The sequence below is a fragment of the Micromonospora sp. SL1-18 genome (assembly GCF_047921505.1).
GTDB lineage: Bacteria > Actinomycetota > Actinomycetes > Mycobacteriales > Micromonosporaceae > Micromonospora.
Genome location: NZ_JBLROA010000003.1, coordinates 1 through 164,694, shown reverse-complemented (window position 1 = coordinate 164,694; position 164,694 = coordinate 1). Strand labels below are relative to the sequence as shown.

The 164,694-nt window shown below is 71.5% G+C and carries 150 protein-coding genes, 1 tRNA gene, 2 pseudogenes and 1 riboswitch; of the genes and pseudogenes, 80 read left to right on the top strand and 73 right to left on the bottom strand.

What is annotated here, in order from left to right; all coding sequences use genetic code 11:
• Positions 1-187 precede the first annotated feature (187 nt).
• The 3 genes from ACNAW0_RS02530 to ACNAW0_RS02520 all read right to left on the bottom strand — a co-directional run bounded on the left by ACNAW0_RS02530 (position 188) and on the right by ACNAW0_RS02520 (position 2,474).
• Complete coding sequence (locus tag ACNAW0_RS02530; protein ID WP_416286014.1) at positions 188-625, bottom strand: hypothetical protein; 438 nt, start codon at positions 623-625, stop codon at positions 188-190.
• Positions 622-1,305 carry a DUF433 domain-containing protein gene (locus ACNAW0_RS02525; protein WP_416286013.1) on the bottom strand — a complete coding sequence of 228 codons (684 nt, stop codon included), beginning with the start codon at positions 1,303-1,305 and terminating at the stop codon, positions 622-624. The genes ACNAW0_RS02530 and ACNAW0_RS02525 overlap by 4 nt, the downstream gene beginning before the upstream one ends.
• 128 nt (positions 1,306-1,433) lie before the next feature.
• The gene (locus tag ACNAW0_RS02520) at positions 1,434-2,474 is read right to left on the bottom strand and encodes an App1 family protein (RefSeq protein ID WP_416286012.1); all 1,041 of its coding nucleotides are present in this window, start codon (positions 2,472-2,474) and stop codon (positions 1,434-1,436) included.
• A gap of 119 nt (positions 2,475-2,593) precedes the next feature.
• Here ACNAW0_RS02520 and ACNAW0_RS02515 point away from each other — a divergent pair, with 119 nt between their 5' ends.
• The 4 genes from ACNAW0_RS02515 to ACNAW0_RS02500 all read left to right on the top strand — a co-directional run bounded on the left by ACNAW0_RS02515 (position 2,594) and on the right by ACNAW0_RS02500 (position 6,899).
• Positions 2,594-4,204, top strand: coding sequence for an ArnT family glycosyltransferase (locus tag ACNAW0_RS02515; RefSeq protein WP_416286011.1), 1,611 nt, complete (start codon positions 2,594-2,596; stop codon positions 4,202-4,204).
• Positions 4,205-4,226: 22 nt separating this feature from the next.
• Positions 4,227-5,024 (top strand): peroxide stress protein YaaA, encoded by a 798-nt coding sequence (gene yaaA, locus ACNAW0_RS02510; RefSeq protein ID WP_416286010.1) that lies wholly within the window; start codon positions 4,227-4,229, stop codon positions 5,022-5,024.
• A 93-nt stretch (positions 5,025-5,117) separates the two neighbouring features.
• On the top strand, positions 5,118-5,783 hold the full coding sequence (locus tag ACNAW0_RS02505; protein WP_416286009.1) for a hypothetical protein: 666 nt from the start codon (positions 5,118-5,120) through the stop codon (positions 5,781-5,783).
• 153 nt (positions 5,784-5,936) lie between these two features.
• Positions 5,937-6,899 carry a TAXI family TRAP transporter solute-binding subunit gene (locus ACNAW0_RS02500; protein WP_416286008.1) on the top strand — a complete coding sequence of 321 codons (963 nt, stop codon included), beginning with the start codon at positions 5,937-5,939 and terminating at the stop codon, positions 6,897-6,899.
• A 15-nt stretch (positions 6,900-6,914) separates the two neighbouring features.
• On the opposite strand, the gene ACNAW0_RS02495 is transcribed toward ACNAW0_RS02500, so the two are convergent.
• The 7 genes from ACNAW0_RS02495 to ACNAW0_RS02465 form a co-directional block, all read right to left on the bottom strand.
• Complete coding sequence (locus ACNAW0_RS02495) at positions 6,915-8,342, bottom strand: ATP-binding protein (protein WP_416286007.1); 1,428 nt, start codon at positions 8,340-8,342, stop codon at positions 6,915-6,917.
• 10 nt (positions 8,343-8,352) lie between these two features.
• The gene (locus ACNAW0_RS02490; protein ID WP_416286006.1) at positions 8,353-9,021 is read right to left on the bottom strand and encodes a response regulator transcription factor; all 669 of its coding nucleotides are present in this window, start codon (positions 9,019-9,021) and stop codon (positions 8,353-8,355) included.
• A 65-nt stretch (positions 9,022-9,086) separates the two neighbouring features.
• Positions 9,087-9,398, bottom strand: coding sequence for a hypothetical protein (locus ACNAW0_RS02485; protein WP_416286005.1), 312 nt, complete (start codon positions 9,396-9,398; stop codon positions 9,087-9,089).
• Between the two features lie 148 nt (positions 9,399-9,546).
• Positions 9,547-11,310 carry a CDP-glycerol glycerophosphotransferase family protein gene (locus ACNAW0_RS02480; RefSeq protein ID WP_416286004.1) on the bottom strand — a complete coding sequence of 588 codons (1,764 nt, stop codon included), beginning with the start codon at positions 11,308-11,310 and terminating at the stop codon, positions 9,547-9,549.
• 249 nt (positions 11,311-11,559) lie between these two features.
• A complete protein-coding gene (locus tag ACNAW0_RS02475; protein WP_416286003.1) occupies positions 11,560-13,542 on the bottom strand; it encodes a DUF6077 domain-containing protein in 1,983 nt (660 codons plus the stop codon).
• 236 nt (positions 13,543-13,778) lie between these two features.
• On the bottom strand, positions 13,779-14,744 hold the full coding sequence (locus ACNAW0_RS02470; RefSeq protein WP_416286002.1) for a Gfo/Idh/MocA family protein: 966 nt from the start codon (positions 14,742-14,744) through the stop codon (positions 13,779-13,781).
• The gene (locus ACNAW0_RS02465) at positions 14,741-15,841 is read right to left on the bottom strand and encodes a DegT/DnrJ/EryC1/StrS family aminotransferase (protein ID WP_416286001.1); all 1,101 of its coding nucleotides are present in this window, start codon (positions 15,839-15,841) and stop codon (positions 14,741-14,743) included. The genes ACNAW0_RS02470 and ACNAW0_RS02465 overlap by 4 nt, the downstream gene beginning before the upstream one ends.
• A gap of 201 nt (positions 15,842-16,042) precedes the next feature.
• Between ACNAW0_RS02465 and ACNAW0_RS02460 the strand changes: the two genes are divergently transcribed.
• Positions 16,043-17,107: a lysylphosphatidylglycerol synthase domain-containing protein gene (locus ACNAW0_RS02460; RefSeq protein ID WP_416286000.1), complete on the top strand. Its 1,065-nt coding sequence runs from the start codon at positions 16,043-16,045 to the stop codon at positions 17,105-17,107.
• A gap of 88 nt (positions 17,108-17,195) precedes the next feature.
• On the opposite strand, the gene ACNAW0_RS02455 is transcribed toward ACNAW0_RS02460, so the two are convergent.
• Genes ACNAW0_RS02455 through ACNAW0_RS02440 form a run of 4 tightly spaced genes read right to left on the bottom strand, consistent with a single transcriptional unit; the run spans position 17,196 to position 22,121 of the window.
• On the bottom strand, positions 17,196-18,458 hold the full coding sequence (locus ACNAW0_RS02455; protein WP_416285999.1) for an acyl-CoA reductase: 1,263 nt from the start codon (positions 18,456-18,458) through the stop codon (positions 17,196-17,198).
• Entirely contained in the window at positions 18,425-19,474 is a 1,050-nt protein-coding gene (locus ACNAW0_RS02450) for an acyl-protein synthetase (protein WP_416285998.1), read from the bottom strand. The genes ACNAW0_RS02455 and ACNAW0_RS02450 overlap by 34 nt, the downstream gene beginning before the upstream one ends.
• Complete coding sequence (locus tag ACNAW0_RS02445) at positions 19,471-20,892, bottom strand: AMP-binding protein (RefSeq protein ID WP_416285997.1); 1,422 nt, start codon at positions 20,890-20,892, stop codon at positions 19,471-19,473. Before ACNAW0_RS02445 ends, ACNAW0_RS02450 begins: the two co-directional genes overlap by 4 nt.
• A 44-nt stretch (positions 20,893-20,936) precedes the next feature.
• Positions 20,937-22,121 (bottom strand): glycosyltransferase family 4 protein, encoded by a 1,185-nt coding sequence (locus ACNAW0_RS02440; RefSeq protein WP_416285996.1) that lies wholly within the window; start codon positions 22,119-22,121, stop codon positions 20,937-20,939.
• Positions 22,122-22,476: 355 nt separating this feature from the next.
• Between ACNAW0_RS02440 and ACNAW0_RS02435 the strand changes: the two genes are divergently transcribed.
• The 3 genes from ACNAW0_RS02435 to ACNAW0_RS02425 are packed head-to-tail and all read left to right on the top strand — an operon-like array spanning position 22,477 to position 24,165.
• Positions 22,477-23,178: a UDP-N-acetylglucosamine acyltransferase gene (locus ACNAW0_RS02435; RefSeq protein WP_416285995.1), complete on the top strand. Its 702-nt coding sequence runs from the start codon at positions 22,477-22,479 to the stop codon at positions 23,176-23,178.
• 2 nt (positions 23,179-23,180) lie between these two features.
• Positions 23,181-23,420, top strand: a complete 240-nt coding sequence (locus tag ACNAW0_RS02430; RefSeq protein WP_416285994.1) for an acyl carrier protein — start codon at positions 23,181-23,183, stop codon at positions 23,418-23,420.
• Positions 23,413-24,165, top strand: coding sequence for an SDR family NAD(P)-dependent oxidoreductase (locus tag ACNAW0_RS02425; protein ID WP_416285993.1), 753 nt, complete (start codon positions 23,413-23,415; stop codon positions 24,163-24,165). Before ACNAW0_RS02430 ends, ACNAW0_RS02425 begins: the two co-directional genes overlap by 8 nt.
• A 101-nt stretch (positions 24,166-24,266) precedes the next feature.
• Here the strand turns inward: ACNAW0_RS02425 and ACNAW0_RS02420 are convergent, their stop codons facing one another.
• Genes ACNAW0_RS02420 through ACNAW0_RS02410 form a run of 3 tightly spaced genes read right to left on the bottom strand, consistent with a single transcriptional unit; the run spans position 24,267 to position 26,831 of the window.
• Entirely contained in the window at positions 24,267-24,728 is a 462-nt protein-coding gene (locus ACNAW0_RS02420; RefSeq protein ID WP_416285992.1) for an acyltransferase, read from the bottom strand.
• A 4-nt stretch (positions 24,729-24,732) separates the two neighbouring features.
• The gene (locus tag ACNAW0_RS02415; RefSeq protein ID WP_416285991.1) at positions 24,733-25,662 is read right to left on the bottom strand and encodes an NAD-dependent epimerase/dehydratase family protein; all 930 of its coding nucleotides are present in this window, start codon (positions 25,660-25,662) and stop codon (positions 24,733-24,735) included.
• 26 nt (positions 25,663-25,688) lie between these two features.
• Entirely contained in the window at positions 25,689-26,831 is a 1,143-nt protein-coding gene (locus ACNAW0_RS02410) for a DegT/DnrJ/EryC1/StrS family aminotransferase (RefSeq protein ID WP_416285990.1), read from the bottom strand.
• A gap of 118 nt (positions 26,832-26,949) precedes the next feature.
• Here ACNAW0_RS02410 and lhgO point away from each other — a divergent pair, with 118 nt between their 5' ends.
• Positions 26,950-28,146 (top strand): L-2-hydroxyglutarate oxidase, encoded by a 1,197-nt coding sequence (lhgO, locus tag ACNAW0_RS02405; protein ID WP_416285989.1) that lies wholly within the window; start codon positions 26,950-26,952, stop codon positions 28,144-28,146.
• A 30-nt stretch (positions 28,147-28,176) separates the two neighbouring features.
• On the opposite strand, the gene ACNAW0_RS02400 is transcribed toward lhgO, so the two are convergent.
• A complete protein-coding gene (locus ACNAW0_RS02400) occupies positions 28,177-28,785 on the bottom strand; it encodes a TetR/AcrR family transcriptional regulator (protein WP_416286022.1) in 609 nt (202 codons plus the stop codon).
• Positions 28,786-29,003: 218 nt separating this feature from the next.
• Between ACNAW0_RS02400 and ACNAW0_RS02395 the strand changes: the two genes are divergently transcribed.
• The 4 genes from ACNAW0_RS02395 to ACNAW0_RS02380 all read left to right on the top strand — a co-directional run bounded on the left by ACNAW0_RS02395 (position 29,004) and on the right by ACNAW0_RS02380 (position 34,107).
• On the top strand, positions 29,004-29,897 hold the full coding sequence (locus tag ACNAW0_RS02395) for an ABC transporter permease (protein ID WP_416285988.1): 894 nt from the start codon (positions 29,004-29,006) through the stop codon (positions 29,895-29,897).
• Entirely contained in the window at positions 29,890-30,708 is an 819-nt protein-coding gene (locus ACNAW0_RS02390; RefSeq protein ID WP_416285987.1) for an ABC transporter ATP-binding protein, read from the top strand. Before ACNAW0_RS02395 ends, ACNAW0_RS02390 begins: the two co-directional genes overlap by 8 nt.
• A gap of 143 nt (positions 30,709-30,851) precedes the next feature.
• The gene (locus tag ACNAW0_RS02385) at positions 30,852-32,360 is read left to right on the top strand and encodes a D-ribitol-5-phosphate cytidylyltransferase (RefSeq protein ID WP_416285986.1); all 1,509 of its coding nucleotides are present in this window, start codon (positions 30,852-30,854) and stop codon (positions 32,358-32,360) included.
• 31 nt (positions 32,361-32,391) lie between these two features.
• The gene (locus ACNAW0_RS02380; RefSeq protein WP_416285985.1) at positions 32,392-34,107 is read left to right on the top strand and encodes a CDP-glycerol glycerophosphotransferase family protein; all 1,716 of its coding nucleotides are present in this window, start codon (positions 32,392-32,394) and stop codon (positions 34,105-34,107) included.
• A gap of 12 nt (positions 34,108-34,119) precedes the next feature.
• Here ACNAW0_RS02380 and ACNAW0_RS02375 read toward each other — a convergent pair whose 3' ends face one another.
• From ACNAW0_RS02375 to ACNAW0_RS02335, 9 genes and pseudogenes are all read right to left on the bottom strand, one after another.
• A complete protein-coding gene (locus ACNAW0_RS02375; RefSeq protein WP_416285984.1) occupies positions 34,120-34,887 on the bottom strand; it encodes an alpha/beta fold hydrolase in 768 nt (255 codons plus the stop codon).
• A gap of 101 nt (positions 34,888-34,988) precedes the next feature.
• Positions 34,989-35,858, bottom strand: a complete 870-nt coding sequence (locus tag ACNAW0_RS02370) for a C39 family peptidase (protein WP_416285983.1) — start codon at positions 35,856-35,858, stop codon at positions 34,989-34,991.
• Between the two features lie 203 nt (positions 35,859-36,061).
• A riboswitch (cyclic di-AMP (ydaO/yuaA leader) is annotated at positions 36,062-36,203 on the bottom strand.
• A gap of 290 nt (positions 36,204-36,493) precedes the next feature.
• Complete coding sequence (locus ACNAW0_RS02365) at positions 36,494-37,273, bottom strand: hypothetical protein (RefSeq protein ID WP_416285982.1); 780 nt, start codon at positions 37,271-37,273, stop codon at positions 36,494-36,496.
• Between the two features lie 151 nt (positions 37,274-37,424).
• Complete coding sequence (locus tag ACNAW0_RS02360) at positions 37,425-37,934, bottom strand: hypothetical protein (protein ID WP_416285981.1); 510 nt, start codon at positions 37,932-37,934, stop codon at positions 37,425-37,427.
• A gap of 157 nt (positions 37,935-38,091) precedes the next feature.
• Positions 38,092-38,688, bottom strand: a complete 597-nt coding sequence (locus tag ACNAW0_RS02355; RefSeq protein WP_416285980.1) for an acyltransferase family protein — start codon at positions 38,686-38,688, stop codon at positions 38,092-38,094.
• 76 nt (positions 38,689-38,764) lie between these two features.
• Positions 38,765-39,055, bottom strand: a pseudogene (locus ACNAW0_RS02350) (acyltransferase); the annotation flags it as partial.
• A gap of 26 nt (positions 39,056-39,081) precedes the next feature.
• Complete coding sequence (locus ACNAW0_RS02345; RefSeq protein ID WP_416285979.1) at positions 39,082-40,500, bottom strand: RNA-guided endonuclease InsQ/TnpB family protein; 1,419 nt, start codon at positions 40,498-40,500, stop codon at positions 39,082-39,084.
• Entirely contained in the window at positions 40,497-41,114 is a 618-nt protein-coding gene (locus ACNAW0_RS02340) for an IS607 family transposase (protein WP_416285978.1), read from the bottom strand. The genes ACNAW0_RS02345 and ACNAW0_RS02340 overlap by 4 nt, the downstream gene beginning before the upstream one ends.
• Positions 41,060-41,332, bottom strand: coding sequence for a hypothetical protein (locus ACNAW0_RS02335; RefSeq protein WP_416285977.1), 273 nt, complete (start codon positions 41,330-41,332; stop codon positions 41,060-41,062). The genes ACNAW0_RS02340 and ACNAW0_RS02335 overlap by 55 nt, the downstream gene beginning before the upstream one ends.
• A gap of 167 nt (positions 41,333-41,499) precedes the next feature.
• Here ACNAW0_RS02335 and ACNAW0_RS02330 point away from each other — a divergent pair, with 167 nt between their 5' ends.
• From ACNAW0_RS02330 to ACNAW0_RS02285, 10 genes are all read left to right on the top strand, one after another.
• A complete protein-coding gene (locus tag ACNAW0_RS02330) occupies positions 41,500-42,825 on the top strand; it encodes a polysaccharide pyruvyl transferase family protein (protein ID WP_416285976.1) in 1,326 nt (441 codons plus the stop codon).
• Between the two features lie 89 nt (positions 42,826-42,914).
• Entirely contained in the window at positions 42,915-44,015 is a 1,101-nt protein-coding gene (locus tag ACNAW0_RS02325) for a glycosyltransferase family 2 protein (RefSeq protein WP_416285975.1), read from the top strand.
• Positions 44,012-44,515: a GNAT family N-acetyltransferase gene (locus ACNAW0_RS02320; protein WP_416285974.1), complete on the top strand. Its 504-nt coding sequence runs from the start codon at positions 44,012-44,014 to the stop codon at positions 44,513-44,515. The genes ACNAW0_RS02325 and ACNAW0_RS02320 overlap by 4 nt, the downstream gene beginning before the upstream one ends.
• Entirely contained in the window at positions 44,512-45,564 is a 1,053-nt protein-coding gene (gene pseI / locus ACNAW0_RS02315) for a pseudaminic acid synthase (protein WP_416285972.1), read from the top strand. The genes ACNAW0_RS02320 and pseI overlap by 4 nt, the downstream gene beginning before the upstream one ends.
• 420 nt (positions 45,565-45,984) lie before the next feature.
• The gene (pseB, locus tag ACNAW0_RS02310; protein ID WP_416285971.1) at positions 45,985-46,968 is read left to right on the top strand and encodes a UDP-N-acetylglucosamine 4,6-dehydratase (inverting); all 984 of its coding nucleotides are present in this window, start codon (positions 45,985-45,987) and stop codon (positions 46,966-46,968) included.
• A complete protein-coding gene (locus tag ACNAW0_RS02305) occupies positions 46,965-48,122 on the top strand; it encodes a DegT/DnrJ/EryC1/StrS family aminotransferase (RefSeq protein WP_416285970.1) in 1,158 nt (385 codons plus the stop codon). The genes pseB and ACNAW0_RS02305 overlap by 4 nt, the downstream gene beginning before the upstream one ends.
• Before the next feature lie 11 nt (positions 48,123-48,133).
• Positions 48,134-48,994, top strand: a complete 861-nt coding sequence (locus tag ACNAW0_RS02300; RefSeq protein WP_416285968.1) for a hypothetical protein — start codon at positions 48,134-48,136, stop codon at positions 48,992-48,994.
• Positions 48,984-50,813, top strand: coding sequence for a class I SAM-dependent methyltransferase (locus tag ACNAW0_RS02295; RefSeq protein WP_416285967.1), 1,830 nt, complete (start codon positions 48,984-48,986; stop codon positions 50,811-50,813). Before ACNAW0_RS02300 ends, ACNAW0_RS02295 begins: the two co-directional genes overlap by 11 nt.
• On the top strand, positions 50,810-51,541 hold the full coding sequence (locus tag ACNAW0_RS02290) for a cytidylyltransferase domain-containing protein (RefSeq protein ID WP_416285966.1): 732 nt from the start codon (positions 50,810-50,812) through the stop codon (positions 51,539-51,541). The genes ACNAW0_RS02295 and ACNAW0_RS02290 overlap by 4 nt, the downstream gene beginning before the upstream one ends.
• A complete protein-coding gene (locus tag ACNAW0_RS02285; protein WP_416285965.1) occupies positions 51,538-52,590 on the top strand; it encodes a PseG/SpsG family protein in 1,053 nt (350 codons plus the stop codon). The genes ACNAW0_RS02290 and ACNAW0_RS02285 overlap by 4 nt, the downstream gene beginning before the upstream one ends.
• Positions 52,591-52,671: 81 nt before the next feature.
• Here the strand turns inward: ACNAW0_RS02285 and ACNAW0_RS02280 are convergent, their stop codons facing one another.
• Positions 52,672-54,645 (bottom strand): hypothetical protein, encoded by a 1,974-nt coding sequence (locus tag ACNAW0_RS02280; protein ID WP_416285964.1) that lies wholly within the window; start codon positions 54,643-54,645, stop codon positions 52,672-52,674.
• Between the two features lie 165 nt (positions 54,646-54,810).
• On the opposite strand from ACNAW0_RS02280, the gene ACNAW0_RS02275 reads away from it, so the two are divergent.
• On the top strand, positions 54,811-55,443 hold the full coding sequence (locus ACNAW0_RS02275; RefSeq protein ID WP_416285963.1) for an alpha-ketoglutarate-dependent dioxygenase AlkB: 633 nt from the start codon (positions 54,811-54,813) through the stop codon (positions 55,441-55,443).
• A gap of 72 nt (positions 55,444-55,515) precedes the next feature.
• Here the strand turns inward: ACNAW0_RS02275 and ACNAW0_RS02270 are convergent, their stop codons facing one another.
• Both ACNAW0_RS02270 and ACNAW0_RS02265 read right to left on the bottom strand, forming a co-directional pair.
• Positions 55,516-58,005 carry a DNA gyrase/topoisomerase IV subunit A gene (locus tag ACNAW0_RS02270; RefSeq protein WP_416285962.1) on the bottom strand — a complete coding sequence of 830 codons (2,490 nt, stop codon included), beginning with the start codon at positions 58,003-58,005 and terminating at the stop codon, positions 55,516-55,518.
• A 32-nt stretch (positions 58,006-58,037) separates the two neighbouring features.
• On the bottom strand, positions 58,038-60,095 hold the full coding sequence (locus ACNAW0_RS02265) for a DNA gyrase/topoisomerase IV subunit B (RefSeq protein WP_416285961.1): 2,058 nt from the start codon (positions 60,093-60,095) through the stop codon (positions 58,038-58,040).
• A gap of 191 nt (positions 60,096-60,286) precedes the next feature.
• Between ACNAW0_RS02265 and ACNAW0_RS02260 the strand changes: the two genes are divergently transcribed.
• The gene (locus ACNAW0_RS02260) at positions 60,287-60,943 is read left to right on the top strand and encodes a class I SAM-dependent methyltransferase (protein WP_416285960.1); all 657 of its coding nucleotides are present in this window, start codon (positions 60,287-60,289) and stop codon (positions 60,941-60,943) included.
• A gap of 99 nt (positions 60,944-61,042) precedes the next feature.
• Here ACNAW0_RS02260 and ACNAW0_RS02255 read toward each other — a convergent pair whose 3' ends face one another.
• Positions 61,043-61,900 carry a YwiC-like family protein gene (locus tag ACNAW0_RS02255; RefSeq protein ID WP_416285959.1) on the bottom strand — a complete coding sequence of 286 codons (858 nt, stop codon included), beginning with the start codon at positions 61,898-61,900 and terminating at the stop codon, positions 61,043-61,045.
• Complete coding sequence (locus ACNAW0_RS02250; protein WP_416285957.1) at positions 61,897-62,226, bottom strand: cupin domain-containing protein; 330 nt, start codon at positions 62,224-62,226, stop codon at positions 61,897-61,899. Before ACNAW0_RS02250 ends, ACNAW0_RS02255 begins: the two co-directional genes overlap by 4 nt.
• A 253-nt stretch (positions 62,227-62,479) precedes the next feature.
• On the opposite strand from ACNAW0_RS02250, the gene ACNAW0_RS02245 reads away from it, so the two are divergent.
• From ACNAW0_RS02245 to ACNAW0_RS02225, 5 genes are all read left to right on the top strand, one after another.
• A complete protein-coding gene (locus ACNAW0_RS02245) occupies positions 62,480-63,337 on the top strand; it encodes an alpha/beta fold hydrolase (RefSeq protein ID WP_416285956.1) in 858 nt (285 codons plus the stop codon).
• A 124-nt stretch (positions 63,338-63,461) separates the two neighbouring features.
• On the top strand, positions 63,462-64,256 hold the full coding sequence (locus ACNAW0_RS02240) for a hypothetical protein (protein ID WP_416285955.1): 795 nt from the start codon (positions 63,462-63,464) through the stop codon (positions 64,254-64,256).
• A 146-nt stretch (positions 64,257-64,402) separates the two neighbouring features.
• Positions 64,403-64,795 carry a hypothetical protein gene (locus ACNAW0_RS02235; RefSeq protein ID WP_416285954.1) on the top strand — a complete coding sequence of 131 codons (393 nt, stop codon included), beginning with the start codon at positions 64,403-64,405 and terminating at the stop codon, positions 64,793-64,795.
• A 143-nt stretch (positions 64,796-64,938) separates the two neighbouring features.
• Positions 64,939-65,445 (top strand): DinB family protein, encoded by a 507-nt coding sequence (locus ACNAW0_RS02230; protein WP_416285953.1) that lies wholly within the window; start codon positions 64,939-64,941, stop codon positions 65,443-65,445.
• 89 nt (positions 65,446-65,534) lie between these two features.
• The gene (locus ACNAW0_RS02225) at positions 65,535-65,849 is read left to right on the top strand and encodes a hypothetical protein (RefSeq protein ID WP_416285952.1); all 315 of its coding nucleotides are present in this window, start codon (positions 65,535-65,537) and stop codon (positions 65,847-65,849) included.
• A gap of 7 nt (positions 65,850-65,856) precedes the next feature.
• Here the strand turns inward: ACNAW0_RS02225 and ACNAW0_RS02220 are convergent, their stop codons facing one another.
• The 3 genes from ACNAW0_RS02220 to ACNAW0_RS02210 all read right to left on the bottom strand — a co-directional run bounded on the left by ACNAW0_RS02220 (position 65,857) and on the right by ACNAW0_RS02210 (position 68,942).
• A complete protein-coding gene (locus tag ACNAW0_RS02220) occupies positions 65,857-67,914 on the bottom strand; it encodes a glycogen debranching N-terminal domain-containing protein (protein WP_416285951.1) in 2,058 nt (685 codons plus the stop codon).
• Positions 67,911-68,309 (bottom strand): SCP2 sterol-binding domain-containing protein, encoded by a 399-nt coding sequence (locus tag ACNAW0_RS02215; RefSeq protein ID WP_416285950.1) that lies wholly within the window; start codon positions 68,307-68,309, stop codon positions 67,911-67,913. The genes ACNAW0_RS02220 and ACNAW0_RS02215 overlap by 4 nt, the downstream gene beginning before the upstream one ends.
• 123 nt (positions 68,310-68,432) lie before the next feature.
• Complete coding sequence (locus tag ACNAW0_RS02210; protein WP_416286021.1) at positions 68,433-68,942, bottom strand: mycothiol transferase; 510 nt, start codon at positions 68,940-68,942, stop codon at positions 68,433-68,435.
• A gap of 82 nt (positions 68,943-69,024) precedes the next feature.
• On the opposite strand from ACNAW0_RS02210, the gene ACNAW0_RS02205 reads away from it, so the two are divergent.
• Positions 69,025-69,540: a 2'-5' RNA ligase family protein gene (locus tag ACNAW0_RS02205; RefSeq protein WP_416285949.1), complete on the top strand. Its 516-nt coding sequence runs from the start codon at positions 69,025-69,027 to the stop codon at positions 69,538-69,540.
• A 3-nt stretch (positions 69,541-69,543) separates the two neighbouring features.
• On the opposite strand, the gene ACNAW0_RS02200 is transcribed toward ACNAW0_RS02205, so the two are convergent.
• A complete protein-coding gene (locus ACNAW0_RS02200) occupies positions 69,544-69,999 on the bottom strand; it encodes a GNAT family N-acetyltransferase (RefSeq protein ID WP_416285948.1) in 456 nt (151 codons plus the stop codon).
• Between the two features lie 89 nt (positions 70,000-70,088).
• On the opposite strand from ACNAW0_RS02200, the gene ACNAW0_RS02195 reads away from it, so the two are divergent.
• From ACNAW0_RS02195 to ACNAW0_RS02170, 6 genes are all read left to right on the top strand, one after another.
• Positions 70,089-70,409, top strand: a complete 321-nt coding sequence (locus ACNAW0_RS02195; RefSeq protein WP_416285947.1) for an ArsR/SmtB family transcription factor — start codon at positions 70,089-70,091, stop codon at positions 70,407-70,409.
• A complete protein-coding gene (locus ACNAW0_RS02190) occupies positions 70,406-70,882 on the top strand; it encodes an SRPBCC family protein (RefSeq protein WP_416285946.1) in 477 nt (158 codons plus the stop codon). The genes ACNAW0_RS02195 and ACNAW0_RS02190 overlap by 4 nt, the downstream gene beginning before the upstream one ends.
• A 177-nt stretch (positions 70,883-71,059) precedes the next feature.
• A complete protein-coding gene (locus ACNAW0_RS02185) occupies positions 71,060-72,535 on the top strand; it encodes a hypothetical protein (protein ID WP_416285945.1) in 1,476 nt (491 codons plus the stop codon).
• 154 nt (positions 72,536-72,689) lie between these two features.
• Positions 72,690-73,064 carry a hypothetical protein gene (locus ACNAW0_RS02180; protein ID WP_416285944.1) on the top strand — a complete coding sequence of 125 codons (375 nt, stop codon included), beginning with the start codon at positions 72,690-72,692 and terminating at the stop codon, positions 73,062-73,064.
• A 42-nt stretch (positions 73,065-73,106) separates the two neighbouring features.
• Positions 73,107-74,081, top strand: coding sequence for a prolyl aminopeptidase (gene pip / locus ACNAW0_RS02175; RefSeq protein WP_416285943.1), 975 nt, complete (start codon positions 73,107-73,109; stop codon positions 74,079-74,081).
• A 4-nt stretch (positions 74,082-74,085) separates the two neighbouring features.
• The gene (locus ACNAW0_RS02170) at positions 74,086-74,430 is read left to right on the top strand and encodes a hypothetical protein (RefSeq protein ID WP_416285942.1); all 345 of its coding nucleotides are present in this window, start codon (positions 74,086-74,088) and stop codon (positions 74,428-74,430) included.
• Between the two features lie 95 nt (positions 74,431-74,525).
• On the opposite strand, the gene ACNAW0_RS02165 is transcribed toward ACNAW0_RS02170, so the two are convergent.
• Positions 74,526-74,747: a winged helix-turn-helix domain-containing protein gene (locus ACNAW0_RS02165; protein ID WP_416285941.1), complete on the bottom strand. Its 222-nt coding sequence runs from the start codon at positions 74,745-74,747 to the stop codon at positions 74,526-74,528.
• Between the two features lie 379 nt (positions 74,748-75,126).
• On the opposite strand from ACNAW0_RS02165, the gene ACNAW0_RS02160 reads away from it, so the two are divergent.
• The 3 genes from ACNAW0_RS02160 to ACNAW0_RS02150 all read left to right on the top strand — a co-directional run bounded on the left by ACNAW0_RS02160 (position 75,127) and on the right by ACNAW0_RS02150 (position 77,419).
• Positions 75,127-75,960 carry a metallophosphoesterase family protein gene (locus ACNAW0_RS02160; RefSeq protein ID WP_416285940.1) on the top strand — a complete coding sequence of 278 codons (834 nt, stop codon included), beginning with the start codon at positions 75,127-75,129 and terminating at the stop codon, positions 75,958-75,960.
• Positions 75,957-76,631, top strand: a complete 675-nt coding sequence (locus ACNAW0_RS02155) for a 4'-phosphopantetheinyl transferase family protein (RefSeq protein WP_416285939.1) — start codon at positions 75,957-75,959, stop codon at positions 76,629-76,631. The genes ACNAW0_RS02160 and ACNAW0_RS02155 overlap by 4 nt, the downstream gene beginning before the upstream one ends.
• 197 nt (positions 76,632-76,828) lie before the next feature.
• Positions 76,829-77,419 carry a hypothetical protein gene (locus tag ACNAW0_RS02150; protein ID WP_416285938.1) on the top strand — a complete coding sequence of 197 codons (591 nt, stop codon included), beginning with the start codon at positions 76,829-76,831 and terminating at the stop codon, positions 77,417-77,419.
• A gap of 26 nt (positions 77,420-77,445) precedes the next feature.
• Here the strand turns inward: ACNAW0_RS02150 and ACNAW0_RS02145 are convergent, their stop codons facing one another.
• Complete coding sequence (locus ACNAW0_RS02145) at positions 77,446-78,084, bottom strand: TetR/AcrR family transcriptional regulator (protein ID WP_416285937.1); 639 nt, start codon at positions 78,082-78,084, stop codon at positions 77,446-77,448.
• Between the two features lie 64 nt (positions 78,085-78,148).
• Here ACNAW0_RS02145 and ACNAW0_RS02140 point away from each other — a divergent pair, with 64 nt between their 5' ends.
• Positions 78,149-79,285 carry an FAD-dependent monooxygenase gene (locus ACNAW0_RS02140; RefSeq protein ID WP_416285936.1) on the top strand — a complete coding sequence of 379 codons (1,137 nt, stop codon included), beginning with the start codon at positions 78,149-78,151 and terminating at the stop codon, positions 79,283-79,285.
• Positions 79,286-79,364: 79 nt separating this feature from the next.
• Here ACNAW0_RS02140 and ACNAW0_RS02135 read toward each other — a convergent pair whose 3' ends face one another.
• On the bottom strand, positions 79,365-79,634 hold the full coding sequence (locus ACNAW0_RS02135) for an SHOCT domain-containing protein (protein WP_416285935.1): 270 nt from the start codon (positions 79,632-79,634) through the stop codon (positions 79,365-79,367).
• Between the two features lie 207 nt (positions 79,635-79,841).
• Positions 79,842-80,324, bottom strand: a complete 483-nt coding sequence (locus ACNAW0_RS02130; protein WP_416285934.1) for a DUF6220 domain-containing protein — start codon at positions 80,322-80,324, stop codon at positions 79,842-79,844.
• Between the two features lie 102 nt (positions 80,325-80,426).
• Here ACNAW0_RS02130 and ACNAW0_RS02125 point away from each other — a divergent pair, with 102 nt between their 5' ends.
• The 4 genes from ACNAW0_RS02125 to ACNAW0_RS02110 all read left to right on the top strand — a co-directional run bounded on the left by ACNAW0_RS02125 (position 80,427) and on the right by ACNAW0_RS02110 (position 85,152).
• Positions 80,427-81,878 carry a sensor histidine kinase gene (locus ACNAW0_RS02125; protein WP_416285932.1) on the top strand — a complete coding sequence of 484 codons (1,452 nt, stop codon included), beginning with the start codon at positions 80,427-80,429 and terminating at the stop codon, positions 81,876-81,878.
• Positions 81,875-82,573, top strand: coding sequence for a response regulator transcription factor (locus ACNAW0_RS02120; protein ID WP_416285931.1), 699 nt, complete (start codon positions 81,875-81,877; stop codon positions 82,571-82,573). Before ACNAW0_RS02125 ends, ACNAW0_RS02120 begins: the two co-directional genes overlap by 4 nt.
• Positions 82,574-82,611: 38 nt before the next feature.
• The gene (locus ACNAW0_RS02115; RefSeq protein WP_416285930.1) at positions 82,612-83,022 is read left to right on the top strand and encodes an NUDIX hydrolase; all 411 of its coding nucleotides are present in this window, start codon (positions 82,612-82,614) and stop codon (positions 83,020-83,022) included.
• A gap of 225 nt (positions 83,023-83,247) precedes the next feature.
• Entirely contained in the window at positions 83,248-85,152 is a 1,905-nt protein-coding gene (locus ACNAW0_RS02110; RefSeq protein WP_416285929.1) for a CocE/NonD family hydrolase, read from the top strand.
• A gap of 9 nt (positions 85,153-85,161) precedes the next feature.
• Here ACNAW0_RS02110 and ACNAW0_RS02105 read toward each other — a convergent pair whose 3' ends face one another.
• The gene (locus ACNAW0_RS02105) at positions 85,162-85,467 is read right to left on the bottom strand and encodes a zinc ribbon domain-containing protein (protein ID WP_416285928.1); all 306 of its coding nucleotides are present in this window, start codon (positions 85,465-85,467) and stop codon (positions 85,162-85,164) included.
• Positions 85,468-85,933: 466 nt separating this feature from the next.
• Between ACNAW0_RS02105 and ACNAW0_RS02100 the strand changes: the two genes are divergently transcribed.
• The gene (locus ACNAW0_RS02100) at positions 85,934-86,524 is read left to right on the top strand and encodes a DinB family protein (protein ID WP_416285927.1); all 591 of its coding nucleotides are present in this window, start codon (positions 85,934-85,936) and stop codon (positions 86,522-86,524) included.
• 28 nt (positions 86,525-86,552) lie between these two features.
• On the opposite strand, the gene ACNAW0_RS02095 is transcribed toward ACNAW0_RS02100, so the two are convergent.
• Positions 86,553-87,725 carry a winged helix DNA-binding domain-containing protein gene (locus tag ACNAW0_RS02095; RefSeq protein ID WP_416285926.1) on the bottom strand — a complete coding sequence of 391 codons (1,173 nt, stop codon included), beginning with the start codon at positions 87,723-87,725 and terminating at the stop codon, positions 86,553-86,555.
• 121 nt (positions 87,726-87,846) lie between these two features.
• The gene (locus ACNAW0_RS02090; RefSeq protein ID WP_416285925.1) at positions 87,847-88,992 is read right to left on the bottom strand and encodes an epoxide hydrolase family protein; all 1,146 of its coding nucleotides are present in this window, start codon (positions 88,990-88,992) and stop codon (positions 87,847-87,849) included.
• Between the two features lie 63 nt (positions 88,993-89,055).
• Between ACNAW0_RS02090 and ACNAW0_RS02085 the strand changes: the two genes are divergently transcribed.
• The gene (locus ACNAW0_RS02085; RefSeq protein WP_416285924.1) at positions 89,056-90,006 is read left to right on the top strand and encodes a helix-turn-helix transcriptional regulator; all 951 of its coding nucleotides are present in this window, start codon (positions 89,056-89,058) and stop codon (positions 90,004-90,006) included.
• A 441-nt stretch (positions 90,007-90,447) separates the two neighbouring features.
• A complete protein-coding gene (locus tag ACNAW0_RS02080; protein ID WP_416285923.1) occupies positions 90,448-90,987 on the top strand; it encodes a GNAT family N-acetyltransferase in 540 nt (179 codons plus the stop codon).
• Positions 90,988-91,090: 103 nt separating this feature from the next.
• On the opposite strand, the gene pbp4b is transcribed toward ACNAW0_RS02080, so the two are convergent.
• Complete coding sequence (gene pbp4b / locus ACNAW0_RS02075; protein WP_416285922.1) at positions 91,091-93,802, bottom strand: penicillin binding protein PBP4B; 2,712 nt, start codon at positions 93,800-93,802, stop codon at positions 91,091-91,093.
• Positions 93,803-94,217: 415 nt separating this feature from the next.
• Between pbp4b and ACNAW0_RS02070 the strand changes: the two genes are divergently transcribed.
• The gene (locus ACNAW0_RS02070) at positions 94,218-94,646 is read left to right on the top strand and encodes a nitroreductase family deazaflavin-dependent oxidoreductase (protein WP_416285921.1); all 429 of its coding nucleotides are present in this window, start codon (positions 94,218-94,220) and stop codon (positions 94,644-94,646) included.
• Positions 94,647-94,884: 238 nt separating this feature from the next.
• Here the strand turns inward: ACNAW0_RS02070 and ACNAW0_RS02065 are convergent, their stop codons facing one another.
• From ACNAW0_RS02065 to ACNAW0_RS02055, 3 genes are all read right to left on the bottom strand, one after another.
• Positions 94,885-97,302 (bottom strand): glycoside hydrolase family 28 protein, encoded by a 2,418-nt coding sequence (locus ACNAW0_RS02065; protein ID WP_416285919.1) that lies wholly within the window; start codon positions 97,300-97,302, stop codon positions 94,885-94,887.
• A gap of 35 nt (positions 97,303-97,337) precedes the next feature.
• A complete protein-coding gene (locus ACNAW0_RS02060; protein ID WP_416285918.1) occupies positions 97,338-98,855 on the bottom strand; it encodes a pectinesterase family protein in 1,518 nt (505 codons plus the stop codon).
• Positions 98,856-99,031: 176 nt separating this feature from the next.
• Positions 99,032-99,706: a hypothetical protein gene (locus ACNAW0_RS02055; RefSeq protein WP_416285917.1), complete on the bottom strand. Its 675-nt coding sequence runs from the start codon at positions 99,704-99,706 to the stop codon at positions 99,032-99,034.
• Between the two features lie 172 nt (positions 99,707-99,878).
• Here ACNAW0_RS02055 and ACNAW0_RS02050 point away from each other — a divergent pair, with 172 nt between their 5' ends.
• From ACNAW0_RS02050 to ACNAW0_RS02035, 4 genes are all read left to right on the top strand, one after another.
• Entirely contained in the window at positions 99,879-101,090 is a 1,212-nt protein-coding gene (locus ACNAW0_RS02050) for a HupE/UreJ family protein (protein ID WP_416285916.1), read from the top strand.
• A gap of 126 nt (positions 101,091-101,216) precedes the next feature.
• A complete protein-coding gene (locus tag ACNAW0_RS02045) occupies positions 101,217-102,800 on the top strand; it encodes a fibronectin type III domain-containing protein (protein WP_416285915.1) in 1,584 nt (527 codons plus the stop codon).
• 97 nt (positions 102,801-102,897) lie between these two features.
• The gene (locus tag ACNAW0_RS02040) at positions 102,898-103,968 is read left to right on the top strand and encodes a WxL protein peptidoglycan domain-containing protein (protein WP_416285914.1); all 1,071 of its coding nucleotides are present in this window, start codon (positions 102,898-102,900) and stop codon (positions 103,966-103,968) included.
• Between the two features lie 82 nt (positions 103,969-104,050).
• Complete coding sequence (locus ACNAW0_RS02035) at positions 104,051-104,617, top strand: sugar O-acetyltransferase (RefSeq protein WP_416285913.1); 567 nt, start codon at positions 104,051-104,053, stop codon at positions 104,615-104,617.
• A 12-nt stretch (positions 104,618-104,629) separates the two neighbouring features.
• Here ACNAW0_RS02035 and ACNAW0_RS02030 read toward each other — a convergent pair whose 3' ends face one another.
• The 4 genes from ACNAW0_RS02030 to ACNAW0_RS02015 form a co-directional block, all read right to left on the bottom strand.
• Entirely contained in the window at positions 104,630-105,493 is an 864-nt protein-coding gene (locus ACNAW0_RS02030) for a hypothetical protein (RefSeq protein WP_416285912.1), read from the bottom strand.
• Entirely contained in the window at positions 105,493-105,807 is a 315-nt protein-coding gene (locus ACNAW0_RS02025; RefSeq protein WP_416285911.1) for a PadR family transcriptional regulator, read from the bottom strand. The genes ACNAW0_RS02030 and ACNAW0_RS02025 overlap by 1 nt, the downstream gene beginning before the upstream one ends.
• Positions 105,808-107,047: 1,240 nt before the next feature.
• Positions 107,048-107,122, bottom strand: a tRNA-Val gene (locus ACNAW0_RS02020).
• Positions 107,123-107,172: 50 nt separating this feature from the next.
• Positions 107,173-107,739, bottom strand: a complete 567-nt coding sequence (locus tag ACNAW0_RS02015; RefSeq protein WP_416285910.1) for a TIGR02611 family protein — start codon at positions 107,737-107,739, stop codon at positions 107,173-107,175.
• Between the two features lie 274 nt (positions 107,740-108,013).
• Between ACNAW0_RS02015 and ACNAW0_RS02010 the strand changes: the two genes are divergently transcribed.
• Positions 108,014-108,445, top strand: a complete 432-nt coding sequence (locus ACNAW0_RS02010; RefSeq protein ID WP_007457244.1) for an SsgA family sporulation/cell division regulator — start codon at positions 108,014-108,016, stop codon at positions 108,443-108,445.
• Between the two features lie 73 nt (positions 108,446-108,518).
• Here the strand turns inward: ACNAW0_RS02010 and ACNAW0_RS02005 are convergent, their stop codons facing one another.
• Positions 108,519-109,295 carry an SDR family oxidoreductase gene (locus ACNAW0_RS02005; protein ID WP_416285909.1) on the bottom strand — a complete coding sequence of 259 codons (777 nt, stop codon included), beginning with the start codon at positions 109,293-109,295 and terminating at the stop codon, positions 108,519-108,521.
• A gap of 161 nt (positions 109,296-109,456) precedes the next feature.
• On the opposite strand from ACNAW0_RS02005, the gene ACNAW0_RS02000 reads away from it, so the two are divergent.
• Both ACNAW0_RS02000 and ACNAW0_RS01995 read left to right on the top strand, forming a co-directional pair.
• Positions 109,457-110,368 (top strand): helix-turn-helix domain-containing protein, encoded by a 912-nt coding sequence (locus ACNAW0_RS02000; RefSeq protein WP_416285908.1) that lies wholly within the window; start codon positions 109,457-109,459, stop codon positions 110,366-110,368.
• A gap of 100 nt (positions 110,369-110,468) precedes the next feature.
• Positions 110,469-110,990, top strand: coding sequence for a potassium channel family protein (locus tag ACNAW0_RS01995; RefSeq protein ID WP_416285907.1), 522 nt, complete (start codon positions 110,469-110,471; stop codon positions 110,988-110,990).
• Here the strand turns inward: ACNAW0_RS01995 and ACNAW0_RS01990 are convergent.
• Both ACNAW0_RS01990 and ACNAW0_RS01985 read right to left on the bottom strand, forming a co-directional pair.
• Positions 110,953-111,858: a hypothetical protein gene (locus ACNAW0_RS01990; protein WP_416285906.1), complete on the bottom strand. Its 906-nt coding sequence runs from the start codon at positions 111,856-111,858 to the stop codon at positions 110,953-110,955. The two genes, ACNAW0_RS01995 and ACNAW0_RS01990, sit on opposite strands and share 38 nt — an antisense overlap.
• 25 nt (positions 111,859-111,883) lie before the next feature.
• Positions 111,884-112,405 carry a VOC family protein gene (locus ACNAW0_RS01985; protein ID WP_416285905.1) on the bottom strand — a complete coding sequence of 174 codons (522 nt, stop codon included), beginning with the start codon at positions 112,403-112,405 and terminating at the stop codon, positions 111,884-111,886.
• Positions 112,406-112,454: 49 nt separating this feature from the next.
• On the opposite strand from ACNAW0_RS01985, the gene ACNAW0_RS01980 reads away from it, so the two are divergent.
• The 3 genes from ACNAW0_RS01980 to ACNAW0_RS01970 all read left to right on the top strand — a co-directional run bounded on the left by ACNAW0_RS01980 (position 112,455) and on the right by ACNAW0_RS01970 (position 116,130).
• Positions 112,455-112,925, top strand: a complete 471-nt coding sequence (locus ACNAW0_RS01980) for a MarR family winged helix-turn-helix transcriptional regulator (RefSeq protein ID WP_416285904.1) — start codon at positions 112,455-112,457, stop codon at positions 112,923-112,925.
• 48 nt (positions 112,926-112,973) lie between these two features.
• On the top strand, positions 112,974-114,596 hold the full coding sequence (locus ACNAW0_RS01975; RefSeq protein ID WP_416285902.1) for a tetratricopeptide repeat protein: 1,623 nt from the start codon (positions 112,974-112,976) through the stop codon (positions 114,594-114,596).
• 133 nt (positions 114,597-114,729) lie between these two features.
• The gene (locus tag ACNAW0_RS01970) at positions 114,730-116,130 is read left to right on the top strand and encodes an N-acetylmuramoyl-L-alanine amidase (RefSeq protein WP_416285900.1); all 1,401 of its coding nucleotides are present in this window, start codon (positions 114,730-114,732) and stop codon (positions 116,128-116,130) included.
• A 70-nt stretch (positions 116,131-116,200) separates the two neighbouring features.
• On the opposite strand, the gene ACNAW0_RS01965 is transcribed toward ACNAW0_RS01970, so the two are convergent.
• Together ACNAW0_RS01965 and ACNAW0_RS01960 are read right to left on the bottom strand one after the other, a co-directional pair.
• A complete protein-coding gene (locus ACNAW0_RS01965) occupies positions 116,201-117,703 on the bottom strand; it encodes a sensor histidine kinase (protein WP_416285899.1) in 1,503 nt (500 codons plus the stop codon).
• A complete protein-coding gene (locus tag ACNAW0_RS01960) occupies positions 117,700-118,356 on the bottom strand; it encodes a response regulator transcription factor (protein WP_416285898.1) in 657 nt (218 codons plus the stop codon). The genes ACNAW0_RS01965 and ACNAW0_RS01960 overlap by 4 nt, the downstream gene beginning before the upstream one ends.
• A gap of 96 nt (positions 118,357-118,452) precedes the next feature.
• Between ACNAW0_RS01960 and ACNAW0_RS01955 the strand changes: the two genes are divergently transcribed.
• Complete coding sequence (locus tag ACNAW0_RS01955; RefSeq protein ID WP_416285897.1) at positions 118,453-119,574, top strand: LolA family protein; 1,122 nt, start codon at positions 118,453-118,455, stop codon at positions 119,572-119,574.
• A 236-nt stretch (positions 119,575-119,810) separates the two neighbouring features.
• On the top strand, positions 119,811-122,027 hold the full coding sequence (locus ACNAW0_RS01950; RefSeq protein ID WP_416286020.1) for a HelD family protein: 2,217 nt from the start codon (positions 119,811-119,813) through the stop codon (positions 122,025-122,027).
• A gap of 49 nt (positions 122,028-122,076) precedes the next feature.
• Here the strand turns inward: ACNAW0_RS01950 and ACNAW0_RS01945 are convergent, their stop codons facing one another.
• Positions 122,077-122,484 carry a hypothetical protein gene (locus ACNAW0_RS01945; RefSeq protein ID WP_416285896.1) on the bottom strand — a complete coding sequence of 136 codons (408 nt, stop codon included), beginning with the start codon at positions 122,482-122,484 and terminating at the stop codon, positions 122,077-122,079.
• Positions 122,485-122,803: 319 nt separating this feature from the next.
• Here ACNAW0_RS01945 and ACNAW0_RS01940 point away from each other — a divergent pair, with 319 nt between their 5' ends.
• A complete protein-coding gene (locus ACNAW0_RS01940) occupies positions 122,804-123,196 on the top strand; it encodes a hypothetical protein (protein ID WP_416285895.1) in 393 nt (130 codons plus the stop codon).
• 80 nt (positions 123,197-123,276) lie between these two features.
• Here ACNAW0_RS01940 and ACNAW0_RS01935 read toward each other — a convergent pair whose 3' ends face one another.
• The 3 genes from ACNAW0_RS01935 to ACNAW0_RS01925 all read right to left on the bottom strand — a co-directional run bounded on the left by ACNAW0_RS01935 (position 123,277) and on the right by ACNAW0_RS01925 (position 127,153).
• Entirely contained in the window at positions 123,277-124,263 is a 987-nt protein-coding gene (locus tag ACNAW0_RS01935; RefSeq protein WP_416286019.1) for a sporulation protein, read from the bottom strand.
• Positions 124,264-124,376: 113 nt separating this feature from the next.
• Positions 124,377-125,153 carry a DeoR/GlpR family DNA-binding transcription regulator gene (locus ACNAW0_RS01930; protein WP_416285894.1) on the bottom strand — a complete coding sequence of 259 codons (777 nt, stop codon included), beginning with the start codon at positions 125,151-125,153 and terminating at the stop codon, positions 124,377-124,379.
• Positions 125,114-127,153 (bottom strand): beta-galactosidase, encoded by a 2,040-nt coding sequence (locus ACNAW0_RS01925; protein WP_416285893.1) that lies wholly within the window; start codon positions 127,151-127,153, stop codon positions 125,114-125,116. Before ACNAW0_RS01925 ends, ACNAW0_RS01930 begins: the two co-directional genes overlap by 40 nt.
• A gap of 279 nt (positions 127,154-127,432) precedes the next feature.
• Here ACNAW0_RS01925 and ACNAW0_RS01920 point away from each other — a divergent pair, with 279 nt between their 5' ends.
• The 6 genes from ACNAW0_RS01920 to tnpB all read left to right on the top strand — a co-directional run bounded on the left by ACNAW0_RS01920 (position 127,433) and on the right by tnpB (position 135,867).
• Positions 127,433-128,770: an ABC transporter substrate-binding protein gene (locus ACNAW0_RS01920; RefSeq protein ID WP_416285892.1), complete on the top strand. Its 1,338-nt coding sequence runs from the start codon at positions 127,433-127,435 to the stop codon at positions 128,768-128,770.
• A 22-nt stretch (positions 128,771-128,792) separates the two neighbouring features.
• The gene (locus ACNAW0_RS01915; protein ID WP_416285891.1) at positions 128,793-129,749 is read left to right on the top strand and encodes a carbohydrate ABC transporter permease; all 957 of its coding nucleotides are present in this window, start codon (positions 128,793-128,795) and stop codon (positions 129,747-129,749) included.
• Positions 129,746-130,654: a carbohydrate ABC transporter permease gene (locus ACNAW0_RS01910; RefSeq protein ID WP_416285890.1), complete on the top strand. Its 909-nt coding sequence runs from the start codon at positions 129,746-129,748 to the stop codon at positions 130,652-130,654. Before ACNAW0_RS01915 ends, ACNAW0_RS01910 begins: the two co-directional genes overlap by 4 nt.
• Positions 130,651-132,789 (top strand): alpha-galactosidase, encoded by a 2,139-nt coding sequence (locus ACNAW0_RS01905; protein WP_416285888.1) that lies wholly within the window; start codon positions 130,651-130,653, stop codon positions 132,787-132,789. Before ACNAW0_RS01910 ends, ACNAW0_RS01905 begins: the two co-directional genes overlap by 4 nt.
• 1,048 nt (positions 132,790-133,837) lie before the next feature.
• Positions 133,838-134,413, top strand: coding sequence for an IS607 family transposase (locus ACNAW0_RS01900; protein WP_416285887.1), 576 nt, complete (start codon positions 133,838-133,840; stop codon positions 134,411-134,413).
• Positions 134,410-135,867 (top strand): IS607 family element RNA-guided endonuclease TnpB, encoded by a 1,458-nt coding sequence (gene tnpB, locus ACNAW0_RS01895; protein ID WP_416285886.1) that lies wholly within the window; start codon positions 134,410-134,412, stop codon positions 135,865-135,867. Before ACNAW0_RS01900 ends, tnpB begins: the two co-directional genes overlap by 4 nt.
• A 5-nt stretch (positions 135,868-135,872) precedes the next feature.
• On the opposite strand, the gene ACNAW0_RS01890 is transcribed toward tnpB, so the two are convergent.
• The 3 genes from ACNAW0_RS01890 to ACNAW0_RS01880 all read right to left on the bottom strand — a co-directional run bounded on the left by ACNAW0_RS01890 (position 135,873) and on the right by ACNAW0_RS01880 (position 140,674).
• The gene (locus tag ACNAW0_RS01890; RefSeq protein WP_416285885.1) at positions 135,873-136,334 is read right to left on the bottom strand and encodes an RNA polymerase sigma factor; all 462 of its coding nucleotides are present in this window, start codon (positions 136,332-136,334) and stop codon (positions 135,873-135,875) included.
• A 108-nt stretch (positions 136,335-136,442) separates the two neighbouring features.
• Positions 136,443-139,148 (bottom strand): discoidin domain-containing protein, encoded by a 2,706-nt coding sequence (locus tag ACNAW0_RS01885; RefSeq protein ID WP_416285884.1) that lies wholly within the window; start codon positions 139,146-139,148, stop codon positions 136,443-136,445.
• A gap of 368 nt (positions 139,149-139,516) precedes the next feature.
• Complete coding sequence (locus ACNAW0_RS01880; protein WP_416285883.1) at positions 139,517-140,674, bottom strand: ROK family transcriptional regulator; 1,158 nt, start codon at positions 140,672-140,674, stop codon at positions 139,517-139,519.
• A gap of 435 nt (positions 140,675-141,109) precedes the next feature.
• Between ACNAW0_RS01880 and ACNAW0_RS01875 the strand changes: the two genes are divergently transcribed.
• Together ACNAW0_RS01875 and ACNAW0_RS01870 are read left to right on the top strand one after the other, a co-directional pair.
• On the top strand, positions 141,110-141,502 hold the full coding sequence (locus tag ACNAW0_RS01875) for a YciI family protein (RefSeq protein ID WP_416286018.1): 393 nt from the start codon (positions 141,110-141,112) through the stop codon (positions 141,500-141,502).
• Between the two features lie 66 nt (positions 141,503-141,568).
• Positions 141,569-142,762: an RNA polymerase sigma factor gene (locus tag ACNAW0_RS01870; protein WP_416285882.1), complete on the top strand. Its 1,194-nt coding sequence runs from the start codon at positions 141,569-141,571 to the stop codon at positions 142,760-142,762.
• Between the two features lie 81 nt (positions 142,763-142,843).
• Here ACNAW0_RS01870 and ACNAW0_RS01865 read toward each other — a convergent pair.
• From ACNAW0_RS01865 to ACNAW0_RS01840, 6 genes and pseudogenes are all read right to left on the bottom strand, one after another.
• Positions 142,844-142,981 (bottom strand): annotated as a pseudogene (locus ACNAW0_RS01865) (cellulose binding domain-containing protein); the annotation flags it as partial.
• A gap of 38 nt (positions 142,982-143,019) precedes the next feature.
• Entirely contained in the window at positions 143,020-143,694 is a 675-nt protein-coding gene (locus tag ACNAW0_RS01860; RefSeq protein ID WP_416285881.1) for a response regulator, read from the bottom strand.
• A complete protein-coding gene (locus ACNAW0_RS01855) occupies positions 143,691-144,989 on the bottom strand; it encodes a sensor histidine kinase (protein WP_416285880.1) in 1,299 nt (432 codons plus the stop codon). Before ACNAW0_RS01855 ends, ACNAW0_RS01860 begins: the two co-directional genes overlap by 4 nt.
• A gap of 43 nt (positions 144,990-145,032) precedes the next feature.
• Positions 145,033-145,878 carry an ABC transporter permease gene (locus tag ACNAW0_RS01850; RefSeq protein WP_416285879.1) on the bottom strand — a complete coding sequence of 282 codons (846 nt, stop codon included), beginning with the start codon at positions 145,876-145,878 and terminating at the stop codon, positions 145,033-145,035.
• Positions 145,878-146,822, bottom strand: coding sequence for an ATP-binding cassette domain-containing protein (locus ACNAW0_RS01845; RefSeq protein ID WP_416285878.1), 945 nt, complete (start codon positions 146,820-146,822; stop codon positions 145,878-145,880). The genes ACNAW0_RS01850 and ACNAW0_RS01845 overlap by 1 nt, the downstream gene beginning before the upstream one ends.
• Positions 146,823-147,266: 444 nt before the next feature.
• Positions 147,267-148,127 carry a hypothetical protein gene (locus tag ACNAW0_RS01840; protein ID WP_416285877.1) on the bottom strand — a complete coding sequence of 287 codons (861 nt, stop codon included), beginning with the start codon at positions 148,125-148,127 and terminating at the stop codon, positions 147,267-147,269.
• A gap of 174 nt (positions 148,128-148,301) precedes the next feature.
• Between ACNAW0_RS01840 and ACNAW0_RS01835 the strand changes: the two genes are divergently transcribed.
• Complete coding sequence (locus ACNAW0_RS01835; RefSeq protein WP_416285876.1) at positions 148,302-148,763, top strand: MarR family winged helix-turn-helix transcriptional regulator; 462 nt, start codon at positions 148,302-148,304, stop codon at positions 148,761-148,763.
• Between the two features lie 74 nt (positions 148,764-148,837).
• On the opposite strand, the gene ACNAW0_RS01830 is transcribed toward ACNAW0_RS01835, so the two are convergent.
• Positions 148,838-149,905 (bottom strand): FAD-dependent oxidoreductase, encoded by a 1,068-nt coding sequence (locus tag ACNAW0_RS01830; protein WP_416285874.1) that lies wholly within the window; start codon positions 149,903-149,905, stop codon positions 148,838-148,840.
• A 54-nt stretch (positions 149,906-149,959) separates the two neighbouring features.
• On the opposite strand from ACNAW0_RS01830, the gene ACNAW0_RS01825 reads away from it, so the two are divergent.
• From ACNAW0_RS01825 to ACNAW0_RS01815, 3 genes are all read left to right on the top strand, one after another.
• Positions 149,960-150,541, top strand: coding sequence for a TetR/AcrR family transcriptional regulator (locus ACNAW0_RS01825; RefSeq protein ID WP_416285873.1), 582 nt, complete (start codon positions 149,960-149,962; stop codon positions 150,539-150,541).
• A 260-nt stretch (positions 150,542-150,801) separates the two neighbouring features.
• Positions 150,802-152,523 carry an endonuclease/exonuclease/phosphatase family protein gene (locus ACNAW0_RS01820; protein ID WP_416285872.1) on the top strand — a complete coding sequence of 574 codons (1,722 nt, stop codon included), beginning with the start codon at positions 150,802-150,804 and terminating at the stop codon, positions 152,521-152,523.
• A gap of 120 nt (positions 152,524-152,643) precedes the next feature.
• Positions 152,644-153,606 carry a TIGR03557 family F420-dependent LLM class oxidoreductase gene (locus ACNAW0_RS01815; RefSeq protein WP_416285871.1) on the top strand — a complete coding sequence of 321 codons (963 nt, stop codon included), beginning with the start codon at positions 152,644-152,646 and terminating at the stop codon, positions 153,604-153,606.
• Positions 153,607-153,782: 176 nt separating this feature from the next.
• Here ACNAW0_RS01815 and ACNAW0_RS01810 read toward each other — a convergent pair whose 3' ends face one another.
• Positions 153,783-154,757 carry a hypothetical protein gene (locus ACNAW0_RS01810; RefSeq protein WP_416285870.1) on the bottom strand — a complete coding sequence of 325 codons (975 nt, stop codon included), beginning with the start codon at positions 154,755-154,757 and terminating at the stop codon, positions 153,783-153,785.
• A gap of 34 nt (positions 154,758-154,791) precedes the next feature.
• A complete protein-coding gene (locus tag ACNAW0_RS01805; RefSeq protein WP_416285869.1) occupies positions 154,792-155,649 on the bottom strand; it encodes an endonuclease/exonuclease/phosphatase family protein in 858 nt (285 codons plus the stop codon).
• Positions 155,650-155,891: 242 nt separating this feature from the next.
• Between ACNAW0_RS01805 and ACNAW0_RS01800 the strand changes: the two genes are divergently transcribed.
• The 6 genes from ACNAW0_RS01800 (at position 155,892) to ACNAW0_RS01775 (ending at position 163,834) form a co-directional block, all read left to right on the top strand.
• Positions 155,892-156,692: a PP2C family protein-serine/threonine phosphatase gene (locus ACNAW0_RS01800; RefSeq protein ID WP_416285868.1), complete on the top strand. Its 801-nt coding sequence runs from the start codon at positions 155,892-155,894 to the stop codon at positions 156,690-156,692.
• A gap of 110 nt (positions 156,693-156,802) precedes the next feature.
• Complete coding sequence (locus tag ACNAW0_RS01795) at positions 156,803-157,633, top strand: universal stress protein (RefSeq protein WP_416285867.1); 831 nt, start codon at positions 156,803-156,805, stop codon at positions 157,631-157,633.
• Positions 157,634-157,759: 126 nt separating this feature from the next.
• The gene (locus ACNAW0_RS01790; RefSeq protein WP_416285866.1) at positions 157,760-160,162 is read left to right on the top strand and encodes a phosphoketolase; all 2,403 of its coding nucleotides are present in this window, start codon (positions 157,760-157,762) and stop codon (positions 160,160-160,162) included.
• A 5-nt stretch (positions 160,163-160,167) separates the two neighbouring features.
• Complete coding sequence (locus ACNAW0_RS01785; protein WP_416286016.1) at positions 160,168-161,040, top strand: universal stress protein; 873 nt, start codon at positions 160,168-160,170, stop codon at positions 161,038-161,040.
• Between the two features lie 22 nt (positions 161,041-161,062).
• The gene (locus tag ACNAW0_RS01780) at positions 161,063-162,073 is read left to right on the top strand and encodes an Acg family FMN-binding oxidoreductase (protein ID WP_416285865.1); all 1,011 of its coding nucleotides are present in this window, start codon (positions 161,063-161,065) and stop codon (positions 162,071-162,073) included.
• A gap of 90 nt (positions 162,074-162,163) precedes the next feature.
• Positions 162,164-163,834, top strand: coding sequence for a GAF domain-containing protein (locus tag ACNAW0_RS01775; protein ID WP_416286015.1), 1,671 nt, complete (start codon positions 162,164-162,166; stop codon positions 163,832-163,834).
• 49 nt (positions 163,835-163,883) lie between these two features.
• Here ACNAW0_RS01775 and ACNAW0_RS01770 read toward each other — a convergent pair whose 3' ends face one another.
• Positions 163,884-164,522, bottom strand: coding sequence for a response regulator (locus ACNAW0_RS01770; protein ID WP_416285864.1), 639 nt, complete (start codon positions 164,520-164,522; stop codon positions 163,884-163,886).
• Between the last annotated feature and the right edge of the window lie 172 nt (positions 164,523-164,694).

Here is a 164,694-nt window from a genome sequence, read left to right as displayed (position 1 = left end):
TGGACGATTTCTTCAACGCATTTCAAGCGCAGGACACTAGCTCACCTGTCGTGATGGGCTATGTGGTCTGCGGGCGTGACCCAACCGCCAGCCCCGCGCTTCGTGCCAGCCCGGCCTCCCGCGATCCGTCTACGCCATCAGCTCGACAGCGCTGCACACCATCCAACTCTCCTGGCCTGGCCTGGCCTCAGATTGGGACGCGCTCGAACGTGGAGCGGGTCGCGGTATAGATGAACGGGCCCGTACGGTCTAGACACCGGAGTATGTCCCGCCAACGGCACATCACGACCTCGAGTTGATGAAAGGTGTTGGTGGCCTCAGCCGCCGTGAGAGCCACCATCCGGGCCCCGTAGGCGCGGACTGCGGCAATCTCGCGCGGCCGGGAGCGGATGTGCCGATCGCGGGTGATGATCAGCCAACTCTCCTTCGTGACCTGCGGGATCCAGACATCGTCCGGAGTGGAGACGTCCTTGACGACGCAGGGTGGGCGGAATCGCTTATGAATCTCGCCACCGGGATCACCCGGATAGGTGACATCGGGTCGGATGCCGGCCAGCAGGATTCCGAGACCACGAATGTCCGCGTCGAAGTAGAACCGGACATCGGAAGGCTTTACCCGGCTCACGCGGCGCGAGTGGCTGCGCGGACAGAAAACTCGTACGCGAGCGCCCAGTCGACGTCGGCGCGCTTGAGGGCGTACATCTCCGCGATGGCATCCCGCTCCTCACCGGCGTCGTGCTGCTCGGCGATGACCTCGGTGCTCACGCCATTGACAGAAGGCTTGCCAAACCGGGTATCGGGGCGCACCCGGACTGGTGACTCCGGATTGGCATCGGGACGGTATCCGACGGCGGTGTTGTCATCCCAATCGATGCGACGGTTGAAGGAGTCCGCAGGAGTGGTCAACATGAGCTGGTCGTCGGCCACCGTCACCAACCAGAAATCGACACCGAGACCTGCGGCGGTCTGCACGTCGTAGACGAGATCTCGGCCGGAGACGAACGGCCGGCGGTCGGCCAGGGGATACGGCACCCCGAACTTCTCCCGCAGCAGTTCGACGAATTTACGCAGCTCCGCCATCGCAACCTTGTGGGTACGCCGATATTCCCGGAGGTACCCCGCCTCGACGAACTCGGCCCAGGTCACCGTGCGGGTTCCTCGTGGCTGGTCGCGGAGGATCGGCTTGTAGCTCTTGTCGCCGACCTGCGCGCCCTCCAGCCAGTAGTGCAGCGTCGACTGGCTGATCCGGAGCAGCCGCGCCGCCTCGGCCTCGCTGTACATCTCCCGGTCCAACACGGTCGTCATGGCTGGCATTCTCGCACCCTAGGGCGCAACCGAGCGGTAGCGGCACATCGTCTGCCGCCAACCGCCAGCCCCGCTTCGACGAGCAAATTTTCCCATGGCGGCGTCGAACGCATCCTGACCGGCGTAGCTCAGACCAGGCCCGCGTCCCGCAGCAGCTTCCACAGGCCCGCCCCGTCCGGTGCGGAGAGCCACTTCTGCCCGACCGGTCCGGCGGAGGGGCGGTCGGGCGGGGCAGGCAGGCTGCCGGCGAGCACCGACTGGGTGGGCGAGAGCCGGCGGATCGCCACGCCGGCCACGTTGTCCGGGTGCGCGGCGGCGAACTCGCGGTAGATCTCCTGGTCGTGCTGCCCGTCGTCGCCGATCAGCAGCCAGCGTACGTCCGGGAACTCCTGGGCCAGCCGGGCCAGGGTGGCCCGCTTGTGTTCCTTGCCGCTGCGGAACCACCGGTCGGCCGTCGGCCCCCAGTCGGTGAGCAGCAGCGGCCCCGCCGGGTAGAGGTGCCGGGACAGGAACCGGGTGAGCGTCGGCGCGACGTTCCAGGCGCCGGTCGACAGGTAGAAGACGGGGGCGCCGGGGTGTGCGGTGACCAGCCGCTCGTACAGGACCGCCATGCCGGGCACCGCGGCCCGGGCGTGCTCGTCGAGGACGAAAGTGTTCCAGGCGGCGAGCAGCGGCCGGGGCAGCGCGGTGACCATGACCGTGTCGTCGATGTCGGAGAGGATGCCGAACCGGACGTCCGGGTCGAGGACGCGGACCAGGGCCTCGACCGGCTCGGCGTCGGGCACGCTGAGGCGTACGCAGCCCCAGCCGGGGGTGAAGTCGGCCTCGATGACGGTGTCGACGAAACCGCTGCGGTCCGCGGTCGCCTCCTGGCGTACGTCGCCGACCTCGATGGTCACCCTGGCGTACTTGGCGGGCAGGGTGGCGAAGCTGCGCCAGCCGCGGACCTTCTCCGGCCGGGCCCGCTGCCGGACGTCCGGGCGGCCAAGCAGCACCCGGCAGAGCACCCGCGCCCAGCCCGGGGCGCCGTAACCGGCGTACGCGATGATGTTGATCTTCCAGCCGGTGCGGCGTAGCCGGCGTTCCAGCAGACCGTGCACGGCGTCCTCGATCCGGGCGGCCCGGTGCAGCCGCGGAACGGCGAGTTCTCCGGCGGGTATGGCTGGCACGCTGTCACCCTGCCACAACCGGCCGCACGAGGTCACGCGAGTCGACCTCACGGATCCGGCCCGGCACGGCCCGGCCTCGTGACAGACTGCGGTCGCAGGCGACGACGGGGGCGTTGGCCGTGGCGGCACCAGTACGGAGACCGGGGCGGTGGCGTCCGACGCTCGACCGCCCGGCGCTGGTCGCGCTGCTGCTCGGGCTGGCCGGGGTCGGCTACCGGCTGGTCCTGACGCTGTTCACGCTGCCCGGCCCGAACAGCGACGAGGCCACGTTCGGCCTCGCCGCCCTGCACATCGCCCACAACCACGAGCGGCCGGTGTTCCTCTACGGCCAGCGCTACATGGGCATGCTGGAGTCATACCTGGCCGCCCCGCTGGTCGGGTGGGCCGGGCCGAGCTGGCCGGTGCTGCGGCTGCCGCTGCTGGCGCTGTACGCGGTCTTCCTCTGGCTGGCCTACCGGCTGACCCGCCGGCTCTTCTCCCCCTGGCTGGCCGTCTTCGTGGTCGGGCTGCTGGCGCTCGGCTCGGAGCGGGTGGTCCGGGACCAGCTCACCGTGGTGGGCGGGCGGCCGGAGGTGAAGCCGGCGGTGGTGGCGATGCTGCTGATCGCGGTGGCCCTCGGCGAACGCCGGGTGCGGCACCGCTGGCTCGCCACCGGTGTGTTCGGGCTGCTCGCCGGGCTCGCCCTGTGGTCGGACTGGCTGATCGTGCCGTACCTGGCGGTGGCCGGGGTGCTGCTGGTCTGGGCGGCGCCCCGGGACCTGGTCGGCTGGCCGGGGTTGCTGCTGGTGGCCGGGTTCCTGGCCGGGGTCGCCCCGATGATCAAAGACAATCTCGACGCCCCGCCCGGGCAGGACTCGCTGTCGGTGTTCCAGAAGATCAGCACGATGCCGGGCGCGACGCCGTCCTGGCCGCAGCGGGTACGCGGTGGGCTGCTGGAGGGGGTGCCGCTGGCCAGCGGGCTCTGCCCGGCGGCCGGCTGCCCGCGGTGGCTGGTGTGGTTCGGTCCGTTCTACCTGGCGCTGCTGGTGGCCGCCGCCGTGCTCGGGCTGGTCGCCTACCGGCGGGCGGCGGGCGGCCCCGCGCGGGTCCGGGCGGTCGCGCAGCTCGCTCTGGTCGTCGGGGCCGCGCTGACCCTGCTCGGGTACGTGCACAGCGCGCTCTCCGCGACCGACCCGCTGGGCAACGCCCGCTACCTGTCGGTGCTGCAGATCTCGCTGCCGGCGGTGCTCTGGCCGCTCTGGCTGCCCGCCGCGCACGCGTGCCGGGCCGCCACGGGTGTGACGGCCCGGATCGGGGGCGCGACGGCGGGCGTCGTGCTGGCCGCGTGGACCGCCGTGATGGTGGCGGCCACCGTGGCGTTCGTCGCCGACGCGCCGTCCGTGCGGGCCGAGGATCGGCGGGCCCGGGAGCTGGCCGACACGGTCCGCCGGGCCGGCCTGCACGAGGTGTACGGGGACTACTGGACCTGCAACCGGCTGATCTTCAACACCGGCGAGGCGGTGGTCTGCGGGGTCCTCGACGGGAACCTGACGCCGGGGCAGAACCGCTACCCCGCGTACTGGAAGCGGGTGGGGCGGGCGGAGCGGCCCGGGTACGTGCTGAAGGTCGGGTCGCCGGCGGAACAGACATTGCGCCTGTTGCTCGGCTCCGGGGCCGACGCGGCCGTGGTCGCCGAGGTCGGCGACCACCGGGTGTACCACCCGCCGATCGCCCTGCGGCCGTGGCGCTGAGCCCGGGCCGTACCCTGGGCCGGTGCTCATCCTGCTGCCCCCGTCCGAGGGGAAGGCCGAGGCCGGCACCGGCCGCCGGCTGGACCTGTCCCGGCTCTCCCTGCCGGAGTTGACCCCGGCCCGGGACGAGGTGCTGACCGCCCTGGTCGCGCTCTGCGCCGGGCCGGACGAGGCGGCGGCCCGGGCCGCGCTGGGCCTGAGCGAGGGGCAGCGCGGCGAGCTGCGCCGCAACGCCCGGCTGCGCGAGGCGGCCACCGCGCCGGCCGGCCGGATCTACACCGGGGTGCTCTACGAGGCGCTCGACCTGGCCTCGCTGCCCCCGGCGGCGGAACGGCTGGCCCGCCGCTGCGTGCTGGTCAGCTCCGGCCTCTGGGGCGCGGTACGCCTCACCGACCGGATCCCGCCCTACCGCTGCCCGGTCGGGGCACGGCTGCCGGGCATCGGCGCGCTGTCGACGTACTGGCGCCGGGTGCTGGCCTCGGCGATGGTGGCGGCGGCCGGCAACGGTCCGGTGCTGGACCTGCGCTCGGGCGCGTACGCGGCCACCTGGGCGCCGCGCGGGGCGGTCGCGGAGCGGACGGTGACGGTCCGGGTGCTGCACGAGCGCGCGTCGACGCCGGTGCCGACCCGCTCGGTGGTGAGCCACTTCAACAAGGCCACCAAGGGGCGGCTGGTCCGCGACCTGTTGACCGCGGGCGTCCGACCGCGCAGCGCCGACGCGCTGGTCGGGGCGCTGCGGGACCTCAAGTACACGGTCGAGGAGCAGCCGACGGTGACCGGGCGGCCACGCCAGCTCGACGTCGTGGTGACCGCGCTGTAGCCGCAATTTTTCCTCAAGGCTCGGGCGCAGCGGTTTCGCCGTGCCGGCGGCGGGGTCACGGTAGGGGAACCCCGTCGACAAGGAGTCCCTCCGATGGCCCCCGAGTCCACCACACTGCTCGACCGGCCCCGCCCGTCGTCGCCGGCACCGCTGGACTGGTCGACCCTGGCCGACGCGTTCGAGATCGCCTGCCTGGTGCGGTGCACCCCGCCCCCAGCCACCGGCACCCGCCGGCTCGACGTCGAGACGTACCGGGGCGGGGTCGCCGAGTTCAACCGCGAGCACGCGGCGCACCGGATGCGGCAGCTGCTCGGCCGGCTCGACATGCCGGTGGAGCACGAGCTGACCACCGGCGGCCTGCGCCGCCGCTACGAGTTGCACCGGCTGTGGATCTCCCGGGAGTACCGGTCGGCGTACGCGACCCTGCTGGGGAGCGCCTGGCGGCAGGGCCGGCGGGAGCTGCTCGGCGGCCCGGTCCCCGGCGCCTCCCGGGCGCGGCAGATCTGGCGGTCCCGGCTGGCCTCGGCCGCCTGGCGCGCGGCGCTGCTGGCCGGCGGGCGGCACGTCCGCCGGCACTGCCTCGGCGTCCGGCTGGCCGACCGCGACCTGGCCGCGGTGCTGGTGCGCGGCGCGGCGCTGCTGGAGGTCACAGCCACGCTCCGGCCCGGTGCCGGCTGCTTCCTGGTGAGCGTCGCCAACGGCCCGCACCGGATGCGGATCGTCGACAGCGCCGCCCTCACGCCGGCGGTGGCCTGCTGAGCCGGACGACCGCCACGGGCGGCTGAGCGTCACGGCCGCCACGGGCGGCTGAGCCTCACCGCCGCCACGGGCGGCTGACCGGTCGCCCGCCACGGACAGCGGCTGACCAGCCGGGCTTGCGCGACGGGCGGTGCGCGTCGCACAGTGCTGCCCGTGAGCCGACACTGGAGTGTGCCTGGCCGGCGCCGCGCCGCCGGGCCCGTGGCCGTGCTGATGCTGCTGGTGTCGGCCCTCGCCGGGCTCGCCGCGTGCCGGGACGAGCCGACGGAGCCGGTGCAGATCCGGATCGCCACGGGCAGCCGGACCGCCGTCTACCACGCCTTCGGCCAGTCGCTGGCCACCATCCTCAACCGGGAGCTGCCCGGGGTGCGGGCCAGCGTGGTGGTCACCGCCGCCTCCGCGCAGAACGTCCGGTTGGTCGGCTCCGGCGAGGCGGAGCTGGGCTTCACCCAGGCCGACGTGCTGCCGCCGCACCCTTCGGAGCATCCCGCCGTGCTCGCCGTGGCCCGCGTCTACGACGACCTGCTGCACCTGGTCACCACCGCCGGCGGCCCGGTACGGACGCTGGCCGACCTGCGGGGGCGGCGGGTGTCGGTGGGCGCCGACGGCTCCGGCACAGAGGTCACCGCGACCCGGCTGCTGGATGTGGCCCAGCTGGGCGGCGACCAGGTACGCCAGGAACATCTGAGCCTGGACGACTCGGTCGCGGCGCTGCGTGCCGGCCGGATCGACGCGTTCTTCTTCTCCGGAGGGCTGCCGGTCCGGGGCGTGGCGGAGCTCGCCGACAGCACCGCCATCCGCATGATCGACCTGGGCGAGTGGACCGAACCACTGCGCCGCGGGTACGGGCAGGTCTACGTGACGCGGGACATCCCCCGCTCGGTGTACGGGGTGAACCCGATCAGCACGGTGGCCAACCCCAACTACCTGATCGTCCGGGCGGACCTGCCGGAGGCACTGGTCCGGGACGTGACCCGGCTGTTGATGGAGCGCCGGGAGGAGCTGGCCGCAGCGCATCCGGCGGCCGGCCGGATGAGCCCCCGGTCGGCGATCGCCACCACTCCGCTGCCGCTGCATCCCGGTGCGGTCGACTGGTACCGGTCGACAAAGCCCTGACCCGCCCGAGCCAGCTCAGTTGCGGCCCGCCTCGACGGTGTACGGCTCGGTGGCCGTCGGCTCGACGACCAGGTCCTCCGGCGCTGGGAACCAGACCTCGGCGACCAGCCCCCGGGGATCGCCCTGGCGCATCGTCAGCCGGCCGTCGGAGGCGTCGACCAGCACCGCGACGATGGTCAGGCCCAAGCCGGCGCCGTCGACGTTCTGCACGTCCGGCGCCCGCCAGAACCGCTCGGTGGCCTGGTGGAGCTGGCTGGCCGTCATGCCGGGGCCGGTGTCCCGCACCTGCAGCACGATCCCGCCGTCGGCCGCGCGTACGGTCACCGTCACCTCTCCCCCGGCGCCGCTGAACTTGACCGCGTTGTCGATCAGCGCGTCGAGTGCCTGATCGACGGCGGTCGGCACGGTCCGGGCGTACGCGGGAACGTCGGCGGTGTCGAGCCGCAGGGCGACCGACCGGTGCCGGGCCAGTGGCTCCCAGGCGGCCACCCGGGAGGCGGCCACCTCGGCGGCGTCGACGGCCACCCGCTGGTTCTCCGCGCGCTCGGCGCGGGCCAGGGTGAGCAGCGCCTCGAGCAGCGTGGCCAGCCGGTCGGTCTCCTCCAGCGCGAGCCGGTGCTCGGCGCGGCCGTCGGCGTCGGTCAGGCTCGGCCCCAGCTCCTCCACCCGCAGCCGTAACGCGGTCAGCGGGTTGCGCAGCTGGTGACTGGCGTGCGCCACGAACGCCCGCTGCCGTGCCATCACGTCGGAGACCACGTCGGCCATGTTGTTGAAGCTGGCGGCGAGCCGGCGCAACTCCGGCGGGCCGAGCCGGAGGCGTACCCGGGCGGTGCCGTCACCCTCGGCGATCTCGTGGGTGACCGCGTCCAGCTCGGTGACCGGGCGCAGCACCCAGCCGGCCAGCCCGAACGCGGTGGAGACGCAGGCCAGCACCGCGAGCAGGCCGGTCGCCGCGAGCAGCAGCCACCAGGAGGCGACGATACGCCGCAGCTTGCCCGCCGGGGTGGCGGTGACCACCGCCCCGAGCACCTCGCCGCCGTCGTTGATCGGAACCGCCACCACCACCGGCTCGTCCAGCCACGGCAACATCGACTCCGGCCCGCTGAACTGCTGACCGGCCAGCGCGATCTCCACCGCCGAGCTGGTAGCCGGGCCGGGCCCCCAGCTCTTCGAGGCGACCACGGTACGCCCGTCGCGGTCGACCACGGCGGCCCCGACGCCGTACAGGTCGTCGTAGGCGGCCAGTTCCCCGTCGAGCGGGCCGGACCCGCCCCCACGCAGTGCGGGGTTGGCGAGCGACGCGAACCTGGTGGCGTCGGCAAGCCGGTCGGCGCGGACCCGATCGGTCTCCCGGGTGGCCAGGGTGGCCGCCAGAGGTGTCTCCAGGGCCAACAGCACCAGCACCATCAGCAGCAGGTAGCTGATCACCAGCCGGCGACGCACCCGCGCCTCCTTACTCGCCGCGGAGCCGGTAGCCGACCCCGCGTACGGTCTCCACCAGCGTCGGATCGCCGAGCTTGCCGCGCAGCGAACCGACATGCACCTCCACCGTGTGCCGATCGGCCCAGGTGGTGCCCCAGACGTCCAGCAGGATCCGGTCCCGGGGCACCGCCACCCCGGGCTGCCGGGCCAGGGAGACGAGGATGTCGAACTCCTTGCGGGTCAGCGCCACCGGCCGGCCGGCCACGCTGACCGTCCGGCCGCCCACGTCGATGCGGACCCGGCCCGTCTCGATCAGGTTGCGCTCCGGCGCGGTGTGCGCCGTCCGGCGCAGCACCGCCTCGATCCGCGCCTGGAGCTCCACCATCGAGAACGGCTTGACCACGTAGTCGTCCGCGCCCAGCCGCAGGCCGAGCACCCGGTCGCGTTCCTCACCCCGGGCGGTCACCGCGATGATGCCGAGCTGACTGCTGCGCCGGCGCAGTTCCCGGCACAGGTCGGTGCCGTCCCCGTCGGGCAGGGTCAGGTCGAGCAGCACCAGGTCGCAGGGGGCGGCGGAGAGCGCGGCCTCGACGGTGGCGGCGTGCTCCACCTCGTAACCGCGCCGGGTCAGCGCGGACGACAGGGCCCCGGCCACCCGGCTGTCGTCCTCGACCAGGAGGATCCGCACCCGTGCCTCCATCCGCTCGACGTGCTGCCCTGGAATGGTGGCAGAAGTGCCGGCGGGACGGGAATGCCCGGGGTTGCTCAGAGACCGAAGACCTCGTCGGCGGTCGCGTCGCGGACGCCGTCGGCGAAGCCCCGGAAGCCCGGGTCGTCGTGGCTGGCCGGCACGCTCGTCACGTTCTCCCCGGTGGCCTGGGTGACGGCGTCGACCAGCGGAGGGAAGTCCGTTTCCGAGTCGCCGAAGGTGTCGTCGTCCGCCTGGCCGAGGTTGATCACGGTCTGGAGGTCCTCGCTGGGGGTGTCCGGGTCGCCCGCCCACTCGGCGCCGGCCTGGTAGCACTCGTCGTAGACGGCCCGCTGGCCGTCGGTCCAGTCATCGTCGTAGTTCTGCATCGCCATCCCTCCGCGGCCTCCACCCGAGCATGCCCGCTCCCCGCGGACAGGCGCGGGCGTACGCGGGAACCGGTCGGAAAGGTGCGCTCCGGGGGCGGGAAAGGGCGGCGGACCGGGTGTCCCGTCCCGCCGCCCCGCTTTGGGCCGGTCAGCCGCAGAGCCGGCCGATCTCCGCCCGGAACCGCTCCATCGGGCTCGACCCGGCCGGGCCGAGCAGGTACTCCTTCAGTTCCCGCCGCGCCTCGGTCATCGGGTCGTCCCCGGCCCGGGACAGCGCGAGGATCTTCTCCAACTCCCCGCAGTCGGCGGAGAGCAGGTACGCGGCCCGCGCGGTCGGGAAGTTGCGCCGGAAGTCGTCCTCCGGCAGCCCACTCGGGTTGGCCACCACGTACGGCCGCTGGCTCTGCACGAAGTCGGAGACCACACTGGACACGTCGCTGATCAGCAGGTCGGTCTGGTTGAAGCAGTCGAACAGCGCCGGCGTGCGCCCGGTGACCACCCGGTGGCCGTCACCGTCCAACGAGGTGGCGTCGGGGTCGCCGCCGGCCGCCCGGATCAGCCCCACCACACGCTGGTGCACGGCCTTGGCCTCCTTGGACCGGGAGCCGGTCAGCGGGTGCGGCTTGTAGATCAGCCGGACCGACGGGCGGCTGGTCAACAGGCCCCTGACGATCCGCTCCCCCATCAGCACCAGCGAGGTGTGGTACGGGTCGTCGTCCAGCCAGCCCTCCCAGGTGGGGGCGTAGAGCACGGTGAACGGCCGGTCGACCGACTCCGCGCCGAAGGTGTGCACCCCAGCGAGCTGCGGCCGTCCGATCTCGACGATGTCGTCGTCGCGGACCCCGACCCCGGCCCGGGCGTACCGCTCCCGTCCGGCCAGGCCGGCCACCCAGACCTCGTCGTACACCTTGCTGTACGGGTTGACGCTGGCCTGCTTGTCGCTGTCGCCGTGCCCGACGAAGACGTGCTTCATGCCGGGCTCGCGAAGCATGTGGATGTTCGCGCCGACATTGGCGGCGTAGAGCGTGGCGCGGACGCTGCCGAACTCCAGGTTCATGAAGTCCACGCTGGCGGGCACGCAGATCACCGGCAGCCGGGTGTCGGCCATCTCCTGGAACGCCTCCCGGCTGCGCATCAGCACCACCGCCGGGCGCTCCAGCGCCTCGGTCGGGGCCAGCCACATGTTGGCCTGGTAGACGTCCTTGGCGGGCCCGGCGAAGTAGAGGGCCACCTCCGGCCGGTGGGTGTCCAGCCAAGCCTGCACCCCCGGCAGCAGGGCGCCCTTGCCCTGCCCCCTGCCCCGGCCGTGCAGCCAGGTCAGCGCGACCACCAGGCCGACGACGGCGCTCACCAGCGCGGCGACCGCCCCGGCGATCAGGACGGGGGCCACGTCGTCGGCGACCGCGGCGGCGACCGCGCCGGGGATCAGCAACACGTTCAGGAACGGCAGCCGCTCACCGGCGACGCTGGCGGCCCACCACGGCGGTTGGGGCGCGAAGCGCATCGGGCCGACTTCGATGTTGCGGACCAGCACGGAGACCGGGTTCCGCCGGTCGATCATCGTGTTCAGCGCGCCGGCAAAGATCGAGATCACCCACACCGCGGCCACCAGCACAGTCAGCAGCAGCATCCGCGGTGCGTCCGGACGGACCGCGGCGAGGATCAGCAGCACGGTCGCCAGGTCCCGGGTGAGCTGCCGGTACGCCCGACCGAGGCCGATCTTCTCCAGTAGGTTCAACGAGGGCTCCGACCAGCGCTTCACCGCGAACTCGCCGAGCACCGCGGCGGCGCCGGCGAGCGCGAACAGCCAGACGACGCCGAATCCGCCCGCGACGAGCGCCACCAGGTAGCCGAGCACCAGAACGGCGCCACGTGCCGCGACGCCGAACCGTTGAACCAACGTGCCGAACAAAGCCGTACTCCCTACGAGGTCGATGACGGCCGATCCCCACGGGCCGATGGGAAGCTCGGACCGGCATACCTCCTGCCGCACCGGCTAACCCTGGCATCCGCCTGCGTACGCGCTGGCGCAGCTCTCCGAACCCAGTGTGCCACCGGGACCGCGGGAGGGCCGCAGCGACGATAGCTCAATGCGATAAGTGGCCGTGATGGGGGTGTCCGGTAGGCCTCGTCCGATTCATTCCAGGGCCCCGAGCCCCCCTCAGCCGCGTCGGAAGCAGCGCATGGCACCGGGTGCCTGGCGCTTGGCGAACTCCTCGAGGCCGAACAGCACGGCGGCATCCCGGGCGACCCGGTTGCCGGAGTACACGCAGATGGTGGTCACGTTCTGCCGGCGCAACGCCGTGTTGACGTCCGACAGCGGCACGTCCTGGCCGTCGGCGAACGCGGTGAGCAGGAGGCGGTCCTTCACGAAGTCGGAGTTCTGGTCGTACTCCAGCAGATAATCGTCGCGCGGGTTCACCACACGCAGACGGCTGTCGATGATGGGCGCGATCCGCATCAGCGTGGTCGGGGCGAGCAGCAGCCCGTCCGGCCGGTCGAGCCCACGCATCCAGAGGACCCGCTCCTGCCGCTCCTGCGGAAGCTTCCAGATCGGGTGCGACGCCACCTCGACAAAGCTCTCCGGCGACCACATCGGCACGCCGAAGACGGCGAAGGACGCGACCATCGCGGCGGCGATCACTCCGCTGGCAAACCGTCGCAGCGGCGGCACCTGCACGGTGCAGAGGATGCCGATCAGACCGGGCAGGGCCAGAATCCAGGGGACGCGCCACAGCACGGCGGACACGCCGCTCACCGCGCCGAGCGTCTCCAGAACCCCGGGCACGAACAGCACGCTCATGGCCAGAGCAGCGCCGGCGGCCAACAGCTGCGGAGTCCGCCGCCGAAGGATCATCGGGGCGCACCAGAGCGCCAGCCCACCGATGACGCCGAGCACCCCAACGAGCAGGGTCCGCCGGTAGGTGCCCTCGGCGTCGAAGAACTGCGTCTCCCCGCCGGCCTCGGACACCGGCCCGAGTAGGAGCCGAGCCACCACCACCGCGCCGATCGGGTACGCGACCGCGGCCACGGACGCGAGCAGGGCGTCCCGCCACCGACCGACCATGATCATTACCAGCGCCGCGGCGCCGACCAGGATCGGCAGGATGATCGCGGACGTCGAGCTGAGCCCGGTGGCGACCACCGACAGCGCACCGATCAGGAACAGTTTCCAGCGGGACCGCGACTCGAACCAGTCGGTGAGGTAGACCCACATCAGCGGGACGACCGCCGAGACGAACATGCCCTTGCCCTGGTAGAGCCGGGGCAGGTGGAAGCTGCCGAGCGCGGCGTCCGCCCCGACCACCAGATAGAGGTACGCGATGGCGACGGTGAAGGCCAGCACCGGGCGGCGCGGCGCCCAGCGGTGCACCAGCCGCCACAGCGCCAGCACCGCCAACACGGCGAGGACCGGCAGCAGCACGTACCAGAGGGCCGTGGCGCCGTGGATGCCCAGAAAGTGCCCGAGCGCGCCGGCGAAGACCTCGATGGAGGAAATCGGCGGCTGGGTGGTCATCGCCGGGGCGACACCCTCGGTGAAGAGGAAGTCCCGCAGCGGGACGATGTCCCGGTCCGCCACCCACACCGACTTGCCGACGTAGAAGACGTCGTCCATCGAGTTGCGGGCCATGAAGAACGAGGAGATCGCGACCAGCACCGAGACGACCAGCGCGTAAACGGCCTGCCCGGCGGTGGCCGGCGGCTCCCCGTCACCGGTGACGGGGGTGGCCAGCCAGCGACGCCGGGCCAGCAGGACGATCGGCACGGAGGCGGCCAGCCCGAGCAGCGCCGGAATCCACCACGGCAGGCCGTTGAGGCCGGCCGTGACGGCGGCCAGGACCGCCGCCGCGAGGGCGAACCACCACCACCGCCGCGTCGGCCGCGGCCCGGCCGGGTCAGCCGCGCTTCCCGGGGCGTCGGCCGGTGCCGGTACGGCGTCCCGCTCGGCCGGTCCGCCGGCGGCCCGCCGGCGGCGGACGACGACGGCCACCCCCAGCACGGCGAGCACCCCGGAGCTGACCAGCCAGAGCGTGAAGATCGCCGACGGACGCAGGGTGAACAGGAACGCCGCGTGGTAGAGGACGGTGAACAGCGCGAACTCGAGCACCGCGAGGTCGGTTAAGAACCGCGGCAACCCCGCCACGACGGAGCGCCCGCGCCGTGCTGGACCGGCAGGCCGTTCCGGCCAGGGCTGCGGCTCCTCCGCCGACTCCACGATTGCGTGTCCAGCCTTCAACACGGGCATCCTCGTACTCAGGTCCGACTGGGAACGCACGTCGACCGGCCCCGGCGACGGCTCGACGAGCATACGCGGAAAAACTGACGCCTGGCGGGAGCTGGGCGGGCCGCTGATCGTCGGGGCCCGCCAGCTCCCGCCGATCAGCGGGCGGTGTCCTCGATGATGCTGGCGACCGCGCGGTGGGCGGGCAGGATCCGCTGGCGCTCCACGTCGGCGTCGACCTTGCCGGCGAGGATGTCGAGGAAGTGGTCGAGTTGGGCGGCGAGCGGCTCCCGGTTGGAGATCAGCTCGGGCACCTCCATGATGCTCTGCTGGCGGTAGCCCCGGCCGTCCGGCGTGGCGGCGTCCAGCGAGACGTGCCGGTAGATGGTCACGTCCTTGCGGATCAGGTCCGCCTCGATCAGCCGGTCCACCTCGCTGATCACCAGCGTACGCACCTTCCGCTGGCCGATCCGGCTGGCCGACACGTTGGCCAGCGCGCCGTTGCCGAAGGTGAGCACGGCCTCGGCCACGTCCTCAGCGCCCGGCACGGAGTCGGGGTGGAAGTAGCCGAGCGATCCGCGGACGGACACCGGCTCCTGCCCGCCAAAGGCCTGGATGGTGAGATCCACGTCGTGTACCAGCAGGTCCCAGGCCACGCCGGTGCGGATCCGGGGCGCGTAGGGCGAGTGCCGGGTGACGGTGAGGTGGACCGGCTTGTGCACCAGCGCCAGCGCGGTCAGCACTGCCGGGTTGAAGCGCTCGAGCAGGCCGCACAGGAGCGGGAGCCGGCGCTTCTCGGCGTCGGCGACGATCTCCTCGGTCTCGACCAGGCTGCCGCAGACCGGCTTCTCGATCAGCAGCGGCTTGTCGGCGGCGAGCACCTGCTCGGCCAGCCCGTGATGGTGCTCTGTCGGCGCGGCGATGACGACGGCGTCGACGCTGGAGAGGTCGGCCAGGTCCGGAGCCCAGGCCGCGCCGTACCGGTCAGCGGTCTCCCGCCCGACCGACTCCCGGGGCTCGACCACCAGCGCCAGCTCGGCGCGGGGCGACTGGGCGATCACCCGGGCGTGCAGCGAGCCCATCGTGCCGGTGCCGACGAGCGCGAATCGCACCGGGGCGGTCATGCGCCGGCCGCCTTCCGGACCGCCTCGACCACCCGGTCGACGTCACCATCGGTGAGGTGGTGGTGGACCGGCAGGGAGACGCACTGGCGTACCACCCGGTCGGCCACCGGTGCCGGGTCGGCGACGACTCGGGGATGGTCGCGGTAGCAGTCGTAGTCGTAGACGGTCTTCGGGTAGTAGATGCCGCAGCCGACAGCCTGCTCGGTGAGCCGCGCGATGAACTCGTCCCGGCCGACGGCGGCCTCGTCGGTCACCAGGACCGTGTACTGGTGCCACACGTGCGAACGACCGGGCAGCTCGGCGGGCAGCCGCAGGCCGGGCACGTCCGCCAGCCCGGCGGAGAGCCGGGCCGCGTTGTCCTTGCGCCGCCGGACGTTCTGCTCGTAGCTGGCCAGCTGAGGGATGCCGAGGGCGGCCTGCAGGTCGGTCAGACGGTAGTTGTGCCCCGCGACCTCGTACTGGTAGCGCTGCCGCATGCCCTGGTTGCGCAGGATCCGCAGCCGATCGGCGAGCCCGGCGTCGTTGGTGGTGATCATCCCGCCCTCACCGGTGGTGAGGTTCTTCGTCGCGTAGAGCGAGAAGGTGCCGAGGCCGAAGCTGCCCGCCCCCCGTCCATCGATCGTCGCGCCCAGCGACTGGGCCGTGTCCTCGACCAGGCCGAGACCGTGCTGCTGCACCAGCGGGAGGATGCCGTTCATGTCGGCGGGCTGCCCGTAGAGGTGAACAGGCATGACGACCTTCGTCCGCGGACCGATGGCGGCCGCCAGCGCGGCCGGATCCATGCAGAAGTCGTCCTCGCGGATGTCGGCGAAGCGCGCGGTCGCGCCCGCCTCGAGAATCGCGTTGAGGGTGGCGACGAACGTGAACGGGCTGGTGACGACCTCGTCGCCGGGCTGCAGGTCCAGCACCTCGAGCGCCGCCACGAGAGCGGTGGTGCCGTTGTTGACGGCCACCGCGTGCTCCACGCCGACGGTCGCGGCGAACTCGCGCTCCAGCCGGGCGACCATCGGGCCCTGGGCGATGACGCCCGAACGGATCACCTCGACCACCAGCTGTTCAGCCGCCTCGTCGATCCTGACGACGGAAATGGGGATCACACGTCTCTCCTTGAGGGGTGTCGGTGGCAGCGAGCAGACGGTAACAGCGGGGGAAACATCACGCGACAGGCGTCCCCGCCGTGGGTTACGTAGCGGCGTGCCGGGGCGCATGCCGGCACAAAACCTGGACTAGTGTAGTGCCTTGCCGTGTCCACCCCACCCGGCAGGTTCGGGCGAAATCCGACGCAGAGGCAGGTAACTGTGGTAAACACCGTCGCGCGCAGGGACGGCGGTACTGCTGTCCCTGAGGCAGCGCCCGACGCGCCCACGCCCGGCGGTGCCCGGCGCTGGTTGTCGCTCGGCGTCCGAGTGCTGGTCATCGCCGCCATCGCCGTCGGCATGGTATGGAGCCTGATCAGCCAGTGGCCGCAGGTCCGCTCCACCTGGCAGGGACTTGCCTGGCAGGCCGTGGTGCTGTCGGTGCTCGCCGCGCTCGCCGGCATGGTGGCCAACACGATGGCCTGGCGGGCGGCGGCGGCCGATCTGGAGCACCGGGTCTCGGTGCCTGCCGCGCTGCGCATCTGTCTGGTGGGGCAGCTCGGCAAGTACATCCCCGGCAGCGTGTGGGCGTACGTACTCCAGGTCGAGCTGAGCAAGCGGGCCGGCCTGCCGCGCGCGCGGGCCTTCCTGGCAACCCTGGTGACCCTCGGTCTCGGCGTGACGGCGGCGCTCGGTCTCGGCCTGCTCAGCCTGCCGTCGCTGCGGGAGGCGGCGGCCGGCGCCGACGACACGTACGCGGAGTCGGTCCGGGTCGCTCTCTGGATCGTTGCGGTCCTCTTCCCGGTCGCCCTGGTATGCGCGGTGCCACGGGTACTCACCGCGCTCATCCAGGTCGCGCTCCGGGTGCTGCGCCGGCCGCGGCTGGCGCACCAGCTCACCTGGCTGGGCGTGCTGCGCGTGGTGGGCTGGAGCGCCGTCGGCTACGGCCTGTTCGGTGTGCACCTGTGGCTGCTGGCGAACGCGCAGGCGGCGCCTGGCGTCGAGGGTCTGCTGCGCTGCGTGGGATCGTTTGCGATCGCCATGACGGTCGGCATGTTCGCGTTCCTCTCCCCGTCCGGGCTCGGCGTCCGGGAGGCCGTCCTGGTCGCCACGCTGGCACCGTTCCTGCCGGGTGCCGGCGGGGTGGGCGCGGCGATCGGCATCGCTCTGGCCTCACGGCTCATCTTCACCATCGCCGACGTGCTCGCCGCCGGGCTGGCGGCGCTGTCCGCCGCACGGGAGTTGCGCCGGGGTGGCGTGCCGGCAACATCCGGCACCGCCGGGTGACGGGCCACCGCCCACCCCACGACGCGAACGGGGCCCGGTCACGCGAGGCGTGACCGGGCCCCTTCTGCCTCTACGGGAAATCAGTGGGTCAGCGACGTACCGTGGTGATCCGGGTGAACTCGTGCATCAGGTCGAAGCCGTCCCAGACGGCGGCGAAGTTCAGCGCGTCGCCGATCGGCACGATCCGGTCGATACCGCGCCCAGCGACCATCCGGGCAAAGGCGACGAGTTCCTCGCCATCGAAGCCGAAGTAGGTCACCGTCTGGTCCCGCCGGACCACGACCGGGGCCAGTTCGGCCAGGCTGTCGACCCGGGCCTGCGGAAACGTGCCGACGCCGAGCCAGCGGCGCGGGATGCCGCCGGGCTCGACCAGGTCGACCGTGGCCAGGTCGTTGCCGTCGAAATGAACGGCCGTGGCGGCGCCCTCGATGGCGAGGCCGTACGTCGCCACCCGCTTCTCCACTGCCATCGCGGCGTCCACCTCCGGCCGCTTGCCATCGAGCACGGCCCGCAGCCGGGAGAGCAGGTCGGCCCGGGCGGCCGCGGTGCTCGCGGCGTCGCCGACCCAGTACACGGTCCGCGGCGACGAGCAGGCCGCCTGGTCGAACCAGTACGAGTCGTTGTAGAAGCCGAGCGCCGCGGCGTCCCGATCCCGCTCGTCGGCGGCCAGCCAGCCGGACGCGCTGATCACGGTGAACGAGGAACGGTCGGGGAAGGTGAGGTCCCGGGCGTGCGGGGCGAGCGGGTGCCGACGGATGTCGGTCACCGACCGGTCCCCGCCCCAGATCACCCGCAGGTCGGCGGCGGCCGACAGCGCGGCGGTCACGGTGTCGTCGCGGCCGTAGGTCACCATCCGCTGGGTCTGCCGGACCGCCTCGTCGGCCTCGGCGAGGGTGTCGTTGAGCGCGTCCAGTACCGCGTCGGCCGCCCCCGCCGAGCGCGAGGAGATCCGGACCACGTTGGCGTTGCCGCCGAGTGCGGACAGCGCCCACGAGTACACGAAAATCGTGTCGACGTTCGCCGGGGGCACGTGGAAGACCAGGCCCCGCGGGAAGCGGAGCTGCCCGGGAGTTTCGGCCACCCGCTCCAGCGCCTTGGCGATCTCACCGCGCCGCAGGAAGAATCCGAGCGAGGCTAGCTCCGGGTGCCGCCGGGCGACCGCCGGGCGGAGCAGCCTGCGCGCAAACGACACCAGGAACTCCACGATCCGCTCGTCGCCGATCCGGAGCGGACCACCCGCCGGGACCTCCCGCATGGCGACGAGCAGGTCGTCGACGGCGACCGCGCCGCCGGCCGGGAACCGTTCAATCACCTTGCTCACGCCGCCGCCTCCGTGAACGTGTCGCTGCATCCGCGTGCCTCCGCGCGGGGCAGGCGGCCGAGAATGGAGAAACGCTTGCCGGGCCAGGCGCCGTCGTCGACGCCGTGCACCACCCCGCGGTCCTCGGTCAGCAGCAGGTGCCCGGGGTATGAGCGGGGCAGCGTGCTGATCACCTGCACCACACCCGGGGTGCCCACCGGCACCTCCTCCCAGGTGCGCGGGTCACGGACGATGACGTCGGAGAAGTCGGGGCAGTAGAGACCGCCGCCGTCCGGGCCCTCCAGGAAGGTCAGCCCGATCTGCTCGACCATCCCGTAGAAGTTGTGGATCCGGCTCAGGCCGGTGTCCTCGGTGAATCGGCGGCGGAACTCGGCATTGTCGACGGCGCGGTCGACCAGTTTCTTCCACCCTCCGCTGTGGATGAGGATCCCGTTGCTCAGGTCGAGCTTGTGGTCCCGGGCCAGCTCGTAGAGATAGAGCCAGGTCATGAAGGTGAAACCGAAGATCAGGAACGGCTGGTCACCGTACCGGTCGAGGAAGGCGCGCACCGCGTCGAGATCCGGCTGGTCGTGCTCGTCGAGGACGAAGGTGTGGTCCCGACCGAAGTTCATCATGCCCAGCACGCCCGCGCCCCGGGCCGAGAACGACTTCCGATTCTTGAACAGGGCGCGGGTGTCGACCAGCAGCATCGGCAGTCGCTGCGACCCGATGACGGTACGCATGGTCGCCGACAGCATCCTCTGCTGCACCGACGCCGCGTCCTTGTCCAGGTAGATGCGGCTGACGTCGCCGGTGGTGCCGGACGAGGTGAGCACCTTGAACACCTCGTCGTCCGGGATGCTCTTGAGCACGTGGTGCTTGAACAACCGCACCGGCAACCAGGGCAGGTCGGCGAGGCGTTCGTAGCGACGGCCGGGGTGGTGGCCCAGCGAGGCGAGCAGCCGGGCGTACTCCGGGCTGTTCGCCCGGTGGTGCTCGGTCAGCTCCACCAGCTCGGGCAACAACCGCGCTTCACGGGCCGGCTGGTCGAGGGTGAAGAGCGTCATACCTGCGCCTCCAGGGAGCGGTAGTCGATCTTGCCGTTGGGCAGCTGCGGCAACCGCTCGATGCTGCGGACGTCGAAACCTGACCGGTGCAGCTTGAGCCGTTCGGCCAGCCGGCCGGCCACCGCACGGCACTCGTCCGGCTCGATGCCCTCCAGGAAGAGGACGATCTTGTCCGGACCGGACACCGCCACAACTGGGCCCTGGTCACGGACCATTTCCTCGATATCGTGCAGGTTGACCCGGATGCCGAAGATCTTGCCGAACCGCTTGAGCCGACCCCGCAGCCAGACGAAGCCGTCCTCGTCCAGGTGGCCGAGATCACCGGTGCGGAGCACGCCGCCCTGCTCGTCGCCGCGGCTGAGATCGGCCGAGCCCTCCGCGTAGCCCATCATCACGTTCGGCCCCCGGTAGACGACCTCGCCGACCACGCCGGGCTCGCTGGTCTCCGCGCCGTCCGCGTCCAGCACGTTGAAGGAACCGCCGGCCAAGGCGGGCCCGACCGAGCCGACCCGGTCCGGCAACGCGTCCGCCGGCAGGGTGCTCATCCGCGGCCCCGCCTCCGTGCAGCCCCACATCACGTGGAACCGGCCGCCGGCCGTACTGATCTTCTCATGGAAGGCGAGGATCACCTCGTCCCGGAGCTTGCCGCCTGCCTGGGTCAGCGTCCGCAGCGAGGGGTACTTTGCCGGGCTCCACCGGATGCGGTGCAGCATCTCGTAGTTGTATGGCACCCCGGCCAGCGAGGTCGCGCCGTGCTCCTGGACCGCCTGCCAGAACTCCCGGGCCAGCACACCGCCGTCGACCACGAGGATCGCCGCCCCGGCGGCGAGGTGGCTGTTGAGTACCGACATGCCGAAGCTGTAGTAGAGCGGAAGGCTGGTCGGGGCGACCTCGTCCGGGCCGATGGAGAGCGCCTCGGCGATCGCGGTGGCGTTGGCGAGCACCGCCTCGCGGGACAGCCGGACAAACTTCGGGTCGCCGGTCGAACCGGAGGTGGCCAGCAGCACGGCCAGATCGGGGTGCGGCTGATCGGCCGGGGCCGTTTCGCGCACCCAAACCGGCCCCAGCGCCTCGTCCTCGACGCGGCGGTAGCCCTTCGGCAGGTCGCCAGGGGTGGCACCGGCACCGCCCTCGGCCAGCCCGAGCACCGCTGCGGGCTCGAACCGTCGGACGAAGTCGGCCAGCACCGCCGGGTCGAGCGCCGGGTCGAGCAGCGCGACGGGACGTCCCGCCTCGACCGCGCCGGCGTAGCGGAGCACCGCGTCAACCGTGAGCCCGCTGCGGGCGAAGAGCACGCCGGCCGGCAGGTTGCCGAGGGCCACGGCGACCCGGCCGAGCCGGTCGGCGAGCTCGTCGCCGCCGAGCACCGCCCCGGTGGCCGAGTCGATCAGTCGGGTGGACGGAGCCACCAGGTTCATGGGTTACTTCCTCCGGAACGGCCCGAATGCCGGCAGAAAAATCGTCACCCGGACGTCATCCGCTCGAACACTTCCAGGTGCCGACGCGCCACGACATCGAGGGTGAAGTTGGCGTGCACAAGCTCACGCTGCGCCTTGGCGATCCACTCCCGCTCCTGCGGGTCGTCCAGCAACCGGATCACCGCCTCGGCGAGATCGGCCGCGTCGTTGGGCCGAGCCAGGACGAAGTTCTCCCAGTTGCTCAGCTTCACCGCCGGGAAGTTGGTCTCGGTGATCGTACCGATCGTAGCCCGGCCGGCGGCCATCGCCTCGAGGCTGGCGGTGCCGAAGCCGCCGCCCTGGAGGTCGTGGCCGACAATGTCGGCGGCGGCGAAGTAGGCGGGCACGTCGGTGGGCGGGACGGCCCCGGTGGTGATCACGGCGTGGGTTACCCCGAGCTGCTCGGCCCGCTTCTGGTAGGCGTCGTAGTAGACGCGACCCACGATCATCACCTTGGTCTGCGGGTGCTTTTCCAGGATCGCCGGCAGCGCCTCGATCAGGGCGAGGCGGTCGCGGAGCTGGATCACGTGCCCGAGCGAGACGATCAGTGGACTGTCGCCGACGTCGTACTTGGCGCGGACGTCCACGGTCGGAGCCGCCTCGAACCGGCTCGGCTCGACCGCCACCGGGATGTACTCGAACTCGTCCTTGGTGCCCTTGTACCGCTGCTCGACGTACGCCCCGCACAGCTCATCCATGATCACGTAGCGCGGGCGGAACCGGCGCAAGATCGGCTTGACCAGGAACCGGTCCAGCCCCTTGAACAGCGCCATGTACTTCGGGTCGGGGCTCTCCAGGCGGGTGTGCACCGAGAGCAGCACCGGAACCTTGCGCCGCCGGGCGTACCAGCCGGAGAGCCAGGTGAGGTCGAAGAACTGGCCGTGCTGGTGGATCACGTCCGGCTTGAACTCGTCGAGCAGCCGGGTCACCCGGCGCAGGTTGCCGGGCCGAGCGAGGGCGAAGGCCATGTCGAAGTCGATCGCCAGACCGAGCTGCGGCATCGGCATGGCGGGCAGCCGGACCACGCGGTATCCGTCCCGCTCCTCCGTCGCCGGGGCGTCACGGTAGGCTGCCGTCAGCACCAGGACCTCGTGACCAGCCGCCGCGTAGCGGGCCGCCAGGGCGGCGGCCAGGTGGGAACTTCCGCCGGGCCGCGGTGGGAAGAAGTTGTTGACAACAACAATCCGCACGGTGGTGGCTCCTGTCACGTCGGGGGCAACGTTCCCGGGGGTCCGGCCTGGGCAATTGTAGACATCGGTCGGAGAGACTCCGAGGCACGCGACACGGTACCCCAAACCATCGCCGGCCGCCGTGGACCGACTGGCCATATCGACGCGGCGGGCGCCCGCGTGACGCCCGGAAAAGGCGCCCGCGTGACGCCCGGAAAACCGGATGACGACCACGCGGCGGACGGCGGGTGAACGCCGCGGCGGGACGGTCCCGGACCGGGTCTCCGCACGCCGTTCGGGTAGGCTGGCCGACCGACACCCAGGCCGGTCGTGCGCGGCGCGGACCCGCCCGGCCCCAGGCGCAGAGCGGACAGGTATGGCTAACAGAATCCACCCCACCGCCGTGGTCGGCGCTGATGTGGAACTCGGCGACGACAACATCGTGGGCCCGTACAGCGTGATCGTCGGCCCCTGCCGGATCGGAAACGGCAACTGGATCGGCCCGCACGTGGTGATCGGCACCCCCGCCGAGTACCGGGGCGGCCCCCACCCGGTGGGGTGGGACGGCGAGATCGCCGGCGCCGGGGTGGTGATCGGCGACAACAACACCTTCCGTGAGTTCGTCACCGTCCAGCAGGGCACCCAGGAAACCACCCGGGTCGGCGACGACTGCTACCTGCTCGCCCGCAGCCACGTCGGGCACGACTGTGTGCTGGACGACTCCGTCACGCTCACCGGCAACGTGGCGCTGGGCGGCCACACCCACGTCTGGTCATGGGCGAACATCGGCCTCGGCACGGTGGTGCACCAGCGCGGCCAGATCGGGCCGGGCGCCATGGTCGGCATGGCTTCGGCGGTACGCCGTCCCGTCGAGCCGTTTACCATCACCGTCGGCAACCCGGCGCGCGCCAGTGGCGTGAACCGGGTGGGACTGTCCCGGCGGGGCTGCGACGACGCCGTGATCGACGAGTTCGAGTCGTACCTCAAGGGCCGGGCGGACCTGCCGGCCGGCCTGCCGGCCGAGGTGGCGGAGCAGCTCACCGCCTGGGTCAAGATCATCTCTGCTGAGAAGGAGTAATCATGGCGCTGTCGGACCGGCTCCGTGCCGTCTTCGTCGACACGTTGGAGCTTGGCGACGACGTGGACGTCGAGAAGCTCCAGTACCGCGACATCGAGCAGTGGGACTCGCTGGGCCACATGACGCTGGTCGGGGCGATCGAGGACGAGTTCGGCGTCCAGCTCGACACCGAACAGGTCATCGACATGAGCAGCTTCAAGGTCGCGCTGGACATGCTGTCCGGCATGGGTGTCCATGACTGACGCGGCGCGGGCCGGGACGATGGCCGGCCGGATCATCGTGGTGACCGGCGCCACCCGCGGCATCGGCCGGGCTACCGCCGAGGCGCTCACCGAGGCAGGAGCGACGGTCGTCATCACCGGGCGGGACGGCGAGCGGGCCGAGCGTGTGGCCAAGGAGATCGGTGGGGACGTCCGCGGCCACCAGCTCGATGTCACCGACGACGCCGCGGTGACCGCGGTCTTCAAGGAGATCGCGGCCGAGCACGGGCGGATCGATGCCCTGGTGGCCAACGCGGGCGTGCTGGAGAGCGGGCTCGTTGGAATGATCCGAGCGGACCACGTGGAGCGCATGCTGGGCACCAACGTCGCCGGCACCATCGCCACCGTGCAGGCTGCGGCGCGGGTGATGACGCGTAAGAAGTCGGGCGCCATCGTCCTGCTCGCATCGATCGTCGGCGAGCGGGGCAGTGCCGGGCAGACCGCGTACGCGGCGTCCAAGGCGGCGGTCGCGTCGGTGGCCCGCTCGGCGGCCAAGGAGCTCGGGCCGCGGGGCATCCGGGTGAACGCGGTCGCTCCCGGCCTCATCGAGACAGACCTGATCAAGGACCTGCCGACCGACGTGATCGAGCGGCGGGTCGCGGAGACCTCGCTACGCCGCCTCGGCCGGCCCGAGGACGTCGCCCGCGTGATCCGTTTCCTGCTCAGCGATGATGCGGCGTTCGTCACCGGTCAGGTGCTCGGAGTCGACGGGGGTCTGGTGCTCTGAGACGGGTGCCCCCGCTGTCCATCGTCATCCGGTAGGCGCACCAGCACGACGAGGGCCCGGTGAGCACGCTCACCGGGCCCTCGTCGTTTCTGCGTCTCGGCTCAGTCGGCGGTGGACGCCGCCTCGTCACGCAGGTACCCGAACTCCGGCACACCGTCGCCGTCAAAGCTGACCTGGGCCACCGGACGGGCCGGCACGCCGGCGACGACCGTCCGTTCGGGCACGTCGCGGGTCACCACCGCACCGGCCGCCACCACCGCCGAGTCCCCGATCGTCACGCCCATCATCACGGTGGCGTTGGCCCCGATGAAGACGTGATCGCCGATCCGGACCGGCGCCCGGTCGACGGTGTTGTACCTGCGTCCGGACACGCAGCGCTTCGCGCTGGAGTGGGTGTAGATCTGGACGCCGCTGGAGATGTCACAGCCGGCTCCGATGGTCAGCCCACCGGAGCCGTCGATCACCGTGAACGCGCCGATCCAGGTGCCCGGACCGATGACGGGATCGCCGGCGATCCAAGCATGGGCGTTGTACGGATTCGGCGGCAGTTCGGCGGCGGGCACGGGATCAGCTCGCCGAGTTCTTCACCAGCTCGGACATGCCCTGCTCGACCGTCACTCCCGGCTCCCAGCCGAGGACCTCGCGGGCCCGGGTGATGTCGGCCGCGCGGCGGCTGACCAGCACGTCGCGCGGGTTGAAGATGGGCTCCACGTCGGTGCCGACCGCCTGGATGAGGATCTTGGTCAGCTGGGCGATCGAGGTGTCCACCCCGGTACCGATGTTGATCGGCATGTTGTCCTGCTCGCACTCCAGCGCCGCGACCACGCCACGAGCCAGGTCGGTGACGTGGATGAAGTCCATGGACTGCTCACCCTTGCCGTCGATGATCGGCGCCTGGCCGGCCCGCAGCCGCTGGATGAAGGTGTTGATGACGCTGGTGTAGTACGCCTCGATCTTCTGGCCCGGGCCGTAGACGTTGAAGAAGCGCAGCGCGATCCAGGACAGGCCCTTGCTGCGCTGGTAGAAGCCGAGCAGGTCCTCGCCCGCCCGCTTGGAGATGCAGTACGGGGTGAGCGGGTTCAGCTCGTCGTCCTCGTGCATCGGCAGCTTCTTCGGGTCGCCGTACACGGAAGCCGACGAGGCGAAGACGATCCGCTCGACGCCGTGGTCGGCGGCGGCCGCGAACACGTTGTTGTTGCCGACCATGTTGATGTCGATCGACTCGTACGGGTCGGCCTGGCTCTTGTTGATGGAGACCGTGGCGAAGTGGATGACGTGGGTGCAGCCCTTCATGGCGTTGTGCACCGCGCCGCCGTACCGGACGTCCTGCTCGACCAGCTCGACCTTGCCGGTCTGGATCAGCTCGTTGACCCGGGCCCGGTCACCGCGCTGCATGTTGTCGAGGATCCGGACGTGGTAGCCCTTCTCCAGCAACAGTGGGATGACGTGCAGACCGATGAAACCGGCACCGCCGGTGATGAGCACCTTCTTGGTCATTGGAACAGTTCCCTTCTGAGACTGGTTCAGCGTCCGGCGGCGACGGTGGTGACGACCTCGCGGACCGTGGCGGCGACTCGGTCGACCTGGTCGTCGGTCAGGTTGGCGTGCATCGGGATGGCGAGGTGCCGGGCGAATAGGTCGGCGGAGACCGGGCACGGCTGGGCCGGCTCGCCGTAGAGCGGCTGCACGTGCGAGGCGTACGTGCCGAAGTTGCACTGCACGCCGCGCTCCCGCAGCGCCATCGCCACCGCGCCGCGGTCGACCTTCGGGTCCAGCGTCAGGATGTACGCCTGCCACGGGTGCTCCCGGTCAGGCAGCTCGGCCGGGACGGTAACCAGGTCCAGGTCCTTGAGCAGCTCGGCGTAGCGGGCGGCGATCCGGCGCTTGGTGGCGATCAGATCGGGCAGCCGGTCGAGCTGGGCGAGCATGATCGCCGCGGCGACGTCGGAGAGCCGGTAGTTGTAGCCCAGCTCGTCGAAGGTCGGGATGGGCAGGTCCGTGGAGGCGGCCCGGGTCAGCGCACCCTCGATGCCGTACGTGTGCAGCTTGCGGGCGTGGGCGATCAGGTCCTCGCGGTCGGAGGTGAGCGCGCCCCCCTCACCCGCGGTGATGCCCTTGCGGCCGTGGAAGCTGAAGGCGGCGATGTCGGCGAGGCTGCCGGCCGGCCGGCCCTTGTAGGTGGCCCCGGCCGCGCAGGCGGCGTCCTCGATGAGGAAGAGGCCGTGCTTGTCGGCGATGGCGCGCAGCTCGTCGTAGTCGGCCGGCTGGCCGGCCACGTCGACGGCGATGATGCCCGCGGTACGCGGGGTGATCGCCGCCTCGACGGCTGCGGGGTCGATGGTCCAGATGTCCGGACGCACGTCGGCGAAGACGGGCTTCGCCCCCGCCCACATCACCGAGTGACCGGTGGCCGGGAAGGTGTAGTCGCCGACGATGACCTCGTCACCGGCTCCGGCGCCGAGCGTGAGCAGGGCCAGGTGCAGCGCCGACCCGCAGTTGTTGGTGGCGAGCGCGTGGGCGGTGCCCGAGGCGGCCGCGAAGCGCTCCTCGAAGCGGCGGCAGGTCGGCCCGGCCCCAGCGAGCCAGCCGGACTTGAAGACCTCCGCGATGGCGACGAGTTCCGCCTCACCGACCGTGGGCTGACCGAGCGCGATGACGTCTGACATGAGACTCCCTTGACCGAGGACCCGGAGAAGTCTAGGCCACCTCCCGGGGTCGGGCGCGAGCCGGACGCACGGTCGCCTTCGTTACGATCGGTCGCGGCGTCGGCCCGGGGAGATGGTGATGACAAGATTCGTGGTCGTTGGTGGCGGCATCGTCGGGCTCGCCGTGGCGCACCGGCTGATGAGCGACCGGCCCGGGGACACGATCACCGTGCTGGAGAAGGAGTCCGGCTGGGGCGCGCACCAGACCGGGCACAACTCCGGGGTGATCCACGCCGGGGTCTACTACAAGCCGGGCAGCCTGAAGGCCACCCTCTGCAAGGCCGGCAGCGCCTCGATGGTCGAGTTCTGCGCGGAGCACGGCTTGTCGTACGACATCTGCGGCAAGCTCATCGTCGCGACCGACGAGGCCGAGCTGCCCCGCCTGCACGCCCTGCACCAGCGGTCTCTCGCCAACGGGCTGCCGGTGAAGCTGATCGGCGCCGACGAGGCCCGCGAGTACGAGCCGCACGTGTCGGCCGTGGCCGCGATGCACGTCGCCTCGACCGGCATCGTCGACTACGGCGCGGTCTGCCGGAAGCTGGCCGAGCTGCTGGCCGCGGGCGGCGCGGACCTGCGTACCGGCACCGAGGTGACCGGGGTCGCCAACCGCGGTGGAGAGGTGGTCGTCGCCACCAGCCGGGGCGAGGTGACCGGGGACGTGCTGATCAACTGCGCCGGCCTGCACGCGGACCGGATCGCCCGCCTGTCCGGAGCGTCCACACCCATCCGAATCATCCCGTTCCGGGGCGAGTACTACGAACTCGCCCCGCAGCGCCGGGACCTGGTGCGTGGGCTGATCTACCCGGTGCCGGACCCGCAGTTCCCGTTCCTCGGGGTGCACCTCACCCGCATGATCGACGGCAGTGTGCACGCCGGCCCGAACGCGGTCCTGGCCACCGCCCGCGAGGGGTACTCGTGGGGCCGGATCAGCCTGCGGGACGTCTGGGACGAGCTGACCTATCGCGGCCTCTGGGCGCTGGGCCGCAAGCACTACCGGTACGGGCTGACCGAGGTGGCCCGCTCGCTGTCGAAGAAGCGCTTCGCGGACAGCCTGGCCCGGCTGGTGCCGGAGCTCACCCCGGCGGACATCGTCCCGGCCGGCGCGGGCGTCCGGGCGCAGGCGATCCTGCCCGACGGCGGCCTGGTCGACGACTTCCTGATCGTCGAGGCCGACCGGCAGGTGCACGTGCTCAACGCGCCCTCCCCCGCGGCCACCAGCTCCCTCGAGATCGCCCGGCACATCGTGTCCCGGCTCCCGGTGGGGCAGGTCGGCTGAACCACCGGCCCGGCGCGGACGACCGCTCGGTCAGACCGCCGGGCCGGGCAGCACGGCCTCGCGCTGGCGGGGCACGGCCGGGGCCGCGGCCAGCCCGGTGGCCACCGCCTCGACCAGCGCCTCCAGGTACGCGTCGGTCGGGGTCGCCCGGGCGATGGCGAGCCGCCAGTAGAGCGGCCCCACGATCAGGTCGATCGCCCCGTCAAGGTCCAGCCCGGCCGGTAGTTCGCCGCGCCGTACCGCCCGTTCGACCAGCCGGCCGCCGATCTCCTGCTGCTTGCTGCGCAGCACCTGCTGCAGCGCCTGGTCCAGGATCGGGTTCCGGGCCGCCTCGGCGAGCAGGTCGGGGATGATCTGCGAGGCCAGCGGGTGGCGCAGGGCGTGCGTGACGACCTGGAACAGCAGGCTGAGGTCGCCGCGTAGGCTGCCGGTGTCCAGCGCCGGCAGCTTGCTGCCCGCGGCCGCGACGACCGTCTCCAGCACCAGCTCCAGCTTCGAGCTCCAGCGTCGGTAGACCGCGGTCTTGCTCACCCCGGCCCGGCGGGCGACCGCCTCGATGGAGAGCCGACCGTAGCCCACGGCGGCGAGCTCCTGGATCAGGGCCTTCCGGATGGCCGTGGTGATCTCGCCCCGCAGCACCGCCGCACCGGCGGGTGCGCGTCTTTTCCCGGTGGTCACGTCAGACTCTCTTCGGCTGTCACGTGGGACAATGTATCGCAACGACGATACGGTTGCGTCCCGACGTATTTTGGACTACCGTCCACCCCGCGACGAGCCCGCTCCGGCATGCGCGGGCGCACCGGGCCAGCTCATCGTCACCCCATCCCGTTGGTACGAAAGATCGGAGCGCCCAGCTCATGGCCAACACCGCCCTGGCCGGCCCCGACGCGGGCCTGACCCAGGCGCAACTGGCCGCTCGACACGGCCTACGGGTCGCCGATGAGCGGCCGTCGCTGGTCGAGTACAGCCGCCGACTCTGGGCCTACCGGTACTTCATTGCCGCGTACGCCAACGCCAAGCTCGTCGCCTCGTACAGTAACGCCAAGCTGGGTCAGATCTGGCAGGTGCTGACCCCGCTGACCAATGCCGCGGTCTACTACCTGATCTTCGGCGTGGTGCTCGAACAGAATCGCACCCCGAACTTCATCGCGTACCTCACCACCGGCCTGTTCATCTTCAACTTCACGCAGAGCGCGATCCTGGCCGGGACGCAGACGATCAGCGGCAACCTCGGGCTGATCCGGGCCCTGCACTTCCCCCGGGCCAGCCTGCCGCTGGCCGCCACACTCACCCAGTTCCAGCAGCTGCTGGCCTCGATGATCGTGCTGATCGGCATCGTGCTGGTCACCGGCGAGCCGCTCACCCTGGCGTGGCTGCTGCTGCCGCCGGCGCTGGCGCTGCAGGCGATCTTCAACGCCGGCGTGGTGCTGATCGTCGCCCGGATGGGCGCCAAGGCCAGCGACCTCAAGCAGGTCATGCCCTTCATCATGCGCACCTGGATGTACGGCTCCGGCGTGCTCTACAGCGTGCGGCTGTTCGACCGGCTTCCGGAGTGGGCCGCCACGCTGATCGAGTTCAACCCGATGCTGGTCTACATCGAGCTGGCCCGGTACGCCCTGCTCGAACAGGCGCCGACGCTCAACGAGTCACTGACCCAGCTGTGGCTGGTGGCGGCCGGCTGGGCCGTGGTGGCCGGCATCGGCGGATTCATCTACTTCTGGCGCGGCGAACAGGAGTACGGTCGTGGTTGAGCACCTCAACGGGACGGACGAGGTCACCCTGGCCCTGCCCACGCTCCAGGCGCGGATCCCCACCGTGGTGGTGGACGAGGCGCACATCGTCTACCGGGTGCACAAGGGCGCCGGGGGCGGCACCACCCCGGTCGCCGCGCTGCGCCGGCTGGTCAAGCGCACCCAGGCCCCGAACGTGCGCGAGGTGCACGCGGTCAAGGGGGTCAGCTTCACCGCGTACCGGGGCGAGGCGATCGGCCTGATCGGCAGCAACGGGTCCGGCAAGTCCACCCTGCTGCGGGCCATCGCCGGGCTGCTCCCGGTCGACCGCGGCGCGATCTACACCCAGGGGCAGCCGTCCCTGCTCGGCGTCAACGCCGCGCTGCTCAACGACCTCTCCGGCGAGCGGAACGTCACCCTCGGCTGCCTGGCCATGGGCATGCCGCCCGAGGAGGTCGCCCGGCTCACTCCCGAGATCATCGAGTTCTCCGGCATCAACCAGCGCGGCGACTTCGCCTCGTTGCCGATGCGCACCTACTCCTCCGGCATGGCCGCCCGGCTGCGCTTCTCCATCGCCGCCGCGAAGAAGCACGACGTGCTGCTGGTCGACGAGGCGCTCGCCACTGGTGACAAGGGGTTCCGCAAGCGCAGCGAGCAGCGGGTCCGGGAGCTACGGGAGAGCGCTGGCACGGTGTTCCTGGTCAGCCACCAGCTCTCGTCGATCCGGGACACCTGCGAGCGGACAATTTGGCTGGAATCGGGCGAACTACGCATGGACGGTCCCACCGACGAGGTCATCCGGGCCTACGAGGAGTTCTCGAACGGCAGGTAACGTCGGAGTACCCACCCGGTGACCTGCGGACCTACAACCATCCGGCCACCGGCGCGGATCATCCGAACAGACACGTTAGGGTTCATCCGGTCGGCCCGATTGCCGGCGCCCAATCGTTGGATCGTTGAGAGTGAGGATCGGCAATGACGCAGGACCACACCACCAGCCCGGACGCCGTCGCCGCGGGGACACCGTGGCGACCCTCGCGGACGGTGGCAGTGGTGCTGGCCGGCGGCACCGGGACCCGGCTGGGGCTGGGCATCCCCAAGCAGTTGCTGAAGATCGCCGGTAAGCCGATCATCGAACACACCCTGGCCGTATTCGAGGCCGCCCCCGAGATCGACGAGATCCTCGTGCTGATGGCGTCCGGCCACGTGGCCGAGGCCCAGCAGATCGTCGACAAGGCCGGCTTCAGCAAGGTCAGCAAGGTCATCGAGGGCGGGGACACCCGCAACGCCACCACCCGCATCGCGCTCGATGCGATCGGCGAGGGCGACGTCAACGTCCTCTTCCACGACGCGGTCCGTCCGCTGGTCAGCGCCCGGATCGTACGCGAGTGCGTGAACGCGCTGTGGACGTACGCGGCCGTCGACGTGGCGATCCCGTCGGCCGACACGATCGTCCAGGTCGACGAGAACGACTGCATCACCGACATCCCGGTCCGCGCCACGCTGCGCCGCGGCCAGACCCCGCAGGCGTTCCGGTCCGGCGCCATCCGTGAGGCCTACCGGCGGGCCGAGGGCGACCCCGACTTCGCCGCCACCGACGACTGCGGAGTGGTGCTGCGCTACCTGCCCGGCACGCCGATCAAGGTGATCGACGGCTCGGACGAGAACATCAAGGTCACCCACCCGGTCGACGTGCACCTGGCGGACAAGCTCTTCCAGCTCGCCGCCGCCCAGGCGCCCAGGGTGAGCGACCACCGCAGCTACCTGGAGGAGCTGACCGGGCGGACCATCGTGGTCTTCGGCGGCAGCTACGGCATCGGACACGACCTGACCGAGCTGGCCCGCGGCTACGGCGCCCAGGTGTTCCCGTTCAGCCGCTCCACCACCGGCACCCACGTCGAGCGGCCCGAAGACGTGGCCGCCGCGCTGAAGACCGCCTTCGAGGCCACCGGCCGCATCGACCACGTGGTGGTCACCGCCGGCGTCCTGGAGCGGGGTGCCCTCACGGAGATGGACGCGGAGACGATGGACCGGCTCCTGCACGTCAACTTCGTCGGCCCGGTCACCGTCGCCCGGCAGTCACTGCCGTACCTCCAGCAGACCAAGGGCCAGCTGCTGCTCTACACGTCCAGCTCGTACACCCGGGGCCGGGCCCGGTACGCGCTCTACTCGGCCACCAAGGCCGCGCTGGTCAACCTGACCCAGGCGCTCGCCGACGAGTGGGCCGAGTTCGCCGTACGGGTCAACTGCGTCAACCCGGAGCGCACCGCCACCCCGATGCGCACCAAGGCATTCGGCGAGGAGCCGGAGCACACCCTGCTCTCCGCCGAGGCCGTCGCGCAGGCCTCCCTGGACGTGCTCGTCTCCGACCTGACCGGTCAGGTCATCGACGTCCGCCGCGCCCCCGGCGAGCTGGCCGCCACGGTGGGCACGCAGCCCGGCGCGCAATCGCCTGAGCAAGTGCCCACGGGCGTCGGCGCCTGACCGGGTCAGGCAGCGGGACGGGACGATCCAGATGCGCGGTGACCTGGTCCGGAAGGCGCTCGCCCGGGCGCTGACCACCGGGCTGGCGGTGCTGGCCTTCCTCGTGGCGGCGCTCACCGGGGCGACCGACTGGGGGTTGGCGGTCGCGGTCACCGCCCTGGTCACCGCCGGATGGGAACGGCGGGTCCGGCCGAGCGCCGACGGCGTCGCCGAGTCGGTGCTCGTCGCTGCCGGAATCCTGGTCGGGTACGCCCGCCGGCTCGACGACGGCTTCGACCCGGCACTGGCCGCCACCGCGCTGGTGCTGCTCGGCCTGGTACTGCTGGTGGGGCCGCTGCGCGACGCCGGCGCCCTGGAGATCCGCACGGCCAACCTTCCGGTCCGCTCCTGGACCCCGCTGGTCGCCGACCGGCTCGGCGACGTGCTGCTGGTGCTGCTCACCCTGGTGGCGGTGGCCGCCGGCCTCGCCCTGCCCGCCTGGGTGGCGCTGGCCGCCGCCCTGCTGGTCGGCGCGGGCTGCGGCGCGCTCGGGCTCGACCTGGCCCGGCGCCGGTTCCGACCGTCGGCCGGGGGCGGGCCGGTGGGCCGCGCGCTGCGCCGGCACCAGCCTGAGTTCGTGCTTTACTTCTCCGCCCCGCCCGGCTCGGCGTACCAGGTCACCATGTGGCTGCCGTACCTGGAGCGGATCGGCCGGCCGTTCCTGGTCCTGGTGCGGGAGCCGGAGTTCCTGCCCGCCATCGCCGCCGCGACCCGCGCGCCGGTGGTCTGCTGCCCGACGCTCAAGGCCATGGACGAGGCCCTGGTGCCGAGCCTGCGGGTGGCCTTCTACGTCAACCACGGCGCGAAGAACAGCCACTGCCTGCGCCTCTCGCAGCTCACGCACGTGCAGCTGCATCACGGCGACAGCGACAAGGCGCCCAGCGCCAATCCGGTCTCGGCGATCTTCGACCGGATCTTCGTGGCCGGGCAGGCCGCGATCGACCGGTACGCCCGGGCCGGCGTGACGATCCCCGCCGAGAAGTTCGTCGTGGTCGGCCGGCCCCAGGTGGAGGCGATCGAGGTACGCCGGGAGCCGGCCCGCGGCCTGGCGCAGCCGACCGTGCTCTACACGCCCACCTGGACGGGGCACCACGCCGACGCGAACTACTGCTCGCTGCCGGTCGCCGAGACGGTGATCCGCCGGCTGCTGGACCGGGGGGCCACGATCATCCTGCGGCACCACCCGTACACCACGCAGAACCCGGCCTCGGCGCGGCAGCTGGCCCGGCTGGCCGAGCTGCTGGCCGCGGACCAGGCGAAGACCGGCCGGGCGCACCTGTGGGGGGCGGCGGCCACCCGCGAGCTGACCCTGACAGACTGCGTCAACCGCTCCGACGCGCTGATCTCGGACGTCTCCGGGGTGGTCTCCGACTGGCTCTATTCCGGCAAGCCGTACGCGGTCACCGACATGGGCGCCGACGGTGAGCACTTCGTCGCACGGTTCCCCCTCGCCGGCTCGGGTTACGTGCTGCACCGGGACATGTCCAACGTGGACGAGGTGCTGACCGAGCTGCTCGACACCGACCCGAAGGCGGCGGTTCGCTGGGCCACCCGCACCCGCTACCTGGGCGACTTCCCCACCGAGTCGTACACCGAGGCGTTCCTCGACGCCGCCCGCCGCGAGCTCGACCCGGGCTGGGACCCGCCGGGCCCGCGCGCCACCGACATCGTCGCCCCCGACGGCTCGCCGCTCTCCCCCAGCGCCTGACGGGCGACGGCGTCACGGCCGGCCGGGCGCGGCGAACGGCGCGAGCAGGTCGAGGACGGCGGTGGGATCCTCGACGTGGGCGCTGTGCCCCAGGCCGGGAAGGGTGACGACGGGCACGCCCAGCTCCTTGAGCTGGGCGTCGGTGACCATCGGGTCGTGCTCGCCCCGGGCCAGCACGACCGAGGCGTCGGTGTCGGCCAGCAGGGCCGGCAGGTCCGGCGCGCCGACCGCGAACGCGGCCGGATCCATGGCCAGCCGCCAGCGGCCGTCCTCGCACCGCAGCCCGGCGTCCACCACCGGGTGGTCGGGGGCGAAGAGCCCCACCAGCCCGGCCACCCGCAGGTAGCGGCGGGCCGCCTCGTCCCGGCTGGCGAACCAGGTCACCGGCCGCTGGGCCAGCTCGCGCGCCTTGTCCAGCTCGGCCGGGGACCAGGTGACCTTGATGCCGAGCCCGATCACCGCGTCGACCGGCAGCCGCCGCGACCGCGCGGCCAGCGCCAGCGCCACCACCCCGCCGAGCGAGTGCCCGAGCAGCACCAGCCGGTCCCGGGGCCCGAGCCGCTCGGCCACCGGGCCGAGCCCCGCCACCACCCGCTCGGTCAGGGCCGCGAAGGAGTACGCCGGCAGCGGCGGCGACCAGCCGTGGCCGGCCAGGTCGGGGGCGAGCCAACGGCCCGCCCAGCGATGCTCCAGCTGCGGCGCCCAGGGCAGCCACACCTCACCGGTGGCACCCAGGCCGTGCAGCAGCAGCAGATGGCGGGCTCCCGTCTCGTCGGCCATACGGCGCAGTGTGCCACCGGACCGGCACGACGCGCGAGACCCCCGCGTACGCGGTCGGGCACCGGCTCGCAGGAGCCGGTGCCCGACGGGGAGGGGTGCGATCAGGCCGAGTAGCCTCGGGTGGCGGCCCAGTTCGCCAGGTCGATGGTGGTGATCCAGTACGAGGGCATCGCCGGGTTGGCCGAGTCGGCGATCAGCGCGGTCCGGCCGTTGTTCTTGTAGCCGACCACCGCGATGTAGTGGCCGCCGGGGAACGAGTGCCAGCCGCCGTCGGTGTCGGTGGCGGAGCCGGCGATGTTGACCACGACGCCACGACGGTGGCTGATCGCCTTGACCAGGTCGGCCTGGAGCTGGTCCATCTGCGCCGGCGTCGCGGCCTGGCCGGGGATCACGTGCGTCCGGTACGGGCTGCCCTTGACCATCTGGTTCAGCCCCCGGGTGGTGTCCTCGGCCGAGTCGGTGCCGTTCATGCCGGCGTTCAGCGGGGCGACCATCGCGTCCTGGGTGGTCTCGATGCCGCTCGCGCTCAGGGCGTTGCGCACGGCGGCCGGGCCGCAGTTCCAGTAGTCGGTCTGCGCCTCGTAGTTGTAGTTGAGGATCTTGCTCGACGGCGGCTTCGGCTTCGGCTTGCGGGTGACGTCCGGGTTCGCCTTGGCGGTGCTGGGCTTCGCCGACGGCGACGGCGACGCGGACGGGCTCGGCGACGCGCTCGGCGAGTCGGACTGGGACGGCGCCGGAGCGGCGGCCTGCGCCTCGCCGCGGCTGGCGACCTCACCGAGCCGGGGGGCCAGCTCGGTGACGGCGGACGCGCGCTCCTGCTGGGCGGGCGCGTCGCCGGTGCCGGTCAGCGCGACGCTGACGCCGCCGGCCAGCACGAGGGCCGCGGCGGAGCCGGCGACGATCTGGTAAGGGCGCTCGGTCACGAGGCGCCGCAGCTTACGGTTCAGGTGGTGCTTCACGTGTTCCTCCACGAGGGGCTGTGCGGCACACGCCGGCCCGACGCGCGGACGAGGTCACGCGCGTTGCCAGGCGGGATGGCCGCGGGAAGGGAAGCGCCCGGTGAGCCGGGCTGCGAGGGCGGTTACCGGAACTCGGCTCGCCGGTCAGGCGAGCGAGGGCACCGCCACTCCGTGGAGGCGGGGGGAGGATCGGGGGGTGGATGGCACGAGGAGGGCACTCCTTCCGTGGCCGCCTACCGGGTTAGCTGACGGATTCGGGCGGGAAGTAGGCCCTACCGCGGGTCGCAGCTCGCGGATTCACCCCGGTGTTGCACTGGGTCCCCGGTTCGTTTGATCACGATTGAGCGGGTCGGTACGGCGTCGCCACATGCGATCGGAAACCGCACCAGACGCGCCGACACTACCGGTGAGTTCACCGCCTGCCAAGCGCTCCTACCTGCTTAAACATCGGAATTGCGACGCCGACCGGAACAGCAGGCAACCTGACGTCACTCAATGGGACAAGCAGTTATCACGGGACTGCCGGGCCCGAATCGGACAACGGGTGGATGATCGGCCCGGAATTGCGGGAGTCGATCACCCGAGCCTACCCGGATGACCGTTTCCGCGCTTGCGGTGACCTCGCTCACCAGATTTTTGGTAACGATTCAGCCGACCCGCGCGGGACGGAAGCGGGCAGTGCGGACGCCGGTCGCGCCGGCCGGCACCGCCGCGCGGGCCAGGGCCACCGGCTCGGTGCGGCGTACCGAGACCGGGCGGGGGCGCAGCGCCTCAGCGGCGGCGTACGCCTCCGCGGCCAGGGTGCGGGCCGCCTCGGCGGCCACCTCGGCGTCGCGCCACGCCCGCTGCTCGCGCTCGGTGGCGGCCCGCCAGCCGGCCCGCCGGCCGTCGCGTGCCGCCCGGGCCAGGACGAACTCCTGCTCGGCCGGGTGCCGGCGCGGGTTCCACCCGTTGCGGTGGGCGAGGACGTCGGCGAGCTGCCGGCCGGTCAGGTCGCCCCGCCAGTGCGCCGCCATCGCCGCGTGGTGCAGCCACCGCTCCCGGGCCGCGTACTCGGCCGGCGTCCGGGGGGTCCGCGGCTCGGGCAGCACGACGGCGCCGGCGAGGCGCCGGGCGGCCTTCTCGGACTCGTCGTACGCCTCCCAGGCCCGTTCGGCCGCCTCCTGGGCGGTCAGCCACTGCTCGCGGCGCCGACGGGCGGTCCGCGCGGCCCCGGCGGCGGCCACCGCCACCTCGTCGGCGTACCGGCACAGGTCGGCGCGGCGGGCCGCCTCCTCGGCGGCCGGATCGGGGGCGGGATCCACCGGGCGCTCCGGCCGGGTGACCAGCACGGTCAGCACGCCCAGGGCGAGCAGGAGCAGGACCGACCAGATGGCGGCGGCCTCGGGAACCTTGGCGACGAAGTGATAGAGAACGATCTTCTGCATTGGTCGGTACCTCACGGGAACGGCGTGGCGGAGAGGCCCACACGGGCCCGCGGGGCGGGGCGCGACCGGGTACGGGCGCCGTCTGGCCGTCGTCGGGCGGGTGCGGGGTGAGGTTCGGTAAGGCAAGCGCGGGCCGCGGCCCGCGGGATCGTCAGCGGGCGGGCGGGGCCCGGGGGCCGGCGGCAGCCGGGACCAGCCCGACCAGGACACGCTGCCGGTCGACCGGAGCGGCCACGACCCGACCGGGCCCGCCGACCGAGAGGACCGCCCGCTCGGCATGGTCCAGGTCGCCCTGGACGACCTGCCGCTGGGCGGCGCCGGCCGGGTCGGTGCCGGGCGCCGCATGCTCGCCGCGGCCGGCCACCGCACCGGGCGCTCCCGTCCCGGCCCCGGCGACCGCGTCGGCGGCCCGGTCGGACCAGCGGAGCAGCCCCCGGAGGGCCGGGTTGGCACCGGGCTCGGGAGCGCTCAGGTGCCCGGCCCGGAGGGCCGACGTGTCGACTGCGGGCGTGGGGGCAGCCGCCTGAGCCGTCGCGGCCGGGCCCAGGGGCAACGCGGCGGCGCCGAGCGAGCAGGCGGCGACCACGGCCAGGCTGGCCAGCATGCGGGCGGTCCAACGCGCCACCCACCACAGGGGACAGGTGAGCGCGATCGGAAGCACGGATCCAAATTACCGCCGAAACGGCCGGAAAGCACCATCGCCGGGCGTGTCGCACTGGCCGAGGGAAGGCGGCACCGCCCAGGGTGGACAGCGGCCGGGCGGCGGGCTCCCGCCACGGGTCCGGCGGCGGAAGGACGCCGCGCGGCGGCCACCCGGCTCAGCCCGGGTCGCGCTGCCCGGCGTACTCGACCGACCTGGGCCGTGGGACGCGGACCGCGACCGGCGCGGCGGGGGTGGCCGGCGGGCGGGGCCCGCGCGATGGTCCCAGCCGGCGCATCATCGGCGTCTCCACCCAGCGGTGCAGGGCCGCGGCGAGCAGCAGGTTGACCACCAGGAAGGCCAGCACGAAGAGCGGCCCCCACCAGCCGCCCAGCCCCTCCCCCCAGTGGCCGGTGAGCCGCAGCACGGTCTTCATCACCAGGACGTGCACGAGGTAGAAGGCGAACGAGACCTCACCGAGCCAGATCATCGGGCGTGACCGCCACGGCGTCCGCCGGCCGTGCACGTCCGCGTCCGCCGCCGCGGTGATGACCAGGAGGTACGCGACCGCGAGCAGGGCCGCCCAGAACTCCGCGCGGATCCACTGGGCGGCGATCACCCAGATGGCGGCGAAGAGCAGGCTGGCCAGGGGCAGGGTCGGCCCGCGCCACCGGCCCCGGCGCAGCAACTCGGCCGCCGCGACGCCCATCCAGAACTCCAGCGACCGGGCCATCGGGAAGACCTGGGCGAACCACCACCGGTTCTCCTCGGGCACCAGCAGCTGACCGGGGCCAGAGGGCCAGGATGAGCAGCGGCGCGGCGACCACCGCCACCCACAGCAGGCCGGTGCGGGCCCGGCGCAGGTAGGGCAGCACGAACGGCAGGCAGAGATAGAAGGCCAGTTCGCAGGAGAGCGACCAGCTCACGTTGTTGACGCTGTAGTAGTACCCGTCGAAGGGGAGCCAGGCCTGCACCAGGAAGAGGTTGCCGAGCGCGGCCCATGGGGCGATCGGGTCGGCGAACCAGAACGCGACGGCCAGCGCCACCACGAACATCACCAGGTGGTTCGGATAGATCTTGGCCAGCCGGCAGCGCAGGAAGGTACGCCGCGGCTCGCCGTCGCGGTACGACCAGACCAGCACTGAGGATGAAGAAGAACTGCTTCCTACTAGTTGCTCATTGTTGAGCGGTTCGGATGTTTCGCTCTCCGCCTGGCCGTGGTGGCTGGGCTGGAGTCCTGGACCGGCAGTCTGGTCCGGTGGCGATCGGCCCGGTCCTGCAGGATCTGCTTCACCCGCTGGTGTGGGGTGTGCAGGGCGATATCGGGATCGCCTAATCGGTGCAGGATGTTGATCGCGGCGTTCACGTCGGCCTGCCACACCACCCCGCACGCGGTGCAGTAAAACCGGTCCCCGCTACGGCGGCCGAAGCGTCCGCAGCGGTGACAGGTTTGTGAGGTGTAGGCGGCGTTGACGGGAACGAGCGCAGAACCTCTACGCTCCGACACGTTCTTCAGCGCCTCGGCGGTGACTCCCTTGGTCCACGCGGCGAGACGCCGATTGATGTTCTTGCCGAGCTTCTTGCGGGCGGTGAAGCGTTTGGTGAGGTCTTCGGCCACGATGGTGGCGGCCTTGTCGATGACCTCGTGCACGGCGGTGAAGATTTCCGTCCGCACCCGGGCCCGGTGGCGGGTGGCCTGCCGGTCCCGTTTGGCGGTGCCGAGGTTGTTGACCTTGATCCGCTGCGCCTTCGCGTGGTTACCGCGGGCGGCGGCGGTGTTGGCGATCGAGCGCAGCTTCGCCCGGCGCCGGTTGCGTTCCTTCAGCCGATCCGACTCGCTGGTCAGCAGCTCACCGAGCCGTTCACCGTGGGGCTCGCCGTCAGAGTCGGTGAGGGCCTCGGTGTAGCCCTTGTCCACACCGACCGTTGCCTCACCGCACGACCGTCGGGATGACGGCAGGTGCGCTGCGTCGATCTGGTAGTGCACCTCCACCCGACCGCCCCGCAGGATCAACCGCAGCGTTCCCGTCGGCGCGACCGTCGTCGACAGCGGGATCCTGACCATCTTGCGGGGCTCAAGACCAGGAACAACCAGCCACAACCGGCCCCGCCCATCGACGGCGTTATTGTAGTTGTCGGCGCGTACGACGATCTGATCGTGCGTGCGGTTGCGGCCCCGCTTCCAGTGCCGGCGCATCTGCCGAGCCAGGAACGGGTCGTCCGCCCACCGGTCGGCCTCCAGCGCGTCGAACATCCGCTTCCGCTGTACCGGATCGTCGGTGCGCCGGACGATGGCCCGCCGCACCTGCACCTTGGCCGCCTCCCGGTTCGCGGTGATGTCGCCCATCGCGTCGCGCACGGTTTCCTTCCACGCGTTCGCCAACACACCAAACGACACGGGCGTGTCCTCGGCCAGCCACTGGTCCCGCACCTGCCGGTGCCGCAGTCCGGACCCGACACCGCCGATCGACCCATACCGCTGCCACACCTCACCACGCACCCGACCCAACCGACGAGCCTGCTCCTGCAACACGGCGTACTTACCCGGATTCAGGGCGGTCGAATACGCGATACGCGTGACCTTCACCGGCCATCCCCCGCGGTCAGGACCGCCCCTTTGAATTCCTTCTCGTAATGCCGCAGCCCGTACAGCCGACACGAGAAGCTACCTACGATGGCCAACAGGTCCTCGGCCAACTCCCGCTGCGGGGACAGGGCCTCCTGATTGGCCACGACGATCTCGCAGCCGCCGCGGGCGGCCAGGTGCTCCAGCAGGTCGAAGCCGAATCGGGCCAGCCGGTCCTTGTGGGCCACCACCAGCGTGGCAACCTCGCCCCGGTCGATGGCGTCCATCAACGCCAGGAGCTTCTTGCGGCGCAGGTTCATCCCGCCACCGATCTCGCTGACCCACTCGTCCACCGCCAGGCCGCGAGCCAGACAGAACTGCTGCATTGCCGCCACCTGCGAGGCCAGGTCGCCCTTCTGCCCCGGCGAGGAGACCCGGCAGTACACCACCACCCTGCGTCGGTCGGCGTCGAAGCCAGGCTGCAACACCCTGCGCACATCGGAGTCGTCGAAGTACCGCTGCCCCGACGGCAGACGGCGGGCCACAATCCGGCCTTCCGCCTCCCAGCGACGCACCGTGCTCACCGAACGACCGATCCGCGTAGCGAACCCGCCGATCCGATAGACACCGCCCACGACGGTCGACAATAGACGGTTCTGGCCAGAAAAGCGATCACTGGTGGCTCCTCCACACCGGAGAGGCCGAGAGCGAAGGCCCTGTTCGCCACGACCTGGTAGTCGGCATCGACGACGATCCGCATGGTGCCGACGTGGAAGCCGAAGACCAGCAGTGCGGCGATCCAGCGCAGCCCGGTCAGCGAGGGCAGCCGGACGGGGTGGGCCGGGGCGGTCACCCCGAGGACCCTACTCGGACGGCGGCCGTCCAACAGAAACTGCCACGCGGGGGCGAAGCCTTACCCGTCAATACATTAGGATCTCTCTTTCTTGCGTACCAGCATGACACGCGGGGGTGGTCCACCGGCCGCTCGCACGGTGTCCAGGGAGGAAAGGTGGACACCGCATGCACCAGCGGATCCTGCTGCGTGCCCGGAAGGGCCCGTTCGACGTGGTCAGCCCGGAGGAGACCTTCGAGCGGAACTGGCTCGCCGACAACGGCGGCAATCTGGTCTTCGGCCACGCGACCCACAAGCTCCTGGCCACCTCGACCGCGGAGATCACCCCGACCGAGTACCGGTCCGACTCGTACGACCCGCGGGAGCTCAACGAGAAGTACGACGTCTTCGTGGTGCCGCTGGCCAACGCGTTCCGGCGCAGCTACCTCGACCGGCTGCAGTCGATGACCCGGTTGATCGAGAAGCTGAAGATCCCCGTGGTGGTGCTCGGCGTCGGCACGCAGACCAACGTGCACGGCGACCGGGAGTACCTGCGTCCGATCGACGACGCGGTGAAGGCCTTCTGCCGGGCGGTGCTCGACCGCTCGCACAGCATCGGCGTACGCGGCGAGGTCACCGAGGACTACCTGCGTACGCTCGGCTTCTCGGCAGTCGAGCAGATCGGCTGCCCGTCGATGTTCCTGCACGGGGACAGCCTCCGCATCGAGAAGGGCAGGGCGGCGCTGGGCCGGGAGGACCGGGTCGCGCTGACCATCTCGCCGTACGTCAAGCCGATGGCGAAGATCGTCACCCACCATCACGAGCGCTACCCCAACCTGCGTTACCTCCCGCAGGACCTGCGGACCCTGGGCACCCTGCTGTACGGGGACGCCGCGGAGCACCGCAACAAGAGCAGCGCGATGCCGGTGCACAGCAGCCATCCGCTGTTCGTCGAAGACAAGGTGCGGATGTTCGTCGACCCGTGGACCTGGATGGAGTACCTGTCCGGCTTCGACTTCGCGTTCGGCACCCGGATCCACGGCACCATCACCGCGCTGCTCGCCGGCACCCCCGGCTACCTGTTCGCCCACGACTCCCGCACCCTGGAGCTGGCCCGCTACTTCGACATCCCGCACCGGATCATGGGCGACGTGCCGGCCGACGTCGACGCCGCCGAGCTCTACGAGGAGGCCGACTACACCGCGCTCAACGAGGGGCACAAGGCCCGCTTCGCGACGATGATCCGCTTCCTCGACCGGCACGACCTGGGGAACGCGTTCGCCGACGGGGACAGCGCGGGCCGCTTCGACCAGCAGGTCCGGGCGGCCTCCTTCCCACCGGCGGTCCGGCCGCACCACGCCCTCGACCGGGACGACCTGTTCACCCGCCTGCAGTGGCTGCGTGACCAGCACACGGAGCTCCAGCAGGAGGTGGTCGCGCTGCGCTCGATCCGCCTGCACACCCGGGTCAAGGAGGCGGTGAACGGCCGGGTGCGCCGGTTACTCGGACGTTAACCCCCCGCTCGCAGGCTGTTCAGCGACCGCACCTCGGCGGGCCACGTCAGGTTTCGGACCTGGCCACCCGGGCCCTCGATGGTGTCCGGGTGGCCACCGAGATTCGATACCCACTGCTGAGCGTCGTCGTGCCCGTGCACGGTGTGGAAGCTCTCCTGTACCAGTGCCTCGACTCGATCCTCGGCGGCCTCGGGGCCGCCGACGCCGCCGATGTCGAGGTGATCGCGGTCGATGACGCCTCGCCCGATCGTTGCGGGGAGATGCTGCGGGAGTACGCCGCCGGCCGACCGACGATGCGCATCGTGACGATGCCGAGCAACGTGGGCCTCGGCCTGGCCCGCAACGCCGGGCTGGACGAGGCGACCGGGCAATACGTCTGGTTCGTGGACAGCGACGACTGGCTTCCGCCGGGCTCGATGCCGGAGGTGCTGGCCCGGCTGCGCGCGGACCGGCCGGACGTGCTGCTGCTGGACCACCTCCGGGTGCATCAGGACGGCCGGCTGGAGCCCGACGCCAGCAGCCCGCTGCTGCGCGGGGTCGACGGCTGCGTACGGCTGGCCGAGCGGCCCCAGCTGCTGCGGGTCCAGCACACCGCCTGGAACAAGGTGGTCCGGAGGGCCTTCCTGACCGAGCTGGGCCTGCGCTTCTTCCCCGGCTGGTACGAGGACATCCCGTTCAGCCACCCGCTGCTCATCGCGGCGGAGCGGATCGCCGTGCTCGACCGGATCTGCTACCGCTACCGCCAGGGCCGCCCGGGCGCGATCACCTCCACCCGCAGCGACCGGCACTTCGACGTTTTCGACCAGTACGACCGGCTCTTCGGCTGGCTGTCCGCCACCCGGCCGGACGACACCGCGCTGCGGGCCGAGCTGTTCGCGCTGATGGTCAGCCATCTGCTGGTGGTGGTCGGCAACGACCACCGGATGCCGGCGGCGCTGCGCCGTCCGTTCTTCCGGCGGGTGGCCGGGCACTACCGCCGCCACCGGCCGGCCGGCGACTACCCCCGCCCCGGTGGGGTGGGCGGCCTCAAGCACCGGCTCGTCGCGGCCAACAGCTACCTGGCGTACTCGGCGCTGCGGGCAGTGCACCAGATCGCCGGCCGGCTGCTCCCGGCGCCCACCGCCGCCCCGTCGACCGAGCCGGTGGCGGTGCCCGCCGAGCAACCCGGCGCGATGGCGGGGCGGCAGTGACCGCGACACTGCGCCCGGCCGGAGTCGGGGACCTCGACCGGATGCGCCGCTGGCGCAACCACCCGCAGGTACGCGGGGTGAGCCTGACCCAGCACGAGATCGGCCCGGAGGAGCACCTCGCCTGGTGGGAGGCGGTCCGCGCGGACCCGGACCGGCGGGTGCTCATCCACCTGCACGGTGGGCGCCCGGCCGGCGTGGTGACCTTCTCCGGCGTCACGTCGCCGGAGAAGGCCCTGGTCTGGGGCTTCTACCTGGACCTCGACGGCCTCGAGGAGCATGGCGAGCTGCTGCGGGCCTGGATGGGCCTGCAGCGTACGGCGATCGCGCACGCGTTCGAGACGCTCGGGGCCCGGACCCTCGGCGGGGAGACCCTCGCCGACAACAAGCCGGTGCTGGCGCTGCACCGGCGCTTCGGTTTCCGGATCGTCCGCCGTTACGAGCGGGAGATCGACGGTACGCCGCACCAGGTGGTGTGGACGGAAATGAGCAGGGGAACATGACCAGCACAGTGAAGATCGGGCCGCACCTGGTGGGTCCCGGCGAGCCGCCGCTCGTGGTCGCCGAGATGTCCGGCAACCACAACGGCAGCCTGGACCGGGCGCTGGAGATCGTGGACGCGGTGGCGGAGAGCGGGGCGCAGGCGCTCAAGCTGCAGACGTACACCCCGGACACGATCACCATCGACCACGACGGCCCGGCCTTCCGGATCTCCGACGGTCACGACCTGTGGGGCGGGGAGAACCTCTACCAGCTCTTCCAGCGCGCGCACACGCCGTACGAGTGGCACGCGCCGATCTTCGAGCGGGCCCGCCGGCACGGGCTGACGGTCTTCTCCTCGCCGTTCGACCACACCGCGGTGGAGCTGCTGGAGGAGTTAGGCGCGCCGGCGTACAAGATCGCCTCGTCGGAGCTGGTGGACCTGCCGCTGATCCGGCTGGTGGCGAGCACCGGCAAGCCGATGGTCATCTCCACCGGGATGGCCACGATGGCCGAGATCGACGCCGCCGTCCGGGCGGCCCGCGAGGGTGGCGCCGACGGTGTGGTGCTGCTCGCCTGCACCGCCTCCTACCCGGCGCCGCCGCAGGACAGCAACCTGCGTCGGGTGCCGGTGCTGGCCGACGTCTTCGGCCTGCCGGTCGGGCTCTCCGACCACACGCCCGGCATCGGCGTGCCGGTCGCCTCGGTGGCGCTCGGTGCCTGCCTGATCGAGAAACACGTCACGCTGGCCCGGGCCGACGGCGGCGTGGACTCGGACTTCTCCCTGGAGCCGGCGGAGCTGGCCGCGCTGCGGGTGGAGACCGAGCGGGCCTGGGCGGCGCTGGGCAGCGCGGTGGTCGGCCCCACCCCCACCGAGCGGGAGGGCCTGCGCTTCCGCCGGTCCCTGCACGTGGTCGCCGACGTCCGGGCCGGCGAGCCGGTGACCAGCGCGAACGTTCGTTCCATCCGGCCGGCCGGGGGGCTGCACCCGGACGAGCTGGACCGGGTGCTCGGGCGGACCTTCGCTCGCGACGTGCCCCGGGGCACCCCGCTGGCCTGGGACCAGATCTGACCGACCCGGGTCACCGGGCAGGTCCCGGTCGCGGATCGCGGCGAGTCGGGGCATCCCAGGTGCGGGGATGCCCCGACTCGCCGCATGTGCGTGAGCGACTCCCACTTGTCGTTGCCGCGATATTCCAGATCGTCCACCTGAAATTCACCTGGCAATTCCAGAGCGTTTCTGAAGACGTTCCTAAGCTGTTCGAGCTCCATTGTGGTTCTCCTCGCCGGCCGGCTCGTACGGCCGGTTCGACGGCCGAGTGTGGCCGAGGAAAACCGCGCCATCAGGACGATAACCTGCCGAAAACGGTTGGCTCGCAGGGCGGGCGGCATTCATCCGGCCAGCTACCGGAGTTAACCATCGGGCGTCGAGATGTTTACCGAGCACACCTAGCGTGCCACCCGTCATCAGAACCCAGGAACGGAGCGCCAATTGAGTGCGTTGAATGGTTCTTCCATTCTGATCACCGGGGGGACGGGCTCCTTCGGGAAGACCTTCCTCCGACACGTCCTCACCGAGGCCACGCCGGCCCGGGTGGTTGTGTTCTCCCGGGACGAGCTCAAGCAGTACGAGCTGCGCCAGGAGCTGGGCGACGATCCGCGGCTGCGCTGGTTCATCGGTGACATCAGGGACCGGCACCGGCTGACCCGGGCGATGCACGGCGTCGACCACGTGGTGCACGCCGCCGCCCTCAAGCAGGTCGACACCGCCGAGTACAACCCCTCGGAGTTCATCGCCACCAACATCACCGGCTCCCAGCACGTCGTCGACGCGGCCATCGAGGCGGGCGTACAGAAGGTCATTGCCCTCTCCACCGACAAGGCGTCCAGCCCGATCAACCTGTACGGCGCGACGAAACTGGTCGGCGACAAGCTCTTCATCTCGGCCAACCACTACGCCGCGCACCACCCGACCCGGTTCGCCGTGGTCCGCTACGGCAACGTGATGGGCAGCCGCGGCTCGGTGGTGCCGCTGTTCCGCCGGCTCGCCGCCGAGGGGAAGAGCCTGCCGATCACCGACAAGCGGATGACCCGGTTCTGGATCACCCTGGACCAGGCCGTCCGGTTCGTCCTGGACTCGTTCGACCAGATGCAGGGCGGTGAGCTGTTCGTCCCGCGCATCCCCAGCATGCGCATCCTCGACCTGGTCGAGGCGGTGGCCCCGGACGCCACCACCCACGAGGTCGGCATCCGCCCCGGCGAGAAGCTGCACGAGGAGATGATCGCGCCGGACGACAGCCGCCGGACGCTGCGCGCCGCCGACCGGTTCATCGTGCAGCCGACCATCGCCACCTGGGGCTACCAGCCGCCGAGCGGCTGCGAGCCGGTGCCGGACGGCTTCGCGTACCAGTCGGACAACAACGACCAGTGGCTCAGCCCGGAGCAGCTGCGGGAGATGCTGGGGATCACCACGTGACGGCGCTGCTGCCGTACGGCCGCCAGCACATCGTCGAGGAGGACGTCACCGCGGTCGCCGAGGTGCTGCGCGGTGACTGGCTCACCACCGGCCCGCAGGTGCAGGCGTTCGAGGACGACCTCGCCGGGTGGACCGGCGGCGTCGGCTGCGCGGTGGTCTCCAACGGCACGGCGGCGCTGCACACCGCGTACGCGGCGGCCGGTGTCGGCCCCGGCGACGAGGTGGTGGTGCCCCCGATGACCTTCGCCGCCACCGCCAGCACCGCCGTGGCCCTCGGCGCGAAGGTGGTCTTCGCCGACGTCGAGGAGGAGACGTTCACCCTCGACCCGGCGGCGGCCGCCGCAGCGGTCACCTCGCGTACCCGGGTGGTGTCGGCGGTGGACTACGCCGGCCACCCGGCGGACTACGACGCCCTGCGGCGGGCCCTCGCGGGCAGCGACGCGCTGCTGCTCGCCGACGCCGCGCACTCGATCGGCGCCCACTACCGCGGCCGGCCGGTCGGCTCGCTGGCCGACCTGACCACGTTCTCGTTCTTCCCGACGAAGAACCTCACCACCGCCGAGGGCGGGGCCGTCGCCGCCACCGACCCCGCGGTGCTGGAACGGGCCCGCCGGTTCCGCAACCACGGACTGGTCCGCGACCGGGCCGAACAGCGTTGGCCGGACGAGGGCGGCTGGCACCAGGAGGTGCACGAGTTCGGCCTCAACTACCGGCTGCCCGACGTGCTCTGCGCGCTCGGCCGCAGCCAGCTGCGCCGGCTCGGCGACTTCCTCGCCGCCCGGGAACGCCTGGTCCGCCGGTACGACGAGGCCCTCGCCGACCTGCCCGGCGTGCTGCTCCCGGCCCACCGCTCCTGGGCCCGGCCGGCCTGGCACCTGTACCCGATCCGGGTGCTCGACGGACGACGGCGCGAGGTCTACGACCGGATGCGGGCCGCCGGCATCGGCGTACAGGTCAACTACATCCCGGTGCACTGGCACCCTGCCTTCGCCGACCTCGGCTACCGGCGCGGATCGTGCCCGATCGCCGAATCGTTCTACGAGCAGCAGCTCTCCCTGCCGCTCTACCCTGGGCTCAGCGACGCCGACCAGGAGCGGGTCGTGGAAGCCCTCGCCACCGCGCTGCGAGGCGCACCGGCAGCGAGTGCGGCCTGAGACGGAGAGCGATGCATCACGCCAACCACTTCTATGGGCACGGGCACGTGCTGGCCCGCTACTGCGGGCTCGGCGACCGGCACCCGCCCCGGATCAACGGCTACGTCCAGCACGGCTGGAACATCGGGGACGGGCTGGCGCCCGGCCACCCGTACGTCGAGCGGACGCCGAGCCTGCTCTGGTCCGAGCAGACCCGCCGCCGGGCCTGGGCGGTGGGGCGGCGCAACGTGGCGGTCATCGGCGCGCCGTTCACCTACCTGCTGGCACTGCGTCCCGAGGACCCGCCGCAGCCGGAGGAGACCGAGCCGCCGGCGCGGGAGGGCACCATCTGGTACCCGTTCCACGGCTGGGAGGGGCAGCACGTCAAGGGTGACCACCGGGAGCTGATCGCCCGGATCCGGGACACCGAGCCCGGCCCGGTGACGGTCTGCCTCTACTGGCACGAATACGGCATGCGCCGGGTGCGCCGGCTCTACGAGCGCGCCGGGTTCCGGGTCATCTGCCACGGCTATCGCGGCCACTGGTGGCGGGACACCGATCCGCTCTTCATCGACAAGCAGCTCACCGAGCTGCGCCGGCACAAGCGGGTCGCCTCCAACCGGCTGACCAGCGCCATCTTCTACGGCATCGCCGCCGGCTGCGAGCCGGCCGTCTACGGCGACCCGATGGTGCTCGCCGACGAGGACCCCACCTTCGGCGGTACCGCCCGAATCCGCCGTCAGTGGCCGGAGCTGCACGGCGAGTCGGTGGACCTGCCCACCGCCGTCGAGCTCGCCCGCGCCGAACTGGGCACCGACCACCGCTGCGCCCCGGCAGAGCTGCGCGAGCTGCTCGGCTGGGCGCACCTCCAGGAGAACGACGTTGACGACTGACACTGCCCAGGCCGGACGAGTCATGCTGCCCGGCGGCGAGATGCTGGCCTGGTCCGACCTGCGTACCGCCGACGGGCCGGCCGGCGGTGGGCCCATTGCCGTGCTCGCGGCCCGCGTGGTGCCGGCCGGCGCCCGGGTGCTGCTGGCCGGGCCGCACGAGCCCGCGTTCCTCGACCAGCTGGCGCACGCCGAGGTGACCTGCCTGCTCCGCAGCCACCTCGACGGGGCGGCGCTGGCCAGCCTCGCTGCCGACCGGGCGGTCCGGGTGATCGTCGGTGGGCCTGCCGGCCTGCCGGCCGGCGAGACGTACGACGTGGTGATCGCCGCTTCGGGGCTGGACCCGGTGGAGTCGATCGAGGGGGCCCGGCTCGGCTGGGAAGCCGTGCTCGCCACGCTGGTCGGCACCCTGCGCCCGGGCGGCACCCTGCTGCTGCGCCTGGACAACCCGGTGGGCCTGCACCGGATCGTCGACGTCTCCCCCTGGTACGCCGACCGGGACGACGCCGCGTGGACCATCGACGGGGTGCTGGACAGCGGTCACCCCGCCAACCTCGACCAGCTGCGCGGCCGGCTCACCGGCGCCGGCCTCACCCCGGACGCCTGCTTCGCCGCGTATCCCCACCCTGCCGCGGTGACCGCGATGGTGGCCACCGGGGACCTCGACCGGGAGACCTCCGTCGGATTGTTCGACGCCGTGCTGCACGGCGCCTGCACCGGCGGGTACGCCGACCGGCGGGTGCTCCAGGACCCGGCCCGGCTCGCGGTCGACGCCCTGCACGCCGGGCTCGCCGGCGCGCTCGCCCCCGCCTGGGTGGTGCTCGCCCGGCGGGACGCCGTCCCCGGGGCGGACCGCGCCGACCTGCCGGTGGCGCTGGCCCAGACCGGGCCGCCGGGAGTCGGGGTGATCGAGGTGGTGGCCGCCGCGCACGGCTGGCACTGGCGGGTCACCGACCCGCCGACCCGGGCCGAGCCGAGCGTCGGGCCGTACGCCAGCCGCACCGCGGCGTACCGGGACGCGGGTGCGCTGACCGGGCCGGTGCCGCCGGGCCGGCTGCTGCGGACCCTGCTGCTGGACGCCTGCCTGCGCCGGGACCTGGACACGGTGCGCACGCTGCTCTCCGGCTACGCCCGCTGGCTCGACTCGCACGCCGTCGACGGCTGGGTCTCCGGTGCCCCGGCGCTGGCCGGGGTGGACAACGTGGTGGTGGCCGGCGACGAGTTCGCGGTCCTCGACCCGAGCTGGCAGGCCGCGGAGCCGCTCGCCGTGGACGTGGCGCTGGCGCGTACGCTGTGGCGCTTCGCCAGCGTCCTGGTGACCGGCGGCTACGCCCACCCGTGGACCTCCACTCTCGACCTGGCCGGGCTCACCGTCGTACTCGGCGGGATGGCCGGCCGGGAGCTGGACCGGGCCACCGTGGCCGCGGCGGTGGAGACCGAGGCGGCGGTCGTCGCCGCGCTGCGCGGCCTGGACGCGGAGGGCCGGCTCACGCTCGTCGACGAGCTGGGCGCGCTGGAGCCGACCTCGCCGCCGCCCGGCCCGGAGAGCTACCAGCAGCTCCGGGAGGCCTGGCTGCGCCAGCGCGAGGAGCTGGGCCGGGTACGCGCGGTGCTGGGCTGGACCGAGGACCTGCTCACCAGCCGGGAGCGTGCGCTGCGCCGGGCCGACGCCATGATCAAACTGCTCAACGGGTCGGTCAGCTACCGGGTGGGTCGGCTCGTCATCACCCCGGCGAGGTGGGCCAAGCGGGCTGCCCGGGCCGGGAAACGCCGGCTGCGCCAGGCCCTGCGCCGCCGGGTGGTACGGGAGGAGCAGCAGTGACCCGCATCGTCGGCATCGTCCAGGCCCGGATGGGTTCCTCCCGGCTGCCCGGCAAGGTGCTGCGTCCCCTCGCCGGCCGTACGGTCCTCGGCCGGGTGGTCCGTGCCGCCCGGGAGAGCGGCGTCCTCGCCGACCTCGTGGTGGCCACCAGCACCGATCCGGTCGACGACGCGGTCGTCGCCGAGTGCGCCCGGCTCGACGTGCCCTGTCATCGCGGGCCGGTCGACGACGTGCTCGACCGCTTCGTCGGCGCGCTCGACGCCCACCCGGGGGACGCGGTGGCCCGGTTCACCGCCGACTGCCCGCTGCTCGACCCGGAGATCATCCGGCTGGTCGCCGACGTCTACCGGGCCGTCCCCGGGCTCGACTACGTCAGCACGTCGATCGCCCGTACCCTGCCCCGGGGGGTGGACGTGGAGATCATCGACGCGGCGGCGCTGCGCACCCTGCACCGGATCGCCACCGACCACCACCGGGTGCACGTCACCTCGTACGCGTACACCCATCCCGAGCTGTTCCGGGTGCTCGGGGTGACCCTCACCCCGGACCGCTCCGACCTGCGGCTCACCCTGGACACCGAGCAGGACTGGGCGCTGCTGCGGGCGGTGACCGACCACTTCGGCGACGCCAGCGTGCCGCTGGCCAAGCTCGCCGACTGGCTGGACGGCCAGCCGGGACTGCGGGCGCTGAACGCCGGGGTCCGGCAGAAGCGGCTGGAAGAGTCGTGACCGTCCGCGTCGGGCTGCGCTGCGACGCGGGACCGCGCCGCGGGGTCGGCCACCTCGTCCGCTGTCTCGCCCTCGGCGAGGAGTTCCTCGCCCGGGGCGCGCACGTGGAGCTGCTCGGCAGCGTGGCCGGCGTGGACTGGGCAGCCCGGCAGCTCGCCGCCCGGGGCATCCCGCACCACCCCGGCCCGGACACCCCGGCCGGTCTGGTCGCGGTGGCCCGCGAGCACGCGCTGGACGTGCTGGTCCTCGACTCGTACGAGCTGGACCCGGCCTGCGCGGGGGCGCTGCGGGCGGCCGGTATCCGCACCCTCGCCGTGGTCGACGGCGACACCCGTGGCCAGGACGCGGACCTCTACCTGGACCAGAACCTCGGCGCCGACACCGTCGCGCCGGCCGACCGGCTGCTCGCCGGCACCGGGTACGCCCTGCTCCGCCGGGAGGTGCTCAGCCGGCGGCCGGCGGCGCCCCGACCGCCGACACGCGCCGCCCGGCCCCGGGTGCTCGCCTTCTTCGGCGGCACCGACGCGTTCGGCGCCGCCCCGCCGCTGGCCCGCCTGCTGCTCGCCACCGGGCAGCCGATGGAGCTGACCGTGGTGGTCGCCCGGGAGTCGCTCGAGGCGGATCTGGTGGCGCTGCGTCCCGGCCGGGGCCAGACCCTGCGGCCGGTGCCGCCCACCGACACGCTGCCCGAACTGATCGCCGCGGCGGACCTGGTGGTCTCCGCCGCCGGCACGTCCACCTGGGAACTCTGCTGTCTCGGCGCCCCGTCGGCGCTGGTCTGCGTGGTGGACAACCAGCGCGAGTCGTACCACCGGGTGATCCGGGAGGAGGTCGCCGCCGGGCTCGGCGAGCTGCCCACGCTCGTCGCCGCCGGGCCGGAGGGCCACGCCGCCCGTACCCGCGCGCTCCGGATCCTGCGCGAGCTGCTCACCTCCGCCGAGCGCCGGGCCGACCTCTCCGCCCGGGGCTGGTCCACGGTGGACGGCCGGGGCCCGGCCCGGGTGGTCGACGCCGTCCTCGCCCTGCTCGCCACCCCCGCGCCCCACTGACCGCCCGGCCGACGGCCGGGGTCCGAGACCGACACCGCCCGACGGAGATCGACCCGCGCCGCGGCAGGTCGGGCCCGCGGATCAGTGGAGGCGTTCCAGGCGGACCCGGGTCCGCAGCTCTGGGCGGTCGGTGAGCAGTTGCCGCACCACGGCCTCCGCGTCGTCGTCGGCGGCGAGGAAGCGGATCCGGCCGGGCACCGCCGCCACCACCGCCGCCGAGCGGGCCGGTTCGGCCAGCGGCAGCTTGTAGTACGCCGGGCCGGACGCCCCGGCGGTGCCCTGGAGGGTGGCGACGAAGAGGCTGCACAGGTAGCCCTCCCGCCGCTTCCCGCTGGCCACCACGGTGACCGTGCCCGGCTCCACCGGGGCCTGGGCGAGCGCCCGGACGGTCAGTTCCGCCGGACCCGGGCGGGCCAGCCGTCCCGACCACCAGGCCGAGGCCCAGGTGGTGGTGCGGTGGTCGAGCGGCTGGGCGAACATGCCGGTGCCACCGGGCAGCCCGGCCACCCCGGCCGCGGCGACCACCACGGCCGCCGCCACCAGCAGTCGGGCGAGCGGCCCGGGCCGCCGGCCGGCCGCCGCCCACGGCGGGGGCAGCAGCAGGCCCAGCGCGCCGATGCCGACCAGCAGCAGCATCAGCAGCAGGTGCAGGGTCTTGCCGTAGTAGTAGCGCGGATCGGTGTCCAGCACGTGGAACCAGATCCGGAAGCCGAGCACGAAGACCACGGCCGTGCCGAGCGCCCCGGCGTAGCGCCGCCACACCGGCAGCCGCAGGCCGCCGGCGAGCAGGCCGGCGCCGACCAGCGCGGTGAGCGCCAGGAACGCGTCGTAGCGCGGCTCCACCGTGCCACCCGTGGCGACGTTGTCGATCTGGTCGGTGTTGAGCAGGCCGCCGATGCTGCTCAGCGGGATCAGCGGCACGGCGACCAGGGCCACCCCGGCGAGCACCAACGGGCGGCGCAGCACCGCCCGGCGCTGCCGGACCAGCCAGGCCAGCACCAGCAGTCCCACCACCGGCAGGAACATCAGGTACGCGAAGCCGACACCGACGCAGAGCGCGCCGACCAGGCAGAGCTGGGTGCCGATGCCGGCGACCGGCCGGCAGAGCACCGCCACCAGCAACGCGGCGAGCGCCAGGCCGAGGGTTTCGCCCGGGTAGCCGTACACCACGAACCGGGCCAGCTCCGAGCCGATGCAGAACGCGGTCACCACGCCGGCGACGGCCCAGGTCCGCGCCAGGTCGAGCTGCCGCCCGGCGATCCGGGTCGCGGCCCAGACCAGGGCGAGCACCATCAGGGCGTACGCGGACAGCGCCCAGCCCAGGTAGTGGTCGAGCGCGGCAACCGGATCGGCCGGGGCGGTGGACGAGCGCAGGAAGGTGTCCAGCAGCGCGGCGGTGAGGTGGAAGCCCTGCGGATACCAGGTCATCGCCTCCGGTGCGACCCTGGCCGCGGCCTGCGGGTCGGTGAACAGGTACCCGCCGACCGCGCGGATCCCCTCCACGGCAGCCAGGTGCCGACTGTTGTCCTCCCCGATCATCGCGTACGCCAGCCGACCGGCCAGGTCACCGGCGCGCAGGTACGGCCAGCCCAGCGCCACCGCCGCGGCCACCGCCGCCAGCACCGGCGGCAGGTCGGTCGCCGCGGGTCGGGGCCAGCGGGGGCGCCGGCCGGTGGCCAGGGCGACGCCGAGCAGGACGGTACCCGCGGTGCCTGCCACCGGCACCGGATGCAGCCCCCACGGCCACCCGGAGAAGAGCAGCCCGGCGGCGGCGACCGCGCCGAGCAGCAGGGCCGTGGCCAGCACCAGCCGGTCGAGCAGGGTACGGCCACCGCGCAGCAGCCCGGCGGTCAGCGCCAGCACCAGCGGCGGCAGCAGGGCGGCCGCACCCAGCGCGTACGCCAGGACGGGCAGCAGCCAGGCGGCGGCGAGCCAGAGCGCAGCGACGGTGACCCGGCGGGACGGTGGGCGCGGCGACGCCGGGGGTGACGCGGGCCGGTCCGGGTTCGCCACCGGCGGGGGCGTCGCCGGCGCGCGGGTCGAGTTGCTCTGCACGGGTGGTCTCTCCTCGGACGCCACCCGCCCGGACCCGGGCGGAGAGGCCTCACCATAGGCGGACCATGGCGACGAACGGCGACGACGACGTGTGCGGCAGATGACCGCCGGGCAACGAGAATGTCCGTCGTACACCTGTGCCAACGCGGCGGGTAGGGTGAGGGAATGACCGGGACCGCGTACCAGCCGTCGATGCTCGACGTCGCCGCGTCCCCGTCGCTGGGCCCGCTGGCGGGCCGGCTGCGTCGGCACCCGCTGACCCGGGGTGCCTGGGTCGACCACCTCCCCGGCTGGATCGCCGGCTCGGACGAGGTCTTCGAGGTGCTGCTGCGGGAGGTCCCCTGGCGCGCCGAGCGTCGCACGATGTACGACGCCGAGGTCGACGTGCCCCGGCTGCTCTGCTGGTACGGCGCCGGGCGACCGCTGCCGCACCCGATCCTCGGCGCGGCCCGCACCGCGCTGACCCGGCACTACGCGCCGGAGCTGGGCGAGCCCTTCGTCACCGCCGGGATGTGCCTGTACCGGTCGGGGCGGGACAGCGTGGCCTGGCACGGGGATACTCTGGGCCGCTCGGCGCAGGTGGACACGATGGTCGCCATCGTCTCCTTCGGATCCCCCCGCACCCTGCTGCTGCGTCCCCGCGGCGGCGGCGAGAGCCTGCGGTTCCCGCTCGGGCACGGCGACCTGGTCGTGATGGGCGGCTCGTGCCAGCGCACCTGGGAGCACGCCGTGCCCAAGACCACCCGCCCGGTCGGGCCCCGGGTCAGCGTCCAGTTCCGTCCGGCCGGCGTCGCCTGACCTGCCACCGCGCCACCCCCTCCCCGGGCAGGGGGTGGCGGCGTAAGCGGCCAGCCCCCGCCGGGTGCCGGGTCAGTCGCGTTCGATGAGGTGGCCGACGACGGCGGGGCCGAGCATGACAGCGAAGCCGGAGCCGTCGCGGCGCGGGTCCGCCGGGGGCAGGCCCACCGACTCGCCGTTGGCGGTCGCGCCGACCGGGCGTGGGCCCACCCAGGCCACCGCCAGGTCCGTCTCACCCTTGAGGAACCGCTGCGCACGCACGCCGCCGGTCGCCCGCCCCTTCGCCGGATACGCCTTGAACGGCGTCACCTTGACCGTGGCGCCGGTCGAGGTGACCACCATCGACTCCCCGTGCCCTGGGTCGTCGGTACGGACCGCGCCGAAGAAGACCACGTGCGCCCCGGCCGGCAGGTTGATGCCGGCCATGCCGCCGCCCTTGACGCCCTGCGGCCGCACCAGCGATGCCGCGAAGCGCAACAGTGACGCGTCCGAGGAGATGAACACCAGGGCGTCGGTGCCGTCGGCGAGCCAGGTCACCCCGACCACCTCGTCGCCGTCGCGCAGCGAGATCACCTCGAACTCGTCCGAGCGCACCGGCCACTCGGGCGCGCAGACCTTCACCACGCCCTGCCGGGTGCCCAGCGCCAGGCCGGGTGAGCCCTCCGCGGTCGGGCCGAGCGGCGCCAGACCCACCACCTTCTCCCCCGGCTCCAGCGGCACCAGCTCGGCCGCCGACATGCCGCCGCGCAGCGACACCGTGCCGGACTGCTCGGGCAGCACCGGCAGCGGCAGTACGTCAATCTTGAACGCCCGCCCGGCGCTGGTGACCAGCAGCACCCGGCCCCGCGCCGTGGAGTGGACGACCGCGCGTACCGCGTCGTGCTTGACCCGGCCGCTGCGCCGGCGCCCCTCGGCGGCCTCCTCCGACTCGGCCGCGGTCCGGGCGACCAGCCCGGTGGCGGAGAGGATCACCTGGCACGGGTCGTCGGCGACCTCCAGCGGCCCGGCCGGTACGGAGGCCGCGAGGACCTCCTTGAGGTCCCCGTCGACCAGGGTGGTGCGGCGCTCGGCGCCGAACTGCTTGACCACGGCGGCCAGCTCGTCGGAGACCAGCTTGCGCAGCACCTTCGGGTCGTCGAGGATCCGCGACAGGTCGGTGATCTCGGCGCGCAGCTTCTCCTGCTCGGCCTCCAGCTCCAGCCGGTCGTACTTGGTCAGCCGGCGCAGCGGAGTGTCCAGGATGTAGGTCGCCTGGATCTCGGAGAGCTTGAACTTCTGCATCAGGCCGTCCTTGGCGGCCTGGGCGTCCTCGCTGGCCCGGATCAGCTTGACCACCTTGTCGATGTCGAGCAGGGCGATCAGCAGACCGTCGACCAGGTGCAACCGCTCCTCGCGCTTGCGCTTGCGGTACGCGCTGCGTCGGGTGACCACCTCGTAGCGGTGGGCGAGGAAGACCTCCAGCAGCTCCTTGAGCCCCAGGGTCCGGGGCTGGCCGTCCACCAGGACCAGGTTGTTGATCCCGAAGGACTGCTCCAGCGGGGTGAGCCGGTAGAGGTCGGACAGCAGGGCCTGCGGGTTGACCCCGACCTTGCACTCGACGACCAGCCGGGTGCCGTTCTCCCGGTCGGTGAGGTCCTTGACGTCGGCGATGCCGGTCAGCCGCTTGGTCTTGTTGACCTCGTTGGTGATGGCCGCGATGACCTTCTCCGCACCGACGCCGTACGGCAGCTCGGTGACGGTGATGGCCTGCCGGCCGCGGCTGCCCTCCAGAGGGCCGATCTGGACCCGGCCGCGCATCCGCACCACGCCCCGGCCGGTCTCGTACGCCCGGCGCACCTCGTCCAGGCCGAGCAGCAGCCCGCCGGTGGGCAGGTCGGGGCCGGGGACGAACCCCATGAGCTTGTCCAGCGTGGCGTCCGGGTGGTTGATCAGCCAGCGGGCCGCCTGGACGACCTCGCCGAGGTTGTGCGGGATCATGTTGGTGGCCATGCCGACCGCGATCCCGGACGCGCCGTTGACCAGCAGGTTGGGGAAGGCGGCCGGCAGCACGGTGGGCTGGGTCAGCGAGCCGTCGTAGTTGGGCTCGACGCTGACGGTGTCCTCGCCCAGCTCGCCGACGAGCAGCATCGCCTCCCGGGACATCCGCGCCTCGGTGTAACGAGCGGCGGCCGGGCCGTCGTCCGGCGAGCCGAAGTTGCCGTGCCCGTCGATGAGTGGGGCGTTGAGCGAGAAGTCCTGGGCGAGGCGGACCATCGCGTCGTAGATGGCGGCGTCGCCGTGCGGATGGTACTTACCCATTACATCCCCGACAATTCGGGCAGACTTCACGTGGCCCCGGTCGGGGCGGTGACCCTGCTCGTACATCGACCAGAGGATGCGCCGGTGCACCGGCTTGAGGCCGTCCCGGGCGTCGGGCAGAGCCCGGGAGTGGATGACCGAGAAGGCATACTCCAGGTAGGAGTCGGAGACCTCGGTGACCAGCGGGTTGTCGAAGACCCGCGCGCCGGCCTGGTCGAAGGCCGACAGGTCGGCGCGGTCGCGGTCGTCCCTACGGCGTGCCATGGTTCAGCGTTTCCTTCCGAACGGACCGATGGTCAGGCGTCGATGGCTTCGCGGTCGACCCGGTCAGCCGAGTCGATCAGCCAGTTGCGGCGGGGTTCGACCTTCTCCCCCATGAGCAGTTCGAGGATCCGCTCGGCGGCCTCGACGTCGTCGAGGGTGATCCGGCGGACCGCCCGGGTGGCCGGATTCATGGTGGTCTCCCAGAGTTCGTCCGCGTCCATCTCGCCGAGGCCCTTGAAGCGCGGGATCGGGGTGACGATCTGCTTGCCGGCCTTCTCCAGCTTGCGGACCGTCGCCTCCATCTCGGCCTGGGTGTAGGTGTAGATGGTCTGCGGGTTGCGCCCCTTGGTGGTGATCTTGTGCAGGGGCGGCATCGCCGCGTAGAGCCGGCCCGCCTCGATCAGCGGCCGCATGTATCGGGCGAAAAGCGTGATCAGCAGGGTACGGATGTGCGCGCCGTCGACGTCCGCGTCGGCCATGATGAGCACCCGGCCGTAGCGCATCGCCGACAGGTCGAAGGTACGCCCGGAGCCCGCCCCGAGCACCTGCACGATCGCCGCGCACTCGGCGTTGTCCAGCACCTGCTGGAGGTTCGCCTTCTGCACGTTGAGGATCTTGCCGCGGATCGGCAGCAGGGCCTGGTATTCCGAGGAGCGGGCCATCCGGCTCGTCCCGAGGGCGCTGTCCCCCTCCACGATGAACAGCTCGCTGCGATCCACCCCGGTGGCCCGGCAGTCGACCAGCTTGGGCGGCATCGACGCGCCCTCCAGGGCGGTCTTGCGCCGGGCGGCGTCCTTCTGCTGTTTCTGGGTGAGCCGGACCCGGGCCGCGTCGACGATCTTCTGCAGGACAGTACGGGCCTCGGCCTTGGTCTTGCGGTCCTCCAGCCAGGCCTTCAGGTGCTGCTCGACCAGGCCCTGGAGCACCTTGGTGATGCCGGCGGTGGAGAGCTCGTCCTTGGTCTGCGAGGTGAACTGCGGCTCCGGGATCCGGACGTGCACCACCGCGGTCATGCCCTCCAGGACGTCGTCCAGGGTGGGCGCGTCCTCCTTGGGCTTGAGCAGGCCGCGGGCGTTGCGGGCCGCCTCGGCGAGGGTACGCACCAGGGCCCGCTCGAAGCCCTTGCGGTGGGTGCCGCCGTGCGCGTTGCGGATGGTGTTGGTGAAGCACTCGACGGTGCGCTCGTAGCCGGTCCCCCAGCGGAACGCGACCTCGACCTCGGCGCGGCGCTGCACGTTGGACTGCATCACGCCGTTGGCGTCGGCGGCGTTCTCCCGGTAGGTCCCCTCGCCGGTGACCAGCAGGGTGCCGGAGACCGGGCGGTCGCCGGCCGGGGCCAGGTATTCCACCATGTCGGTGAGGCCGTTGGGGAAGTGGAAGCTCTCCTCGACGACCTCCTCCCCCGTCTCGTCGCGCAGCCGGTACGCCACGCCGGGGACGAGGAAGGCCGTGTTGCGCAGCTTGAGCCGGACCGCCTCGGTGTCCAGCTTCGCGCCGGTCTCGAAGTAGCGCGGGTCGTGCCACCAGCGGATCGAGGTGCCCGTCGGCTGGCGGCGCTTCATCGCGCCGACGATCTGCAGGCCGGGGCCGGGGGTGAACGGTGCGTCCGGGCCGTCCCCGTCGAAGATCCCGGGCACGCCGTGCCGGAACGACATCGAGTGGATCTTGCCACCGCGGCGGACCGTGACGTCGAACCGCCGGGAGAGCGCGTTGACCGCGGAGGCGCCCACCCCGTGCAGGCCGCCGGAGGTCTTGTAGCCCGAGCCGCCGAACTTGCCGCCCGCGTGCAGCCGGGTCAGCACCAGCTCGACGCCGGAGATGCCGGACTTGGCGTGCACGTCGGTGGGGATGCCCCGGCCGTCGTCGTCGACCTGCACCGAGCCGTTGGCGTGCAGGATCACGTCGATCTTGGCGGCGTGACCTCCGACACCCTCGTCGGTGGAGTTGTCGAGGATCTCGTTGACGAGGTGACCAACGCCACGGCTATCGGTCGAACCGATGTACATGCCGGGGCGCTTACGGACGGCGTCCAGCCCCTCCAGGTGCGTCAGGTCGTCGGCCCCGTACAGGGTCTCAGGCTGTGCGGTCAACTGGTCGTACTCCCAGGTCTCGGCGGTTTGGTGCCGCTCACCGGTCCGCTCGCCACGGGCGGCGCGCCGGAGCGAGCCTAGCCCGACGATCCGACAGAGCTGTGGCACCGGGTGCGGTGCGCCGTCCGGTTAGGCTGCGGGATCGGTGCTGCCGCCCGGTCCAGGGCTGTCCCGGAGGCGAGGAGGCGTCCGTGCACGACAACGATGTGACCCACCGGTTGTCTTCCCCGGCGACTGTCGAAAGCGATCCGGCCGGCTGGTTCGAGCGGCTCTACGCCGACGCCGAGCGGGGCGAGGCAGTCGTGCCGTGGGACCTCGACCGGGCGCATTCCCTGCTCGGCGAATGGACCGAACGGATCCGGCCGGACGGATCCGGTCGGCGCGCCGTGGTCGTCGGGTGCGGCTTCGGCCGCGACGCCGAGCATCTCGCCCGCCTCGGCTTCGCCACCGTCGCCTTCGACATCTCTCCCACGGCGGTACGGGCGGCCCGCCGCCGCCACCCCGACTCCCCGGTCCGGTACGAGACCGCCGACCTGCTCGCCCCGCCCGGCGACTGGCTGAGCGGGTTCGATTTCGTGCTGGAGAGCATGAACGTTCAGGCACTGCCGACCGAGCTGCGGCAGCGGGCGATCCCGGCGGTCGGCCGGTTGGTCGCGCCGGGCGGGACGCTGCTGGTGATCGCGGCCGGCCGGCGGGACGACGAGGTCGTCGAGGGCCCGCCCTGGCCGCTCGCCCGGGCGGAGGTCGACGCCTTCGCCGCTGGCCCGCTGACCCCGGTGCAGGTCGAGGAGATCGTCGCCCCCGACGGTGGGGTCCGCTGGCGCGCCGAGTTCCGCCGGGACGCCTGACCGCCGCACGATCAGGAGCGGGCCGCGTACCCGACCCGGGTCAATCAGCCGGAACTGGGACGTGACCTGGGCAACTACGACGGACACCGACCCCGGCCGTCAGGCCCAGTGCCAGACCACCGCGGCGAACAGCAGCAGGGAGCCGACCAGCTCGATGACGCCGACCCGGACCGGAGCCAACCGACGGCCGGGCAGCAGCGCCGCGCGGAGCAGCAGCAGCGCGAAGACACCCGCCACCGCCGGCCCCCACCCGGCAGCCACCGCGACCAGCAGCGCCGCGACGTGGTACGCCCCGGACGCCCACCGGTAGCCGACGCTCTCGCGCTCCCGGATCATCGTCTTGACGTAGAGCACCATGCCGACCAGGTACGCGCCGACCGCCCCCGCCACTCCGGCCAGCCCGGTGGGCGGAACCCCGGCGACGGTGGCCACCACGAACACCATCAGCACGCTCTGCGCCACCGAGGCGAAGTCGTTGAGCAGGGCCCGCTCGCGGCGCCACCGGGCGTACCCGACGTTGACGGCGGCGAGCAGGGCGTACAGCGGGGCGTAGCCGAGGACCGCGGGCCGGGCCAGCAGCACCGGCACGACCAGCAGGGCGGCAGCGGCGCCGTAGAGCAGCAGCTGCGAGCGTACCCGGTCGGTGCGGCCGGTCTTGACCGCCAGCAGGGCGTAGTAGGAGAAGAGGTAGCCGGCCAGCCAGGCGCCGAGCAGCGGCAGGTGCGGCCACCGGAGGCCGGTGACACAGACCGCCGTGACGTACGGGATGAGCAGCATCGCCCAGGCGCCGTGCTGCGGCGGTAGGTAGCGGTGCCGGCGGCCCCGCTGGCGCGCGGCGACCGTGGACCTGGACCCGGCAGGCGCCTCGGTACGCCGGGCGGCGGACCGAGGCGGGGTGGTGCGGGCGGCGGTCGACCGGCCGCCGGGCGCGGCACCGGCGGGTGGGGCGGCGCTCATCGGCGGGCCACGGTGAGCAGCACCACGGAGTCCTCGTCGGCGTGCAGCGCGTGCCGGGCGTCCGGAATCACCAGCAGGTCCCCCGCCTCCCCGGGCCAGGACCGGTCCTGCGCGACCAGCCGGACCCGGCCACGCAGCACCTGCAGCGTCGCGTCCCCGGGGCTGGCGTGCTCCGCCAACTCCTGCCCGGCGACCAGGGCGACCAGGGTCTGCCGAAGCGACGTGCCGGCACCGCCGTGGACGGTCCGAGCGCTGCGCCCGCTGCCAGCGGTGCGAGCCAGCCCGAGCTGCTCCTCGGCCAGTGCGGAGAGCGAAGACGTGGACAAGTCGGCAACCTCCGGGAGTTGGTTCGGGAGAGGCGAGCCACAAACGGAGCCGCCGCGCCTCTTGCCCAGTTTCGGCGCTTCCTACCCGGCCGACCAGGGACTTTGGTCACTGATTCGAATCTCCACAGCCGACATCGCCGACCCCGGGGAGAGGTCAATGATCTATAGATCGGGCGCGGTTTCGCGGGGCTGGCGGACCGCCCGCCGAGGCACCCCGGGCTACCCGCTGGTAGGTTCGCCGTAGGCTGAGCCGGTGAGCGCGGAGTACACACAGGAGTACGTCGATGTCGGCGGGGCGCGCCTCGGCCTCCAGGTCTACCCGGAGCCGGCCGGGCCGCCGGGCGCGCCGGTGGTGGTGATCTGGCCGGCGATGGGCGTACGGGCCCGCTACTACCGCCCCTTCGCGGCAGCCCTGCGCGACGCCGGTCTGGCCGTGATCGTGGCCGACCTGCGGGGCACCGGCGAGAGCACCCCGCCGCCCGCCCGCACCTGCCGGTACGGCTACGCCGAACTGGCCGCCGACGTGGGCGCGGTGCTGGACGCGCTCAAGCCTCGGTTGGACGGCCGGGTCAGGGTGCTGCTCGGGCACTCCCTCGGCGGGCAGGTCGCGGTGCTGCACCAGGCGCTGCACGATGCCGACGCGGTGGACGGGCTGGCCCTGGTGGCGGTCGGCCTGCCATGGTGGCGCGGCTATCCGGGGCTGCGCGGCTGGGGTGTGCTGTCGTTCGCCCAGGGGATCGCGGCGGTCGCCCGGATGCTCGGCGTCTGGCCGGGCTGGGGGTTCGGCGGCCGGCAGGCGCGCGGGGTGATCCGCGACTGGGCGTACACCGCCCGGACCGGCCGGTTCCCGGTGCTCGACGGGCTCGACGCCGAGACGGCGGTCGGGCGGGTACGCACCCCGGTCCTCGCGGTCAGCGTGGACGACGACCAGTACACCCCGCACGGCACGCTGGACCACCTCTGCGCCAAGCTCGCCGCTGCCCCGGTTACCCGGCACCGCTACACCGTGGCCGAGGCCGACGCCCCGCTGGACCACTTCACCTGGGTACGCGCCGCCACCCCGCTCGCCGCCCGGGTCGCCGCCTTCGCCGCCGGCCTGCCGACACGCTGAGCCCGGGCACCTCGGACGGCGGGTCCGGACGACGGTGACCTCGGCGGGAGGGGCCGGTGCACGGGGCGTAGCCGGCCGGAACCTGGGTAAGCCGCACCGCCCGAACACGGCAGAGGGGGATCAGATGTCCGAACGGCACACGGCGTGGCGCTCGATGCACGATCTGGGCCTGGCGGCCTGGTTCGGCGGATCACTGATGGGGGCGCTCGGCGTCAACGGCGCGGCGGCGAAGATCGACGACTCCACGCAACGGCTGCCGGTGGCGTCGGCGGGCTGGGCGCGCTGGACCCCGGTCAGCGCGGCGGCGATCGGCGCGCACCTCGCCGGCGCGGTCGGCGAGCTCGTCACGGAGACTCCGCGGATGGCCAGGCAGGCCGGGGTCGGCAAGGCCAGTGCGGTGAAGGCGGCACTGACCCTGGGTGCGCTGGCGGTGACCGGATACAGCCGATTCCTCGGCATGAAGCTGCAGAGGGCGGGCGGCCCGCCCGTCGACGGGGTCACCGAACCGAACCACCAGACCCCGGCGAACATCGCCTCCTGTCAGCGGCAGATGAAGCTGCTCCAGTGGGCGGTCCCGGCGATGACCGGCGCGCTGGTGGTGGTCACCGCGTACATGAGCGAGCAGCAGAAGCCGGGCCAGGTGTTCCGGGGCATGCTCGTCCGGGCCGGCGGGCTGATGTCGTCGCCGGTGATGGTCGCCAAGGTCATCGGGATGGGCGCCCCGAAAATCGGCAAGGTCGCCGCGTTTGGCGCCCCGAAGATCGGCAAAGCCGCCGCGTTCGGCGCCCCGAAGATCGGCAAAGCCGCCGCGTTTGGCGCCCCGAAGATCGGCAAGGTCGCCGTGATGGGCGCGCCGAGGATCGGCAAGGTGGCCGCCATGGGCATGGCGACCCGGCACCTGGTCGGGGCCGGCCGCTGACCCGCGCGGCCGGCGGCACACAACGGCGTGGCCGCTGACCGCGCGGTTGGGACGCCGCACGGCATGACCCGGGACGCCGAACGGCATGGCCCGGCCGGTAACGGGCATTCAGCGCGAGCACGGGAACCCAGCCAGGTGAGGTGGCGATGAGCAGCAAGAACCGCCCACGTAGGGGCGAGGGACGGGGGCCGGAGTCGGCCGCGCCGTGGGGCACCACCGACGGCTTCGACGCCGATCCGCCGTGGGGTGCGGGCGAGGACGCACCGATGGACGAGGGCAGCGAGGAGCCCGCCGTTCCCGAGGGCCGGCGCGGCGAGCGCCGGGCGGCCGGGGCGGCGAAGGGCGGCCCGTCGGCCGGCCGGCACGGCTTCGGCTCGGTGGAGCCCACCCGCGCCGCCGAGGCGGGACCGGGCGCGCCGCCGGATCCGGCGCCGTCCGCACGGACCTTCCCCGACGACAAGGCCGAGGGGGACCTGCCGGACAACGCGCTGGAGGAGGCCACCGGCATGCACTCGGAAGGGGTCACCTGGCGCGGCTGACCCCTTCCCGTCAGCGTCGAGCCCGCCCGCTCTCGGGCGGGCTCGACGCGTACGTGGGCGCCATCCGCGATGCGTCTGGGCGCGGAAACTGTCGGTGGCCGACCGTACGGTGTCCGCGCATCTTCAATCGAAAGGCGGGCGGCATGAGCGCTTCCGAACAGGTCATCACCGGTGAGCGGGCGGACCTGCGCACCACGCTGCGCCAGCATCGCGGCTTCCTCCGGCAAACGGTCCAGGGTCTGACCGACGAACAGGCCGCCCGGCGCAGCACGGTCAGCGAACTCTGCCTCGGCGGGCTGATCAAGCACGTGGCGCTCGTCGAGGACCGGTGGATGCGGTTCGCCGTGGGCGGCGCCGAGGCGATGCAGAGCGAGCCGATCGACTGGACCGGGCAGTTCCGGATGGCCGAGGGTGAGACCCTCGCCGGGCTGCTGGCCGAGTTCGACCGGGTGGCCGCGGCGACCGACGCGCTGGTCGCCACCCTCGACCTGGACGCCACCCATCCGCTGCCGTCCGCGCCCTGGTTCGAGCCCGGCGCCAGCTGGTCGGTGCGGCGGGTGCTGCTGCACCTGATTGCCGAGACCGCGCAGCACGCCGGCCACGCCGACATCATCCGCGAAGCGATCGACGGGGCGAAGACGATGGGGTGAGCCATCGGCCGCAGAGGCCGTCATCACCATCAGCTGGCGGTGCGGCGGCGTGTGACGTCCCGACCGGTAGCGGCGCTGAGGGACACGAGATGGACGCACACCGGATGGACGAGGAGACCGTCGAGCGACTGCTCGCCGGTTCCATCGCCGACGCGTGTGGCGGTCCGAAGGTGCTCGTCCGGCTCTTCGACGCCCTACGCGCCGCGCCCCGCCCGCACGAACTCGTCGGCGAGGCCGCCGCCGCGCAGGCGTTCCGGATGGCGCATGCGGGCTCGGGCCCGGAGGTGGCGTCCCATCCCGAACGGGCCCTCAGCCCCCGGCGCCCGGTGGAGTCGCCACCCGGCGGGCTGTTCGAGTCCACGGCGGCGGTCGAGCCCGAGGAGACCGCACGCAGGCAGCGGTGAGCCGCACTCAGCGCGTCCGGGACCTCCGGGTCCTGGTCCCGTCCCGGCCGTACGCGTCGGCGCGTCCCCAGCGGCCCGGCACGTCCCGCAGTTCGATCCGGCCGTACCCCTCGGGGACCGCCGCGTCCACCAGCAGGTTGTCACCGCACGGGCGCATCCCGAGCATGGTGGCGAGCAGCATCAGCAGCGCCCCGGAGGACCACGCCTGCGGCCGACCGGCCATCGGCAACTGGACCGGGTACTTGGTCAGCGGGCGCGGGTAGCCGGCGATCACCTCAGGCACCGAGCCGCCGAGCGTCTCCACCACGTCGAACATCCCGGCCGCGACCTTGGCCGCCTCGGCGTCGTACCCGTAGCGCCGCAGGCCGGCGGCGACGAACGCGTTGTCCGACGGCCAGACGGCGCCCAGGTGCGCGCCGACCGGGTTGTACGGGCGCTGGTCGACGGCGTACGTCCGCACCCCCCAGCCGGAGAAGAGATTCGGTCCGGACAGGTGCGCGGCGAGGGCGCCGGCCCGCTCCGGCTCGACGATCCCGCTCCACATCAGGTGCCCGAGGTTGGAGGTGAGCGCGTCGACCGGCTTGCCGTCCGGGGTCAGCGCGAACGCGTAGTAGTCCCGCTGCGGCAGCCAGAAGTCGCGGTTGAACCGCTCCCGCAGCGCCGCCGCCTCGGCCTCCAGGCGGTCGGCGTACGCCGGGTCGCCCCAGAATTCCCGGGCCAGCCGGGCGCCCCGGAGCTTCGCGTCGTACGCGTACCCCTGCAGCTCGCTGGTGGCCCGGGGAAACGCCGGCTGCTGGCCGTGCCGGTCGACGACGGCGCCCGGGGAGTTGCGCCACACCTGGTTGGCCACCCCGCTGACGGTGTTGCGCGGCTGGTAGCGCAGGTAGCCGTCGCCGAGCGGGCAGCCGTACTCGGTGATCCAGTCCAGCGCCATCCGGGCCGGGTGGCGCAGCTCCCGGACCAGGTCGCCGTCGCCGCTCCAGCGCTCGTACTCGTCGAGCAGGATGACGAAGAGCGGGGTGGTGTCGGCCGCGCCGTAGTAGGGCGCGGTGGGCTGTTCCTCGAAGGCGGCCGACTCGCCGTACCGCAGCTCGGAGAGGATCTTGCCCGGTTCCTCGTCGTGCAGGTCGTCGAGCTGGCTGCCCTGAACCAGGGCCAACATGCGCAGCGTGGCGGGGGCCAACTCGGGGGTGAAGGGCAGCGTCTCCAGGCAGGTGACGAGTGCGTCCCGGCCGTACAGGTTCATCGCCCAGGGCAGCCCGCCCACCGGCACCCGCTCGCCGAACGTCAGCGGCAGGTAACGCAACGCCGCCAGGTCGGTCAGCGCCTGATCGTACGCCCGCACCAGGGACAGCCGCTCGCCGGCGAGCTGCGGCGCTTGGTCGCGCCACCGCGCGAGGTCCTCGCGCATGCTCTGGCGTAACCGGTGGCGCTGGGCCTCCGGGCTGATTCGCGGGTCCCGGCCGCTGGCGCCGTGGATGATCATCTCGACCTGCAGGTCGGTGTGCCACTCGCCGTCCGGCTCGACCCGGAGCCGGAAGGTCATGCCGTCCTGGTCGACGTCCACCTGGGCGGTGCTGGTGACGACGGTTTCCCGCGCGAACCGATCGTGCTGGTAGCAGAGCCGCAGCTGCCGGCGGGCCGAATCGGCGGTGACCACCGGTCGGCGCGGTCCGGGCTGGCGGATCTCGGCGGTGTCGGCGAAGTCGCTGGCGATCTCCAGCCGCACGGTGAGCTCGGCGGGCTGCGCCGAATGGTTGAGCACGGTGATCCGCTCGTGCAGGCCGCCGTCGATGGACCGGTGCCGGATCACCGACACGTCGGCGTCCACGTAGTGGCTGGCGGCCCCGGGAACCACGACGAACCGGGTCTCGAAGTAGGCCAGGTCGTCCCGGGACAGGGCGTGCAGCCGTTCCCCGTCGAGGGTGAGCACCCAGCGGGACAGGAACCGGGTGTCGAAGGAGAACAGGCCGGCCGGCACCCGCGGGTCGACCTCCATGTCGCCCTCCGTGTCGCTGAGCGCGAACGCGTTGCCGGCGATGACGTGCACCAGGTCCGAGCTCATCGCGCCTCCGCCCCGGGTGCGGGGCACACAGCCGGCCCCCGCTCGGCCTGGCGGGGATGCCGGGCCCCGGGCGGGCCCGGGAAGAGCCGACGCAGTGTCAGCAGCAGCCGCACGTCACCCTGCACGGTGATGTCGTTGCGCAGCAGCGCCGACACCAGGCGCGGGTTGCCGGTGGCGAGCCGCTCGAAGACCTCGCGGTCGGCGTGGACGACCATGTCAGCCTCGCCGGTGGCACGAGCCACCTGGACGTTCTGGTGGTCGATGGTCAGATACCAGTGCTCGGTGCTTCCGCCGTCGTGCAGGTCGAGGCGGACCGTGCCGGCCGTGTTCTCCGGGATCTCGGGGTGATGGCCGACGACCTGCTCTATCAGGTGTTCGGCGATCGAACCGCCCATCCGTCCCTCCCCGTGTCCGGTGGTTCCCGCAGGTTCCCCGCCGGGCGGGTGAGTCCAACTCACCCGATCCGGGTGAGTCGGGGGTTGCGCACGGGCGGCGCACCGGGCCGGGCCGGCGGGCGGTCACCCCCGCTCGATGAGCCCGCGCACGTACCCGGCCTGGCCGGCGTGCTGCAGGTCGTCCGCCAGTACGCTCAGCAGCCGTACGCCGAGGGTGACCGGCGGGTCCCAGTTCGGGTCGACCACCCGGTCCAGGTCTGCCGGGCGCAGCCCGCGCAGGTACGCGAGCGTCCGGTCGAGCACCGCCCGGTGGTAGTCGACGAGCGCCTGGCCGCTCTCCGGCCGTACCGCGGTGATCTGCTCGGGGCCGTGCCCGAAGCCGGTGTCGCCCGGGTCGGGGGTGAGCCCGAACCGGCCCGCCCAGTCGTCGGTGACCCAGAGCTGCTCCTCCCCCATCAGGCCGGCGACCTGGTGGTCCTGGATCCGGGCCAGGTGCCAGACCAGCCAGCCGATTGGGTTCGCCCCGATCGCCGGGGCCTGGCGCAGCCGCTCCGGGCTCAGCCCGGCGACCGCCGGCTCCACCAGCTCGGGCAGCCCGCCGTACGCCTCGGTCAGCAGGCCGTTCACGTCCACGGATTCCACGCTCCTCCGCCGTCGGGGCCACCTGATCAGTACCGCGCACGGGGGCGGGCAAACCTCGCTCTAGGGTGATCGGGTGGTCGCGGCGCTGGAGCTGTATCTCGACACGGACGCCACCCGGCGGATCCGGGTGCTCTGGGACGCGTTGGAGTCCGAGGGTGTGCAGAGCATGCGGTCGCTGCTGGAGCAGCGGCACCGGCCGCACGTCTCGCTCGCGGTGGCGCCGCGGTTCGACCCGGACCGGGTGGCTGAGGCGCTCGCCGGGATCGTGGTGGCGGCCCCGCTGCGGCTGGAGTTCCAGCACGCCGGCCAGTTCGTCGGTCGGGTGCTCTGGCTCGGGCCGGCCCCCACCGCCGAGCTGCTGGCCCACCACGTCGAGGTGCACCGCCGGCTGGCCCGGGCCGGCATCGACCTGGTCGAGCACTACCAGCCGGGGCGCTGGGTGCCGCACTGCACGCTCTCCATGCGGGTGCCGAACCAGCTGATGACCGCGGCGGTCCGACGCTGCCTGGAGGTGCTGCCGCTGACCGCCACCGTGGTCGGCGCGTCGGTCACCGACCACGCCCGCGGCATCTCCCACCCGCTGCCGTGAGGCTCAGCGGGGTCCGAAGTCGACGATGAAGGTCGGGTACTCGGGCTGCGGGCAGGGCTCGCCGCGCAGACCGAGCCGTTCGTAGAAGGGCGCCGCCCGCTCCCGGTGGGCCTGCCATTCCAGGTAGCGGACCCGCCCGGCCGCCCACTCCGACACCGCCGCGAGCAGCGCGCGCCCCACGCCGCACCGGCGCCGGTCCGGGCGTACGTAGAGGTCGTGCAGGCGGGCGGTCCGGTGCGCGTCACCAGAGCGCAGGTGCGGGCCGTAATCCTGGGCGGCGGCGTACCCGCCCAGCCCGTCGGCGTCCGCCGCGCCGAGCAGCGCCCAGCGCGGGTCGGCGAGCAGGCGCAGGAAGCGCTGCCGATGGGCCTCGGCGGGCTCGTCGCCGACGCCCATGTCGCGCAGCATCGGCCACAGCCGCGGCCAGTCCTCCGCGGTCAACTCTCGTGCGGTCGTCACAGCGGCCAGGATGCGGGGCGCGGCGGGATCCTGGCCAGTTTTTTCCGAGCCGGTTGACAGCGCCATCGGAAAGTCTAGGCTTACCGTTCGTGGCCACTTACCAAGGGCGAATGCTCGACGCGCTGGGCGAACCGACCCGGCGGGCGATCTTCGAGCTGCTCGCCACCGGGCCACGCTCCGTCGCCGAGATCGCCGCCGGTCTGCCGATCAGCCGGCCCGCGGTGTCCCAGCACCTCAAGGTGCTCAAGGAGGCGACCCTGGTCTCCTCGACGGCGGTCGGCACCCGCCGCGTCTACGCGCTGGATCCGCAGGGCCTGGCGGCCGTACGCGGCTACTTCGACCAGTTCTGGCAGCAGGCCCTGGCGGCGTTCGCGGACGCCGTCGAGAACCCTCCCGAGGAGGAGTCGTGACCACAGCAGACACCGATCCGAACACCGCCGTACGTAACAGCGTGCGGGTCGCCGCCACTCCCGAGCACGCCTTCGAGGTCTTCACCGCCGGCATCGACCGCTGGTGGCTCCGCTCGCATCACCTGCTTCCCGACGAGCTGAAGCGGGTCACCGTCGAGCCGCGGGCCGGCGGCGCGATCCAGGAGGAGAGCTTGACCGGCCAGGTCTGCACCTGGGGCCGCGTCCTGACCTGGGACCCACCGCACACCTTCGCCTTCGCCTGGCTGATCGGGCCGGACTGGCAGGTGCCCGACGTCGACGCGGTGGGCAGCCGGGTCACCGTCACCTTCACCCCGGTCGACGGCGGCACCCTCGTCGACCTCGTGCACGACCGGCTGGACGCGCACGGGCCCGGCTGGGAGAAGGTCCGCGACGCGGTGGCCAGCGACGGCGGCTGGCCCGGCCTGCTGCGCGGATACGCCGAAGCCGTTTGACCGTCGGCCCCGGCCCGGGTACGCCCGGCCGGGGCCGTCGCCGGCTCCCGCAGCGAAGGACCGGGGCGGGGCGGGGCAGGGCCCGCGCGGCGACGACGGTACCGTTGCGCCTCATCATGCCCTGCCGGGCGGTCATCCCGCCGGCCCGGCGTTGGCGAGCCTGACGGAGGATGGCGTATGCCCAACGGCGAGGAAGCGTTCGCATCCCACGACGACGCGCGGCCACGGTTCGACCAAATTCTGCGCGGCTACGACAAACGCCAGGTGGACCGGTACGTCAAGCAGATGGACGGCGAGCTGTCCTCGCTGGCGGCCGACCGGGACCGGGCGCACAAGCAGGTACGGGACCTGAGCGCGCAGGTGCAGCGGATGCAGAGCGAAACGGCGGAGCTGCGGCAGCGGCCCGCACAGGTGGACCGGGCGTCCTTCCGGGACCTCGGGCCGATGGTCGACCAGATCCTCGAGCTGGCTGAGAGGCAGGCCGGGCAGATCACCGACACCGCCACCCAGCGCGTCGCCGAGCTCCAGGAACAGGCGGAGAACGTGCTGATCGCGGCGCGGGAGGAGGCCGCCCGGGAGCTGCGGGAGCTGGAGGAGGAACTGTCGACGCGCCGCGCCGAGCAGGAGAGGGCGCACGAGGAGCGGCGGGGCGCCGCCCAGGCGGAACTCGCCTCGATCCGGGAGCTGGCGGAGAAGCTGCGGGCCGAGGGGCAGGCCGCCCACGATCGGGCGCAGCAGGAGGCGAAGCGGATCACCGAGCAGAGCACCCAACAGGTCGAGCAGGCTCGCTCCGCATCGGAGGCGCTGGTGAAGGCGGCCCGGACCCAGATCCAGCAGGAGGTCCAGGCCAACCGGAGCAAGGCCCAGCAGGAGCTGGCCCAGTGGCAGGCCACAATGGCCCGCGAGCTGGACGAGCGGCGGGCCGCCGCCGAGCAGGAGCTCGCCGACCGGGCCAGCGCCGCCGAACGGGACATCGCCGCGCTGGTCGCCGAAGCCCAGCAGTACGCCACCGAGGTCCGCGAACGCGCCGACGAGGAGGCGGCGGCGCACCAGAAGCAGCTGTCCACTGTGCAGCAGGAGATCCAACAGCGGCAGGAGACCCTCGCGCAACTCCAGGCCGAACTGGAGACCGTCGGTCAGCAGCTGGAACAATCGCGCCAGGAGATCACCGCGGTCGAGCAGGAGGGTGCCGCGCTGGAGGAGCACCTGGTCGAGATACGCCAGGACCTGGCCGCCGACACCAAGCGGCTGGACGACGTACGCCGGGCGGCGGACCTCGCCGAGCAGCAGGCCAAGGAGACCCGCGCCCGGGTGCAGCGGGAGGCGAAGCGGGTGGCCGACCTGGCCGCGGCGGCGGTGATGGCGGCCGCGGCGGGCGGATCGGAGACCGCCGAGTACCCGCAGGTGGCGGTCCGGCCCGCCGCCGAACCCGCCGACCACGGCTCGGCCGACCGGACGCCCGCCGAGCGGCCCGAGGAGGCCGCTGCGAGCCTGCCTGCCGGCGTTCCGTTGGGCGAGCAGGTGCCGCTGGAGGGCCCCAGTTTCGACGCGTTCGCGGTGCGTACGCCGGCGCAACGGCCCGCCCCTGAGTCGGAGCAAACCGTCGAGGAGCCGGCGGCGGGCCCCGGCGCCGGCATCCCGGCCAACGCCTGAGGGCGGCACCACTCCTGGCCGGCGCCCGACACTGGGCGTCGGTCAGGAGCCGGCCGAGCCCTCGCCTCGAACACTGATCCTTGCCCCAGAACTCGGGGCATGGAAATATATGGATCACTATGCGTGGGGCTGAGACTTCGGAGGGTTGATCGACATGCGGAAGGTGTCCTCGATCGCGGCGGCCGTCACCCTGACGGTCGGCTGCACCGGCGTGGCGGTGACCAGCGTGGCGACGCCGGCCAGCGCCAGTTGCAGCCACGCCCATTCCAACATCGACACCGCGGGCGGCCGGCTCTTCAATGGCAGCAACATCAACATCCGCACCGGCCCGCACACCTCGTGCCCCTCGCTCGGATACGGGCAGTCCACCCACGAAGTCGACTTCTGGTGCTACGCGGGTGGCGACCGGGTCACCGCGAACGGCTACACCACCTACAGCTGGACCTACCTGAAGGACCTCACGACCGGCGTGTCCGGCTGGGTCGCCGACGCCCTGCTGAAGAACCTCGGCAGCAACATCGCCTGCTGACCACCCGACCCGAGCCGGGCGGCGACCCGGCAGGATGGACCGGTGAGCGAGCCACCCCTGTATCCACCGATCGAGCCGTACGCCACCCACCGGATCGCCGTCGGCGACGGCCACGAGCTGTACGTGGAGGAGGTGGGCCGGCCGGACGGCGTACCGGCGGTCTTCCTGCACGGCGGGCCCGGCGGCGGCCTGGTACCGGCGGCGCGGCGCTTCTTCGACCCGGACCGCTACCGGGTCGTGCTGTTCGACCAGCGCGGCGCCGGCCGGAGCACCCCGTTCGGCGAGCTGCGCGCCAACACCACCGGGCACCTGGTCGACGACCTGGAGGTGATCCGCGCCCGGCTCGGCATCGACTCCTGGCTGGTGTTCGGCGGCTCGTGGGGCGTCACCCTCGGCCTGGCGTACGCGCAGACCCACCCGGACCGGGTAACCGGCCTGATCCTGCGCGGCGTCCTGCTGATGCGACGCGACGAGCGGGACTGGTTCTACCAGGGCGGTCTGCGCCACCTCCAGCCCGAGGAGTGGGACCGCTTCATCGCGCCGATCCCGGAGGCGGAGCGGGACGACGTGCTCGCCGCGTACCACCGGCGGCTGCACGGCCCCGACGAGGCCGAGGCCCGGGCCTGCGCGGCGGCGTGGGGGCGGTGGGAGGCGGTGAACTCCTCGCTGCGCCCCGACCCCGGGCTGCTCGCCCACTTCACCGACGAGCGGCAGGCGCTGCCGATCGCGCGGATCCTGTCCCACTACGCGGTGCACGGCGGCTTCCTCACCGGCGACACCCAACTCCTCGACGGGGTGGACCGGATCCGCCACCTCCCCGCCGTGATCATCAACGGCCGCTACGACCTCTGCTGCCCGCCGGCATCCGCGTACGACCTGGCGCGCCGCTGGCCGGAGGCAGAGCTGCGGATCGTCCCCGACGCCGGCCACTCCGCCGCGGAACCCGGCATCGCCCGGGAACTGCTCCGCGCCACCGACCACTTCGCCGACCTGCTCGCCGACCGAGCAGGAAGCTGACGAGATGTACAGATTCCTCGGGGTGCTGCGCCGCCGCTGGTCGCCGGTGCCTGCCGGCCTGATCGGTGGTACGTCGGTCGTCGCCGTGGCCGGGCTGGTCCTCGTCGCCCTGGTCGTGGTCCCGGTTGACGGCTGCGACGAGGGGGACAGCAAGGCCTTCGCGTTCGTAATGGCGGCCTTCGTGGGACTACTGCTGAACGGCTGGCTGCTGGCGGACGTCGTGCGACGGGAGCGGCATGACCTACGGGCCGTGCTGGGAGGTGTCGTCGCCGGGCTGGTGCCGCTTGCCGTCTTCCTGGTGGCTGGCGCCGCGCGGGTCAGTTCGCTGGAATCGGGCTGCCCCGTGTAGTGCCTTATCGCGATGGCTGGCCGGACATCGGACCAACGCTGTCTTGATCGGACGACGCTGGCCACCGCATAGAGGCAGCGGTGGTGGTCCGGTACTCAGCTGCCCTGGACCAGGAAGCCGCGGCCTTGCCGGCCGATCGCCAGACCCTGCTCCTGGAGCAGCCGCAGCGCTCGCATGGCGGTAGCAGGCGACACGCCATGCTCGCTGGCCAGGTCACTGGCGGACGGTAGCCGGTCGCCCGGCTTCCACTCACCCGCCCGGATCTCGTCCGCCAGCTTGGCAGCGATCTCGCGATACGTCGGCGGGAACTGGATCACGTGCAGAGTATGCGCTTATTCACCTATCCGCTCATTCTGCCCACCACTTAGTCACTCAGTCGGATAGTCGCTTAGTCTTTGGGCAGAGCCGCCCTGTGCAGTCGTGATTTCGTCTCCGGCCTCCGGGTCTGGCCAGAGAGGAGGTGCCCGTGTTCAGTGACGACATGGCCTTTCCCGGCCCAGATCCGCTTCCGGATCCAGAGCCCGAGCCGGAATCAGAGGCCGAGCCGGACGACGATCCGGGCAAGAAGTGAATACCTCCCCCGGGAACGGCCCTCGGTCTGGCAACCCGAGGGCCGTTTCGCTGGCCGGATCTGCGCGTCGTCGTCGGTGAGTGCGCGCCTATCCGTTCGCGAATGGCAATGGCAAGATCGACCGGGTGACGGGTTCATTGTTCGCGGTCAGTGACCTCCATGTCTCGTACGCCGAGAACCGCCGGATCGTCGACGGCCTGCGGCCGGAGACGGACGACGACTGGCTGATCGTGGCCGGCGACGTGGGCGAGTTGTTCGGGTCCGTCGAGCGGGCGTTGCGCCAGCTCCGCGACCGGTTCGCCACGGTGGTCTGGGTGCCCGGCAACCACGAGCTGTGGACGCACCCGTCGGACCCGGTGACGCTGCGCGGCCGGGACCGCTACGACGCGCTGGTGGGGCTGTGCCGGGACATCGGCGTGCTGACCCCCGAGGACGACTATCCGGTGTGGCTCGGGGAGGGCGGGCCGGTCATCGTCGCGCCGCTGTTCCAGCTGTACGACTACTCGTTCCGCGCCCCCGGCACCAGCACGAAGGAGGAGTCGCTGCGCCGGGCATACAAGGCCGGGGTGGTCTGCACCGACGAGATGATGCTGCACCCCGACCCGTACCCGGATCGGGAGTCCTGGTGTTGGGCCCGGATCGCCGAGACCGAGCGCCGGCTGGCCGCCACCGACCCGGCGCTGCCGACCGTGCTGGTCAGCCACTGGCCGCTGGTCCGCGAGCCGACGGACGTGCTCTGGTATCCGGAGTTCGCCCAGTGGTGCGGCACCGACCGCACCGCCGACTGGCACGTCCGCCACCGCGCGGTGGCGGCCGTCTACGGGCACTTGCACATCCCGCGCACCACCCACCATGACGGGGTGCGGTTCGAGGAGGTGTCGCTGGGCTACCCCCGGGAGTGGGGCCGCCGGGGCGGCGAACCGCGGCCGATGCGGCGGATCCTCGGCGCGGCGTCATGATCGAGGCCCTGCTGCCGCCGGCGGTGGTGGCCGTCGAGGCGTTCTCGGACCTCCCCGGCGAAGCCCCGTACCCCGGCGAGGAGGACCTGGTCGCGAGGGCGGTCGGGGGCCGCCGCCGGGAGTTCGTCACCGCCCGCCGCTGCGCCCGGGAGGCGCTCGCCCGCCTCGGGTACGCCCCGACCCCGATCCGTCCCGGGCCGAAGCGGGAGCCGCTGTGGCCGGCGGGTGTGGTCGGCAGCATCACCCACTGCGCCGGATACCGGGCCGCCGCGGTCGCACGGGACACCGCACTGGCGAGCCTCGGCATCGACGCCGAGCCGCACGGCGCACTGCCAGACGGAGTGGGCGAAAGGGTGACCGTCGCCGGCGAGCCGGACCTGCTGCGCCACCTGTCCCACGCCGATCCTTCGGTCCACTGGGACAGGCTGCTGTTCAGCGCCAAGGAGTCGGTCTACAAGGCGTGGTACCCGGTGACCGGGCGCTGGCTCGGCTTCGAGGACGCGGAACTGTCCATCGACCCCGCGTCGCGCACCTTCACCGCCCGGCTGCTGGTCGACGGCACCCGTACGGACGGCGGTCCGCCGTTGACCGCACTGCACGGCCGATACCAGGTCGCCGACGGGCTGGTCGTCACGGCCGTCACGCTGCCTGCCCTGCCGGCAGCGCGCTGAGCGGGCGGGGCGTGGACGAGCGCCACGAAGAGTAGGACCATGTTGCTGCGGTACGTCGCGGCGCGGCTTCCGGGCGGCCGGGAGCCTGGTAGATCCACGCCTTCCTCGACGTCCGCTGAGGACCTGCGGGGGTGCTGCCCACCATGCGGATTGCTCGGAGCCGGCCGGCGCGACGCCCGAGGCTGAGACATCTACCGATGGCCATACGGGAGGCGGACTGGGGAACCCGCCTCGTATCCGGTGTGCTGGTCGGCGTGGCCGTCGCGGTCGTCGCGTGTTGGTGGTTCGCCCTGGGTGGCGCCTGGGATGGCATCCGGGCCGTCACCGTTGGTGTGCCCGGTTCCGTCGCCGTCACCTGCGAAGAGAGCACAGCGCAGCGCGATCCACAGTTCTGGACCTTGGGCTGGAGCTGTACGGGCCCCTTCACGTCCAGCGCCGGCGACGTTCACATCGACTCCGTACGACTGTTCATGCACGCCGACGAACGCCCCGGCCCGAACGTGACCGGTCGGGTGAACGGCCCGGGGGCGACGTGGATGTGGCCCGACGGCGAGATCGAATGGTTGTTCGCGGCCGCGCTGGCGGTCGGCCTGCCATTTGCCGCCCGCTACTTTCTCCGCCATGCCGTCGAGGTCCTCGAGCCGTTGGACGGGTGGCCGAAGCCGAGACGGAAGCGGCGGGAGGGGCCTCCTCAGCTGGGCAACCGAGCGCGACGCCGCCGCAGGAAGCGGCGATCGAACACCCGCTCCGGCAATGGCCCCGGACGGGCGCGCGGGCCGGTTTCCTAGCACGCCCGGCGCGCGGATGTTCCTGGTTACGCGCCGGATCGCTGCGCCTCGGGGTTCTGGCCGGAGAACGCCCGGAGCAGTGTCGTGATCGCGACGGCCAGGTCCGCTCGGTTCGCGGCTGTGCCAGGTGGTGGGGCGGTGCGGGCGCCCGCACCGACCAGCCGGTCGAACAGCAGGCCGTCGATGCAGGCGACGAGGTGGTCGCCGGCCTGCGCCGGGTTCTGGGCACCGGCAGCTGCCAGCATCGACCTCGACTGCGCGCGAGAGGCGTCGCCGTGTTCAAGGATGGTCCGTAGCTCGGGGTGGTGCGTGGCTTCGAGCAGGCAGGCGTAGCGGGCCAGCGTGCGATGCCGCGCGGTGCTCATCCACTCGTCGAGGAGAGCGGCGATGTCGGCGGCTGCATGGTCGATGTCGGTCAACGTGACCGCCGGCGTGTCGGCTCCGGCCGGCAGCCGGCGGGCGTCCAGGTCCGCCCGGTCGAGGTCGGCGAGCCGGCGTACGACCGCCTCGATGAGCGCCTTGCGGGTACGGAAGTACGCGGAGGTGGTGCCCTGCGGCAGCCCGGCCCGAGCGTCGACGGCGCGGTGGGTGAGGCCGCGCATGCCGAGTTCGGCGAGCACGTCGATCGCGGCATCGGTGAGGACCGCGAACCGGTTGGTCGTCATGGTCTTGCGACTCCCTTCTACGCCTGTAGTATGACTTCTACACTTGTAGAAGGTAGGTGCGGGGATGGACCGGACGGCCGTGGTGATCGGTGCCGGCATTGGCGGGTTGAGCGCGGCCGTGGGCCTGCATCGCAAGGGCTGGCAGGTGACCGTGCTCGAACGTGTCGCCACCTTCGGGCCGGTCGGGGCCGGCCTGGTGCTCCAGGCGAACGGGCTGCGCTGTCTCGACACACTCGGCCTCGGCGGGGCCGTACGGGACCGGGGACGCGAAGACATGTCCGGTGGCGCGCGCCGGTCCGACGGCCGGTGGATTACCCGCATCGGCGCGGGCGAGCTGGCGCACGGGCTCGGCACCGCAGCGGTCGGTGTCCACCGCGCCGCCCTGCACGAGATCCTGCTCGGCGCCCTGCCGGAAGGCGCCGTCGAGACCGGCGCCGAGGTCACCGCCGTCACCGCCGACGGGGACATCACCTATCGAAGCCGGAACGGACTCGTCCGGACACGAGCCGACCTCGTGGTCGGGGCGGACGGGATCCACAGCACCGTGCGAAGACTGCTGTGGCCGGATGCCGCCGGCCCGGTGCGCGTCGGCGTGACAGCATGGCGCGGAGTGACGCCGGCCTGGGACGGAGACCTCGTCGTCGCGGTCAGCTGGGACCGCGGCGCCGAGTTCGGGATGGTGCCGCTCATCGACGGACGTGTGTACTGGTACGGAGCCGTCAACACCGCACCCACCCAGCCGGCCGTCGACGAGCTGACCCAGGTTCACGCCCGGTTCGGCAACTGGCACGACCCGATCCCCGCCGTCATCAGCGCGACCGACACGGTCCTGCGCGACGAACTCGCCTGTCTCGACGAGCCGCTCACCACCTACGTCAAGGGCCGGGTCGCCCTGCTCGGCGACGCCGCTCACGCGATGACACCCCACCTCGGCCAGGGCGCCAACCAGGCGCTCGAGGACGCCGTCGTCCTCGCCGCCGTCGCCGACCGGCCGGACGGCCTGGTTGCCTACGACCGGCAGCGCCGCCCCCGGAGCCAGCGGGTGGCGAAGGCGTCCCGCGCGATCGGCCGCTTCGGCCAGCAACTGAACAACCCGGTTGCCGTGGCCGCACGCAACACGATCATGCGCCTGACCCCGCCGCGGTTGACTCTCCGCTCGATGGCCCGCTACGCCGACTGGCGCCCGCCAGTGCTCACGTAGGAGTCTCCCGGCGAGGCCGGTGCGGCTGGTCCAGGACCTCGGGCACCAGCCGAGAACGTCCTTCGCCTTCCGCCCCCAATCACCGGGCTGTGCCTCGCAGAACGGCTCGACGCTGCTTCAGCTCCTCCTCGCTGATCTCGCCGCGTGCGAAGCGCTCGGCGAGAATCCGCTCGGCCGCGCTGCGCGCCGACCGGGCCGGCGACCTGCGGTAGATCAGGTAACCGAGCGACGACAGCACGAGGAGCCAGAACAGGGCAGGGAAGATCAGCCACCAGCCCGCTCCACCGCTCCAGTGCCCATTCCCGTCTCCCCACCACGGGCCAGGGTGGGCGTACACGTAAGCCAACATCACGATCTCCCTCGGTCTCGGGCTCGCTCCTGCTCGCCCTCTGCCCCGAGCATGGCCCGCGAGGAGGCTGCCGCCGTCGGTCGTGCAACGACACCCGCCGTACGCCGCACGACGTACCTCCCACCAGCACCCGCCGCACGGTCGCGGACCACGCGCCAACGCTCAGCAGCGCGACCAGGTGGTCCGCGACGATCAACTAACCCATCGTCATGACGCCGGCTGAGCCGTCTCGGCTGCTGGTCCGGACACCTCCGCGTCGTTGCCCGCCCCGGCCCGTCGACCGGCCACCGCGGGCCTCGACAGCGCTCGTGCCTGCCGGGCGACGCGGACGGCCACTGCCATGATGGCCAGACCGTTGATCGCGTGCAGGCCGAAGACGAGCTGGCCGGCCGTCGTGCTGGTGTCGCCCGTGTCGTTGAACGCCTTGGCGACTGCCACGATCACCGCCTGGACGGCAGCCAACCCGGCGACCAGACCGGCCATCCCGATGAGCCGGCCGGGCATCCGGGCCACCGCGGCAACGATCGTCATCAACACCGGCAAGAGGAAGATCACGTACCCCAGGGTGCGATGCGGCCGGAAGGACTCGTCGTGGGGCGCGGTGCTGAACGCGCCGCTCGCGGCAAGGTAGAACTGTGCCACGACGGCCAGCATGAGCAGGCCCGCCAGGCCGGCGAATACTTTTCGCAACGTAGCCTCCTTCAGGTTGTTTGGGTCACGCCATGCGATTCGCGCGCCGCCGCCCGCTGGGCAGCCCCGAGCCTGCCCAGCGGCCCGGCCGCGGCACGCCAGGTGAGCGTTGGCGAATTTCGCGCGCAGAGACCGCATCAGTCATTGAGACTGCAGTCGGTCGAACCACGGAAGCATCATCGCGCCGCGACCCGCGCGCGTCCTCCGGCAGCGGATGGCAGTTCCTACGCAGATTTGCGTAGGCCGCCCGTGCCTGGTCACGCCCGTTGTCGTAGCTGGTCACCCGGGCGCGGCCACTATGATCGCGGCATGAAACGCCGAGTGGCACCGTTCCGGCTGCCTGTCCTGGCGCAGGACGTCCTGCTCGGACTCTTCGTCGCCGTGATGCAGGTCCAGGGCACCCTCGCGAAACCCGCGGAGCCGGGGTCGCGGTCGCTGGCCGATTTCGGGCACCTGGGATACGTCCTACTGGCCGTTTGCGGCCTGGTGCTGGCCGTGCGCCGCCGCTGGCCGATGCCGGTGTTCATCACGGCCGCTCTCGCCAGCCTGGTGTACTTCGCCATCGGCTTCCCGGACGGGCCCGGATGGATCGGGCTCTTCGTCGCCCTGTACACGCTGACCGCCTACGGCGACGGGCGCAGGTCGCTGGTGATCGCGTACGGGGGCATCGCCGTGCTGGCCACCGGCTGGCTCATCGCCGCGGCCGACATCGAGCCGCGGGCCGCCATCGGATGGGTTTTCTTCCGGATCGCGGCGTCGATCATGGCCGCGGCCCTCGGTGAGTCGATCCGGTCTCGGCGGGTCATCGCGGCCGAAGCCCAGGAGCGTGCTCGGCAGGCCGAACGGACCCGGGAGGAGGAAGCGCGCTCGCGGGTCGACGCCGAGCGGCTCCGGATCGCGCGCGAGGTCCACGACACGGTCGCGCACGCCATCGCGGTCATCAACGTGCAGGCCGGCGTCACCGCGTATCTGCTCGACAAACGGCCGGAACGGGCGCGCGATGCGCTGGTGATCATCGAGCAGACGAGCGCCCAGGCGCTGCACGAGATGCGGGCAATCCTCGGGGTGCTTCGTTCTCCGGACAACGGGCGAGTGCCGCACCCCGGCCTGGGCCAGATCACCGAGCTCACCTCGGTGGCCCGCGAGGCCGGACTCGACATCGAGCTCGAGGTGAATTCGTCGGCTACGCCATTGCCGAGCGCGGTGGACAACACGGCCTACCGGATCTTGCAGGAGTCGATCACCAACGTGATCCGCCACGTCGGCCCGACGCGGGTGACGGTCGCGCTCGACTACGGAACCGATGTCTTGGAGGTTCGAGTGGCCAATGACGGTGTCCGGGATGCCTCGGGTGATGGCGCCGCAGGTCGGGACGCGCCGGCCCAACGCCGGGCCGACACCGACAGCTCGGCCACGTCGGGCCGTGGGATCATCGGAATGCGCGAGCGCTGCGGGCTCCTGGGCGGAGAGCTGACCGCCGGGCCGCGGCCGTGCGGCGGGTTCGAAGTCAAGGCGCGACTGCCGCTGGTGCCGGCCGGAGCGGTGCTCCCATGAGCACGGCGGCCAACCCGTCATACGGCAAGGCCCCGATCAAGGTGCTGCTCGCCGACGACCAGGTTCTGGTGCGGTCCGGGTTCAAGGGGCTGCTCGACGTCGAAGACGACATTATGGTGGTAGGGGAGGCCGCCAACGGCGCCGAGGCCGTGGAGCGGGCTCGGGCCACCCGGCCTGACGTCGTACTCATGGACATCCGCATGCCGGAGTTGGACGGGATCAAGGCCACCGGCCAAATCGCCAAGACGCGCGGTCTCGAGCAGGTCCGGGTCCTGATCCTGACCACGTACGACACTGACGCGTACGTCTTCGAGGCGCTGCAGGCCGGCGCGAGCGGCTTCCTGCTCAAAGACGCCGGGCCGGCCGAGCTGTTGCACGCCATCCGGGTGGTCGCCGCTGGAGAGGCGCTGCTCGCGCCGCGGATCACCCGGCGTCTCATCGCCCAGTTCACCGAGGAACGGATCGCCACCCAGGCCGGGAAAGAACGGCTGGCGGTGCTGACGCAACGCGAGCGTGAGGTACTGGCCCTGGTGGGACAGGGTTTGAGCAACGACGAGATCGGGGCCGAGCTGTTCCTCAGTCCGGCTACCGCCCGCACCCATGTCAGCCACGCGATGGCGAAGCTGGGTGCGCGCGACCGCGCGCAGCTGGTCGTCATCGCCTACCAGACCGGGCTGGTCAGCCCCCGACCATGAGTCTCCGGGTACGGGATCCGGCATGACATGATCTCGGAGTGGCCAGCTATGAGGTTGCCCTCGTCCTGCTCGTCGATCCCTCAGGTGCGGTTCTCTTGCAGCACCGCGACGAGCACGCACCCGTCTCGCCGAACCAATGGGGCCTGCCGGGCGGCCACATCGAGCCCGGCGAGACGCCGGAGGAGGCTGCCCGCCGCGAGCTGCTGGAGGAGACCGGCCTGACCGTGGGCGAGCTGCACCCACTGTGGACCGGCCCGCGCCCCTATGAGGAGGGCTTTCCGCACACCGTCACGGTCCATGTCTTCCAGGGCACCACCGACGCGCGGCAACAGGACGTGGTAGTCGGTGAAGGTCGAGCCATGGTCTTCGTGCCCCGCGACGAGGCGCTCGACCGCGAGCTGGCGGTCTCCACCGCGCTGGTCCTGCCCCTTTATTTCAAGGCCGCCTAATCGGTGTGGTCCTGAACCAGGGCTGCACGTTGTCGGACTCGCCTGGCTGGATTGGGCTGGCAGGTCCGCGCACTGTCTCGGCATCTCGGCAGATGTCTATGTGGCGTGCCACGGACTTCGTGCATCTGCCTGATGACGATCAATCGGCCTCTTCTTAAGGTGCGCATAGTGGTCGAGCCGGCGTGTCAGGCGAGCGTTGCCGGCGGGCCGATGAGGAGGGAAGCCATGAGGGCGATCGTTTCGGTCGGCGCAGCGATGGCGATGCTAGCCGTGACGGCGCCGGCGGTCGCCGCCGAGCGGGTCGAGGCGCCGACGATCGCCGTGGCGGACGGAGTCACCCAGCCGGTGTTCGGCTACGCCGATGCGATCCGCGAGCGGATCTGGGTCGACACCGACTTCGACAGCGACCGGGACGGCGTCAAGGATGTCATCCGTGTCGACCTCATCCGGCCGGCGGCCACCGCGCAGGGCCTGAAGGTGCCCGTCATCATCGACGACAGCCCCTACTACGCGACTTTGGGGCGCGGCAACGAGTCCGAGCTCAAGGCCGACCTCGATGGTGATGGTCTTCTCGACCGCTGGCCGCTGTTCTACGACAACTACTTCGTGCCTCGTGGCTACGCCATCGCACTCGTCGACATGCCCGGCACGGCCGGTTCCACCGGCTGCCCGACGATCCAGGGCGCGAACGAGAACGCCTCCGGAGCGGCAGTCATCGACTGGCTCAACGGCCGCCGCACCGGGCACGACTCCCACGGCAATCCGGTCGTGGTCGACTGGCACAACGGCAAGTCCGCGATGATCGGAAAGTCGTACGACGGATCACTGGCGATGGCCGCAGCGGCGTCCGGCGTTGACGGCCTGTCCACCGTCGTCCCCATCTCCGGACCGTACAACTACTACGACTACACACGCAGCAACGGCATCATCACGCGTGGCAACAACTACCTGGAGTCGCTCGCCCGGACCATCACGGCTGACGACCCGGCACGTCAGTCCAGGTGCGCGCCGGTCTGGAAGGAGATAGGGGCCAACGACGGCGACGAACACGGCGACTACACGTCGTTCTGGCACGAACGGAACTACCTGGACGACGCCGCGAACATCAAGGCCAGCGTGTTCCTCGTCCACGGCATCCAGGACGACAACGTCCGGCCCGACCACTTCAGCAAGTTCTGGCAAGCGCTGAAGACGTACGACGTCCCGCGCAAGCTGTGGCTCGGCCGCGTCGGTCACATCGACCCGTTCGACTTCCGTCGGGACGTGTGGGTCGGCACGCTCCACCGCTGGTTCGACTACTGGCTCCAGGGGATCAACAACGGCATCGTGAACGAGCCGAAGGTCGATGTGGAACCGTCCGTCGGCGTCTGGGAGCAGCACGCCGACTGGCCGATCCCCCGTACGGGAAACGTCAACATGTGGCTGCGTCCCGACGCCGACAGCGCCGGAGGGCTCGCACTCACCCCGGCCCAGGGCGCGCCGACAACCCGTTCGTTCGTCGACAACCCCAACCAGCTCGAAGCGGCGATGATCGACAACCCGAACCAGCCGTCAGAGAACCGCCTGGCCTTCCTGTCCCCGCCGCTCGAAGCGGACCTACGCATCTCGGGCACCCCCGTGATCAACCTGACCGCATCGTCGAGCCTCGACCAGGCCTACTTCGGCGCGATCCTCGTCGAGTACGGACCGAGTACGCAGAACAGCCGAACCGGCGACGGAATCCTCCAGACGACGCTGCCCGAGGAGTGCTACGGCGAGTCGAGCCCGACCGACGACGGGTGCTACCGACCCGTCGCGTACCGGCCGACCAACGTCACCCAATGGCGGGTGACCAAGGGGATCCTCGACGGACAGAATCGCAACTCCGTCGCGGTGGACGAGCCCATGACACCGGGCCAGGCGTACGAGCTCACTATCCCGCTGCTGCCGGAAGACTACGTCTTCTCCGCCGGCAACCGGATCGGCGTGATCATCGTCGGCAGCTACCGCAGCTACTCGGCCGACAGGCTCACCTCGCGGCCGACCATCACCGTCAACACCAAGGTCAGTCACCTCTCCCTGCCGGTGTCTGGTGGTCAGCAAGGCGCTCGTCGAGCCGGGATCCCGCTTGGCTACAGCGTGTCTCAATAGTCCGTTGGGTCATGAGGCATCGCCCTTCTCGGGCGTCCCTGCCGTCACGGGTGTTCGTGGCGGCAGGGTTCCTCCGTCACCGGGGCTGGTTTCACCGGCGCGTAGGCGCCGGTCAGAGCCGTCCCCTCGGGAGGCGTTGGTGACCGGGCCTCGTACTTCGGGGTCCCGGGTCCGGGCATGGTGCTGCTCGACCCAGCCAGCGAGATTGACCGCCGCGTTGACGTCCCGATCCGCCGTATACCCGAACTCGCCGCAACCGAAGATGCGTACGGACAGGGGTAGTGCAGGGCCGATGGTGCGGCAGGCACTGCACATCTTGGTCGGTTGAGCTGTAACCGCTCGCGGAGCCGCCGCGCTTCGCGTCCGCGGTAAGCCCGCAGGTCGCTTTCGAGGGTGTCGCGTACGTCCGGATCGGGATGATCGGCCAGGTACGCCAGCTCCTCGGCGCCCCCGCGCCGGCCTCGACCAAGCTCACAGAGCACGTCGATGATCTCGTCGGCGGTGGTCGCCGTCCGCAGCCGCGTCATCAGCTCGCTCTTTGGCCTGGGTGGCTCGTCGACTCCCTGCGGGACGTCACGGATCCGTTCTACCTCGGCGGTGGTGATCGCGCGGGGCACGATGGTAGCCGGCCGACGGGTGGTGATGGTCACGGGTGATGGGTGCACCGGCTGCCCACGCGCCCGATCCGGGGCAGCCGAGGATGCCGACCGCTCCAGCCGGGCGCTGATCTTGCAGATGGCACCCCGCACGTTGGCTCGACGCATAAGGAAGACTGGCGGGCATGGCTGACTTGGGCGATGCGAAGGCTGCGCTGCACCACTACCTCCAGGCGGCTCGCGAAGACCTGATCTGGAAGCTCGACGGGCTGAGCGAACGCGAGGCCAGACTGCCCCGCACCGCGACCGGCAACAACCTGCTGGGAGTCCTTAAGCATTGCCTCAATGTCGAAGCCGGCTACTTCGGGCCTACCTTCGGGCGCGAATTCCCGACGCCTGAGGAACTGGTCCCCATGCAGGCGTTCGAGGAGGACCCGCAGGCAGACTGGTACGCGCGGGAGGAGGAGACGAAGGATGGGCTGATCGACCTGTATCGCCGTGTCGGGGTGTTCGCGGATCAGACGATCGAACAGCTACCGCTCGACGCGCCGGGGCGGGTGTCGTGGTGGCGGCCAGGTGGACAAGCCGTGACGCTGCAAAGGATCATCGTCCACGTGACCTGCGACCTCGCTCGTCACGCCGGTCACGCCGACATCATGCGCGAGCAGCACGACACGGCGATCGGCCTGCGGCGGGAGAACACCAACATCCCTCACGACTATGACTGGCCGGCGTACGTCACCAAGCTGACGAAGCTGGCTGACCGCTTCGGATAGCCGCCCGGATCGGTTGGCGCTGGCGTGGTTACGCGTGGCCGCCTATGGTCACGGCGCCGATGGTCAGCTGTGGTCTGCCTTCCAGGATTTCCCCGATGCGTTCCACCTGGTCGTCGAGATCCCGACGCTCGGCGACGGTGAGCGGGGTAAGCGGCTCGACCGTGATGTTCACCTTGCGTCCGGAGCGGTGGTAGTGCCAGATCCCGGCAACGGTGCCGTCGATGAGCAGTACCGGGAAGTTGCCGGCCTGGCCGCCGGAGAGCGCGCGTCGCGCGGCGGCGCCGGGGAAGAGCTGCTCGCGCGGGTGGCAGCCGACGGTGTAGGCGTCGAAGTATGGCAGTAGCCGCACCCCGTGCGGTGGCACGGGTGCCGGCGCGGTGTCGCCGGCCGGGACCCAGGCGACACTGCCGGCGACGTCGATCTGTTGCAGTTCGCCGGTGAGGGAGTCGAACAGCTGGGTTGCCCAGCGGCGAGGCGCGGCCAGCCATTGCGCGAACTGCTGCGGTGTGGCCGGCCCGTACGCGTGCAGGTAGCGCCGGACCAGGCCGGCGAGGGCGTCGGGTGCCGGGGCGGGCTGGAATCCAGGCAGCGACCGCTGCGGGCTGGTGTAGGTGACCTTCCGCCCGCGGTTCGGGCCGAAACACAGTGCTCCACGGTGTGCGGCCAGGTGCATCGCCTGCCGCCAGCGCGGCCACATGGCCCCGAACGCCGGCATCACGGGGTCGGCGGCCCAGGGGCCGGTGCGGGCGGCCACCTCCGCGGTGAGTTCGTCGATGGTCAGTTCCGCGTCGGCCAGTGCTTCCGCGATGGCCGCGACGACCTCGTCGGTCTGGTCCGGGGTCAGCCGCACGTCGGCGGACATGCTGTTCGGAGATGGTGGCAAGGCGCCGAGCGCGCCGGCCCACAGTGGCAGATCACGGGCCGGTAGCAGGTGCACGGTACCGCGCGGGCCGAACGTCTTGACCAGGCTGCGTTCGTTCCACAGCGCGTCGCGGATGTCGCTGCGGGTGGCACCGGCTACCCGCAGCCCGATGGACACCTCGGCGGCGGAGAGCACCTGGGCGTGTGCGCCGCACATGGCGGCAACGGCATCGGCGGGTTTGCCGTCGCGTACCGGGGTGGACAGCGCGTGCCGGTCGAGTCGCCGGCCCCACACATCGGGCCAGGACAGCCGCGGCAGCACGCTGGAACGGTTGGTCATGGAGCACATCTCCCGGTGTCGTGGTTCGTGTGGGCGCTCACGCAATTCGGGTCCGTTACTGTCCCGCTGGCCCGGACCGGGCGGTCCGGGCCAGCGAGAGGTCCGCCTTGTCTGGTTGCCGTCAGCGGAACCGGCGGAAGAACTCCCGTAGGTCGCCGATCAGGAGGTCGGGTGCTTCCATGGCGGCGAAGTGCCCGCCGCGGTTGAATTCGGTCCAGTGCACCACGTTGTGGTCGCGTTCGGCGAGGGGCCGGATGGTGATGTCGTTGGGGAACACCGCCACCCCGGTCGGTACTGACGAACGACTCTGGACCTGGCCCCAGGTGCGGGCGTCTTCGTAGTAGATCCGGGCGGCGGATCCGGCGGTGCCGGTCAGCCAGTACACCGAAACGTCGGTGAGGATAAGGTCGCGGTCGACGGCGTCTTCGGGCAGCTTGGCGGCCGGGTCGGTCCATTCCTTGAACTTCTCGACGATCCAGGCAAGCTGGCCGACCGGTGAGTCGGTGAGGGCGTAGGAGATTGTCTGTGGCCGGGTTGACTGGACGATGGCATACCCGCTCATGTCCCGGCCCCAGGTCGTCATGAACGCGAGGCGGGCTTGATCGGCCTCGGTGAGGCCGGCCAGCTCGGCCGGATCGCCGGAGGGGAAGGTGCCCAGGTTGTTGACGTGTACGCCGATCACGTGATCGGGGTCGATCCGGCCGAGCTCGGGGGAGACGATCGAGCCGGTGTCGCCGCCTTGGGCGCCGTAGCGGTGGTAGCCGAGGCGGTTCATCAGTTCGGCCCAGGCGCGGGCCACTCGGCTGGTGCCCCAGCCAGGGCCGGCGAGCGGGCTGGAAAAGCCGAAGCCGGGCAGTGACGGGGCCACGACGTGGAAGGCGTCGGTGGGGTCGCCGCCGTATCGGGCGGGATCGGTCAGCGGCCCGATGATCTTCATGAACTCCACGACCGAGCCAGGCCAGCCGTGGGTGAGAATGAGCGGCAGCGCGTCCGGCTCGGGTGAACGCACGTGCAGGAAGTGCACCGTCTGCCCGTCGATGTCGGTGGTGAACTGGGGAAATTCGTTCAGCCGTGCCTCGTGGCCGCGCCAGTCGTACGTGGTCTGCCAGTAGTCGGCCAGGTCTTTCAGGTAGTCCAGCGGCACCCCGGCCTCCCAGCCGGCGCCCGGCAACTCCTCCGGCCAACGGGTGTTGGCGAGCCGGTGGCGCAGGTCGTCGAGGCGGTCCTGGGGAATCTCGATCCGGAACGGGGTGATCTGTTCGCTCATGAGCATCACGCTACGGGCAGGCTAGGACAGGTCCGGCCCTAGGCTAACTGGCAGACTTGGGGCATGTTCGAAACCTCCGCCCGGCTGCTGCGTCTGCTCTCGCTGCTGCAGACCCCGCGCGATTGGACCGGCGCCGACCTGGCGCAACGCCTTGAGGTCGACGTGCGGACCGTGCGCCGCGACATCCAGAAACTGCGCGACCTCGGCTACCCGGTGCACGCCACCCCCGGTGCGGCCGGCTACCGACTCGGCGCCGGAACGAAGCTTCCGCCGCTGCTGCTGGATGACGAGGAGGCCGTGGCCGTCGCCATCGGGCTGCGTACCGCAGCCAGCGGCACGGTCACCGGCATCGAGGAAACCTCGCTACGCGCACTGGCCAAGCTCGAACAGGTACTGCCGTCGCGCGTACGGCACCGGGTCGACCTGCTGCACTCGGTCACCGTCACGGTCCCCGCCACCGGCCCCACCGTGGACCCGGACGTGCTGACCGCCGTCGCCGCCGCCTGCCGCGAGCACCAGCGGCTCCGCTTCGACTACCAACGCCACGACGGCACCGACTCGGTACGCGACACCGAACCACACCGGCTGGTGCACACCGGCCGACGCTGGTACCTGATCGGCTGGGACACCGACCGGCGCGACTGGCGTACGTATCGCGTCGACCGGATCCGTCCCCGCATCCCAGCAGGCCCGCGATTCACCCCACGGCAAGCGCCCGACGTCAACCTCGCCGATTACCTCACCCGCGGCGTATCCACCGCGCCGTACCGCTACCAGGCCCAGATCACCCTGCACGCGCCAGCAGAGGCCGCCGCCGAACGTATCCCACCCACCGTCGGCTTCATCGAAGCCGTCGACCCGCACACCTGCCTACTGCACACCGGATCCAACTCCCTCGACGAACTCGCCATCTACGTCGCACTGTTCGGCTTCCGCTTCCAGATCCACCAACCACCCGAACTGATCACACACATCCGAGACCTCGCCACCCGACTCACCGACGCCGTCCGCTGACCGCTTCAAACAACCCACGCAACGGCAAGCCCCAGCGGCCGGCAACGTACTCAATTCGTCAGATCCGGGCGCCGGCCGCACCACGTGCTGTAACGCTGTGTAGCGAGCACCGCCCGGCAGATGCGGGCGCTCGTCGGCCAGCTGCTATCGCCAGGCCGCGGCACACACCTCTATCCAGGCCGCGAGGTTGGGCACACCATCGATCGTGAGTAGCGAATACGGCGGAGAGCCGGCCAACGGCGTGACATTCGCGAAAGCGTGATCTGGTGCAAAGAGAAGGAGCCGGCCGTCGGTTTGACCATATCGAAACGGGAGGCATCCCGTTCCTGGCAGGCGTGGCTTGTAGGGCCCGGCCGCGTAGGTGAGGGTGGGGCCCGGGCCGGTGGGTTGATCGGTCCGCGAGTCTTGATCGCTGCCGAGTCTGCTGATTAGCTGGCCGACATGACTGAGCTCGGGCCCGTCGCCTGGCCGCCTGAGCCGATCCGGACCGAGAGGCTCGTGCTCCGTGAGTCCGAGGCCCGGGACCGTTCGGCGTTCATCGAGCTGCTGGCGTCGCCAGAGGTGCACACCTACCTCGGCGGCCCCCGGCCGCGTGACGAGCTTGAGCGCGAGATGCCCGGGGCACCCGAGCGGTGGCCCGGGAGTTTCGTCGTTGATCTCGACGGGGCGATGATCGGCCAGATCCTGCTCAGGAGAGCAACGGGGCACCGTCGCCCGGCTGCCGCGGGGAAGGCCGATCTCGGCTACCTGTTCCTGCCGCGGGCGTGGGGATTCGGGTACGCCGCCGAGGCGTGCGCGGCGGCACTCGACTGGTTCGACGGCGTCCTTCCCGGCGAGCCGGTGGTGCTCACCACCCAAACCGCCAACGTCGGCTCGATGCGCCTCGCGGCAAAGCTGGGGTTCACCGAGGTAGAGCGGTTCCAGGCCTGGGACGCCGAGCAGTGGCTCGGCCTGCGGTCCCCGGTCACGCCGTCTGCTTGAGCTGCCAGCCTCTGGGCCGGGCGGAGCCTGTGGATGTATGGGGTCGCGTAGGCCAGGTAGTCGGGCCCGGAGACTGGAGCCCCGGGCCCGCCGCGTTCGCTGATCAGACGATCGGCTGCCAGGGGCCGTAGGCGTCTCCCGGCACCTGGTTGCGTGTCCACCACTTTGCCCGGTACCGAACCCCCTGGTAGACGGCAACGTCACCCGCGACGAACACACGAGAGGCCGTCCACACCGTCGTGCCATCCGGCGCGTTCCGGAGCTCCTGCCACGGGCCGTACGGGTCACCCGGCACCTGGTTCTGCGTCCACCAGGAAGCCTGCCAGACCGTGCCGCCGTACTCGACGAGGTCGCCGGCGGCGTAGGCCTTCGACGCGGCCCACGGGTCGGCCGTGAGCACCACGTGGACTGTGGCCGACACCTCAAGGCCGGGCCCACCCGGTGCCGGTGGTAGCACCGTGGCCGGCAGCGTAAACCGACCTGTGGCCGAGTAGTCGCGGGGGAAGGAACCGTTGTAGTCGCTGATCGACCAGTCCAGCGAGACGACGTGCTCGACGTCGTTCTTGTCGGTGATCGTGGTCGTTGCTGGCAGCGCCGCGAGCGCGTCTGCCTTGGAACTCCCGGCCGGGACGGTCACGTCGTTGACGGACCGGACCGATGCGAGCGGGCTGAACTGTTCCGACTGCCCATTGAGCGCGTTGTAGACCCGCGCGACGATCGGGACAAGGTCCGAGACCGGGAAACTCGCACCGGCGAACCCGTTCGGAGGCGAGACGACCGGCGAGTGACGCATGTTCGTCAGCACGGTGACGGTCATCTGGGTAAGGGGGTCGATCACCGTCAGCGTGCCGGTCCAGCCCTGGTGGCCGTAGCTTTCACGGCTCGGGCCCCAGTTGAAGTAGTAGTACGCAGCGGCGCTCTTCGAGTGCACCCGCCAGCCGAGGGCGATCGTCGACGAGTCGACCGTCGCCGGGTTCAGGCTGAACGGTGCGGTGAACTGGTTCACCACCTCCTGAGAAAAGTACTGCTTGTCCCCGTAGATCCCGCCGTTGAGCATGAGCTGCGTCAGCACCGCCATGTCGGCGGTGTCGGAGAACAGCCCGGCATGGCCCGCGATTCCCGCCATCGAGTAGTAGGCCTTCTCGTCGTGCACCTCACCCTGGAGCGTGTAGTGGCGCATCGGCACGGGCGTGCCGCCGGGCAACGTGCCGAACGACACGTGGCCGTCGCGGGTGTTCCCGTTGAGCTCGGTCGCGGCGACCTGCTCCGGCGCGATGCCGTGGTCAAGCGGCCGGAACATCGTGTGGTCGAGGCCGAGCGGACCGTAAAACTCCTGCTGCATGTACTCGTCAAGGCGCTGCCCGGTGATCTGTTCCACCAGGAGCCCGAGGATCATGAAATCGACGTCGCTGTAGGCGAAGGTCGTGCGCGGGGCGTACATGAGCGGGGTCTTGCAGACTGCGTCGATGATGCCCGTGCGATCGTCGGGATTGTCGGTCTGGTACCAAAGGGCCCCCGCCGAGCTCAGATTCGGGTACTCGGGGTCGGGAATCAGACCGGCGTTGTGGTGCAGGATATCGAGGATGGTGATGGTCTGCTTGCCGGTGCGCCTAGCCGTGATGCCCCCCGAGCCGCCGACCGTCCACTTGCCCGTGTAGACCGTGTAGTTGTCACGGAAGTTCTCCCAGCCCGGGAAGCTCTGCAAGGTGCGATTGAGGTCGAGCCGGCCCTCGCTGACCAGGCGCTGGATCGCGTAGTTCGTCGCGTACATCTTCGAGTTGGAGGCCAGGTCGAACAGCGTGTCGGTCGTCGCCGGCTCCCGCTCATCCACGGGCAGCAGGACCGCCGGCTGGATCTGGCCATCGACGACGGCCGTCCCGTACTTCTTCGCGTAGCCGTAGGCGCTGTTCTTGACAGTCTTGCCGTCCTTGGTCACCACGAAGGCGACCGCCGGACCACCGGCGTCCACCTGCTGCTGCACGTAGGCGTCGATCGCGTCGAGCTTGGCCGGGTCGAATCCGACCGTCGCCGGGTCCGCCGTTTCGAGGCTACCGTGCGCAACGACCTGAGGAATCAGGATGTACGAGCTTCCGTCGTCCAGGATCAGCGTGCGAACCTGGAACAGCCGCTCGATCGCGCCGTAGGACAGGTAGTAACGACCACCGGCGTAGTACCCGTCGATGTCGTTGAACACCGTGTCGGTGTAGGCGTTGAGCATGTTGCCCGTTACGTTCGAGCCGATGCGGTTGTGGGCGACGTCGATCTCGAAATAGTCACGGTTCCGGTAGATCGTCAGGATGTTGGTCGTGTTTTTGGCGTGACCGTCGAACACATAGGTGTTCAGGGCGTATTTGTATGTCAGCCCGAGGAGGCCCACCAGATCTTCGACGGCGACGTACGCCTTCGAATCGTTGCGCACGACGTGTGTCGGGGCGATCTGCTTGGGCGCCTGGTAGGCGCGGGCGTCCCCGTCCAGAACCCATACCTCGGCTTCGCCAGACGTGGCTCGCACCACTCGACGGTCGTTCGGGAACACGCTGTCGCCGGAGACGGTAAAGCCGAGATGGGCATCGTCACCCGCATCGGGGAAGTCGAACGTCGCGACCTCCCCGAACGAGTCGTGCGCCAGAGCCTTCGCAGCGGCGGAGCTGCCGCCGAGCGCAGAAGCCGTGATCTGGCCCGGGCGTTGCGTGCCGCCCCCGTAGAAGTGGACGACCAGCTGGGTGGTATTCGATGCGAAGCTCGGTGTGGCGGCCGTGAGAGAAGCTACGACGGCCGCCGTGAGGATGACTGACAGTCGTTTCACGGTCTGCATGTGAACTCCATCGGGGGGAAGACGACGCTGCACCTACATCCCAGCGGAGGCCGGCCTTGGCGTGCGGATCTGGAGCCACCCCCGGTGGCCCTGCCTGGCGCTTCGGCAAAAGGTTACCGGGTCAGTGCACTCAAGGGAAGAATTTTTCACGACCAGTCTGGAGCGACGCGGCTGACCGTGATCAGTCCAGAGGGACGCAGGAGGCGACCCTCGCCGAGTTGGACGTGATCTGCGCAGTGGACGCCCACGTAAAGGTGTCGTAGCCGCCGGTCCGCTCGTCTCCACCCAGTTCCGGGATGGGGCCTAGCTACCATGAAGCACCAGGTCAAAGGCCTGATCGCCAGGAACGGCCGCAGGGCCTTCCATCACCCGGTCCCAGCGCATACCCCGGGATCGTGACCGACGGGAGTTCGACATGAGCGACACGCTCGACTGGAACGCGAAGACCATCGCGGAGTTCCGAGCGAACGAGGGCAGGGTTGGCGGAAACTTCGAGGGCGCTCCGCTGGTCCTGTTACATCACCCCGGCCGCAAAAGCGGGCGGGAGCATGTCAACCCGGTGATGTACCTCCCGCACGACACCGAGCCAGACGTCATCTACGTCTTCGCCACCAAGGGTGGAGCACCCACCAACCCGGACTGGTACCACAACTTGACCGCCGCCGGTGTCGGCAGTGTCGAGCGCGGAACCGAGACATACAAGGTGACCGTCCGCGAATTGACCGGCGCTGAACGCGACCGCATCTACGCCGAGCAAGCGCGGCGCTACCCAGGCTTTGCCGAGTACGCACGCCAAACTGCTGGAATCCGCATCATTCCGGTGCTCGAACTTAGGCGGGCGTAGCCCACACCCGTAAGACCGGCCAGCGAGATCCTGGTCTGGTGACTGGGTCATCCGCGTCGCGGCTGTCGCAGGTCTGAACTCCTGGTGTGGCCGAGCCACGATCGCGCGCGGTGTTGCTCCTGGTGGGAGGGCACTGTCGGTAGGAGGAGGTCTGCCCGGCGTCCCGCAGGGCCCGCCCGCTTCCGTGACCGATGTCGCTCACGGAAGCGGGCGGAAAGACGAGTGCCGCTGCTGCTGATCAGCCCGCTGGTTCGACCGCCACCTGGTACACCATCGTGTTCATGTTGATACCGCCGTCGTGGAAGTTCACCGCGACGTAGTGCCGATCCTGGTACCAGCTCTGGTCATCGTTCAGGGTGATCGGTCCGGTCGCGAAGCTCCCGTCGGCAGCGAGAGCGGCCAGGATGGCGGTCCCGCTCCGGTCGACGAACACCCGGACCGTTCCCCTGCCGACGAAGTCCGGATAGCTCGCCAGGTCGACCTTTCCGCGGAGGGTGAACGTCCTGGCCGGCACGGGGGTGATGGTGTCCGGAGCCGGGATGCTCGCCGCGGTCAATCGCACGGCGTGACCCGAGTCGGTCACCGCCTCCGTCTCGTCCAGCAGCTTCAACGGGGTCGCGTTGTAGAGCGTGCGTTGCAGCGTCGACGGGTTAACGTAGGCGACGTTCTCCACGACGAAGTTCTTGATGTTCTTGTTCCCTCGGAAGCCCGCGTCGAGCGTGCTCGTCGTGTAGAACTCCGAGTTCCGGTAGTAGACGTTCTCCACCGGCGACCGCGACGCCGCGCTGGACATCTGGAAGGTGGTCCGCCCCGGCGTCATGGTGGGCGCGGTGTCGACGTTGTCCAGGTAGATGTTCCGGATGGCCGGGTTGAACACGTCCGCGCCCGGGAACGGGACGGTTTCGGAGTAGTTGCCGTCGAACTGCACCATCCCCGAGATGCCGCTCCGCAACAGGCAGTCTCTCAGGTAGATGTTTTCGACGTAGCCACCCCGGTTGGAGTTGGTCTTGATCTTCAGCGCCAGCGACAGTCCGGGCCCACCGAACTCGTTGTCGTGGATGAAGACGTTGCGTACGCCCCCGGACATCTCGCTGCCCATCGAGACGGCCGCGGACCCGCCGCCGTCGTTGTTGTAGACCGAGTGCCGGATGATGATGTCCTCGCTGGGACTGCGGTGCTTCCTGCCGTTGACGTTGCGGCCGGCCTTGATCGCCGCGCCGTCGTCGCTGACGGTGACCTGGTTGCCTTCCATCACCACGTGGCTGCTCGACTCCGGGTCCACGCCGTCGTCGTTGTTCCACCCGCCGGCCTCGAAGTCCTTGGTCTTGTCGCTGTAGATGTCGAGGTTGCGGATCAGGACGTTCCTCGAGCTGACCGGATGCACGATCCAGAACGGCGTGTTCCGGATCTTCACGTCCTCGATGAGGACGTTGCTCGACGCGTAGGTCTGGATGAGCGACGGCCGGAAGGTCGACCTGAGGGGCACCGCGTCGGCGGGCGGTGCGACATTGCGCACCGAGTCACCGTCGATCACCGGGATGGTCGCCGGCATATGCCCGTCGTCGGAGAAGATGCGCTTCTGGATCGGCACGTCGGCGTAGTTCATGGCGTTGAGGACCCCGTTCGTGCCGTACGGCGCGTTGGTGTCCTTGTTCTCCACCGAGGGTTCGCCCCAGTAGCCCTTCTTCCACGGACGCCAGTTCCACATGTCCTCCTGGCCGTCCAGCAGACCGCCTCCGGTGACCGCGACATTGGTCTGATGCAATGCGTAGACGCAGGGCGAAAAGCTGTAGAGGTCGCTGCCTTCGTAGCTGGTCAGCACGACCGGGTAGTACTCGTTCGTCTTGTTGCGGACGAACTTCACGGCGGCACCGGTCTCGATGCGCAGGTTGATGTTGCTCAGCAGGGTGATGGCCCCGGAGTAGTAGGCCCCGTCGGGGTTGCGGGAGCCGACAGCCGGGACGACCACGATCCCGCCGCCCGCGCTGTGGCAATCGGAGATTGCCGCGGCGATGGCGTCGGTGTAGTACCAGACCTGACGCGACGCGTAGACGAGCGGTGACGACTTGACCGCCGGGTTGCCGGCCTCGTTGCCGACGGCGTACCTCTCGGTGATCTGCCGGACCAGGTGCGCGTACCTGTCATCGGTGATGTCGCAGCGGCGGTCCGGGAAGACCGGGGTGTTCGCGTTGACGGTGCGGTCGATCTCGTCGTATCGGGAATGGTTCCAGTAGACGCCGTCGCGCTGCTCGGCGTCCGGATCCTCGATGGCAAAGGTGTAGCTACCCACGGAGCGGCCGTCCTCGGCGGTCACCCGCAGCCGGTCCCCGGCGACGATGCGCTCGGATCCCTTGGCACTGCCCTCCGCGTCGACGACCGCAAGCTGCTGCCTCGACCGGTCGGAGGCGACCAGCAGGCCCTTGACCGCGGGCACCATGGCGCCGGCGCGGACGGTGATCGTGGCCGTGCCGACGTTCGTGATGATGGGCGCGGAGCCCGGGCGGGCTACCACGACGGTGCCCGTCGAGCGCACCCCGGCCTGACTCCCGGCTGCCGCCGGGCCACTCGCCCCCGCGGCGAAACTCGGACCGGTCAGCCCGGACGTCATGGCCGCGACCGCGCCCAGGCACAGCAGAACTCGCGTACGACGCCTCACTCCTCGGTTCCTCTCATCAGGTGTGTGCACCCCGCTCAGATCTCGCGGACGTCGACGTGCACCTCGTCGACGTGCGGGTCCCAGCCGAGCACGTACGCCGGGTCGCGCAGCCGTGCCGCCTCGTCGGCGGTGAGCTGACGGGAGCAGGACAGCCGGGCGTTGGTGTCGAGCGGCTGGCCGCCGAGGTCGGTGCTGCCGTACTCCCAGAAGCGCAGCTGCCCGGCCGCGGCGCAGTCGTTCGGGCTGGTGATCTGCCAGCCCACCCTCTTCACGTGCGAGTCCATGGCGGAGTCGATGAAGACCACCTGGCTCGAGGGGAATCGGTTGAGCTCGATGCGGCTGAGGTAGACGCTGTCGTCCGGCACCTCCGGTCCGCGCGTCAGCCGTACGTCGACGAAGACGTTGCCGGGACCGTTGTCGGTGTTGCGGACCTGGTTGTAGTAGCCGGCATGCAGGGCCTTCAACTCGGAGTGCTGCATGAAGACACCGCCGGTGCCCCACACGAAGTCGACGTCACCGTCGATGTAGCTGTCCGTGACGAAGGCGCGGCCCTGCAGTCGCAGGGTGTCCTGGAAGCTGAGCAACCGCACCCGGGCCAGGGTGATCCGGTCGCCGTTGCCACGGAACGCCTCGGCCTGCGACCCGCGGTACGGCGTCAGGTTCTGCACCGTCAGGTCGGTCAACCGGAAGTCGTCGGCGTCCACCCCGAAGGCCGCTCGCCAGCAGTTGTAGCGGTCGGGCTGGGGCAGCACCCGGCGGGGGCAGTAGCTCTGCTCCGGCGGCACGTTCGCCATCGCGGAGTCACCGTTGAGCACGTTGTTGTTCGGGTATCCGATGACGGTGCTCGCCGCGCCGGCGCCCCTGATCGAGATGTGCGGCCTGGCCTGCGACACGTACACGATCTCGCGGTAGAAGCCCGGTGCGACGCCGATCCGGACCGGCCTGGTGTTGCCCTCAGGGACGAAATCGACAGCTCCCTGCACGGTGCAGAAGTCGCCGCTGCCCCGGCCGTCGACGCTGAGCTGGTCGACGTCCGGGCGGGGGTCCTGCTTCGTGCGGAACTGCCAGGCCGTGCGATCGGTCACCCCTGCGTCGCCGACGAAGAATCCCGGGTCGATGGTGACGTAGTAGACCTGGGCGGGTGCGAGCGGGTCGTGCAGGTACACCGACGCTACGTTCCCTTCGACGACGACCGGCTCGTAGGTCCAGCGGTGGATCTCGCCGTAGTCCGACCGTGCCCCACCGATCGCGCGCTGGTAGGTCGCCGGGTCGGCCAGGTCGATGGTGTCGACCACCTCCCCACCGGCCCGGTGTACCCGCAACCGGCCGCTTGTGCCCAGCTCCACGGGACCGTCGAAGGTCAACCGCAGCGGGGTGTCGGTGCAGACCGGAGTGGCCAGCCGGTCGGGCGCATGTCGCGGGTGGATGGCCTCGCTCGACGCGGCCAGGGATGGCGAGGCCGGCCCGGCGGCCGATGCGTGGCTCACGGACGGTGACGACAGGACCGACGCCAGCACGGCGACGGTGGCGAGCAGAGTGCGGGCCGGCGCCACGGCGCTCCTCCTCGACTCCTCGATGATCCACGTGTAGGAAAACCTTTTCCTACTCATCGTGGCAGTCGCGTCTCCGTCCGTCAATGCGTTGGCGCCCGTCGCTTGAACCCGTCAAGGCGATGAGCGCACCAGCCAAACTCGGCTGCGGCTGGGCGAAGTCCCGCTCGCCGAAGGACCTAGTCCAGCCAGATCACGATGCCGGTCAGGCCGTTGAGCACGGCCGCGACACCGGCCCGGACGGCACGTCCGGCGCGCTCGGGAGTGAAGGTGGCGGGGTCGTACGCCGAAGACATCCCGAGTCCTTCGCCGCGGAACGACGCCCCCGACCAATCGACGGCGGTGACGTTCGCTGTGGGTTCGGCCAGCTCAGCGCCGACCACGAGGAACTGCTGGTCGAGGTGGTGGGGCGTGACCAGGGCCATCGGGTCGACGAGATCGTTGCCGGCGCTGATGATGAGGTCGGGCCCCAGGTCAATCGCCTTGCTGATCTGCGGAACGAACTGCTCGGGTCCAGTGGCGGTGATGGTCTTGACACTGGCCTGCTCCGCCTCGGCCCACTGCGTCACGGCGTTCACCAGCGTCCTGGTCTGGGGGTCGTCGCCTGCGGTGAGCAGCACCACCCGATAGCCCTTCGACGGACGGACCCCGTCCCAGGAGCCAGGCTGCGGCGTGATCGTCGCCTCCGGGGCGGGCGGCGCGGCCGGGTCGAAGAACCCCGGGCCGAGGGTGCCGACGGGGGTGGGCTTCGGGTGCGGCCGGGACCAGTCGTCGCCGGAGCTGCATCCGCCGAACAGTACGGCGATCGCTACTGCCGCGGCCAGCATGCCGGCGGGCAGAAGGCGGGAGCGCATGGAGACCGTCCTCGAGATGGCGGTGGGTGCGCCTACTTCCTACCCCATGGCCTGCCGTTTGTGGATGCGGAGGTCACCTCGGTCGGGTGGGTTTCGTCGCTGGTTCGCGCGCAGGATGCCGTTCGTTCATCTGAGCCGAGCAGATTTCGGTCGCCAACCGAAGAGGAGTCACATGCCCCACGCCGCTCGATGGCGCGCTGGTGTCGTCGGCGCGGCCCTAGCCGTCGGCGTCCTGCTCAGTGCCGCGCCCGCGCTTGCCCACGGCTTCAGCTCGACCGCGTACGTCGACCTCACCTCACCGGAGACCGGGCACGTCCGCACCGAGCTGCGGCTGGAGTACGACCTGCTCGTCGTCTCCGCTGCCGACTACGAGAAGGATGATCAACTGTTCCGGGCGGGCACCGCGGCGTTCGAGGACGGCGGCGCGGCGGAGCAGTCTGCCGCGCTCGGCGCCCACGCCGACTCGGTGGTCGCGTACGTGACCGAGCGCTTCGGCGTCACGGCCGACGGCACGGCGTGCACCCCGGTCCGTAACGGCGACTTCACCGTCGAGGAACGCGAAGGTGTGCCGTACGCGCTGCTGGTTCTCGACTACCGGTGCCCTGAGTCAGCGGGAGCGCACGAGGTCCGCAGCGGGCTGTTTCCGGACTCCGAGGGCTATGTGCGCGACACCAAGACGATCGTCACCTATGACCTCGACCTGAAGTCGGGAAGTACCGCCCTCGACGCCGAGCATCGGTCGTTCTCCACGCAGCAGTCCTGGACCGAGCGGTTCTGGGAGTTCTTCCGGCTCGGTGCCGAGCACCTGCTCTCCGGGCTCGACCACATCCTGTTCCTGCTGGCGCTCATCGTGGGGTCCCGCCGCCTGCGCGAGATCGTGCTGGCGGCGACGGCCTTCACGCTGGCCCACTCGGTGACCTTCATCCTCGCCGCCCTCGGCCTCGTGCAGCTGCCCGCGTCGTTCGTCGAGCCCGTCATCGCCCTGTCGATCGCGGCCGTCGCGGGTTGGCATCTGTGGCGGGCCTGGCGGCGCCGGTCGCACGCCACGGATCTCGAGACGGTCGGTCGCAGTCACCTCAGTCTGGACCGTGCGGGCTGGGTGCGGCTCGCGGTGGTGTTCTGCTTCGGCCTCGTACATGGACTCGGCTTCGCCGCGGCACTGGGGATCGACCAGGCCTTTTCGTGGACGCTGCTGTGGTCGCTGCTCGTCTTCAACGTGGGCATCGAGGTCGTCCAGTTGGCGATCATCGTGGTCGTCTTCCCACTGCTCGCCCTGCTGCGCCGCCACAGCCCGGCCGCTGGGGTGTGGACGTCCGGGGCGATCGCGGCGGGGGTGTCCGTGCTGGGCCTGGTGTGGTTCGTGCAGCGAGTCGTCGGAATCTGACTTCCCAGGACGACTTCCGGCAGGCGTCACAGTCCGCCTGCCCCAGGTTCACCTGCTGGACACCGGCTTCCGCGATGTTGACCAAGGTTTTTCAATACTCCCTCGTATCAGAACGGATGGAATCTGATGAGGTTCGATTGGACACAGGGCCGCGGGGTTGCGCGCCGCCGGGTGGCCGGGGGCGCCGGCGCGGCGGTCCTCGGCGTCGCCGCGGTGTTCGGCAGCGGCCTGATGACCGCGGCCCACGCGGCCGATCTCGCGGCGCCCACCGGCATCGTCCTCGGCGTGGGTGCCAGCGAATCGCAGCGCGTCGTGTCGTGGTACTCCTCGACCGGCACCCCGCAGATGGTCGAGGTCGCGCCGACCTCCCAGCTCGTAAACGGCGAGTTCCCCGCGAACGCTGTGGCCTTCTCGGCCAGCGTCGGCGCAAACAGCGTCAACGGCGGCTACAACGGCCACGCCACGATCGACAGCCTGCAGGAAAACACCGAATACTCCTACCGCGTCGGTGCCGAGGACGGCTGGTCCCCGACGTACTCCTTCAAGACCCAGAACTTCAAGGGCGACTTCGACTTCCTGTTCTTCGGCGACCCGCAGATCGGCTCGTCCGGCAACGTGGCGAAGGACGGTGAGGGGTGGCAGGACACCCTCAACGTCGCCCTCGCCGCCAACCCGAACGCCGAACTGCTGGTCTCCGGTGGTGACCAGGTCGAGACCGCCAACACCGAGACGCAGTGGAACGCGTTCCTCGCGCCCGACAAGCTGCGCCAGTACCCGTGGGTCGCCACCATCGGCAACCACGATGTCGGTGGCAAGGCGTACGAGCAGCACTTCTGGACCCCGAACACCGACCGTTCCGCGCCGTACTACAACGGCAGCACGACGACCCGGTCCGGCGGTGACTACTGGTACATCTACAAGGACGTCCTGTTCATCGACATCAACAGCAACGCGTACGCCAACGGCTCTGACGAGGCGCACATCGGCTACATCACCGACGTGGTCAAGGCGCACGGCGCCGACGCCAAGTACACGGTGCTCGTGTACCACCACGCGATCTACTCGCCGGCCGCCCACGCGAACGACAACGACAACAAGAAGCGCCGTCAGGACTTCCCGACCGCCTTCTCGAAGCTCGGCGTCGACCTGGTCCTGCAGGGTCACGACCACGCCTACTCCCGCAGCTACGCGATCAAGAACGGTCAGAAGTCGCACCCGGATGAGCAGCCCGGCTCCGAGCAGGTGGCCCAGGGCCCGGGGGGTGTCATCTACGTGACGGCGAACTCCGCGTCAGGTTCGAAGTACTACGACCTCACCGCTCCGGTCCAGGGCTCGGACTTCGGCCCCGACCCGCTGAACCCTGACAGCCACTGGGCCAACTCTGTCGAGAACCAGGAGCACGTCCGTACCTACGTGAAGATCCAGGTGCGCGACAACAAGCTCGTCGTCGAGAACATCCGCAGCAGCACCTGCGACGGGCCCAACGCCGCCGTGGAGCTGGGCAAGGTGAAGTGGTGCGGCCCGAACAACGGCACCAGCCCCGCTCAGCCGGTCGGCTCCACCGTCGACAAGGTTGTCATCCACCCGTACCGCGGCAAGGGCTGGGACCAGCGGGCCGACGTGGCCCGGTCGACCCCGGCTGAGCCCGCGTGGCTCCAGCAGACGACCGAGGGCGGTGCCGGGACCCTCACGCTCACCGCGCTGAGCTGACCCGGCCCGCTCCAACCGGTGGGGTGGGCACCGTCGGGTGCCCACCCCACCGCACGCGTTCCACCCCGCCGCTCCCAGACCGTCCGAGGATCATCTGATGCACCCGCCCAGACCACGTACGACCACAGCAGGTCGAGTCCTCGCCCAGGCCACTGTCGTGGTGCTGCTCGTCGCGTTCAGCTTCCTCGCAGTGGAGGCCACACCTGCCGCAGCGGCGGACGGCGACGTCTCCTGGGCGGTCAGGACGGCCTCCAACAACTTGGGGTCCGGCCGGCAGAACTACACCTACACCCTCAACCCCGGCGGACAGCTCAAGGACGGTCTCGTCGTCATCAACCACGGCGCCACGCCGCTCAACCTGGCTGTGTACGCCGCCGACGGATTCACCACCGAGTCGGGTCGGCTCGACCTCGTCACCGAGGACACCAAATCGACAGGGATCGGTGCGTGGGTCCACCTGGACCGACCCGACGTGACGGTCGGACCCGGCAAGTCGGTCGAGGTGCCGTTCAAGCTCACCCTTCCGGACAATGCCGCGCCCGGCGACTACCTGGGCGGCGTCGTCACCTCGCTGACGCAGGCCAACCAAGCGGACGGAAAGAATGTGGCCCGGCGTGTGGGCATCCGGATCCGCCTGCGCGTGGGTGGAGAACTCAAGCCGAGCCTGTCGGTCGAGGACCTGCAGGTGCACTACTCGGGCACGCACAATCCGATCGGGAAGGGCGACGCCACCGTCACGTACACGATCCACAACACGGGCAACGCCATCCTCACCGCTCGGCAAGCAGTGTCCATAGCCGGCCCCTTCAGGCGCCTGAAGGTCCGCGCCGGGCAAATCGACGACTCGCCCCCGCTGCTCCCCGGTGACACCTGGAAGGTCTCCGTGCCCGTACAGGGAGTGGCTCCCGCACTGAAACTGACCGGGACCGTCACCCTCGTCCCGCTCTTCACCGACGCGTCGGGCTCCGTCGCCCCGCTCGCCGCCGTTGAGACCACGACGCACGCCTGGACCATCCCCTGGGTGCTGCTCCTTCTCCTCGCCGTCCTCTGCGGGCTCGTCGTCGGCACGATCTTGGCTTCTCGCCGCCGCCGCCAGGCCAAGCCCCGCGAGAACGCTCGCCTCCTGAAGCCCGCCGGGCATTCGCTCCGCGAGCAGGAAACCCGGTGAGGCTCCCCCGAGATAGCGGTGACACGTTCCCTGCCGGTGGGTCTTCACCGGGTCTCTGACTCGCTGTGCCAGCATCGCCTCCGTGCGCAACGAGCAACGCCTACGAACACGGACGCATGAGTCACGAGCCTTCGCGGAACGCGTACAGCTCGTCATGAACCTGACCTCGCGCCTCAACGTGCTGCCGTTTGACGACCTCGACGCGCGCAGGATGGTGCTGACCGAGATCTTCGGTAAACCGATCCCTGACTCTCTGTCCATCCTGCCCCCGTTCTATTGCGACTATGGGCTCGGAGCATCGTTCGGAGAGCGCGTGTTCATCAATCAGGGATGCTTCTTCCTCGACTATGGGGGCATCACCATCGGTGATCGCGTCCTGATCGGTCCCCGAGCAACTCTGAGCACGGCCGGACACCCCGTCGAGCTCGACGAACGGTACGACTTCATCACGCACGCGCCCATCGTCATCGAGGATGATGTGTGGATCGGCGCCGCAGCCACGATCACCCCTGGAGTGACAATCGGTCACGGCTCGGTCGTCGGAGCGGGCGCCGTTGTCGCGAAGGACGTGCCACCGCTGAGTGTGGTGACGGCAACAAGCGTTGTCGAGCGAAAACGTCTGAAGCCGGCGTCTCCTGCAACCACCTGAGAGTCGAACCGATCACGCGGCCAGTCGGGGCCTGCTCGCGGTGACGCCGACCACGGCGAGCAGGAACACCGTGCACATGGTTAGCACCGGCGGCAGCAGCTTGATCGAGTCCTCGAGCTGACGGTACGCGCCGTCGACCAGGCCCGGATCCCACCAGCTCATGCTCGACAGGTACCACAGCGGCGCATTGTGCCGTGGGGCGCGCTCAGGAGGCAGCGCGGTGAACACATATACGGCGGTGACCGCGTCGAGCAGCAGCAGCGCCCCCATCCCGCTGCTGAGCCAGGCAGCGGCGCGGCGGCCGTGGCGCAGCAGGACGCTCACCGCCCAGCCGAGACCGGTGGCGCCGACCGCCCAGCAGGCCACGGCCGCCAGCGATCCGGCACGGACCTCGCCGAGCACATCACCGACATACGGTACGGCGCTGATGCCCGCGACGCCCAGCGCGAGCGCCGCCGGAACCACGACGGCGGCCGCGACGATCGGCTCGGAGCGTGCCATCCACCGGCCGAACCACCACATCGAGGCCGCGGCGAGCGCCACCGCCAGCGCGCCCCCGTAGGGCGCGGCCTCGTGCGCGCCGGTCACGTCGGCCAGCAGACCCGCCGTGGTCAGAAGGGCCAGCAGCAGCACGCCGAACGCGAACGGCGCGACGACCAGCTTGATCAGGGTGACGCCAGCGGTGCGCGCCTGAGCCACGGTCATCGTCTCCGTTCGTTGGGTGAGCCGGTCGCGCAGCGCGCACCGGGCGGTGTCGGCCAGGTCCCGGGCCGGGGTGTCACTGGCGGCGAGCAGTTCGGCTATCTCGTCGCCGTAACGCTCGCGGATCGCGGCCGGGTACAGCGCCAGCACGGCGCGGATGATCCGGGCGCGCATCAGGCCACCGCCAGCCGGCGCAGCCCGGTCGCGGCGAGGGACCGCATGCGCTGCAGCTCGGTGCCCAGGGCTGCGCGGCCGGCGTCGGTCAGCCGGTAGGGCTTGCGCCGGTCCTGCTCGGGCAGGGCCTCGATGTAGGCGTGCTCCTCGAGGCGCCGGATCGCGCCGTAGAGCGTGCCGGGTCCGGGGCGGGCGCCGGTGAGCTCGCCGATGTCGTCCTGCATGGCGTAGCCGTGTTTTGGCCCCGCGGCGAGGCTGATCAGGATGTGCAGTGCCGGTTCGGAGAACCGGCCGAGGTCGGCGAGCCGGGCCATGGAACCTCCCTTACTACGTCCCGCGTAGCATCGCAGTACGTAGCAACCCCGTCAAGGCTGACTGCTCCCTCCCAGCAGGGCACCGCGGGACCCGTGTCGGCGCCGTCCGGGCAGCACCCAGAGCCAAGGTCGATACAGAAAAGGCGCGTCTCTTGGCCGGCATCAGAGACTCGAGACGACAGTCGATGCCCTTAAGCAGGGGGCAGTGCTGGCTGACCAGTTCGGTGCACTCCGGGAGGTCACATCGGCCCGTCCGCCGCATCACCACGGGTCAGAACGCTCCACCCAGCCTGGCTCCCCTACCGAGCGGCATAGGGCATCGTCGACTTATGCTCAATGCGGCTGGCCGCGACGCTGGCCGCTGTTGGGGCAGAAGCGCGCAGGTGACCTTGGTCATCGAGCTGGGTGATCTGGCGGCGCAGGCCGTTTCCCGACGCCGACCTGCTCCTGCTGCGGGCGGCAACCCGCGCTCGTTGACACCCGCGTCGGCCAGGCGCTGGAGGCGGCGGCGTGGGTACGTGCGCATACCGGGAACATCACCCTGATCGTGAACACTCACTGACACTCCGACCCTGTCGGCGGCAACGCCCTGCCACAGGCGACCGGCGCTGGGATTGCAGGCAGCACCCCGCGGCGCTGGCCGTCGCCCGGCGGGATCCAGGCTGCTGCGCAACGGAGCACCTCGACGCTCCGTACACCGTCGACCAGCCCTCTGGACGGGCAGTGACGTCGCGCTAAGGTGTGGCCGGGCCCGCGCCGATCAGATCGACGCGGGCCCGGTTGTTCTCAACGCTCGGTCAACACTTGGTGGGTCGGAGGGCGAAGTCGGTGGTGACTGTCTTGCCCGCCTTGATGTTCACCTTCTGGGCCTGTGGGGTCCACCCGTCGAGGGCCGCGATCACTAGAGCCGCAAGTGGGAGGCGGTCTCGTCGTTCGCCGGCACAACCTCAACCGTGCTGACCTGCCGGCCGTCTTGCCCTGGGCCTCGATCTGCTGGCTGAACGTGTCCCGTCGCTGGTCAGCGAGCTGGTGTCGCGGCGTCCCGGTCAACGACGTCCAGGCGGTGATGGGTCACGAGAAACCGTCGACCACACTGAACCTCTACACCCACCGGTCCGGCGGACGAGATCAACGCATCCGCGACGCGTTCGCTGACGATCCGCTGACGTCCAACGACAACTAGCGATGCAATCAGCAAGAGGCACCCTCTCGCGAGGGTGCCTCTTCTTCGCTATTTCGATGGTGGGCGATACTGGGATCGAACCAGTGACCTCTTCGGTGTGAACGAAGCGCTCTCCCGCTGAGCTAATCGCCCCCAGCGCCGATGACTCTACCCGATCGAGAACCCAGACCAAAAACCCGGGGTCAGTGCGTCGCGAGGTAGTGGAGCACCCGCGCCACCACGTCGACGCCGAGGCTGTACTTGAGTGACAGCCACAGCACCACGGCCACGAACACCAGCCCGACCGCGCCCAGCAGGAGGCGCGCCGCCAGTGACTGCCGCATCACCCAGCGCGTCCAGGACTGGACGTTGCGTCGGGTGAAGGTGAGCAGTCGGCGGGCCCAGATGAACTCGAGAGCCCAGATGCCGAGCCCACCGATCACAATCAGCCAGCCGGGCCCAGGCAGCGGGATGAGTGCGATACCGACGGTGACCACGACGGCGCCGACGACGGCAACGAAGATCTTGAGGGTGATCCGGCCGGTGGGGTTGGCGCGAATCAGGTCGAGGGTGGTGTGCAACCGGCCCCGCCAGCGGCCCCGGGGCCGGGGGGCGACGGCGACGCCGGAGGTGTCCCGGTGGCCGTCGCCGGCGCCCCGGTCACCCTGATCCACCGGCACTTCGTCCCCCCGCCTTTCGGCTGCTCGGGCCGCTCCTTTCGGCGGGTCGGCCTTGGCCTGCCGCTCCACTGAGGAAACCCTCGTGTCCATTTCCACCCCAGTGTCACCCCGGCCCGTCACCCTCGCTGAGGACTGGACGTTACCGGAGTAGGTCGACGACTGAACCACCCGTTGCCGGGCGGGATCACGGAACTGGGCAAAGCAGGAAATCCTACAAGAATTTTCATATTCTTGGAGGCGTTTCCAACCCCCTTCCCACCACTGGGTGAAGTCAGCGTATGGCGGAGCGTAGCCAGGAGTAGCGGCTGAGTATGGGAAAAGCGGGACACGCGCGTTCCGCAGCGGTGCCGGGGGGAGAACGTCCATGAGTGTCATTCGACCGACGACCGTAGAGGTCGAGACGTCGCTAAGGCTCGTCGCGCCTGACGCCACCGCATTGCCGGTGCGTGCCAGTCTGCGTTACGACCCTGCTGACCCGTATGCGGTCCATGTCCTGTTCCATGCCGAATCCGCCGGTGGTGAGGCGGTGAGCTGGTCGTTCGCGCGCGAACTGCTGGTCACCGGGCTCGACGAGCCGGCCGGCATCGGCGACGTTCGGGTCTGGCCGTGGGCCACGCCGCGCGGCGACTTCGTCGCGCTCGCGCTGTCGTCCCCGGACGGCAACGCCCTCTTCGAGGTCCCGCGGAGCGTCCTCGTGCGCTTCCTGCGCCGGACCTACGTCGTCGTCCCGCGCGGCCGGGAGGCCGAGCACCTGGACGTCGACACGGCGGTGAACCGGCTGCTCGCCGGCCGCTGACGACGTACACCGGGGCCGCGCGGATCTGCCGAGTCCGCGCGACTCCGGCCACCCACCACCGGGTACGCCCGGATCAGCCGTGCGTGGTGATGCCGCCGTCGACCGGGATCACCGCCCCGGTCAGGTACGCCCCAGCGCGGGACGACAGGTAGATCGCGGTACCCGCCATGTCCTCGGGGCGGCCGATCCGGCCCAGCGGCACCTGCCGCTCGATCGCCGCCCGGGACGTCGGGTCGTCCAGGGCGAAGGCCATCATCTTGCTCTCGAACGGCCCGGGCGCGATCGCGTTGACCGTGATCTGCTCGCCGGCGAGCTGGTGGGCGAGGCTCCGGGTGAGCATGTGCACGGCCGCCTTGGTCGCCGAGTACGCGTACACCTCCATCCACGGCACGCGGAGGCCGTCGATGGAGCCGATGTTGATCACGCGGGCCGGGTCGTCGGCGCTGGCCGCCGCGCGCAGCGCCGGCAGTAGCGCCGTGGTGAGCCGGAAGACGGCCTTGACGTTGACCGCCCAGAGCTTGTCGAAGGCGCTCTCGGGGTACGCCTCCAGCGGCGCGCCCCAGGTGGCGCCGGCGTTGTTGACCAGCACGTCGAGCCGGTCGACGCGCTCCCGGACGGCCGCGGCCAGCCCCAGCGCGCCCTCGTCGCGGCTCAGGTCGGCGGGGATCGCCTCGCAGTGGCCCTCGGCGGACAGTTCCTTGGCCACCGTCTCGCAGACGTCGGCCTTGCGCGAGGAGATGATGACCTTCGCGCCGGCGTGCACGAAGCCCCGGGCGATCATCAGCCCGATCCCCCGCGAGCCGCCGGTGACCAGGATCCTCTTTCCTTCGACCGAGAACAGATCCGTCATGCCCATCCCATCGTAAGTCGGCGGGGCCGCGGGCCGGCTCGCCGACTCAAGCGCTACCGATCGGTAACCTAACCGGCCCGCGTCCCCGGCGGCAAGACCCGCTCCTACCTCCCGAAACCGTCGAAGTGCAACAGGCGCCGCGGGCGGTTACCGTCGGGACGATGGTCACTACCGGTCAGCTCTTCCCGGCCACCCGCACCGACCTGCCCACCTTCGGGTACGACACCGACGACATCGCCACCGGCGCGCTTGGTGACCTCGCGCCCGAGCCCGGCTGGCCCCGCCCGGTCCTGCTCGACGCCGACTTCCTGATCCTGGTCACCGGCGGTCACGGCAGCGCCGAGCTGGACTTCCGCGCGCTGTCCTGCCGGCCCGGCACGCTGCTGCGGGCCCACCCCGGCCAGGCGCTGCGCTGCCTCGGCCCGCAGCTCGACGCGACGGTGGTGCGCTGGGGCGCCGGGACGCTGAGCGGCCTCGACGTGGACCCGGACGCGGTGCCGGCGTACCGGCAGCTCGCCGGGGAGGACGAGGACGCGGTGATCAGCGAGGTGACCCAGCTGACCGTGGACGCCGACCGGCACGCCGGGGTGCCCGCCGCCACGGCGCTGCTGCGCCATCAGCTCGCCGTACTGCTGCTGCGGCTGACCCTGCTCCCCATCGTGCCGGAGCGGACGCCGCGGCCGGAGACGGAGACCTTCCAGCGGCTGTGCCGGGAGGTGGAACGCGGCTACCCGCAGTCCCGCCGGGTGGACGACTACGCGACCCAGCTCGGCTGCTCGGTGCGTACCCTGACCCGCGCCTGTCTCGCGGTGACCGGGCGCAGCGCCAAGCAGGTGATCGACGACCGGGTGGCCCTGCAGGCCTGCCGGCTGCTCGCCGCCACCGACGAGCCGGTCGCCCGGATCGGCCGGGGGCTCGGTTTCCCCGAGCCGACCAACTTCGGCCGCTTCTTCACCCGCGAGGTCGGGGTCAGCCCAGGTGCCTTCCGCGCCCGCCGGGAGCAGCCGCTGCCCGTCCGCATGGTGCACCCCCGCCCGCCCGCCGACTCCCCCGCCGGGCCCGGCCCGGCATGATGGCGGCGTCCCGAGCGCGGCAACCATGCGGCCGCCGATCCGGCCGGGAGACTTCGCCGTTCCCGCCGGCCCGGCCGGCGTCGGGACGGAGAATCGCCGCATGGCCGACGGGACGTACCGGCGGGAGCGCCGACTGGCGCTGGTGGCGTGCCTGCTGCTGGTGGCGGCGTACTTCCTCGTGCCGCTGACGTCCGACCCGAACCTGGTCCGGCTCGTCCTGCGCACGATCGGCACCGTGGTCGTGGTGGTGGCCGTCGCCGTCCTGATCACCCGGCAGGTGCGCGAGCAGCTCGCGCCCACCGCGCCCACCGGCGAGGCGGCGACCCGTTCGCTGATCCGCCTCGCGGTCGCGCTGGTCGCCGGGGTGCTCGCCTTCGCCCTCGGCGACTACGTCCTCGCCACCAACCGAGCCGGCGAGTTCGTCGGCCTGCGGACGCGGGTGGACGCGCTCTACTTCGCGCTCAGCACGATCACCACTGTCGGGTACGGCGACGTGCACGCGCAGGGGCAGGTCGCTCGGGTGGTGGTGTCCGGGCAGATGCTGTTCAGCATCGGGGTGATCGCGACCGGCGCGTCCATCGTGGTCAGGCAGCTGGCCCGGCTGTCCCGTCCGGGGCGCTGATCACCACATCTCCGCCGAGCCGGCCGTGCTCGGGCTCCCGGGTGACCGCGCCCGCGGCGAGCAGTGAGGCCAGCGCCCGGTTCGCGTCGGCGGCCCGGTACACCGTCGAGGTGACCGCGAAGCGGCGCAGCTCGGTCACCGTACGGGGGCCGGAGCGGGCGAGTTCGGTGAGCAGTTCGCGGCGCAGCGGGCCGGGCTCCGGGTCGAGGGTGATGTCCGCCAGGCGGCTGGCCGGGTCGGCCGGGTCGCGGTAGCGCACCCCGGCGTACTCGTCGACCGCCCAGAGTGCGTCCTTGAGCGCCTCCAGCGCCCGGTCGGAGCCGGTGGCGTAGCCGAGCAGCCGGGCCGGCGCGTCGGCGGCGGGGACCAGCTCCACCTCGGTGACCAGCGGGAACCCGGCTGCGTCCAGCGCCGGCCGCAGCGACCGGCCGGGCGCGGTGACCAGCAGCAGCTCGGCCGGTCGGCCGGAGGCGGCCGCGGCCAGCAGGGCCGGGTCGGGGTCGCCGCCGTCGACCACCGTCAGCAGCGGGGCGCCCGCCGCGCCGGCGGCCTTGAGCAGCACCGGCAGCCGGTCGGGGCGGCCGGGCACCACGTGCACGACGACGTCCGCCGGTAGGGCCGCCTCGGCCGCGCCGAGCCGGGCCGGCAGCTCCGCACCGCCGGCGGCGAGCACCAGCACGGTCAGCCGCCGCCCGCGCAGCCGGTCGGCGAACTCGGCCACCACCCGCAGCGCGGCCTCCGCGCCCGCGGTGTCGCTCCCGGCGTACGCGAGGGCGAGGGTGGCCCGCCGGGAGCGCTGCAGCGCTGCCGGCAGCCAGTGGTCGAGCTGCCGGACGAGCAGCTCGCGCAGGACGGTGTCGGTCGACATCCTGCCGTTCTACCGCACCGGTGTCTCAGGCCGGAACGGAGATCCCCACCCCGCCGCGGGTCTGGCCGCCGTAGCGCTGCCGCTCCCGGTCGAGGTCGAGCCGGCCGATCCGCTTGCGTGCGGCGAGGGCGTCGGCGTCGAGCAGGTCGGCCGGGACGATCCAGCAGATCTCGAACTCCAGCCCGTCCGGGTCGCGTCCGTAGAGGCTCTTGGTGGTGCCGTGGTCGGAGGCGCCGGCCAGGGCGCCGGCGGCGGCCAGCCGCTCGGCGGTGGCGGCCAGCTCGTCCAGGGTGTCCAGCTCCCAGGCGAGGTGGTAGAGGCCGACGGTGGCCCGGCCGGCCGGCGACGGGCCGGCGGCGGCGCCGATCTCGAACAGGCCGAGGTCGTGGTCGTTGGTGGAGTCGGGTGCCTGGAGGAAGGCGGCGCCGCGGAAGCCGTCCGGCGTCATCTGGATCGGGCGGAAGCCGAGCACGTCGCGGTAGAAGGCGACGCTGCGCTCGAGGTCACGGACGTACAGTACGGCGTGGTTGAGGCGGTGGATTCCCATGACCCGACGGTAGCGCGATTTAGTTGAGCGCTCAACAACCTGCCCTATGATGGACGCCATGACGAGGTGGCTGAACCCCGACGAGCAGCGGACCTGGCGCGCGTTCCTCACCGCCTCCCGGGCGCTGATGGACACCCTCGACCGCGAGCTGCAGCGCGACGCCGGGATGCCGCACGCGTACTACGAGATCCTGGTCCGGCTCTCCGAGGCCCCGGACCGGCGGCTACGGATGAGCGAGCTCGCCGACGCCACCGGCTCCTCCCGTAGCCGGCTCTCGCACGCCGTCTCAAGGCTGGAGGCGGCCGGCTGGACCCGCCGGGACGAGTGCCCCACCGACCGGCGCGGGCAGATCGCCGTCCTCACCGACGCCGGCCACGCCGCCCTGGCCGCCGCCGCCCCCGGCCACGTCGAGGGGGTACGCCGCCACCTGTTCGACACGTTGAGTCCCGCGGAGGTGGACCAGCTCCGACGGATCAGCGAAGCCCTGGCCGACCACCTGACCGGATCCCGACCAAACTGATCCACTGCGGGGGTTGTACTTACCGTTGCCGGACGAGCACGATGGGGCGTGACCTCCGGCTTCGGTGAACTGACTGTCCAGGCGCACCACCTGGTGGCCGAGGGTGACCTCGCCGGTGCCCAGCGGCTGCTCGCCGACGCGCTGACCGACGCCGATCCACGTCCCGCGAACGCCACCCCCGAGCTGGCCGAGGCCGCCGGGCTCCAGGCCCGAGTGCTGGTCGCGCTCGGCGAGCCGCACACCGCGCGCGGCTGGGCCGCCTTCGCGTACGCGGCGGCCACCCGGCTGTACGGCCGCTCCGACGAACGCACCGTCACCGCCGCCGCCACGCTGGCCGCGGTGCTGCACCGGGTCGGCAGCGACGCCCGGGCCGCCCGGCTCTACTCCGACGTCATCATCGAGCTGACCGCGCGTGACGGCCCGGAGGCGCAGCGGGTGCTGGCCGCGCACGCCGACCTGGCCACCGTGGAGTACGCCCGCGGCCACTGCGACGTCGCCCGGGACCGGCTGCAGGACACCTGGGAACTGCACCGCGAGGTATACGGCGACGGCCACCCGAGCGGCATCAAGATGCTGGCCAAGCTCGGCGCGATGGAACGCGACTGCGGCCGGCACGCGGAATCCCACGAGCACCTGACGCTGGCCGAGGAGCTGTGCGAGCTGCACCTGCCCGCCGATGACCCGCTCGCCGCGCAGGTCACGGGGCTGGTCCGGGCCGGCGCCGATCCGGACCACGTCTGCGCGGCCCCGGCGCCGCCGACCCGGGAGGCGCCGGTCGTGCCCGCCGCCCGGGTCCCCCCGGCCGCCGAGTGCCCGCCCGAGCCGGCCCTCCCCGAACCGCCGCTCCACCACCCGCCCGAGCCGACCCTCCCCGAACCGCCGCTCCACCACCCGCCCGAGCCGAGCTTCCCCGAACCACCGCTCTACCACCCGCCGGGCCGGACCGAGGGCGGGCGCCCGAGCGTGCCCACGCCGCGCATGCCGCCCGAGGCCGCCGACCCGTTCGACGACTACCCGTGGCCTTCCGACGAGCCGGCCGAGGAGCCCTGGCGTCCCGGGGAGAGCGCACTGCCGCCCACCGTGGTCGGGTTGACCGAGAGCGAGCCGGAGGGCGTACGCCGGGTGGAGCCGGCCGCGGACCCCGGGGTCCCGCCGCGCTATCTGCCGGTGCACGTGCCCCGGCCGCCGGCCCCCGAGAGGCGGACCTCCCCGTGGCTGCCGCTGGTGGTGGCCGGGGTGATCGTGGTGCTGTCGCTCGGCACCATCGCGGTGATTGCCGGGGTGTCCCGGGTGGGCCGCCCCCATGACGCCCCCGGCCCCGCGCCCGGCACTACCGGTACGCCGGCCGGCGGCACCCCCTCCGGCACCGGTACACCGAATGCCGCGCCCGCCGTCTCCCCCGGCGCTCCGCCCGGGCAGGTCCGGCTGACCGATCGGCGGGACAGCATCGTGCTGAGTTGGACGTACCCGGCCGGCGCGGAAGGGCCGGTGGTGGTAGCCGGCGGCCGCTCGGGGCAGGAGCAGCACACCTTCCTCCAGTTGCCGGCCGGCACCGACAGCTACACCGCCTACGGGCTCGGCCGCAGCACCGACTACTGCTTCACGGTCGCGGTGGTCTGGTCCACCGACACGGTGGCCCGGGCGGCTCCGGTCTGCACCCGCCGGAGCTGACCGGCACCATCGCCGCGCCCGGGGATGAAGATTGTCGCCATGGGGCATTACTCCCCTGCAAAATCTATACATCGACAACCATCACGGTATACCGTACGGCCCACCCCTCCCGGTCATCGGAAAAGGAGCTACGGTGCGCCTTCGGTTCCCCCTGCGCCGACCCAACCGCCTGGTCGGCGCCATGCTGATCGTGACCCTCTCGCTGTCCGCCCAGTCCGCGCTCGGCGCCGGGCCCGCCCTCGCCGCGCCGGCCGGCACGGCGACCGGCCCGCTGGGCGCCGCCTTCAACACCGCCGCGGCACGGTACGACGTGCCACGTGACCTGCTCGTCGCGCTCGGCTACGCCGAGACCCGGCTGGACGGGCACGGCGGCGCGCCGAGCGCGTCCGGCGGCTACGGCCTGATGCACCTCACCAGCAACCCCACCGTGCACACCCTCGACGAGGCGGCCACACTGACCGGACTCGACCGCAGGGCACTGCGCACCGACACGTCCGCCAACATCACCGGCGCCGCCGCCGTGCTGCGGTCGTACGCCGACCGGGCCGGCCTGACCAAGGCCGACCGCAAAGACGTCAACCGGTGGTACGGCTCGGTCGTCCGATACGGCGGCGCGACCAACCCCTCGGTCGCCCGGCTCTACGCGGACACCGTCTACGACCTGCTCGCCGCCGGATTCACCGCCGCCCGGGGCGGCACGGTGACGGTCGCCGGCCGGCCGGTCACGCCGCAGCGGGGCGACCTGGCCCGGGTGGCCGCCCTGGGCACGGGCGGTGTCGGCACCATGAGCACCGACTACGGGCCCGCCGCCTGGGCACCCGCCTACTCCGGCAACTACACGGTGGCCAACCGCCCCACCGACTACCCGATCAACTACGTGGTCATCCACGTCACCCAGGGCTCCTACGCCGGTTCGATCAGCTGGTTCCAGAACCCGTCGGCCAAGGTGAGCGCCCACTACACGTTCCGCTCCTCCGACGGGGCGGTCACCCAGTCCGTTCGGGAGAAGGACATCGCCTGGCACGCCGGCAACTGGACGTACAACACCCAGTCCATCGGGATCGAGCACGAGGGTTACGTCAACGAGCCGAGCTGGTACACCGACGCCATGTACCGGGCATCCGCGGCGCTGACCCGCAACATCGCGAACAAATACGGCATCCCGAAGGACCGGACCCACATCATCGGTCACATCGAGGTGCCGGGGGCGACGCACACCGATCCCGGCCCGTACTGGAACTGGACGTACTACATGCAGCTGGTCAACGGCGTGACCGGCATCGGCAGCGGCACGGTCAACACCGGTGGCGGGACCCTCAACGTCCGCTCCGGCCCCGGGACCAACTACGCCGTCGTCGGCTCCGTCGCCCACGGCGCGACCGTCAGCATCTACTGCCAGGCCATCGGCACCAGCGTGACCGGCACGTACGGCACCAGCAACATCTGGAACCGGATCGGCACCAACCAGTACGTCTCCGACGCGTACGTGCTGACCGGATACAGCGGCTTCATCCCGAACGTGCCGCGCTGCTGACCCGCCCGCCGTGCCCGTCGTCTCGACAGCCCGCCGAGACGACGGGCACGGACCTGCGGCTCGGCACCTGCTAGTCGGCCTCCGGGTCGTCCAGCGCCGGCAGCCGCACCGTCACCCGCAGCCCGGGCCTGGTCACCGTCGCTTCCCGGGGCACGGCGTCGGACAGCTCGACGCCGCCGCCCGCGCGCCGGACCAGCTCCCGCACGATCGCCAGCCCCAGCCCGGTGCCGCCGTCGTCGCGGGCCCGGGCGTCGTCGAGCCGGGTGAACCGGGCGAAGACGCGCTCCCGGTCGGCCGCCGGGATGCCGGGCCCGTCGTCCGTCACGGTCACCAGGTGGTACGCGCCGGCGGCCGGGGCCGCCCCGCGCTGCCCGGGCACCGGCGGGTCGGGGTGCGGGCCGGTGACCGCCAGCAGCACCTCGCCGTGGGCGTGCCGCAGCGCGTTCTCCACCAGGTTGGCGAGCACCCGGCGCAGCTCCCCCGGGTCGCCCTCGGTCCAGAGTGGCCCGGGTGGCGGGGCGAGGCGTACCGGTGGGGACGGGTAGCGGCCGGCGACGGCGCGCAGCAGCTCGCCCAGCTCGACCGGGCCCACCGCCCGGGACGGGGGCCCGTCCGGCCGGGCCGCCTGCTCGTCGAGACGGGCCAGCAGCAGCAGGTCGTCGACGAGCCGGGCCAACCGCTCGGTGTCCGCGAGCAGATTGTCCGCCACCGCCGGCCAGTCCGTCGCGTCGCCCAGCCGCCGGGCCACCTCCAGCTCCGTACGCATGTTGGTCAGCGGGCTGCGCAGCTCGTGCGCGGCGTCGGCGACGAACGCCCGTTGCCGGGTCCGGGACGCCTCCAGCCGGTCGAGCATGTCGTTGAGGGTGACCGCCAGCCGCTGGATCTCGTCCCGCGCGGCCGGTACGGGCAGCCGCCCGGGACCGGCCCGCCCGGTGATCTCGGCGGCGCCGCTGCGCAGTGCCTCCACCGGGCGCAGCGTTGCGCCGACCACGCGCCAGGCGACCACGGCCAGCCCGGCCACGAGCAGCGGGAACCCCACCAGCAGCAGGGTCCGGACCACGTGCAGGCTGTGCCGGACATCGGTCATCGACTTGGCGACCAGCACGGTGAGCGGGTCGGCCGGGGTGCCCGCCGGCACGGTCACCACGCGTACCGGGCCGGTGAGGCCGACTCGCCGGCCATCCTCCACGAGGCGCTGGCGCTGCCCGGCGCGGAGCTGGTCGGGGCCGAGCATGGGCACGAGCCGGTCGCCGTCGATGGAGGCGGCCCGGACCCGGCCATGGGCGTCGACCACCTGGACCCGGAGCTGGCCGCCGGCCACCGGGAGCGGGTCGGGCAGGGCGTTCTCGGCGGCGAGCAGCGCGACCGCGTCGGCGGTCCGGAACGCCTCGGCGTCGACCGTGCGCTGCAGCGTCCAGCCGAGCGCGCCGAGCAGCAGCGTCCCGCCGAGCGCCAGCCCGACGCTCAGCCCGGCCACCCCGATCACCAGCAGCCGGGCGCGCAGGCCGAGTGTTAACAGGGGGCCCTTCCTATACCGGAGGCGATAAGAAGGGGCCCCTCCTTTCACGCTCATGCAGCGAGCCGGTAGCCGGCGCCGCGGACCGTCTCCAGCCGGTCGCGGCCGATCTTGCGCCGCAGATAGCCGACGTAGACCTCGACGGCGTTGGGGGCGGTGTCCAGGCTGGCGTCCCAGACGTGGTCCAGCAGTTCGGTCTTGGAGACCACCTCGCCGGGCCGGCGCATCAGGTAGTCGAGGAGGGCGTACTCGCGGGTGGTCAGGGCCACCTCGACGTCGGCCCGGGTCACCCGCCGTCGCGCCGGGTCCAGCCGCAGGTCGCCGACCGTGAGCACGGTGGGGCGCTCCGGCGCGCCCCGGCGCAGCAGCGCCCGTAGCCGGGCCAGCAGCACCACGTACGAGAAGGGCTTGGTGAGGTAGTCGTCCGCCCCGCAGTCCAGCCCGTCGGCCTGGTCGTACTCGCCGTCCTTGGCCGAGAGCATGAGCACCGGCAGCCAGTGCTCCTCGGCCCGCAGCCGGCGCACCACCTCGTAGCCGGACAGGCCGGGCAGCATCACGTCGAGGATCATCGCGTCGTAGCCACCGTGCCGGGCGGCGTCCAGGCCGGCCGGCCCGGTGGACTCGACGTCCACCGCGAAGCCCTCGGCCTGCAGGCCCCGCTGCAACGCGAACGCGAGCCGCGACTCGTCCTCCACCACCAGCAACCGCACCCGTCCAAGGGTGCCACCGGGTGACACTCCTTAGGGATTCTCCTCAGCACCCTCACAGCGACCGACGTGCACCATTACGGTCAGGAGGTGCCCAACATGCCCATACTCAAGAACCGCGCCGTGCTGCGCTGGCTGGTCCCGGTGACCGCGGGGGTCGCCGTGATCGGCGGCGGTGCCGCGGTCGGCACGTTCGCCGCCGGGGCCGAGCCGGCCCTGCCGCCGCGCACCGCGGCCGAACTTCTGAACGACCTGCGCACGTCCCGCCTGGACGGGCTCTCCGGCACGGTGGTGCAGCGCGCCGACCTCGGGCTGCCGCCGATCGCCGACCTGGCCGGCGCGGCCAGCGGCAACGAGCTGGCCAGCCTGCTCACCGGCACACACACCCTGCGGGTCTGGTACGCCGGCCCGGACCGGCAGCGGCTCGCCCTGGTCGACACGCTCGGCGAGCAGGACCTGCTGCGTAACGGCCGGGACGTGTGGACGTGGAACAGCCGGACCAACACCGCGTCACACCGGGCGCTGCCGGCGGGCGAGGCGAGCCTGCCGTCCGCGCCGGCAACCCCGGTCGACGCCGCCGACCGGGCGCTCGCCGCGATCGACCCGACCACGGCGGTCACCGTCGGCCGCTCCGCCCGGGTGGCGGGGCGGGACGCGTACGAGCTGATCCTCAGCCCGCGCGACACCGGCTCCCTCGTGCACGAGGTGCGGATCGCGCTGGACGCGAAGGAGCACGTGCCGCTGCGGTTCGAGGTGCTCGCCGACAGCGCCGACCGGCCGGCGTTCGAGGTGGCGTTCACCCAGGTCGACTTCCGCACCCCGGACGCGGACCAGTTCCGGTTCAACCCGCCGCCCGGCGTCAAGGTCACCGAGGCGCAGGCGACCGGCGAGCGCGGGCCGGCCGGGAAGCACCTCCCGGACCCCGACCGGCGGCCGGACGGCCGGGACGTGCGTACGGTCGGCACCGGCTGGACCACGGTCGTGGTGGCGCGGCTCGACGCGACCGGCCTGGCCGGCGGCCCGAAGGCCGACGCGAAGTCGACGGCGCCTGGCGCGGACGCGGTGGCTCAGGTGCTCGGCGGGCTGCCGAAGGTGAGCGGTGACTGGGGCAGCGGGCGGCTGCTGACCGGGAAGCTGTTCAACGTGCTGCTCACCGACGACGGCCGGGTGCTGGCCGGCCTGGTGACACCGGAGCGGCTCTACCAGGTGGCCAAGGGCTGACCCGGGAGCACGGACCGTCGGGGGTCCGGTCGGCGCGAGCCGGTCGGGCCCCCGTTCTTGGTTCCCGGCGGGGGCACGCGGTATCTTTCTCAGTTCAAACACAAAAGGAATGGTCATATAAAGCCATTCCTTTCGCGATTTTAAGCCAACAAGGAGCTGGCTTGTCAACGCACTCCGATGCATCGGATGAGCTGCACCAGGACGACGAGATCGGTCGCGAGCAGGAATACGTCTCAATGCTCTACGACCGGCTGGACGGCATGCGCGAGCAGGCCGCCCGGCGGCTCACCGAGGAGCTGCGGACCACCGGCGGCACGTTGCAGGCCCGCTCGCAGCGCGACTCCGCCGTCCGGATGTACGCCGACCAGGTCGAGCAGTTCTCCGCGGTGGAGGCCGGCCTCTGCTTCGGCCGCCTCGACGGCGACGACGACTCGCGCTACATCGGCCGGCTCGGCATCTTCGACACAAGCGGCGACTACGACCCGCTGCTGATGGACTGGCGCGCCCCGGCGGCGCGCGCGTTCTACCTCGCCACCGCCGCCAACCCACAGGGCGTACGCCGGCGGCGGCACCTGCGTACCCGGGAACGGAAGGTCACCGGGCTCAACGACGAGGTGCTGGACATCGCCACCGCCTCCCCCACCGCACACGAGGAGCTGACCGGCGAGGCGTCCCTGCTCGCCGCGCTCAACGCGGGCCGCACCGGCCGGATGCGCGACATCGTCGAGACCATCCAGGCAGAGCAGGACCACATCATCCGGGCCGACCTGCCGGGCATGCTGGTGGTGCAGGGCGGCCCGGGCACCGGCAAGACGGCGGTGGCGCTGCACCGCGCCGCGTACCTGCTCTACACCCACCGCCAGCAGCTCTCCACCCGGGGCGTGCTGCTGGTCGGCCCGAACGCCACCTTCCTGCGCTACATCTCCCAGGTGCTGCCGGCGCTGGCCGAGACCGGCGTACTGCTGCGTACTCAGGCCGACCTCTTCCCCGGAGTGCAGGCCCGGCGGACCGAGCCGGCCGGGACCGCCGCGCTCAAGGGACGCGCGGTGATGGTCGAGGTGCTGGCCAACGCCGTACGGGACCGGCAGCGGGTGCCCGACGAGCCGCTGGAGATCGAGCTGCCGCAGCGGGAGATCCTCACGCTCGACCCGGCCGTGGTGCGCCAGGCCCGGGAGCGGGTCCGGCGGTCGAACCGCCCGCACAACCTGGCCCGGGCGCTGTTCGACATCGAGATCGTGCACGCGCTCGCCGCCCGGGTGGCCGAGCGGATCGGCGCCGACCCGCTCGGCGGGGAGAACCTGCTCTCCGAGGCCGATGTCGCCGAGATCCGCCGGGAGCTGCACGAGGAGCCCGAGGTCCGCGCCGCACTGGACGAGCTGTGGCCGGTGCTCACCCCGCAACGCCTGCTCGCCGACCTGTACGCCGACCCGGGGCGGATCGCCACCGCCGCGCCGATGCTCACCGACGCCGAGCGGGCGTCGCTGCACCGCGAGCCGGGCGGCTGGACGCCGGCCGACGTGCCGCTGCTGGACGAGGCGGCCGAGCTGCTGGGCGAGGACGAACGCGCCGCAGCGGCCCGCCGGGAGCGGATCCGGTCGCTGCAACGCGAGTACGCCGAGGGCGTGCTGGAGATCGCCCGCGGTTCCCGCTCGATCGACGTCGAGGACGAGGCGGACGGCGGCGAGATCCTCGGCGTCACCGACCTGATCGACGCCGACCGCCTGCTGGAACGGCAGGAGGAGTCCGAGCGGCTGACCACCGCGCAGCGCGCCGCCGCCGACCGGAGCTGGGCGTTCGGGCACGTCATCGTCGACGAGGCGCAGGAGCTGTCGCCGATGGCGTGGCGGCTGCTGATGCGCCGCTGCCCGAGCCGGTCGATGACGATCGTCGGCGACGTGGCACAGACCGGCGCCCTCGCCGGCACGCCGTCCTGGTCCGAGGCGCTCGAACCGTACGTGGCGGGCCGGTGGCGGCTGGCGGAGCTGACCGTCAGCTACCGCACGCCGGCCGAGATCATGGCCGTCGCCGCCGACGTGCTCGCCGCGATCGACCCGGCGCTGCGCCCACCCCGCTCCGTACGCGCCAGCGGCGTGCCGCCGTGGGACCGTACCGTCGATGCTGACCGGCTCGCCGCTGAGCTGGTCGAGGCGGCGGCGCGGGAGGCGGCCGGGCTGGCCGACGGGCGGCTCGGGGTGATCGTGCCGGCCGGCCGGGTGGTCGAGTTGGGCGCGACCGTCACCGCCGCGTTGCCGGAGGCCGCGGTCGGCGAGCAGCCGGAGCTGGCGAGCCGGGTGGTGGTGCTCACCACCGAGCAGGCCAAGGGCCTGGAGTTCGACTCGGTGCTGGTGGTGGAGCCGGAGCGGATCGTCGCCGAGTCGCCGCGCGGCCACAGCGACCTCTACGTCGCCCTCACCCGCGCCACCCAGCGCCTCGGCATCCTCCGCGCCCCCTGATCAACGAGGGGCGGGCGCCCCGGAGGGTGCCCGCCCCGGCGTGGGTGGGTCATTCGTTGGTGAAGTTGCCGACCTGGCTGCCGGGCGACGACGCGTCGCTGGTCGAGCCGCTGGCCGGGGTGCTCAGGCCGCCGGTGGTCGCGTCGCCGGTGGTGGTCGGAGCCACCTTCCCCCGGTGCCGCTCCGGCTGCCGGGCCAACCGGCGGGCGCTGGCCGGGCCGGCGGTGCCCCCGGTCGTGGTGACCGCACCCTGCCCCCGGGTCGGCCCGCCGTCGCGCAACACGTTCGGGTCGATCGGGACGTGCGCCGGGTCGTCCGGATCCTCCTCCTGGATCACCCGCAACACGTCCGTCTGCGGCACCGTGACCTCGTCGAGCGCGCCCTCGCCGTACACGCCGCCGGCGACCCGCTCCTCGGCCCGCCGCGCGGCCTCCTGCCGCATGTCGTCCTCACGCACGTCAACCACCTCGCAGCGTTCTCGGGATCCGTGTTGCGTGCCCGGCGACCGGCGGTCCAAACCCCGGCCGGGTCGTCCGCGGACCGACATCGGCGGCAGACCCCGGCATACGTCCACGGACCGGACGTCCGGACCCCTATGGCCCCGCTACGGCGTCACCACGGTCCCGTACGAGACCACATCCGGCCGCGGATCGGTGTTACCTCTCCGGAGGCCACGGGTAGACGCGGGGTGCCCCCGCCACGAAACGCGAACCGTGCCGTGGCCGAAACGCGGTAGCGGGGCGGGTGAGCAACTCATCGCATCCGAGGAGGACAAGATGAGCACGCAGGCTGCCTCCACCAGGCCGATCAACCGGCCGCCGCAGGAGGTCCCCAACCGGGCGATGCAGGAGACACCCGAACGGGCGGCGATGCAGGAGACCCGCCCGATGCCGATGATGCACGACGGCTTCCGGGAACGGTCTCCGGGCACCGAGACGAAGCAGGCGTTCCTGACCACCGAGTTCTGGATCTACGCCTTTGCTGTCGCAATCGTCGTGGTGACGTCGTACTGGAGCAGTTCCATCACCAGCGGGCTGAGGATCACCAACCCGAACCTAGCGTGGTGGTACCTGACCGTCCTGACCGGTACCTACCTGCTGAGCCGTGGTCTGTCCAAGGCCGGCACGACCCGGCGGTCCTTTGCGGAGCGCCGAGCGTCCCGGCGTTGAGTGAGCAACACCTGAGAGCGGCGGTGGCCCCGGGATCCGTCCCGGGGCCACCGTCGTCGTTCGTCACTTCCGCTCGCGGGCTACTCGAAGTCCCCACCGTCGTCGCCGAAGCCTTCGAAAGCATCCCCGATCAGCTCACCGGCGACCATGCCGCCGACCACGCCGACCGCGCCGGCGGCCAGCATGCCGCCCATCCCCGGCCCCCGTTGGCCCGCGTGGCCGTGGTGACCCGGGTGGCCGTAGTGACCCGGGTGGCCGGGCGGCATCCCGAAGCCCTGGGCGCGCAGGCTGCCGTAACGCGAGGTGGTCTCGCGCAGCCAGCCGTCCACCACCTGGACCCAGTCGGTCCGGTCGGCGTCGCCGTGCGGGACGGCGTACCGGCCGATGACGTCCTGCCCCCCGGTGAAGAAGCCGCCGCGCTTGTCGCACTCCAGGATCACGTCCACCCCTTGCTGGCTCGTCACGAAGGTCAGCTCGACCTCGTTCACGACCTGGGCGTACTGCGGCGCGGCGAAGAACTCGATCTCCTGGTAGAACGGCAGCGTCTGCTGCACGCCGTAGAGGTGGCCACGCTCCAGGTCTGCGTGCTTGAACCCGAACCCGAGCGCCTGGAAGGCTTCGAGGATCCGCTCGTGGATCGGCAGCGGGTGCACCGCCACGTGGTCCAGGTCGCTCTTGTCGACCGCCCGGGCCACCGCCACCTCGGTACGTAGCCCCATGGTCATGCCGTGCAGCCGCTGCCCGTAGACGTCGGTCACCGGGGTCTCCCACGGCACCGCGAGCTTGAAGGGGATGGCGAGCTGCTGCTTCGGGGCCAGCTCCAGCCGGCCGCTGACCGGCAGCCGGTGGAACTCCACCAGGCCGGCGTGTTCGGCGCCGCCGCTCTCGACTTCCACCCGCGTGACCAGGCCGACGCTGATCTGCTCGATGCTGGCGGGCGCGTCGCCGCCGACCAGGTTGACGTGCCCGTCGAGGGTGAGGCCGGGTCGGGTGTTCGGGTTGGCCAGCACGGTGTCGACGCTCGGGCCGCCCACACCGAACGCGCTCAGCATCTTCTTGAAGACCATCGACACTCCGCTTCCACCTTCGGCACGCTCCACCTTGGAGCGCGGGCCACGAAGGGCACCCTAACCTCGACGGCTGTGAAGTGTCTGTGAACGCACCGTTTGCGTACGTGGGCTCAGACGACGTCGACGACGAGCAGTTCGCCGACGTGCTCGCCGATCTGCCGGCGCGCCTCCGGCGGCAGCCCGCCGTCGGTGATGAGCACGTCGGCCTCCGCCAACGAGGCGATGGTGGCGATCCCGATGGTCTCCCACTTGGTGTGGTCGGCGAGCACGACGAGCCGCCGGGCGGCGTCGATCAACCGCCGGTTGACCGCCGCCTCCAGCAGGTTCGGGGTGGTGAAGCCGATCCTCGGGCTCATCCCGTGCACCCCGAGGAAGAGCAGGTCGACGTTGAGGGCGGCGATGGCCGCCTCGGCCACCGGCCCGGTCAGCGCGTCCGAGGGCGTACGGAGGCCGCCGGTGAGCACGACGGTCTGGTCGGCGCGGGGATCGTGGTAGAGGGCGTCGGCGACCGGGATCGAGTTGGTCACCACGGTGAGGCCGCGGACCTCGGCCAGCCGGGCGGCGAGGGCGGCGGTGGTGGTGCCGGCGGAGAGCGCGATCGCCATCCCGGGCTCGACCAGGCGGGCGGCCCGCTCGGCGATGGCCTGCTTCTCGGCCTGCTGCCGGATCGACTTCGCGGCGAAGCCGGGCTCCTCGGCCGACCCGGGGCCGGCGAGGGTCGCCCCGCCGTGGACCTTGTCGACCAGTCCCCGTTCGGCAAGCACCTCCAGGTCCCGCCGGATCGTCATGTCCGACACCCCGAACCGCTCGACCAGGTGGCTGACCCGGACGCCGCCGCGCTGGCGGATCAGCTCCAGGATGGCGTTCTGCCGTTGCTGGACGAGCATCGGACCTCCTTCGCGGGCTCCTCACGGACCACCGCCACCTCGCCGGCCGGCACGACCAGCTCGCTGACGCACCGGCCGCCGCCGAGCAGTTCGGTGCCGGTGACGGCCACCCGGGCCTCGGCGTCGGTGTGGTTGATGACGAAGAGCCAGCTCCGGTCGGCGGAGCGCCGCCGGACCACCTCCACCCCCGCGGGCGCGGGCACCGGCGGCCGGACCCCGGCCTCGGTGAGCAGCCGGGCCACCAGGCGGTCGGTGGCCGCCTCGTCGAGCCGGGTGCCGACGTACCAGGCGGCTCCGACGCCGACGGCGTGCCGGGTCAGCGCGGGCACCCCGGACAGCGGCCCGTCGGCGTACGAGGAGAGCACCTCCGCCCCCTCGGCGTGCAGCCACTCGGTCCACACATCGGCGGTCGCGCCGTCGTCGAGGTGTACCCGCTCGTCGGCGGGCAGCGGGAAGAACTCCTCGGTCCGCACCCCGAGCAGGTCACGGAACGCGCCCGGGTAGCCGCCGAGGCGGATGTGGTCGTGCTCGTCGACGATGCCGCTGAAGTAGGTGACGAGCGCCGTCCCGCCCGCCGCGACGTACCGCCGCAGGGCCGCGGCGTGCGCGTCACGGACCAGGTAGAGGGTGGGCACCAGGACCAGCCGGTAGCGGGACAGGTCGGCCGACGGGTGCACCACGTCGGCGGTGACCCCGGCCCGCCAGAGCGCGCCGTGGAGGGCGGCGAGCCGGTCGACGTACGTGACATCGACGCTGGGGTGGGAGTCCAGCTCGACGCCCCACCAGGCCTCGTAGTCGAACAGGATCGCCACGTCGGCCTCGACCCGGCTGCCGCGTACCTCGGCGAGCGCCTTCAGGTCGGCGCCGAGCCGGCACACCTCGCCGAACACCTTGGTCTCCGAGCCGGCGTGCGGCACCAGCGCGGAGTGGAACTTCTCCGCGCCCGCCCGCGAGGCCCGCCACTGGAAGAACAGCACCCCGTCGGCGCCGCGGGCCACGTGCGCGAGGCTGTTGCGCCGCAGCTGGCCGGGGGTCTTGGCGACGTTGCGCGGCTGCCAGTTGACCGCGCTGGTGGAGTGTTCCATCAGCAGCCAGGGCCCGCCGCCGGCGACGCCCCGGGTGTGATCGGCGGCCAACGCCAGCTCGACGTGCGGCCGCGGATGGGCGGCCACGAGATAGTGGTCGTTGGCGACCAGGTCCACGTCGGATGCCCAGGAGTGGTAGTCCATATACTTGATGCCGGTGCCGATCATGAAGTTCGTGGTGACCGGCTGGGGGGCGAGCCGGGTCAGCAGCTCCCGCTCGGCGCGCAGCTGGGCCCGCTGCTCGTCCGAGGAGAAGCGCAGGAAGTCCAGCTGTTGGGTGGGGTTGGCGAAGGTTGGCGCACTACGCGGCGGGTTGATCTCGGCCCAGTCGTGGTAGCGCTGGCTCCAGAACGTGGTGCCCCAGGCGGCGTTGAGCGTGTCCAGGTCGCCGTAACGCTCGCGCAACCAGCGGCGGAACGCCTCGGCGCTGACATCGCAGTAGCAGTGCACGTTGTGGCAGCCGAGTTCGTTGGAGACGTGCCACATCACCACGGCCGGATGGTCGGCGTACCGGCCGGCGACGGCCTCGACCAGGGCGAGCGAACGCTCCCGGAAGATCGGCGAGCTGGGGCAGTACGCCTGCCGCCCGCCCGGCCACAGGATCGTGCCGTCGGCGCGGCGGGGCAGCGTCTCCGCATGCCGGTGCGCCAGCCACGGCGGCGGGCTGGCGGTGGCGGTGGCCAGGTCCACGTCGATTCCGCCGGCGTGCAGCAGGTCCAGGGCCCGGTCCAGCCAGTCGAACTCGTAACGGCCGGGTGCGGGTTCCAGCAAGGCCCAGGAGAAGATCCCAACGGAGACGAGGTTGACCCCGGCCCGGCTCATCAGCGCGACGTCCTCGGCCCAGGTCTCCTCGGGCCATTGTTCCGGGTTGTAGTCGGCGCCGTACCAGATGCCCTCGCCGTGCCAGTTCCGCATGACAGCAAAGAGTGCCCCCGAACCGCAACCAAGTCAACACGTTCCAACATCGGCCGGGATTCCCGCGCTTGCCGCGCAACAGCCAGGTCACAACTGGGTTATCGCTGCCTACTCCCCTCTTGACAGCGCGGAACCACGAGGTAGCTTCAACCGCCACCGGCTGTTTGTGTTCGGACATGTGGATTCACGGTGGATCTACCTCGGCCCGGCGCGAACACCGACCCCCACCACCAACAGGGCCGTTGGGCGCAGCGCACCTCTGCCAAGCCAGGAGGAATCATGTCCCGTCCGCAATCGCAAGCCGAATACCTCGCCCGACTCGTACCCCCGTCCGTCGCCGGCCTGAACCGCCGCTCACTGCTCGCCGGTGCCGCCGGCGCGGGCGCGTTGCTCGGCACGGGGATGCTCGCGGGCTGCGGCTCCGGTTCCGGCTCCGGCTCCGGCGCCGACTCCAAGCAGCCCGTGTCGTTCGGCTCGAACGCCTCGGACCCGACGCCGAAGAAGGTCCTCGCCGAGTTGACGGCCAGCTTCCAGAAAGCGTCCGGCATCCAGGTCAACATCAACACGGTCGACCACAACACGTTCCAGGAGAACATCAACAACTACCTGCAGGGCAAGCCGGACGACCTGTTCACCTGGTTCGCCGGCTACCGCATGCGGTTCTTCGCCGAAAAGGGCCTGGCCGGCGACGTCAGCGACGTCTGGAGCAAGTTCTCCGGGTACTCCGACGCGTTCAAGAAGGCCTCGACCGGTGACGACGGCAAGCAGTACTTCGTGCCGTTGTCGTACTACCCGTGGGCGGTCTTCTACCGCAAGTCGGTATGGCAGCAGCACGGCTACCAGGTGCCGAAGACCCTCGACGACCTGAACGCCCTCGGCGCGCAGATGAAGAAGGACGGCCTCGCCCCGATCGCCTTCGCCGACAAGGACGGCTGGCCGGCGATGGGCACCTTCGACATCCTCAACCTGCGGATCAACGGCTACCAGTTCCACATCGACCTGATGGCCGGCAAGGAGGCGTGGACCTCCGACAAGGTGAAGAAGGTCTTCGACACCTGGGCCGGGCTGCTCCCGATCCACCAGCCGGACGCCCTCGGCCGGACCTGGCAGGAAGCCGCCCAGTCGTTGCAGCAGAAGAAGAGCGGCATGTACCTGCTCGGCCTCTTCGTCGCCCAGCAGTTCAACGAGAACGAGCAGGACGACATCGACTTCTTCACCTTCCCCGAGATCGACTCGACCATCGGGGCCGGGGCCCTGGACGCGCCGATCGACGGCTACATGATGGCCCGCAAGCCGAAGTCCGAGGCCAACGCCAAGAAGCTGCTGGAGTACATCGGCAGTGTCGACGGCGCGAACATCTCCGTGAAGAACGACCCCGGCACCCTGGTCGCCAACACCGGCGCGGACACCAGCGGCTACAGCGCCCTGCAGCGCAAGGCGGCCGAGCTGGTCGGCTCGGCGACCGAGATCGCCCAGTTCCTCGACCGGGACACCCGGCCGGACTTCGCCTCGACGGTGATCATCCCGGCGATCCAGCAGTTCATCAAGAACCCGAAGGACATCAGTGGGCTGCTGACCAGCATCGAGAACCAGAAGAAGTCCATCTTCACCAGCTGACGGCGGAAAGGCGGAGGACACCATGTCCGACCTGCCCCTGATCCATACGGATCGCGCCGTGCCACCGGCGGCCGCGACCACCTCCACGGGTGGTCGCGGCCGCCGGCTACGGCTCCTGTCCCGCACCGACCGCGTGGTGATCACGCTGATGGTGCTCGTACCCCTGCTGCTGGTGACCAGCCTGGTCTGGCTGCCGGCGCTGGCCACCGTGCTGCTCTCCGGTACGAACTGGGACGGCATCGGCTCGCTCGACCAGATCGACTGGGTCGGCCTGAAGAACTACGACGACGTGGTGAACATCTACCCGCCGTTCGTACCGGCGATCCAGAACAACCTGCTCTGGCTGGCCGCGCTCTTCGTCGTGGCCACCCCGTTCGGGATGTTCCTCGCCGTGCTGCTCGACAAGGAACTGCGCGGCAGCAGGTTCTACCAGACCGCGCTCTACCTGCCGGTGGTACTGTCCCTGGCGCTGATCGGCTTCGTCTGGCAGCTCATCTACAGCCGCGACCAGGGCCTGCTCAACGCGCTGCTCGGCAGCCACACCGACTGGTACGGAGACCCGCACGTGAACATCTGGGCGGTGCTCGTCGCCGCCGGCTGGCGGCACGTCGGCTACATCATGCTGCTCTACCTGGCCGGTCTGAAGGGCGTCGACCCGTCACTGCGCGAGGCGGCCGCCGTGGACGGCTCCTCCGAGGTCAGCACCTTCTTCCGGATCGTCTTCCCGGTGATGCGACCGATCAACATCATCGTGCTGGTCGTGACGGTGATCGAGTCGCTACGCGCGTTCGACCTGGTCTGGGTCATCAACAAGGGCCGCAACGGCCTGGAGCTACTCTCCTCGCTGGTCACCTCGAACGTGGTGGGCGAGGCCAGCCGGATCGGCTTCGGCTCCGCGCTGGCGACGATCATGCTGGTCGTCTCCCTGGTCTTCATCACCGTCTATCTGTTCACCGTCATGCGGGAGGATCGCCGATGACGACCACGGTCCTGACCCGCGAGCCCACGACCGCCGCGCCGGCCGGGCACCACCGCCCGCGGCGCACCCGGTTGGTCCTGCACCTCTTCCTGGTTACGGTGGCCGTCGGCTGGCTCTTCCCGATCCTCTGGGCAGTGCTGACCTCGCTGCGCTCCTACCAGTACACCGCCACCCACGGCTACGTCTCCCTCGGCGGCTGGACCATCGACAACTACGTCACCGCCTGGCGCACCGCCGAGTTCGGCAAGCACTTCCTCAACTCCATCTACATCACGGTGCCGGCGGTGCTGCTGACGCTCTTCCTCGCCTCCTGCGTGGCGTTCGTGATCGCCCGGTTCAGCTGGAAGTTCAACATCGTCCTGCTCGGCCTGTTCACCGCGGCGAACCTGCTGCCACAGCAGGCGCTGCTGATCCCGCTGTTCCGGATGTTCACCCAGATCCCGCTGCCGCTGTGGATGAGCGACTCGGAGCTGCTCTACGACAGCTACTGGGGGCTGATCCTGGTCAACGTCGCCTTCCAGTGCGGCTTCTGCGTGTTCGTGCTGAGCAACTACATGAAGGCGCTGCCGCACGAGCTGTACGAGGCGGCGATGGTCGACGGTGCCGGCGTATGGCGGCAGTACTGGCAGGTGACCATGCCGCTGTGCCGGCCGGCCCTGGCCGCGCTGGCCACCCTCGAGGTCACCTGGATCTACAACGAGTTCTTCTGGGCCACCGTGCTGATGCGCTCCGGCGACAAGTTCCCGGTGACGAGTTCGCTGAACAACCTGCGCGGCGAGTTCTTCACCGACAACAACCTCGTCTCGGCCGGCTCCGTGCTGGTCGCCATCCCCACCCTGGTGATCTTCTTCCTGTTGCAGAAGCAGTTCGTCCGGGGCCTCACCCTAGGAGCCAGCAAAGGATGACCATCGTCCACCTGCGCCGCGGGCGGGCCAGCCTCGTGCTCGACGCGCGCGGACCGGGCCTGCCCCGCATCGTGCACTGGGGCGCCGACCTCGGCCCGCTGCCCGCCGACGAGCTGCCCGCCCTGGTCGACGCCACCCTCCCGCCGGTGGTGCCGAGCAGCTTCGACACGCCGACGGTGCTGTCGCTACTGCCCGAGGCGAGCGCCGGCTGGGGCGGACGGCCCGGCCTGTCCGGGCACCGCGACAGCCGGGACTGGTCCACCGCCTTCCGCCTCACCGCAGTGGAGGTGCTCGACGATCTGGCCGGGGCGGCGCGGGTGACCGTGCGGGCGGCGGACCCGGGCGCGGCACTGTCCCTGACCGTCGAGATCACGCTCGACCCGGTCGGGGTGCTGACGCTGCGGCACCGGCTGCGCAACGACGGCGACCGGCCGTACGAGGTGCGGGAGCTGACCCCGGTGCTGCCGGTCCCGGCGGTGGCCACCGAACTGCTCGACCTGACCGGCCGCTGGTGCCGGGAACGCAGCCCGCAACGGCACCCGTGGCCGATGGGCGCCTGGGTACGCGAGGGCCGGCACGGCCGGACCGGCCACGACGCCACACTGCTGCTGGTGGCCGGCACGCCGGGCTTCGGCTTCGGCCACGGCGAGGTGTGGGCGGTACACACCGCGTGGAGCGGCGACCACGTCACCGTGGCCGAGCGACGCCCGACCGGCGAGTCCACCCTCGGCGGCGGCGAACTGCTCGCCCCCGGCGAGATCGTGCTCGCCCCCGGCGCTGAGTACGCCACTCCCCTGCTCTACGCGGTCCACTCGACCGACGGGCTGGACGGGCTGAGCGACGCGCTGCACACCCACCTGCGGGCCCGGCCGCAGCATCCGCGCACCCCGCGGCCGGTGACGCTGAACGTCTGGGAGGCGGTCTACTTCGACCACGACCTGGACCGGCTCAAGGGCCTCGCCGACCGGGCCGCCGAGGTGGGCGTGGAACGCTTCGTGCTCGACGACGGCTGGTTCCGGGGCCGCCGCCACGACCGGGCCGGGCTCGGCGACTGGTGGGTCGACGGCGACGTCTGGCCCGACGGGCTGCAACCGCTCATCGACCACGTCAGCAAGCACGGGATGCAGTTCGGGCTCTGGGTCGAGCCGGAGATGGTCAACCCCGACTCGGACCTGTTCCGGGCCCACCCCGACTGGGTGCTCCAGGCGCCGGGCCGGCTGCCGCCCGAGTGGCGGCACCAGCAGGTGCTCGACCTCGCCCACCCCGACGCCTACGCCCACGTGCTGGGGCGGCTGGACGCGGTGCTCACCGAGAACGACGGCATCGCGTACCTGAAGTGGGACCAAAACCGGGACCTCACCGAGGCCGGGCACGGCGGCCGGCCCGGGGTGCACGCGCAGACCGTGGCGGTCTACCGGCTGCTGGACGAGCTGCGGGTCCGGCACCCGGGGGTGGAGATCGAGAGCTGCTCGTCCGGCGGCGCCCGGGTCGACCTGGAGATTCTGCGACGCACCGATCGGGTCTGGGCCAGCGACTGCAACGACGCCCTGGAGCGGCTGTCGATCCAGCGCTGGACCGGCCTGCTGCTGCCGCCCGAACTGATCGGCACCCACATCGGACCGGAACGCTCGCACACCACCCACCGGGTGCACGACCTGGGCTTCCGGGCGGTCTCCGCGTTCTTCGGCCACCACGGCATCGAGTGGGACATCAGCGCGATCAGCACGACCGAACGCGCCGAACTCGCCGCCTGGGTCGCGCTGCACAAGCGGCTCCGCCCACTGCTGCACGGCGGTCGGGTGGTCCGGGTCGACCACCCGGACCCGGCCGTCCAGGCGCACGGCGTGGTCGCCCACGACCGCTCCCACGCGGTGTACGCGATCTCCCGCCTGACCACCTCGGTCGCCGAGGTGCCGGGCCCGGTCCGCCTTCCCGGGCTGGACCGGTCCCGCCGGTACGCGGTGCGCCCGGCGGCCGGAGTGCCGGAGCCGGCGGTGTTGCAGGTGACCGAGCCGGCCTGGCTGGGCTCCGGCGGGGTGACGCTGAGCGGGGCGGTGCTGGGGACGGTCGGGGTGCAGGTGCCCGCCCTGCACCCCGAACAGGCCCTGCTGCTGGAGGTGACCGCGGTCGGCTGACCGCCCACGACGCCGGCCCTGGCGCGTTGCCGCGCGCCAGGGCCGGCGTACATCGTGAAGGACCAACCGCCGGTGCGGAAGTCCACGCCCGTAATCAGGTTGGGCAGCGGATCTTCCGCCACCACGTTCCCGGCGGCGTCATACCCGACCAAGGTCGGCGGGTCGACGCTCTCATTGGCCAGGTACCAGAAGAAGAACATGTCCTCGGCGCGCACGGCCGAGCGTACGGTCCCGTCGGGCAGCCGCAGCTCCGCCCGCACCACATTCCCGGCCGCTGTCCACATCGTGTGGATTCCCCGTTCGTCCGCCGACCCGCCCCCGCTGCCGAACGACCCCGTGGGCAGGGCAGGGTTCTGGCACTGCCCGCCGGCAAGTCGGAAGCTTGTTGGGGCGGGCCGGTCGAGGTCACCGGGCGGTTCGAACAACGGGGCGACACAGGTGCTGCCGTCCTGGCCGGTGGCGGACCAGACCGACAGGACCTTGCCGTCGGGGCCCGGCGCCTGGACCACCCGCCGCGCCGTCTGCGCGTCCACCGCGCCGCCGGTTTCGGTCGCCCAGAACGACAACGGCCTGGTGAACGACTCGGGCAGCAGCCCTCCGGCGGCGGCCACGCCCGCACCCGCCGAGACAAGCCCGATGGCCAGCACGGCGGTGAGCAGTACGCGCCGCCGACGCGATCGCCGAGAGGGCTCCGGCGGGCTGTCCGCGGCGGCGACCAACAGTCGTTCCAGCGCCGCGTTCCTGGCCGGAGCAGGCCAACGGTCAACAACCGTGGTGACCGGCCTGAGCTTCTCAACGGTGGCCATCATGTCGCGGTTCGTGGTCATGCGGCGCCTCCTACGGCTGGGAGTGGACGTTGGGATTCCGCGTCGACGGGAGCTGACGCCTCCGCCTCGCCTTCGGCCCGCAGTCGCCGCCGCGCGAAAGAGACGCACGTGGAAGGCCGGTAGCGAGCATCCCGCCACCCGCGCCGCCTGCTTGGGGGGTTGGCAACAGATCCGGGTTTTATGGGCAGTCATAGTCGGACATTTACATGTACTGTGGGGGCGTGAAGCTCTCAGACTGGGCACGCGAGCAGGGCGTGACCTATCAGACGGCCTGGCGGTGGGTGAAGGACGGCAAGATGCCCGTTCCTGTCCGTCAGGCGCCGTCTGGTACGTGGATTGTGGAGGGGGCCCCGGCTGCGGCCGGTCGCGTGGTCGCCTACTGTCGCGTGTCCTCCAGCGAGCAGAAGGGTGACCTGGACCGGCAGACCGTGCGGGTTGTGGAGGGGGCGAACGCGCAGGGCCTGGCGGTGGCGGAGATCGTGACTGAGGTCGGCTCCGGCCTGAATGGCAAGCGCCGCAAGCTGCATCGCCTCCTCGCCGACCCGACTGCGGCGGTGATCGTGGTCGAGCACAAGGACCGGCTGGCCCGCTTCGGTGTGGAGCACCTGCAAGCCGCGCTCGCCGCGACCGGGCGTCGCCTGGTGATCCTCGACCCGGAGGCATCCAAGGACGACCTGGTCAAGGACATGGCCGACGTGTTGACGTCGATGTGCGCCCGGCTGTACGGGCAGCGGGCAGGCAAGATGCGTGCCGCCCGTGCTGTGGCCGCCGCGGGCGGCGGGGAGTCGTTGGTGTGAGGAAGTTCGTGCCGCGACCCGGTTTCGTAATGCAGGCGTTTCGTTTCGCGTTGGATCCGAACGCCGGGCAGGAGCAGCGGCTGCGGTCGCATTGTGGTGCGGCTCGCGCCGCCTACAACTGGGCTGTGTCGTGGGTGATGGCGTCGTGGTGGCAGCGGAAGGCGGAGGCCTCGTACGGCGTCGCCGTAGAGGGGTTGACGCCGTGGCGGCCGTGGTCGCTGCCTGTGTTGCGGAAGGTGTTCAACGAGGTCAAGAAGACCGATCCGCGTTTCGCCGGCTGGTGGGAGGAGAACTCGAAGGAGGCGTACAGCACGGGCCTGGCGAACGCGGCGGCGGCGTTCGACAACTACGCCACCTCCAAGCGCGGGCAGCGCAAAGGAAAGCGCGTGGGCATGCCCCGGCGCAAGTCGAAGCACAAGGCTCGGCTGGCGTGCCGGTTCACTACCGGCGCCATCCGGGTGGAGCCGGACCGGCGGCATGTGACGCTGCCGCGGCTCGGGATGATCCGTACCCACGAGTCCACGCGCAAGCTGCAACGGCGTATCGCGAACGGCACCGCTCGGATCTTGTCGGCCACGGTCAGGTTCGAGCGGGGTCGGTGGTTCGTGGCCTTCCAGGTCGAGATCCAGCGTGCCGACCGCGCTCCGGCCCGCCCGGATGTGGTGGCGGGGGTGGACCTGGGTGTGAAGTGCCTCGCGGTGATCGCCGACAACCGGGGCGAGGTGCGGTTCGTGCCGAACCCGGCGCACTACGACGCCGCGCTCAAGCACCTCAAACGGCTCTCCCGCCGGGTCTCGCGCCGGCAGGGGCCGGACCGGCGCACCGGGCGCAAGCCGTCCAGACGATGGGCGGTCGCCAACGCCGAACGCAACGGCGTGCACCATCGGGTGGCGAATCTGCGTGCTGACGGGCTGCACAAACTCACGACCAAGATCACCGGCGAGTACGGCACCGTCGTGGTGGAAGATCTCAACGTGGCCGGCATGCTCCGTAACCGGCGCCTGGCCCGTAAGATCGCTGACGCAGGGTTCGGGGAGATTCGCCGGCAGGTGGGGTATAAAACCGGATGGAATGGTGGTCGGCGGGTAGTGGCCGATCGCTGGTATCCCTCCAGCAAGACCTGCTCGGCCTGCCGCGTGGTGAAAGCCAAGCTGCCGCTGCACGTGCGAGTGTTCCGCTGCGATGCCTGCGATCTGGTCATGGATCGGGACGAGAACGCAGCCCGCAACCTTGCCGCCATGGCGGTGGCAGAAGCAACGGGTACCGGAGTGGCCGGAGACCCGGGCGTGCAAGCGCCGAAACCGCGTGGAGCCGACCGCAAGACCCGCACCACCACCACCCGCAGCCGCAAGGCCGCGGGTGGGCGGGCAGGTGGCGCAACCCTGCCGCACCAACGGCAGCAGGAAACGCGAGACCGTCATCAGGACACCGAAGCGCACCCCGCGCTCCGGTGACACCGTTACGGACCTTCCCAGCCGAAAGGCCGGGATTGCTGACATCCGACTACGGAATCAGCAACGGTCAAGCCGTCCCAGGCGAGCAGCAGCGCTTCCCGCTCTGTGGGGGTCAGCGCCGCCAGCTGAGCCAGCACGGCTGCGCGTTCCGTGGCGAGGACGCCGGCTGCGGCAGCCGGCTCCGCGACCTGCCGGAACCGCTCCAGATCGGCGGTCACCCGTTCCTGCCGATGGTTGGATCGGCGCAGGTTGGAGATGGTGTTGCGAGCCACCACGAGCAACCAGGGCAACGGGTTGTCCGGAACGCTTGCGAGCCTCCGCCAGGCCACCAGGAACGTCTCCGACACCACGTCCTGGGCGGTGTCGGAGTCGAGGTGCCGCAACGCGTACGCCATAACCCGGGGCCCGTGCTCGGTCCAGAGCGCCACGAATCGCTGTTCCTGCTCTGCTGCGTGTTTTTCGCTCACACCACGTAGTGTCCGGACGCGTTCCGAAACTTACCTGGGACTCGACAGACGCGGCCCCGCAGGCAAAGCCTGCGGGGCCGCGTCGCCGTCAGCCAGGTACGGGCCGGCCTACTGGCCGCCGAACACCTGGACCTCCGCGAGGGAGAGGGCGTTGTTCCCGGCCAGCTGTACCCGTACGTAGCGGCCGGTACGGCCCACGTCGATACGGGTTACCGGGGTGGGCGGGCCGGCCTGATGACTGGCCCACACCCCCGGCTGGGCCAGCGTCTCCGCCAGCGAGTCGGACGTGAACGGCACATCCGAGACCAGCACGTAGTAGTCGGTGAGCCGGGTGACACAGCAACTGTCGGTGCGACCCCAGACCGCGATCTGGTCGATCTGGTTGCCCTCGCCGAGGTCGACCTGCCACCACGACTGGTCCTTGAAGTCGGTGTGGGTGACAGAGCCAGCGCTCCACGCCCCGTTGGTGTTCCCGTCCACCGCCCGCGCAGGCACGCCGCCGCTCGACAAGCTGGACTGGGTCGCGGTCTTACGCAGCGCCAGGTTGCGCCACAGGACCTCGACGTCGACAGGGACCCGCACCGACCACTCGTCGGAGCTGACCACCGCGGTGAGCTGGTACTTGCCGTCCGGCGTTCCCTTCGGGATCCCGACCGTGAACTCGGCGGTGCCCTTCCCGCCACCGGGCGTGAGCGCGCGCAGCTTCACCGACTCCGGACCCACCGACCAGTCGGGGCTCGCCTCGAGGCGTACCGAGGTGGCCGGTACGGCCTGCCGGTCGGCCGCGACGACCGTGACCTTCACCGGCAGGGTGGAACCCGGCTTCTGTGCCTCCTGGGACGCGTCGACGCTCACGACCGCCTGCGCGACGATCCGATAGTCCTGGCCGCTGCGTACTGGAAGGGTCAGTGTGTCGCCGGCAATAGTGTGGCCGACTCCCTTGCCACCGGCCCCGTAGATCTGGACCGGCCCGGTGAACATCTCGTTGCGCAACGTCGCCTGCCGGTCCTGGTGCGCCTTGAGCCGGACCTCCGTCAGGACGCCCGAACGCCAGGTCATACCCAACGTGTAGGCACCATTCGCGGCCTCCAGGCCGTCCACGTCTCCGTCCCCTGCACCCACCGGGTACCGGGCGCCGTCGATGCTCAGCACCGGCCGCTTGCCGGGGACGACGACCGGAATCGGGTCGGTGTCCGCCCGCAACCCGTCAGCCGTCCGCACAACCTCCAGCGTCAGGTTGACGGTCTTGTCCGCGTCCGGCTGGGTGATGACGCCGTTAGTGTCGATGACAGCAGTAGCGTCCGAACTCTTGATCTGGATCGTGTAGCCGGCCGGAACGGTCGGCAGCTCCAGGCGGGTCGCTCCCTTCTCCGGCGCCGAAACCGCCGTGATGCCGGCCGCCAGCTGCGCCACCGCGTTCGTCGAGGTCCGCAGCAGCTGCACCTGAGCATCTTGTCCCTGCCCGTCGCCGCTGAAGACCTTGGCCCGCACCAATCCCGGCTCGCCCAGCACGAAGGAACCCGAATACACCGGCGAGTCGGCCGTGGGTTCGGTGCCGTTCGTCGTGTAACGAATCTGCGCATTCGCATCGATGGAATGCACGGTGATCGGCTGCGGTCCGGTGAAGAAGCCGCCGGAAGGCTCCGCGAACAGTTTGCCGATCTTCAGCAACTTGACGCCATGCGGCTCGATCGTTGCACTGTACGACGACATCCGGCCGAGCAGGGAATGCGACCACATGTCGCCGACGAGATTGTCGCCGCTCAGTCCCAGGTCCGCGGCGAAGTCGATCGATCGCACCTGCGCCGTGTCCTCGCGGTTGAACAGGCCGACCACTGTGGTGCCGTCGGCGAACCGACCGGTCCAGATCTGACTGCGGGGATCGCTGACGTTTCGCACCAGCGGCTTCCCGACGAATCCCCTCATGTTCATGTCGAGGATTTCGGTGTTCTTGTAGTAGACGTCGTTCCGGCCCATGTTCTGGAAGTTGTCGCCGATGTTGATGCTGCTGCCGGCCATGGCGAGCAGACTGATCCTCGTCTGCTTCTCGGCGGCGCTGGTCGAGGTGCTCAGTACGCTGTAGTCACCGTCCAGTACGACCTTCCCCGGCCCGGAGAGATCAGACAGGTGGACGAGACCGTCGAACAGGTTGTACGCCGGCGGCCATTTGTTGTCCTGGACCTGGCCCCGATTCCGTGAGCTCGTGTGGTACCAGACGTTCTGCCGCCAGTCCTCACTGGCCCTGATCATGTCGGCGTACTGGCTCTCGGCCGCGGCGTGGTTGCGGTTCTTCTGGTTGGCGTAGTAGAGGACCAGCTGATCGCCCGCCGCTTCTCTCATCCAGCGGTAGAAGGTCTCGGTCGCCGCCGGGCCATAGGCATCGTCGAACAGCCTGATGAAGTCGACCTTCATCAGGTCGACACCGACGCTTTTGTAGTACTCCACCATTCCCTTGACGTACTGCTCCGCACCTGGCCGACTCGGGTCGACCATGTACCAGTCCTCGAACGTCTTGCTGGCATCGCCTGGGTGAACGATGTCCTTGATCGGAATGTCGGTGCCCTTGATCTTGACGGACGGATCGTCAGCTATCGAACGCAGCACCCACGAGGGGTTGTAGTACATGCCGAACTTCAGGCCCTTGGAATGGACGTAGTCGGCCCAGTACGCGAAGTCGTGCTGCCACTTCTTGTAGCGGACGGTGTAGCCGTTCTCGTTGTGATCGGTGCCGTCGTTGATCCAGCCGTCGAGGGCGATGTACTCGTAACCGAAGGGCTTGAAGTCGTTCGCGATCATGTCCGTGTTGGCGATCATGCGCGCTTCGGTGAACTGGCTTGAGTACTGCGTCGCGTGCCAACCCAGGGTTCCGGTTCCCCGTCGGGCAAAGTTGGAACCCGCCTCAGGGCCTTGGACACTGCCGGCGGCCTGAGGAGCCGAGCCCGGCTCGGCGGCGCCAGCCGCATGTGCGGGGGGTGGAGCGAGTACGCCGAGCACCAGCGCGAACGCCAGGCCCAGCCGCACCGGCGCGCGGCCGCGCCATGCCGGCCGCGCCACGGGCGCTTTGAGTGCTGTCATGGGGGGTCTCCTCGAGTGCGAGTCGCCTGATGAGGAAGGGCACAGCGAGGCTAATGGACGTTTTTTTCGTCCGTCAAGAAATTCAGCGATAATCCCACCCAGCGAAGTCAGGACCGGCCGTGCAGGAAGGCGTCGCGCGCCACCGCCGCAGCGCCGAGCGCCCAGTCCTCGAAAGAGTGCGGCTGCAGGACGACGTCGCACTGTGCCGCCGAGCCGTACGCCTGCTCCGCGAACGCCGCGCGCACGTGCTGGGCGAACAGGTCATAGACCGCGAGCCCTTCGCCGCTGACGATGATCCGGTCGGGCCCGACCAGGTTGGCGACAGTCGCGAGCGCCCGCCCGATAGCGGCACCGGCATCGGCGAACACCTCGGCAGCCGCGCCGCCGGACCGGGCCAGTGCCGCAGCCTCGCTGATCGTCGAGAGCGGGACTCCCGTCACCTGGCTCACGCGACGCACGATGGCCGGGTCGGCGGCCACCGCCTCCACGCACCCCAGGCCGCCGCAGTAGCACATCGTGGTGAGGTCGCCGACCGGGATGTGCCCGAGCTCGCCCACGACACCGTGCGCGCCGGCGAGGACCTTCCCGTCGATGACGATCCCGCAACCGATGCCGGCACCGATCGTGATCACGACGAGAACGGACGCCCCGACCCCCGCACCCGTCGTACTCTCCGCCAGGCTGAGCGCGCGCACGTCGTTCTCAACCACGGTCGGGATCTCGAGGTCTTTCTCGACCAGCTCGGCGAGCCGGACCTCCCGCCAATCGAGGAACGGCGAGAACCGGACCAGCCCGGCGTCGCAGTCGATGTCGCCGGACACCGCGACGCACACGGAGTCCACCGACACCATGCGGTGGGCGTCGGCGCGGAGCGACCGCACCATCTCGACGATCTCCGACACCACCGTGTGGACGCGGTGATCGGCGAGGTCTGCCCGGCTCGCCGCCAGCGCGCCGTTCGAGAGGTTGGTCAGCGTGCCGACCACCTCGGTCCCGGTCACCTTGACCCCGGCGAACCAAGCCGCCTCCGGCCGCACGGCCAGCTCGCGCACCGGACGCCCGACGCCGCCGCCCGGCGCGTCGCCCTCCACGAGCAAGCCCGCGGCGATCAGCGGCCGGACCGACTTGGTCACCGAGGCCGCCGACAGGCCGGTACGCAGCGAAACGTCACCGCGCGATGACGGCCCGTGCGCCAGTATCGAAGCGAACACCGCACGCGACGCCGGGTTGCGGAGTGGGGACAACGCACCCCTGATCGTCCGCATGGCGGCCTCCCTGTTCGTTGGACGGCCAAGAGACCGTCGGGTAACCAGCTCGGGGCATTGTGCTACGGCGAGACACGCCGATGCCGAGTGCTCGACAAATGAATCATCCCCGCCATGATCGCGTTAAGTACGCAACTGTGGCGGGGATGACGCCCGTTCATGCTATCCGTCGAGCTTGACCGATACGATGTGGGCGATCTCGGCATCCGGTGCGGCTTGGCCCGAGCCCGGGACAGCCGGGACCGCCGGGCCAGGGTGCCGGCGGGTGGCGCGGGCGGGCGAGTTCCACAACCGCTCGGAGCGTTGTGGCACACCGCTCCGAGGTTTCTCCAAGATTTTCCGGCACGGATGTCGAGAACCGGGGTGGCGGCTTCTACCTGAGGGTGGAAGCACCGAGAATCGGTGCACAGGCGTGAGGAGCCAACCGTGAAGTACATGCTGCTGATGCAGTTCAGCGCTGCCGGGACCGACTTCCCGTCGATCGACACCTGGACGCCTGAGGAGATCCGGGCGCACATCGGATTCATGGGCGAGGTCAACGCGAAGCTCACCGCCGACGGGGAGTGGGTCCAGGGGGAGGGCCTGGCCGGGCCGCAGCAGGCGCGGATCGTCCGGGCGGGTGAGGGTGGCGCCCCGGTGGTCACCGAGGGGCCGTTCGCGGAGACCAAGGAGTTTCTCGCCGGCTGGTGGATCGTGGACTGCGAGACGCCGCAGCGGGCGGTCGAGATCGCCGCGCACATCTCCACCGCGCCCGGCCCCGGCGGGCGACCGCTGAACATGCCGATCGAGGTGCACCCGGTCATGTCGGCGCCGCCGCAGGAGATGTGACTGCTGGGCACCCCGGAGCGGACCGCCGAGGACCTGCTGCGCGAGCTGGCGCCGCAGGTCCTCGGCGTGCTCGCCCGCCGGTTCGGTGACTTCGCCACCGCCGAGGACGCGGTGCAGGAGGCGCTGCTGGCCGCGGCCACCCAGTGGCCGGTCGAGGGGCTGCCGGACAATCCGCGCGGCTGGCTCGTCCAGGTCGCGTACCGCCGGATGATCGAGCTGGTCCGGGCCGAGGCCGCCCGGCGCGACCGGGAGGACCGCGCCGCCCGGCGGGAGGGCGACCATCGGCGGACCGCGCCGGCCGCCGACGAGGCGCTGCTCACGGACCGGGACGACACCCTGGTCCTGCTCTTCCTCTGCTGCCACCCGACGCTGTCGACGGCGTCGGCGCTCGCGCTGACCCTGCGGGCGGTGGGCGGCCTCACCACCGCCGAGATCGCCCGCGCCTTCCTCGTGCCCGAGGCCACCATGGCGCAGCGGATCAGCCGCGCCAAGCAGCGCATCCAGGCCTCCGGGCTGCCGTTCCGGATGCCGGACGAGGGCGAACGGGAGTCCCGGCTCGCCACGGTGCTGCACGTGCTCTATCTGATCTTCACCGAGGGGCACACGGCCAGCCTCGGCGACGAGCTGCGCCGGGTGGACCTGTCCGAGGAGGCGATCCGGCTGACCCGGGCGATGCACGCGCTGCTGCCGGACGACAGCGAGGTGACCGGCCTGCTCGCCCTGATGCTGCTCACCGAGGCCCGCGCCGCCGCCCGGGCCGGCCCGTCGGGCGAGCTGATCTCGCTGGCCGACCAGGACCGCAGCCGGTGGGACGCCGCCGCGATCGCCGAAGGGACCGCGCTGGTCACCCGAGCGATGTCCCGGGGACCGGTCGGGCCGTACCAGTTGCAGGCGGCCATCGCCGCGCTGCACGACGAGGCGCCCACCGCCGCGCGGACCGACTGGCCGCAGATCCTCGCCCTCTACCAGGTGCTGGAGCGACTCTCCGGAAACCCGGTGGTGTCGCTCAACCGCGCGGTGGCCACCGCGATGGTGCACGGCCCGGCCGCCGGGCTGGACGCCCTCGCCACCCTGGACGCCGATCCCCGGCTGGCCGGGCACCACCGCCTCGCCGCGGCCCGGGCGCACCTGTACGAGATGGCCGGCGACCGGGAGCGGGCGGTGGCCCACTACCGGGCCGCGGCCGGCCGGACCACCAGCCTCCCGGAGCAGCGCTACCTGCAGATGCGGGCCGCGCGGCTGGCCTCCGCCCCCGGCTGATCCACTCAGGATCCGGCGGGATGCCGCCTCGTCGCCGATCCGACGGATGGCCGGGCCCGTGCGGACCCGGCCACCGGTTGGTCAGCTCGCGGTGCAGGTCACCGCGGGGGCGGTGTTGGTGCCGTTCCACGTGCCGAGGAAGCCGAAGCTGGTGCTGGTGCCGGCACCGAGCCGGCCGTTGTAGTCGACGTTGCGGGCGGTGCTCGGGCTGAAACGGTTGAGACCTGTCCTCACCACGTCGGTTTTAGGGGTGGTGATCAGCGGACGGGCCGGGTGAGTCCGGTGTCGTAGGCGATGATCACGGCATGGACCCGATCTCGGGCGCCGAGTTTGGTGAGGATCCGGCTGACGTTGGTCTTGATGGTGGACTCCGCCAGGTGGAGATGGGCGGCGATCTCCTTGTTGGTCAGCCCGGTGGCGAGGTCGCGCAGGACTTCGCGCTCGCGGTCGGTGAGCTGGGCCAGGCGCGGGTCGGTCACGCCTTCGGCGGTGCCGGTCGCGCTCTCGGGTGGGTTGCGGGTGTACGCATCGAGCAGGCGGCGGGTCAGTGCCGGGGCGGCGACCGCATCGCCCGCGGCGACCGCCCGGATGCCGTTGAGGAGTTCCTCCGGTCGAGCATCCTTGAGCAGAAAGCCGCTGGCACCGGACCGAAGCGCTTGATAGACGTACTCGTCCAGGTCGAACGTGGTGAGGACGAGGACCCGGGAGCGATCACCGCGGGCGGTGATCTGGCGGGTGGCTTCGATGCCGTCCATGCCTGGCATGCGGATGTCCATGAGCACGACGTCGGGGCGCAGTCGTGCGGCCAGCCGGATGGCCTGCGCGCCGTGCTCGGCCTCACCCACGACGGTGATTCCGTCGTTGCCATCCAGCAGCATCCGGAACCCGAGCCGCTGCAGCGGTTGGTCGTCGACGATCAAAACGGTGGTCATGGTCGCTCCGGTCGGGGCGAAGGTCGGGCAGCGCGGGGCAGGATGGCGTGGACGATCCATCCTCCCTCTGGCCGGGGGCCGGCCGTGGCGCCGCCTCCTGCCAGGGCCGCACGTTCGCGGATACCGATGAGTCCCTGGCCCGCTCGGCCGCCGTCCCGGGCTGGGGTCTGGTCGGGTGGGCCGGTGTCCGTGACGGTGAGGTGCACCTCCTCGTCGGTGGCCTCGACGGCGACGCGCACGCTGGTGCGCGGGCCCGCGTGTTTGATGCTGTTCGTGGTGGCTTCCTGGATGATCCGATAGACCGCGAGCTGCAGGTCGCGGGCCAGGTGACTGAGGTCGCCGGCGGTAGTGTAGGTCACCTGAGGTCCGGCGGCCCGGACATGGTCGAGCAACCGATCAAGGTCGGCGACGCCGGGCTGCGGGCTGAGTTCGGCGTTCTCCGCGGTCGCAGTGCCGTCGAAGGGGCGTTCACGGAGGGCGTCCAGGGTGCGCCGCAGCTCGGTCAGCGCCTGGCGAGCGGTGTCGCCGATGATGTGCAGGGCCTGCGCGCCGGCGGCCGGGTTGGTTTTGATCTGGAACTCGCCGCCGTCGGCCAGGCCGACGATGACGGCCAGGCTGTGGCCGAGAATGTCGTGCATTTCGCGGGATACCCTGGCCCGTTCGGCGAGGGTGGCCAACCGTTCGCGCTGTTCCCGCTCGGACTCGGCGCGAGCGGCCCGTTCGGCCAGCGCCGCGAGCCGTGCCTGTCGGTCTCGCGCGACCAGGCCCAGGGCGGTGCCTGCGGTGGCGGCGCTGGTCAGGAAGAACAGCCCGACCCAGAACTGCTGATGGAGCTGCGGCACCCGGAAGGCGGCGATGGGCAACGCGGCCAGGGTGGTGGTGCCGACCCAGGGCAGCAGCCGCAGGGGCGCGTATCGGGCCAGGGTGTAGAGGCAGATCATCAGGCATAGGTCGCTGCGCGGGATCACCCCGGTCGTCCAGTGCACCAGACACAGGGCCAGGACGACGGTGAACACGGTCAGCGGCGCCCGGCGGCGCCAGGCCAGCGCGGCGCACTGGACCGCGATCGTGATCGGCACCAGCGCGCCGGGCACTTCGGCTCCAGGGCCGAGGCCGTGGAGGATGGACGGCTCCCGATGCCAGGTGACCTGACCGAGCAGCAGAGTGCCCGCGGCCAACAGGGTGTCGAACCACCAGGGGTGGGCGCGGAACGCCCAGTGGACCCTGCGTAGCGGTTCGGGCCACGCGGGAGCGTGACCCGAACCTATTGCTGCGGTGGGGGTAGGGACTTTCACGATGACTGCCCTCGTGCTGCGGGTCGTGTGACCAGGCAGCGTCTCACGCGTCGGTCCGGGCCAGCCGCCAGGCCGCAGCCGCCAGAGCCAGGGCGGTCCAGCCCGCGAATACGGCGAGCCCGGCCTGCGGGGTGAGGGCGTGCGCCGCCTGGTGCAGGGCGAACATCGAGCCACCCGCGTTGCCCGGCAGGTAGGGGCTGATGTCGTCCCGCAGACTCTCCGGCAGCAGCTCGGACAGCAGAGGCACCAGCAGCAGGGAGGCCGCGAGGATGGAGATTCCGCCGGCGGCGGAGCGGACCAGCGCGCCCAGCGCCACGCCGAGCACGCCCACCAGCGCGAGGAACGCACCCGCCCCGGCCAGACTGCGCAGCACCCCCGACGCCGAGAGCGACAGCGCGACGTCCGTGCCCTGGAGCGGCCCCGCTCCGGCGAGGAAGGCGAGGAACGCGCCAGCGCTGCCCACGACGAGGGCTACCACCGCGAAGATCGCACTCTTGGCCCACAGAACCGGAAGGCGGCGGGGCACTGCCGCCAGCGTCGCGCGGATCAGCCCGGTGGAGTATTCACCCGCGGTGATCAGCACACCCAGGGTGCCCAGCGCGAGCTCGGCGAACTTCATCCCGGTCAGGGCGATGCTGACCGCGTTGGCGGCGGAGCCCGGGTTGCCTCCGCCCGGGCCCATCAAGCCGGGTCCGCCGGGGCTGTAGGTCGACGCGCGGATCAGGCCGAGCAGGACCAGGAAGAACAGGGCCAGGCCCAGCGTGATCCAGGTGGAGCGCAGAGACCACAGCTTGGCCCATTCCGAGCGCAACACCCGGGCACCGGTGACGCGGTAGACGGGACGTTCGGCCGTCCGGGGAACGGCGGGGGCGGAGGATGGCGTGGTCATCAGGAAGCGCTCCAAGACGTGCTGGCAAGGGTGGGGGTGGTGGCGCCGTGGTACTCGACGGCGTCGCCGGTCAGGGACATGAAGGCGTCCTCCAGAGAGACGGCTCGCGGGGTCAGCTCGTACACAGCGATGCCGTGCTCGGCCGCGACCGTTCCGATCTGACGTGCCGTCAACCCGACGACCTCAAGCTCCTCCGAGCCCGCCGCGCCGGTGATCTCGACGTCCGGGCCGAGCAGCAGCTCACGGAGCCGGGCCGGGTCGCTGCTGGCCACCTTCACGCTATGCCCCCCAGCGTCGTGGATGAACTGCTCCACGGTGGTGTCAGCCAGGAGCCGGCCGCGCCCGATCACGATGAGCTTGCTCGCGGTCTGCGCCATCTCCCCCATCAGATGCGAGGACACGAACACCGTCCGCCCTTCGGCGGCAAGGCTGGTAAGCAAGCCCCGGATCCACAGCACGCCCTCGGGGTCCAGCCCGTTGACCGGCTCGTCGAGGATCACGGTCTGCGGATCGCCGAGCAGCGCCGCGGCGATGCCCAGACGCTGGCCCATTCCGAGCGAGAACGCGCCAGCCCGCTTGCGGGCAACCGCTGCCAGCCCCGCCAGCTCGATCACCTCGTCCACCCGGCGTCGGGGGATGCCGTGGGTGAGCGCGAGAGCGTTCAGATGGCTCACCGCCGAGCGCCCCGGATGGATCGACCGCGCCTCCAACAGCGCTCCGACCTCCTGGAGCGGGGCCTCGTGCTTGCGGTAGCAACGGCCGTTCACCCGGGTCGATCCACTGGTGGGGGCGGCCAGCCCCAGGATGACGCGCATGGTGGTGGATTTCCCGGCACCGTTCGGCCCCAGGAAACCGGTGACCTCACCTGGCCGGACGGTGAACTCCAGATGGTCCACGGCGGTCTTGTCCCCGTACCGCTTGACCAACTGACGGACCTCGATCATGGTCGTGCCCTTGCTCTCGGTGTGCAGGCTGACGGCCGCTCTCCGGGCCGCAAGACCACCGTAGGAAGTCCGGAGCCGGCCGCAGCGGTACCGCAGTCCCTTTCGCTGGCGGGGAGAGGTACCGCGGTGCCTCCCCCGGCCCGTACCGGGACTGGAGGCCCACGACGCCCGTGAAGTCGGTATCCGAGGACGATCCGCTCGGAAGGAGATGCGCCGGCCACATTGGCACGGTGTTGCGTACGACCGAGCACAGCGACACCGACCCGCGTTGGGATGGGCCGTGTTCGCTGCTCTGGGCGATTTGCCTGTGCTGCTGCATGAGGTCAGCGTTTAGGGTCAGCTCCGGAAAACCGCAGGCGGCCTGCGGCGATGACCCGCGCTGTCTTGCGATCCTGGGTCGCGGCGGGCCTGGCGGCCACCGGTCTCGTCGGTCCCGCGTGGCCGTTACCGCTTGGTGAGGACGCCGCTGCTGAGGACGAAGGTGCCGCCGCGTTCATCCGTGCCGACCATCATGGCGGCCTGCCGCCTCCCGTCGGTGACGATCGTGTAGTAGGTGAGGGTGATCGCGGCGAGGCTGGGGAGCATGCAGGTCTGGACCGGGGGATCGAGCTTGGCGGTGCTGCCGCGCGCCAGCAGTGTCCAGGTGCAGCCCTCGTCGGTCCGTACGGTGATCCTGTTGGCGTAGTCCCGGGTGATGGTGACCTGACCCTGCTGCGGTGACTCGATCATTCTCGGGGCGCCGTCCGGGGCGGTGTACTGGGTGGTGCGGATGTTGATCCTGGACTGTGGATCGGACGGGTCGTACGTCCAGGTGCCGAGGAACGGTCGCGCGGCGTTGGGGTCGTCATTGGCCTTGGTACGGGCTCCTTTGTCCAGGACGAAGTCGTAGTCGCGGTCGGGATGGTGACTCTTGGCGATGACGGTCTCCCGCTCTCGCTTGCCGTCCACGCTGACGGTCCACCTCGTGATCGTGTAGGAGACGTGCAGGGTGGGGTTGTGGCAGAGCTGGGCTGGCGGGTCGAGCTCCAACCTGCGGGAGGCAGCCTTGAACCGCCAGGTGCACCCGACGTCCGTCCGGCCGATGATCCCGCCGTCGTCGCCGAGGGTGAACACGATGTCCCCGATCTGCGGCGCCTGCAGCCCGCCGTTCGGCAGGTTCATCACCGCGATGTTCGTCATGTCGGCGCGGTCGGGCAGGTCGTAGTTCCACCTGCCCAGATACTGTCCGAGATCCGCTCCCCCGGCGTCCGCCGCTTCGGCTCCGCGCTGCGGTGGCAGGCCGGCCACAACCACGGTCAGCGCCATCGTGAGGGGGGCAAGCCGGCGAACCCACCGTCGAACGGGTGTCACGCGTCGTTCACGCATCGTCTCCTCCTGACGTACGGGTGGTCGCAGATGGGCAACCACGCGGTGTAACCTAGGTTCTCGGAAACCTGATCGCTAGGCTTCCTAGATAAGCGGTTACCTAAGGGAGCGGCGATGTCCAGCGAAAGTTCGAGATTGATCGGGGAGATCACCGAGCGCATCGGCAGCACCATCGAGCGCGCCACGGAGATGAACCAGGTGGCGGCCGGGGTCATCGGGGTGAACGCCACCGACATGCGCTGCATCCAGATGCTGCAGCACGGCCCGCTCACCGCCGGTGAACTGGCCCGCCGCACGGGCCTGACCACGGCATCCATGACCGGTCTGATCGACCGGCTGGAACTGGCCGGTCTGGTCGCACGCGTCCGAGACCCCGCCGACCGCCGGCGCGTCCTCGTCGAACTTCAACCCGATCGCGCGCGCTCAGACATCGCGCCGGTGTTCCTGCCGCTGATCCGCGCCTGGCGCGGTGTCATGGCCAAGTACGACGAGCGTGACCTCCGCGTCATCGCCGGGTTCCTCGAGCAGATCGAGGGAGCCATCGATTCCGAGGTCAACCGACAGCGGAACCGCTGAGCAGTCCAGTTCAGCAGGCACAGTTCTCGGTGGGCGTTCGAACCCGCCTCGTCCCGAGGCCGCCTTCCGCAGGGTCAGTCCGGTGGTCCGGTCAGCATGCTGGCCCGGAGCAGTCCGTCACGGATCCAGAGGGCTCGGCGCATCCGGTTCATCCGCGCCGCCACGTTCGAGATACGGGCCAAGCGTTGGGTGGGCCGGCGCCGCTGCCGGTCGTAGGCGCGCAGCCCGTCCCGTACCGCTGGGGCGTCACGGAGGCAGGCCGCCAGGGTGACGGCATCGATGAGTGCCTCGCACCCGCCTCGACCTAGGTCCGGAGTCATGGCGTGGGCCGCGTCGCCGATGAGCGCGACGTTGTCCCGGGTGAACGTCGGCAACCACGGCGTCACGTACACGTCGTGGCGCAGGACCTCCGATTCGCTGATGGCGTCGAGCACGGCGCGGACCGGGGCTGCCCACGAGCCGAACCGCCGCCGCAGGGTGGCCAGCTCCGAACCGGGGGTGAAACTGCCCTCCGGCGCGGCGGCGGCGGCGTACCAGTTCGTCCGCCCGCCCTCCTGGGGTGTGACGCCGAACTTGGCGCCCGCTCCCCAGGTCTCGACAAAGCTGTCGGTGGGCATGTTCTCGACGTACCCGCGCCAGGCGGTGCCGCCGGAGTACCGGGCCCGGTACCGCTCGCCGAGCAACTCCGTGCGAGCCTGGCTGAAGACGCCGTCGGCGGCCACCACCAGGTCGAACTCCTCGCGCAGTCGCGTCAACTGCCGCACCTGCGGCGTGCCGAACCGCAGCGCCGTTTCGCCCATCGCGCGGTGCAGGACTGTCAGCAGCGCCGGTCTGGACAACAGGTAGACCGGGTCGCCGCTGCGCCGCTCCAGCCTGGCGGTGTCGATCGTGGCGATCCGGGTGCCGTCCGGTCGGCGGAACTCCCCGACGCTCTGCCGCCGGCCCAGCTTGCGGACGTCGTCGCCCACGCCGAGCGTGTCCAGGGCGCGCAGGGCGGCCGGCCACATGCCCAACGCGGTGCCCGTCGCCGGGATCTCGGCGTCTCGTTCGTAGACGGTCACTCGCCAGCCGCTCCGCCGCAGGGCGATGGCTGTCGCCAGGCCGCCGATGCCGCCACCGATGATCGCCGCAGTATCGACCATACCCACGAAGCTACTACAGCTGTTGTCCTACGACTACTGCTGTAGTATCAGCTGGTGCCGTCCCGTCAAGAGGTCCTGCTCGACGCCGCGATCGCCGTCATCGGCACCCAGGGCATGCGCGGGCTTACCCACCGCGCGGTCGACGCGGCTGCGGGAATGCCGGCGGGCTCGACGTCGAACTACTTCAAGACCCGGGACGCGCTCGTGAACGCGGTGGTCGCGCGCTTCGCCGCGCGCGAACGGGCCGCCTGGGAAACCATCGCCGATCTGGTGCGGCTCCGCAGCCGTGCCGAGTTGGCCGCTGCGCTCACCGCCTACGTTCACCGCGCCGTAGGCCCAGATCGGGTCATGACCATCGCCCGCTACAGCGTCTTCGTCGAGGCGGCCCTGCGTCCCGAACTGCAACCGCGGCTCGCCGAGGCGCAGCGGGCGATCCGGGAGTGGGGCGCGCAATGGTTACGGGCGGTTGGATCCACCGCCCCCGAGGCCGAGTGCCGACAGATCCTCGACCAACTGGACGGCATCATCCTGCACCAACTCGCGTTCCCCGATCCCACCCTCGACCTGGGGCGGGCGATCGCGGCTGCGGTCGGCAGGCCCGGGCGACCCTCGTCCGCGGGCGCGAACCCCCGCTGAGCCACCCCGGCCACGCCCAGCAACTGTCCGGCCACATTGGCCGCGCTTGCCGCATTGGCCGCGCTTGCCGCCGTACCCGTCAGCTTCGGCCTGGTCATGATCACATTACGAACGCGACATCATCAGGCTACCTAAAATATCGATACCCGTGATCGCATTGGGCGTCCGGCCGAGCCGGCCGGAGCGGAGCTGATGAGAGGAACCTGATGGGCATTTCGCGCCTTCGGCTCAGCATGCTGAGTGTGTTGTCGTGTGCCGCTGTGGTCGCAACGGGCCTGGTCGCCGTGCCGGCGTCGGCCGCCACGGTCAGTATCCACACGGTTCAGGGCACCAAGCGTAAGTCGACCTCCGGGCAGGTGACCGTCACGGGCGTGGTGACCGCGACCCGCGCCGGGCAGGGCTACTGGATCCAGGAGCCCAACCCCGACGGCGACCCGCGCACCAGCGAGGGCATCTACGTCTACGGCGGCACGATCCCGGCGATCGGCGCGATGGTCCGGGTGACGGGGACCGTGTCCGAGTACTACCCGGGGGGTTCCACCAACGGCGGCCAGTCGCTCACCGAGATCACCTACCCGTCGGTCACCACGCTGTCCACCGGCAACCCGCTGCCGGCCCCCGTCGTGCTCACGGACGCGTCCATCCCGGACACCTACGCACCCACCGGGAGCCTGGAGTCGCTGACGCTGGACCCGTCGGCGTACGCGCTGGACCTCTTCGAGTCGCTGGAGGGCATGCGCGTCCAGATCGACAACGCCCGCGTCGTCGGGGCGTCCACCAAGTACAACGAACTGTTCGTCACCGCCAAGCCCAACCAGAACCCGACCCCGCGCGGCGGCACCGTCTACGGCTCGTACGCGTCGCAGAACTCGGGCCGGCTCAAGGTGGAGTCGCTGACCGGTGCGGCCTTCCCGCAGGCGAACGTCGGTGACGTGCTGGTCGGCTCCACCGTCGGCCCGCTGGACTACGACAACTTCGGCGGCTACCTGATCGCCGCGTCCACCCTCGGCGCCCGGCAGGACAACCGCCTCGCCGGCGAGCAGACCGCCGCGCAGGCCACCGACCATCTCGCGGTGGCCACGTACAACGTGGAGAACCTCGACCCGACCGACCCGCAGTCGAAGTTCGACCGCCTCGCCGCCGGCGTCGTGACCAACCTCCGCTCGCCCGACATCGTGGCGCTGGAGGAGATGCAGGACAACAACGGCCCCACCGACAACGGCGTTGTCGCCGCCGACCAGACGTTCAACAAGCTGATCTCCGCGATCACCGCCGCCGGCGGCCCCACCTACCAGTACCGCCAGATCAACCCGCAGAACAACGCGGACGGCGGCGAGCCGGGCGGCAACATCCGCGTCGGTTTCCTGTTCAACCCGGCCCGGGTCTCGTTCACCGACCGGCCCGGCGGCACCGCCACCGCCGCCGTCTCCGTGGTGAACAACGGCGGCAAGGCGCAGTTGTCGTACTCGCCGGGCCGGATCAGCCCGAGCAACACCAACTGGGCGTCGACCCGCAAGCCGCTCGCCGGCGAGTTCGTCTTCCAGGGGCAGACCGTCATCGTCATCGCCAACCACTTCTCCTCCAAGGGCGGTGACCAGCCGCTGTACGCCCGCGTGCAGCCGCCCACCCGCAGCTCCGAGACGAAGCGGCAGGCGCAGGCCAGCCTGGTCAACACCTTCGTCAAGCAGATCTTCGCGGTCCAGTCCTCAGCCCGCGTCGTGGTGCTCGGGGACATCAACGACTTCGAGTTCTCCGGCACCATGACCAACCTGCTCACCGGCACCCCGATGACCGACCTGATCACCACCCTGCCTGTCGGCGAGCGGTACAGCTACGTCTACGACGGCAACTCCCAGGTCCTCGACCACATCTGCGCCAGCACCACCTTCACCGCCAGCCAGTACGACGTCGTGCACGTCAACTCCGAATTCGCCGACCGCGCCAGCGACCACGACCCCCAGGTCGTCCGCCTCACCATGTAAGACGCCACTCACACGATGGGCCCGGGGTCTACCCCCGGGCCCCACCGTTCCAGCGGACACAGGGTTGACCGCCGCGTGCCGGGGTATCCGGTGAGGATCCGCCCGGGAAGGAGAGGCGCCATGGTCAGCGTCGGCTACACCCTGCTGTGCGAGCAGTCCGGCCCGAAGGAACTGGTCGACCATGCCGTACGCGCCGAGGCCGCCGGCTTCGACCACCTGGTCGTGTCCGACCACTACTACCCGTGGCTCGAGTCGCAGGGTCACTCCCCCTACGCCTGGTCGGTGCTCGGGGCGGTCGCCCACGCCACCAGCCGGATCGGGCTGATGTCCTTCGTGACCTGCCCGATCCGCCGCTACCACCCGGCCCTGGTGGCACAGAAGGCCAGCACCATCGGGGTGCTCTCGGACGGCCGGTTCACCCTCGGCCTCGGCGCTGGGGAGAACCTGAACGAGCACGTGGTCGGCGGCTGGCCGCACGTGGAGCAGCGGCACGAGATGTTCGAGGAGGCGCTGCAGATCATCCGGCCGCTGCTCAACGGCGAGACGTTGACCTTCTCCGGCAACCACTACGACGTGCCCGACGCGTACGTCTGGGACCGGCCGCAGCATCCGGTGCCGATGGCCGTCGCCGCGTCCGGCCGGCAGTCGGCCACCCTCGCCGCCGATTACGCCGACGGAATGATCGCCACCGAGCCGCTGCCGCAGCTGATCGAGATGTACGAGCAGGCCGGCGGCGCGGGCCGGCCCCGCCACGGGCAGGTGGCGATCTGCTACGGCCCGGACGAGGCCGAGTGCCGCAAGATCGTGCACGACCAGTTCCGCTGGTTCAACCTGGGCTGGAAGGTCAACGCCAACCTGCCCGACCCGAACGCGTTCGCCGGGGCCACCCAGTTCGTCCGCGAGGAGGACGTGGCCATGAGCATCTCCTGCGGGCCGGACGTGGACCGGCACGTCGAGGCGTTCGGGAAGTTCATCGACGCCGGGTTCACCCACGTGGCGCTGGTGCAGGTCGGCGGCGACGGCCAGCCGATGTTCCTGGACTGGGCGCAGGAGGAACTGCTGCCCCGGCTGCGCGAGCTGTGACCCGTCCGCCTGAAAAGGTGGAGTCCATGCGTATCGGGAACACGGAGATCCGACCGGCCGGGGGCGGTCTCGGCTGCCTGCTGATGATCCTCTTCTCGGTCCTCGCCTCGGTGGTGCTGACCGTGCTGCTGAACCTGCTCCGCTGAACCGCCTATGGTGACAGCAGAACGCGGGCGTCAGCGGCGCAGGCCCAGGGCGGTGAGCACCTCCCGGCTGGTGAGCCGGACCGGGTCCAGCACCGCGCGGCGCAGCCAGCGGCGGGTCGGCCCGACCGTGGCCCGCCACACCGCCCGCACCCCCCGCGCCGCCGGGACGACGGTGGCCCGCCAGCCGGCGCGGACGGCCCGCCCCAGCGGTACGGCGGTGTGCCGCCACAGCCAGCGCACGGCCCGCCCCACCGGGCGCAGCAGCACCCTGTGGAGGAAGCGGAGCACCCGTCCGGCGAGCCGCCAGGCGCCGACGATCGCGTACACCAGCACCCGACCGACGGCGATGAGCCCGGCGGCGAGCGCCCGAGCAGCGGCCGCCAGCCCCCGGCCGAGCATCGCCAGCCCGGCAGCGAGCGCGCGGGCGAGCACCCGCAGCCCGGCCAGCAGCGCCCGCCCCACCGGTGCGAGCACCCGGGCCAACCAGCGCAGCGGCCGGAGCACCAGTTCCCGGATCAACCAGGCCAGCGGCGCCCACAGCAGATGCCGGGCCGCCCAGGCCAGCGGACGCCAGAGCGCGTGCACCACCACCCAGGCGACCCGCTGCGCCAACCACACCGACGGTTGCCAGAGCAGGCGCACCGCGGCCCAGGCCAGCCCCCTGGCCAGCCACACCAGCGGCAGCCACAGCAGGGTCCGCGCGGTCCAGGCCAGCGGGAGCAGCAGCCAGCGGTACAGGAACCGACCGGTGGGCGTGAGCAGGTACCGGTCCAGCAGCCGACCGGTGGCGACGGCCAGCTCCCACCCGAGGCGTACCGGAAGCACCACGGCCAGGGCGATGCCGCGGGCGACGGCCGCGACCAGCGGAGGCGGCTGTCCGTCGGTGGCCGGGCGGCCCGGAGCGGGCGGGCCGGTCGGGGTGCCGGGCACTGCGGTGGCGTCCGCCCGCGGCGGCAGTGTGGGCCGGGGCGGGTCGGACGGGCGCAGGGCTGGGGTGCCGGTCACGGCGTCACCGTAGCCATCTGCGGCAACAGCCGGCTCAGTCGGCCGTCAGCGCCAGGTCGGCGACGACCGGATAGTGGTCGGAGGCGGTGTCGGCGTCGCCGCCGCGGACCACGCGGACCGCGCGGGTCAGGGCGGCCAGCTCCGGGGTGGCGAGCAGGTAGTCCAGGCGCATCGCCGCGAACTCGGCCCCGCCGTGCCGGGTCGGCACGGTCGGCCCGTCCGGCTCGCCGCCGTCGTCCTCCTGGGCGCAGGCCGCGCCGGCGGGACCAGCCGTGCCCTCGCCGCCACCGGTGTGCGGCCAGAGGTCGACCAGGCCGGCGTCGAGCAGGCGGGCCACCGCGCGGGTGTCGACGGTACGGTCGTCGCGGCGCAGGTGCCGCCGCCGGTACCGGGAGGGCAGGCCGGCCAGCCGCGCGGTGTGGTCGACGGTCGGGTCGAGCGTGTTCAGGTCCCCGGCGAGCAGGGCCAGCCGACCCCCGGTGCGCCGGACCGCCGCCGCGAGCCAATCCGCCTCCATCCGCCGCCGCCCACCGGACCACGGGTTCAGGTGGGTGCTGAACACGGTCAGCGGACCGGCCCCGGTGGCCACCTGGACCTGGGCGGTGGCGTGGTGGAAGGGGCGGCGTACCCGGCCGGAGCGGAGCATCCGCAGCGGCGCGCGGACCAGCACCGCGACCGGCTGCCCGAACCAGGAGCGGGCCAGGTACGGCGTCATGCCCAGCCCGCCGGCCAGCTCCGCCATCCGGCCGGCGCGGTCGAGCCCGCGCAGCTCCTGCAGGGCCAGCACGTCGGGGCGCTGCGCGGTGACGACCGCGACGATCCGGTCCCACCGGTCGGTCCCGTCGCGGTCCCGTCCGCCGGTAAGGATGTTCCAGGTCATCACGCGCAGCATCGGCGTCCGGTCAGTCCTCCCGGCCGGCCTTGGCCAGCTCGTCGTCCAGCGTGGTTTCCTTGACCGCGGTCACCCCGCACCTCCCTTGTCGGCCGCGAGGCGCGCTGTACCCGGTTCGCGGGTCGCGTACACCACCGACGAGCGCGCGGGCGGTCAGGTGGTCGTCGTCGGCCTCGTACTGATCGGCCCGACACGACCGCGACCCGCCGGTCGCGGGCCTCGGTCGGTGTTACCGTCCGCTGATGTTCCGCCGCCGCTCACCGGACCGACCCGTCGACGCCACCCGTCGGCTGGCCGTCGGGCGGCTCACCCTGGAGATCGCCGGCGGCAGCGTGGTCGGGCACCACTACCCGGAGAACTTCGACGTGCTGCACGTCGACCCGGAGCTGCCGCTCGCCGCGGTCGTCGACGGCATGGGCGACGGGGAGGGCAGCCGGGTCGCCGGCGCCACCGCGATGAGCACGTTCGTGGCGGAGGTCCGCGCCGGCTGGCCGACCTTCGGCGCGCGCGAGCTGCGCGCCGCCACGGCCGAGACCCAGCTCCGGGTACGCCAGGCCGGGGCGGGACTGGCCGGGCTGACCGGCTGCACGCTGACCGCCCTGGTCGCCGAGCCGGACGGCGAGCAGGGCTGGCTGGTCCAGCTCGGCGACTCGCGGGCCTACCGGCTGCGCGACGGGCTGCTGGAGCTGATGACGGTCGACCACACCCTGGCCTGGCTCGGACTGCTGCACGGCTGGTGGCCGGCGAACTCGCCGGAGGCGGCCCGGGCCCGCTACCAGCTGCTGCGCTACGTCGGCCATCCGGACAAGCCCGAGCCGGACGTGCTGGCCGTCCCGCTGCGGACCGGCGACACCTGGCTGCTCTGCACCGACGGGGTGAGCGACCAGCTCGGCTACCACCGGCTACGGGACCTGCTGGCCGCGCGGCGCGACCCGGCGCGGACCGTCGACGCCCTGCTCTCCGCCACGCTGGACGAGGGCGGCGACGACAATGCCACCGCCGTGGTGGTCCGCGTGCTCCCCACCGTCCCCACTCCCCGCTGACCACCACCGCGCCCCTCGGTGGGGCCGGCGGCGGTTCGGCCGTCTCGGTCCATACGGACGCGTCCGCGGCTACGGTGGGTGAGGAGAGTGCGGGCGGGAGGTGAGGCGGGATGGCCACGCCCACCTACGACGCGGTGGTGGTCGGTGTCGGTGGGTCCGAGGAGGACCTCCAGGTGGTCCGCACGGCCGCCCGAGAGGCCGCCGTGCACGATCGGCTGCTGCACCTGCTGCACGCCTTCAACTGGACGGCGGCCCTGCGGGAGCCGTCGGTGGCCGGGTCGCGCGTCGCCGCCGAGCACCTGCTGCAACGCGCCGAGCAGGCAGCCACCGAGGTCGAGCCGACCATCCCGGTACGGGGGGAGATCGTCGAGGGCGCACCGGTCGAGGCGCTGCTGCGCGCCGCCGAGTCGGCGTACCTGGTGGCCCTCGGCGACGGCGGGATAGCCTCCTGCCCGACCTGCGTACCATCCGACGCCCCGGCCATCCAGGTCGCCGCCCGCGCCGGCTGCCCCGTACTGGTGGGCCGGGCGGAGCCGCCACCGCAGGGGCCGGTGCTGGTCGGCGTGGACAGCTCACCGTCCGGCGACGCCGCCCTCGGCTACGCCTTTGACTGTGCGGAGCGGCGCGGCGCTCGGCTGCTCGCGATCCGGGTCGTCGAGCCCGGCCGCCCCGACCACAACGGCGACCCGCTGGCCGAGGCGGTGGCCCGACACGCCGCCCGGCACCCCACGGTCGCCGTCGAGTGCCACACGCTGCCCGGCGACCCGGGCGGCGTCCTGGTCGAACAGTCCCGCTCGGCGCAGCTGGCCGTGGTCGGGGCGCGGGGCGAGGATCCGCTGCGGGGAATGCTGGGCGAGGTCAGCCAGAAGCTGCTCTACCACTCCCCGGCGCCGGTGATCGTCGTCCGTGGACTCGGCGCGGAAGGTGTGGAGAGGCCATGATGCCCGCGCCGTCCGGGGCCAACGGCCCTGATCCGCTACCGGCCCGGACGGGGACGCTGGGCATGCCCGGGCGGAGATCCGCCCTCGGGTGGCAGAAGTCCCCGAGCCACGAGAGGCTATTGCCGCATGGACACCGCTCTCGACCTGCACAGCCCCCTGACCGCAGACGAGCTGCGCCGGCTTGACGCCTACTGGCGAGCGGCCAACTACCTCACCGTCGGGCAGATCTACCTGCTCGCCAATCCGCTGCTGCGCGAGCCGCTGAAGCCCGAGCACGTCAAGCCGCGGCTGCTGGGGCACTGGGGCACCAGCCCCGGCCTCAACCTGATCTACGCGCACCTCAACCGGGTCATCGTCGACCGGGACCTGTCCGCCATCTTCGTCACCGGCCCGGGCCACGGTGGCCCCGCCATGGTGGCGAACACCTGGCTGGAGGGCACGTACAGCGAGCTCTACCACTCGGTGGGCCGGGACGAGACCGGCATGGCCCGGCTGTTCCGCCAGTTCTCGTTCCCCGGTGGCATCCCCAGCCACGTGGCACCCGAGGTGCCCGGCTCGATCCACGAGGGCGGTGAGCTGGGCTACGCGCTCAGCCACGCGTACGGGGCCGCGTTCGACAACCCGGACCTGCTGGTCGCCTGCGTGATCGGGGACGGCGAGGCGGAGACCGGCCCGCTGGCCGGGAGCTGGCTGTCCAACGTCTTCCTCAACCCGGCCCGGGACGGCGCGGTGCTGCCCATCCTGCACCTCAACGGCTACAAGATCGCCAGCCCCACGGTGCTGGACCGGATCCCCGCCGAGGAGCTGCTCGAACTGATGCGCGGCTACGGCTACCAGCCGTACGTCGTCGAGGGCGACGACCCGACCAGGGTCCACCAGGGCCTCGCCGCGACCCTGGACCGGGCGGTCGACGAGATCGCCGCGATCCAGCGCCGGGCCCGCTCCGGCGGCCCCGTCGAGCGCCCCCGCTGGCCCATGATCATCCTGCGTACGCCGAAGGGCTGGACCGGCCCCAGGGAGGTCGACGGCAAGCACGTCGAGGGCACCTTCCGCGCCCACCAGGTGCCCATCAACGAGGTGCGGGACAATCCCGCGCACCTGGCCGAGCTGGAGCGCTGGCTGCGCGGCTACCGGCCGGAGGAACTCTTCGATGCCACCGGCGGTCCGGTCGCCGAGCTGGCCGCCCTGCCGCCCACGGGCGACCGGCGGATGAGCGCCAACCCGGTGGCCAACGGCGGACGACTGCTGCGCGACCTGGACCTGCCCGACTTCCGCGACTACGCGGTCGACGTGCGGCAGCCGGGCGAGCCGGTCGCCGGCGCGGCCGGGGCGCTCGGCCCCTGGGTCCGCGACGTGATCAGCCGTAACCCGCAGGCCTTCCGGCTCTTCGGGCCCGACGAGGTCTCCTCGAACCGGCTCGGCGCCGCCTTCGAGGTCACCGACCGCGCGTTCGTGGCCGACACGGTGCCCGGCGACGATCACCTCTCGCCCGACGGCCGGGTGATGGAGGTGCTGTCGGAGCACCTGTGCCAGGGCTGGCTGGAGGGCTACCTGCTGACCGGCCGGCACGGCATCTTCACCAGCTACGAGGCGTTCATCCACATCGTCGACTCGATGGTCAACCAGCACGCCAAGTGGCTCAAGGTGACCCGGCTCATTCCCTGGCGGGAGCCGGTGGCCTCGCTGAACTACCTGCTGTCCAGCCACGTCTGGCGGCAGGACCACAACGGCTTCTCGCACCAGGACCCGGGCTTCATCGACCACGTGATGAACAAGAAGGCGGAGGTGGTGCGGGTCTACCTGCCACCGGACGCGAACACCCTGCTCTCCACCATGGACCACTGCCTGCGCAGCCGGCACTACATCAACGTGGTCGTGGCCGGCAAGCAGCCGGCGCCGAACTGGCTGACCATGGACGAGGCCATCCAGCACGCCCGGCGCGGCCTGGGCATCTGGGCCTGGGCCAGCACCGACCAGGGCACCGAACCGGACGTGGTGCTCGCCTGCGCCGGCGATGTGCCGACGCTGGAGACCCTGGCCGCGGCCGACCTGCTCCGTCAGCACCTGCCCGAACTGAGGGTCCGGGTGGTCAACGTGGTCGACCTGATGCGCCTGCAGCCGCCGTCGGAGCACCCGCACGGCCTGCCGGACAACGAGTTCGACACCATCTTCACCCGCGACCGGCCGATCATCTTCGCCTACCACGGCTACCCGTGGCTGATCCATCGGCTCACCTACCGGCGGACCAACCATGGCAACCTGCACGTGCGCGGCTACAAGGAGGAGGGCACCACCACCACGCCGTTCGACATGGTGATGCTCAACGACCTCGACCGCTTCCACCTGGTCATCGACGTCATCGACCGGGTGCCGGGGCTCGCCTCGCGCGCCGCGCACCTGCGCCAGGAGATGGTCGACGCCCGGCAGTCCTGCCGCGACCACACCCGCAGGTACGGCGAGGACGATCCCCGGGTCGCCGAGTGGCGGTGGATCCGCGAGACCGAGCAGGGCCTGCGGAGCGGCAGGTGAGCACCGTGAGCTCCGACGAGATCCTGGTCGGCTACGACGGCTCCGTCGACGCCACCGTGGCCATGAACTGGGCGCTGGACGAGGCGGGCCGCTCGGGCCGGCCGGTGCGGCTGGCGTACGTCTTCGAATGGCTGACGGTGGCCGGCTGGGTCGGCCCCGGCGTGGCGCCCGGGATCTGGCCGGACGACACGGCCCGACGCCAGGTCGAGGAGATGGTCCGGTCGGCGGCGGCGGACGCCGCCGCCGACCGACCCGGCCTCACCGTGCACGGCGAGGTCTTCGACGGCCCGCCCGCCCTGGTGCTACAGGAACGCTCGGCCCAGGCGGGGATGCTGGTGCTCGGCAGCCGGGGGCAGGGCGGGTTCGCCGGTCTGCTCGCCGGCTCCACCGCGGTCTCCGTCACCGCCCACGCCCACTGCCCGGTCGTGGTGGTACGCGACGGGCAGGCGGCCACCTCCGGTCCGGTGGTGGTCGGCATGGACGGCTCCGAATCATCGCTGCGGGCCCTCGGCTTCGCCGTCGAGCGGGCCGCCCAGCGGGACGTCCCGCTGCGGGTGCTCCGGGCCTGGGGGCCGCCCGGTGACCGGCGGGTGCCCGGCTTCGACCCGCAGCAGGCCACCGCCACCGAACGGGCGGCGGTCGAGCAGGAGCTGGCCCAGTGGCGGAGGACCTTTCCCGACGTGCCCGTCGAGGTCCAGGTGGCCCCGGGCAACCCGGCCGCGCTGCTGGTCGAGGCGAGCCGCGAGGCGCAGCTCGTGGTGGTCGGCAGCCGGGGCCGGGGCGGGCTGCGCGGCATGCTGCTCGGCTCGGTCAGCCAGCAGCTCATCCACCACGCGCACTGCCCGGTCGCGGTAATCCGGGAAGAGGGGGCACGATGAGGGAAACGGAAAGGTCGTGACGATGAGCCACGAGACGCCCGCTACCGGCCGGGCCCTGACCACCGCGCTCACCGAGGCCGCCGCGACGTCCGGTCGCGCCCCTTCGGTGCACAACACCCAGCCGTGGCGCTGGAAGGTGCTCTCCGACGCGTTGGAACTGCGCGTGGTACGCGATCCCCGGCTCGCCGCCACCGACCCGGAGAACCGGCTGGTGACGCTGAGCTGCGGCGCGGCGCTGCACCACGCGCGCGTGGCGCTGGCCGCCGAGGGCTGGACGGCGGTGGTGGAGCGGCTGCCCGACCCGACGCAGCCGCAGCTGCTCGCCCGGCTCACCGGGTTCCGGCACACCGGGGCGGACCCGGACGCGATGCATCTCGTGCAGTGCATGCAGGTCCGGCACACCGACCGCCGGCCGGTCCGCGAGGAACCGGTGCCGGGCCCGGCCGTCGACGCGATCGTGCAGGCGGCCGGCGCGGAGGGGGTACGGCTTCAGGTGCTGCACCCGGACCAGGTGCTGGAACTGGCCGCCGCGGCTGGGCAGGCCGCCGCCATCGCGGCCGAGGAGCCGGAGCTGCGCGAGGAGCTGGAGTACTGGACCAGCCGGGCCGACGCGGGCACCGGGCTGCCGCCCGAGGTGCTGCCCGAGCGGGCGCCGGAGACCACTGTGCCGGGTCGGGACTTCGGCCGCACCGGCACCCTGCCGGTCGGGCCCGGGCACGACCGGGCGGCCGTCTACGGGATCCTCTGGAACACCGAGGACGAGCCGGACAACTGGCTGCGCGCCGGTGAGGGACTCTCCGCCGCCTGGCTGACCGCCACCCGGCTCGGCGTGTCGATGGTGCCGCTCAGCGGCGTGGTGGAGGTGCAAGGCACCCGGCAGACCGTGCGGCGGCTGCTTGCCGGGCTCGGCTTCCCGTTCCTGGCGCTGCGGCTGGGGCTCGCGGACCCGGCGCACGCGGGGCCACCGCACACCCCGCGCCTGGCCACCGAGCAGGTCGTCGACACCTCCGCGGTCCGCGCCGGCGGCGCCTAGGCCTCGTCCCCGTCGGCCGCCGGGCGATACCATCGCCCGGTGGCGAGCGCACCGAATCCCCGGAACGAGCACGTCACCCCGTCGCTGGGCCTGACCCCGCTGTCCCGGGTGCGCCTCGACGAGCTGCTCCAGGAGATGCTGGATCGGGTCGGCGAGGTGGTCACCAGCCGGGAGCGGCTGCGTGCCCTGCTCGACGCGGTGGTGGGCATCAGCACCGACCTCGACCTGCGCAGCACCCTGCAGCGGATCGTGCAGGCGGCGTGCGAGCTGGCCGGCGCGAAGTACGGCGCGCTCGGGGTGATCGGTCACGACCGGCTGCTGCACGACTTCGTCATCCACGGGATCGGCCCGGAGCTGCGCGCCAAGATCGGCGACCTGCCGCACGGCCGGGGCGTGCTCGGTCTGCTCATCGACGACCCCCGGCCGCTGCGCATGCCGGACATCACCCAGCACCCCAGGTCGTACGGCTTCCCGCCGAACCACCCGCCGATGCACAGCTTCCTCGGCGTGCCGGTCCGCATCCGCGACCACGTCTTCGGCAACCTCTACCTCGCCGAGAAGCAGGGCGCGGCCGAGTTCACCGAGGACGACGAGGAGATCGTGGTGGCGCTGGCCGCCGCGGCCGGCGTGGCGGTCGAGAACGCCCGCCTCTACGCGCTGGCGCACCGGCGGGAACGCTGGCTGGCCGCCACCGCCGAGATCACCTCGGTGCTGCTCGGCGAGGTCCGGCGCACCGACGCGCTGACCCTGGTGGCCCGGCGTGCCCGGGAGGTCGCCGAGGCGGAGCTGGCGCTGGTGCTGCTCTACGACGAGGACGAGAGCCAGTTCACCGTCGAGGTGGTCGACGGCGCCGACGAGAGCGTGGGGGCCCTGGTCGGCGCGGTGCTGCCGGCCGCCGAGACCACCTTCGCCGGCTCGGTCACCGAGGGCCGGCACGAGCCGCTGGACAACCTCGCCGAGGCCGCCCCCTGGCCGCGCCCGGTGGTCGCCGGCCCGGCGGTGGTCTCGCCGCTCGCCGCGGCCGACGCCCTGCACGGTGTCCTGGTGATCGCCCACCGCCCCGACCACGCTCCCACCGGCGAGGACGACGTCGCGCTGCTCAACAGCTTCGCCGGTCAGGCCGCGCTGGCCATGGAGCGGGCCCGGGGCCAGGAGGAGCGGGAGCTGCTGGTGGTCCTGGAGGACCGCGAGCGGATCGCCCGCGACCTGCACGACGTGGTGATCCAGCGACTCTTCGCCACCGGCCTGCAGTTGCAGAGCGGGGCGATGAACGCGCGCCCCGAGGTGGCAAAGCGGATCAACGCCGCCGTCGACGACCTGGACGCCACCATCCGGGACATCCGGCGGACCATCTTCGAACTGCGCACCCCGATGAGCGCAGCGCTGCGTACCGAGATCCGTGAGGCGATCGAGGTGGCCGCCGAGTCGCTGGGCTACCGGCCCCACCTGGACCTGATCGGCCCGATCGACAGCGCCGTCCCGGACGAGCTGCGTCCCGAGCTCACCGCCGTGCTCCGGGAGGCGCTCTCCAACGCCGTACGCCACGCGCAGGCCGACCGGGTGTCGGTGACGGTGCGGGTCGACGCCGGCCGGGTGACGGTCACGGTCACCGACGACGGGGTCGGCTGCGACCCGGAGGCGGCCCGCAGCGGCCTGGTGAACCTGCGCGAGCGGGCCGAGCGCCTCGACGGTGACTTCCAGTTGAGCCGGGTGCTGCCGCACGGCACCGAGCTGCGTTGGAGCGTCCCGCTGCGCGACTGAGCCGCGCCGCGGGCCAGCGCCGGCGGATCGGTCCGGCCGGGCCGGGTCGTCAGTGCCGCTGGCCGAGCAGCCGGGTGGCCAGCACCGCCGCCTGCGTACGCCGCTCCAGGCCCAGCTTGGCCAGCACGCTGGAGACGTAGTTCTTCACGGTCTTCTCGGCGAGGAACATCTTGCCGGCGATCTCCCGGTTGGTGAGCCCCTCCGCCACGTACTCCAGGATCCGCCGCTCCTGCTCGGTGAGCGACTTCAGTTCGCGTGGCTGCTCGACGCCGCTGCGGATCCGCTCCAGCACCCGGGTGGTGATTGCCGGGTCGAGCAGGGACTGCCCGGCGGCCACCCGGCGCACCGCGTCGACCAGGTCGGTGCCCCGGATCTGCTTGAGCACGTACCCGGCGGCGCCCGCCATGATCGCGGCGAACAGCGCCTCGTCGTCCTCGTACGAGGTGAGGATCAGGCCCTTGATCGAGGAGTCCACGGCCCGGACGTCCCGGCACACGTCGATGCCGTTGCCGTCGGGCAGCCGGGCATCGAGGATCGCCACGTCGGGGCGGAGCGCCGGGATGCGGCGAGCCGCCTCCTGGGCGGAGCCGGACTCACCGACAACCTCGACGTCACCGCTGCTGGTGAGCAGGTCGGCAAGGCCACGACGGACGACCTCGTGGTCGTCGAGCAGGAACACCCGGATCATCCGTCCTTTCTACCTCCACAGCCCGATTTCGCGCACGGGCCGAAGGTCCCGACCGCGACGCTGCGGCGGGCAGCCGGTCCCTCGAGATGGGGACCTTGGGCCCTGCTCGCGTAACCCCTGGTTGACGCACTGTTGACGGGAGCCGACCGGGAGGCGGCACCCGCCTGCCACG

Coding starts and splice junctions, on each gene's coding strand:
- ACNAW0_RS02450 (WP_416285998.1), bottom strand. CDS start 19,474: ATGACGCTCTTCACCCTCGACCAGCCGGCCCGTGAAGCGCGGTTGTTG.
- ACNAW0_RS01805 (WP_416285869.1), bottom strand. CDS start 155,649: ATGCTGCGCGTGATGACCTGGAACATCCTTACCGGCGGACGGGACCGC.
- ACNAW0_RS02140 (WP_416285936.1), top strand. CDS start 78,149: ATGGACCGGACGGCCGTGGTGATCGGTGCCGGCATTGGCGGGTTGAGC.
- ACNAW0_RS02380 (WP_416285985.1), top strand. CDS start 32,392: ATGCGCGGTGACCTGGTCCGGAAGGCGCTCGCCCGGGCGCTGACCACC.
- ACNAW0_RS01905 (WP_416285888.1), top strand. CDS start 130,651: ATGACCATCGTCCACCTGCGCCGCGGGCGGGCCAGCCTCGTGCTCGAC.
- ACNAW0_RS02385 (WP_416285986.1), top strand. CDS start 30,852: ATGACGCAGGACCACACCACCAGCCCGGACGCCGTCGCCGCGGGGACA.
- ACNAW0_RS02225 (WP_416285952.1), top strand. CDS start 65,535: ATGGACGCACACCGGATGGACGAGGAGACCGTCGAGCGACTGCTCGCC.
- ACNAW0_RS02185 (WP_416285945.1), top strand. CDS start 71,060: ATGCCCAACGGCGAGGAAGCGTTCGCATCCCACGACGACGCGCGGCCA.
- ACNAW0_RS01885 (WP_416285884.1), bottom strand. CDS start 139,148: ATGATCGCCAACACGGACATGATCGCGAACGACTTCAAGCCCTTCGGT.
- ACNAW0_RS02255 (WP_416285959.1), bottom strand. CDS start 61,900: ATGAGCGCCGCCCCACCCGCCGGTGCCGCGCCCGGCGGCCGGTCGACC.
- ACNAW0_RS01995 (WP_416285907.1), top strand. CDS start 110,469: ATGGCCGACGGGACGTACCGGCGGGAGCGCCGACTGGCGCTGGTGGCG.
- ACNAW0_RS02490 (WP_416286006.1), bottom strand. CDS start 9,021: ATGGAGGCACGGGTGCGGATCCTCCTGGTCGAGGACGACAGCCGGGTG.
- ACNAW0_RS01990 (WP_416285906.1), bottom strand. CDS start 111,858: ATGTCGACCGACACCGTCCTGCGCGAGCTGCTCGTCCGGCAGCTCGAC.
- ACNAW0_RS01880 (WP_416285883.1), bottom strand. CDS start 140,674: ATGCGGACGATCAGGGGTGCGTTGTCCCCACTCCGCAACCCGGCGTCG.
- ACNAW0_RS02040 (WP_416285914.1), top strand. CDS start 102,898: ATGCACCCGCCCAGACCACGTACGACCACAGCAGGTCGAGTCCTCGCC.
- ACNAW0_RS01955 (WP_416285897.1), top strand. CDS start 118,453: ATGCCCATACTCAAGAACCGCGCCGTGCTGCGCTGGCTGGTCCCGGTG.
- ACNAW0_RS02090 (WP_416285925.1), bottom strand. CDS start 88,992: ATGAGCGAACAGATCACCCCGTTCCGGATCGAGATTCCCCAGGACCGC.
- ACNAW0_RS02105 (WP_416285928.1), bottom strand. CDS start 85,467: ATGTGCAGTGCCTGCCGCACCATCGGCCCTGCACTACCCCTGTCCGTA.
- ACNAW0_RS01875 (WP_416286018.1), top strand. CDS start 141,110: ATGCTGCTGATGCAGTTCAGCGCTGCCGGGACCGACTTCCCGTCGATC.
- ACNAW0_RS02110 (WP_416285929.1), top strand. CDS start 83,248: ATGAGGGCGATCGTTTCGGTCGGCGCAGCGATGGCGATGCTAGCCGTG.
- ACNAW0_RS02470 (WP_416286002.1), bottom strand. CDS start 14,744: ATGACCGCCCCGGTGCGATTCGCGCTCGTCGGCACCGGCACGATGGGC.
- ACNAW0_RS02070 (WP_416285921.1), top strand. CDS start 94,218: ATGAGCGACACGCTCGACTGGAACGCGAAGACCATCGCGGAGTTCCGA.
- ACNAW0_RS01925 (WP_416285893.1), bottom strand. CDS start 127,153: ATGCGGAACTGGCACGGCGAGGGCATCTGGTACGGCGCCGACTACAAC.
- ACNAW0_RS02030 (WP_416285912.1), bottom strand. CDS start 105,493: ATGCGCGCCCGGATCATCCGCGCCGTGCTGGCGCTGTACCCGGCCGCG.
- ACNAW0_RS02435 (WP_416285995.1), top strand. CDS start 22,477: ATGGCTAACAGAATCCACCCCACCGCCGTGGTCGGCGCTGATGTGGAA.
- pbp4b (WP_416285922.1), bottom strand. CDS start 93,802: ATGCAGACCGTGAAACGACTGTCAGTCATCCTCACGGCGGCCGTCGTA.
- ACNAW0_RS02055 (WP_416285917.1), bottom strand. CDS start 99,706: ATGCGCTCCCGCCTTCTGCCCGCCGGCATGCTGGCCGCGGCAGTAGCG.
- ACNAW0_RS01830 (WP_416285874.1), bottom strand. CDS start 149,905: ATGGTCGATACTGCGGCGATCATCGGTGGCGGCATCGGCGGCCTGGCG.
- ACNAW0_RS02050 (WP_416285916.1), top strand. CDS start 99,879: ATGCCCCACGCCGCTCGATGGCGCGCTGGTGTCGTCGGCGCGGCCCTA.
- ACNAW0_RS02120 (WP_416285931.1), top strand. CDS start 81,875: ATGAGCACGGCGGCCAACCCGTCATACGGCAAGGCCCCGATCAAGGTG.
- pseI (WP_416285972.1), top strand. CDS start 44,512: ATGACCAGCACAGTGAAGATCGGGCCGCACCTGGTGGGTCCCGGCGAG.
- ACNAW0_RS01980 (WP_416285904.1), top strand. CDS start 112,455: ATGGACGCCATGACGAGGTGGCTGAACCCCGACGAGCAGCGGACCTGG.
- ACNAW0_RS01950 (WP_416286020.1), top strand. CDS start 119,811: ATGCTCTACGACCGGCTGGACGGCATGCGCGAGCAGGCCGCCCGGCGG.
- ACNAW0_RS02395 (WP_416285988.1), top strand. CDS start 29,004: ATGGCCAACACCGCCCTGGCCGGCCCCGACGCGGGCCTGACCCAGGCG.
- ACNAW0_RS02445 (WP_416285997.1), bottom strand. CDS start 20,892: ATGAACCTGGTGGCTCCGTCCACCCGACTGATCGACTCGGCCACCGGG.
- ACNAW0_RS01920 (WP_416285892.1), top strand. CDS start 127,433: ATGTCCCGTCCGCAATCGCAAGCCGAATACCTCGCCCGACTCGTACCC.
- ACNAW0_RS02300 (WP_416285968.1), top strand. CDS start 48,134: ATGCATCACGCCAACCACTTCTATGGGCACGGGCACGTGCTGGCCCGC.
- ACNAW0_RS01935 (WP_416286019.1), bottom strand. CDS start 124,263: ATGGTCTTCAAGAAGATGCTGAGCGCGTTCGGTGTGGGCGGCCCGAGC.
- ACNAW0_RS02375 (WP_416285984.1), bottom strand. CDS start 34,887: ATGGCCGACGAGACGGGAGCCCGCCATCTGCTGCTGCTGCACGGCCTG.
- ACNAW0_RS01915 (WP_416285891.1), top strand. CDS start 128,793: ATGTCCGACCTGCCCCTGATCCATACGGATCGCGCCGTGCCACCGGCG.
- lhgO (WP_416285989.1), top strand. CDS start 26,950: ATGACAAGATTCGTGGTCGTTGGTGGCGGCATCGTCGGGCTCGCCGTG.
- ACNAW0_RS02080 (WP_416285923.1), top strand. CDS start 90,448: ATGACTGAGCTCGGGCCCGTCGCCTGGCCGCCTGAGCCGATCCGGACC.
- ACNAW0_RS02170 (WP_416285942.1), top strand. CDS start 74,086: ATGTACAGATTCCTCGGGGTGCTGCGCCGCCGCTGGTCGCCGGTGCCT.
- ACNAW0_RS01770 (WP_416285864.1), bottom strand. CDS start 164,522: ATGATCCGGGTGTTCCTGCTCGACGACCACGAGGTCGTCCGTCGTGGC.
- ACNAW0_RS02025 (WP_416285911.1), bottom strand. CDS start 105,807: ATGGCCCGGCTCGCCGACCTCGGCCGGTTCTCCGAACCGGCACTGCAC.
- ACNAW0_RS02085 (WP_416285924.1), top strand. CDS start 89,056: ATGTTCGAAACCTCCGCCCGGCTGCTGCGTCTGCTCTCGCTGCTGCAG.
- ACNAW0_RS02215 (WP_416285950.1), bottom strand. CDS start 68,309: ATGGGCGGTTCGATCGCCGAACACCTGATAGAGCAGGTCGTCGGCCAT.
- ACNAW0_RS01940 (WP_416285895.1), top strand. CDS start 122,804: ATGAGCACGCAGGCTGCCTCCACCAGGCCGATCAACCGGCCGCCGCAG.
- ACNAW0_RS02015 (WP_416285910.1), bottom strand. CDS start 107,739: ATGGACACGAGGGTTTCCTCAGTGGAGCGGCAGGCCAAGGCCGACCCG.
- ACNAW0_RS01835 (WP_416285876.1), top strand. CDS start 148,302: ATGTCCAGCGAAAGTTCGAGATTGATCGGGGAGATCACCGAGCGCATC.
- ACNAW0_RS01800 (WP_416285868.1), top strand. CDS start 155,892: ATGTTCCGCCGCCGCTCACCGGACCGACCCGTCGACGCCACCCGTCGG.
- ACNAW0_RS02155 (WP_416285939.1), top strand. CDS start 75,957: ATGATCGAGGCCCTGCTGCCGCCGGCGGTGGTGGCCGTCGAGGCGTTC.
- ACNAW0_RS02240 (WP_416285955.1), top strand. CDS start 63,462: ATGTCCGAACGGCACACGGCGTGGCGCTCGATGCACGATCTGGGCCTG.
- ACNAW0_RS02275 (WP_416285963.1), top strand. CDS start 54,811: ATGACCGGGACCGCGTACCAGCCGTCGATGCTCGACGTCGCCGCGTCC.
- ACNAW0_RS01850 (WP_416285879.1), bottom strand. CDS start 145,878: ATGACCACGCCATCCTCCGCCCCCGCCGTTCCCCGGACGGCCGAACGT.
- ACNAW0_RS02415 (WP_416285991.1), bottom strand. CDS start 25,662: ATGACCAAGAAGGTGCTCATCACCGGCGGTGCCGGTTTCATCGGTCTG.
- ACNAW0_RS02485 (WP_416286005.1), bottom strand. CDS start 9,398: ATGCAGAACTACGACGATGACTGGACCGACGGCCAGCGGGCCGTCTAC.
- ACNAW0_RS02005 (WP_416285909.1), bottom strand. CDS start 109,295: ATGACGGATCTGTTCTCGGTCGAAGGAAAGAGGATCCTGGTCACCGGC.
- ACNAW0_RS01985 (WP_416285905.1), bottom strand. CDS start 112,405: ATGGGAATCCACCGCCTCAACCACGCCGTACTGTACGTCCGTGACCTC.
- ACNAW0_RS01815 (WP_416285871.1), top strand. CDS start 152,644: ATGGTCAGCGTCGGCTACACCCTGCTGTGCGAGCAGTCCGGCCCGAAG.
- ACNAW0_RS02135 (WP_416285935.1), bottom strand. CDS start 79,634: ATGTTGGCTTACGTGTACGCCCACCCTGGCCCGTGGTGGGGAGACGGG.
- ACNAW0_RS01795 (WP_416285867.1), top strand. CDS start 156,803: ATGGCCACGCCCACCTACGACGCGGTGGTGGTCGGTGTCGGTGGGTCC.
- ACNAW0_RS01910 (WP_416285890.1), top strand. CDS start 129,746: ATGACGACCACGGTCCTGACCCGCGAGCCCACGACCGCCGCGCCGGCC.
- ACNAW0_RS01860 (WP_416285881.1), bottom strand. CDS start 143,694: ATGACCACCGTTTTGATCGTCGACGACCAACCGCTGCAGCGGCTCGGG.
- ACNAW0_RS01965 (WP_416285899.1), bottom strand. CDS start 117,703: ATGAGCGTGAAAGGAGGGGCCCCTTCTTATCGCCTCCGGTATAGGAAG.
- ACNAW0_RS01780 (WP_416285865.1), top strand. CDS start 161,063: ATGAGCCACGAGACGCCCGCTACCGGCCGGGCCCTGACCACCGCGCTC.
- ACNAW0_RS02410 (WP_416285990.1), bottom strand. CDS start 26,831: ATGTCAGACGTCATCGCGCTCGGTCAGCCCACGGTCGGTGAGGCGGAA.
- ACNAW0_RS02365 (WP_416285982.1), bottom strand. CDS start 37,273: ATGCAGAAGATCGTTCTCTATCACTTCGTCGCCAAGGTTCCCGAGGCC.
- ACNAW0_RS02425 (WP_416285993.1), top strand. CDS start 23,413: ATGACTGACGCGGCGCGGGCCGGGACGATGGCCGGCCGGATCATCGTG.
- ACNAW0_RS02235 (WP_416285954.1), top strand. CDS start 64,403: ATGAGCAGCAAGAACCGCCCACGTAGGGGCGAGGGACGGGGGCCGGAG.
- ACNAW0_RS02270 (WP_416285962.1), bottom strand. CDS start 58,005: ATGGCACGCCGTAGGGACGACCGCGACCGCGCCGACCTGTCGGCCTTC.
- ACNAW0_RS01790 (WP_416285866.1), top strand. CDS start 157,760: ATGGACACCGCTCTCGACCTGCACAGCCCCCTGACCGCAGACGAGCTG.
- ACNAW0_RS02045 (WP_416285915.1), top strand. CDS start 101,217: ATGAGGTTCGATTGGACACAGGGCCGCGGGGTTGCGCGCCGCCGGGTG.
- ACNAW0_RS01930 (WP_416285894.1), bottom strand. CDS start 125,153: ATGCTCGTCCAGCAACGGCAGAACGCCATCCTGGAGCTGATCCGCCAG.
- ACNAW0_RS02505 (WP_416286009.1), top strand. CDS start 5,118: ATGGCCCCCGAGTCCACCACACTGCTCGACCGGCCCCGCCCGTCGTCG.
- ACNAW0_RS02000 (WP_416285908.1), top strand. CDS start 109,457: ATGGTCACTACCGGTCAGCTCTTCCCGGCCACCCGCACCGACCTGCCC.
- ACNAW0_RS02150 (WP_416285938.1), top strand. CDS start 76,829: ATGGCCATACGGGAGGCGGACTGGGGAACCCGCCTCGTATCCGGTGTG.
- ACNAW0_RS02230 (WP_416285953.1), top strand. CDS start 64,939: ATGAGCGCTTCCGAACAGGTCATCACCGGTGAGCGGGCGGACCTGCGC.
- ACNAW0_RS02525 (WP_416286013.1), bottom strand. CDS start 1,305: ATGACGACCGTGTTGGACCGGGAGATGTACAGCGAGGCCGAGGCGGCG.
- ACNAW0_RS02180 (WP_416285944.1), top strand. CDS start 72,690: ATGCGGAAGGTGTCCTCGATCGCGGCGGCCGTCACCCTGACGGTCGGC.
- ACNAW0_RS02100 (WP_416285927.1), top strand. CDS start 85,934: ATGGCTGACTTGGGCGATGCGAAGGCTGCGCTGCACCACTACCTCCAG.
- ACNAW0_RS02145 (WP_416285937.1), bottom strand. CDS start 78,084: ATGACGACCAACCGGTTCGCGGTCCTCACCGATGCCGCGATCGACGTG.
- ACNAW0_RS01840 (WP_416285877.1), bottom strand. CDS start 148,127: ATGGCGCTGACCGTGGTTGTGGCCGGCCTGCCACCGCAGCGCGGAGCC.
- ACNAW0_RS02455 (WP_416285999.1), bottom strand. CDS start 18,458: ATGCAGCGACACGTTCACGGAGGCGGCGGCGTGAGCAAGGTGATTGAA.
- ACNAW0_RS02430 (WP_416285994.1), top strand. CDS start 23,181: ATGGCGCTGTCGGACCGGCTCCGTGCCGTCTTCGTCGACACGTTGGAG.
- ACNAW0_RS02220 (WP_416285951.1), bottom strand. CDS start 67,914: ATGAGCTCGGACCTGGTGCACGTCATCGCCGGCAACGCGTTCGCGCTC.
- ACNAW0_RS02330 (WP_416285976.1), top strand. CDS start 41,500: ATGCACCAGCGGATCCTGCTGCGTGCCCGGAAGGGCCCGTTCGACGTG.
- ACNAW0_RS02095 (WP_416285926.1), bottom strand. CDS start 87,725: ATGACCAACCGTTCCAGCGTGCTGCCGCGGCTGTCCTGGCCCGATGTG.
- ACNAW0_RS01845 (WP_416285878.1), bottom strand. CDS start 146,822: ATGATCGAGGTCCGTCAGTTGGTCAAGCGGTACGGGGACAAGACCGCC.
- ACNAW0_RS02010 (WP_007457244.1), top strand. CDS start 108,014: ATGAGTGTCATTCGACCGACGACCGTAGAGGTCGAGACGTCGCTAAGG.